Raw genomic sequence first — 226,149 nt, forward strand, 5'->3', positions numbered from 1 at the left:
ATTAATCAGTAGCGTGGAAAACCGCGCAGCGTTTTCCACAGGCATGCGAACAGGCCGAAGGGCAAGAACCCTCGACCCAAGCAAGCTACATAGAGAAGGAAAAACCCGAGAAAGCCCGACCAGAAAAATCGCGCCCAAACGAAAAAGCGGCCACTAGGGCCGCTTCTCGATGGTTACTGGCGTTCAGGACCAGACAACCTTTGAATGGCGCAGCGGACGGGACTCGAACCCGCGACCCCCGGCGTGACAGGCCGGTATTCTAACCGACTGAACTACCGCTGCGCATTACCTCGAGTGGTGGGTGATGACGGGATCGAACCGCCGACCCTCTGCTTGTAAGGCAGATGCTCTCCCAGCTGAGCTAATCACCCGTTTGCTCTCGAAGTGGGGCGCATTCTACGGAGGGGTTTACGACCTGGCAACCCCTTTTTCAAAAAAATTTTCCCAGCACTTCCAAAGGCTTAGCGCTGCCCTTGCGCGCACCTAAGAAAGCGCGCATTCCCGACGACCATCGCGATCCGGGGTTGGCCTCCGGGGCGGGCGACGCGGATAATGCGCGCTTCGTTTTTGGGAGTGACACCATGTGGTTCCGTAATCTGCTCGTCTACCGTCTCACCCAGGAAGTCGCCTTCGAGACCGAAGCCCTCGAAGCCGCCCTCGCCGCCAAGCCGGCTCGTCCCTGCGCCAGCCAGGAATTGTCCACCTATGGATTCGTCGCCCCCTTCGGCAAGGGTCCGGACCTGCCGTTGGTGCACGAAAGCCAGGGCTTCTTCCTGATCGCCGCGCGCAAGGAAGAACGCATCCTGCCCAGCAGCGTGGTCAAGGAAGCCGTGCAGGAAAAGGTCGACGAGATCGAAAACCAGCAGATGCGCAAGGTCTACAAGAAGGAGAAGGAGCAGATCAAGGACGAGATCGTCCAGGCCTTCCTGCCGCGCGCCTTCATCCGGCGCCAGACCACCTATGCCGCCATCGATCCCAAGCAGGGCTGGATCCTGGTCGACGCCTCCAGCGCCAAGCGCGCCGAGGACCTGCTCTCCACCCTGCGCGATGCCCTGGGCTCGCTGCCGGTCCGCCCGCTGGGCGTCAAGCAGGCCCCCATGGCCACCTTCACCGACTGGGTCAAGGCCGGTGACGCCACCCATGGCCTCTACATCCTCGACGAGTGCGAACTGCGCGATGCCGGCGAAGACGGCGGCGTGGTGCGCTGCAAGGGTCAGGACCTGACCAGCGAAGAGATCCAGAATCACCTGGGCGCCGGCAAGCTGGTCACCAAGCTGGCCCTGGCCTGGCAGGACAAGCTGGCCCTGCTGCTGGACGACAAGGTCACCATCAAGCGCCTGAAGTTCGAGGACCTCCTGCAGGACCAGGCCGAACAGGACGGCGGCGAAGACGCCCTCGGCCAGCAGGACGCCAGCTTCGTGCTGATGATGATGACCCTGGCTGAATTCCTGCCACAGCTGATCGAAGCCCTGGGTGGTGAAGAATTGCCCCAGGGGCTCTAAGCTCACCTCAAGGCCGGCGCAGACCGGCCTTTTTTCTGCCTATTGAAAAAGGAGTTTGCCATGCGTGCCCTGGCCGCCTTCAGCCGCTTCGTCGGCAATACCTTCGCCTTCTGGGTGCTGCTCGCCGCCCTGCTGGCGTTCTTCGCCCCCGCAGTATTCAACCCGCTAAGCGTGGCCATCGTGCCGCTGCTGGGGGTGATCATGTTCGGCATGGGCCTGACGCTCAAGGTTGAGGATTTCGCCGCCGTCGGCCGTCACCCCTGGCGGGTGCTGCTGGGCGTGGTAGCCCACTTCGTCATCATGCCGGGCGTGGCCTGGGCGCTCTGTCAGCTGTTCCACCTGCCGCCGGAGATCGCCGTCGGCGTCATCCTGGTCGGCTGCTGCCCCAGCGGCACGGCGTCCAATGTCATGACCTGGCTGGCCAAGGGCGACCTGGCGCTGTCGGTGGCCATCGCCGCGGTGACCACCCTGCTCGCGCCCCTGCTGACCCCGGCGCTGATCTGGCTGCTGGCCTCCACCTGGCTGCCGATCTCCTTTGGCGGGCTGTTCTGGTCGATCCTGCAGGTGGTGCTGCTGCCCATCGCCCTGGGTCTAGTCGCCCAGCGTCTGCTCGGCCAGCGCGTCGGCGCCCTGGTCGAGGTGCTGCCGCTGGCCTCGGTGGTGAGCATCGTGGTGATCGTTGCCGCGGTGGTGGCCGCCAGCCAGGCGCGCATCGCGGAATCCGGGCTGCTGATCATGGCGGTGGTGATCCTGCACAACGGCTTCGGCTTCCTGCTCGGCTATCTCACCGGCAAGTTCTGCAAGTTGCCAGTGGCCCAGCGCAAATCCCTGGCATTGGAAGTCGGCATGCAGAATTCCGGGCTCGGCGCCGCCCTGGCCACGGCGCATTTCTCGCCGCTGGCCGCGGTCCCCAGCGCCCTGTTCAGCGTCTGGCACAACATCTCCGGGGCGCTACTGGCCACCCTCTTCCGCCGCTTCAAGGACGACGACGCGCGTCCCTGAAGTCTCGTGCCACACCTGCCGGAGCAGCGCCTGGCAGGTGTCCTCGGTGAAGGGCTGCGGCCGGGCGATGCCGTAGCCCTGGGCATAGTCGACCCCCAGGGCAGTCAGCGCCGCCACCACCGCCGGGTTCTCGGCGAACTCGGCGATGGTCTTCTTGCCGGTGAGATGGCCCAGCTGATTGATCGCCTCGACCATGGCGCTGTCCACGGCGTCCTCCAAGAGGTGACGGACAAAGCTGCCGTCGATCTTCAGGTAGTCCACCGGCAGGTGCTTGAGGTAGGTGAAGGACGACATCCCGGCGCCGAAGTCGTCCAGCGAGAATCTCACCCCCAGGCCGCGCAACTCGTCCATAAACAACCGCGCCGCATCCAGATTGGCCACCGCGCTGGTCTCGGTGATCTCGAAGCAGATGCGCGCCGGCGCGATCTGCCAGCGCTGCAGCTGCTGCCTGACGAAATCGGCCAGACCCGCCTCGCCCAGCGAGTGCCCGGACAGGTTGATGGCCAGGGTGTCGAGCAACCCGTCGGGCAGCTCGGCGAAGCGCGCCAGGGCCGCGGCGATCACCCAGCGATCCAGGTCCGGCATCAGGCCATAGCGCTCCGCGGCCGGGATGAAGGCGCCCGGCGCGATCAGCCGCTCGCCCTCTTCCAGTCGCATCAGCACCTCCACGTGGCGATCCGCGACGGTCTCCTGGCCCAGCCCCAGGATCGGCTGGACATATAGCCGAAACCTGTCCTCGGCCAGCGCCCGGTGCAGGCGCTGCACCCAGGCCATCTCGCCATGGCGCTGATCCAGCTCCACATCGCCCGGGGCAAAGACCTGGATGCGATTGCGCCCCTTGTCCTTGGCCGCATAGCAGGCCAGATCGGCCAGGCGCAGCGCCTCCTCGGGCGCCAGGGCCTGACCTCCCAGATGCACCACACCGATGCTCAGACCGACGCGAAAGCCCTGTCCGGCCGCTTCGAATTGCAGGCTACCCACGCAGCAGCGCAGGCGCTCGGCGACCGCCTCGACCTGCGCGGGCGTACGATTTTCCAGCAGCACGCCGAATTCGTCGCCGCCCAGCCGTGCCAGGCAATCCTCTTCGCCCAGTTGCTGAGCGAGCAATTCGCACAGCTGGCGCAGCAGGCGATCGCCATGGAAATGCCCGGAGGTGTCGTTGACAATCTTGAACTGATCCAGATCGATGAACAGCAGCGAGGCGCAGGCCAGGTCCTCGCGGGCCAGCAGGCGCTCCAGCCGGGTCTCGAATTCGCGGCGATTGAGCAGCCCGGTCAGGGCATCGTGACTGGCCTGCCAGGCCAGATCATGCAGAAAGGCGCGTTCGCGGGTCTGGTCGTGCATCACCAGCACCACCCCGGTGCCGGACTCGCCCCGCGGCAGGGGGGTCACCGTCAGGGCCACCGGCACCCGAGCGCCGTCGATGCGCACCAGCTGATGCGCCAGAGGCTCATTGCCCGCCAGCCAGTCCTGGCTGCGCAGGCGTTCGGCCAGCGGCTGGGTCGACGCCGGCTGGTCCTCGGTCTGGATGTCGAACAGGTGGGTGACGGGCGTACCCGCCGCCAGCCCCGGCCACGCCAGCAGGCGCTCCGCGGCCGGGTTGTGATAGAGCAGCCGACCCTGGGCATTCAGCGCCAGCACGGCATCGCCCAGGGACGCCAGGATGACCTGGATATGTTCCTTTTCGGCCTGCAGCGCCTGCTCGGAGCGCCAGCGCTGCTGCACCAGGCTGTGCATGCGCCAGATGGCCAGGAGCACCAGCAAGGCGCCGACCAGGACGTTGGCGATGAACAGGGCCGCCACCAGCTGCCGCGACGCCACCCCCAGGCGCTCCGAGAAGGCCACCGTTTCCGGCATCATCCGGTCGTGCAGGTCCAGCAGCTGGCGTTTCAGCGGAATCAGCGCCGGTCCCGGTCCCCGCAGCTTGATCAACTCGAAGCCGGTGCGCGCCAGGGCCTGGAATTCGTCCATGTAGGGATCGGTGATCTGCCAACGGGCGATCACCCCTTCGAAGGGTTCCACATGGCGAGCCATCTGGAAGAGCGCGATGAGGCCATCGATGTCGTCCGGGCTGTTGCCGGCTAGGCGCAGCAGCCGCGCCGCTTCGGCCCGGTCGCCGCCGCTATCGAGTTCCTGCCGCGCCGCCCGGTCGAGGTCGTTGACGCTGATGGACGCGAGGTAAGCGTGATAGAACTCGGGCCGCCCTTCGTCCAGGTAGGCGCCGAGCGCCAGCATGGCGTTGCCAAGGCTCTTGCTCCACAGGCTTTCCGCGGACACATAGGCGCGCACCGTCGACAGCAGTTGCAGGCTGACGATGGCGACCAGCGCCTGGCAGGACAGGATGATGACGAAGGGCCAGACGACCCGCAGCGTGCGCAGCGCAGAGGAAGGCGACAGTGAAGACATACAGCGATCCGCAAAAGGAGACGGGCGAATTCTTGCCATTGAGCAGGCATGTCGGCCGTTTTGCGGAAAACTGTTGGCCCGGGAAGACAGCTACGCTGGACTACCGGCGCCAGATAAGCGACGCAGAGGGGGTGCCGCCCTACCGCTGCCAGCGGCTGCCGACGAACGGTAGTCGAGGAGCCACCGCTAGTTGAAGGACGCCTCCAGGCGCGCCTTGACCTCGGGCCATTCGCGATCGGTGATGCTGTACATCACGGTGTCGTCCAGACGTCCGTCGGCCAGGCGCCGATGATGGCGCAGCAGGCCTTCGCGGACCGCCCCCAGCTTCTCGATGGCGGCCTGGGACCGGAGATTGGTCGCGGCGGTCTTGAGCTGCACCCGCACCAGCTGCCAGTGCTCGAAGGCATGGCGCAGCATCAGGTACTTGATGTTGCCGTTGAGTCCGCTGCCATGCTGTTCGCTGTCGAGCCAGGTCCAGCCGATCTCGGCGGCGGGCAGCGCCGGCAGGAAGTCGGCGAAACGGGTGGTGCCCACCAGCCGGTCGGCGATGCGCACGGCAAAGGGCAAGGCGCGTCCTTCGCGCTGCTCGGCCAGGGCCTGGCGATACCAGTCCGGACGCAGGGGCCCGCTCAGGTAGTGCAGCGCTTCGCGATTGCGCTCGGCCAGGCTGACCAGCTCCAGCACGTCGCCTTCCGCCAGGGGGTCCAGGCGCAGCGCACCACGTTGCAGGGAAATGGGCTGCGCTTGGAACATGACGGTCTCTCGCTCTTGAATCAGCCCGCCAACCTAACAGGGCCGGCCGCCCGGCTCAACCCACTGGCATCCCCCAACGCACCAGAACTGACGTCTGGCACCCCAAGGTGCGACACTTTGTCCGGGCGCGATGGGCGCCTGGAATGTCTGGAGTCGCCATGTCCCTGCCTAGCGGACTGATCATCACCGTTACCCTCGGCTATCTGGCCCTGCTCTTCGCCATCGCCTTCTACGGCGATCGCCGGCCCCCGCTCAGGCCGCGCCTGCGGGCCTGGGTCTACAGCCTGTCGCTGGCCGTCTACTGCACCAGCTGGACCTTCTTCGGCGCGGTCGGCCAGGCCGCCGACCAGCTCTGGTCCTTCCTGCCCATCTACCTGGGGCCCATCCTCTTCCTGCTGCTGGCGCCGCAACTGGTGAAGAAGATGGTGCTGATCAGCAAGAAGGAAAACATCACCTCCATCGCCGACTTCATCGCCTCCCGCTATGGCAAGTCGCAGACGCTGGCCATCGTCGTCGCGCTGATCTGCCTGGTCGGCGTCCTGCCCTACCTGGCGCTGCAGCTCAAGGGCATCGTCATCGGCGTCAACCTGCTGACCGGCATCAATGCCGAGTCCCTGAGCACCCGCGCCCAGGACACCGCGCTGTTCGTCTCCCTGGTGCTGGCGGTCTTCGCCATCCTGTTCGGCACCCGCAACCTGGACGTCACCGAGCACCACCGCGGCATGATGCTGGCGATCGCCTTCGAATCCCTGGTCAAGCTCGCCGCCTTCATCGCCGTCGGCCTCTGGGTCACCTATGGCCTGCACGACGGCTTCACCGATCTGCTCACCCGCTCGCAGCAGGCGCCGCAACTGCAGGAATATTGGCGCGAAACCCTGGACTGGCCGGGGCTGCTGATCCAGACCGGCGTAGCCTTCATCGCCGTGATGTGCCTGCCGCGCCAGTTCCACGTCACCGTGGTGGAAAACACCGACACCCGGGACGTCAACCTGGCGCGCTGGGTGTTTCCGCTCTATCTGGCGCTGGCCGCGCTGTTCGTCATCCCCATCGCCCTGGCCGGCCAGTTGCACCTACCCGGCGGTGTGCTGCCCGACTCCTTCGTCATCAGCCTGCCGCTGGCCCAGGAGCGTCCCTGGCTGGCCCTGCTGGCCTTTCTGGGCGGCGCCTCGGCGGCCACCGGCATGGTGATCGTCGCCTGCGTCGCCCTCTCCACCATGATCTCCAACGACATCGTCCTGCCCTGGCTGCTCAAGCGCCGCGGTCAGGTCGAGAGTCCCCATGCGGTGTTCAGCCACTGGATGCTCACGGTGCGCCGCGCCAGCATCGTGGTCATCCTGGTCCTGGCCTATTGCAGCTATCGCCTGCTGGGCTCCAATGCCAGCCTGGCCACCATCGGCCAGATCGCCTTCGCCGCCATCGCCCAGCTCGGACCGGCCATGGTCGGGGCGCTGTTCTGGAAGGCCGCCAATCGCCGCGGCGTCTTTGCCGGTCTCACCGCCGGAGCCCTGCTCTGGGGCTATCTGATGGTGCTGCCGGTGGTGGCCACCAGTCTGCAATGGTCGCTGGAAGCCTTTCCCGGCCTCGCCTGGTTCGAGCAGCCCGCGGGGGAGCGGACGCTGCAACCGACCACCGTCGGCGCCCTGGTCTCCCTGGCCGGCAACTTCCTGCTGTTCGCCCTGGTGTCGCTGCTCTCGCGCACCCGGGTCTCGGAATACTGGCAGGCCGGGCGTTTCATCGCCCAGTACGCCCTGCCCCGACCGCGCAATCGCGCCCTGCTGGCGGTCAAGCTGGAGGACCTGCGGCTGCTGGCCGCCCGGTTCGTCGGCGACGAGCGCGCCCGCCTGAGCTTCAGCCGCTTCGCCGAGCAGAGCGGCCTGACCTATCACCCCGGGATGAACGCCAACAGCGAATGGATCGCCCAGACCGAGCGGCTGCTGGCCGGGGTGATCGGTGCCTCTTCCGCCCGCGCGGTGGTCAAGGCCGCCATCGAAGGCCGCGACATGCAGGTCGACGACGTGGTGCGCATCGCGGACGAAGCCTCGGAGGTGCTGGAATTCAACCGGGCGCTCTTGCAGGGCGCCATCGAGAACATCTCCCAGGGCCTCAGCGTGGTCGACCAGTCGCTGCGCCTGGTGGCCTGGAATCAGCGCTACCTGGAGCTGTTCGACTATCCCGACGGCATGATCCAGGTCGGTCGCCCCATCGCCGAGATCATCCGCTACAACGCCCTGCGCGGCCTCTGTGGCCCGGGCGATCCCGACGAGCACGTGGCGCGCCGGGTGGAGCGGATGCGCCAGGGCATTCCCCACACCTCGGAGCGGACCTTTCCCAATGGCCGGGTGATCGAGCTGATCGGCAGCCCCATGCCCGGCCGCGGCTTCGTGATGAGCTTTACCGACATCACCGCCTTCCGCGAGGCCGAACGCGCCCTGCGCGAAGCCAACGAGGGCCTGGAGCAGCGTGTCGAGGAACGCACCCGCGAACTGTCCCAGCTCAACCAGGCCCTGGAGGAAGCCAAGGCTCACGCCGAAGCGGCCAACCAGTCCAAGAGTCGTTTTCTCACCGCGGTCAGCCATGACCTGATGCAACCTCTGAGCGCCGCGCGGCTGTTCACCGCCGCCCTCGCCCACCAGGACGGCCTGGCCCAGGAAGCCCAGGAGCTGGTGCGCAACATGGACAGCGCTCTCAGATCCAGCGAAGACCTGATCGCCGATCTGCTGGATATCTCGCGGCTGGAGAACGGGCGCATCCTGGCGGCGCCGGCGCCCTTCTCCCTGGCCACCCTGTTCGAAGCCCTGGGCGTCGAATTCAAGGCCCTGGCGCAGAACCAGGGCACCAGCCTGCGCATCCGCAGCAGCCGCCTGGTGGTCAACAGCGACAGCAAGCTGCTGCGCCGGGTGCTGCAGAATTTCCTCACCAACGCCCTGAGATACGCCCACGGCCGGGTATTGCTCGGCGTGCGCCGTCAGGGCCAGCACGTGAGCCTGGAAGTCTGGGACAGCGGCCCAGGCATTCCGGCGGACAAGCTCGAGCTGATCTTCGAGGAATTCAAGCGGCTGGACAGCCACCAGACCCGCGCGGAAAAGGGCCTTGGGCTGGGCCTGGCGATCGCCGACCGTCTCTGCCGGGTGCTCGGCCATGAACTCTCGGTACGCTCCTGGCCGGGTCATGGCAGCGTCTTCAGCGTCAAGGTGCCCCTGGCCCCCGCCCTGGCCATCCAGGCCGCAGCCGCCAGCGAGGCGGCCCAGCCCCTGGCCGGCGATCCGGTGCTGTGCATCGACAACGAAGATAGCATCCTGCTCGGCCTGCGCAGCCTGCTGGGCCGCTGGGGCTGCCAGGTCTGGACCGCACGCAGCCGCGAGGAGTGCGCGGCCCTGCTCGCCCAGGGCGTGGTGCCGCGGCTGCTCATCGTCGACTACCACCTGAGCGATGCCGACACCGGCCCGGATGTCGCCGAATGGATTCGCCAGACCCTGGGCCAGGACATCCCCGGCATCGTCATCAGTGCCGATGGCCGCCCGGAATGCCTGGACAAGGTGCGCCAGGCGCGCCTGGACTTCCTGCCTAAGCCGGTGAAGCCGGCTTCACTGCGCGCCCTGCTGAGCCGTCAACTGGCCTTGTCCGGTTGAGCGAAACCGAGGCGGCTGAGCACGCTGCCGACCGGTCTTTCGTTCAGCGTCGATTGAGGTTGCCGAGGCCCAGCGAGACGGAACAATCCACAGCTTCTGTTGATAACTTTGTTGAAAACATGGTGGAAAAGAACCCGGAGCCTTGCTCTGCGGGCCCCTCAAACAAGTTGATCATTTTTTAATCACTTTAATAAGTTCAACATAATCAACAACTTAATTTAAAAGCAGGATTTCCGGCAGACAAAACTCCGGGCGAAAGAGGGCTTGACAAGCGCTAGCACAACTTGTGCACAACTCCGGATGAAAATGACCAACGGAGACCTGTCAGCCGTCGCACAATTGTCAAGTATTCGTGAAACAAATTTTTGCGCCATCTTGCCGAGGGCGGTAGCTGGAGGCAGCCCGCAGGCTAGAGCCGACAGCCAGGACAGAGGGCAGGCTAAAGGCTAGCCTTGTCCTCTGCCGGTCATCGGGTAGACTGCCTGCTTTTGCTCAGGGCTGTCGTGGCGACGCCCACCCTGTCAATCAGGCATGGACGCGCCAGCCCTTCTGGAATCAGCTCAGTCACATGAACGTCTTCATCGCCGGTCAACACGGCCAACTCTCTCAGGCGCTGCAAAAACTGCTGGCCACCAAGGCCCAGGTAACCGTCATCGGCCGGGCCCAGGTGGATTTCACCCAGCTGGACGCGCTCCATGACCGCGTCCTGGCCGCAAAGCCCGATGTCATCATCAATGCCGCCGCCTATACCGCCGTGGACGCCGCGGAGAGCGACGCCGAGACCGCGACCCTGATCAACGAGCGGGTGCCCCAGGTCTTCGCCCGGGCGGCGCAGCAGCTGGGCATCCCCATGGTCCACTACTCCACCGACTACGTCTTCGATGGCACCAGGGAAGGCCGTTACCGGGAAGAGGATCCGACCTGTCCGCTCAATGTCTATGGCCGGACCAAACTGGCTGGCGAGAACGCCGTGCGCGAACACGCCGAACGCCACCTGATCCTGCGCACCAGCTGGGTCTATTCCTGGCAGGGCAACAACTTCCTGCGCACCATGGTGCGGCTGCTCAGCGAGCGCGACGAACTGAACATCGTCGATGACCAGATCGGTGCGCCCACCTGGACCCGGACCATCGCCGACGCCACCGAGCGCCTGCTGGCCCACAGCAACCAGGACGATGGCCTCTGGGGCACCTATCACCTGACGGCCAACGGCACCACCTCCTGGTACGGCTTCGCCGAGCAGATCGCCCAGCGCCTGCGCGAGACCGGTCAGCTGAAGGCTCGTCTCAATCCGATCCCCAGCAGTTCCTACCCCACCCCGGCGCATCGCCCCATCAATTCGCGGCTGTCCACCGAAAAGCTGGCAGCGGTGCTGGGGCAGCCGCTACCCCACTGGCAAGCGGCTTTCGCCCAGTGCTGGAGCGAGCGCGAACTTCAGGTGAGCGGCTGAAACGGGCCGTCGGTCATACTTCTGGGATTTCCTCCAGAACTACCCCTGCCCCTGGAAGTCAATGGCACTGACCCCGCTCACGCCAGTCAGGTACGTCATGGACAACCCTTTCCAACTCATCGCCGCGGCTTTCGAGCAAGACTTTCGGGTCAATTTCCGCATCGAACGCCTCGACGGCAGCGTCAGCCTGACGCTGTCCGACGATAGCGGCGTCAAGGTCAAGCGGTTGATCAGCAAGCAGCAATTGCATGACCACACCCGCCTCGCGCGCCTGATCGACAGCATCCGGCTGGGTATCGCCATCGACGAGGGCCATGGCGTCACGGCCCTGCTGGCCGGTGGCACTGGCGGTGCGCCCCGTCTGACCGTCGCGAACTGAGCAGGGATCCGCGCTATGCATACCATGGAAGGCTCCACCCCTCGTCTCTTGCAGGCGGCGAACGCCGCTCCGCTGCTCGACAGTCTGGAAACGGCGGCGCCCGAGCGGCAGCCGGCGCCCACCTCGCTGTATCAGCTGACCTGCGCCCGTCTCGACGAACAGCTGGCACCGCTCAAGGTCTGGCCGACCCTGCCGGATCGTACCGGACGGTTTTCCTTTACCCTGCTGGACAGGTGCGGACGCATCCTCTATCGCTCGCCGACCTTGCGCCAGGCGCTGTATCGGGAAGAAGAGCTGCTCAATGGTGTGATCGCCAATGCGCGGCTGGCTGCCGTGCAGGCCGGACAGGGCTTTCCGTCCTGGGGATTGGTGGACGTCGCCTGCCCCATGTACCAGCTGCCTGCGACTCAACTTCCCTGCGCGGGATGCCGTCTGCTGAAGTGCAAGAGCTGACGAAGGCGTTGCGGGATTAACGCTAACTACTTGATTGCCATCTTTTAATCTTCAACGTCCGAGACCAACGAATGCCGAGGGCATCCGTACTGCAAGTCTCGCGCTGAAGCTTTGAAGCCGTGGTGTTACTCGGAATATCTCAGCATGTTGGCGCCCGTGGCCCGCAGCACCGCCATGGATTGCGGCGCCAGCGCACCGGCCCGCAGCGACACGTCCTTGCGAACCTCGTCGATCACCGTTTTCAACAGCTGGCTCTCGCCCAGTTGCCGGGCGCTGACCACCCGGTTCACTCGCGCATCGTCACACTGCTGATCCTGCACCGTCAGCACAATACTGCCGTCAGGGCGAGGCGCCGTAACCGAGCATTTATAAGTACTGAAAGCGGCAGTCAGTCTATCTATGGCGTTTTCCATTCTTCCCCCTCTTATTTGTCTAGAAGTGCATGGACGATCAAATACGACGCAACTGACAGTGATAGAAACAGCAAAGTTCTTGCGTCTTACTTGAATAAGACGAGCAATGGCGCTAGCGCCTGATTTTGTGAGCCAGCTCTTCTAATCCGTATTAGGTACGGAACTTTTGGCGAGGCTGAATCGAAAAGGTATGACCATTCGTCCGCCTTGGGCTGCGTTTCGGGTGCCATGCCTGGCCACCTTATAGAGGCGCCTGGCTCGTGCCGGGATGGCTCTGGCCGGTGGAACCTTTGCTCCAGGCGCTCACTCGAAAGGGCTGAAACGGATACCCATCGCCTACCAGGAGCGCGCCATGACCGACAAAACCCCTCCCGTGATCAAAGACGAGCTTGCCGCTGACATCGATGAGCAGGCACACAAGCAGAACGCTGACCGGGTCCGTCGTCATCTGGGCGAGGCCGAGCAGGCACTGACCGACGAATTTCACACCCTGCTGGCAGACGCCGAGCAGCTGCTCAAGCACACCGCGAGCATGGCCGGTGAGCAGGCGGACGAGCTGCGCGCCAAGTTGAGTTCCAGCCTCGAACGCTCCCGCGACGTCCTCAAGACCAAGCAGGACGATCTCTATCGCCAGGGCGTCGCGGCCAAGGAGACCACCGAGGAGTACGTGGTCGACAATCCCTTCAAGGCCCTGGGCATCGCTGCCGGCGTCGGCTTTCTGATCGGTCTGCTGGCCTCGCGCCGCTAAACCTGGGGGACTGCCATGGACACCTCCTCTCCTCCACGGGAGCTGCCTGACGAGGCGCCCAAGCCATCGGTCAAGCGTCTCGCCGGCGCGGTGGTAGGGCTACTGCAGAGCCATCTGGAACTGCTGGGCATCGAGGTTCAGGAAGAGAAGGTCCGGACCTTCCAGCTGTTCCTCTTTACCGGCCTGAGCCTGATCTTCGGCTTGCTGGTGCTGGTCGGAGTCTCGGCGGCGGTCATCATCGCCTTCTGGGATACCTATCGCATGGCCGCGACTCTGGGCCTGTGCGCCTTCTATGCCGTGGCGCTGGCGATCTGCATCCTGCGGGCCCTGAGCCTGGTCAAGGGCGCCGCGCCCTTCCATGCCACCCTGGAAGAACTCAACCGCAACCGGGAGCGCCTACTGCCATGAACCAGCCGCTTACCTCTGCCACCAGCCAGGCCAAGCGCAAGGAACTGGTCCGGCTGCGCATGGAAATGTATCGCCAGCAGCTGATCTACAACGCCCAGCCCCTGCACAACCCCATCAGCCTCATCGGCGATCTGGTGCGGCCGAATCGGGACAAGGTCGCCAGCTCGGCGAAGAAGCCGCTGATGCTCGGCGCCACGGTATTCCTGTCGTTGTTCGGCAAACGCCTGGGCGCGGTGGGCCGTCTGGCCCGCATCGGTCTGGCCCTCTACCCGATCGTCAACCGATTGCAGGCTCACCATCGTGAACAACGGCAGGCGGAACATCCGCTGCCACCGCCGCGCTAGGTAGAGAATGGCTCCCTCGGGAGCCATTCTGTCATCTGGCACCCTTATCGCATGGTCAAGCCGAACGCTACTCAAAAGATAAGGATGCCCTGTGTTTTTCGGCCACCCCACCGCCTTCTTCCAACCCTTCATCGACACCGCGACCGGGCGCATCGCCGGCGTCGAAGCCCTGGGGCGCCTGCGCCAGGATGACGGCAGCCACACCTCCGTCGGCCCCCTGTTCGCCGATCCCGGCACCCCAACCCTGGACCTGCTCCACCTCGACCGCACGCTGCGGGACGATGCGCTGCGGCGCTTCGCCAGCGCACCGGATGACTGGTTTCTCAGCCTCAATCTCTCGCCGCGCTGGATCAGCCAGCTGGAAAGGGGCGCCGAATTGCCCAGCCTGGCGCAGCTGGAACGCTCCGGCATCGCCCCGAGCCGAATCGTCTACGAGATCACCGAGGCCGCTGGCGATCTGCCCAGCCTGACCCAGGCCGTCGCCCGCTATCGCGAACTCGGCATCCGCATCGCCATCGACGATTTCGGTTCCGGCTATTCGCAACTGGATCGGGTGCTGGATCTGCAGCCGGACATCCTCAAGCTGGACATGCGCCTGTTCCAGGCCGCGGCCCGGGGTGGCACCCGTGCCGATGCGGTCAAGGCCCTGGCGCAGATGGCCGAGAAGACCGGGTGCTGGCTGATCGCCGAGGGCGTGGAGACCGAGACCGAACTCGACTTCGCCCTGGAGTGCGGTGCGCGCTATGTGCAGGGCTTCCTCTTCGCTCAGGCCACCGCCGAGCTGGGCGCCAGCGACAGCCATCAGCAGCGCTTCGCCGCCCTGCGCAGCCGCTTCGTCGATGGCAAGCTGGCCCAGCAGACCCGGCTGCTGGAGCTGCGCCAGCAACTGGCCGACTTCGTCACCCAGCTCAGGCCCTGGGCGGAACACGGCGGCCCCCTGAGCGCCCTGCCCGATCCCCAGGCGTTTCCCGGGCTGCTGCGCATCTACCAGTGCGACCGCACCGGCACCCAGATCACCCCCAACCTGGAATGGAACGGCATGTTCTGGCGCGAGAATCGCCGCTACCTCAACCACAACTGGTCCTGGCGACCCTACTTCTATGCCCTGCTGGCCGAAGGCTGGAACGAGCGGCGCCTGGCGCTTTCGACGGTCTATCGCGATGCCACCACCAACCAGTACTGCCTGACCGCCAGCCAATTCCTGGAGAGCGGTCAGCGCCTGCTGCTGATCGACCTGGACGCCAGCCAATTGCCGGGCTTTGCCAACTGAGCGGTGATGATCGTATGTTGCCGAGGTCAGAACGCAGAAGCGCCGAACGGCTACCGCCGGCGCTCCCCTTATCGGTGATAGCTCGAGGACGGCCTTGGACTGGCAGACACTTCTTATCCGCGAACGGCTGGGCAAACCCCTGCACAGCCCGGATGAACTGGGGCGCAGCCCCTTTCACAAGGACCACGATCGCATCATCTTCTCCGGCGCCTTCCGCCGGCTGGGGCGCAAGACCCAGGTGCACCCCGTCACCAGCAACGACCACATCCACACCCGCCTGACCCACAGCCTGGAGGTCAGCTGCGTCGGTCGCTCCCTGGGCATGCGCGTGGGCGAGAGTCTGAGGGGCGCCCTGCCCGAGTGGTGCGATCCGAGCGATCTCGGCATGGTGGTGCAATCCGCCTGCCTGGCCCACGACATCGGCAATCCACCGTTCGGCCACTCCGGCGAAGACGCCATCCGCTACTGGTTCACCCAGGCCGCCGCCCGCGGCTGGCTGGACGACATGAGCGAGGCGGAGCGCCAGGACTTCCTGCATTTCGAAGGCAATGCCCAGGGCTTCCGGGTGCTGACCCAGCTCGAGTACCACCAGTTCGATGGCGGCACCCGCCTGACCTACGCCACCCTCGGCACCTATCTCAAGTATCCCTGGACCTCGCGCTATGCCGCGGCGCCCGGCTACAAGAAGCACAAGTTCGGCTGCTACCAGAGCGAGCTGCCGCTGCTAGAACAGATCGCCGAGAAACTCGAGCTGCCGCTGCTGGGCCCGGAGCGCTGGGCCCGGCATCCGCTGGTCTACCTCATGGAAGCCGCCGACGACATCTGCTACGGCCTGATCGATCTGGAAGACGGCCTGGAGATGGAGTTGCTGGACTATGCCGAGGTCGAGGCCCTGCTGCTGGGCCTGGTCGGCGACGACCTGCCGGAAACCTATCGCCAGCTCGGCCCCAAGGATTCGCGGCGGCGCAAGCTGGCCATCCTGCGCGGCAAGGCCATCGAGCACCTGACCAACGCCACCGCCCGCGCCTTCGTCGACCAGCAGGACGCCCTGCTCGCCGGCACCCTGGGCGATGACCTGGTCGAGCACATGGCCGGTCCGGCCAAGCTCTGCGTGCAGCGCGCCAAGGCCCTGGCCCGGGAAAAGATCTTCCACGACAAGCGCAAGACCCTGCACGAGATCGGCGCCTACACCACCCTGGAAATCCTGCTCAATGCCTTTTGCGGCGCCGCCCTGGAACAGCACCGCGGACGCGAGCCTTCGTTCAAGAGCCGCCGCATCCTCGACCTGCTGGGCAACAGCGCGCCCGATCCGTCCTGGACGCTGCACCAGGCCTTCATGCGGGTGATCGATTTCATCGCCGGCATGACCGACAGCTACGCCACCGCCATGGCGGCCGAGATGACCGGGCGTTCGAACCCGGTCTAAGGAGCGCCACGATGGCCACCGCACCCCGCACGCGCAAGGGCCCAGGCAGTCGCTGGCTGGCCGCCCAGGGCTGGAAGGCCTTTCCCTTTCAGCGCGAGGTGGCCAAGGCCATCGCCGCAGGCGAATCCGGCCTGCTGCACGCCACCACGGGTTCGGGCAAGACCTACGCCGTCTGGCTGGCCGCCCTGGATGCCTTCGTCGCCCCCAAGCCGATCACCGCCAAGGGCCTGCCCAGCAAGCGCAAGCAGGCACCACCGCCGCTCACCGTGCTCTGGCTGACGCCCATGCGCGCTCTGGCGGCGGACACCCTGCGCGCCCTGGAGCGCCCGGTACTCGACGAAGAACTGGAGTGGACCCTGGGCCTGCGCACCGGCGACACCGGCAGCAGCGAGCGTGCGCGACAGAATCGGCGCCTGCCGACGGCGCTGGTCACCACCCCCGAAAGCCTGTCGCTGCTGCTGTCCCGCGAAGACGCACAGGAGGCCCTGGGCCAGGTTCGGCTGGTGGTCATCGATGAGTGGCACGAATTGCTGGGCAACAAGCGTGGCACCCAGACGCAACTGGCCCTGGCCCGCCTGCGCCGCTGGAATTCCGGATTGCAGACCTGGGGCCTGTCGGCCACCCTCGGCAACCAGGCCCATGCGCTGGATGTGCTGCTGGCCGGCGCCCCGGGCCATCTCGTCCAGGGGCGCCAGGACAAGCGCCTGCAGGTGGATACGCTGCTGCCCGAAGGCGGCGTCGAGCGCTTCGCCTGGGCCGGGCACCTGGGCATGCGCCTGCTGCAGCAGGTGATCCGCGAACTGGAGGATAGCCCCACCACCCTGGTCTTCACCAACACCCGCGCCCAGACCGAACTCTGGTACCAGGCCCTGCTGCAGGCGCGCCCGGACTGGGCCGGCCTGATCGCCCTGCATCACGGCTCCATCGAGAAACAGGCCCGTGAGTGGGTGGAAGGCGGTCTCAAGAATGGTCAGCTCAAGGCGGTGATCTGCACCTCCAGCCTCGACCTCGGGGTGGACTTCCTGCCGGTGGAGCGGGTGCTGCAGATCGGCTCGCCCAAGAGCATCGCCCGCCTGCTGCAGCGCGCCGGCCGCAGCGGCCATGCCCCGGGCCGTGCCTCGCGTGCCACCCTGGTACCCACCTACAGCCTCGACCTACTGGATGCGGCGGCCACCCGCCGCGCCATCACCGCGGGCGAGATCGAAGCGCGCACCGCCCCGGTCAAGCCCCTGGATGTCCTGGTGCAGCACCTGGTGACCGTTGCCCTGGGCGGCGGCTTCGAGCCGGATGACCTGCTGCCGGAGATCCGCAGCGCCTGGGCCTATCGCGACCTCAGCGAGGGCGAGTGGATCTGGGCCCTGGCCTTCGTGCGCAACGGCGGCGCCTCGCTGTCGGCCTACCCGGACTATCGCCGCGCCGAGCCCGACGCCGAGGGCATCTGGCGCGTCCCCGACAAGCAGTTGGCCAAGCGGCATCGACTGGGCATCGGCACCATCGTCAGCGAGACCAGCCTCAATGTGCAGTTCTGGTCCAAGGGCGGCGGTGGCAATCGGCTGGGCAACATCGAAGAAGGCTTCATCGCCCGCCTGCGGCCCGGCGATCACTTTCTCTTCGCCGGGCGCACCCTGGAGCTGGTGCGGGTGGAAAACATGACGGTGTACGTGCGCCGCGCCACGGGGCGCAAGGCCGCCATACCGCGCTGGAGCGGCAGTCGCATGCCGCTTTCGGACACCCTGGCCAAGCACGTCCTGGCGCTGCTGGAAGATGCCGAGGCGCAGCGCTACGAAAGCCCGGAGATGCGCCTGCTGCAACCGCTGCTGGACGTGCAGCGCCAGTGGTCGGCGCTACCGAGCGCCCACTACCTGCTCGCCGAGACGCTGGAATCCCGGGAAGGCTCGCACCTGTTCCTCTACCCCTTCGCCGGCCGTCACGCCCATCTGGGGCTGGCCAGCCTGCTGGCCTGGCGGCTGGCGCAGCGGCGGCCCTGCACCTTTTCCATCGCCGTCAACGACTACGGCCTGGAGCTGGTCTCGCCGGTCAGCCTGGACTGGCAGGCGCTGCTCGATGCCAGTCTCTTCACCACCGACAACCTGGTCAGCGACACCCTGGCCAGCCTCAATGCCGCCGAACTCGCCCAGCGCCGCTTTCGCGAGATCGCGCGCATCTCCGGGCTGATCTTTTCCGGCTATCCGGGGGCGCACAAGAGCAATCGCCAGCTGCAGGCCAGCAGCAGCCTCTTCTACCAGGTGTTTCGCCAATACGATCCGGACAACCTGCTGCTCGGCCAGGCCCAGACCGAGGTCCTGCGTCAGGAGCTCGATGCCGATCGCCTGCAGCAGACGCTGATCCGCACCGGCGCCCTGCCGCTGCGCCTAGTGGTGCTGGACCATCCCTCACCCTTCGCCCTGCCGCTCATGGTCGAGCGGTTGCGCGAGAGTCTGAGTTCGGAAAAGCTGGCCGACCGCATCACCCGCCTGGTCGGCGATCTGGAGCGCGAAGCCGGGCCGGACGAGCGGGCGCGCGCCTTCGACCCCGAGTCCCTGGTGCAGCCCAGCCACGACAGCGATCTGACACCCCGCCGCGGCGCTAGCCCGCGGCGTCCTCGCGTACAGAAATCCGGTCGTCCTCGATAACGATCCGCCCCTGGCGATAGAGATGGCCGATGGCCTTCTTGAAGTTGCCCTTGCTGACGCCAAACAGCTGATGGATCAGCGCCGGCGGACTGCTGTCGCTGAGCTCCAGGACCCCACCGCGTGCCTTGGCCAGGCCGATGATCTGCTCGGCGAGATCGCTTCCGGCGGCAGCTCCCTGAGGCTGCAGGGTCAGGCTGATCTTGCCGTCCGCCCGCACCTCGCGAATGAAGCCCCGCTCCCGCTGCCCCAGGCGCAGTGGCTTGAAGGCCTCGTTGCGATGCACCAGGCCCCAGTGCTTGTTGTCGACGATCACCTTGTAGCCCAGGTCGGTCCGCTCGACCACCAGCAGGGGTACCGGCTGACCCACCTTGTAGCGTGGCGGTTCACGATCCAGGTAGCGATCCAGGCGCGCGGTGGCAACGATCCGCCGGGTCCGGGCATCCAGGTGCACATGCACCACGCAATAATCGCCCACCTGCAGCGGACGCTTCTCCTCCGAATGCGGCAGCAGCAGGTCCTTGGGCAGGCCCCAGTCAAGGAAGATCCCCACCCGGCCGACCTCCACCACGCGCAGACTGGCGAAGCCGCCGACCTGCACCTTCGGCTTTTCGGTGGTGGCGATCAGGCGGTCTTCGCTGTCCAGGTAGAGGAAGACGTTGAGCCAGTCGCCCTCGGCGCAGGGTTCGTCGCGAGGCGCATAGCGGCGCGGCAGCAGCACCTCGCCGTCATTGCCGGCATCCAGGAACAGACCGATGGGGGTGTTGCGCAAAATCTGCAAGCTGTTGAAGCGACCCAGCAAGGCCATGAGTGGAGACTCCTGTAGAAAGCGGTGCATTTTACCGCGATCAGCAGAGTCACCGCTTGGTCGCGACCCTTCGTCGCTGAACGGTCGCGAGGCGTGGCTGGCAGCCGGGTGGGTACGAATCTCGACCCGATCGGCCTTGCCCCCACCGCTCGGCACGCTGCCGTGCGGGAGACCTGACCAGGCTGTTTGAGGAGGAACGCCTCACGGCAGGTGGAGGCGGCGGGCGTCTTGAAGGCGATGCCTGGAGATCGCTTTGGCTCGCCTCTGGCAAGCGTCCGACTCAGGCGGTAAGGCAGTCGTCTGCGAGGGGAATCTCGATGAACAGACCCACGGTGTCAGCCTCGACCCGCATGGCGGCCACCACCGCATTCAGCAAGAACGGATTGGTCGCCTGTTCGTTGGTCACGATACGCTGGGTCAGCTTGATCGACTGGTGGGCGTGGTAGACGGCTACGAGTATTTCATTGAGGTTCAGGCGACGGAGCTCGACCCGGTATCCGGCGAGTCCGTGGCCCAAGGCGCGTCCTGCGCTTTCAAGCCCATTTTTCACGGTAAGTCCTTGGACCGTTGCGGTCCGGGGTAATGATTCGAACAAGATAATAGCACCAGGCCATTATCCTTATTGCGCAGGCCATCACCGTTTCGATACCACTGGCCGAAGAGACTGAACGCGCCCATGAACGTGCGCCTGCCGGGTGCTGCCCAGCGCTTCGCGCGGCGCCCCTTTCGTGCCCGGGAAACGATTCAGCACGGTGCCTTTGCCACGATCGACCGGTCCCGGTGCCAGAGCGCGCCACGCCTCTCCCCTTCAACCGCCGTTCGCCCGCTTCAGCCCGCACTTCGACCATGGTCGGTAAAGTCAACATCGAGCTGCTCAAAGGTCTTGTTTTGCGCAAGCCAGTCTGAGACCATCCTTCGCTGTCAGGTGAGGCTGTCTCCACGGAGCGGCTGACCTGTCGAGAACCTGGAGTACATCAGGGCCAGCTTTCGCGGCATGGGTTTCTCCTCGTTTCAAAACTGTCGTCCTTCGCGGACAACAACGTCATCTTATTCAAGGAGAAATCCATGTCTACTCGCCAAACTGGCACCGTCAAGTGGTTCAACGACGAGAAAGGCTTCGGCTTCATCACCCCCCAGAGCGGCCCGGACGTGTTCGTTCACTACCGTTCCATTCAGGGCAACGGCTTCAAGAGCCTGCAAGAAGGCCAGGCTGTTTCCTTCCTGGTCGTGCAAGGCCAGAAAGGCCTGCAGGCCGATGAGGTGCAGGTGATCTAATCACCCGCCTTCTCGAAAAAGCCCAACCCCCGGTTGGGCTTTTTTTTGCGCGGACGTTGGCCCCGCCAGCCTCTGCTATCGCCACTTAGGGATGAGGTGCGTCTCGTGAAAACCTTCGCTGCCCTGCTCTGCCTGCTCCTGCTCGCCGGTTGCGCCGCCTTTCCCGGCGATGAACTCTCTTCCCAGCCGTTCCGCGCGCCCCTGAGCGAGCAACCGCAGCGGCCCAAGGTGCTGGTGGAATTCAACTTCTATCGCGGCACTGTCGAGGACGCCAAGGACGCGACGTCGATCGCCGTCGCCCGCGAAGGCCTGAAGCCCCGGCTGCGCGAGGTCCTGGAACGCTCCAATCTGTTCGACCGCATCACCCTGGTGCCGGAGCCCGGCAGGCCCGACGACGCCCTGCTGCGCCTCAAGCTCTACAACAGCACCTCCTACGCCGCCGCCATCGCCAGTGGCTTGATCACCGGCGCCACCTTCTTTCTCGTCCCGGGTACCGCCAAGGACGACTATGTGCTGACCGCCGAATGGATCGCACCGGGTAGCGCTCCGTCCACCCGGGTGCGCAATGCCAGTTCGGTACGCACCTGGATGGGGGTCTGGTTCCTGCCCCTGGCCGCCAGCCATCAGGCCGGGACCGCCATCGAGGAAACCTTCGCCCGCCAGGTCAACGACGCCCTGCGCCAGCTGCAGAGCGCCGGCGCCTTCGCCGACCGCTCCTCGCCCCAGGGGAACGGCGAAACGCCTGCACCGGTCACACCTTGACCGGCAATCACGTAGACGAGGATCCCATGGCCGAAGAAAAGCGCAAAGCCGACGAACGCGAACTGCCCAAGGACGAAAAGCCCCTGCGCACCGAACACGCCAAGACCGACGACGGGCGCAATCCCCCTTCGCCCAACAGTCCGGACCGCACCAAGGACGCCACGGGCTACAACTGATCCCGACCTTTCCGGAAACGACCGCCACGGCGGTCGTTTCTTTATCTGCGCCCTGCCCCGCGGGGTTGGCTCGCCCCTCCCTCCTTACTGCATAATGCCCACACTCCGACGTCTATCGGCCCCTTTTCTCTTCAACTAGGCCGGTACCCTGCCAAGGTGTGTGTCCCGATGCGAAAGACCTTCCGATCTCTGGGCCTGCTGCTGAGCTGCTGCGCCCTGGGCTTTTCCCTGCCCGTCAGTGCCGATACCTCCTACCTGCCGCCGCGAATCGAAAAGGCGATGCAGACCAACAAGATTCCCGGCAGCGACCTGTCGCTGGTGATGCTGCCCCTTGATGGCCCGGGCGAGAACGACTACTACAACGCCGACGTCTCGGTGAATCCGGCGTCGACCATGAAGCTGATCACCACCTTTGCCGCCCTGGAACTGCTGGGTCCCACCTACCAGTGGAAGACCGAGTTCTATACCGACGGCACCCTCAAGGACGGCATCCTCAACGGCAACCTCTATCTCAAGGGCGGTGGCGATCCCAAGCTGAACATGGAGCGGCTGTGGCTGCTCATGCGTGACCTGCGCGCCAACGGCGTCCTGGAAGTCACCGGTGACCTGGTGCTGGATCGCGGTCGTTTCGTGAAGCCCAATCTGCCGGCCTTCAACGACGACGGCGAAGACGAGAACAAGACCTTCCTGGTCGGTCCGGATTCGCTGCTGGTCAATCTCAAGTCGGTGCGCATGGTGGTGCGCTCGGCCGATGGCCGGGTCAGCGTCTCCATGGATCCGCCGCTGACCAACGTCAACATCGACAACCAGATGCGCGCGACCGGCAAGAGCGGTTGCCCGGCCTGGCCGGAGGTGCGCTTCAATCCGGTGCCCCAGGCCGATGGCAGTACCAGCCTGGTGGTCAGTGGCCAGTTGCCGGACGGCTGCAACGCCCAGAGCTATCTGTCGCTGCTCGACCACCCGGCCTATACCGCCGGCGCGGTGCGGGCCATCTGGCAGGAACTGGGCGGCAGCATCAAGGGCCGTACCCGCGAGGGCAGCGTGCCGCGCAATGCCGAGGTGCTGGCGCGGGCCTTCTCGCCCGATGTGGTCGAGATCATTCGCGACATCAACAAGTACAGCAACAACACCATGGCCCAGCAGCTGTTTCTCTCCATCGGGGCGCAATTCCGCACCTCGGCGGATGCGGACGACAGCAAGGCGGCGCTGCGGGTCATCCGCTCGTGGCTGGCGCGCAAGGGCATCAATGCCAGTCACCTGATCATGGAGAACGGCTCGGGGCTGTCGCGCACCGAACGGGTCAGTGCCCGGGAGATGGCCGAGATCCTGCGCGCCGCCTGGCAGAGTCCCTACGGCCCGGAGTTCATCTCTTCGCTGCCGTTGGCGGGCATGGACGGCACCCTGCGCAAGCGCATGAAGAATTCGCCGCTCACCGGTCAGGCGCATATGAAGACCGGCACCCTGAACAACGTACGGGCCCTGGCGGGCTTCGTCCGGGATGCCAATGCGCGCAACTGGGTGGTGGTCGCCATCCTCAACAGCAGCCGCCCCTGGGGCGCTTCGTCGATCCTCGACGAGGTGGTGCTGGACCTCTATCTGCGCAGCCGCCAGGAAGGCGCGGTCGCCAACTGACGCGCAAAACAAAACCGGCGTCTGCTCACGCAGACGCCGGTTTTGTTTACAGCACTCGGCAAGGCAGGCCGGAAAGCCGACGTTACCGCGCTGCACCGCATTGGGCAAGAACTTTGTCCAACGCACCTTTGTGGGGCATTTTCAGGCGACCGTCAGGGCCTAGATCATGCCCAGCAGCAGCAGTACCAGCAGGACGACCAGAATGGCGCCCACGATGCCGGACGGGCCATAGCCCCAGCTGCGCGAATGCGGAAACACCGGAAGTCCGCCGATGAGCAGGACCAGCAGCACCAGAACCAGGATGGTCGAGAGAGTCATCTGCCATTCTCCATGAAGGCCAAGGGTCGACCGCCGCCGTAACAGGATGATACGAAGCGACGGGCTTATTCCATGGACCTGCGCCAGCGACGGAAAATCCCGACGTCATCAGCTAACCCTGCCCGCCCTCGCCGCCTCCCAGGTGACAGCGCACAAAAAAGCCCGGATCAGGGATCCGGGCTTGGCCTTGTCGCAGCTGGCTGTCAGTGGGCCACAGCGCCACTGGCACCCAGGCCGGTCTGGGATCTCACGAACTGCGGATAGAAGCGTGCTCGCTCCTCTTCGGCAGCCGCCGACTTGTCGGTGATGGAGAAGAACCAGATGCCGATGAAGGCCACGGCGATGGAGAACAGCGCCGGGTATTCATAGGGGTAGATCGGCTTGGCATGACCGAGGATGGTCACCCAGATGGTCGGGCCGAGCACCATCAGGGCCACCGCGGTGATCAGGCCGAGCCAGCCACCGATCATGGCGCCCCGGGTGGTCAGACGCTTCCAGTACATCGAGAGCAGCAGGATAGGGAAGTTGCAGCTGGCCGCGATGGAGAAGGCCAGGCCCACCATGAAGGCGATGTTCTGCTTCTCGAAGAGGATGCCCAAGGCGATGGCGACCACGCCCAGCGCCACGGTGGTCATCTTGGAAACGCGGATTTCGTCCTTCTCGTTGGCTTTGCCCTTCTTGATCACGCTGGCGTAGAGGTCGTGGGAGACCGCCGAGGCACCGGCCAGGGTCAGACCGGCGACCACCGCCAGGATGGTGGCGAAGGCCACCGCCGAGATGAAGCCGAGGAAGATGCTGCCGCCCACGGCGTTGGCCAGGTGCACCGCCGCCATGTTGTTGCCGCCCAGCAGGGCGCCGGCGGCGTCCTTGAAGGCCGGATTGGTGCTGACCAGCAGGATGGCGCCAAAGCCGATGATGAAGGTCAGGATGTAGAAGTAGCCGATGAAGCCGGTGGCGTAGAACACGCTCTTGCGCGCTTCCTTGGCGTCACTGACGGTGAAGAAGCGCATCAGGATGTGCGGCAGGCCGGCGGTGCCGAACATCAGCGCCAGACCCAGGGAGAAGGCCGAGATCGGATCCTTCACCAAGCCACCGGGGCTCATGATGGCTTCACCCTTGGGATGCACGGCGATGGCTTCGGCGAACAGGCGGTTGAAGTCGAAGCCGACGTGCTTCATCACCATGAAGGCCATGAAGCTGGCACCGGACAGCAGCAGCACCGCCTTGATGATCTGTACCCAGGTGGTGGCCAGCATGCCGCCGAAGAGGACATAGAGCACCATGAGGATACCCACCAGCACCACGGCCAGGGTGTAATCCAGGCCGAACAGCAGCTGGATCAGCTTGCCGGCACCGACCATCTGGGCGATCAGATAGAGGGCGACCACCACCAGCGAACCGCAGGCGGACAGGGTCCGGATGTCCTTCTGCTTGAGGCGGTAGGAGGCCACGTCGGCGAAGGTGTACTTGCCAAGGTTGCGCAGGCGCTCGGCGATCAGGAACAGGATGATCGGCCAGCCCACCAGGAAGCCGATGGAGTAGATCAGGCCGTCGTAGCCCGAGGTGAACACCAGGGCGGAAATCCCCAGGAAGGAAGCGGCCGACATGTAGTCGCCGGCGATGGCCAGGCCGTTCTGGAACCCGGTGATGCGGCCACCGGCGGCGTAGTAGTCGGCGGCGGAGCGGTTACGCTTGGAAGCCCAGTAGGTGATGCCCAGGGTGGCGCCGACGAAGGCGACGAACATCAGGATGGCGGAGATGTTCAGCGGCTGGCGCTGGACCGCGCCGCTGATGGCATCGGCCGCCCACAGCGAAGGCGAGAGTGCCAGTAGCCCGGCCGCGAGGGAAAGACGTCTCATGGCTGCACCTCCCGGAGAATTTCCGCGTTGAGCCGATCGAACTCGCCATTGGCCCGGCGCACATAGATGCCGGTCAGGATGAAGGCCGAAAGGATCAGACCGACGCCCAGGGGGATGCCCCAGGTCATGGCGGTTTCCGCATGGATACGGGTCGCGAGAACCTTGGGGGCGAAGGCGATCAGGAGGATGAAGGCGGAATAGAGTCCGAGCATGATGGCGGAAAGCGTCCAGGCGAAGCGCCCGCGCTTGGTCACCAGTTCTTGGAAACGCGGACTGGCTTCAATCCGCCGGTAGGTGCTGTCATTCATTATTGTTGTTCCTTACAGCATGACGGGAGCGTCGAGCTCTACTCGAGGCCCGCCCGGTAAGGCTTCCAGACGACTTTAGTCGTACCCCTCCAGACCTCAGTAATCCCAGAGCCGACGCCAGCCCTGCAGCGGGTGGTGACCCTCGCCATCGAGCACCGAAACGCTTGCCGTCATCCCCGCGCTGAGGTGGATATCCGCGGGGACGTCCAGCAGTTCGATGCGTACCGGGATGCGCTGCGCCAGGCGCACCCAGTTGAACGTCGGCTCGACGTTGGCCAGCAGCTGGGTATCGCTGGCCGCGTTGCGATCGGTGATGCCGCTGCTGATGCTCGCCACCCGCCCCTGCAGGGGCGCCGCCTGGTTCATCAGGCGCACCCGTACCGCATCGCCGGGGTGGATGTGGGGAATCTTGGTCTCTTCGAAATAGGCCATGACGTAGAAGGAGCGGGTATCCACCAGGGCCATCACCGCCTGGCCAGTCTGCACATAGTTGCCCTCGGCGAATCTGAGGTTGGTGATCCGCCCTTCCCGCGGCGCCAGCACCCGGCTGCGATCCAGGTTGATCTGGGCCAGGTTCACATCGCTCAGGGCTTCCTGGTACTGGCTGCGGGCGACCGCCACGTTGACCTGGGCGGTCTCGCGATCCTCGGCGCTGATGGCGCTGGTGCCCAGCCGTTGGCGCCGGGCGGCCTCGCTCTCACGCAGGCGCAGCTGCTGCTGGCGCGTCTCGGCCACCGCCTTGGCATGGGCGAGGTTGGCCTGGTAGCGCTGCTGATCGATCTGCAGGAGCAGATCGCCGGGCTTCACCAGCTGGTTGTCCACCACCGCCAGGCGCGTCACCCAGCCCGATACGTCGGGCGCGACCACCACCACATCGGCGCGCACCCGCGCATCGCGCGTCCAGGGCGTATAGAGATAGAAGTGCCACAGCCAGGTGCCGGCCAGGATGGCGAGTAGTACCACGATCAGGGTTATCGCCACACGCAGGGTCTTGTGCATCGCCTTGTCGATCCTCTTGTTATGGGGCTCAGGTGGCCAGCACGGCCACGAGGCCGGCCAGCCACAGCACGAACAGCGCGCAACCGAACAGGGCGCTGTGCCAGAGATGGCGGCCCAGGCCACTGCGCTGCAGCAGCCACAGCGACAGCGCCGTCAGCAGCAGCGCCAGGACGCCATAGACGAACAGCGGCCCCAGGTAGACCCCGCCGATAGCCCATTCATGCAGATTCATCCGCGCCCTCCTCGGCTACCGCCTCTAGACAACAGCTGCGCCAGGTCTGCTGGAGCTGGCCGATGGCGCCGCGCGCCAATCGATGCGGCTCATCGTCCGGCGCCTGGTGCAGCGCCTGCCGCAGACGCTCTGCCGCCGCGTCCAGCGCGCCCGGCCGCAGGTTACCGAAGCCCACCTCCAGCTGGTCGGCGAAGCGGCCGAGAAAGGCGTCCCGCGCCCGGGCCACCTCGCCCTGGGCACCTGCCAGGCAGGCGCGCAGATGCAGCAGCTCGTTACCCAGGTCCAGCGCCAGCAGCCCCTGCTCCCAGCGCCCCCGCTCGCTGGCCGACAGCTGCTCGATATGTCGCGCCAGCAGCAGCAGGCGATCCGCCATGCGCCCGCCGAACCAGGTCTCGGCATTGGCCAGGGGGACCGTGGTCAGGCGCTGCAAGTCGTAGGTGGTGGCCTCGAGGATCCGGCGGCTGGTGCGCCGTGGCGTACGCAGGCTGATCAGCCGGAACATCAGCACGGCCGAACCGACGCCGATCAATAGACTCTGCAACTGGTTGAGCAAGGCGCCCATCTCCACCTGGCCGTGGTTGCTAGGCGAGACCAGCACCAGCAAATGGATGGCGAAGGCCGTCGCCGTCCCCACCACGCCCGGCGGTCCGGCCATTCCCAGGGCGGCAAAGAACAGCGGCACCCCCAGCACCAGGCACAGCAGCGGATAGCCGCTGATCTGCGGCAGCAGCACCTGGCTGACGAGAATCGCGACCGGCGCGGCATAGAGGATGCCCCGCAGGAAGCCGAGGCCGATGGTGGCGGCGTTGTCGCGATTGGCGAACAGGCTGCAGATGACCCCGGCCATGAGCATGGCACCCGGCGCCGAGGGCCAGGCGCTGGCCAGCCAGAAGACGCCGACGACCAGCAGCGCACAGGCGCTGCGCAGGCCGTAGAGCAGCGCCGTCTGCACATCGCGATGACGCGCCAGTGCCGAGGGCGCCACGGCGCTGAGCTGGGCCGTGTGGACGCTGTCCAGGGCGCGACCGGCCAGCAGGATCTTGTCCAGCAGGATGGCGAAACGGGCCAGCAGGTAGCGCTGATCGTTGTCCAGCTCCGGGGCGGTGCCCGCAGCCTCTCTCAGACGCTGCAGGAGGGCCTCCAGGGCAGGCGCCTGGGGGTCGGCCAGGGTCGTGAGCAGTTCGTCGCGCCAGGGCTGCAGAGCGGCCCTTCTCGGCTCGTCCAGGCCACGCCACTGGCGCATGGCACCACGGGCGGTGCGCAGCAGGCTGAGCAGATCCCGCGAGAGCAGGCGCAATGCCCTGGCGCGTTGCCGGCCGCGCTGGCCTTCGAACCAGGCGTGGTCGCGCTGGGCATCCACCGCCACCACCTGGCCAAGCATGGCCAGCAGACCCTGGGTGGCATCCTGGGCCTCGGCCAGCTCCGCCCGCGCCGCAGCCACGCCCTGCTCCCAGGTGCGCCGCGCCTGGGCGGCCAGGTTCTGCTCCACGCGCTGCGGCCAGAACAGCGCGCTGACCGCCGAGGCCACGACGATACCCAGGCAGATCTCGGTGCAGCGGGCCACCGCCTGGTCGAACACGGTCAGCGGATGGGCAATGGCGGGCAGGCCGATGATGGCGACGGTATAGCCGGCCAGCACGAAGCCATAGGCGACATGGTTGCGCAGCAGGGTCGAGGCTGCCGTGCAGAGGGCCATCCAGCCGGCCAGGGCCAGGAGGAACAGCCAGGGCGTCTGGGCGAAGAAGCCCATCAGCACCACCGCCATGCAGGTGCCGGCAATGGTGCCGAGCAGGCGGAACAGGCCCTTGGCCAGCACCATGCCGGACAGCGGCTGGGAGACGATCATCACCGTCATGCAGGCCCAGACCGGTTGTTCGAGGCTGAAACGAAAGGCCAGCCAGAGCGCCAGTCCGGCGGCGAACAGGGTCTTACCGGCAAAGAGGAGTGCCGCAGGCGTGGGTGCGAGAAAGACCGTCCAGGGTAGGCGCACGTCGGCTCTTGGTGTGCAGGGGGTCCAGCATAGGCCGCGTGGCCCAGGCGAAGTTCCAGGCGGTCGCCCAGACGAAAAAAAGGCGACCCGGGGTCGCCTGAAGTGCCTTGCGTGCTCGAGCGACGACGCTCCGTCGTCACCACTCCCCAGAGACTAGACGAGTTGCGGCCGGCGTTCTTGATCGAGATCAAGTTCGGCTGGATTGTGCCCGGCCATGCCGAGCAGGCGGTCGATCAGGGCGCAATCGGATTCGCGCCGCACCTCGGCGAACAGGGCCGCGGCCTCGGGATAGCTGCGGGTCAGCATGCCCAGCCACTGCTTGAGGCGACCGGGGGCGTAGCGCGGCGCCAGCTTGCGTTGCGCCATGACCCAGAAGCGTTGCACCCGCGGCAGGATCTCGGCCCAGCTCTGCGGCGCGGTCTCCTCTCCGCGCACCGCCGCGGCGATCTGCAGCGCCAGGTCCGGTCGCGAGACCAGGCCGCGCCCCAGCATCACCGAGGCCTGGCCGCTGACGCTGCGGCAACGCCAGTAGTCGTCCAGGGTCCAGATCTCGCCGTTGGCCAGTACCGGCACGGATACCCGGTCGGCCACCCGCGCCACCCATTCCCAGTGCGCTGGCGGCTTGTAGCCCTCGACCTTGGTCCGCGCATGGACCACCAGTTGCGCCGCGCCACCCTCGGCCAGGGCCTCGGCGCAGGCCAGGGCGGCGTTCGGACTGTCGTAGCCCAGGCGCATCTTGGCGGTGACCGGAATGTGCGCCGGCACGGCCTGGCGCACGCTCTCGACGATCCGGTTGAGCAGCTCCGGCTCCTTGAGCAGCACCGCCCCGCCGCGGGACTTGTTGACGGTCTTGGCCGGGCAGCCGAAGTTGAGATCGATCACCGGGGCGCCCAGGGTGCAGGCGAAGGCCGCGTTGTCGGCCAGGCAGGCCGGATCCGAACCCAGCAGCTGCACCCGCATGGGGGTGCCCGATGGCGTGCGCGCGCCCTGCTCCAGCTCAGGCGCCAGCTTGGCGAAGGCCGCCGCCGGCAGCAGGCGATCGCAGACACGGATGAATTCGCTCACGCACCAGTCGAGTCCACCGACCTCGGTCAGCAATTCCCGCAGGATGTCGTCGACGAGGCCCTCCATGGGCGCCAGGGCGATCTCCATGCTCAGACGTCCTCGCCAGGAAGTGCCTGGCCATAACCGGCCAGGAATTCGGGTGGCATGCGCCTGGGCTTGCCGGAAGACAGCTCGATGCAGACGAAGGTCGTCCGGGCGCGCAGCAGGGTCACGCCATCGGCGGGACGCTGCAGCTGGAATTGCCGGGTCATGCGCAGACGACGATCCCAGTCGACCAGCCAGGTACCGAGCACCAGCTCATCGTCCTGGTAACCACTGCTGAGATAGTCGATCTCGTGGCGCACCACGGCCATGGCGCGGTCCAGCCGCTGGAAGGTGGCGAGGTCCAGGCCCAGGGCCGCCGAATGCTGCCAGGCGCACTGTTCGAGCCAGCTGACGTACACGGCGTTGTTGGCATGGCCCAGGCCGTCGATGTGCTCGGCACCGATGCGCAGCGGCAGGAGGTGGGGAGTCGGTCTGTCCCACTGCATGAAGAGACCCTCTCGCGGGCAAGGTCGAAAGACGCACGGCCTGACCGGACGGAATCCTGGCCAGGCCAACGGTCGCGGATACTGGCACGAATCCGCAGACAATAAAAAAGGGCCTGCATCGCTGCAGGCCCTTCTTCATGTTTGGCGCACTCGGGAGGATTCGAACCTCCGACCGCTCGGTTCGTAGCCGAGTACTCTATCCAGCTGAGCTACGAGTGCGTTTCGGTGCGTTTAGCCAGAACACCGCTGGTACTGCTGAAGCCAGAGGCTTCGTCGATTTGGCGCACTCGGGAGGATTCGAACCTCCGACCGCTCGGTTCGTAGCCGAGTACTCTATCCAGCTGAGCTACGAGTGCGTTGAAGCTGCGTATTCTAGCTTCCGTTTCTGACGTGTCAAGCAAATTTGCTTGTTTATCAGGTACTTACCAATCGGTCAGTACAGCGGAGCCAGTTTGAAGCAAATGGCGGTGAGGGAGGGATTCGAACCCTCGACACCCTTTTGAGGTGTACTCCCTTAGCAGGGGAGCGCCTTCGGCCACTCGGCCACCTCACCGCAACGGGGCGAAACTATATCGAAGGTTTGCCCGTTTGCAAAGAGAAAAATTCAAAAAAAATCAGTGGTTTGGTTCTTGGTCCTTTTCCTTCTGGATGCGCTGGTAGATTTCCTCGCGATGAACCGCGACTTCCTTGGGCGCATTGACGCCGATGCGGACCTGGTTGCCCTTGACTCCCAGTACCGTCACGGTGACTTCATCACCCACCATCAGGGTCTCACCAACCCGACGAGTCAAAATAAGCATTCCATTCTCCTTAAGCTTTAACTCAGTCTGCACGTATGAACCGAAACGATCCCTGAATGGACCCTCTAGTCGCTATTGACCTCTGTCCATGCAAGTAAAGTTCCGCAGAACCCGCGTCGGATGAGGTCCCTGTGGCAGGAACCTCATCTGGCGGGTCACTCGGCGCCGCGTGCGGGGGCGTCGAGTTCGAAGGCGGTGTGCAGGGCGCGGACGGCGAGTTCGAGGTATTTCTCCTCGATGACCACCGACACCTTGATTTCGGAAGTGGAGATCATCTGGATGTTGATGCTCTCCTTGGCCAGGGCTTCGAACATCTGGCTGGCCACGCCGGCATGGGATCTCATGCCGACGCCGACGATGGAGACCTTGGCGATCTTGGTGTCGCCGACGGACTCCCGAGCGCCGATCTCGACGCCGGTGCGCTTGAGGATCTCCAGGGCGCTCTGGTAGTCGTTGCGGTGCACGGTGAAGGTGAAGTCGGTGGTGTTATCGTGCGCGACGTTCTGCACGATCATGTCGACTTCGATGTTGGCCGCGCTGATCGGGCCGAGGATCTTGAAGGCCACGCCGGGGGTATCCGGCACACCGCGAATGGTCAGCTTGGCTTCGTCACGGTTGAAGGCGATGCCGGAGATGATCGGCTGTTCCATGGATTCCTCTTCATCAAGGGTAATGAGGGTGCCCGGACCCTCCTGAAAGCTGTGCAGCACGCGCAGCGGCACGTTGTACTTGCCGGCGAACTCCACCGAACGGATCTGCAGCACCTTGGAGCCGAGGCTGGCCATTTCCAGCATTTCCTCGAAGGTGATCTTGTCCAGGCGCTGGGCCTGGGGCACCACGCGCGGATCGGTGGTGTAGACGCCGTCGACGTCGGTATAGATCTGGCACTCGTCGGCCTTCAGCGCGGCCGCCAGGGCCACGCCGGTGGTGTCGGAGCCACCACGGCCCAGGGTGGTGATGTTGCCCTGCTCGTCAACGCCCTGGAAGCCGGCCACGACCACCACCTTGCCGGCCTTGAGCTCGGCACGGATGCGGGCGTCGTCGATCTGCTGGATGCGCGCCTTGGTGTGGGCGCTGTCGGTGAGGATGCGCACCTGGTTGCCGGTATAGGACACCGCCTGGACGCCACACTTGAGCAGCGCCATGGCCAGCAGGCCGATGGTGACCTGCTCGCCGGTGGAGACCATGACATCCAGCTCGCGCGGATCGGGTTGCTCCATGATCTGCTTGGCGAGGCCGATCAGGCGATTGGTCTCGCCACTCATGGCCGATACCACCACCACGATCTGGTCGCCCGCCTCATGGAAGCGTTTCACCTTCTCGGCGACCTGCTCGATACGCTCCACCGTACCCACCGAGGTACCGCCGAATTTCTGTACGATCAATGCCATTGCTTGCTGCCCGTCCGCAGAAAAATCTGATTCAAGTTGTTGAGGGAGGAAGCGGGCCGCCCTCCCCGGCGACCCGCAGCGCTCTTAGAGGCTTTCCTCGGCGTACTGCGCGGCGCAGGCCAGGGCCGCCTCGAGCTGGCTGGCATCGGTGCCGCCGCCCTGGGCCATGTCCGGACGACCGCCGCCCTTGCCACCGACCACGGCCGCGGCGCGCTTCATCAGCTCGCCGGCCTTGAGCCTGGCGGTCAGGTCGGCGGTGACGCCGGCCACCAGCACCACCTTGCCGTCGGCTTCGCCACCGAGCAGGATCATGCCGCTGCCGAGCTTGTTCTTGAGCTGGTCGACCAGCGCCAGCAATGCCTTGCCGTCGAGGCCATCGAGGCGCGCGGTGAGCACCTTGGCGCCCTTGACGTCCTGCGCCTGGTCCACCAGGTCACCGGCCGAGGCACTGGCGGCCTTGGCCTTGAGCTGCTCGATTTCCTTTTCCAGCTGGCGATTGCGCTCGACGAGCGCGGCCAGCTTGTCCAGCACGTTGTCGCGACTGCCCTTGAGCAGGCTGGCGGCTTCGCGCAGCTGCTCTTCGGCGCTGTTGAGGTAGGCCAGGGCCGCGGTGCCGGTGATGGCTTCCACACGGCGCACGCCGGAGGCCACGCCGCCTTCGCTGACCAGCTTGAGCAGGCCGATGTCGCCGGTCTGGGCGACGTGGGTGCCGCCGCACAGCTCGACGGAGAATTCACCGCCCATGCCGACCACGCGCACCACGTCACCGTACTTCTCGCCGAACAGCGCCATGGCGCCGCGGGCCTTGGCCTCGTCGATGGCCATGACCTCGGTGGTCACCGCGCTGTTCTTGCGGATCTCTTCGTTGACGATGGTCTCGATGCGCTTGAGCTCCTCGGGCTTGATGGCCTCGAAGTGGCTGAAGTCGAATCTCAGGCGCTGGTCGTTGACCAGGGAGCCCTTCTGGTGGACATGGTCGCCCAGCACCTGGCGCAGGGCGGCGTGCAGCAAATGGGTACCGGAGTGGTTCAGGGCGATGCCCTGGCGGCGCCCGGCATCAACCTGGGCCATCAGCGCGGTGCCGACGTTGAGGCTGCCCTTGGTCACCACGCCATGGTGCAGGAAGGCCCCCTGGGTCTTGGTGGTGTCGCGCACGGCGAAGCCAACGCCGGCGCTTTCCAGGGTACCGGTGTCGCCGACCTGGCCACCGGATTCACCATAGAACGGCGTCTGGTCGAGGATGACCACGCCCTCCTCGCCTTCGGCGAGGCTGTCCACCGGCTGGCCGGCGCGGTACAGGGCGACGATGGTGCCCGAGGCGCTGGTGGTGTCGTAGCCGAGGAAGCGGGTCTCGCCCTCGACCTTGACCAGGCTGTTGTAGTCCACGCCGAAGGCGCTGGCGGAGCGGGCGCGCTCGCGCTGGGCCTCCATCTCGCGCTCGAAACCAGCCTCGTCGAGGTTGAGGTTGCGCTCGCGGGCGATGTCGTTGGTCAGGTCGACCGGGAAGCCGTAGGTGTCATAGAGCTTGAACACCACGTCACCGGGAATGGTGTCGCCCTGCAGCTGCGCCAGATCCTGTTCGAGGATCTTCAGGCCCTGCTCCAGGGTCTTGGCGAACTGCTCTTCCTCGGTGCGCAGCACGCGCTCGATGTGCGCCTGCTGCTGGACCAGCTCGGGATAGGCCTGGCCCATCTCGGCCACCAGGGCGGCGACGATCTTGTGGAAGAAGGTGCCCTTGGCGCCCAGCTTGTTGCCGTGGCGGCAGGCGCGACGAATGATGCGACGCAGCACGTAGCCACGGCCTTCGTTGGACGGCAGCACGCCATCGGCGATCAGGAAGCTGCAGGAACGGATGTGGTCGGCCACCACCTTGAGCGAGGGGGCGTCGTCGTTGGCGCAACCGATGGCCTCGGCCGAGGCCGCCAGCAGCTGCTGGAACAGATCGATCTCGTAGTTCGAGTGCACGTGCTGCAGCACGGCGCTCACCCGCTCCAGGCCCATGCCGGTGTCGACGCTGGGCGCCGGCAGCGGATGCAGGACGCCATCGGCGGTGCGGTTGAACTGCATGAAGACGTTGTTCCAGATCTCGATGTAGCGATCGCCGTCTTCTTCCGGCGAACCGGGCGGGCCGCCCCAGATCTCGGGACCGTGGTCGAAGAAGATCTCGGTGCAGGGACCGCAGGGACCGGTATCACCCATGGTCCAGAAGTTGTCCGAGGCATAGGGCGCGCCCTTGTTGTCGCCGATGCGCACCATCTGCGCCTCGGGCACCCCGACTTCCTTGGTCCAGATGTCGTAGGCCTCGTCATCGGTGGCATAGACGGTGACCCAGAGCTTTTCCCGGGGCAGACCCAGCCACTGCGGCGAAGTCAGGAACTCCCAGGCGAAGGTGATGGCGTCGCGCTTGAAGTAGTCGCCGAAGCTGAAGTTGCCCAGCATCTCGAAGAAGGTGTGGTGACGCGCCGTGTAGCCGACGTTCTCCAGGTCGTTGTGCTTGCCGCCCGCGCGCACGCACTTCTGGCTGGTGGCGGCGCGGGTGTAGCTGCGCTTTTCCATGCCGAGGAAGCAGTCCTTGAACTGGTTCATCCCGGCGTTGGTGAACAGCAGGGTCGGATCGTTCGCGGGGATCAGCGAACTGGAGGCGACCCGGGTGTGCCCCTTCTCTTCGAAGAAGCGGAGGAAGGCTTCACGGATTTCGGCGCTTTTCATATTCATTCCAGACAATGGGCTTTTCGACGCGCGTGACGGGCATCCGACTGGATCGCAGACGAGACGAACGGAGCGGGCGCCGCAGACGCGGCACGTGCGGAAAACGGACACGCATGTCTGGGAGTATATCGACGCCTGCGCCCCGGTGTCGCCCCGGTTGCGCAGGAAAAACGTCGTCGGAAGACTTAGCGGCGGCGGTAGGTGGCGAAAGCGGCGATGACCGCCTCGATATCGGCGGCGCTGACGTCCAGATGGGTGACCAGTCGCAGGCGCGGCGCAGGACTGATGCGGATGCCGCGTTCGGCCAGGAAGGCCGGCAGGGCGGGCGCCCCGTCGCCCAGGGCGAGGTAGACCATGTTGGTCTGCACCGGCTCCACCTGATAGCCGAGTTCGGCCAGGGCGGTGCCGAGCTGCGCCGCGTGGGCATGGTCCTCGGCCAGGCGCTCGACCTGGTGGTCGAGGGCATGCAGACCGGCCGCTGCCAGCATGCCGGCCTGGCGCATGCCGCCGCCGACCACCTTGCGCCAGCGGCGCGCCTTGGCGATCAGGGCGGCATCGCCGCAGAGCACCGACCCCACCGGCGCGCCGAGGCCCTTGGACAGGCAGACCGATACCGAATCGAAATGCTGGCTGATCTCGCGCGCCGGTACCCCGAGCTTGACCGCGGCGTTGTACAGCCGCGCGCCGTCCAGATGCAGGGCCAGGCCGTGCTCCCGGGTGAAGGCGCGTGCCGCGGCCAGATAGGTCAGCGGCAGCACCTTGCCGTGCATGGTGTTTTCCAGGGCCAGCAGCCGGGTGCGAGCGAAGTGGAAGTCATCGGCCTTGATGTAGCTGCGCACCAGATCGAGGTCGAGGCTGCCATCGGCGGCCATCTCTATGGGTTGCGGCTGGATGGAGCCCAGCACCGCGGCGCCGCCCCCTTCGTACTTGTAGGTGTGGGCCTGCTGGCCGACCAGGTATTCGTCGCCCCGCTCGCAGTGCGCCAGCAGTCCGAGCAGATTGCTCATGGTGCCGCTGGGCACGAAGAGTCCGGCTTCCAGGCCCAGATCGCCCGCCAGACGCTGTTCCAGGCGGGTGACGGTGGGGTCTTCGCCATAGACGTCATCGCCCAGCTCGGCGGCCAGCATGGCCTGACGCATGGCCGAGGTGGGCTGGGTGACGGTATCGCTGCGCAGATCGATCATGAGGTCGCTCCTTAAGCCGGGACCACGATGAGTCCGGCCCGCAGGCCGACGGCGACCTTGGGATTGGGAAAGATGATGCGCGCCTCGGCTTCGTCGACGATCCAGCGCTCGCTGCCGTCTTCGGCCAGCAGCGAACCCTGGCGCAGCGGCGAGAAGTTGGCCACGTCGTCGGCCAGGTGCAACTGGAAGCGCGGACTGGATTTGTACACCTGGCGCGCCACGCGGAATCTCAGCAAAGAGGAATCCGGCGGCGGCAGCTCGGCTTCGCGGCCTTCGATCAGCGCCTCGAGCAGCAGCCGCAGGCGACTCAGGTCGAGTTCGCTGTTCTCGCCAAAGGGCCGCGCCTGGCCCAGCTCCAGGGTCAGGGCTTCGGCCTGGCACTCGGCATAGGTATAGGCGCTGAAGGTGATGCCCGGCTTGTCGTAGAGCAGCACGGCTTCGATACCGGCGGCTTCGAGACGCTGCAACTCGGCTTCCGAATGCTCGCGCCCGGCGCTCCAGGGATAGAGGGCGAAACGCGGCAGCGCCGAGGCCCGCAGCGCGGTGTGCAGGTCATAGTGCAGGCGCGCTCGATCCGGCTTGCTGAAGAATTGCGCGGACAGGCGTTCCAGGTCGTTGGCGCGTTGCGCCTCGGAGCCTTCGGCCTGGGCATGGCGGCCGTTGAACAGGCGATTCAGGTCCTGCTCGACATAGCGGGTGCCGCGGCGCATGGCGTCGGGATTGCCGAACATGAACAACAGGCGGCAGGCGGGACGCAGGGCACCGCTGGCGATGCCGCCGAGCAACTCGTCGAGCAGCTCCATGGGCGCCGTCTCGTTGCCATGGATGCCCGCCGAGAGCAGCAGGTCCATGCGGTTGTCGCGCGCCACCGGCGGGGTGACTTCCAGCACGCCTTCGGTCAGCCAGTGGAGACGGGTGCCGTCGGCAGTCAGTTGAATCTTCTCGGTCGGCTCGCGGCCGGCCAGGGTCAGGTCCAGCAGGCGGCCAAGCGCCAACCGATAACGTTCAGATGCAGCCATGCTCTACTCCGCTGAGCGACGTGTCGAGGCTAGATACTCAATGATCGTGGCCGCAACCGCAATCGGCGTCATGCACATGATTCTCATCGCCGTCGTCGGCGAAGGTCTCCAGGGCGATGGACAGGCCCAGGGCATTGAGGGCCTGGGGGCGCAGCACCAGGACCGGGGTCTGCTCTTCGTCATCCTGGGAGTCGGCGAAGATATTGAGGCCACCGGCGCCATCGGCTTCCAGCCAGAGGTCGCGACCGGCCAGGCGGATGGCCAGGCGCTGGACCTGCAGCGTCTGCTGCTCGTCGGCGGTGGGTTCGAGGATGAGATCGAGACGGTTGCTCATGGGGGCTCCGGACGTCAGGGCAATTGAAAGGGATAGACCGAGCCGAGGCCCAGCAACTGGGTAAGCTCGTCGAGGGCGGTGCGGACCTCGCCCAGCAACTGGGGATCGGCGAGGTCAGTCGGTGCCAGGCGGTCGCGGTAGTGCCGATCCACCCAGTCGAGCAACTGGGCATGCAGCGCCGGGGTGAAGCGCACCCCCGGATTCACCGCGGCCAGCTCCTCAGGGGCGAGCGCCACCCGCAGGCGCAGGCAGGCGGGGCCGCCGCCGTTCTGCATGCTCTGCTTGAGATCGAAGACCTTGACCTCGCCCAGCGGGCCCGCGCCGCTGACCTGGGCCTGCAGATAGTCCCAGACCGCCGGATTCTGCCGGCACTCGTCGGGCACCACCAGCAGCGCGCCCTGCCCCGGCCGATCCAGCAGCTGGCTGTTGAACAGATAGGAGCGCACGGCGTCGCCGACACTGATCTCGCTGCGACGCACGCAGAGGCGCTGCAACGTGGCGCCGCGTCGGGCGAGCTTGGTTTGCAATTCGTCCAGCACCCGGTCGCTGTCGAGGAAGGCATCTTCATGGTGGAACAGCACCTGGGCGTTGCCCACCGAGATGACGTCGTTGTGGAAGACGCCCTGGTCCACCACCGCCGGATTCTGCTGGGCGAAGACCACGCCCTCCTCGCTCAGGCCATGCAGCCGGGCGATGGCCTGGGAGGCTTCCAGGGTCTGGCGCGCCGGATAGCGATGGGGCTCGGGATAGCGCGGATCGAAGGCGCTGCGGCCGAAGACGAAGAATTCCACGCCCGGAGCGCCATGGTCGCGACTGAAGCGGGTGTGGTTGGCCGCGCCCTCGTCGCCGAACTGGGCCACCGAGGGCAGCGGCGCATGGTGCTGGAAATGCGCGGAATCGCGAAACATCGCCTGGAGGATGCGCGCCGTGGTGCTGGGTTCGAGGCTACGGTGGAACTTGCAGGCCAGGTTGGCTGGGGTGAAATGCACCCGGCCGTCGCGGGTGTCGGCGCTGGGGCTGACGGTGGCGGCGTTGGCCGTCCACATGGCCGAGGCGGAACTGGCCGACAGGAGCAGCGGCAAGGCTTCGCGTGCGGCGCTTTCCAGCACCTGGGCATCGCTGCCAGCGAATCCCAGGCGCCGCAGCGAGGCGATGTCGGGTCTTTCATGGGGGGCCAGCACGCCCTGCTCGAAGCCCAGTTCCATCAGCGCCTGCATCTTGGCCAGGCCCTGGCGCGCGGCCTCGCGCGGATTCGAGCACTGCTGCTTGCTGGCCTGGGAGGCCACGTTGCCATAGGACAGGCCGGCATAGTTGTGGGTCGGACCGACCAGGCCGTCGAAATTGACCTCTCGAGCAGCAGGGGCGAGTTGACTCATAGCGGTAATCCTGGAGGCAATTGGCTAGGCAGGGTCAGGGCGTCGCTTTCCAGCGAGGCGACCGGGAAGGCGCAGTAGTCCGCGGCGTAGTAGGCGCTGGGGCGGTGATTGCCCGAGGCACCGACGCCGCCGAAGGGCGCCGCGCTGGCCGCCCCGGTCAGGGGCCGATTCCAGTTGACGATGCCGGCGCGCACGCCCTGCCAGAAGCGTTCGTAGAGGGCCGGGTCGTCGGCCAGCAGCCCGGCCGCCAGCCCGAAGCGAGTGGCGTTGGCAAGGGCCAGGGCCTGGTCGAAGTCCGCATAGCGCTGGACCTGCAACAACGGCCCGAAGACCTCTTCGTCGGGCAGGTCGGCGATGTCCGACACCTCGATGATCCCCGGCGTGAGCAGCGCCCGCCGGGCGTCCGGCTGGCGCAGCTCCAACAGTGCCCGCCCCCCCTGCGCCAGACGCTGGGCCTGGGTCCGCAGCAGGGCCTGGGCAGTGGCGAGGGAGATGACGGTGCCCATGAAGGGCGGCGGATCGGCGTCGAAGCGACCGATGCCGAGACCGGCGCTGACGGCCACCAGGCGCGCCAGCAGGGCATCGCCCCAGGCACCCTGGGGCACGAGCAGGCGGCGGGCGCAGGTGCAGCGCTGCCCCGCGGAGAGAAAGGCCGACTGGACGATGGTCACCACGGCGGCGTCCAGATCGGCCACCGGCGCCACCACCAGCGGATTGTTGCCGCCCATCTCCAGGGCCAACAGTCGCTGCGGACGCTCCGCATTGAGCCGATGCAGCGCCGCTCCGGTGGCGCTGGAGCCGGTGAAGAGGATGCCGTCCAGGCCCGGATGCGCGGCCAGGGCCTCACCGGTGGTCCGACCGCCCTGCACCAGATTGAGTACCCCGGCCGGCAGTCCGGCGGCGATCCAGCACTCCAGGGTCAGAGCGGCAAAACGCGGCGTCAGCTCGCTGGGCTTGAACACCACCGTGTTGCCGGCCAGTAGCGCAGGCACGATATGGCCGTTGGGCAAATGGCCGGGAAAGTTGTAGGGACCGAAGACCGCCAGGACACCATGCGGCCGATGACGGGTGACGCTACGGGCATCCGCCACGCTGGCCGAGCGCTCGCCACTACGGGCCGCCTCGGCCTGGGCGGAGATGGCCACCTTGGCGATCATGCTGCCGAGTTCGGTATCGGCTTCCCACAGCGGCTTGCCGGTTTCCTCGGCGAGGGCCCGGGTCAGCGCGGAGCGGCGTTGCTGCAGCGCCTGGGCGAAGGCCTGCAGGGTCTCCAGGCGCGCGGCCTGGCCGCGCCTTTCCCAGGCGGGAAAGGCCTGGCGCGCTGCGGCGATCGCCTGGTCGACGTCCGCTGCATCCGCGGCGGCGCCCTGCCAGAGCTCGGCGCCGTCGTAGGGATCGAGCGAACTGAACACCTCGCCCCTGCCGGGGCGCCACTGTCCCGCTATGTACAGGCTATCCATCGGGTCTCCTCAGGGCATCAGGCGCACGGCGCGCACCTGGGCGCCGGCCATCAACCGCAATTCGCGGGCGGTGGCCAGATCGACCACCAGGGTGCCCGAAGCCAGGCGCGCGCGGGCGCTGGTGATGCGGCAGTCCTGGCACTTGCGGTTGTGGATCAGATAGACCTCGGCGTCATCGCCAGGGGTGCCTACTGCCAGTACCAGGCGCTGGCTGTCGCGGATCGCGCGCACCTTGGCGGTCTCGGCTTCCAGGGTCGGACCGGCATCGAAGATGTCGACGTAGCCCTGGTAGTTGAAGCCCTCGGCCTCCAGCAGGCGGCGGGCGGCCTCGGTATCGGGGTGTACCTTGCCGATCACCTGGCGCGCTTCCGCTGACAGGAAGCAGGTATAGAGCGGGAAGCGCGGCATCAGCTCGGCGATGAAGCCGCGATTGCCGATGCCGGTGAGATAATCCGCCTGGGAGAATTCCATCTTGAAGAAGTGGCGGCCCAGGCCCTCCCAGAACGGCGACTGCCCTTGGTCGTCGGACATGCCGCGCAACTCGGCGATGATGCGTTCGGCGAACAGCTCGCGGAATTCGGCGATGAACAGGAAGCGCGACTTGGACAGCAGGCGCCCGGCCGCGCCGCCGCGGCGATCCGCGCGCAGGAACAGCGAGCAGAGCTCGGAGCTGCCGGTCATGTCGTTGGCCAGGAACAGCGTGGGGATCTGCCGGTGGATGTCCAGTTCGCGCGAGGCGCTCACCGTCAGCCCGACCCGGTAGTTGTACCAGGGCTCGCGCAGACCCAGGGCGGCGGCGATCCCGGCGATGCCGATGACCTCGCCGTCTTCTTCCAGGGCGAAGAGATAGTCCGCATCGGCGGATTCGGCCTGGCGCAGAAAGCTGCGCTCGGCATTTTCCACCCGCTGCGCCAGGCGTTCTTCGCTGGCCGGCAGGGTGGTGAGACCGGCGCCGGCCGCCTGCGCCAGTTGCAGCAGCGCGGGCACATCGGCACGGGTGACGGGACGGACGATCATCGGACCTCCAAAGACGCTAGGGTCGGCTACAGCGCTACCAGACGAACCCGGTCGCCTTCGGCGATCTCCAGGGTGGCGATCTGCTCGGGGGAAAGGACGACGGGATCGCCAGGCGCCCAGCGCAGCGGCGTGGCCAGTGCCCGGAAGTTTTCCAGGCCGTCGTTGGCGATCAGGAACCAGGGCGCCTCCTCGCCGGCCGGGGCCCCTTCGCTCACCGGCGCCAGGCGGCTCTCGGCGATGGAGCGGATGGCCGTGGTGCGGGCGTGCAGGGTCGGACCGCCATCGAAGATGTCGATGTAGTTGTCGGTCTCGAAGCCCTCGCGGCTGAGGATGTCGAAGGTGATCTGGGCGCGGGGATGCACCTGACCCATGGCCTCCTGGGCGCTGTCGGGCAGCAGGGGTACATAGAGCGGATAGGTGGGCATCAGTTCGGCGAGAAAGGTGCGGCTCTTCTGCCCGGACAGGCGCTCGGCGGCGGCGTAGTCCATATCGAAGAAGTTGCGCCCTACCCCGTTCCAGAACGGCGATTCGCCGTCATCGTCCGCCAGCCCGACGATTTCCACCACCACCGTTTCGGCGAAGCGCGCCGGGTGGGCGGCCATGAACAGCAGGCGGGCACGGGAGTTGAGTTCAGCGTGAGGGGTGTCGAGCAGCGGGCGCTGGACATAGAAGCTGCTGAGCACGCTGTTGCCGGTCAGGTCGTGACAGAGCGACAGCACATGCACCTTGTTGTGGATCTTCAGCTCGCGCGAGGCGTGGATGAAGGTCTCGTTGCGAAAGCTGTAGAAGGGCTCGGAGAAACCGGCCGAGGCGACGATGGCCGAACAGCCCAGCAGCTCGCCGCTGGTGGTGTCTTCGAGCACGAAGAAATAGCTCTCCTCGCCATGAAAGCCCACCTCGGCCGCCAGCGACGACTCCGAGGTGCGGATCTTGTCGCGCAACCGCTCGGGGTTGTCGGGCAGCGAGGTGACGCCAACCGGGCTATCCGCGGCGAGCCGCTGGACCAGGGGCAGATCCGCCGCGCGCGCAGGGCGCATTACCAGCATGAGAACTCCTTGTGTACGGATCCATCCCTGGATGCCAGCGGTACGCGTCCCGCGTCCGGAGATTAGCCTTGGGTGAGACGCGCCAGGGCGCGATCCAGGCGGGCCAGGCCTTCGTCGATATCGGTCTCGGAGATGATCAGGCTCGGCGCCATGCGCAGCACGTCGGGACCGGCCTGCAGGATCATCAGACCCTCTTCGTTGGCGGCGGTGACGATGTCCTTGGCGCGCCCCTTCCAGCTGTCGTTGAGCACGGCGCCGATCAGCAGGCCCAGCCCGCGGATCTGCTGGAACAGGCCATAGCGGGCATTGAGCTGCTCCAGACCGGCGACGAAGCGCTGATGACGGGCAGCGACACCGGCCAGGGTTTCCGGGGTGGCGACGATGTCCAGCAGCGCGGCGCCCACGGCGCAGCCCAGCGGGTTGCCGCCATAGGTGCTGCCGTGCACGCCGGCGCTGAAGTGCTGGGCGACCTTCTCGGTGGTCAGCATGGCCGCCAGCGGAAAGCCGCCGCCGATGCTCTTGGCGGTGGTGAGGATGTCCGGTACCACGCCATAGTGCTGGTAGGCGTAGAGATGACCGCTGCGACCGACCCCGCTCTGCACCTCGTCGAAGATCAGCAGGGCGCCATGGGCGTCGCACAGGCGACGCGCGCCCTCCAGGTAGGCCTGGTCGGCCGGCAGCACGCCGCCCTCGCCCTGGATGGGTTCGAGGATGACCGCGCAGGTCTTGTCCGAGACCACGGCTTCGAGAGCGGCCAGGTCGTTGTAGGGCACGTGGCGGATGCCTTCGATCTTGGGACCGAAGCCATCGGAATACTTGGGCTGACCGCCGACGCTGACCGTGAACAGGGTCCGGCCGTGGAAGCTGTTGGTGGCGGCGACGATCTCGTAACGGCTGCCGCCGCTGACGTCATGGCCATAGCGACGGGCCAGCTTGCAGGCCGCCTCGTTGGCTTCGGCGCCGGAGTTGGCGAAGAACACCCGGTCGGCGAAGGTGTGGTCCACCAGCTTGCGCGCCAGGCGCAGGGCAGGCTCATTGGTGTAGATGTTGGAGACGTGCCAGAGCTTGCCGGCCTGATCGGTCAGGGCGTTGATCAGCGCGGGATGGCCATGGCCCAGGGCGCTGACGGCGATACCGCCGGCAAAATCGACGTATTCGCGATCGGCCTGGTCCCAGACGCGGGAGCCCTCTCCTCGCACCGGAATGAACGCGGCGGGGGCGTAGGTCGGGACCATCACCTCATCGAAGGCGGCGCGTTGCACGTTGGGTTGAGAAGCGGACATCGGGGTTCTCCTGCCGATCACGGCGGTGACTGAGGGGGATTGTAGGACGGCCTCCAGGCGCGGCATTGCGCCCAGGCGACAACTATTTACGGGCGAAAACGCAAACGGGCATCCGATTCGCAGTCTAGCGATTCGGACGCCCGTTCTGGAAGGGCATGGACGTACCTTCGGGTACGTCCGGCAGATCAGTTGGGCGCGACGCGGCTGGTGCCGTTGACGGTCAGGATGCGCACCCGCTCGCCCACGCGGAAGATCTCGCCCTTGTTGACCGCCTGCACATAGGCGCGGGAGCCGCCGTCGTCTTCCTTCACGGTGATCTCGACCCCGTTGGCCTTGGTGAAGCCTTCTTCGGTGGCGGCACCCAGCAGGCCACCGGCCACTGCACCGATGATGGCGGTGACGAAGCTGCCACGACCGCCGCCGATGGCGCTGCCGCCAATGCCACCGACCACGGCACCGGCCCCGGCGCCCACCGGCGACTTGGTGCCCTCGATGGTGACCGGGCGCAGGGCGGTGATGGTACCGGTACGGACCGTCTGCACCTGCCGCGCCTCATCGCGCGAATAGACGTCGCCGGACTGATCGGAGGCGCAGCCGGCCAGCAGGGCGACGGCGGTCAGGGAGGCGGCGAGCTGAAGGACTCTGTTCATGGGGCAACTCCAAGGGCAGTTGAAAGACACTGGCCGTACCGGGCAGCGGTACTGGCGCAGATCGCTATTATCCTTGACCCAGGGCGTCCGGGGAGGTTTCCGGCGACTGTAACGCCGGTACCTTGCGAACGCCTTAAGGTGCCAGGCGCTGGCGCTGCCACTCGCCTTCCACGCGCCGGTAGTCCAGCCGGTCATGGAGGCGGCTGGAGCGGCCCTGCCAGAATTCGATGCGTTGGGGCATCAGACGATAACCACCCCAGAACGGCGGGCGGCTCGGCTCACCGTCGGCGAAGCGCTGCTGCACGGCGGCCAGGCGCTGCTCCAGCTCGTGACGATCGGCGATGACCTGGCTTTGCGGCGAGGCCCAGGCACCCAGGCGACTGCCCAGCGGGCGGACCCGGTAGTAGGCGTCGGATTCCTCGGTAGAGACCTGCTCCACCAACCCCTCGATACGCACCTGGCGCTCCAGCGCCGGCCAGAAGAAGGTCATGGCCGCACGGGGTTGCCTGGCCAGCTGCTGGCCCTTGGCGCTGTCGTAGTTGGTGTAGAAGACGAAGCCCTGGGCATCGACGCCCTTGAGCAGCAGCACGCGGCAATGCGGCTGACCCTCGTCATCGACGGTGGCCAGCCAGCAGGCGTTGGCTTCGACGGGAGGCTGCTCGGTGCGCACCGCCTCTTCGAACCACTGCCCGAACAGGGCATAGGGATCCGCGGGTGCCTGGGCTTCGGTCAGGCCGTCGCGGGTGTAGTCGCGACGCATATCGGCGAGGGACGGTGACATGGAGGTCTCCTGCTAGGTCGTTGTCGACCTAGCTTAACCAAGTCCCGCCCCGCTCGCCTGCTTCAGGACAAGCTTTGCGGCTAGCGCGCGGCCAGGGATTGCAGGCTGGCCAGCACGGTGGCGCGCGGCTGGATCAGCACCTCGACGCGGCGGTTGGCGGCGCGGCCGGCGGCGGTGGTGTTGTCGGCACGCGGATGGGCGGCCGCCAGACCCCGCACGATCAGGCGATTGCCGCTGTAGCCACTGAGACGGAAGATCGCCGCCACGGCCTGGGCGCGCTGCAGGCTGATCTTGTCGTTGAGCGCGGCGGCACCGGTGCTGTCGCTGAAGCCGAGCACGATCACGGCGCTGTCTTCATCCACGCTCACCGACTTGGCCGAACGCGACAGCGGGCCGAGCATCACCGGCAGCAGCATCTCGGCGCGATCCGGGTTGAAGGAGCCGTCCACCGGGGTCACCAGCACCAGGGCATCGTCGCGACGCTCGACCTTGACGTTGCTGCCGGCCACGGCGACGCGCAGCTTCTGCTCGTGCTCGTCCAGCCAGGCCTTGCTGACCTTGACCGGTACCGGCTTGAGGACTTCCGCCTTGGCGACGGGCTTCACGTCTTCGCTGCCGAAGGGCCACCACCAGTGACTGCCCTTCTCGCCGGCCGCAGCGGCCTGCTCCGGCTTGGCCGCCGGCGCCTTCGCCGCGACCTTGGTTTCAGCCTTGGGCTCGGCGGCCTTGGCCACCGGCTTGACCGGCTCGGCCGCCTTGTCGCTGCCGCCGAACGGCCACCACCAGTGGCTGCCACTGGTGGCGGTGCTGGCCTGGGCATTGCCCGGCTTGGCGGGGGCGGCGGCCTGGTCGCCATTTCCCTGGAAGGAGCTGCAGGCGGATACGCCCATGCAGAGAATGAGGGTGGTGGATTTGATCAGCTTCATGCAAAGTTTCCCATCGGCGAGCCGGAGGACAGAGTGAATCAATGCCCCGGCCAGAGCCGGCGGCACGAGTGAACTTAAAGTAGTTTCGAGATTGTGGCCGCAAACCTACGCCGGGCAAAGCGGTGGAGTCACGAAATTTGCGTATCCGCCGACCAGTGGCGTGTCTTGAGCCACGCCTCGACCAGATCCATACAGGTCAGGCGACAATCGAGATCCGTGGGCGCAAGGTCGCCCGACCAGCAGGAGGCTTGGGCATGGAAGACTTCATCGATGTCGCGACCCTGAAGGAACTGGCCGCCACCGCTGCAGCCATCACCCAGGCCTGCCATTGCCAGCAGCGGGATCTGTCGGGATGGACAGCCTGGCCAGTGGGCTATCGGGAAGCGGATTTCGCCCGAATCGGCACCCTGGCGCGCCATGCGCCCGAGGAGTCGACCCTTGAGGAGTATCACCCTGCTGGCACTCACTACTGGGCGAGCGCCGCCCCGATCGCGCCGCGCTTCTATCCCTGCAACCAGAGCACACTGTGGCGGTGCCTGGGCTGCCAGCGGCTCTACCTGCGACATAACGATGACGGTGCTTACCACGTAGCACCGCGAATCCGGCTGCCGCAGCCGACGCTGATCGTCGATGCCGCCCACGCCGGCGACGGGCGCGACAGCACGGCGATCTGACTACGCCAGTGCCAGCCGGCCTCTGCGCTGAAGCTGCTGCCAGCGGCCTGGCACGACGCTCGTACCGAACTGGTGGTCGCCTCGCCCGTCGCCTGGAGCGACGCCTTCACCCTCTCGGGCGCTCTAGCATGCACCCCCTGGAATTCCTTCGCGTTAGCTGAGGCGCAAACCGGGAATTAAGCCCACAATAGGCACCGCGTATCCCGCGTGCGGGTGTGCGCCCATCAACGGTAGAAAACCTGGTCCCAGCAATACGATGGCTACTACAACTCGAACGGGCGTCGCCTGGTTTGTCGACGGCGCCTACGCCCTGAGCGCCTGGAATGGTTCGGTATATGGCGCCAAATTCGACTATCTCAAACTGCGGCTTTTCATCGAGCAGGATGCGGGCGAACCCATAGGCGACGCCTACTACTTCAACTGCGACAGCGATCCGCCCACCGTCGCCCAGACCAACTTCAACAAGTTTCTCAGCTCGGCCCCACCCAAGGGCGCCGGTCTAAGGGTCAAGCTCTACTGGCTGCAGAGCAAGGCTCACGAGTGGCCTGCCTCCGTGGGTGGCGGGCCGATACTGCACCCGGCGACCGGCGAGCAGTACACCACCAAGAGCCAGAAGGGCGTCGATGTCGGCCTGGCCTTCAACCTGATGCGCTCCCATGCCAAGCGCGGCTGGAAGAAGCTGTACCTGGTCGCGGGTGATGGCGATTTCCACGAGGTGGTGCAGTACCTGGTGGAAAACGAAGGGGTCGAAGTCACGGTGATCGGCGCGCACTTCTCTATCAGCGGCGAGATCGCGCCCTATGTCCGGGTGATCGAATTCAAGGACATCGAGGCGGCCATCGCCCGCTAGCCGCCCGTCGCGAGGCCCTTACAGGCACTCCCCCACCGCGCGCGCCAGGGCCTGGGCGCGCGGATCCATCAGCACATAGGGGCCGAGGGTGTTGGTGACGAAGCCAAAGGCCACCTCGCGCTCCGGATCGGCGAAGCCGGTCGAACCGCCCGCCCCCGGATGGCCAAAGGCCTGGGGGCCTAAGCCGTAGGTGGCATTGGCCTGGTCGGGCTGGTCGAGCATGAAGCCAAGGCCGAAGCGGGTCGGCGTGAGTAGGGTGCGGTCCTCGCCCTGGCTGTGCTCGACCAGAGCCTCGCTAAGCGTCTCCCATTCCAGCAGATCGCCGGCCAGCAGACCGGCATAGAAGCCCGCCAGGCTACGCGCATGGCCATGGCCGTTGGCGGCCGGCTGCTGGAAGCGGCGCCACTCCGCCTTGTTGGTGCTGGTGAGCACCCCGGACGGATTGCCAAAGGCCAGGGTCGGCAGCGCCGCCGGATCGCTCATGGTCGTCTTGAGCAGGAGCTGCGCCGCGGCGTCGCCCAGCACGCCTTTTCCACGCACGATATGGGCGACGCGTTCGTCTTCGCTGGCCGGCAGGCCGATATGGAAATCCAGGTCCAGGCGCCCGGCGGTACGGCCGACGATGGCCTCGCCCGGGCTACGGCCATCAGCGCGCCGGATCAGCTCGCCGAGCAGCCAGCCAAAGGTGATGGGCGCATAGCCATGGGCGGTGCCAGGCGTCCACCAGGGAGCCTCGGCGGCGACCGCGGCGGTCATGGTGTCCCAGTCGTACAGGGCATCCCCCGCCAGGCGTTCGCGCAAGGCGGAAACGCCGGATCTGTGGCTGAGCAACTGCCGCAGGGTGATGTCGGCCTTGCCGGCGGCGGCGAACTCCGGCCAGCGTTCGGCGACCGGGGCATCGAGGGCCAGCTTGCCCTCCTCCACCAGTTGCAGCGCCGCCACCGTGGTGAAGGCCTTGGTGCAGGAGAACAGATTGAGCAGGGTATCGGTGTGCCAGGGCGTCTGACCGTCCTTGTCGGCCATGCCGCCCCAGAGATCCAGCACCGTTTCACCGCCGACCTGGACGCACAGCGCCGCGCCGCGGGTCTGACCGGCTGCGAGCAATTCGGCGAAGGCTTCGCGGACGGATTCGAATCTCAGGTCATGGTAGCCGTGGACGGTCATGGGGGCTCCTGGGGGTATTAGGTGTTTACCGATAGCGCTGACAGGGAGTTTGGATAGGATCGCGGCCATGGGCCGCTCCTACGGTTAGGGTTACCTGTAGGAGCGGCCGCACCGGCGGACCGCCATGGCCACGAATTACTGGATCTCCCGCCGGAACGGCGGCAGCGCATTGAGGATGGCCTTGCCGTAGCGCTGGGTCACCAGGCGGCGATCCAACAGCGAGATGGTGCCGCTGTCCTGCTCGGTGCGCAGCAGCCGGCCGCAGGCCTGGATCAGTCGCAGCGAGGCGTCGGGCACGGCGATCTCCATGAAGGGATTGCCACCGCGCGCCTCGATCCACTCGGCGAGGGCGGCTTCCACCGGATCGTCGGGCACGGCGAAGGGAATCTTGGCGATGACCACGTGCTCGCAATAGGCGCCGGGCAGGTCGACCCCCTCGGCAAAGCTGGCCAGGCCGAACAGTACGCTGGCCTCGCCGTCGTCGACGCGCTTCCTGTGCTTGTTCAGGGTCTCCTGCTTGGACAGGTTGCCCTGGATCAGCACCCGCTTGCGCCAGTCGCGCTCCAGGCCATCGAAGACGTCCTGCATCTGCCGCCGCGAAGAAAACAGCACCAGGGCGCCACGCGCGCCGTCGAGCATGGCCGGCAATTCGCGAACGATGGCCGCGGTGTGCTCGGCGGCGTTGCGCGGATCGGCCTTGAGATCCGGCACCCGCAGCACCCCGGCCTCGGCATGGCGGAACGGACTGGGCACCACCGCGGTGGCTGCCGAGCGCGGCAGTCCGGATCTCATGCGAAAGCGGTCGAAGGTGCCCAGGGCGGTCAGGGTCGCCGAGGTCACCAGGGCGCCATAGGCGACGTTCCACAGGTGGCGGCGCAGCATCTCCGCGGCGAGGATGGGGCTGGCGTTGACCTCGATGTCGTACAGCGAACCCGTTTCGGCGAGGGTCATCCAGCGCGCCATGGGCGGGCTGTCTTCCGGATCCTCGCAGGTAAAGGCCGTCCACAGTTCCCAGTTGCCCTGGGAACGCGCCAGCAGACTGCCGAACAGCGGATACCACTCCTCGGCCTGGTAGCTGGCCAGGCCGATGCTGGATTCGCCGTCCATGGCCTGCTTGAGCATCTCGGTCAGGCGGGTGAAGAGGTCGGTGAGCTTGGCGAAGCCTTTCTTGAGCTCGATACCCATTTCCCGCAGGTCTTCGGGGATCACCCCGCCGACGAATCTGTGCCGCGGCCGCTCGCGGCCTTCCATGTCCTCACCCGCGCGGAAATCCGCCAGCGCCTCGCAGGCGGTGAACATGAATTGCTGCTGGGTGCGGATCTCCCGCGCCAGTTCCGGCACCTGCTCCACCAGCCGGCCGAGATCGCCCGGCAGAGGGTGCTGGGCAAGAAGCTTGGTGAGGTTCTTGGCGATCTGCTCCAGCCACTCGGCGGTGGATCTCAGCCGGGTGAAATGGGCGAAGTGGCCGATGGCCTTGTCCGGCAGGTGGTGGCCTTCGTCGAACACATAGAGGGTGTCGCGGGGATCGGGCAGGATGGCGCCGCCGCCCAGGGCCAGGTCGGCCAGCACCAGGTCATGGTTGGTGACGATGACATCGACCTTGGTCATGCCTTCGCGGGCCCGGTAGAAGGCGCACTGCTGGAAATTCGGGCAATGGCGATTGGTGCACTGGCTGTGGTCGGTGGTGATGCGCGACCACTGGACGTCCTCGATGGCTTCCGGCCAGCTGTCGCGATCGCCGTCCCAGCGATTGCCGGCCAGGCGCTCGATCATCTTGCCGAACAGTTCGTTGGACGCCTCGTCCACATCGATCTTGAAGCCATCCTCGGCGAACAGCTGGGCCGTGGCGTTCTGCGCCTGGCCCTCCTGAAGCAGCATGTCCAGCTTGGACAGGCACAGATAGCGCCCCCGCCCCTTGGCCAAGGCAAAGCTAAAGGACAGGCCGCTGTTGCGCAGGATGTCCGGCAGATCCTTGTGCACGATCTGCTCCTGCAGCGCCACCGTCGCCGTGGCGATCACCAGGCGCTTGCCGGCCGCCTTGGCCGCGGGAATGGCCGCCAGGGCATAGGCCACGGTCTTGCCGGTCCCGGTGCCCGCCTCCACCGCCACCACGGCGGGCTCGCCTTCGCGATGCCCCTCCTCGTCCTGGGCGATGGCACCCAGGCCCTTGGCGGTCTCCGCGATCATCAGCCGCTGGCCATAGCGTGGCTTGAGCGACTTGGCTTCGAGGAAACGCGTATAGGCGCCCTGGATCTGGGTCTTGAGTTCGGTGCTGAGCATGCCTGGTTCCGGGCGATGGCGAAGCAGCGCCACGTCCGGCGGACGAGCGCTGTATGCATCTACAGTAATGGATCTTGGGCGCTATGATAACGCGCCTGTCGTCAGGATGCGCCCGACGTTGAGGCCGCAGGCCGCTCAGGCCACCGGCAGCTGCGGCGGCAGCCGATGAAAGGCGCCAAAGATCAGCAGGCTCAGGCGGTCGAGCCAGGGATGGCGACGCAGGCGCAGGGCACGACGACTGGCGAAGACTTCACCCAGGTGCAGGAGCAGCAGGGCCAGGGCTACCAGGCCGAGCAATTGGGGGAAAGGACGAGCGAGAGGCAGAGCGATGGCGGCGGCTGCGGCGAGCCAGAACAGCAGGAGAAGAACTTTGCCGGTAAGGGACAGGGTTTTCATGGATTCCAGCAGGAGGACGAGATGGATCGGACCATAACGCCTGGAGCCGGAAAAAGTAAAGGCGGCGGACCGGGGTCCGCCGCCGATGCATCACTCGCGGTCGATCTGGATTTCGACGCGGCGGTTGGTGGCGCGGCCTTCAGCGGTCTCGTTGGTGGCGATCGGCTGACGCTCGCCCATGCCTTTCACGGAGACGATGCTGGCTGCCGGCACACCGGCCTGGATCAGGTAGTTGCTGACCGACTTGGCGCGACGCTCGGACAGACGCTGGTTGTAGGCGTCGGTACCCTTGCTGTCGGTGTGGCCGGTGATCGAAAGACGGGTGCTGGCGGCTTCGCCACGCAGACGACCGGCGATACCGTCCAGCTGAGCCCGGTCTTGAGCATCAATGGCAGCGGAGTCGAAGGCGAAGTGCAGATCACGGGCGGTGATCACTTCCTGCTTCGGCAGCGGAGCCGGTGCGGGAGCCGGTGCGGGCGCCGGAGCCGGGGCCGGAGCGGGCTCCATGCGGGCGACCTGTTCGTTGCCCTTGCCATGCACCCAGCAATAGGCGCCGGCGGTGGTACCTATGCCCAGGGCCGCCATGCCGGCGACGTTACCGCTCTGGGTAGCGCCGGCCGCACCGCCGACCAGCGCGCCGACCGCAGCGCAGACCGGCCAATCGGATTTCTGTACGCCGCCCGCACAACCAGCCAGCACGGTGCTTGCCAGGATGAGGGGTAAAGCTGTCCTTGCGATGCTCTTGCTCATGAAGGGGTCTCCTATAGACCAGGTACCGCGAGTTGTGCTCGTCTTTCGTTTTATGGCGCTGTCAGACTAATGGTGGCGTACACATCTTGACAACGCTGGTTGTTTAGTCAATCGCGATTTGATTAGGGTTCCCTTAATGGCAAACATATTCTCGTCCCGTACCCCGCAACAGGCTCTGGCAAGCCTGCTCGAGCATCATCAGCCCAGGCGCCTGCTCTGTGTGGCGCGCGAACCGCTGCCGGCGCTCGCGGCCTATGCCGAGGCCCATCCGAACTGCCAGCTGGTGCAAGCGACGGTGCCTCTGGATGATCCCAGCCTACTAGCCGAACGCTACGATCTGGTGATCGTCGCCGACTGCCTGGAACATCTGCCGCTGCGCCAGGGGCGCGAGTTGCTCGGCGGCTTGCGCAATTTCAACACCTCGCGCCTGGCGGTGCTGGTGGACCTGGCCGCCAGCGAATGGCAGCTGACGGATTTCTACGCCCTGGCCCTGCAGGCCAGCGAGCGCTTCGCCCGCGATGGCCAGGTGGTCACCCTGTTCAGCTATGATCTGCACGACTACAAACAGGTCCCGGACTGGCTCAATGCCAAGTTCTGGGCCAACCCGCAGAATTTCGGCAAGTACTGGTGGTGAGATGCAACCCATGGCCCCCTGCCCCTGTGGCTCGGAACGTCCGCTCGGCGACTGTTGCAGCGTCTTTCATGCCGGCACGCCGGCGCCCGATGCCGAACGCCTGATGCGCTCGCGCTACAGCGCCTATGTGCTGGGCTTGATCGACTATCTGGTGGCCACCACGGTGCCTGCGCAGCAGGGGCAGCTGGACAGGGAAGCCCTGACGGCCTGGGGTCTGGGCAGTCGCTGGCAGGGGTTGCAGGTGCTGGAGCATCGCCCCGAGCCGGGCGATCCTGACCATGCGCGGGTCAGCTTCGTGGCGCGCTGGGAGGACGGCCGCGGCGCCCATCGCCATGAAGAGCGCTCGGGCTTCGTCCAGCGCGAGGGGCGCTGGTACTTTCTCGATCCGACCGTACGCCCGCTGCCGGGTCGCAACGACGCCTGCCTGTGCGGCAGCGGCGCCAAGTTCAAGAAGTGCTGCGCCGGCTTCCTGTAACGCCGGCCGTGCTCACTCCCTGACCAGCGTCAGGTGATCGGTATCCGGGACCGCCACGGGTAGCGGCTCGGAGGCCGGGCCCAGGTCGCTGCCCACCGGCGCCAGACTCAGGTGCGACAGATCGACCCGCGGCGGCGCCACCGGTGCGGCCTCGTCCTGGAGATCGGCGCCCACCGGTGCCAGGCCGAAATCCGGTGCCTGGACGTCGACGAAGGCCGCCATCACGGCATCGCGCGGCGCGACCGACAGGGATCCGCGCTCCGCGGACGGTGGCGAGGCGGTCGCCGTGGTGGTCGGGGTAGGTTCCCGCGGCTCGACGGGTGCGGCAGCCGGCTCGACCGTCTTGGCCATGGGCGCCACCTCGACCCGCGCCCCGGCCTGGGCCAGGGTGGCGCGATAGCGCTCGGCGGTGGCGGCGTCGAGGCGATTCTTGATGATCATGCGGCGACCGGAAAAGAGCACGGCGATGCGCTGTTCATCCGCCTGAAACAGACGCATCAGATTCTGTCGGGTCTGCTGCGCATCGGCGCCAGCGACCAGCTCGCCCTGGAAGGCGATTTCATAGAGCACGGCGGACATGACGACCTCCTCGGTCACGGCAAGAGCTGCAGGATGCAACGTCACGCCGGAGGGGTCCAGTCCGCATGGTCGCCTGGCCCAGGCGTTTTTTTGTTAGCCTGTGCCGAAGCGGCCCCGACTTGTGCAGCAATCGGTGCTTGTTAAACTGCGCAGAAAACGGGAGTGCCGCATGCTTCGCCAGGCCTTGTTCATCACCCTGCTCGGCGTTTTGCTGAGCAGCCTTGGCGGTTGTACCTACATCGGGCGCAACTATGAGGAGCCCCAGGTCGAACTGACCGGCGTGGAGCTGATCCGCGCCCGGCTGTGGAGCCAGGACTTCGTGCTGCACTTCCGCGTCCAGAATCCCAACGACAGTGCCCTGCCCGTGCGCAGCCTGGCCTATACCGTCTACCTGAACGATCTGCTGCTGTCCCAGGGGACCGCCAACCTGCATTCGTCGGTGCCGGCCAATGGTCAGCGCAGCTTCTCGGTGCCGGTGCAGACCAATCTGTGGCGCTACGTGAAGGACGTCGGTCGCATGCTGGAAGACCCCAATCAGCCGATCAACTATCGGCTGCGCGGTCGGGTGAAGACCGGCTGGCTGTTCGGGCGCAGCGTCCATTTTTCTCGCCAGGGGCAGTTCGTGCCTGGCGCCTACATCCCGGAGTTATGAGATGAACCAACACGTCCACGGTCCCGATTGCAATCACGACCATGACCACGATCACGGCCATGCCCACCATGTGCACGGCCCGCACTGCAACCATGGCCCGGCCCAGGAGCCGGTGCGCAATCCGCTGAAGGAAGTGGGTCGCAACGATCCCTGCCCGTGCGGCAGCGAGAAGAAATTCAAGAAGTGCCACGGCGCCTGATCGCGCTTTGAGCGACGGGTGAGGCCCTGCCCTCACCCGCTCCGCGACCCTGGCGCGTTACCAGGGCTGTCCGCCGCGCTGCGACTCCAGCCGCCGGATGAATTCCTCCAGCACCAGGGCGTAGAGATCGTCCTTGAGCACCAGGTCCTCCACCCCGCAATCGATGTTGGGGTTGTCGTTGACCTCGATCACCGCCAGCTTGTCGCCCGCCTGCTTCAGATCCACGCCATAGAGACCATCGCCGATCAGGTTGGCGGTGCGTACCGCCAGCTCGACCACCGCATGGGGCGCGTCCTGCACCGCCAGGGTGCGGAAATCGCCACTGACCTCGGTGGCGCTGGCGCTGTGGTCATAGATCTGCCAGTGCCCCTTGGACATGAAGTACTGGCAGGCAAAGATCGGCTCCTGGTTGAGCACGCCGATGCGCCAGTCGTATTCCGTATAGAAGAATTCCTGGGCCAGCAGCAGTACCGAACGCTCGAACAACTCGGCGCTGGCCTTGCGCAGCTGCGCGGCGTCCTCGACCTTGATGACGCCACGGGAAAAGGAGCCATCGGGAATCTTCAGCACCAGCGGAAAGCCCAGGCGTTCGCCGAGGCCTTCGAGTTGGCCGGGATTGTCCTTGTAGAGGATCTCGGTCGCCGGCATGTCCAGCTTGTGGGCGCGCAGCAGGTCGGCGAGATAGACCTTGTTGGTGCATCTCAGGATGGAGCGCGGGTCGTCCATCACCACTAGCCCCTCGCTTTCGGCCTTCTTGGCGAAGCGATAGGTGTGGTGGTCGATGGCGGTGGTCTCGCGGATGAACAGGGCATCGAATTCGCCCAGCCGCGCGTAATCCTTCTTTTCGATCAGCTCCACGTCCAGCCCCAGGTGCTTGCCGACGCGCACAAAGTTCTTCAGTGCCTTGGCATCGGAGGGCGGAAAGGCTTCCTTGGGGTCGTGCAGGATGGCCAGGTCGAAGCGGTACTTCTCGCGGCGTCCCGGCTTGAGCCAGACGCGGCGACTGAAGCCGTCGAGGGCGTTGGCGAAGAGGTCTTCCTGCTGCTCGTGCAGCTTGTGGATGCTGCCCAGCTTGAGGCCGCCGATGTGCCAGCCGGCGCGGTCGCGGCGGAATTCCACCAGCAGCAGCGGACAGGGAAAGGCTTCGAACACCTGACGCGCCAGGTCCTGCAGGGGCGCGATGTCGGTGTTGCCGAAGTAGAGCGTGAGGGTGAAGCCATCGGCGCTGCCATAGGGATGGCCGGCCAGCGCCTTGGTCAGCAGCTTGTCCAGGTCCTCCAGGGCCAGGCCGTAGAGCGACTTGCGCGCCAGTTCGCTGATGGTGCGCACTGAGGGGATGACCTTGTGCCCACGGGCTTCGGCGAGCAGCGAGCAGTAGTAGCCGTGGCCGAGGTACTTCTGACTACGGCACAGGTTGATCACCTGCACGCGCTTGCCATTGTCCTGTTCGTTGGATTGCTCCAGGTATTCCTGGGCGGTGATGACGTCTTCGCTGGGATAGTAGGACGACCAGTCTTCCTTGCGTTCCACGACGATATACAGCTTGCTCACTGGACCTCCTGGTTGCGGGGCGTGGTCCCGGCGGAAACCCGGATGCCGCCGGACCACTCCAACTGTTGTAACGCGGGTGCTATTAACCGTTGCTTAACCATGCCAGGCTGCCCGCTCTGCTCCAGGAGAATCCTTCGCGATGAGTTTCATGCTCAGGCCCGCCGGGCTGGACGATCTGGCGGCGCTGGTCGATCTGGAAGCCCGCTGCTTCAGCTATGACCGCCTTTCCCGGCGCAATTTCCACTACATGCTCACCCGTGCGAACGCGGTCCTGATCCTGGCGGAAAATGACCGCCAGGTGGCCGGCTACGCCCTGGTGCTGTTCCACCAGAACACCTCGCTGGCGCGGCTCTATTCCATCGCCGTCGATCCCGAGGCCCGCGGCCATCGCCTGGGCCAGCGCCTGCTGGAGGCTGCCGAAGCCGAGGCGGTGGAGCGCGATTGCGCCTACCTGCGCCTGGAGGTCCGGCCGGACAACGCCGCCGCCATCGCCCTTTACGAGCGCAACGGCTATCTGCCCTTCGCCACGGTGGAGGACTACTATGAAGACCATAGCCAGGCGCTGCGCTTCGAGAAGCGCATCCGCCAGCCGCGCGAAGGCCAGGCCCGCCCGGTGCCCTTCTATCGCCAGACCACCGATTTCACCTGCGGTCCGGCCAGCCTGCTGATGGCCATGGGCGCCCTGCAGCCCGGTCGTCCGCTGGAACGGCGCGAGGAACTGCGGCTGTGGCGCGAGGCCACCACCATCTACATGACCGCGGGCCATGGCGGCTGCGGCCCCCACGGCCTGGCCCTGGCCGCGCTGCGCAGGGGCTTCAAGGTCACGTTGCAGGTCAATACCCGGGGGCCCCTGTTTCTCGACGGCGTACGCAGCGAGGAAAAGAAGGAGGTGATGCGTCTGGTGCACGAGGACTTCAGCGCCGAGGTCAAGCAATCGCCCATCGAGCGCCTCTACCGGACGCGCCTGGACATTGCCCACTGGGTCAACCAGGGCGCCTTTCCGCTGGTGCTGATCAGCTCCTTCCGCCTGACCAAGGCCAAGGGGCCGCACTGGGTGCTGGTCACCGACTGCGACGAGGACTTCGTCTACCTGCACGATCCCGATGTCGATCACAGCCAGCATCGCCGCGAACTGGATTGCCAGCACATCCCCGTGTCCCACGCCGAGTTCGACAAGATGAGTCGCTTCGGCCGCGGCAAGCTGCGCGCGGCAGTGATCCTGCGCACCGGCTGAACCCGGGGTTGTACTGGGCGTCGAACAGGGCCAGGATCAAGGCCAACAAGAACGACGGGGCGGTCCATGAGTCAGTCCTTGCGCAAGCGCAATCCCTCCTACGAATTGATGGAGGACCTGAGCGGTCACTCGGTGATCTACCGGGAGCATGGTTTTCCCTGCCCGCTGGTGCGCTGGCATTTCCACAAGGAATACGAGCTGCACCTGATCGTGGCCAGTTCGGGGACCGCCTTCATCGGCGACTACATCGGCAACTTCTATCCGGGCAGCCTGTTCCTTACCGGGCCGCACCTGCCGCACAACTGGATCAGCCGCGTCGCCGAGGGCGAGGTGGTGGCCAAGCGCGACATGCTGGTCAACTTCACCAACGAGACGGTGGACAACGCCACCGCGGTGTTTCCCGAACTCAGCGGCCTGGCGCCGCTGCTGGAACGCGCCCGCTACGGCATCGAATTCCAGGATCCGCAGCTGATCGCTCGCGCCGAGGCCTTGCTGCAACAGATCTCCGAGAGCGGCGGCGCCACCCGTCTCGGTCATTTCCTGGTACTGATGGAGGCACTGGCCACCTCGGAGCGCTACCAGCTGCTGTCCGGCAGCGTCGAGCCGGCCACGGCCAGCGAACAGGCGGTGGATCGCACCAACCGGGCGCTGAATTTCATCTTCGATCACTACCAGCGTGACTTCACCCAGGAGGAAGTGGCCGAACACCTGGGCATGACGCCCACCTATTTCTCGCGCTTCTTCCGCCAGGCCACCGGTCGCACCTTCGTCGAATTCGTCAACAGCCTGCGCATCAGCAAGGCCTGCGAGATGCTCTCCCACAGCAGCATGCCGGTCACCGACATCTGCTTCGAGGCCGGCTTCAACAACATCTCCAACTTCAATCGACGCTTCCACCAACTCAAGGGCATGACCCCACGTCAGTACCGCACCCTGACGGTACAGCGGCTGACCGAGCAGAACGCCTGAACGGCCTGTCGCGTCTCGGTCCTGCGGCGTCGAGCGGGTCTGTGATCAGCAGCCGCCCTTGAGCCCTGCTGTCGTGTGAATGCGAGACAGGGTTTATCGCCAGCTTGCGAGCCATTGAACAGACCGGACGCAAAGTTCGGTTATGATCGAACTACCAACCCTTGCCGACTGAGGCCAGTGCCACCATGACCGAATCCTATACCCCCCCACGCGTCTGGACCCCCACCACCTCCGGCGGCAACTTCGCCAGCATCAACCGCCCCATCGCCGGCCCGACCCACGACAAGGAACTGCCGGTCGGCGAGCATCCCTTCCAGCTGTATTCCCTGGGCACGCCCAACGGCATGAAGGTGACCATCCTGCTGGAGGAATTGCTGGCGGCTGGTCATGCCGACGCCGAATACGACGCCTGGCTGATCCGCATCAGCGAGGGCGACCAATTCTCCAGCGGCTTCGTTGAGATCAATCCGAATTCCAAGATTCCGGCCCTGGTGGATCGCCGCGGCGCCGAGCCGCTGCGCGTCTTCGAGTCCGGTGCCATCCTGCTCTATCTCGCCGACAGCTTTGGCGCCTTCATCCCGAAGGATCACGCCGGTCGCACCGAAACCCTGAACTGGCTGTTCTGGCAGATGGGCTCGGCGCCCTTCCTGGGCGGCGGCTTCGGCCATTTCTACGCCTATGCGCCGGAAAAGCTCGAATACCCCATCAACCGCTACGCCATGGAAGCCAAGCGCCAACTCGATGTGCTCGATCGCCTGCTGGCCGAGCGCACCTATGTGGCCGGCGAGGAGTACGGCATCGCCGACATCGCCATCTGGAGCTGGTACGGCAATCTGGTACTGGGCCAGCTGTACAACGCCGCGGAATTCCTCTCGGTACAGGACTACAGCCACGTGCAGCGCTGGGCCCAGGCCATCGCCGCCCGGCCGGCGGTGCAGCGCGGTCGGCGGGTCAATCGCACCTGGGGTGAGCCGGGTGAGCAACTGGCGGAGCGGCATTCGGCCAGCGATTTCACCTGATTCGGCAGAGCGGACGGCGGCGGCATGTCTCCGCCGCCGCTAGCGACTCCAGTCCGCGGTCGCGGAGCCGAGTCGTGTCGCGGGGCGTTGCCACTGCAACTCGACCTCGCCGATCCTCAGCGGCGCCCGCAAGCGCAGCGCCGGCCCCCAGGCGGTCGGCTCTTGCGTCTCGCTATAGTCGCCCTCCTCCGGCCCTCCATACGCCGGACCACCACTCGCGCCCGGTCGCTCACTCAGTAGCACAGCGGTACGGGCAAGGGACAGTCGCGCCGTCATAGCTCGCCGCTCCCGCTGACGCAGCGCCAGCCCGCGAAGGGCGGCGGCCGCCATGAGGTAGCCGGTAGCGTGGTCGAGCGCCTGCACCGGCAAGGGCACCGGCTGCTCACCGCCCTGCCAGTCGCGCCCGGCCGCGGCGATACCGCAGGACATCTGCACCAGGCTGTCGTAGCCCCGACGGAGCGCCCAGGGACCGCTCCAGCCATAGGCGCAGAGCGAAATATCGATCAGCCCGGAATTCAGCGCGCGACGTGCAGCGACGCCGTAGCCCAGTCGCTCCAGCGCATCGGCGCGATAGCCGTGGACCAGGATGTCTGCCGAGGTCAGCAGCGCCTCGAATCGCTGGCGATCGGCGGGGCGCCTGAGGTCCAGTCGCGCGCAGCGCTTGCCCAGGGTCACCTCGGGTGCCTGGGCCGGTTCGTCCCAGTCGGGCGGATCGATCCGCAGCACCTCGGCGCCCAGCCCGGCCAGCAGGCGGGTGGCGATCGGCCCGGCGAGGATGCGGGTCAGGTCGAGGACGCGGATGCCCTGCAACGGACGCTGTGGATCGGGCCGCCAATTGCTGGCGATATCCGCGACTGTCCATTCCTGAGCGATCAGCGGTTCGGCGCCAACGGCCTGCCCCTGGGGATGCGCCTGCCACTCCGCCTGGGTGCGCAGCTTCGCCGCGCAGCCGCCCGCCGCGACGATGGCCGTCTCCAGGTCTTCGCCCGACCCGCCCGCCATGGCCTGCGCCACGGCGTCATGGCTATTGCCACAGCCCAGCACGGCCAGGGCGCGCTCCCGATGATGGGGCGCATTGGCGTGCAACCGTAGCCAGCCGTCGCGGGTACGGTAGTCGCCGGTGATCGCATCCCAGACGGCGGGCAATTCCCAGCCCAGGGGACGCAGGGATGTCTTGAACCAGGCCGCGGCCAGGTGCCGGTCCACCTGCACCGGCAATCCGGGTGCCCCTTCGGCCAGCAGGTCGCCGGCGGCCAGGCCGGCGACCCCGATCGCCGCCGTGGCGAGGTCGCTGACCGGAAAGCAGGAGGCCAGGCTGTCGTTGCCCCGGACCTGCAGGTTTGCCGCCTGGGCGGCAGACAGATCCAGGGCGGTGACGAGTTCGCCGAGCAGGGATTGAAAGACGGCAGGCGTACGGGACGGGTGGGTCAAGGCAAGGTCCTCCGCGGCAGCAGGCAGTGCTCTCACAGTAGCCCTACTTGCACGAGCAGGACACCGGCGTTCGTCCGTCTACCGTCCAGCCCGACACGGGGACAAATCGCCCTCTGCCTGGGTCTCCCCTTCATCAGCCCACCCACGCTATCGGGAACCCCCCATGACCGAACGACAGCTCCTCATCGCCGGCGCCAGCGGCATCATCGGCCAGGCCGTGCTGGAAGCCTTTGCCAAGGCCGGCTGGTCCATCACCACCGTCGGCCGCTCGCGACAGGCACCCAGTCGCTTTCCGCACCTGACCGCCGACCTGCTGGACCCGGCCAGCCTGGCCGCGGCCAAGGCCGATCTCGCCGGTGTGACCCATCTCTTCTACAGCGCCCTCAAGCCCAACCCTGACCCGGGCGTCGAGGCGGACGAAAACGCCGCCATGCTGGAGAACCTGGTCGCCGCAGTGCGTAGCGCTGGCGCGCCTCTGGCCCGCATCACCTTCGTCCAGGGCGGCAAGATCTACGGCGCCCACCTGGGGGTGTACAAGACCCCAGCCCGCGAGGATGACAGCCGCCACTTCCCGCCCAACCTCTATTTCCGTCATGAAGACTTCGTGCGCAGCCTGGAGGCCGACGGCATCCGGTGGACCGCCCTGCGCCCCGACATCGTTATCGGCCACTCGCTGGGCTCGGCCATGAACCTCGGCAACCTGATCGGTCTCTATGGCGCGCTGTGCAAGGCGACCGGTACCGCCATGCAATTCCCCGGAACCGAGCAGGCCTATCGCGGCGCCTTGGTCAACGTCACCGCCGCGCCGCTGCTGGGCGAAGCCGCGGTCTGGGCCGCCGAAGAGGAGCGCGATGGCGCCTTCAACCTCACCAACGGCGATATCTTTCGCTGGAGTCACGTCTGGCCGCAGCTGGCCGACTGGTTCGGGCTGGACGTCGGCGAGCCGCAACCCATCTCCCTGGCCCAGCGCCTGACCGCGCTGAAGCCGGTCTGGCAGGCGCTGGCGCAAGGGGAAGGACTGGCCGAGGCCGATCCCGAGCGGATCGCGCCCGGGGCCTTCGGCGACTTCATCTTCCATGTCGAGAAGGACGCCATCTTCGATGTGACCAAGGCGCGGCAGGCCGGCTTCGGGCAGATGGTCCTGAGATCGGACGAAGTCCTGCTCGCGCACCTGGAGGACATGCGTCGGCGGCGACTGATTCCCTGAGGCATCCCGCTTCGTCCCGGGTGCGGGAAAACGCCCGGGACGACGTGCGGTCTCAACCCCAACGTCTCGCCATCGGAGTTCTACCTTGTACGCCGACACCCTCACCTGGGGCCATGGCCCCCGCACCTTCGAAGTCTTTCTCGAGCCCACCTGCCCCTTTTCGGTCAAGGCCTTTAACAAGCTCGACGACCTGCTGGCCCAGGCCGGTCCGGATCGCATCACCCTGAAGATCCGCCTGCAATCCCAGCCCTGGCACCTGTTCTCCGGTGTGGTGGTGCGCTGCGTGCTGGCCGCCGCCACCCTCGATGGCGGCAAGGAGAGCGCCAAGGCGGTGCTGGCAGCAGTCGCTGCCCATCGCGAGGAATTCGAGTTCAAGGATCACGCCACCGGACCCAATCGCGACGCCACGCCCAACGACATCATTGCGCGCCTGGAAGGCTACAGCGGCCTGGCCCTGGCCGATGCCTTCGCCAATCCGGACCTGCAGCACGCCATCAAGTGGCACTGCAAGTACGCCCGGCAGAACGGCATCCACGTCTCGCCGACCTTCATGATCGATGGCCTGGTGCAGCCCGACATCAGCAGCGGGGATTCGGTCGCGGACTGGCTCGCGCGGCTGGAGTGAGCGCCGGGGCTCAGGATCGCGAGGAGGCATAGTCCGGTCCCTCGCGCTATGCTCGGCGGCTTCCCCTCGACCCGAGAAAGCCTCGTCATGGCCTGCCCTGCTGGAGCTCCATCCTGGAAGCCCTGAGCGTCTACCTGGGCCTGGCCGCCCTCGCCTTTGGCGGGGCCACCCTGTTGCCCCTGCAATCGGAAGCGGCCCTCGCCGGGCTGCTGCTCACCGAGCGCTATGCCACGCCCCTCCTGCTGCTGGCCGCGACGCTGGGCAATGTCGCCGGCTCGACACTGAACTGGTGGCTGGGCACCCATCTCGAACGCTTTCGCCAACGCCGCTGGTTTCCGCTGTCGCCGGAGCGCCTGGCGCGCATCCAGGCGGCCTACCAGCGTTGGGGCTGGTGGTCGCTGCTGCTCAGTTGGACCCCTGTGATCGGCGATCCCCTGACCCTGGTGGCCGGGGTGATGCGCGAACCCCTGTGGCGCTTTCTAGTGGTGGTGAGCCTGGCCAAGGCCACGCGCTACGTCGTGGTCTGGGGTCTTACCCTGGGCTGGCAGTGATCGAGCCCAGCAGGCAAAGGTCCGGCGGTCCCTGCCATCCAGACCTCTCGATGCGCTACCGAAACATCGAGCGCGCACTCAACCGGCCTGACGGGTCCGCTGGCCCAGCCAGCCCGCCTCGACGGCGGCCAGGTCGGCGCGTGGGATGAGTTGCGCAGGAATGCAGCTGCAGCGCGACAGATTGAAGACCTGGCGGCCCGCGGCGGTCATGACGTCCTGCATGACCTTGAGCCCCGGCAGGATACGGTTGTGCAGATGCTCGTCCAGACCACAGGGCGATCTCGCGTCCGCGCCGCCTTCGTAGAAGCGTGGGGCCCGGGCATTGAGGTCGACACCGGCCAGATAGATCCTGGTAAAGCCCAGGTGATAGGCCAGTTGCAGGGCGATGAAGGCAACGGTCCGGACATCGAAGATGCCGTAGTCCATGTCCCGGCTGAAGCCGATGTCGCGCGCTCGGCGACTGAGCAGGGTGAGCGTGCGTTCGGCCTGGTCGCGCTCCAGCCCGAGGTAGTGTTCCAGCCGGGTACTGGGCGCTCGTTTCAAAGCGTGAGCCTTGGCCTGCCGGCTTTCCGCCAGGCTTTCGATCGCCGTCGGCCACAATGCCAGCCGCTGCGCCTGCTCGAGCCCGCATTCATAGAGCTCAGGTTGCTGCTCGGCAAAGCTCAGGTCGCTGCAGACGTAAAAGAGCGGACGGATGCCGCTCCCGCTCAGCTTGGCGATGGCACCGTTCATGGTGATGATCGGCACGTCCTGCCAGGCGTCCAGGTTGAGTTCGGCAGCCGAAGGTCCGGAGGCCAGCAGGAGCACCGGACCCCGGTGACTGTTGCGCAGGGGCGCGAAGTCCTGGCTCACAGCAGCGAGCCACCTGGACGCGCGGCATTGAGGACTTTGGACAGGCGGTTTGAAAGCTGCTCGATTGGCATGCCATCAGCTCCCTATCGGCAATGACGAAGGTTATTAGTCATACATATTCGACGGCGCCGATAAAAAAGTAACCGGGCACCCTCATGAATGACGCTACCAACGCTACGTTTTGCCGCTTAGGACTCACTTAAGGTGCCTGTACCAAATGTGGTGCCCATAGCAATTAGATGACTTGTTTGTGAGCCAGTAGGAGCCAAGGCGGCCCAGGGCCTGGAACGATCCGAAGATCCGCCCTGCCCCCACCGGCATCGCGGACTACCTATTGCCCCTTAGCGGAGATGCCGCTCCTATGCTCAGGAATACCGCGCGGAGAGGCGCCATTCGCGCAGGGCCTCGACCGCTCGCGAATGGCCCTCACCAAGCATGGCAGGGTCACAGGGCTGGAATTTGCCGCCAACCGCACTGTGCCTGCACGAGCGCGGTGGACAGGCGCGAGGACTGACGCCTCGCCGGCGAACTAGGAACCGCGGTAGGTGCTGAAGCCATAGGGGCTGAGCAACAGCGGGATATGGTAGTGCTGCTCCGGCTGGGTGACGTCGAACACCACCGGGATCTCGGGGAAGAAGGCGCTGCGGCCCTGCTGGCGATAATAGTCGCCGGTCTTGAAGACCACGCGGTATTCCCCCTTCTCGAAGGTCTTTTCCTTGGGAAACAGCGCCGGCACCCGGCCCTGCTCGTTGGTGACCTCTTCCGCCAGCGGCTGCCAGCCCTGCCCCACCTGACGTTCCAGGGTCACATGTACGCCGGCCGATGGCTTGCCGTCTTCCAGGTTGAGCACATGGACACTCAGGGGATTGGGTGCGGCGACCGCGAAGCCGGACAGGGCCAGGCCAGACAACAGCACGAACGTCTTCATGAAAATCTCCTTCAAGGATGGGAGGTGAGGTTGAGGTGTTCAGCGGCCGCCAGCGCACAGCGCTCATCCGCCCCGCCACCGCCGGCACCGGCGATGCCCAGGGCGCCGACCAGCTGGTCGCCTTCGTAGAGGGGGATGCCACCGCCCAGCAGCAGCAATTCGGGCAGGGTGACGAGATTGGCCGCATCCGGGTTCTGCCGAGCGCGCTCGGCCAGCGCCTGCGACGGGGTGCGGGTGGACAGGGCGGTAAAGGCCTTGCGCCGCGCCGCCTCGGCGTTGTGCGGTCCGATGCGGGTATCGCGTTGCAGGAGGATCAGTTGACCGCTGCGGTCGAGCACCGCCAGCGCGGCGCTGCAGGGCGCGGCCTGCGCCAGACGCTGCGCGGCAGCAAGGTCGAGATCGGGGTGCTGCGGCAGCGCCGCCTGCGCCTGACCGAGCAAGGCAGCGCCCAGCAGCGTGACGGTTAGGGAAGAAAGAAAGCGCGACATGATTCGAGGTCCGGGAAATGACCTCGCCAAATTATCCTGATCGTTCGGTCAGGAACGGGTACTGCGGGATGACAATTTTGTCAGAAGGATCAGCGGGATAGCTGGCCGGATTCGACAGGCATCACTCTTTACCCATGGCTTGAACATTCGTCCCTTCAGACACGTGAAGGCGCCGCGCCGCCGTTACGTTTATCCGTCTATATTGCCGAGCAACCCGATTCGACCGTTGCCTCGCAAATGGCCTATTGCTTTCCGAAAACGCACCCGCTCATCGAACGCGCAAAATCGTCAGACCACTATTGATCGATTAGATCAAAACATGCTTTATTGTGATCAGAACAATCACAAGGTAGGCATGACCATGAAATTCCGCGGCATCGTTCCCGCCCTCGTTACCCCTTTTGACGCCCAGCAACGTGTCGATGAAAACGCTTTGCACGGTTTGATCGAAAACCTGATCGGCGCTGGCGTCCATGGCCTGTTCGTACTGGGCACCAATGGCGAATTCTTCGCGCTCTCCGAAGCCGAGAAGCTGCGTATCGCCGAGCTTACCGTAGACGCCGCGGATGGCCGGGTCCCGGTCGTGGCCGGTACCGGTGCCTTCGCCACGCATGAAGTGATTGAACTGAACAAAAAGATGGCGGATCGCGGTGTTGATGCCCTGTCGGTGATCACGCCCTACTTCAATGCCGTCAGCCAGAAAGAGCTGATCACGCATTACGAAGCCATTGGCGACGCCTCCCCGCTGCCGCTCATGCTCTACAACATTCCGGCCAAGACCGGCATGTCGATCGGCATCGGCGCTGTCGCCACTCTGAGCCAGCACCCGCAGATCAAGGGCATCAAGGACAGCGCCGGCAACTTCGACGCCCTGGTGCAGATGATGAAGTACCGCAGCGACGACTTCGCCGTCTTCGCCGGTACCGACTCCCTCATCTACTGGAACCTGCTGGCCGGCGGCGATGGCGCCGTGGCCGCCACCGCCAATGCCGTGCCCCAGGTGGTCATGACCATCTGGAACGCCTTCCAGGCCGACGACCACGCCACCGCCCGCGCCGCCCAGGAAAAGCTGCGGCCGCTGCGCGATGCCTTCGCCCTGGGCACCATGCCGTCGGTGCTTAAAAAGGCCGCCGACCTGCTCAACGTCCCGGTCGGTCCCTGCCGCGCCCCGGTGGCAGCGCTGGACGAAGCCACCGTACACAAGCTCGAAGGCCTGCTGGCCATCTACCGCGACTGATCCGGAGCGCCCATGTCCCTCTATCATTTCCAGACCGTCAAACACCTGGTTCACGGCGCTGGCGCCCTGGATCAGCTCGGCGACAAGCTCGCCCTCCTCGACGTCCCGCTGCGCCGCGTAGTGCTGGTCACCCAGAACGCCATGCACGGCCTGGGCGTGACCGAGCGCGTCAAGGCGCAACTAGCCGCCCGCGACATCGAGGTGGCCGTGATCGACAACGTCGAGATCGAGCCCACCCTGGAGAACATCGAGCAGGTCTTTCGCGAGCAGGTCGCGCCGCGCCAACCCGACGCCCTGCTCGCCATCGGCGGCGGCTCGGTGCTGGACGCCGCCAAGTTGTTTGCGGTCATGCTCACCAACGAGCAGTCGCTCAGATCCATGCTGGGTATCGACCAGGTGGCCCGCGCCGGGCTGCCCACCGTGCTGGTGCCGACCACTGCCGGCACCGGCTCGGAAGTGACCCCCAATGCCATCGTCACCCTGCCCGACGAAGAGCTGAAGGTGGGCGTGGTCAGCCGCCACCTGCTGCCCGCCCTGGTCCTGCTCGATCCGCTGCTGACCCTGAGCCTGCCTAAGGCCATCACCGCGGCTACCGGGATGGACGCCTTCACCCATTCCCTGGAGTCCTTCATCTCCAACAAGGCCAACCCGGTCAGCGATACCTTCGCCTTGGAGTCCATGCGCCTGATCGCCGGCAGCATCGTCGAGGCCTATCAGCAGCCGGATTCGGTACCGGCCCGCAGCGATATGCTGCTCGGCTCCACCTATGGCGGCGTGGCCCTGACCGCCGCCGGCACGGCCGCCGTGCATGCCCTGGCCTATCCCCTGGGCGGCAAGTTCCATGTCACCCACGGCGTGGCCAACGCCATGCTGCTGCCCCATGTCATGGCCTTCAACCTGGACAGTTGCGCGCCACGCCTGAAGCGCGCCGCCCTGGTCTGCGGCCTGGCCCGCGAGGAGGACAGCGACGAAGCCGCCGCGCACAAACTGATCGAGCAGATCGCCGCCTGGACCGCCACCCTGGAGATTCCGCAGGACCTGGCCGCCTTTGGTGTCCGCGAGGAACACCTGCCAGAGATGGCCGTGGCGGCATCCAAGGTCACCCGGCTAATGGTCAACAATCCCAAGCCGCTGAGCCTGGACGACATCCAGGCGCTGTACCGGCGCCTGCTGCCATGACCCGCCTGCTGATCCTGGCCGACGATCTCAGCGGCGCCGCCGACTGCGCTCTGGGCTTCGCCAAGGCCCAGGCGACCCGGGTGCTGCTCGACGCCGAGGCCCTGGATGCCCAGGCGCCGGTGACGGCACTGGATCTGGACAGCCGTCGACTGGATGCGCGTGCGGCGGCCGCGCGCCATGCCGCACTGCTCGGGCACCCGGCGTTGGCGGGCGCCGCGCTCTACAAGAAGATCGACTCCACCCTGCGTGGCAATGTCGCCGCCGAGGTAGCGGCCCTTACCCCGCGTGGCCTGGCCCTGGTCGCGCCCGCCTACCCGGCACTGGGCCGCACGACCCAGGGTGGCCTCCAGTACCTGGACGGCGTACCGGTCGACCAGACCGATGTCTGGCGCAACGAGGGCCTGACCGGTAGCGCCGACCTGGTCGCTCAACTGACCGATCACGGCATCAGCTGTGCGCGGCTCGATATCGCCACCCTGCGTCAGCCGGTGGCCCTGGCCGCCGCCCTGCGCCGCGCGCTGGACAGTGGTCTGCCCGCGCTGGTCTGCGACGCCGAGCGTCAAACGGACCTCGAGGCGCTGGGCCGGGCTTCCGCGCCCCTGGCGCAGCAACTGTTCTGGGTCGGTTCGGCAGGTCTCGCCGAAGCGCTGCCCGCTGCCCTGGGCCTGACCGGCCATACCGCACTCCGCCCTCCAAGCGACGGCCCGATCCTTACGGTGGTGGGCAGCATGTCCCGGCACTCCCAGGCCCAGGCCGAACGTCTGGTGGCGGGAAGCGGCCAACACTGGCAGCGGCTGGCCCCTGCCTGGCTGCTGGAGCCGCAGCGCGCCGCCGAGCGTACCGCGCTGGCCACGGCCCTCGCTCGGCAACTCGCCCGCGGCGAAGACGTCCTGGTGAGTCTTGACCAGCAGGCCCGAGACCCGCGCCAGGCCGTGGCCCTGAGCCAGGCCCTGGCCGAACTGCTGCAGCCCGCCCTGCAGGAGTCCGCCGCCCTCATGGCCACCGGCGGCGAAACCGCTCGCGCCCTGCTCGCCCAGGCCGGCATCACCGCGCTGGACCTGCACGGCGCCCTCGCGCCGGGCGTGGCCCTGGCCAGTACCTGCTGGCATGGTCGCGCCCTGCGGGTCGTGACCAAGGCCGGCGGCTTCGGCCAACCCGACACCCTCCTCGACGCCTGGCGCCACCTGCGCGCCAGCCTACCCGCACAGGCCGCCCCGGCCTCCCTGCAGAAGGAAGCCCACCATGTCTGAACGTCCCGTCATCGGCATCACCATGGGTGACGCCACCGGCGTCGGTCCCGAGATCATCATGAAGTCCCTGGCCCACGCCTCGGTCTACGACAGCTGCCGCCCGCTGGTCATCGGCGACGCCGGTCGCCTGGAGGATGCCAATCGCATCGTCGGCGGTCGCCTGCAGATCAACGCCATCGAGCGGCCCGATCAGGCACGCTTCCAACCCGGCGTGGTGGATTGCATCGACCTCGGGCTGATTCCCGCCGACCTGCCCTACGGCAAGCTGTCCGCGCTGGCCGGCGACGCCGCCTATCGCTACATCGAACGCACCGTGCAGCTCACCTCTGCAGGCGAACTCGACGCCATCTGCACCGCCCCGCTGAACAAGGAAGCCCTGCACGCGGGCGGCCATATCTTCCCGGGCCACACCGAGCTGCTGGCGCACCTCACCGGCACCGAGGAGGTGTCGATGATGCTGATGACGCCGATCCTCAAGGTCATCCACGTCACCACCCATATCGGCATCATCGATGCCATCGCGCGCATCGAGCCGGGCCTGGTCAAGCGCACCATCGAACGCGCCCACGCCACCCTGCAGCGGGCCGGCATCCAGGATCCGCTGATCGCCGTCTGCGGCATCAACCCGCATGCCGGCGAGAACGGCCTGTTCGGCTACGGCGAGGAAGAAACCAAGATCCAGCCGGCCATCGACGAGCTGCACGCCCGTGGCTGGCGCGTGGAAGGCCCGTTGCCTGCGGACACACTTTTCTTCCGCGCCGGGCGCGGCGATTTCGACTGCGTGGTGGCCATGTATCACGACCAGGGCCACGGCCCGGTCAAGGTCATGGGCCTGGAAGCGGGCGTCAATGTCACCGTCGGCCTGCCGGTGATCCGCACCTCTGTGGACCACGGCACCGCCTTCGACATCGCCGGCAAGGGCATCGCTGACGAGCGCAGCCTCATCGAGGCGCTGCGCCAGGCCACCGAACTTGCCAGCCGGCATCGCGCCAGCCAGGCCGCCTGAGGAGGCTGACCATGAAAGTCGTCTGCACCTCGCCGTCCTTCGCCAAGTACTCCCGGGAACCGCTCGAGCTGCTGGCCCGCCACGGCATTGACCTGGTGACCCTGCCCGCCGACATCGATGCCGAGGGTTTCATCGCCGCGGCCGCCGACTGCCAGGCGGCCATCACCGCCTTCAACGTCTTCGACGCCGCCACCTTCGCGGCCCTGCCGCAGCTGCGCCTGGTGTGCAAGCACGGCGTCGGGGTCGACAACATCGACCTGGACGCGGCTCGCGCCCATGGCGTGACCGTCTGCAACGTGCCCAACTCCAACCGCCACGCGGTGGCCGACTACACCTTCGCCCTGCTGCTGGCCTCGGCCCGCCAGGTGGCCCGCGCCGACCGCGAAACCCGCGCCGGCGACTGGCCACGGCTGTTTGGCGCCGACGTCCATGGCAAGACCCTGGGCATCGTCGGCCTGGGCAGCATCGGCAAGGAAGTCGCGCGGCGCGCCAGTGGCTTCGCCATGCGCGTCATCGCCCATGACCCCTATCCCGATCAGGCCTTCGCCGACCGCGAACGCATCGAATTTCGCGCCCTCGACGAACTGCTCGCCGAAGCCGATTTCGTCACCCTGCACATCGGCCTGTCCGACGCCACGCGCCACCTGCTGGATGTACGGCGACTGGGCCTGATGAAGCCGGGTGCCCACCTGATCAACGCCGCCCGCGGCGGCATCGTCGATGAAGAGGCGCTCTACCAGGCGCTGCACAGCGGCCACCTGGGCGGTGCGGCCCTGGATGTGTTCGAGGACGAGCCGGCCTACCAGCACCCGCTGTACGGGCTACCCACCGTGGTGGTGTCGCCGCATATCGCCGGCTACACCCCCGGCGCACTGGACATCCTCAGCCTCACCTGCGCCCGCAACGTGGTCGCCGCCCTCACCGGCACCGGCCCCCTGGAGTCCGTCGTCGTCGCCCCCTGACCCCCTACCCCTTTCGGAACCTGATCATGGATAACAACAACAAGGCCACCAGGATTCGCTGGATCATCGCCGGACTGATGTGGACGGCGATCGCCATCAACTACATCGACCGGGTGGTGCTGTCCGCCGCCGCGCCCTTCATCAGCAAGGAATTCGCCCTCAATGCGACCGAGATGGGGCTGATCATGTCGGCCTTCTTCTGGTCGTACGCCCTGCTGCAGTTGCCCGCAGGCTGGCTGGCCGACCGCTTCGGCCAGAAGGCCACCCTGGGCGGCGCCGTGCTCTGGTGGTCGCTGGCCACCGCCCTGACCGGCCTCGCCACGGGCTTCAAGTCGCTGTTCGCCTTGCGCATCGGCCTGGGCATCGGCGAGGCGGCGGCCTATCCGAGCAACGCCGGCATCACCTCGCGCTGGTTTCCCGACAAGGAACGCGCCACCGTCTCGGGCATCTTCGACAGCGGTTCCAAGTTCGGCGGCGCGGTGGCCATGCCGCTGATCGTTGGCCTGATCGCGCTGTTCGGCTGGAAGCTGACCTTCGTCATCAGCGGCGCCCTCGGCATCCTCTGGGCCCTGGCCTGGTTCGCCTTCTACCGCAACGACCCGGAAGACCATCCGCGCATCAACCAGGCCGAGCTGCGCTACATCCGCGAAGGCCAGCGACGCCGCGAAGGCAATGGCGAGAAGCCGGCCATGCGCTGGTACGAGCTGCTGCGCTACCGCAACGTCTGGGCCATGTGCCTGGGCTTCTTCTTCATCAACTACAACTCCTACTTCTTCATCACCTGGCTGCCTACCTACCTGGTCAAGGAAAAGGGCATGGACCTCATCTCCATGGGCTTCATGGCGGCGCTACCGCTGCTGATCGCCATGGTGGTGGAAGTCTTCGCCGGCTGGCTATCGGATCGCATCTATCGCAGTGGCCGCTATTCGCTGACCACCATCCGCAAGACCTTCCTGATCGTCGGCCTGCTGATGGCCTCCTGCATCGGCCTGGCCGCCTTCGCCGAATCGGCCTGGATCGCCATCGTGCTGCTGTGCATCGCCAAGTCCGGCACCACCGTGGCCGCCACCCAGGTCTGGGCCATGCCCGGGGATATCGCCCCGCGCGGCATGACCTCGATGCTGGCCGGCCTGCAGAACTCGGTGTCCAACATGGGCGGCGTGGTCGGCCCCATCGTCACCGGCTTCATCGTCGCCACCACCGGCTCCTTCAACATCGCCCTGCTGTTCTCGGCCGGGCTGATCGTGGCGGCCATCCTCAACTACCTGTTCCTGCTCGGCCGGGTGGAACCCATCGTCACCGAGGATGACCCGGAAGCGGACCTGCTGGGCGCCGGCCAACCCAGCCACTGATGTTCCTCGCCCAGGGCGTCGGCGGCCTGCCGGCGCCCTGTGAAAAAGCTCGTACAACAACAACACGGAGCGATTTCCATGCAGACGTTCGACGTGCAAAGCACCGCCATCATCATCGGGATGGTGGTGGTCTACATCCTCTTCACCACCTGGCTCAGCATCCGCCTGCGCAGTCGTACCAGCGGCGAATTCATGGTGGCCGCGCGCAGCATGCCGGCCTTCGTGGTGGGCATCCTGATGATGTCGGAATTCATCGGCGCCAAGTCCACTGTGGGCACCGCCCAGGCCGCCTTCGAGAGTGGTTTCGCCGCCTCCTGGTCGGTGATCGCCGCGGCCATCGGCTTTCCGCTGTTCGGCCTGCTGATGGCGCGAAAGCTCTATGCCTCCGGCGAATTCACCATCTCCGGTTTCATCGCGCAGAAGTACGGCCTGTCCACCAAGCTGATGGTGTCGATCATCATGATCTACGCCCTCCTGCTGGTGAACGTGGGCAACTACGTCAGCGGCGCCGCGGCCATCGCCACGGTACTCAAGATCAACCTGCCCACCGCCGCCTTCATCACGGCCATTGTCAGTACCCTGTACTACGTCTTCGGCGGGCTGAAGAGCGTGGCCTACGTCAGCATCCTGCACACCTCGGTCAAGTACGTGGGCGTGCTGATCGTCCTGGGCGTGGCCCTGCACATGACCGGCGGCTTCACCCCGGTCATGCAGAACATGCCGGAGCACTACTTCACCTGGGACGGCACCATCGGCGGCAGCAAGATCGTCGCCTGGATCATCGGTACCGTCGGAGCGATCTTCTCCACCCAGTTCATCATCCAGGCGATTTCCTCGACCAAGGATGCCCGCGCCGCACAACGCTCCACCTTCCATGCCTCGCTGCTGTGCATCCCCATCTCCCTGGCGCTGGGCTTCATCGGGGTCGCGTCCAAGTACCTGCATCCGGAGATGAGCAGCCTCTACGCCCTGCCGGTCTTCCTGCAGTCGATGCACCCGGTACTGGCCGGCGTGGTGACCATTTCCCTGGTCGCCTCCATCTTCGTCAGCGTCAGCACCGTGGCCCTGGCCATCGCCTCGCTGGTGGTCCGGGACTTCTATGTGCCGCTGCGCAAGCCGACGCCCGAGCGTGAATTCAAGGCCACCCGGGTGATCTCCCTTATCATCGGCTTCGTGCCGCTGTTCTTCGTGTTTTTCGTGCCCGAGATCCTCAACCTGTCGTTCTTTACCCGGGCGCTGCGCCTGTCCATCGCGGTGATCGCCATGATCGCGATCTACCTGCCGCTGTTCGCCACCAACCGCGGTGCGACCCTGGGCCTGCTGGCCTCGACCACCACCACCAGCGTCTGGTATCTGCTGGGCAATCCCTATGGCATCGACAACATGTACGTTGCCCTGGCGACGCCTGCCATCGTCGTGGTCATCGAACGTCTCTTTCCCCAGCCCGCCGCCAAAGCCGCCCCTGCCGAGGTCCCCCATGTCCATCACTGAAATCGCCATCGCCGGCCGTCAGGACAGCTTCCTGCCGACGCCCTATCCGCAGAACCACGCCGCCAACCTGCTGGCTCAGCCTGACGGCGCCCTGCTGTGCACCTGGTTCGCCGGCACCCAGGAAGGCAAGGCCGACATCTCGGTGCTGCTCAGCCGCCGCGATCCGAAGACCGGTATCTGGAGCGAGCCCGTGCAACTGTCGGACGACCCCACTCGCTCCGAGCAGAACCCCATCCTGTTCCAGGCGCCGAATGGCCCGTTGTGGCTGCTGTGGACGGCTCAGGTGGCCGGCAACCAGGACACCGCCATCGTTCGTCGTCGCCTATCCACCGATGGCGGCCACAGCTGGGGCGCCATCGAGACCCTGATCGACACCCCCGGAACCTTCGTTCGCCAACCGCCGGTGGTGCTGGTCAACGGCGACTGGCTGCTGCCGATCTTCCACTGCATCGCCCGCCCTGGCGAAAAGTGGGTAGGCAGCCATGACACCAGCGCCGTGTTGATTTCCAGCGACCAGGGACGCAGCTGGACCGAGCATGCCGTGCCCGAGAGCACCGGTTACGTACACATGAATATCCAGCCGCTGGGAGATGGCACCTTGCTGGCGCTGTTCCGCAGTCGCTGGGCGGACTTCATCCACGCCAGCCGCTCCCAGGACGGCGGTCGCAGCTGGAGCGTCCCCACCCCGACGGCCCTGCCCAACAACAACTCGTCCATCCAGTTCGTTCGTCTCACCAGCGGCGAATTGGTCGTGGCCTACAACCCCACCAGCGCCGCCGACTACAGCGAACGCCGCGCCTCGCTCTATGACGAGATCGACGACGGCGACAGTCGGGTCGATCCGGTGGCGAAGGACGGCGAGCGCGCCGCTGTCTGGGGCGTTCCGCGCGGCCCGATGAGTCTGGCCGTGTCCACGGACGAGGGTCAGAGCTGGCGGCGCCTGGATATCGAGGCTGGCGATGGCTATTGCCTGACCAACAACTCCACCGAAAAGCTCAATCGCGAGTATTCCTATCCCAGCCTGGTGCAGGCAGCCGACGGGGATGTGCACCTGGCCTTCACCTACTTCCGCCAGCGCATCAAGCACGTTTGCCTGCCCCTGGCCGCGCTGCGTTAGAGGAGACAGCGATGATGACTCAGCCTCATGCCCTGGTGACCGGCGTCAGCTCTGGCATCGGCGCGGCGATCACCCAGCGGCTGCTCGCCGAAGGCTGGCAGGTGACCGGCCTCAGCCGGCGCCCGCCGGAACAGCCCCATCCGGCGCTGACCTGGATCGGCGTCGACCTGGCCGATGACCAGGCACTGGATGCCGTGCTGGCTGATATTGGCCCGCTGGACGCCATCGTCCATGCGGCGGGCTTTATGCGTACAGCACCGCTGGGCGCCCTGGATCCAGCCGATGGCGCCGCCATGTGGCACCTGCACGTCGCCGTGGCCAGCCGGCTGGTGGACCGCCTGATCGAGCGCCTCGCCGCAGGCGGTCGTATCGTGCTGATCGGCAGCCGCACTATGCAAGGCGTAGCTGGACGCAGCCAGTACGCCGCCACCAAGGCGGCCCTGGTGGGTCTGGTGCGCTCCTGGGCGCTGGAGTTGGCCTCGCGTGGCATCACCGTGAACCTGGTAGCGCCCGGGGCGACCGAGACGCCCATGTTGCGCGACCCGGGTCGCGTAGGCACGCCGCCGCGGCTGCCCCCACTGGGCCGCTACGTGCAGCCTGAAGAGGTCGCGGGCCTGACCGCCTTCCTGCTCGGTCCGGATGCCAGCGCCCTCACCGGCCAGACGCTGACGGTCTGCGGTGGCGCGTCGCTGTGATGTGGGGGAAGCGTGACTGCGCTAGAGTAGCGCGGTCTCTCCCGATGGATTCCCCATGAAGGTCGCCAAACGTCGCCAGGCCATCCTCGAACTGGTTCTGGCCGGTCACACCAACGTCGAAACCCTCTGCCGGCATCTGGGAGTGTCGGAAGCCACGGTCCGCCGCGACCTGACCGCCCTCGCGGAAGAAGGCCAGATCCTGCGGACCTATGGCGGCGCGACTCACATCGGCACTCGTGAGCCTGAACCGTCCCTGGAGCAACGCAGCAACCAGTCCGGTCCGGAAAAGGCCCTGCTTGCCCGCGCCGCCCTCGCCCATATCAACGACCACGACACCCTGGTGCTGGACGGCGGCACCACCACCGCCGCCCTGGCCAAGCTGCTCAACGAAAGACGTGGTCTGCACGTCATCACCAACAACCTGCTGGCGGTGCCGCTGCTGCGCGATTTACCTGAAGGCCATGTGACGTTGCTCGGTGGCGACCTGCGCCCCGGCAGCATGTCCACTTTCGGCCCGGCGGCCTTCACCATGCTGGAGCGGCTGTCGGCCGACAAGGTCTTTCTCAGCGCCGATGGCGTGGTAGCCGGCCGTGGCCTTTGCGAGGCCAGTACCGAGCAGGCGTACCTTAAGGAGCTGATGATCCAGCAGGCCGCCGAGGTCTTCGTGCTTGCCGACTCGACCAAGCTGGGTCGTGATCGCCAGCAACACTGGACGCCGCTGAAGACGGACTGGACGCTGATCACCGATGCCACGGCGACCGAGGTCCTGACCCCGTTTAGGCAGCAGGGCCTGGTTCGCGTCGAAGTGGTGTCCTGAGCGCTAACGCGCTATCTACGCTGGGCCTTGGCGACAGGATCAGTCGTTGAACGCGGTAGGCGGCTGCGATCCACACGCCAGTTTCAGACCAGGCGTGCTCTGGGTGCCACCCCTAAACCGCGTCTCCGGCGCCTGACGCCAAACGCCAAACGCCAAATGCTGGCCAGCGCTTGGGCTAAGTACATAGGGGCCACCTGCAGCCGATACGGCATTGGTTCGGTATGTGGCCACCGGCGAAGCAGATGTACTCACACGCCTTCGCCGGCTTGGCTGGGTACCTGCCCTGCACAGCGAAAAGCGCGTTACTTACCCTTGCTCAGCTTCGAAACTAAGTGCGGGCGGGCGACTACGAAAACCTCCCGTCAGCCAAGCCAGATAGAGTCCACCGAGCAGCAGCCAGCTGCAGCCAAGCATGATCGCCAAGCGGTCAAGACTGATCATCAGCCAGAGCGTCGCCAACATACCGATGAGTGGACACAGTAGGTAGAGCACCAGTTGTAGGGGGCCACGCTTCTGCGGCTGGCGTGCGAAGTGAACGATCACCGAGAGGTTCACCAGGCTGAACGCTAGAAAGGCGCCGAAGTTGATGAATGAGGTCGAGGTGGTGACATCAAGCCTCAGGGCCAGCAGCGCCACTACCGCGCAGACCAGGATAGCGCCTACCGGCGTACCGAAGCGCGGGCTCAGGGTGCCCAGTAGCGCCCGGGGCAGCACGCCATCGCGGCCCATGGCGAACATCAGTCGCGAGGCGCTGGCCTGCGCCGACAAGCCCGAGGTGAACTGGCCCACGATCAACCCGATCAGGAAGACCGACACAAACAGGTCACCCCCGATATTGCGCGCGATCTCGTAAGCGGCCGCATCGCTGCTTTCAAATAGGGTGGACGGATGGGCCAGCTGAACGAAATAGGCCGTGACCACGAAAATCAGTCCACCGATCAGGGTGATCAGCAGGATCGCCCGAGGAATGGTGCGCTGGGGGTCGCGGGTTTCCTCGGTCAGGGTGCTGACCGCATCAAAGCCCAGGAAGGAGTAACAGGCTACCGCCGCGCCGGCCATCACCAGGGACAGGTTCACGCCCTCGCCCAAGAACGGTTGCAACGACAACAGCGGCTTGCTGGCGTCGCCCAGCACGTAATGCACGCACAGCGCCACGAAAGCCAGCAGTACCAAAAACTGCACCAACATCAGTACGCTGTTGATGCTCTTGGCCAGGTGCAGGCCAAAGATGTTGATCACGCTGGTGACCAGGATGAACGTCAGCACCCAAACTGCCTGGGGTAGCTGCGGGAACGCCGAATGAAGGTAAGCCGCGCCAATCAGCCAGATCGCCATCGGCAGGAAGAGGTAGTCGAGCAACACCGCCCAGCCGGCGATGAACCCGAGGTGATCGCTGATGCTGTGGCGCACATAGCTATAAGCCGATCCGGCTACCGGAAACAGCTTGGCCATGCGCGCATAGCTCAGCGCGGTGAAGCACATCGCCACCGCAGCGGCCAGGTAAGCCGCTGATACGGCACCGTGGGTAATCTCGGCAAGGATGCCGAACGTGCCGAGTACGATGATCGGCGTCATGTAGGCGATGCCGAACAGCACCACCGCTCCCAGAGAGAGGGATCGTTGCAGACGAGCCATTACTGGTTACTCCCACTTTATAAGTTTTTATGGCAGGACCGAGGTCGGCAAAAGTGCGCGGCAAGGCCGCAACGGGCGCGTCTATGGCGCCCTTCAGAAGGAAAATGTCAGGGGATCAGTAGCTCACGCACGCCATTGGCATGGTCGATACGCGTACCTGGCAGCGTCATGCGGCGCTCTTCCAGGTAGCGATAGTCACGGCGGGCTTCGGCCAAGCGATGAAAGTCCAGGGAGATGGACTGCGCGCAGGGCTCTCGACCGGCTTCCAGCAGCAGGCTGCCGTTGGGGTCGACCACTGCACTGCCACCGGCGAATACCAGACCGTCATCGCCTGCGCCGACCCGGTTGGTCATGACCGCATAGGCCTGGTTTTCCATCGCCCGCGCCATAATCGCGGTTCGGTGCGTCGGCCCGTAGGGGTCCATGTTGCCGTTGGTGACGATCAGCAGCTCTGCGCCAAGCTCACCCAGGGCCCGTGCGCTCTCAGGGAATTCGATGTCGAAGCACACCAGCAAGCCGACCCGTACGCCGTCCAGCAGCGCCGTGGCGTAGCGATCGCCCGGCGCGAACACGCCGCGATCCGACGCCCACAGGTGCGTCTTGCGGTAGGTCAGCACAATGTCCTGCCCGTCCATCAACACAGTGGTGTTATAGAACGTGCCACCGTCGTCTTCTGCAAAACCGATGGCAACAGCCAGCCCACGCGCAGCCGCTGCCTTGCCGATGGCGGTCAGGCTCGGGCCATCCAAAGGCTCAGCCAGGGCCGCAACGTTTTCTGGCGTCGGAAAGCCCGTCAGGTAGGTCTCCGGGAACACCAGCAGGCGAGTGCCCGCCCTGCACGCCGCGATAGCCTGCAGGGCCTGGGCGAGATTATGGGCCGTATTACCATCACGACCGGTGAGCTGAGCGAGTTCAACTTGCATGACGGGGCTCCGTTCCTAGTGTTGCATCACGTGGGGGGCAAACACAGAATGCGAACGCCCCTCCGTCCGAAGTCGAGTATGGAGGCGGAGCCACACAGGCGGAATTACGCACGCGGGGTAACCCCATAGGGGTAGACAGATGACCATGACCTTGCACGACATCGCCTTCCATCAGACCGTGGCCGAACTCATCGAAGCGCTCGAACGCCCGCATTTTTGGCGTGCTATGACCCGCGCGCTGGAGCAGTACGTACATCACGACAGCTGGGTGGCCCTGATCTTTAGCGAGGGACGCCCGCAGGTGTTGGCTGAAAGTCCCGGCGACGACGGTGCACCGGACCGGCTCTTTCAGGACTACCTGCACGGCCTGTACCTGCTCGACCCCTTCTACATCGCCAGTCGCGAGAGCCAGCGGGAAGGTCTCGTGCGCTTGAGCGAAATCGCGCCTGACTGTTTCGAGCAAACGGACTACTACCAGCGCTACTTCAGCCTCAACGTGGTCGCTGACGAGGTGCAGTTCAATGTCGCCCTCCCCGGTGCTAGAACGCTGTGTCTGTCATTGGGTTCACGGCAACGCTTCCAACCTGACCAGATAGCCCTGCTCTCCCTGGTAGCGCCCTGGGTTACGGCACTGGTGCGCCAGCGCCTGCGCTACGAGCCGGAGCCCAGCGAGCCGACCGCCGCCCCGCCTTGGCAGGAGCGCCTTGAACGGATGGCACGCCAGGTGGAAACGGCACTGACCGGTCGCGAGCTGGAAGTGGCGCGCCTGGTCCTCAGCGGGTACTCCAGCAAAGAGGTGGCGCGCAAATTAACCATTTCGGCTGAGACCGTGAAGGTGCACCGCAAGCACGTCTACAGCAAGCTGGGTATCAAATCCCAGTCGGAGCTGTTCGCGGTGTTCCTGCAAGCTCAGCGCGGATGACGCCACAGATTTGTACCGCGGAGTGCAATGAAGAAAGCAACCTGGGTCAGCATGCTCATGAGGGACCCCCTGTATGCGTGATGGGTTGATCAACCGGCGGTGACAGTAATGCCGCCATCGGCCATGACCATCGAGTCGACCATGAAGCTTGCGCGGTCCGAGGTGAGCAAGGCGACAATCTCGGCAGTTTCCTCCGGCTTCGCAACACGGCCACTGGGCGCGGCGTCGCCGTGCTGGGCAAGACAACCCGGGCCGTCGCCGACCACGTCATTAAGGATGTTGGTGACGACGTCGCCGACTCCGACCGCGTTGACGCAGATGCCGTGCGCGATGGCTTCGAGCGCGAGCGTGCCGGTCAGTTGGGCTAGTACGCCCCTTAGGCGCCGAGGGTGGGAAACGCACAGCCGGACGCGTATGAGGCCATGGTGACGATAGCTCCGGATTCGTTGGGCATCATTGTCTTGACGGCCTCGCGGCACCAGCATCGGTTAAGAGCGGTCGTAGCGAGAAGCGCTGGGAAGACGATTAGGTTTGCGCAGGTTGACACCGACCCGGAGTCGTTCGGTCGGGACCTAAGTCAGCCACAGCCGCCAGGACCTACGTTCCTTGACCGACGACCGTGTCTGAGGGCCGGCGGATGTGGAAACGCGGCGCGAGTAGGTGGCGCGCCGCGCATGCTCACCGTGGGCCGGGCGCTGCCGGCCATCGTAAGAGGTGGCATAGCCCCGCGTGTTTTTCCACCAATCAACGAGATGAGTACTGTATGTCCAATAGACAGGAGCCGCCATTAGGGCTATCTGCGGGCGATTTCGATGAAGACCCTAGAGATCCGCGGCTCGAGCTGTCGCCTGCTGATATCGCGGCCGAAGTGGAGCAAATTGCTCGGTACCAGGCTGAGCTGACACTGGAGAAGACTCTGCTGGAGATCGACAAGCTCAACATCGAACTCACAGAGCTACGCGTCGACTCATTTCGAAAATGGGCCACGCTTGCAGCAGTAATCACCGGTATTATGATCACGCTTATATCGGCCTTGAATAAGGCCCCGGAGGCGCCGCCCTCCAAAGGAGTAGCGCATGAACGCACAAGCCATAAATGAGTCGAGACGCCGTAGGGTCGAAGCCACACGCGCTGAGGTTGACGCGGTCCTTGAGAAGTCTGCCAGGTACCGTAAGCGTCAGGCCAATCCTCTGTGGATCGCGGTGCCCGTACTCAGCGGCGCGGCCTTTACTGCTGGCGTAGCCTATCTCGCCCACCTGCTCGTGTAACTCTGTCGCCGGTGAAGGAGCCCTCTCGCGAGGGCTTTTTTGTGCCCGCTACTCCTTCAGCGCACAGACGCCAGGTCCCGTGGAGGAGCCCGCACTGCTCCTTCCCAGGCATCTGCCTGAGAGCCTAAAGGTCCGGGAATCAAGCACCCTAGTCGCTCGCTCAACCGCGTCCCAGTCGCTGAATCAGACTTTCAAGCAACTCCATGACCAGCTGGCGATCCTCGGCGTTGAGGGTAGCCAGACGTGTTTCGAGATGTCGGGCCTGATCCTGAGGCCGAGCACTTGCCTCGGTCAGCAGGTCCGCTGCTTCACAGCCGAATACCTCCGCCAGGGACAATAAGCGCTCGATGTTAGGCATGACCAGACCGCGCTCAATGCGCGATACCGCCTCGTTGCCTATCCCCAATCGTTCGGCGATCTGCTCTTGGGTGAACCCGCAGCGAATGCGCTGCCGAGCAATGGCTCGCCCCACCAGACCTGCCAATGCCGCCGTATCGTACTCAGCCATGACGCCCTCCCTTCAACCTCAATGGTCGAGCGACACCCTGTTGACATGAAGGGCATTAAAGGTTGAATATCAACTCTATAGGTTGTCTTGCTAAAGCTCGCCTAGCTGCTCATGGGCTGCTAGTGAGAGGGCAGGAATCCTCCTGGTCAACAGAGATATGACTGGCCCGGCACCTTGGGCAATAGCACTTTTAAGGCTGCTGCGAAGGCTGGAATACCTTCAAGCCATCGAGTGAAGGCTGAAGTGCTGAGCGACCTGCCCGGACAGGATCGATTAATCGACCCCCAGACGGACGTTAGGAAATAAAGGTATACGCATCATGAAGCACACAAAGAACACCCGTATCTATTCGCTCCCTCAGAAAGGTATCGACGCCAGCCACTTCGCAAGCGACCTGCCGGACCTTTCAGATGACATCGAGCTGCGCTTTTCCGTACTGAAGGACCTACTTGATCAGCTTGACGCGTGCACCCTGGAAACAGATTCGCTTCGCGCCACGATTATCAAGATGACCGCGCAAGATCTGTTGGATGAGATGGTCATCATCCATCGCCGGAGCAAAAGCATTACGAACGCCTCAGCACTGGGCCTATGAGCAGTCCAGGCCCGCAGAGTGGCTCGATAAATCTTAATCAACCGCGGCTAGCTTTCTTCGCCGCGCTGCTCGGACCGCGCTTTGATGTCGTCTATCACGCGCGACACCCTGACAGGCATGTTGAGCATCTTGCGAAGCGTCGCAATATGGTTTTCAGCAACCTCGGGCGTTGAGCGCTTTGCGGGGGCTACTCGATGTGCCGGGCGTGGACGATGGTCCATGCCGGGGACTCTGTTCGCCACGGTCTGCACTGCCGGCCTATCCCGCAGTGCATAGGGCCGGAAACCTCCCGACTGCACGCGTCTGATCAAGCCAAAGGTATAGGCCACCACGTTGCGCACACCGCCGCTACGGTGTCTGGCCTCAAGCTCTGCCAACACCTGCTGACGCTGCTCCAGGGACAACTCATCAAGTGACGTCAGCAGCTCCTGCAACTGCTCCTCATCAATTTCCGCGAGACAGGATGGAAGCGGAGCGCTGACCTTCGGGTTTTCCAGCTCTGAAGGATACGTACGTACTTTATACGTCTTACTACTGTACGTACTGTATTGGCCAATTGGTTCGTCGTGGACTTTGTTGGTCTGTGGCAGACCGGTTTGGCCTAAGCCGGACTCCACAGGTACCGCCCCGGAGATAGAGCTCCCAAACTCGCTTGGGATAGAAGCTCGATTAGGCACTGCCTCTTCACTGCGCTCACCCTGCGTGAACGCCTGACTTAGATGCTGCGCGATCCGCTGGATCGGATGCCCAGTCTCGTGCAGGCACGCTTGTAATAGACGGGCAAGCGTCTGGTCGGCAGTGCATGCCTGCTCAAACGCTAAGGCACGCTCATGCACCCTGTAGCGCTCGCTCATCACCTTGCCTGTCATGGGGTCACGCTGCACACCGACCAGCGTGATCCATCCCGTCAGGCGCAGCACTTTCAGAACACGGCGCGCCGTCTCATAGCCAGCCCGTTGCCCTAATGGCGTGGTGGTGAGATAGCGTCGAAGCTGGCTCAGACTCGTAAGCGAACTGACCCCATCCGGGCTGCTCAGCATGCGCAAGACCTGCCAGCCGTTGCGCTCCAGCGGGGTCAGTCGCGGATCTACCAGCAGTGCGATTGGCGTCGTGAACCAGTCATTCGATGCGTAGCGCTCGTGTGCGGAATAGCTTGCCATTTCCTCTCCCCGACCAAGGCCTTTCGGCTGCCAGGTGAGTCTCTTCGGCACCAACTGGTCTGTCCCGGATAAATCCGATTTGGCCCGTTACCGTATTTCTGTTGCATACCAAATGGTCTGCTGTAGACCAACATAGATGAGTCAGAGGTGGGAGAGCCCCCTAGCTTCACGGCGGAGAAAGTCTAGGACTGTCTGGCAAGGCAGGGATGGGAACCCGTCTGGATGGCCTGACCACCAAACGGTCTTCACCCTGCTGCATGTCGCTCGTAATTAACGAGCCGCGATCATTGCTGGGTAGAGCCAGGGACGCTTGTGACCGGTTGCGGTCACGATTTGAGCGAGGTAGATTTGGCTGGTCATGGTCAATCCCATGACTAGGTGTAGCAACCTAAAGCGTTCGAGGCGCGGTAGCGCCATAGTCAGGGAGTCGTACGTGCGCGTATTGGCTTCATGATTCTATGGCGGGCCGTGTAGGGCAGGCTTTTGCCTGGCCGGTTCCCTCGGACGCCGGTTTGCTACCCCTGCACGGTCCGCCTCCCTTACCGTGTAGCAACGGCGGGTGGCGGCTCCTTAATCGTCTGAGGAGCAGTTAAAATGCCTGTATCTCCTTTTAAGCCCGAGCTCCGCCTCGGCGCTATCGGCTCGCCATATACCTCTACAACGGAGGTGTGCCATGGCTAAGAAGAAGCCCTCTGTCGTCCCCTTCCCCAGCAAGCCAATCGCGCTTAACCAAATGGATCTTTCCACTCGGTCTATCGAAGCCGATGCGGATCTTCGTGCCTCAATGCTAGGTGATCTATTGGCTCAGCTGGCAGAGCGAGGTTCCGGTCATCCTGAAGAGCTGCGGCTAAAGGTTGCCTGTGATATCGCTCAGGAGTTGCTGGACGAGATGGTCACGCTCTACCGTCGGGCGCTATCTAGCTCTCGCCGCGGAAACACTCAAACAACAATCGTCTAGAAGCGGCAGTGGCTGGGACGGTCAGGACCGTCCTAGCCCTCAAAGGCGTCGCGTTTCCATCTGTAAGACGTCCAAGCCTAGTAGCCTGTTTCAAGAACCTCCACAGGTTTGTGGACACGCGGCCTATGCCTCTAGCACTACGCGGAACGGCAAACGCAAGCGCTAATACGGGGATTGCAGATCTAAACCACGCCCAGTAATAAACGCCACAAAACTGCTACGTGACGCGTACAGCTGGATGTACGAAGCAAAGCGTGCCGGTAAATTAATAATCTTTTCGGCCATATCGATTAGATCGACTGCTTTCGCACGGCGAGTTATCGATCTACCCCGCAAAAAGATGTTGGTGCGTTAACCTCAAGCTTGTGCTCACTCAGCGCTTTAGCTGCGATCGATTTTTAAGGATCGGTGCGGAAGCGAGAAATAATTGCTGCTAGCTCATGCTTTCGGAAAGGTTTGGTAAGCCGTCGGATGTCAGGGGCAAGTCCTTCATGGTCCGCATAGCCGGAGATCAGGAGAATGCTAATCTCCGGCCGCGACAGGCGGACCAGCTTAGCTAAATCGGTCCCGCTGATACCAGGCATAAGATGATCCGTGACAAGTAGACCGAACTGTTGCCCGGCATCCAACAACTTCAAAGCTTCATCTCCTGAGGCGGCTTCGATCACGCGATAGCCTAGGTCGGTTAGCATGTCAGAAGTGCTAGTGCGCACAAGTTCTTCATCGTCGACGAGCAGCACCGTCATGGGTGTCACTTGTAGCTCTTTGGCTTCGGTACAAAAAAAGTTCGATGCACGAAGTACTGCCGTACTGCGCGGCAGCCAAAGCTCTACGTTCGTTCCGACCCCCGGTGTACTTTGAATCATAAGGACGCCGTTCAATTGGGATGCGAGTCCATGTGCCATTGAGAGCCCAAGGCCAGTCCCCTTGCCGATGCCTTTTGTTGAAAAGAACGGCTCCACCGCGCGCGCCACCGTGGCTGCGTCCATCCCGATGCCGGTGTCTGCGACTGACAAACACAAATAGTTGCCCGATGGAAGTTCCGAATGGTGAATGCCGTGGACCGACTCCTCTCTTGCCGAAATCCGTATTGTGCCACCGTCGGGCATCGCATCATGTGCATTCACGCAAAGGTTCAGGAGTGCCATTTCGAGCTGGTTCGGATCCGCCGTCGCTGTAGGGAGATTTATCGGGGCATCGACGACAATCCTGATTTGCGGCCCAATCGTGCTAGCGACAAGATCGCTCATATCGTTCACTAGCTTCGCTACGTCGACTGGAACCAATTGGAGGGGCTGGCGACGAGCGAACGCTAGCAGTCGTTGCACGACTGTTTTCGCACGGTCGGCCGACTGTATGGCACCGGCGATCAGCCGCTGCTCTCGATCACCACCCACGCCTTTCCGCTGAAGCAGATCAAGCGTGGCGACAATAGGGGTAAGCAGGTTGTTAAAGTCGTGAGCCACACCCCCAGTAAGCTGGCCCATAGCCTCCATCTTTTGACTCTGGCGCAGCGCCGCTTGGACTTCTTCCCGCTCAGCGATGGCCTGTGCTATTCGCCCTTCGAGCGTGGCATTGAGCTTGCGTAGCTCTTCCTCTGCAATCTTGCGCGCCGTGATTTCAACCACGGTGCCAGTGACACGGACGCATTGGCCGGCCGTATTGAATACACCTCGCCCCCTGGCCGCCAGCCATCGAACAATGCCGTCCTCCTTGCCAATGGTGCGATAGTCGACGTCGTAGAGTGCGCGGTGTTCAGAATCAATAGCCGCCGCAAAAGCTGCGATTGTTGCTTCTCGATCCTCGGGATGCAAACCATCATAGAAATCTTGTATGGTGACGGGCACGTCAGCCGAAATGCCGAAAAACGCTTTGGTCCGTGGCGGCCAGATCAGAGCGTCCTGAGCAATATCGACGTCCCAAAAACCAATATCGGCGTTATCAACGGCAAGGCGCAGGCGCTCCTCGCTATCGCGCAGGCGCATCTCTACGCTCACTCGCTCGATATGTGTCCAGCAGCGGTCGACCACGTCTTTGAGTAAAGAGATTTCGGACGGAGACCAGTCCCGGGGTTGACTCTGGTGAACGGCCATCATTGCCGTCAGCCGGCCATCCTTCACAAGCGGACAGCAAATGATCGCTTCGACGCCGATCGTTCTAAAGGTTTCAAGGCCATCGTCGCCCCTGAGCTCTGCACCGACATCACGTATGATTAACGTGCGACCAGCGCGCATGTCAGATGCAGTTCGTGAGCCAAAATGATCAAGACTATATATACCGCCTGAACTCTGGACGTTGGGCACATGGTAGTCACCACGAATCCAGAACCGATCTTGATCAATATCTACGTCTGCATAGGCGCATCGGGATACGTTGAGCTGTTGTCCGAGCAGTTCGGTGGCTACACGCATTGCGTCTTCGGCGTGGCGGACATTGAATAGTCTGCCGTCGAGCTTATTAAAAAAGTGGAGGCGCGCCGTACTCTCCTCTAGTGCAGTGGCTGCTTGATGCTCAGCCGTACGGTCACAAAAGATCTTAACGAAACCACCGTGATCTAAAGCGAGAGGCATCATCAGCCCCGAACCCCAGAAGCGCGTACCATTCTCGCGAATGTGCCAGCGCTCATTGGCGGCTCTTCCTTGATCGCGGGCGAGCTCAAGTTCGCAATGGAACACACGAGCGGTTCGATCTACGTCTGTATAAAAGAAATCACCGTCACGGCCCACCACGTCTTCAGCACGATAGCCAATTACACTCTGCGCACCGGTGTTCCAGCTGGTTATCTTTCCCTGGGCATCGAAGGTAATGATCGCAAAATCCTCTGCCCCCTCGACAATCTGACGGTAGCGAGCCTCGCTTATCCGAATCGTGGCCTCTGTCCATGCACGCTGCACAATGAGCCCAACTGTCTGGACCACGAAGTCTACGATCTCGATGTCCACCAGAGCTGGAATATGCCGCTCACGGTGGTACATCACGAAAGCACCGATCACCGTACCTTGTGCTGATCGGATAGAGGTTGACCAACAGGCATATAAACCATGAGCGAAGGTCGGCTCCTGGATTTCGCTCCAAAGTGCGTCAGCTACTACGTCGGGTACGAAGCCTTGCTCATCCCGTGCTGGTTTAGCGTTGCCAGAGCCTCTGTTCGAAACAATGGTGATGCCTTCGACAGCGTCAGTATATTCCCGTGGCAGGCTCGGGCCCGCGCAATATTGCAGATGATCTCCCGCTTCGTTAAGCAGCAGAATACTGCCTAGAAAGCCTGACGGTGATAACGCCTCCACTTCTAGGATGATTGCATCCAGCGCGACCTTGAGGGGAGTTACGCCAACAGCGAATTCCAAGATACGGTTTTGAGCAGCACCACGCTCGGCAGCAAAGTTGCGGGCTTGAGCAAGGCGCACATTCTCAATGGCGATCGTCGCCAGATGCGCCAAGCTCTCGAGCCGTTTGATCGTATCTGAATCGTGAGTGCGGACCTCTGACCAGTAAGCTCCGAGCGCGGCGACCACCTCGGGTCTACCGATGGGCGCCATGACAAGGCTACGGACAAACGTCGGCGTGTAGGCCTCTTGAGGGATGCGCGAATCGCGCCGGACATCGCTGATCGCGACGGTCTCACCGCAACGCATCACCCAACCCGAAATGCACTGGTCAGCAGGGAAGGTCTGGCCTTGCCAGAGTGGCGAGACACCATCTTCTGCTACATAAGAACAGAACCCCTCATGTCCAATGACAACCGCGATGCCCTCCGCACCGACCGTGGCACGCGCAGTATCTCGGAGTACGGCGACGATCTCGTCCAATGATCGGGCTCGGACCAGCCGCTCGCTGGCGTCTAGTATTAGGGAGAAGCGCACATCGTCACCGCGCGGGTCTACCGAAGCAGTACGCAAATCAATCTCCTAACGAAGGACGGCCCATCCGTTTTCAATGTTGGCTGAGATAGATGTGGCTAGACGAACATCGTATAGGGCTGCTACCCGATCCCATAGTCCAATCTCAATTTATTAACATGTGAGCTCAGTGCATCCATGTTACCCGCCGACATCTACCTTTCTAGGTGATCAAAGCCGGGGGTATGGGCACAGCAAAACCCGTTGTTCATAGTGCTCACCAGAGCGCCGTCCTTGAGCTAGACATGCGGGTTAGACACAGCGAGCAAGTTGGCCAAGCCTGTCAACGATCACTGGATTACTGAGCAATAGCGATAGCGAAACGAGCGACGCTCTGTTGGAAGCCGCTAGTCTCGCCTGAACATCGGACGAACATTGCCAGTAGCCGAGCAGACCCACATGGCTGAGCAGACGGACGAGAAGCATCTGGAGCTGCTGCGCGACGACGTGGAAGCACCTAGTCGAGCTGGCTCTGCTTGCCGTCGAGCAGGCGGCCTCTATGGACCCGCTTGGTGATAAGCAGGACAGATTCGGGCAGCAGTCTCAGTTTCGCTCGACGGTGCTGATGTACTGCCGCAATCTCGTTGATCTACTGACAGAAAACTCGATCAGGTTCACCGGTGCCTGGGGCAAGCGCAACGCGCCAACCACGTCTTGGCGGCGGAGCGCTGTCAGCTGTGCTTTGGTGGCGAGCGCTGCCCTCGGTTGCTAGGACGCGCTCCGAAGCGGTAAATTTGCATCGTCGTGGTCAATCCCGCGACCGGGTGTGACAACCCGATTCGTTCGAGGCGCGGTAGCGCTGTAGCTAGACCACATCTGTGGTTTTCTATGGCGGGCCGTGTGGGGCAGGCTTTTGCCTGGCCGGTTCCCTCGGACGCCGGTTTGTCACCCCCGCACGGTCCGCCTCCCATCACCGAGTGACAACGGCGGGTGGCGGCTCCTTAATCGTCTGAGGAGCAGTTAAAATGCCTGTATCTCCTTTTAAGCCCGAGCTCCGCCTCGGCTGTACCGACTCGCCATATACCTCCGAAGTGGAGGTGCGCCATGGCTAAGAAGAAGCCCTCTGTCCTCCCCTTCCCCAGCAGGCCTATTGCGCTTGACCAAGTCGATCTTTCCACTCGGTCTATCGAAGCCGATGCGGATCTTCGTGCGTCAATGCTAGGTGACCTGCTCGTTCAGCTGGCAGAGCGCAACTCCGGTCATTCTGACGAACTACGGCTAAAGGTTGCCTGCAACATTGCTCAGGAGTTGCTGGACGAGATGGTCACGCTCTATCGCCGGGCAATCTCTAGTTCCCGGTGCGCCAACGCTCAAGCGACTACCGTCGATTAGAAGCGGTGGCTGGGATGGTCTAGCAACCATTCCAGCCTTTTGAGGCTCCGCTTTTTTCGCTACAAACACCTTACATCGAGCTTCTGTCTCAACAGTCTCCGTAGATCTGCAGTTAAGCCAGCTCGACCTCGAAGACAGTGCTCTACTGGCGTTTTTTGATATAGGCGCAGCGTCTCAGCTGCAGGGAGCTGATGCGGCCGCCCTTACTCCGCCGCCGCTACGATGGCAATCTCGACCAGCAATTCGGGTGCGGCCAATTTGGACTCGACGGTGGCCCGCGCGGGTGCCTGCCCTTCCGGGGCCCAGGCGTCCCACACCTCGTTCATGCCGGCGAAGTTGGCCTGGATGTCCGACAGCCACACCTGGGCGCTGAGGATGCGCGTCTTGTCCAGGCCGACCTTGGCCAGGTAGTCGTCGATCTTCTGCAGGACCTGCGCCGTCTGCCCCTTGATGTCCTGGGTGCGATCATTGGCCGTCTGGCCGCCGACGAAGGTGATGCCGCCCTTGTACTGGACGACCCGGCTCATGCGCTGGTTGGTTTCGATACGGGTAATGGGTTGCATATAGGCTCCTTTACTGGCCTGGGGGTTGAGGAATCTCTGTGGAAGCGATCGATGGCAAAGGCCGCAAGATCGATGGATGAAGACTCGCCCAGCACCAGCTGCGCGACCCGCTGGCCGGTGCCAAGGCTCATCTGGAAACCGCTGCCGCAGTAACCGAACGAGTAGGTCAGGCCACTGGCGCGACTGCTGCTTGAGATGACGGGTAGATCGTCTTCGGTGAAGGCTTCAATACCGGACCAGGCGCGGTTGATGCCGAGGTGCCTGAGGTGCGGAAAGAGATCCGTCACGGTCTGGGCACTGGTCACCAGACGAGCGATATCGACTTCGCCATGGCGGGCCTCGAAGTCCAGGGCACCGATCAACTTGCCGCCAATGACCACTGTGCCGTTGTCGAACTGCTTGAAGGACAGGGCGCGACCGGTGGCGCCGAGCACCTGCCTGCAGAAGGGCGCCACTCGATGGGTCACCATCAGCATCAGGCCTTGCGGATAAGTGGGTACCGGCTCGCCCACCTCGGCAGCCAGGCGACCCGCCCAGGCACCTGCTGTCACCACCAGATGGTCCGCCTCGAACTTTCCCTTGCGCGTTTCGACCTGCCAGCGCGTGCCGCGCTGGGTGACGGACAGCGCAGGCGTCTGCTCATGCAGCACCACACCCAAGCGCTCCGCCGCCTGCCGAACCGCCGTCACCACACGGTAAGGCGTCGCGTAGCCATCGTCCGCCACCCAGATGCCCCCCACCACATGGGGCGCCACCGTCGGTAGGAGCTCGAAGACCTCCTCCCGATCGATGAGCACCTCATGGGTGAAACCGTGCGCCTGGAGGTGGGCGACTCGGTCCCGGCATTCCTGCAGCTCTGCGTCGGTTTCGGCCAGCTTGAGCTGGCCGCTGGCGACGAAACTCGCGTCCGTCCCCAGCAGCGCCGGCAGGTTGTGCCAGAGTTCTCGGGACGCCAACGCCAGGGGAATTTCCGCGAGATGCCGGCCGAGCGTTCGCACCCCGCCGGCGTTCACACCAGAGGCATGCCGTCCGGCGTAATCGGCTTCGAGCACGATTACCCGCACGCCGCGCTGCGCGAGATGCCACGCCGTGCTCAAGCCATGCAGACCGGCGCCGATGACGATCACGTCCGCCGTCCTGTCAGCCACTGGCGAGCTCTCCCAGGGTAATGGGCTTGATCGGTGGCCGAATGCGGTAGTAGCCCACCTCGTCGGGCGTGAGTCCGCGGGACTTGGCGATGATCTCGGTAACGGTCAATCCGCACATGCGGCCTTGGCAGGGACCCATGCCGCAGCGACCGAAGGATTTCGCCTGATTGGGTCCGCTGCAGCCGAGCTCGACGAAGCGGCGGACATCGCCTGCCGTCACTTCTTCGCAGCGGCAGATGGTGACGTCGTCCCGGGCGGGAATCCGGTTCTCCTCGCGCGGGCGATACAGGGCATCGAGGAAGGGGCGGATACGCAGGTTGCGCTCCAGCTCGGCGCGCAAAGGCGCAGCCTGGGCATCGCGCTGGGCCGGGGTGAGCTGGCCGAGGGTACGCGCCAGCCCGAGCGCGGAGAGTTGCCCTTGCAACGCGGCCGCCTGGGCACCGCCAATCCCTGCGCCATCACCCGCCACCGAGATGAAGGGCACATCGAGCGCGCCCCATCGATCGGTTTCCGGTACGAAGCACAGTTGCGCATCATCCCAGCGATGCTGAGCCCTGAGCGCCTGGGTGAACTGGATGTTCGGCACCACGCCCTGATGCAGCAGCACGGTGCTGGCCGACACCCGTTGTGCCTTCCCGTCGACGACGAAGCTGAGCGCCTGCGCCTGCCCTTCCCCTTCGACCTGGAGTTGCTCGGCACCAGTGTAGTGCGGGACCTCTCCTTTGCGCAGGGCGCGCAGGAGTGAGACACCCTTGCGCAGATAGGGCCAGGCCCGCAGCGCCCCCAGCAGGTGTACACGGGCGCGCCAGTAGTCCTCACGGCGACTGGTGTCCACCAGGGCCGCGATGGGGATGCCCGCCCGCAGGTATTGCCAGCCGAGCAGGTAGAGCAGCGGTCCGCACCCGGCCAGCACCACCGGTCCCTGCGGACCGATGCCGGCGGTCTTGAGCAGGATCTGCGCGGCCCCGGCGGTCATCACCCCAGGCAAGGTCCAGCCGGGAATGGGAAAGGGTCGCTCCATCGCACCGGTCGCCAGCAGCACGGCCCTGGCGGCGAAGGAGCGTACCTGTCCGTTCTTGAGATAGTGCACCTGACGCTCGCGGGTGATCTGCCAGACGGAGGCACCCGTCTCATGGCGCACGGTCGTGCTCTTCACCGCATTCGCCAAGTGGGCGCCGGCGGCGTAATCCGGCCCGAGCAGCGTGCGACGCGCGGGTGAGGCGCTGTTGATACCGCGATATATCTGCCCGCCCACCGCCGACTGCTCGTCCAGCAGCACGACGGAGAGTCCCAGGTCTGCCAGGGTGCGGGCCCCGGCCATGCCGGCCGGGCCCGCGCCGATGACGACGACGTCCACAGGTTCGAGATTCATGGCTGCACCTCCATCACCACGGGTTCGGCAGCGGTGAAGGGCAGCTCCCGGGCGCCCTGCTGCGAACGGATACGCATGCCGTCGGCCGCCTCGATCAGGCAGCTCTGGCGACTCGGCACCCCATCGATCTCAACCAGGCATTCGAAGCACACGCCCATCATGCAATAGGGTGCACGGGCTTCACCGCCCACCGGCGAGGTGCGGAACTGCCGTACGCCGGCCAGCAGCAAGGCGGCGGCAACCGTGAGACCGCTCGGTACCTGGAAGGCCTGGTCATCGAAGGTCAGGGTGATGAGGCGGCCGCCTTCGGCATCGATGCGGCGAAACAAGGAATCAGTGGGCATGGGAAAACACCTCCCCCGTAAGAAAACGTTCGCCAGCGAACACCGCCAGCTCTTCCGGCTGAACACCGCCGCGGACCCAGGGCGCGATCCGGGTCGCGTGCGCCGCGGCCAGGGTCACGCCGCTGTGGCAAGTGACGACGAAGGCACCGGGATGCGAAGCGGACTCCTGATAGATCGGATAGCCGTCCGGGCTCATGACGCGCAAGGCGCCCCAGGCGCGCACCAGGCGTACATCAGCCAGCAGCGGAAAGGTGTTGACGCCGCGCTGGGCGATCCGGGCGAGCACGTCGGTAGTGGTCAGGTCGTTGAAGCCGACCTCCTCCATGGAATCGCCGAGCTGCACGCTGCCCTCGTCGGTCTGGCGCACATTGATCGTCGGGTAGTCGAGGAAGGGGCGAACCCGCTCACTGACCAATACCTGCCCCCGATTCGGCGCGACCGGCGCATGCAGCCCGACCTGCTCCCCCAGCGCTCGATTGCCCAGGCCTGCCGCCAGCACCAGGCGCGGCGCGGTGAAGCGCTGCCCCGGCGTGACCACGGCGAATTCGCCCGGCGCGGAATCGATCCGCTCGACCGACATCCGCCCCAGTATCGTCGCCCCGTGGTGCCGCGCCCCGGCGTGCAGAGCGCGCAGCAGCTTGAGCGGATTCACGTGGCCATCCATGGGCGTGTAGCTCGCCCCGACGACCTTCGGACCAATGCCGGGCAGGCGTGCCCGCAGATCCGCCCGATCCAGCATTTCGAAGGGGTAATCACCCAGACCCGCCTGCATACCTGCCAGGCGCACCTGCCGCTCCGCCAGCTCCTGATCGGAAAAGCACATGTGAAAGCCGCCGGGCTGCCTCAGTCGAACATCGACGTCCGTCTCCGCCAGCAGGCCCTCGGCCAGCCCGGCCCAGGCCAGCGCGGAGGACCGCGTCCAGCGCGAATATTCCAGGCGGTCGAAGCCCTTGCCCTGCACCCAGACCAGGCCGAAGTTGCCCCGCGAGGCGCGGAAGGCGTCATCGCCCTGGTCGAGCACCAGCGTCTTGGTACCGGCCTTTGCCAGGCCATAGGCGACCGCCATGCCGACCAATCCACCGCCAACCACGATGACCTCTGCCGAGGTGGGTATGTTGCTGTCGTTCATTGCTTCTCTCCGATCAGCACGCGATCCAGGCCAACGAGCCGATCCAGCAGCAGCATCACCGCCAGGGTCCCCAGGATCAGCACCGTAGAGGCCGCCGTGATCAGGGGATCGATGGTCTGGGCGATCTGGTTGTACATGGCGACCGGCAGGGTCGTGGTGCCTGGCGTGGCGACGAAGACCGTCATGGTCAGTTCGTCGAAACTCTGGATGAAGGCGAGCAGCCAGCCACCCACCACGCCGGTGCGGATCCGCGGCAGGATCACCCGCCAGAAGGTCTGCAGCCGATTGGCGCCCAGGGACAGCGCCGCGTGCTCCGCATCGCGCTCGAGGCCGATGGTGGACGCCAGGGTCAGCCGCAAGGCATAGGGCAGCACGACGATGACGTGGGTGATGCTCAGGGCCCACAGCGAGCCGCCCACCTGGGCGAGGGAAAAGAAGCGCAGGAAGGCGATCCCCAGCACCACCGAGGGAATCATCAGCGGCGACATCAGGAAGCCCGTGATCGCCCCGCGGCCGGGAAAGTCGTAGCGACTGATGGCCAGCGCCGCGGGGACCGCCAGCAACGTGGCGACCGTCGCCGACACCAGGCCCAGCTTGAGCGACAGCCAGAAGGCATCGACCATTTCCTGATTGGCCCACAGTGCCTGGAACCAGCGCAGCGACAGGCCACCAGAGGGCAGCGAGATGAAGCCTTCGCCGGTAAAGGACACCGCCATCACCACCACCAGCGGCGCGACGATGAAGGCGATGAAGAGCGTATGAAAGGCAAGGGAGAAGAAACCGTTCCGGTACATGGCGATCACTCGAAGACGTGTTTGAAACGGCGCTCGGCCAGCCGGCTGCAGCCCACCACGATCACCAGGTTGGCGATCAGCAGCAGCACCGCGATGGCGGCGCCCAGCGGCCAGTTCAGCGAACCGAGGAATTCGTCGTAGGCGGCCGTGGCGACCACCTTGAGGCGACGGCCGCCGATGATCGCGGGAGTGGCGAAGGCCGAGGCCGCCAGGGCGAAGACGATGATCGAGCCCGAGAGGATTCCCGGCACGATCTGCGGCAGCACCACCCGCCTGAACGTCGTCATCCGCGAAGCGCCCAGCGACAAGCCGGCCTGCTCCACCTGCAGATCGAGCTTTTGCAGGCTGGCCCAGACGGCGATCACCATGAAGGGCACCAGCACATGCGTCAGCGCCAGCACCACGCCGAACTGGGTAAACATCATGCGGATCGGAAAATCGATGATGCCCAGCGCCTGCAGCGCCTGGTTGATCAGCCCGTTGTTGCCCAGCAGGATGGCCCACCCCAGGGTGCGCACCACCACCGAGATGAGCAGCGGGCCGAGTACCACCAGCAGGAACAGCGCCCGCCAAGGTGCCCGCATGCGGGCGATGATGAGCGTCTCCGGCACGCCGATCAGGACCGAACAGATGGTCACCGCGAGCGCCATTCCTCCGGTACGCAGAAAGATCTCGTGGAAATAGTCGTCTCCAAATACCTCTAGGTAGTTGGCGAGCGAGTACACGGGAATGACGCCCTTGGTGTCGCTGAACAGGTTCAACGACAGCATGGCCGTGAGCACCAGCGGCGCCGCCAGCAAGGTCAGGAACACGAGAAGCGCAGGACCGGTCAGCAGCCAGGGCGCGCTGCCGACGCGCTCGGCATCATAGGTGGCCATGGGACACCTCCCGGCCGAGCAGGCGCAGGTCATCGTCCAGCCAGGTCAAGCCCACCTCCTCTCCTTCCAGCGGCGGCGGCGCGCCGAGGTTCGGTTGCGTCAGGTTGACCGGCCCCAGGGGGCTCTCGACACCGATCAGCCAGAGGTTGCCGAGGAACATCCGCATGCGCACCGTGCCGCGCAAGCGCGCTTCGGCAGGATCGGCCAGGCGAATCTTTTCCGGACGCAGGTAGACGTTGACGTCGCCGTCGAACTGATGCCCCTCATGAGGGATATGCAGCATCAGACCGTCGACCTTGACCTCGTAGCAGCGCGGCTTGCGGGTCTGGACGGCACCGGGGAAGGCATTGGTCTTGCCCAGGAAGCTCGAGGCGAAGGGCGACTGGGGCCGCTCGTAGGTCTCGAACGGCGAACCGATCTGCACGATGCGCCCACCGTGCATCACCGCGATGCGGTCGCTCATGGTCATAGCTTCAACCTGATCATGAGTGACCAGGATGGTGGTGATACCCAGATCGCGCTGGATGGCGCGCAACTCGATGTGCATGTCTTCGCGCAACTTGGCGTCGAGGTTCGACATCGGCTCGTCCAGCAGCAACAGGTCCGGGCGGATCGCCAGTGCCCGGGCGATGGCCACCCGCTGACGCTGCCCGCCCGACAGGGCCTTGGGATAACGCTCGCCCAGGCCCTGCAGCCGCACCATGTCGAGTGCCGATTTCACCCGCTCTGCCCTATCGCCACGCGCCACGCCGCGCATCTCCAGGCCGAAGCTGACGTTCTCGGCCACGGTCATGTGGGGGAACAGCGCATAGCTCTGGAACACCATCCCCAGCCCGCGCTTCTCCGGCCGGACATGGGTGATGTCTCGCCCGTCCAGCACGATGCGCCCGGCGGTGGGCTGTACGAAGCCGGCAACGCTCTGCAGGGTCGTGGTCTTGCCGCACCCCGAAGGGCCGAGCAGGGAGAGAAATTCGCCTTTCTCCACTGCCAGGTCGAGCCCGGCGATGGCGGTGAAGTCACCATAGGTTTTGACGAGGCCGTCGAGGATCAGGAAAGCCATGGGCATGCCTCCGGCGATCACGAGGGCGTGATCACTGTTCGTCCAAGGGAGGTGGGAGCGACCGGTTCCTAGGGAAAAACCAGCCACTCGATCATTGAGCGAGTCGGAACCGGACGATGGTGAAATGGATTCAGGGCTTGGCGCTGTGGCGGGTAGATAAGTAGCCCGAAGGCGCCCTCCTCTCCAGCCGCAATCCCGGTGTCATTTCATCGCCGTCTGGCCTGTACGCCCTCTATCGCTCGATGGTCCTGTTCCAGCGCGTCGTCCACTCGGAACGCTTCTGGTTGATGGTGTCCCAATCGACCTTGAGCAGGCTGTCGACCTTTTCCTGTCCGTAAGGCATACGGGCAGCCAGTTCTGGCGGCAGCTCCACGGTGCGATTCACCGGCGCAAAGCCGTTACTTTCGGACTGGATCTTCTGGATTTCCGGCGACAGCACGTACTGAATGAATTGCTGGGAGAGCTCGGACTGCGCGTTGGGTGTGACGGAACAGGCGGCGACCTGGAGGGCTACGGCGCCCTCCTTCGGATAGATGAACTTGAGTGGAAAGCCGGTGTTCTGCAACGCCACCGCCCGGCCACTGCCGTACACCGCCATGACCACGTCACCGTTCTGCATCATCCCGTCCATCTCGCCCGGTGCACTGACCCAGGCCAGTACATTGGGCGCAATCTTTTTCTCGAACACCGCGAAGCCCGGATCGATGTCTTTTTCGCCGCCGCCATTGAGCCGCGCCATCTCGATCAGCGAATGCAGTCCGTAGGTATTGGTGATCGGCGGCATGCCCAGCAGTTGCCGATATTTCGGATCTTCAAGATCGGTCCAGGACGTCGGCGCCGCCCAACCGCGCTTCTTGAAGGCTTCTTCGTTGTAGCCGATCCCCGTGGCAACCATACCCACTGCCGTGGCCTCGGGACTCAGACGCGCCAGGGGATACAGGTCCTGGTAGACAGCCGCATCCGTGAGCTTTTCGCAGAACCCCAGCTGAAGTGCCTGGTACATGGGGCCGTCGTCCATCATGGCGACATTGATCTGCTGCCGCCCCTTCTGTGCCTGCAGCTTGGCCAGCGTCTCAGTCGAGTTGCCCGATACATACACAACCTTGACCCCATGCGCTTTCTCGAAGGCGGGAATGACGCGGGTCTTGTACATCTGCTCGGTGGAGCCGCCGACCCCCGCGACGTACAGCGTCACTTCAGCGTGAGCGGGAAGCGTCATGCCAGCGGTCGCTGCGGCCAACAACAGCGCGGACAGACCCTGACGCCAGGATATGGATGAGGTACGGACGAAATACGGACTGGTCACGGGCAATGCTCCCTTTTTTGCGTTGCGGCAGATCGAGAACGTCGTGAGGACACGACCGGAAGATCCAGGCATCCGCCTCCGAGGACATCGCGGTAACCGCCATCGGAAACGCTTTCTTTTTATGGGGCCATTTGGCTTGTGACCGAGTATTGTCAGCCTAAACCCATAGGGTCAAATACGAAGGTACGGGTTAAGTATTCATATTTGATATGGAGAGCTCTGTTGAATCTCAGGCAGATCGAAGCCTTCCGCAGCGTGATGCGTCTAGGCTCCATGACCGCGGCCGCCGAAGCCCTGCATACCTCGCAGCCCAACGTCAGCAGACTGATCGCCCAGCTGGAGCTGAGCACCGGACTCAAACTGTTCGAGCGCGCGGGCGTACGGCTGATACCCACGAAGGAAGGCAGCGCCTTCTTCCAGGAAGTGGAACGGGCATATGTAGGGCTCGATAGCCTACGTCAGTCAGCCAAGAACATCCGTAACCTCGGTACCGGCCGCCTGCGTATCGCCGCGGTACCCTCTACCGGACTCACGCTCATTCCCCACGTCATCAAGGACTTCGTCGCGACCCGTCCCGAGCTGACCGTCTCCCTGCACATGAACGCCTCGCCCACCGTGGTGCAGTGGGTGCAGTCTCAATTCTGCGATCTGGGCGTAGTGGTCCAGCCCAGCGACGCCGGTCCTCTGGAAACGCTGCTCATCACCAGGCTCCGCGCCGTCTGCGTCCTACCGCCAGGCCATCGCCTAGCGTCACGAGAGGTTATCAGGGCGCAGGATCTCCACGGCGAGAACTTCGTCTCCCTCTGCCATGGCGACGGCACCCGCGAGCAGATGGACAGAGTCTTCGAGCAGGCCGGCGTCGAGCGCAAACTCGCCGTGGAAGGCCAATACAGCTCGATCACCTGCGAGATGGTCGCCGCCGGCATGGGCGCCGCGCTCATGAGCCCGAACGTTGCCCAGGATTTTCTGCACAAGGGCATCACTATCCACCGATTCGAGCCTGAGCTGTTGTTTCCGGTTTATGTTGTTGTGCCAGCAGGATCTAGCCAGACGCCGTTGGCGACGGACTTTATTCAGGCGCTACGGAAGCATTATGCACGGCACTTTCTGCAGTGAGAGCTGATTGCCATGGCCCTCTTTCCGCTTGAGGGTTGCTATAACGAAATTTATATCGGTTTTCCGAAAGGAAGCAGGACGCGACAGGCCACTCATTCGGCTAACTCTCTGCGAAGAACCTGTTGCACCCTCGGACGCCACGTTCAGACCAGGGGAATCACAGCCTCTATTACCCTAGCGCCGAATCCAGATAGCGGGGTTCTCAACAGCCAACGGCAACGGTCTAACTTGCGTAGCAAAGACGCTCCAGACGATGTCCGGCGTCTCCTGAACAGGCACTGGTCATCGGAACGATTGTCATAACCTCTGCACACACAAGAGGAGAACTCATAGCTATCAACGCGGAACTCAAAGCTGAAATCTTGCGCCGCCTTATGAGGCCCTGCCCGCCGGCCAAAAATATTCGGGTATTCGCCCGGTCAACGTGCGTGTTCAGTGTGCAGTGTTGATCTGCCTGAGCACACTTTGCCGCATCGGTGAGCTACTCAAATCTGAATGGCGGCATGTGGATCTGGACAAAGGCACCTGGTTCATCCCAGCCGAAGCGACCAAGGGCCATAAGGGTAAGCGCCAGGACCACCACGTCTTTCTGTCAGCCTTTGCTCTTGAGCAGTTCAAACGACTGCACACAGAAACAAGCGACACGCCGTTCTGCTTCCCCAGTAAGAATGGCAAAAATCACGTTGACACCAAGACAGTCAGCAAGCTCGTCGGAGACCGACAGTGTCGCTTCAAAAACCGCAGCAAGCCCTTAGCGGGCCGCCATCATGACGACTCACTGGTGCTGAGTAAGGGCACCAAGGGCGAGTGGACTCCGCATGACCTGCGCCGTACGGGCGCAACCATGATGCAGGAGCTGGGAGTCACCCTAGAGATCATTGATCGCTATCAAAACCATCTCTTAGGTGGTTCCAAGGTACGTAGACACTACCTGCACCACGACTATGCGAAAGAGAAAACCGAAGCTTGGAGACTCCTCGGCGAACGCATTGGAGCCATCATGGCCAATCGAGCGCACCACACCTTAGTGGAGACGGATACTTGACCACCACCCCAACTGTATTTAGACAAGTCCCCTCAACCACGGCTCACCCATATGGTGTTTCTACTTTGATTGCCGCAGGTTCCGCTAGGGCAGCAGCCCTCAGCTTGATCGGAAGGTTGCAGGAATACTTCATTATTTGGGGAAACAGATTTTCTTCAGGTGCATCTCTCGACTTCCAGCGACTCAGAAAGTCTCGGTGCCCAAAAAACACTAAATGCAGTCGAGCTCGGGAGCAAGCAACGTTGAGTCGCTTGCGATCAAGCAGGAAATTGAGGCTGCCCTCAGTGCGAACGGTTGAATAACAAACAATATCGGCCTCGCTTCCCTGAAACGCATCGACCGTATCGACCGCAACCTCTAAGGTCCCCAGACGCCCTTCGCTCCATCCCATTGCACGCAGGCGCTCGCGGATGCGCTCCTTCTGCCCGCCATATGGGGTAATAACAGCCACTGTATGCTTTGCCTGTGTTGAATCGGCAAGCTCGCCCAAAAATCTGACGATCTCCTTTACTTCCTGAGAGTTCTCCTTGCTTTTCGAGCGGCGTGATTGTTGCTGCCGTCCGTTGACGTCCACCCAGTAGATACTTTTCTCTAGCACATATCGTTTTTCGAATGTTTGATGATCGCGGCCATTGTGCAGAACTCGCTCGTCATGACGGGTGTAGAAAAGCTCGGCGACTAGGTCACCAATCGCCGGCGCCATGCGGTATTGCAGGTTAAGTGTTTCGCGGCACTCTGCCGGCAAGCGCTCAAACATGACCTCGAAGAAGCTGGTATCTAGGAAGCTCTCTCGCAAAAAACCGAGCTCCTGAGCAGCATCATCCTCTCGCAATAGCGGCGCGATACTGGGAGGTAGCTGGTAATGGTCACCCACTAAGATCACTTTGCGTGAACGCAGGATGGGAATCAGGATTTCAGGCACCGTTGCCCGCCCAGCTTCGTCGATGATCGCAAGATCGAACTGCAGCTGATCAACCCCCCCTTTGTTGGTAGCCAGGCCCACACAGGTAGCCCCCACAAGATTCCGATCAGCGAGCAAAGTAATGAAAAACTCATCGTTGGCCGTACGAGCTTGCGCAGCCTGCCTAACCATGCAAAGCCACTTATGGCATAGCGTAGCCTGCTCACGAGGGAGGCTAACTGCGCCATCTACAGCTCTTTTCTCAAGCTCAGCCAGATAGTCAGTGTATTGGCTATCAAAGCCCAAAGGCTTGATCGCAGTGCTCATCTTTTCCGGGTTGCCAATACGAATCGTACGAATAGGCTGCTCCAAGGCATCCGCATGCTGATCCAAAAACTTACCCAACGCGTTATCCACTGCAGAATTCTGCTGCGATACCACTAGGATCCGAATCGAGGGATTGCGGTGAAACAGCTGGTAGAGCATCTCGACAATCGCCGTGGTCTTACCTGCTCCCGGTGGCCCTTGGATCAGAGCGATATTGCGCTCCTTCAGCGCCAATTCGACCACACGCTTTTGACTCTCATCGAGGCTTCCCATCCACTCAATGGGCGCATCAAGCTGCTGCTGTTGGGGCAGGTAATGCTCAGGTGCCAGTAGGATGTTTTTTAGAGCTGGGTTGACCAGCTGATCATTGAAGAAATCATCTAGCGCTTGCCCCTGACGCTTGAGTGCCGCATTGGGAATCGTGATGACCAGCCGCAGCATTGGTGCTGTCTCTTGAGGCAGCAAGAAACTTCCTTCGATGCTGATGCAGTCCTTCGTACGCGTATAGACAGGTCGGCTTTTCCGCTCATTGCGCAAAGCTGGAATGAACTCACCACGCTCAGCGTCCCATTGATGCAGGCGCACACAGTGATCCGGGTTAAGCGTAGTGCTCTCGGAAAGAACTTCACGGAGCTGCTCAGACACTTGCTCGAAGGATTCACGCGCCTCCATCGGCATCCTGTCTCGCATTAGACGCAGAACGCCCTCCTCGCGCTCAGCAATAGCCAGCGGATAGTCCAGCGTGAAGACCTCCTCGCATCTGCGCTGGTAAGCAATGACCTGTTCCCAACGCTGATAGAAGCGGCTTTGAGCCAGACGCGCGGGAGAGTCCTGCATGTCCAGCGCTGACTGAGCACAGAATCGCAAGAACTCCTCGACCCCAGAGACCCAACCCACTGAAGCCTGCCGAGCCAGTTGCTGGCCGATAAGCGTAAAGCGAAAAGGCGTATCAATCCCCAGCTGCGGCAGGCCACACTGCACTACCTGCTGCACCTCTAACGCTGGGTTATCACGGCCCGGAATACACTCAACCCGCACCGAGGCTTTAGCCAGGGAAATAACGCCTGTGGCAGCGGCATAGCCCAGCAAAGTCCAGGGTTCCTCGGCTTCAAAAAAGCGCTGGTCAGTAACATCATTGAGGTACTGCTCATCAACCTCGACATACAGCTGCTGGTATGACTGCACGCTTCGAGCTTGATAATTGAACTCGCTGACCTCAATGCCGGTGCGTGGCTGCGTAAATGGGTTGTGGCTCAGGCATAAATCGTAATGGGTCGGATATACCTGAACCTTCTGCCCGGAGAGCAAGCGTACTGCCGGATGCAGGCATTGGTTGACGGGAAGCACGGCACGAATCATGCCGCCAAAAAGGCTTCCAATGATGACCTGCTTTACCTTGTGGTCGACCACAAACTGGACAGGATTGCCTGGGATGATGTGGTGATAGTACAGAGCGCCTCGAGCCACACAGCCGTAGAAATGCCCAGCCATATATTTGTGTGCCGACTTGATCAGCACGGGGATCTCATCGTTGTACTCCAGCGCTAGGGCTTTCTGAGCAAAATCGTCCTTCTTGCCAAAGGAGATTTGATGGCCAAAGCGCGGCAAGGGCATCTCAATCTCGCTCATGGCTACCAACACTAGCTTGCCCGGGTATAGCCACTCTAACGGCAACAACGGCTCGACCGGATCAAGTGCCAATAATTGCGCGAACTGCCCCTGGCGCAGCAGGCTTTGGATCTGCTCTTCAGCAAACAGTAAGTACCGCTGATACTCCTGTATGCGCACCTTGGCATCTTCGAGCCGTGCATACTCACGGCGCAAAGCAGATTTTCGATAAGGACTGGACGTCTTGTCGGCCACCTCCGCGTTGATCATCTGTTCGAGCTTTTTCAGCTCAGCCGAAATCCCTGCGACCTCCTCACGGTACTCACGAATCAGCCGAAGTAGTCCCTCGGCATATTCATCAGCAGTCTCTCGCTCAATTTTGGCTTGCTTGCTGGCTTGCGCTGCCGTTGCCATCCCGGCGCGCTTGCGGATTTTCTCAGCTCTTTCGCGCTCTCGCTCCTGCTTCTCACGCTCCTCCTCAGTCATGCTGTTGAAAAGCCAGCCGATCGTTTTAGCCGCCAACAGAACTACAAGGCCAGCAGCAATGACGTAACCCTTGCTCATACTTATTCCTGAGAGCCGTACAGCAAAATAGCCGCTTCCTCAGCTGTGATCTGCTGTGCCTCTAACTGCTTAAGGATGCGGTTCTCCCGATCAGCGTCTGTTTGCAACTTCGTCATGGCTTGCTCATGCTGCCGCTGACTGCCTTTATCTGCATTGTCCAACTCGACAAGACATGCCTCATGAGCTCTTTTATTTTGGTCATCGACCAGATGTGCCTTGGCCAGTTCCTGCTCGCCCAAGTGAATAGCACGCTGCCCATCGATCACAGCACGCTTGGTTATCTCCGTCTCTTTCTTGTATCCCAGGTATGCCTTTAGACCCTCAACCGAGCTTCCTGCCAGCTGCAGAGCCTGGTTGACGCTGACCCCATCGCTTTTGTTTTTGCCAGTATCTTTCTTAGGTGCCGTCTTCTTGGATGTCGTTTTGGTGGGCGCCTTCATTGCGTCTCTCCTGTGGGGGTAAGCAGCAGCGCCAGGGTGGCATCGACACAGCTGTCGAGGCAGACCTGCAGCCCAATCAGCTCCCGAAAACTCCCTTGTACCAAGCGCTGTTGCTGCAACAAATAGTGGATAGTTTTCAGAGAGCTAAGCTGCTGACCAGCTTTGGCTCTCGTCAACCGCACAGCTCTCCCTTGCTCCTTGAACAATTGATCGATCTTGGCCCGACGCCCGCTACGCTCGCGGCGCAGCGCATCCAGCTGTATTCGGCCGATTTTCAGCTCGTGCTCCAAACTTTTTTCCAATTGCTTGTTAAGCGCTTGCAGCTGCGCCGTCACTTCCTGGGCTGCGCAGTAATTTAGGTAGCTAGTGCCCGCCTCCATTACCGCAATGGCTGCATCGACCCAAACCGCTGTCGGATTGAGCTTTGCTACCCCCCCAACACCTCGGGTCAGCAGAACACCGCCATACTGTCGAGCCTGAGGATCCCGCAGCATCTGCTCACCCAAGCTGGCAAACAGGTCAATAGTCTTCACTCACCACCTCGTATCAGGTGAATACCTTCGAGCCTCATCCGACGCTGAATGCAGCCCCAATCAAAACCTAAGTTTTGCCAACGCTCATCAATGCGGTGTTCACGATTAAAGGCAGACATAGCATCGTCACTGATGCTCATAACATCCTCAAACAAGAGTTCGATAACCTTTTCTCGTATATCAGGATGCAGAGACGGCCATACCCAAGCAGCCCCCTGGGTTGGCTCCGGGACAAAGGTATCGCCCTCCTCGTCATGGCTTGTGAAAGTGGCAAACCGGCAGTGATCTGCCGGGAGAACCTGGGATAGGTGCTCAGGAGCGCCCCGCGGCAAGCTGTAGTAAGTCGACAGACATAGAACTGGGCTGGCTAATCGAAACTCGCAACCTGACCCGGTCAACAAGTCTTCCTCGGTCAAATTAACAGCAACAGCTTGAGGCATTTTATCAACCACACGTAAGCTCAGCTCCCACTCCTGGCTGGGGAAACCCGCCTCATAAAAACAGTCATTAAAGCTCTCAAAAGCAAGCGCCAGATACTGATCGGGATGGCGCCAGATTCGATTTTTTTGCCTCTCACAGTCCTCACTCCAATTGGAGCTAGGCCAGCGCCGTAGCTGACCATCGCGCTGCCAAGGGCGAATGACAAATTCGGTTTCTTCACTGATTTCAACCGGCTCTAGAGCTGCAGTGCCGCAAAAATTATGCTTCTTGTATTGGCCATCCAGCCATAGAACGCGCACCTGGCCATGCAGCGAATTCATACATTTAACGAGATGCTTAGCGCGAACAGTCAGCCTGCACTGATCATCTATCAGACCTAGCCCATGTAACCTCTGGAGAATCGGCTGCAGCTGCTGGCCATTTAATCCTGTGATCTCAGCAGCCCACTCAACACCCTGTTCAGGCATCAAGGTCAGCGCATCCATCAGCAAATGCGAAAAACCTCCTAGCTGCTCAAGCAGACGGTGCTTGAGCGTGAGCTCATAGCAACGCACAGGGACATGCACCTGCAGACTATCTTGTGTCAGACAGGAGAAGCGGCTGTAAATCGTCAAAAATCACACCTGCTACTTAGCAAACTTACAATGGCGCAATGACACCATGCTTGTCTAACGTCATGCAACTGAGGCGTTGGCCGGTCGTTATCCCTTAGCGCCGATGTGTCGGCTGCAGACCAGTAACCCTGCCTCTGCCTATTTTCTTTTTTGCTCTGCCCGGTTACCAGGATCTAGAGCCTTCACTAGCTGGCATGCTCGATTTTAACGAACGTCGCACTGAACTCCTTACACTGACGGTGTTGCTGCAACCGGTTCGAAAAGCTAAACGCGTCGTTCAATTCGAAGCGCTGGAAGATGTCCAAACCACGCCCAAGAATAATTTTCCAGCCAGTGTCAGTAGTGATGTCACGATCATGCTTCGTCCCTGTCCTGTCATACGCCCAGCTGAACTGAATACCTACCCCAGCGCAGGCATCGGTAATTTTCTGCAGGCTTTCAGTCTGGCGATCACCGTTTAACTCATCCTCCACGGTAACGACATGAACAGCCACTTCCTCACCGGAAGCCAACTGTTTGCTGATTGTTTCCATCAACTCCATGAGGTTGCGCAGTTGATGGAACATTCGCAGGTACGGATCGATAACGATGATCCGCTTAGCCCCTTTCAGATAGGGCCCAAACAGCCTATCGAAGGTGACCCCGCGCTGGTTCTCCTGAATAACCAGGTGCTGAGGTTTCAGCTCTGGCTCTTTGCTCACCGAGCCAGCAGGCTGTTGAATGGGCTGAGGACTGGCCGCATCGCTAACCGGCTCGCGAGGAGCGACATTAGCCGTCTCGAACAGATCCAGCTCCGACACTTCACTCGCCACTCGCCGGTGGTACTGGTTCGGATACTCCCCTTCCTCCAGGGTGCTGACCAATTTCTCGACGCCATCTTTTCCTTGATAGGCAAAACGAACAGTAGGGTAGGTGGTATCGATGCGCAGCAGCTGGTCTTTGACCCGCTTACGCCCTTCGATGGCACAGCGCAGCACATCTTCGACCTCTGACTCAGTCGCCTCACCATGAGGGAAGAGGATCTTCATCAGTCCGGAGAAAGTCTTGTTGATACCGTCACGATCACGAGTGGAGATTTCATCCGACAACGTGAACAGACCTTTGTAGCGATCCGAGAAGTCATGGCTGCGCAGTGAACGGAGGATCTCAGCCAGGTAATCGACGACGAAACCATAGCCGCTGGAGAACATCTCCCCACGGATCACGTCTACCTCCCAGCCCGGAATGTAGCTGTGCAGGCGATCGAGGAAGGCCGAGTCGTGAAATTTCTCCGGCAACGGATCAAACAGGTCACTGTGCTTGAGCATGTATGGCACAGTGTGGTCGGTGTTGCCCACGAAAACCATGCTGGCCTCGGCCCCAAGGGTTTCTACACCCCGCGAGAACGACTTGTTGGCCATGTAGTTCTTCATGATGTCGACCAGCGCCTTGTCCACCCGCTTCTGCTTGCCGGCGAACTCGTCGAAGGCCACCACGTCCCAGTAGCCAACCAAGCCGAGCTTGCCCGTACCGTTGTGGACGAACAGTTTGGGCACCGTCACCTCACCGCCGGAAATTAGTATGCCGTGGGGCGAAAACTCGGAGTAGACGTGCGACTTGCCAGTGCCTTTCGGCCCTAGCTCGATTAGGTTGTAGTTCCGTTCGCAGAAAGGAATCAGACGGATCAGCTGCAAGAGCTTGTTGCGCTTACCGAACATCTGCGGATTGAAGCCGATGCTCTGGATAAGCAGATCAATCCACTCGTCCGTAGTGAACTGCTTGCGAGACTCCAAATAGCCGTCGAAATCAAAACGAGAGATCTGGATAGGCTTGAGCGAGGCCAGCACCCAAGGAGAGGCGGACTTGTCCTCGGTGTAGTCATACTCCAGATCAGCGATGCACCAAACGCCCCCGACCAACAGCTTCTGATGTGCCTTCACTGTGCTGGAGTCGATCAGCACCTTCTTTATCCCGAGGTTGGCGAATTCAGCCTCGTACACATCGTCCTTGTCGTTGAGAGAAACACTTATACGGTCAATGACCTTGTGGCGCCCCTTCTCCTTAATCGTCGACCGCACTAGTCCCGCTTCGTTGCGATGCACATAGTGCTTGCGCAGGATTTCTTTAACCGTCTCGATGCCGGTTTGAATCGTCGACTCATCATTCGTTGCGCAGTACTGGCCCAGCAGGTACTCCAGCACGTAGGACGGCACGATGGCGTTGCCCTTAACAGCTTTGACCAGATCCTTGCGAACGACTAAGCCCGCGAAATGCTGGTTGATCTTGTCATCGAGCTGACTCATGAGGGCTCCCGCTTAAAAATCGAATTCACTGGTGAACGAACGACGAATCGTATACCGAGTGGCCTTGTACTGGGTGAAATGCGAGGTGCCTTCAACCTGCTCTTCGAGTCGTAGCTCAACTTGCTGGTTGTTTGCTTCATCGGCTTTCCGGCTCAGGATGAAGCGCACCGACAGCTCGCGCTCGCGCGGGTTATCGGACGCGAAATCGAACGTCAGCTCATGCGAGTCGGAGATCAACTCACCGTCCAAGGTGTACAGCCCTGCACGCAACCGGCGAGCCTGTTTCTTCTCGGTGACCGCCTCGGACTGATACAGCACAACAGCCAATTGGCCAGTCGTGATGCTCCTGCCGCCGCCACCGATGAACTCGACGTCGACACTGCCCACATCGCTTTGGCGCTTTTTGTTGATACGCACAACCGGGATCACCACTTCTTGCAACGTGGCTCCGCCATGTACGAACCGGCTGCCTGAGCCTTTGAGACGCAAGCGGTTGATCGACTTAGGGATCTGTACATCCAGCGATCCTTCAAGTCCCAGCTGTTCAAGGGTGAATGTCCGGAAACCTGCTTGACTACGCAGACCGCGCCCCAGGACGAAACGCCGGTCGCGATAGAGCACGTCATCACCTTCCGGTACGTTGCTGAGAAAATCGCTCTCCTCCAGCGGTCGGTGCTGGTAGATGAAGCCATGATCTGCAGTGACCAGCAGGTTGCTGGCATTGGCGTTGGTTAGCTTCTTCACCAGGCGGACAAGCTCGGACAATGTCTCTTCTGCCGCAGCAAATACCCGCTCCTCGGTATCTCGCGTATCGCCAGTCTTATCGATCAAGTTGTGGTAAACGTAAACCACATCGTGATCCCGCAGCAGCGCCCGCGAATCCGCCTGGTTCATAGCCAGCAGGTCCTTAGCCAAAACAACAGCAGAACTCGGCACCGCAGCAGCAAGGATCTTGCCGCGATTAGTCGAGCCCTGAGCGCTCTGACCATCCACTATCGCATCGCCGCTGTCGTTTTCAGCCAGCTGCAGTGCCTGGTTAGGTAGCAGTGCGGCCATACCCAGCTGCGTGTAGCTCGGCAACATGGAAAGCGCCGGCTCCAGCTCGGCCTCAAAGCGGTCTTCACGGCGAATCAGGCTCTGCAGCTCTTCACCTACCTCATAACGGAAGGCATCCGAGATCAGCACGCAGACCTTAGTCTTGCGCTCCAGGAAGGGCTTTACACAGCGGCTGAAGAAATTCCGCTGCAGCATGATCGGAGCAGCCGTCCAGCTCGGAGCAGAGTCTATAAACTGCTGCCAACGATCATTGAGACGAGCCAGATAGTTGTTGGTGTACTGGTTTTCGATCTGAGCGCTGAGCTCCTCCAGCAAGGAGGCCTGGCCAGACTTGCGCGCGTGATGGACGAATTTGCGATACAGCTGATCTAGCCGATACCAGCTCTTCGCGTACTTCTCCACACCATCGGCCAAGGAGGCCATTTCCAGCTTGGCTGCATCCAACGTCTGCAAGAACTGCGCAGCATGATCCAGCGCCAGATAGACATCCTCGAAATGGCTGAACCAATGGCTCTGGCGTCGCTGACGAACAGACTGCTCAACATCGGCAGCAGTCGCCGTCCGGACTACCGTCGCGCGAACCAGCTCACTAAGGATCTTGCGGTCGATCAGCTCAAAGTAATCAAGATCCAGGAGGGCTCGATAATCGAGCTTATGCAGCTTGTCACCAATCTGTAGCACCTCTGCACACTGCGCAGAGAGCAGCTCGAAGCTGCTCTCATGCGAACGGCTGTCCTTCCAGCGCCGGAGAAAGACTAAGGACTCCGCGGACAAACGTGCCTTGTACTCAGGATCTGTGCCCATCATGAAGCATGCCTTGAAAAGCTCGATCACAAAGTCGTGCAGTCCAGGCTGCTGCGACACATAACCGTAGGCGCGCTTCATCTGCTCCCAGAGGAAGCCATCCAGACCACTTGTTTCAATGAGCTTGATGCGGGTGACTTCAGCATTGGCGAGCTCAGCCAGCAGCTCTTCAAGGATTACATCCAATCGTGGCTCAGAGCCTGTACACACCGCGAGCATTTTGAAACGCAGCATGCTGTGCGAGTCGCCCTGCTGCAGCAGTTTACGCAACTGCTCGCGCCGCTTGGCCGCAGCGAAGAATGCTGCATGCTCCTCAAGAACCGGATAGCAGTCTGGCCCTAACTCCAGCTCGGCCAGCCAAAGGGCAAGCTGATCCGTACGGAAGGTGTTGCCGCTGGCCAGCTGCACATCAAGTAACCAGTTATCCAGATAGGCCGGCTCGGCACCTTCCCGATATAGCAGAAACTTCTGCTCGGGGTGCTCGCGCAGGATGCGGTACTTAACGCCGAACTCGTTGTTGGCCAGCTCGATTTTCTCGACACCCGGCAGCTCTAGCGATTCGAAATCTGCACGGAACTCCAGACGGTTGTCGTACCAGAAGACAATGCGCTGTTTCTCAAACAGGTTTGTCAGAGCCTGGGTAATCTTCGAGTTGCTCATGCCACAGCCTCGGTTTCTTCCTCTTCATCCAATATCTCTTCCGATGCCGGCTGTGGTCCACTGACCACCACATTGCTACGCAGGCGCTCTAGAAGGGCTTCACGCCGTGCATTGCAGAACGCCTGGAAGTCCTCAAACTGAAGGCTGTCATTCTCGTCTAGCAGCAAATCGGCTCGTTTGATGCCGCACCCTTTTTCGGCCAGCCACTCGATCAGCGGCATATCCTTTTTCGAGCGGTTCTGCGAGGCATTCAGCAGGTGCAGGTTGGCAATCGAGTTCCAATTGAGTGGGCTCTGGTAGAACGCCATCAACTCAGAGTCATTTTTGAGGAAGCCTTGCTTGGAGAGCTCTGTCTTAGTGAAGGCGATTTGCGGATGCAAGTGATCAATGTCCAACTGCAGGTTTTCGTTGATTTCGGGGAACAACAAACTCAAGACCGAACGACACCGCGGGTCCCCATACTGGATATCGAGCAACCCTCTGAGGTACGCCTCGTCAAAGCGCAGATCCTTGTTGGTTGCAGTGAAGGCTTCAATGATCTCGTCCAGAGGGAATACCTTCTTGCTGATGTGCTTGTTAAGCAGCCGCTGCATTCTCGTCAGCACACCGTCAGCTTGACCGCCAAACACCCCCCGCAGCAACACCATGTGCAACCAGCGAGACAGCGATAGGCGCTCATCGCGCAAAAGGTTGATGTTGTTGATACTCAGATAAAGCGGCTTGTCTTGGAAGAACTGCCTGTACAGGTAAAAAGCCAAGGGGATGACGGCATTCTTGGCTCTCAGCGAATGGTCATTTAGCCCGAAAAGACGTAACAGCTTGAAGGTTGCAACAATACAGGATCGGATCTGCGGCCATTGCGTCTGGATGACACTGACCTGATCAGCATCGAAGTTCTTGACCTTAAACCGCACATCGGCACCGATAAGCATCAAGCAAGTCTTGAGAACCCAGTCTCGACCAATCGAAAACTGCATCTCTGAACTCTGCCTTACCTCGGCGATTAGCTCATCAATATCCTTACGCGCATCACCCTGCCAGTTGGCAATGGCGATGGACATTAGCAGGTCGGAGAACGCCAACGGCGTACCGCCGCTGTTGGTACGAATGAACACGTCAAGGACATGATCGATATCCTGACTTTCCTCGTTGTAGTAGTGGATGACCTCCTCTCTCCGAACGAGGTGGTACAGACGATTCAACGTCTTGAGTGCAAACCTGTTGCTGGCCAGCCCCTGCTCCGTCAAATAGGGCAACACAACCTCCATCAGGATCTCATCATCAGAGCGAACATCTGGCAGCTCCAAGACCTTGCCCACCTCGAACCAAAACGAGGCGCTGTCGCTCTTATACGCTGGTACCTGCTTCTCGGTCAGGAACCGGAAGTCGTACTGAGCCATCGACTCGTTGTCATCTCCTTCAACGCCCTTGCTCAGATTGAGATAAAGCCGGCGCGGTGGGAGGACCTGATCGTTGCGCGCGTTTGGCCACCAGACCCTAGGTTGCTTGTAGGCATAGGTTCCTTTTAGGCCGATGTAGATTGAGGTCAGGCGCTGCTGCCCATCTATAACCGCCTTGAAGTCTTTGAAGTCCCCCTGGGTCGGGACATAGTCGTTAGACTCCTTGAAGCGCTGGCAGTAGTCAGTCAGAAAGCTGTAAAAGCGGTATTTATTCTTGATCTCGGGGCTCGTCACATCCCACATCATGAATGTGTTGATGGGGTACTCACGCATCAGTGAGTCAAAGAGCGTACAAATCTGCTGCGTCGACCAGACAAAATTGCGCTGGATTGCAGGCAACAAAAACGTCCGGTCATCAATGTTGCGTATAGCCTGGCGAATCGTGATCGCCTTTTCGAAGCTACCTGGCATAGATCAGTCTTCTTTGGCTTCCAATCCCGGAATCTTCTTCAGAGCAGTCCCTAGCTTGAGGTAGTTGACCTTAACACCATCGTCCAGATCCAACTCGACCTGCTCTGTCGCCAGCGGATAAAGCGTATCGCGCTCGTAATCATCCAGCTCAATAAGCTGTTTTTTGATGGCATCGGCTTCCTTGCTGGCCTTGGTCTTTTCGCTTTGGCTAGAAGAGGGGTTGATAGCTACCTGCTGCAGATAATCCAGACGCGAAGCGAGCTTCTTGCGGAAATCGCGCAGGTAGCCAAGTACTACGCTAACGGTGTCCGCACGGTAACGATGCAGATAAACCAGCGCGCTAAAGGTGCCTTTCGGACTGCTGAACAGCCAATAGATTGGACGCTTCTTGTAGCGTTTCACATGGTCGGTATAGAACTCGCCCATGAAGTAGTCGCGTAGGCTGTAGTTGCGCTTGCCCTTTACGTTGAGCGCTTGCTCGATAAAGGCCAGGTTGTCCTCGTAATGCGCATCGCCAAAGGCCACGCGCAGGAACTGACGGAAACGCAGAGTGATGTCGTCCGGGAACCAGTCGCCGTCGAGCAGCGGGATCACGTTATCGTCATCGGCTGGGAAGCTGGGCTGTGGCACCTGGCGAAGATAGTCCGCCAGCGTCTCGCCCTGGTTAGCCAGGATCAGCCCCGGCTTGTCGAGGCTGTAGCGGCCGAACATGCATCCCACGGCGTAGGACACCAGCTCACGCATGGTGTCGGCCAAAAGTACGGCTTCCAGCTCTTCTTCACTCTTGTCGCCACCGTAGCGGTAGTGAGGGTTGCGGGTGAGCGTGATTTCGTTCAGCGGCACCTCGGGCGTCAGCTCACCCTGCAGGCCATAGGCGTCGATGAAAATACGGTTGTTTTCTTCTTCCAGGCGCTTCAGTTCGAGCGTCATCTCGCGCCAGTGGCCGCGGAGCTTCTTATAGCTTGCGTTGAGAGTTGGCTGGCGGTTTTCGGGGTGCAACAGCTTAAAGCCAGTGAAGTTCCAAGAGGTTTCGAAGGAGTCCCAGTCATTTTTAGAGTTCCTAACCAACTCCTCAACTAATCCGGTAACTTGCGCTTCAATATTTTCTTCATGAATAATAGGAATTTTGCACAAATGCTCTGCTTCAAAGTTTAGTGTTGGAGAAAGGGCTCCGAGCACATACCTTACAAAAACCGTATTTAGCAAGCCATTGAAGTATAGGTTTGCTTTGTTCGAATCAAAAAACACTGCCGAACCTGCAACATCAAAAATAAAACCTTGAGGAAAGTAACGAACCGCGAATGTTCCGCTCGAGATTTTTGACCAGCTCACGCAGGGCTTGAAATAACAGTCTTGATTTTTTAGGCGCCCTCCGGGACTGGTTTTATTGAGCTCCTCATGAAACTCCTTAATCTCCCTCCCGTCATCTGCATAGTTAATTACAAAATCCTGGTTTCCATACCACCTACGGAAATCACCACCCTTGTTATATGGGAACCACTTCTTTCTACTGTCAGAAGCCGATTGCAAAGAGCCCGCTTCCGTACAAAAATCAGCTTTGGAGATTTCGTGCCAAAGTCGCAGAAATCTTCCATTATTTGATGTGGTTGCTCCTTGCTTTGGCTTGGAAATATCCTCAAGCTTCCTGCTGTTAGAGAAATGCTCAAGCACCGAGTTAGTTACCCAATAAGCAATTGGTCCGCTGGGAATTTTCTTAAAGTCCACCGCCGAAGCTCGGAAAAAAAACTTTTCCATGCCCAGATCTCGGCTGCTGTTCTGGTTCTCACTCATTCTTTATCTCCCGCCGGCAATACCTTGCGGCCAAAATCAATTTCAAATCCATCCGGCACCGGTTTGAACGGTTTGGCCGGAGAGCGATAGCTGCTTTGGAAATGGCGCAGTACCTGCACGTCAATCTCGCCAATCACGCAATAGTCGGTCACACCGCCCTTAACTCGAAGCACATCACGTTCCCAACTGTCTTTTGCTGGTGCGCGGATGCGGCTATCTCCGTATTGGCGGTCATTGCACTGAATGATGTAGGCGTGCATATCAAGCGCGGCGGACTCCACCAGGGCATTGAAGGTTTCGGTATCCTGATTCCACTCAGGTACGAACAACGCGTCCACCTTGCCGCGCAGGACAGCGCGGTAACTGATGTTGGTCAACTCGCTGCAGATCAGCAGAGCAAAACGCAAATCACCGTGCTGCAGAATGGGCGGTATTTTCCAAGCCTTGTCGGGTTTCAACTCCAGCCCAGCCAGACGCTGCAACTCCAGCTCCTCATGCAGGGCTGGGCGCTGCTTGTCCTGCCGATAGATCATCAACGAAGGGAAGCCCAGGCCATCGTGCGACAGCGCAGCCCAAACCTGGTTGCGCACGCGCCCTTTACTGACGTGCAGGTATTCAATGCCAGTGATCAACGAAATGCCGCGCCCTTGAAGCTTTCGGGCGATACGGATGAACCAGTGCGCGGGCAAGGCCAGCTCGGGCAGAACCAAATAACGGCTTTCCCTTGGCTGAGCAATTACACCATCCAGCAAGCGACACAAGCGCGCGTAACGCTCAGCATCAGGATCAGGCATGCGCATGACCGAAGCCGTCCAGCTCACCATCTGCGTTTTCCAACTGGAGACGGCGATGGCGTACTTGCTCTGCGGCTGGCCATCCGGGATCTGTAGCACACCGTGCTTATCGAAAGCGGGCGCGGCATGACCAAGCTCGAAGCCGCGTACAGCGAGGACGACAGCTTGCATGGCCCCGTGCGCCGCAGCATCGTAGGCCGCCTTGTTCAGGATAAACAGCTCCGGCAAGTTGTAAGGCCGGGTGGCAAACAGCAGTCCATGCGGCAAACCTTTGAAGCGGATCCACTTGGCAAGCACTTGGCTGCCTTCCAGCACAGCGCCTGGGAGCAAATCGGTCGCATGGGTGCAGGATGCTGCGGCCTTCTTCGCAGGGATACCACGCTGGGCCACCATTTCCTTGGGCAGACCGAGGAAGCGGAAAGGCATATGCGCCAGATCGAATGAGAACAGCCGTGCTTGCTGGGTTTGGAAGCCCTTGATGGGGAAAAAATACCAATTCAGGAAGGCGTCGATATTCGCTGGTACATAGCCCTCCATGTGCGCCAGCCAGGCCGCCTTACCGTCTTTCGATAGCCGGGGCGGAAAGGCTGCGCTGATGCTCTCGCGTACCGTGGTGAAGAGTTGCTTTTGCCAGCGATCGAGCATTTCGCTGTGGCTTGGTTTGTCTTCTGCGGGGCACGCCTTAATGCTGAGCTCGCAACCTTGTGACACTTGCGTACACAGTTGCTCCAGCCCACGCAAAATCTGGCGCAAGGCTGCAAAGTCTTCGCATGCCGTAGCCAGGCGAATAACCCGTGGTAGGTAGACCGACAGATCAAAAAACTGCGGCAGCACCAGCACATGCTGAACAAAGGCGCGGAAGAAGGCCTGGCGGTGTTCGCGCCAAGCGTCTGGCTGCAGGTCACGTTCGTAGGCTTCAAAGTCGCGCAGCTTGATGGCAAAGCCAGCGCGGCGCATGGTCAGGGCATCCGCCTTGCGCAAGTTGTCGGCGGCCTCACCGTCGCTTTGCGTGGCAGCCAAAAGATCGGTGCCCACATGGCTGGCAGCGCGCGGCAAACGAGGCATAGCGCGCCATTCGCTAGCCCGCTCGTGAATCTGGTGAGCAATGGCATCCACCAGGGTTTTTCCCGGCTCACCTGCCAACATGAACACCTTGTTCTTGGCGTTAGCAAAGCGGATCTGGCTGTCGCTCAAATAGACGGGCTGAAAACCGATCTGCTTGTACTCCTCGCCTGGCACCCACGCCAGCATGCCGCTGGAGCGGGCGAACAACCACTCCCACAGCTCAGCCGTGGAGCGGAAGCTGGCACCGTTCTCCATGACCAGGAGGATGTCATCTACATAACGGCCGTAGTACAGCGGCGCAATCTGCTGCTCGACGACGCGGTCCAGCTCAATCAGCGCAATGTTCGCCACAACGGCTGAAGCTGGCAGACCTACGGGCAGGCCCTTCTTCAACGGCGTGGCAGCTGCCCAAGCTTGCAGCGCCTGAATAAATAGGCGGTGCAGCTTAGACTGCGCGGGAGACAACTCCAGCCCTAACACATCCGTAACGAAGGCTGGATTGAGCATGAAGCCAGGATTCAGCTCGTGATAGAAAGAGCTGACATCCGCCGTGAGCGCCACGATCTTCGTGTCTGCGTCCAACGCAGTACGCATGGCCTCGATACCCTGGTCACGCCAGTCGCGGAAAGGCTTCAGGTACGGTTGAAAAGAGCCCAGCGAGAGCGCATTGATGCCTTTCCCATCTTGCGTGCGACGCAATCGGTTGCCATAGGCACAGTCGGTCAACTGGGCATCGAACAGATGGCCAACCTCCAGCATCCAGAGGGTGGACAGCACATGAAAGTCCAGGCTGCACTGGGCCATCACTCGAAATTCAGCTTTGGGCTTTTGGGGATGTTCACCTTCAGCCAGAAGGCCACAGGCGTGAGCCCACTCCTCGGCCGGAGATGAAAAGATCAAGCCATTGCCATTCTGCTTGCGATACTCATCCCAGCAAGACATGTCCACCGACTTGGTGGCCAGAGTCCAGCCGCCGATAAACTCGGGTTGCGTGACCCAGGACTCATCATCGCTAAGCAGCTTAGCGAGCAAAGCAGTCAGGTTGGCATGGAGTGCGTCCTCGTAGTCCGCAATCGCATCCAACGATGCATGAGACGAGTAGTACAGGTCCACCTTGGCTTTGCGATAGGCCAAGCCGAGATCTTGGAGAGTGGTCACTGAAGAGCCCCCTCCGGAACAAGACGAGCTACGGGTGCCTCACGACGCAATGGCCACTCAGGAAAATGCTGATTCCATGAGTCAACCGAGAGCACCACACAGTCTGCAATGTGCTTGCGTTTCCAGGCCTCGAAGGATTCCTCCCGGATATCTGCCAGCAGACGGTCCTTAAAACCGAACATCAGCGCCTTCTGGCGATCTGGGTCAAATGCATCTAGGCCGAGCAACACCACGTACTTGAACGGCTTATTGTCTCGCTCCATCAAGTGAAGGTAGAGGTAGGAGTCACGCGCTTTGGGTGTTAGCTCCTGTGTCAGGACTGAATTGTCAGCCAAGCGTTTGAGGTATGCATTTCGTTCCCTGTCCTGGCTTCGTGAGTGCGATGGGTCTTTAATCTCGACCAGCAGGATGTCCTGATCGCGCTCGATCACCAGATCGACGAACTTCATTCGTACGGGCAGCTTTACTCCTTGCTTGTCCAGTTCGCTCCAGCCCACTCCATCGGGAAAGTTGAACAGCAGCTCAGCGGTTTCTTCAGCACGATATGCCGGCATCAATCGTCCCCCAATGCGCGCTTGACGTCTTCGTCGTAGAGCTCAGCGAAGGTGTTGCTGATAGCACTACGACCGACAATGCTGTAGTCCGCCTGGCTTTCCCGCTGAATGTCGTCACTGCCAGCTTCGCGATACAGGCGATGGAAGACCACGTGATCCCCCTTGCCCCTATCCATCAGCAGGTCAAACCACTTCAGCAGTACATAGTCGTGCGTGGCGAGAATGACTTGCTGGCCGTTGCGGGCCAGCTCCAGCAGCGCCAGCACCAGATCCTTCATCAGCTTGGGGTTGAGATTGGATTCGGGCTCGTCCCACAGCAGTGGACCGGAGGCGCCGGGGCTGAGGCTGCCGTTGCTGAGCAGACGCTGCAGCACGCCGATCTTGCGAAAACCTTCTGCCGTCATGCCGCTGGACAGGCGCTGTTTGTTGCCGGGCACGAACTTCCACTCGCTGCTGTCCTGGTACATCTGCGCGTGCTGGGCCTTGCTGCGCGTGGCGGCGTCCTTCTCCTCATAACGGCCCGGCTCGAAAACGAAACGGCCGTTCTCCAGTAGGTATTGACCACCGATCAGGTTGGCCAGGCGGGGCACGATGCTGGCGAACTTCGGATCTAGCTGAACCTTGGCGTTCAGATCGTTGGCGCCCTCCCTCACCAACTGGCGGGCGAGGTCCAGGTAGCCGTCGTCGAAGATGCGCTCGATGGTGGGCAGATCGGGCTGCTCGGCCGTCAGGCCACGCACCAGCGACAACACCTCCTTGGTCGGAATGAAGATGGCAGGTGCTGGCGCAATACCGCTGCTGGCAGTGACCTTGGTTGCGGAGTCGTTACCATAGAACTTGGCGGTGATCGCTTGCCCTGATGCGAAGGTGCTCCTGAGTACAGACTTCCCTCGGGCGCCAACACGGCGCAGCTCACCCACCTGCCCGCTGAGTGGGTGGTAGAGTCTGCACAGCTTGCGGGCCAGCAGCTCACCGGCCTGCTCTCCTTGGGCTTCCGGCCCGCTCAGCGCCAGCACAGCCTTGAGCAACTGGGTTTTTCCGGTACCGTTCTCACCAATGACGATGTTGATGCCAGGCGAGAAGTCGATCGCCAGATCGGTGAAGGCAGTGAAGTTCTTGAGCTGCAGGTTGGTAATCATGCAGCCCCCTGCCTCTGTGCCGCCTTGAGATTTCGCTCATTTCGCGGTGGAAATTCAATCGGCTTATTGTCTTCCCCAATGTCCTCATATTCGACATAGCAGTAGCCCCCCCGAGTTTCGGGGGATCCCCCCTTCTTCAGGACAGTGGCAGACGTACCAAATGCGATGCCCATCACCATGTTCGCCATGTGTACCATGCATTCGATGGATGTCTCGCTCAGAATGCGCTCGCGAAGCGCCTCGTAAGACGACAAGAACATCCAGCTTTGCATGGTGACCATAGCGCTATAGCCGAATTTCGGAGTTAGATCGAAGCCCCGCTCAATGAACATCGCAAATAGGTCGGATTTGCTGCTGGGGAAATTATCTTTAGCCCAAGTGCTCAAGCGAGGATTCATGCCCTTACCGCCCATGTAAGGTGGGTTGGCCACGACCACTGCGTAGCACGGGCTCAACGCGTCAGCCATGCGCAGAACAGTCAGAACTTTCTTGTGCGTCTCGGCCAGGAACAGGTTGCTGCTCATGTCCTTACTTTCCAGCGTGGCCATCACATCGGTCACGTTGGCAACTTTCGGCACGATCAGCGAGCCGAAGTTGTCGACTTCGCTGAATTGCTGCAGCGTTTCGCGAAGGCCGTAGGTGAACAAGTCACGGCCGACAAAGCCCATGTACTCGTCCAGTTCTTCACTGCTGAAGATCACTTTCTCCAGCACGGTGATGTTCGGCTCGACGCCTTTATTGAAGAAGCGCCGCTGGCGAGCTCGGGCTTTCATGGTGAGCGCAAAGGCAGCCAGTTCTCCTGCACGCTCGTCCAGCTCGATGCCGAAAAGGTTGTGGGTGAGGATCTTTTCCGGGATCTCAGCCGGGTCATAGCCCTCCTCTTCGTACATCGCATACAACAGGTCGAAGGCGTAGGTGAGCATGTGACCGGAGCCGCACGCCGGATCGCAGACTTTTATGTCCTCTGGGCCGGCGATCTTTAGGAAATCAGTCTCTGGCCTCTCTGGCGGGATGTAGTACTCCATTTGCTCTGCCAGTCGTGAGTTGGGACGGTTGAGCAGCCAGAGTCGGCCCAGCGAGTTGTCCACCAGATAGCGCACAATCCAGTGCGGGGTGAACAGCTGAGTAGCCGCAGGGATGTTCTCTGGAGTGATCTTCTGATTCTTCTTCAACCCCTCGAACACCGCGTCCTTCTTCTCGGAGATGTAGAACTGGTACAGCCAGCCGATCACCTCGACATCCTCGCAAGCGTCGGGCGTCATGGCCTCGCGCGTGTAAGCAAGGATGGAATTACCCGAAAGCAAATCGTCGGGCATCAGCAGCTCGGTATAGTCATCAATGCGCTCGAACAGGAAGGGCATCGACTGGTGCCAAGCGTTGCACGCAGCAACTACCAACAGGCGGTAGGCTTCGCCTTGCGAGTCGTTGCTTGGTGCGCGGCCCGCTAGCAGATCCAGGATCTTCTGACGAATCTGACTCGGCACCATATCCTCGTCAATATGCCCCATCTTGGCTTCAGCAAGGATCTCAGGTTGAAACTGCCACTCAGCTGGAGACACCACACCAATGCGGGTGTAGCGGTTTACGTCCATGAAGCGCAGGGCACAGAAGCGGTTAAACCAGGTGTAGGCAACACGCTCTTCCACATGCTCGCGACCGGAGTTGCTGATCAGCTTTTCCAACTCAGCCACTACCTGGGCTCGCTCGCGGCGTGCAGCACTTTGCGGTGCCAGTACCACGTCCAACTTGCCACTCACCTGATCGAGCAAGATGCGACGCGCGAATTGGGCAAATTTCTTGAGTTTGCTGGTATCCATCTATCCCCCACTCAGCCATTCAACCGAACGGCCCTAGACTTGGCCTCGCACCTGACGGGCCAGTTGTATTTATTCCGTGTCAGATCTGCACTCGGTTGCCGGCCTGGATTTCCTTCAGCCATGCTTCACGTTGCTTATGCAGGTATTCGTCAAGCTCAGCTTCACTGGTCAACCAGGGCTTTGGGTAGCCAACTTTGATGTGACGGGACTGCACAATTCGCGGCTCCGCCACTTTCAGCATCGGCTGTTCAGGCATATCCGCACCAAGCGTTTCAGAGTTCTCGGGCTGCGGATGTTGCGAGGGGTGCTCAGCAGGAGCCGGTTTTGGACGCGCAAACTGATCCAGCTTGAGCAACAACTGAGGGTATTGTTCGTCCTCGAATCGATTACGCTGGTCACGAATAACAGCAATGAGCTTCTGCCCTTTCAGCTGCTGCTTAGCCTGCGCAAAGGGGGCTGAGAGCTGCTGTTTCTGCGCCGCGTCGAGAGCCCCGTAACCCTCAGCGCCCTGCAGGCGCTGCTCCAGATCGTCGAGCAACTGCTCACTGGCTTTTTGCTCGCTGGCTAGCTGGTTGGCAATGGCAAGCTGAAGCGCATCCAACTGCTGCCGAGCTTGTTGAAGACGATTACCTTGCCAAGGCTTTGCATCCGCGAGCACGGCTCGAATGGCGTCAACTTCCGCCGAGCCGACATACGCAAAATTCTCTTGCTGCTCTTGCACCAGCAGACGAGCCTGATCGTAGATCTCTTTCTGCGGGCTTTTCATAAAGCGCTGCACAGGGTCGATGACCTGCTCTTTCGCCTCTAGCAGCGCATCTTCTGCGCGGGAAAGATCCGTCAGGAACCAAGCTGGATTCTTGGCAGCTATTTCCTTGAGAGTCGCCAGCACACCGTCCAATGCACTGAGGAAGGGATACTGCACCTTCTGACCGTGCAACTCAGCCAGATCGATCTCCAACTCCTTGATAGCGTCTATGGTTTCACGCGCCAGAGCGCGGGCTTCATTGCTGCTGGCCGGCTGGTCAAAGAAGTCCGCGAAGAAATCCTTCAGCGCACGTACCTGGGAAGCACTGAACTCGATCTGCGGCTCCAGCACTAGGGTGGCGTGGGCGTTGGTATTGCGCAGACTGCGCTCCAGTAGATCCCCTTCCAGGGGATTGCTGTCCTGACGCACCTCTACCTTGCCTCGCGCGCAAAGCAGGGCGAGGTTGCAGAGAATTGCGGCGTAGTACCAGCCGTAGCTCTTGCGTTCGAAGCGTTCGAGCAAGCTTTTGACCGTTGTGCGAACACCACTGCGAGCATTGGTCTGGACAAAAGCCAATAGCTCCTGCTCAGGCTCACTCAGGCTGGTAGCATCATTGCCAAGCAGTCCGTCCTGCCCCTGGCGTAAGTACTTGCCAATATCAGCCTCGCTGAACGGCACATCCCGCAGCATGCGCAGGTTCGGATAGGTGGTTTCGATGAGCTGGTAGAAACCTTTCAGAATTCGTGTCTGACCATCAGTACTGGGGGCTTCGATATCGGCAGCATTGATGATCAGCTGGGCACCTGCCAACAGGTGCTTGGCACGCTCCTGGATATCCGCAAGTCGCTCGGTATTCTGGAAACTCTTGGAGTCGAGGATTCGCTTCACCGCCTCCTGTTGAGTGCTGCTGTTTTGACGAATGTACGTCTCAGTGCGCTTGTACATAGTCAGGTCTTGCATGAAACGCGCATCGGCAGGTAGCACGACACGCAGCTCATCACGCCCCATGCTTTGCATTCGCTGCACAGTGAGATTGTCGAAGTTGTCGCTGAGCGGTGTTACGACGTGGACGGCGAGCTCATGCTCCCGGCTGAGCACCCGATCATCCATCTTACGGGTATAGGAGTAGTCCTGGCCGTTCTCGTAGCGGATCTTGCGCTGCTTGATTGCCCCATCAAACAGCAAAACCTCCAGCTCCTTGAGGATGTCCGCAGACTCCACCTCGGTGTTTTTGATCTCCTCCTCGATGTCCTTCTCTTCGTCAGTGAGGTACTCGTAGAGATCGCCATTGCGCTGGATGTAGGTCTGCTGCTCAAGCAGGTTGAGTGCAGCCTCCAGCTTCTTGCGCTGGGCGGGCACGTCCTCGCCGAAACGCTCCAGCATCAACACACTGAGGTTGCGCAGGGTGGCCTTGAACTCCTTGACGTACTTGACCAGAAACAGAGCCTTCAGGACGCGAACGGCGTACTCATCGCCCAGGTGATGCTCGGCAGTGTTGATCGCGCTCTGGATCGCGCTTTTTAACGCGCCACGAATGCCTTCAAACATTCGGTCAAAGGTGGCCAGCTGCCCAACCGGCTCATTATCAATGGCGATGGCCACCTCGCGGAAGACACCGAGCATGGAGCGCTCACCCACCGAGTTGGCCTTACCTTCAAAGCCGTTGTGCAAAGAAATGCCGCGGATGGCCGACTGGAACAGCGGGAACTGATACGGCACAAACGGATAGCAGTACGTGAAATGCTCTAGATCTCGGAAGTTCTGGTAATGCTGGCCGCCATCGGCGAACTCGAACAGGGTCTTGAAGTTGTTGAACTGCTGGTCGTAAACAGTTTTCAGCAGATCTGCACCGCTATCGTTCTTGGTCAGCAGACGCTTCTGGATCACCTCAGCCACGTCAGCGCTGGTGAGCTTGAGGCGGTTAGCAAAGCGAGCCTGGATCTTGGTGAAGTCGTTACTCTGCTGCTTGCTCATGTCACCGAGCACGGAGTTCATATCCTCCTGGGCGGTGACGATGATCCAAGCCCTCCCCTGGCACTTAGTCGCCAGACTTTCGGCGACAGTCTGCAGATTGGTCATCAGCTTGGTGTTTTCGGCGATGTATTGGCCTACCTCATCGACGAAGAAATTCAAGCGAAAATTGGCCGGCTGCTTGTCTAGCCAGGCTTTGACCTGATTACCGAAGTCCTCGATGGAGACGCTGTACTGGGTGCGGTACTTGTCGAGGATTCCCTTGGCCAGAGTCGGATCTTCACCGGTGATCTGCGCATAGGCCTTGGCAATGTTGCCGGACTCCAGCAGGGCCTGCTCGCGACCACGCTCCCAGGGCTTTTTGGCGATGATCTGATAGGCGTGTTTAAAGGCGTCGAACTGCTCACGACTGTCGAGATCACGTTCGAACTGGGCAATGTAGCCCTGCTTGCCGAAGTAGCCGCACATCTCGTTGAAGACCTTGACGAAGACCGACAGCAAGGCATCGATCTGCGTCTTGCTGATGATGTCGGCCTTCTGGTCGATGTTGAACAGGATGCTCTTCGAGGGGATGGCGACAGCCTGCTTGAGCTTGCTGCGCAGCAGTGCATCGTCCTTGTGGATCTTGGGCAGGAAGATATCCAGAGCAGAGGAGCCATCGACGCGGCGGTTTTCCAACAGAAGCGCTAGCATCTTCAGCAAGTGGGATTTACCCGACCCGAAGAAGCCAGACACCCACACTCCATTGGCGCCGTGATAGTTGGTGTAAGCATCAAGGAAGTGCTCCAGGCGCTTGGCGACCTCGTCAGTCAGCACATATTCGCTCAGCTCGTTGTACAGGCTGGCTTCATCATCAGCCTTGATCACCCCTTCGATAGGACGGCTGACAGGGTTCAGGAAAATGCCGTTGAGTTCCATCTACTGCTTCCTCAGGCCTGAGTCTCAAAAATGTTGAATGCACGGTAGTACTTGTCGTCATGCAGCAAGCCAAACAGCTCCAGAGAAGCCCCCTGCTCCAGCGAGTACCGGTACTCGCCAGGGAAGAACATAACCGTAGGCTTGAACTTGGAAGTGCTTTGCAGGTTGTTCAGCACATTGTGTGAACGGATGTAGGGAAACACCTCACCGATGCCGGAGAGGAATAAAACGTCGTACTCAGCAGCCGCTAGTCGCTCACCGATAGCGGGGATGAGATACTCCTCGATGCCCAAGACGTTCTGCAGAGTCTCCAACAGCTGCTCTTTCTCTACCTCAGGCTCAATGGCGAGTAGGTCATCCCAGAGGCAGCCCTGCTCACTACTGCCCTCTCGGGCCTTGAGCAGCTCAATGGACAAGTCATACAGGTTAATTTCCAGAACCTGGATGCCTGTTCCCTGAAGACAGGGAATGCTCATGTTCGCCAGCCGCGTTACCAGCTGCCGGCGTACACGCTCCATCTCCACCGCTTCAGCAGCCTTGAACTCGCAGATGTAAAAGGGCAGATCGTTGTTCAATCCCCTCATTTGAAGGAAACGCTGACCACTGATTACGCCTAGCAAATGATCGAAGCGAACGGCCATTGGCTGCTCGCTGGTTCTCCGGTTCATTGAAGCCAACGCGTAATCTCCTGATAAGTTACGGGGTAGATAAGCAACTCTTCCTTACCCCTTTTGGCCAACAGCTGGGCCAACGCCGGCGACAATAGGGTCGGCTGAATTTGTAGCGAATCACCAATCAGATCCGCCTCTCGCATCATTCGAAATAGATTTTGTTTGAGCTTTTTTTGCGTCGACTCAGCGATCTGATCTAGCTCAACGTGCCACAGAGCTTTCCTGCTCCAGAATGCGTCGAAGTCGATCGGGGATAGGACGCGCCGCCTCATCAGTAGATGCTCACGAAGCACCTCCATCGCGAACTCGCGGATAAAGGTGTAGCGCCGGGAACAGGCAGCCCAGAGAAGGTATCCCTGATCTTTCCTGCCCCCCTCAACCAGAGCCTCAAGCTCACCTACATCCAGGTGCTCCAATCGGGCGACAATCTCTTTACTAATACGCGTGGCAGCTGCTGCAGTGCGTACCTGCAGCAGGTTCATCTCACGAACCTGATCACGAGCCTCTTGCCAGTCACGCTTCATGAGGAAAAGCTCAGCCACAGGCGGTGACTCCTGAATGAAGAGCCCACCTGTGGTGAATGACAAGCGGTAGGGATCAGCCACGCGCCGACTCCGAGGCGACATCATCACTGGCACCGCCAGCTTTAACCCACGCGTCGACCTCAGCCTTCTGGAACTTCCAGAGCCGTCCCACCTTGTGCGCGGGCATGTGCCGCTTTGCGATCCATGCATAGACAGTGTCCTTACTCACGCCCAAGTGCTCGCCGATTTCTTCTACGCTCAACCACCGATCGGTCATTTCCAGATCCATTTCGAATTGGATCTGCAGATATTAGCCGATTGAGTGGGATTAAGACGGATCTACCTGGCAGTGAAAGCCAAAATTGATTGGGTTGCTTAGTGTTAGCTGCACGCATCCCGGGCAGCGCCGCCAGACAGAACCTGGTATTGACTAGCTGTGTAAACCCAGTACGTTGTTCAGTGGCAATGGAGCTGGACGGATGGGCGGTTTGTAGTTGAGGCTGGAATGCGGTCTGTGCCAATTGTAGTGATGCAGCCACGCGGGTAAGTGCCGGGCTCGCTGCTCGGAGCTGTCGTAGCTGCGAGCATTGGCCCACTCACGCAGGCTCGTCTGGATGAAGCGCTCGGCCTTGCCGTTTGTACGCGGCGTATAGGGTTTGGTACGGATGTGCTCCAGCCCGAGCCGAGCACACCAGCGCCGAAACGAATGAGAGCGGTAGCAGGCACCCTTGTCTGCCATGACTCGCTCAAAGCGGATACCCAGGCCGCGATAGTAACGCACCGTCTGCAACAAGGCTCGACAGGCGCTACTGCCGCGCTCGTCCGGGTGCAGGCTGGTGAAGGCCAGCCGGGACACATCATCAATGGCCACAAGTATGAACTCCCAGCCGGCGCCATCGCAGCCCTGCTAACGATGCCCCGTCACGCGGGGGCCTGGCCTCCAGAATCGGCCAAGCTTTTTGATATCCAGGTGTAGCAGGTCGCCGGCCTTGGGATATTCGTAGCGCACCACCACCGGGGCTGGCTCCAGCTCGGCCAAACGATGAAAGCCTGCCTGTTTGAGACGACGCGCAACGGTACTAACGGCCACACCGAGTACTTGGGCGATCTGTCGATAGGTATGTCGAGATCGGCGTAGCTGGATCAAGTGTGCGATCAGGTCGCTCGAGGTCTCATGCGGGCAGGAATGTGGACGTGATGAACGATCCATCAAACCGGACTCGCCTTCCTCACGAAAGCGCTTGAGCCACTTGTAGGCCGTACGGACACTGACTCCCGCCGTTTGTGCTGCATCTTCAGTGCGTAGCCCAGTGAGCATGCGTTATACAAGAAGGGCTCGACCTCGAGGGGTAAGACGGGCATGTTTATGCAGGTTCATCCGGGGCTCCTGGAAGGCTGTGTTGGTCGCGCTTCCAGAATTCCGGGAACGCCCCCGGATGAACAACCTACTGAGAGATCACAACTAGCGGTCTGCACTCCTGCCGCAGCGGGAGACAGGCGAAGATAATAAAAATGAGGAATATCTGTACCGAGCCAAAACCGGCACATCGGTTAACCCAGGCTTCGGATTGGGCTTGCGCCGCCTAGTGATGATCAGCAATACAACTCGCTACCGACTTGAGACCAATTATCAAGCTGAAGAGCGAAATTAGGCACCCAGCTTAAGCTGATCTCAATTGGCAACCAGAACCGCCACTTTCGAATTAGCAACTAAAAACGGCAGGCATAAAAAAATCCAAACACCCGGAAGTGTTTGGATTTTTTTGGTTTTTGGTCGGGACGGAGTGATTCGAACACTCGACCCCTTGCACCCCATGCAAGTGCGCTACCAGGCTGCGCTACGCCCCGACTGTGTTCCTCTAGGGAACGGCGTGCATCTTACTGCAACGCTTTGATTAGTGGAAGCTTTTTTTCACTTCTTCAGTACGACGAGGACTTCTTCGAGTTCGCTGATCATCTGGCGGATGAGCTGGTGGTACTGCGAACCCTCATCGCGGGTCTCGTCGCCCTGGGTGAGGCGCTGGCGTGCCCCGCCGATGGTGAAGCCTTCGTTGTACAGCAGCGAGCGGATCTGGCGGATCATCAGCACGTCGTGGCGCTGGTAGTAGCGCCGGTTACCGCGGCGCTTCACCGGGTTCAGCTGGGGAAATTCCTGCTCCCAGTAGCGCAGCACGTGCGGTTTGACCAGGCAAAGGTCGCTCACCTCACCGATGGTGAAGTAGCGTTTGCCCGGTATGACCGGCAGCTCGTCGTTATGACTTGGTTCCAGCATAGGCCTCGACCCTGGCTTTCAGTTTCTGCCCGGGGCGGAAGGTCACCACACGGCGCGCCGTGATGGGTATCTCCTCCCCTGTCTTGGGATTGCGTCCGGGGCGCTGGCGCTTGTCGCGCAGGTCGAAGTTGCCGAAACCGGACAACTTGACCTGCTCGTTGCTTTCGAGCGCATGACGAATTTCTTCGAAGAACAGTTCGACCAATTCCTTGGCTTCACGTTTGTTCAGACCGAGCTCTTCAAACAGACGTTCGGCCATCTCAGCTTTCGTCAGGGCCCCCATGCGCTATTTCCTTAAGGTGGCGTTGAACCTTCTTTCCAGAGAAACGAGGATTTTCTGCGTCGTTTCGTTGACTTCTTCATCGGTTAATGTGCGCGATGGATGTTGCAAGGTCAAGCCGATGGCGACGCTTTTTCTATGTGGATCAATGCCTTTGCCTTGGTAGACGTCGAACAGACGCAGCTCCTTGAGGCCTTCTCCGGCGTTTTCGCGGATGTCGGCCAGGAGGTCGCCTGCGGCTACGGTTTCGTCCACCACCAGCGCCAGGTCACGCCGCACTTCCGGGAAGCGCGACAGCTCGCCAAAGCGCGGCAGACTGCCGGTGGTCAGGGCATCGAGCGCCAACTCGAAGAGGAACACCGGACGATCCACGTCCAGTTCGCGCGCCACTTCCGGATGCAGGGCGCCCAGGTAGCCGACTGGCTGCCCTGCCCTTTCGATCAGCGCGGTCTGCCCCGGGTGCAAGGCCGGATGCTCGCCTGCGACGAAGCGGAAGTCAGAACCCGCACCCGACTGGGCCAGCAGCGCCTCGACATCGGCCTTGACGTCGAAGAAGTCCACCGCCTCACGACCGGACGACCAGCTCTCCGGCAGACGCGAACCGCACACAGCACCAGCCAGTACGTTTTCCTGTACCAGGCCTTCCAGCTGACCGACGAATCTCAGCCCCGACTCGAACAGCCGGACGCGGTCCTGCTGACGGTTGAGGTTGTATTGCACGGCCTTGACCAGACCGGGCCACAGCGACGAGCGCATGGCGGCCATGTCGGTGGAGATGGGATTGGCCAGCATCACCGGCTGCGCCTCAGGGGCGAACAGACGGAAGGTCTTTTCGTCGATGAAGCTGTAGGTGATGGCTTCCTGGTAACCACGGGCCACCAGCAGGCGACGCAGCTGGCTCAGCTCGCCCTTGCTCTCGGGTAGGGGCTGCGGGGCCAGGCGCGCCTGGGGGAAGCGGATCGGCAGCTGGTTGTAGCCATAGAGGCGCGCCAGCTCTTCGATCAGATCCACTTCGATGCTGATGTCGAAACGGTGGCTGGGCACGCCCACCTGCCAGCGACCGGCTTCCAGGCGCGCCACGGCCAGACCCAGGCCGCTGAGCAGCCGCTCGACCTGGGCATCGTCCAGGGTCAGACCCAGGACGCGCTCGATGCGCTCCGCGCGCAGCAGAATCGGCTCGACCTGCGGCAGGTGCTCGGCACTCACCGCCTCGATCACCGGACCCGGCTCACCGCCGACGATGTCCAGCAGCAGGCGGGTCGCGCGCTCCATGGCCTTGCGCGCCAGCTCGAAGTCCACGCCCCGCTCGAAGCGGTGGGATGAATCGGTGTGCAGGCCGTAGGAACGGGCCTTGCCGGCCACGGCGATGGTGTCGAAGAAGGCGCTTTCCAGGAACAGGTCACGGGTACCGGCAGCAACGCCGCTGTGCTCGCCACCCATGACGCCGGCGATGGCCAGGGCACGTTCGTGGTCGGCGATCACCAGGGTGTCGTTGCGCAGTTCGATGTCCTGGCCATCCAGCAGCACCAGGCGTTCGCCGGCATCGGCCAGGCGCACGCGGATGCCGCCCTTGATCTGGTCCAGATCGAAGGCATGCATGGGCTGACCCAGTTCGAGCATCACGTAGTTGGTGACGTCGACGGCGGCGTCGATGCTGCGCACGCCACTGCGGCGCAGACGCTCGACCATCCAGTCCGGGGTCGGGCGGGACAGGTCGACGTTCTTCACTACGCGACCCAGGTAGCGCGGGCAGGCCTGGGGAGCCAGCACCTCGACCGGACGGGTTTCCTGGTGCGTAGCCGCTACGGCCTCGACCTGCAGCGGCTCGACCGCGGCGTTGTACAGGGCACCCACTTCCCGCGCCAGACCGGCGATGGATAGACAGTCGCCGCGGTTCGGGGTCAGGTCGACGTCGATGATGGCGTCGTCCAGCTGCAGGTAGCTGCGGATGCTCTCGCCCACCGGCGCGCCGGCCGGCAGCTCCAGCAGGCCGCTGTTGTCGTCGCTGATCTGCAGTTCGCTGGCCGAGCAGAGCATGCCGTGGGATTCCACGCCGCGCAGCTTGGCCTTCTTGATGGTGAAGTCGCCGGGCAGCGTGGCGCCGACGGTGGCGAAAGGCACCTTAAGGCCCGCGCGCACATTGGGCGCGCCGCAGACCACCTGGAAGGATTCCTGGCCGTTGCTGACCTGGCAGACATTGAGCTTGTCGGCATCGGGATGACGCTCGACGGAAACCACTTCGCCGACGATGACGCCCTGGAAGCTACCGGCCGCCGCTTCGACGCCGTCCACTTCCAGGCCGGCCATGGACAGCCGGGCAACCAGATCCTCGTGCGTAGCCGCAGGGTTCACCCAGCTACGCAGCCATTGTTCACTGAATTTCATAGGACTCCCGTCTGGCAGCTAGCGGAATTGCGCCAGGAAGCGCAGATCGTTGTCGAAGAAGAGGCGCAGGTCGTTGACCCCGTAGCGCAGCATGGCCAGGCGCTCGGCGCCCATGCCAAAGGCGAAGCCCTGGTACTTCTCCGGATCGATGCCGGCCATGCGCAGGACGTTGGGGTGGACCATGCCGCAGCCCAGCACCTCGAGCCAGCGCGAGGCCGGTTCGCCATCGCGACTCGGGCGGCGAATATCCACCTCGGCCGACGGCTCGGTGAAGGGGAAGTAGGAGGGACGGAAGCGGACTTCCAGCTCTTCCTCGAAGAATTCGCGCAGGAAGGTCACCAGGGTGCTCTTGAGATCGGCGAAGCTGACTTCCTCGTCGATCACCAGGCCTTCGACCTGATGGAACATCGGCGAGTGGGTCTGATCGCTGTCGCAGCGATAGACACGACCCGGGCAGATGATGCGGATCGGCGGCTGCTGGCTCTCCATGGTACGGATCTGCACCGGCGAAGTGTGGGTGCGCAGCAGCATGTTCGCATTGAAGTAGAAGGTGTCGTGCATCGCCCGCGCCGGGTGGTGGCCGGGGATGTTGAGCGCTTCGAAGTTATGGTAGTCGTCTTCGATCTCGGGACCGGTGGCGACGCCATAGCCGATGTTGGCGAACAGACGCTCGATACGCTCCAGGGTGCGGGTGACCGGGTGCAGGCCACCGGAGGCCTGACCTCGCCCGGGCAGGGTCACGTCGATGCGTTCTGCGGCGAGGCGAGCGGCCAATGCGGCCTGCTCCAGCGTCGCCTTGCGGCTGTTGATTGCGTCCTGGACACGTTCCTTGGCGGCGTTGATCAGCGCGCCAGCCTGGGGACGCTCCTCAGCGGTGAGGTGGCCCAGGGTCTTCATGATCTGGGTCAGCTCACCCTTCTTGCCCAGGTAATTGACCCGGAGCTGTTCCAGGGCATTGGTGTCTTCGGTGTGCCGCACGGCCTCCAGGGCTTGGGAGACCAGCGCATCCAGGTTTTCCATCTAGGGACTCCAGATACAAAATAGGGGAAGAGCTATGAGGCTCTTCCCCTATTGATAACGTTGCTTCGCGCCAGAGGCGCGAGATTGCCGGGGGGCTTAAGCCAGCGAAGCTTTAGCTTTCTCGACAATCGCAGCAAACGCCGCTTTTTCGTTCACGGCCAGATCGGCCAGTACCTTGCGGTCGATCTCGATGGCCGCTTTCTTCAAGCCGGCGATCAGACGGCTGTAGGACAGACCGTTGATACGAGCACCAGCGTTGATACGAGCGATCCACAGAGCGCGGAACTGACGCTTCTTCTGACGGCGGTCACGGTAGGCGTATTGGCCTGCCTTGATTACCGCTTGCTTAGCGACGCGGAAGACGCGCGAACGGGCACCGTAGTAGCCTTTGGCGAGCTTCAGGATTTTCTTGTGACGGCGACGAGCGATGACGCCACGCTTAACACGAGCCATGAGTAACTTCCTCTAGATTCTTGACCAGGATTAACGAAGGCGCAGCATGCGCTCGACCTTTTGGACGTCGGATGCATGCATCAGCGACGTACCGCGCAGCTGACGCTTACGCTTGGTGGTCATCTTGGTCAGAATGTGGCTCTTGAAAGCGTGCTTGTGCTTGATGCCACCAGCAGTTTTCACGAAGCGCTTTGCAGCGCCGCTTTTGGTTTTCATCTTTGGCATGTTCGGATACTCCGCATTGAGTGATTACGCATAACAGCAAGGCCTGCCAGTGCCCTGGTAGTTACTTTTTCTTCTTGGGGGCGATGACCATGATGAGTTGGCGTCCTTCCATCTTAGGATGCTGCTCAACGGCGCCATGTTCGGCGAGGTCAGCTTCGACCCGCTTCAACAGCTCCATGCCCAGCTCCTGGTGGGCCATCTCCCGACCACGGAATCTCAACGAGACCTTGGCCTTGTCCCCCTCGGTTAGGAAACGTACCAGGTTGCGTAGTTTTACCTGGTAATCCCCTTCTTCCGTCCCTGGACGAAACTTGATTTCTTTGACCTGAGCCTGCTTCTGGTTCTTCTTCGCCGCCGCGACTTGCTTCTTCTTCTCGAAGACGTGCTTGCCGTAGTCCATGATCCGGCAGACCGGGGGTACGGCGTCGGCGGTGATTTCCACCAGATCCAGCTTGGCGTCTTCAGCAGCCTGCAGGGCCTCCTGGATGGAGACGATGCCTACTTGCTGACCATCGGCGCCAATAAGGCGAACTTCCCGGGCGGTGATATTTTCGTTGATCGGTGCCCGGGGGGCGGCTCGCTTGTCTTGTCTCATGTCACGCTGCTTGATAGTGATTACTCCGAATCTTGCCGGCCACGCCGGGAAACCGCTTGCGTGAGCAGCTCGCGGAAACGCTCGACGGGCATGGAGCCCAGGTCTACGCCTTCACGGGTACGCACGGCAACGGATCGTGTCTCAACCTCCCGGTCTCCAATAACCAGGAGATAGGGAACCTTGAGCAAAGTATGCTCGCGGATTTTAAAGCCGATCTTCTCGTTTCTCAAGTCGGCTTTGGCCCGGAAGCCCTCAGCGTTCAATTCACCGACGACCTGCTGGGCAAAATCGGCCTGCTTGTCGGTGATATTGAGCACCACCGCCTGGGTCGGGGCGAGCCAGGCCGGGAACAGACCGGCATAGTGCTCGATGAGCATGCCGATGAAGCGCTCGAAGGACCCGAGGATGGCGCGGTGCAGCATTACCGGACGCTGACGGCTGTTGTCCTCGGAGATGTAGCTGGCGTCGAGGCGCTCCGGCAGGTTCGGATCGTACTGCAGGGTACCGCACTGCCAGTTACGACCCAGGCAGTCCTTGAGGGTGAACTCGATCTTCGGCCCGTAGAAGGCGCCCTCGCCCGGCTGGTACTCCCACTCCAGGCCCGAGGCATCCAGCGCATCCGCCAGAGCCTTCTCGGCGCGATCCCACAGCTCTTCGGAGCCGACACGCTTGGCCGGGCGCGTGGAGAGCTTCATGATCACGTCGGTGAAACCGAAGTCGGCATAGACCTGCAAGGTCAGCTTGATGAAATCGGCCGCTTCCTTCTCAACCTGTTCTTCGGTGCAGAAGATGTGGGCATCGTCCTGGGTGAAGCCACGCACGCGCATGATGCCGTGCAGGGCGCCGGACGGCTCGTTACGGTGGCAGGCACCGAATTCGGCCAGGCGCAGCGGCAGGTCGCGGTAGGACTTCAGACCCTGGTTGAACACCTGCACGTGGCAGGGGCAGTTCATGGGCTTGACCGCGAAGTCGCGGTTTTCCGAGGCCGTGGTGAACATGTTCTCGGCGTAGTTGGACCAGTGACCCGAGCGCTCCCAGAGGATGCGATCGACCACCTGGGGCGTCTTGATCTCCTGGTAGCCGTGCTCGCGCTGGACCTTGCGCATGTACTGCTCGAGTACCTGGTAGACGGTCCAGCCGTTGGCGTGCCAGAACACCATGCCGGGCGCTTCTTCCTGCAGGTGGAAGAGATCCAGCTGCTTGCCGATGCGGCGGTGGTCGCGCTTCTCGGCTTCCTCGATGCGCTGGATGTAGGCCGCCAGCTGCTTCTTGTCCGCCCAGGCGGTGCCATAGATGCGCTGCAGCTGTTCGTTCTTGGCGTCGCCACGCCAGTAGGCGCCGGACAGCTTGGTCAGCTTGAACGCCTTGAGGAAGCGGGTGTTGGGCACGTGCGGGCCCCGGCACATGTCGACGTACTCCTCGTGGTAGTACAGGCCCATGGCCTGCTCCTCGGGCATGTCGTCGATCAGGCGCAGCTTGTACTCCTCACCCCGGGCCTTGAACACCTCGATGACTTCGGCGCGCGGCGTCATCTTCTTGATAACGTCGTAGTCCTTATCGATCAGCTCGCGCATACGCGTCTCGATGGCCGAGAGGTCATCCAGGGTAAAGGGACGCTCGAAGGAGATGTCGTAGTAGAAGCCTTCGTCGATCACCGGGCCAATGACCATCTTGGCGGTCGGGAACAGCTGCTTGACCGCATGACCCACCAGGTGGGCGCAGGAGTGGCGGATGATCTCCAGGCCGTCCTCGTCCTTGGCGGTGATGATCTGCAGGTTGGCATCCTGCTCGATGAGATCGCTGGCATCGCGCAGCTGGCCATCGACGCGACCGGCGATGGTGGCCTTGGCGAGACCGGCACCAATGGACTGGGCGACTTCGGCTACGGTGACGGGCTTGTCGAATGGACGTTGGCTACCGTCGGGGAGAGTAATGACAGGCATGGCGCCTCCTCAACTCAGTGGTGACCCATACCAAGGGCCACATGGTGGGATTGGCCAGTAAGCAGCCGCACCGCTGGAAATCCCGCCGCACAGTGGCAGGGCCGCAAGGCATTCCGGGCGACGCGAAAGGATCACTGGAAAGTTTGGGACGGAAATCCTTTCAGAAACTGAGACCTGGCGCAACCTCGCGAGGAACAGTCGCCAGCTCAACGGGCCGCGTCGGGGTACTTCTTGAGGAACTGCTTCTGCATTTCCTGGCAGTTCTCCATGAGTGCCTGGCGATCGGCCGGCGAGGTTTCCGGGGCATTGGCCCGCGCCAGGCACTGGTCGATGGTCTGCTGCTCGTTAGCCCGGTTGGCCGGTGTCGCATTATGGCGATAGACATAGATGATGGAGCCGAAGACCACGACCGCGAACAGGATCGATAGCAGGATCAATCCCAGGCAGCCGCCCTTGCCGATCTGCCGCCCTTCACCACCCTGCGTCATCACTCTCTCCTCGCGGTAACGGGCCCTGCTCGCGCCTTGGCCAAGCAACGAAGCCCCAAAAAAATCGTCTGCCAGTCTACGTGAAAACCCCGGGCATCACGACCGAGGCACGCGGTCACACCCGCCCGAGCAATCGGCAGAACCTTTATTCGCACTTCCGGAAAGTTCTAACGCGCAAACCAGACTCACGCCCGCCCTGATCAATTCCGCCCTTCAATCAAGGCGCGGAAAGATCACGCGTAGTTAGCTGTGCCAACTTGTTAAGCGGCTATTCAAGAAAAGCCCCGCACCTATTAATCCAGTGTTAAGCGATACGGCGGAGTATCGATTCCAGGCACTACAGAACCTGGTTCTGGTACCTGAGCGATAGCCTTACTTCAATTGCATATCCGCTGGAGGCAGCAAATGAACGTCAAGAATAAACTGGCAAAGAGCATGCTGGTCGTCGCCATCGTAGCCGCCTGCTCGTCTGCGGCCATCGCCGCGAACCAAGCCCCCTCGGCAAACGAACTGGGCAGCTTCCAGGCCCTGTCCACCCAGGGGCAACGGGCCTTTACCGACATCTCCGCCGCACGCCTGGAACTCTTCCAGGGGCAAACGAAGCAGGCGGTTTCCCATGTCAAGGACGCCCAGCAGGCACTCAAACTTGCGCAATCGGACAATACCGCGCTGAAAAAAGCCGCGAGCGAATTGCAGGTCAAGGATAATCAGGGCAAGGCCGATACCAGCACTACCGTAACGTCCTGGCTACCCATCTGGGGCGATACCGTAGTACAGGACAGTTACATGGCCAGCCCACAGAAAGTTAAGGCCGTGGCCGATGCCAATAACAAACTCAAGCATGGCGACGCCAAGGGTGCTGCAGAAACCTTGCGCCTGGCGGACGTTGATATCGACACGGCCATCGCCCTGGCACCGCTCAAGCAGACCATGACGGACGTCGACCAGGCGGCCAAGCAATTGGCCAGCGACAAGTTCTATGAGGCCAACCTGACGCTCAAGCAGGTTCAGGATGGCGTGCGCTACGCCTCGACGGCCCTGGACTTCACGGCGAACAAGCATGGGCTGCAGCCGGCAGGCTCCTTCACCGAGACCGTTACCCCGAGCAGCTGATGGCTTGGCAGGGGCAACAGGGCGATCGCAGGGTCGCCCTGTTAAACGACCCGACACCTAGCAAGTCCGCCTCGACCCCAGCGTGCGGAGCAGCCAGACACGAAAGGGGCGATCTCTCGGATCGCCCCTTTTCCATTACCCGCCACCGAGGCGGATATTGTTACCAGGTCCAACTGACCCAAACCCTACCCCTCCCGCACGAGCCTCGGCGAGACCTGTCCACAGCCGCTGACGCATGAACTTCAAGGTGCCGGACATAGACTGGCGCTGCAGGAGAGGCCGTCGGCGTGCGACTGCACCTGAGCCTGTCGCCATGCTGAGACTCCGCCCGCCCACGGATTCGCACAGGCTTCCACCCCCTCCCCGCAGGCAGAGCTACCCGGTCCTGCCGAGATACCTCGATGCCAGCCAGTCTCTAACCCACCCGGATCAGGCACGGCCTTCGCGCGCCGCAGATACAGCCGTGATATGCACGATTGTGCGTATTCTTGCTTAATCATGCATGATCAGCTAACACTGGTATGAGGTGTGATCACCCCTACTGTCACTTTTTTCCGGAGCCTCTCCAATGCAACACGTGGAACTCGCCGCACAACAGCCTTCGGGAGCGATCGAGCAATGGGCGACCCGCGCTGGCTTCCTCATTGCGGGTTCTGCCATGGCCGCCTGGGCACCCCTAGTGCCCGTCGCCAAGGCGAGGATCGGCGCCGATGATTCGACGCTTGGCCTTCTCCTACTTTGCCTGGGCCTGGGATCCATTGTCGCGATGCCCATCGTCGGCATCCTCGCCAGCCGCTTCGGGTGCCGCGCGGTGATCGCGACCAGCTCGGTAGCACTCGCCCTGGTGCTGCCGCTGCTTGCCGTCGCCGATTCGATCTTCGGCATGGCCATCGCCCTGGCCCTGTTCGGGGCAAGCGTTGGCGCGCTGGATGTCGCGATCAACATTCAGGCCGTGATCGTCGAGAAGGACAGTGGTCGCAACATGATGTCCGGCTTCCACGGCCTGTTCAGTGTCGGCGGGATCGTCGGCGCCGGTGGCATGAGCGTTCTGCTGGGGGCTGGAATCCAACCGCTGGTGGCGACCCTGGTGTTCAGCGCGCTGCTGATCGTGCTACTCGCGGTCTCGATCAAGGGTCTGCTGCCCTACGGCAATCATGACGCCGGACATACCCCGTTGTTCACACTGCCGCGCGGGATCGTCGCCTTCATCGGCTTGCTCTGTTTTCTGATCTTTCTCGGCGAAGGCGCGATCCTGGACTGGAGCGCCCTGTTTTTGATCGATGCGCATGGCGTCGACCCGGCGCAGGCCGGCTTCGGTTACACGGTATTTGCCTTGGCGATGACCATTGGCCGCCTGACCGGCGACTGGATCGTGAAGACGCTGGGCGGCCTGAAAGTGGTCGTAGGCGGCGGTCTGCTCGCCGCGGCAGGCTTCCTGATGGCGGTCCTGGCACCCACCCAGCCCTTTGCCTTCGCAGGCTTTCTGCTGGTTGGCCTCGGGGCTTCCAACATCGTCCCCGTGCTCTTCAGTGCCGCCGGACGGCAGACCCGGATGCCTGCAAGCCACGCCATTGCAGCGATCACCACCATCGGGTATGCCGGCATTCTCATCGGTCCGGCCGCGATCGGCTTCGTCGCGCAGCACTGGAGCCTGAGTGCAGCGCTGCTGCTGGTGGGTGGCGGAATGGCGTTCGTTGCGCTCACCTGGCCGATGACCGCCCGACAGCGAGACGCCTAGCGCCTCGCCTTCGCCGAGGCAAAGGCCAGGGCCGAGCAGTATGTCGGCGGGACCCATCTGAAGCCCTCACCGCTGCCACCCCCCAATAAAACCCCAAACGAAAAAAGGCGACCCTTTCGGATCGCCTTTTTTCTTACCCGCCAGCAGTGCGGGTTTTGTTTGGTAGGCACGATTGGATTCGAACCAACGACCCCCACCATGTCAAGGTGGTGCTCTAACCAACTGAGCTACGTGCCTGCTGTGGGTGCGCATTCTACAGCGCGGGACTTTAGCGTCAAGCCCTTTTTTCAGCTAAACGCCTGAAAACGTGAAATTTTTTTGAAGGCTAGGAAACCCGCCGGGCTGGACGCCGCGGATAGAGCAGGATTGAAAGCCAGAGCGCGAGGGTTTCCACCGTTATCGCCAGGGCCAAGCCCAGCCCTATCCCCCAGCCGATGGCTTCGGGGGTAAGCACTACCTGATAGCGATACTGCTGCAGGGTCTCGTCGCGCAGTTCGCTGTTGGGCCGTACCAGGATGTGCCAGGCCCGCTGGTACCAGGGACCCTGCAACGCCTGCCACTCTTCGTTGAACAGCGCATTACGGCGCAGCAGTACGCCGAGGCTGTCGGCGTCGCTGCGAAAGACCGGATCCTCGCTGGCCCGGTAATGCGCCAGCAAGCCGTCGAGATTGCCTTCGAAGTACTGCTGCGCGGTCCGCCTGAAACCGCTCAGGGCCTGATCGGATTCGAGGCGATGGGCATCCACGCGCTGCTCGTAGTCGAGCATGAAGCCGGGGATCTGCACCCCTACCAGCAAGGCCAGGGTGAACAACAGCAGACGAATATAACTGCGCAGCATCGTGAAGTGGCTTCCTGTCTAGACGCGGCCCTGGGAGACGATCTCGCCGTCCCACCAGAGATGCCATTCCCCGGGCTGATGCAGGGTCCAGACCTCGTCGGAGGTCAGCGGCTCGGTGGCGATGATGGTGACGACGTCGTTGGGCGTGGTCTCGGCCTTGAAGTCGATGTGGACTTCCGCATCGCGCAACTGGGCCGGACCGAAGGGGGCGCGGCGGGTGATATGGGCCAGCTTGTTGGTGCAGAAGCTGAACAGCCAGTCGCCGTCGCTGAGCAGGCAGTTGAAGACGCCCTTCTTGCGAAAGCCGTCGCAGGCATTCACCAGCTGCGGCAACAGCATCTCCACCGGGACGGGTTCGGGAAAGCGCTCGCGGACCTGGTCCAGCAGGCTGCAAAAGGCCGTCTCGCTGTCGGTATCGCCCACCGGCCGGTAGAAACGCGGCTCGGGATGGAAATCCTGCAGTTGGCCGTTATGGGCAAAGCTCCAATAGCGCCCGCCCAGTTCCCGCACGAAGGGGTGGGTATTGGCCAGATTGACCGACCCGACGTTGGCGTGGCGGATATGGCCGATCACCGTATGGCTCTTGATCGGGTAACCCTGGACCAGCTTGGCCACCTCGGAATCGGCGCCTGGCAGGGCATCCTTGAACAGGTGCAGGCCCCGGCCCTCGTAGAAGGCCACGCCCCAACCGTCCCGATGCGGACCGGTACGACCGCCCCGCTGCATGAGGCCCTGGAGACTAAAGACCAGATCCGTGGGCACGTTGGCACTCATGCCCAGCAATTCGCACATGTCCGTCCCTCCGGGGTGGCTGCCTGGTTCAACGGCGGCTGCAGCCGCTGCCCTTCGCAATCATGCTGAAGGGGTCACGTCCTGGGCGCAAGCCTGGATTACAGACGGGGTTCGACGCGCTCGCCGCGACCCCGGGGTTCGCGGCGTTCGACCGGGGCTGCCGGGGTCCTTGGGGCCACCGGCGATTCCGGTTGCGGATCATCCGTCGGCCCTTCGGCGACGACCGGCGCGGGACGCGGATGGGAGCGGCGGTACAGCCAGCGACAGAGGACGAAGATCAGGTAGAGCACCACGCCGATGGTGCCGGCCGCCGCCAGGTTGGCCACCGCCGACCAGGCACTGTTACCCACCTTGAACACCAGGTCCAGCACCGTCACGGCGATGGCCGGGGCATAGAGGCCATGCTCGGCATCCACCAGGGCCGGCGTCACCAGCAGCACGGCCACCACCAGCCGGATGGGTTCGCGCAGCCAGCGCCAGAGCCAGCCGGTGGCCTTGAAAGACACCACCAACAGCAGCAGCGCGGCGATGGCGTAGACGGCCCAGGCGATCAGGTACTCTTGCTCGGTCATTGCGATCCATGGCGATAGCGGAAAGGAGAAGCCTATGATAGCGGTTTTGCCCCGCCCGCGTGTCTTTGCGCGGCGCCCAAGGAGCCCGCATGACCCAAGCCCCCATTGCCCGCCGCGCCCCTGGCGACGATCCCTACGTCTGGCTGGAAAACCGTGACGCCCCCGAGGTGCTGGCGCACCTGGAGGCCGAGAACGCCTACCTGGAAGCCCAACTGGCCCCCGAGGCCGCCCTGCGCGAGCAGCTGTTCGAGGAGATCCGCGCGCGCATTCGCGAGACGGACCTGTCCCTGCCCGTTCCCCGCGGCGACTATCTCTACTATCAGCGCACCCAGGCCGGTGACGAATACGGCCGCAACTATCGCTGCCGCCGCCCGTCCAACGGCGATCTGACGCCCGATCCGGCGACCGAAGAGCTGCTGTTCGACGGCAACGCCATCGCCGACGGCGGCTTTCTCTCCATCGGTCGCTTCACCATCAGCCCGGACCAGACCCGCCTTGCCTACAGCCTCGATCAGGTGGGCGATGAAACCTACCGGCTCTATGTAAAGGAGCTGGCCACCGGCCTGGTAACCGAACTGCCCTTCGAGGAATGCGACGGCAGCCTGACCTGGGCCAACGACAGCCGCACCCTGTTCTTTGGCGAGCGCGACGAATCCCATCGTCCGCACAAGCTCTATCGCTATCACCTGGGCGATGCCGAGCCGCAACTGGTTTTTCACGAGACCGATGGGCGCTTCTTTCTCGGCTGCTATCGTTCGAGCTCAGAGCGCAAGCTGCTGTTGCTGTCCCACAGCAAGACCACCAGCGAAGCCTGGGTGCTGGACGCGGACCGGCCGGACGAGGCCTTCGTCTGCCTGGCGCCACGCGAGGAAGGTCACGAGTACTTTCCCGATCATGGCGTCGATGGCTGGTACATCCGCAGCAACCAGGACGGCATCAACTTCGCCCTCTACCAGGCCGCCGAGAGCAGTCCCACCCGCGCGCACTGGCAACTGCTGGTGCCCCACGACCCCGAGGTGATGCTGGAGGATGCCAGCCTTGGCGCCCACGCCCTGGTGCTCAGCCTGCGTACCGCCGGACTGCCGATTCTGGAGGTCCGCCCCTATGGCCAGGCACCCTATCGCGTCGACCTGCCGGACGAGGTCTACAGCCTGGATGCCATGGACGTGCTGGAATTCGCCAGTCCGGTCATGCGCCTGCGCTACGAGGCGCTCAATCGCCCCGCCGAGATCCGCGAACTGGAGCTGGCCAGCGGCACCCAGCGGGTGCTCAAGCAGGTCCCGGTGGAAGGCCCGTTCGACGCCGACGCCTACGAGAGCCGCCGCCTGTGGGCCACCGCCGCCGATGGCACCCACATCCCCATCAGCCTGGTCGGTCGTCGCGACCTGCCGCAGAGCGCGCCGCTGTACCTCTATGGTTACGGCGCCTATGGCCACAGCCTCGATCCCTGGTTCTCCCACGCCCGCCTGAGCCTGCTGGATCGCGGCGTGCGCTTCGCCATCGCCCATGTCCGCGGCGGCGGCGAACTGGGTGAAGCCTGGTATCGCAGCGGCAAGCTGGAACACAAGCAGAACACCTTCGACGACTTCATCGCCTGCACCGAGCATCTCTTGGAACAGGGCCTGACGACGCCGCAACAGGTGGTCATCAGCGGCGGCAGCGCCGGGGGTCTGCTGATCGGCGCGGTCGTCAACCAGCGGCCCGAGCTCTATGCCGCCGCCATCGCCGAGGTTCCTTTCGTCGATGTGCTCAACACCATGCTCAAGCCGGATCTGCCGCTGACCGTGACCGAGTACGACGAATGGGGCGATCCGAACGAGCCTGAGGTGCGCGCGCGCATCGCCGGCTACGCGCCCTATGAAAACGTGAAGGCCCAGGCCTATCCGGCCATCCTCGCGGTGGCGGGCTATCACGACACTCGGGTGCAGTACTGGGAAGCCGCCAAGTGGGTGGCGCGGTTGCGCGAGCGGCGGACCGATCAGGCGCCCCTGCTCCTGCTCAAGACCGAATTCGGCGCCGGCCACGGCGGCATGAGCGGGCGTTATCAGGCCTTGCGCGACGTGGCCCTGGAATACGCCTTCGTCTTCCGGGTACTGGGCCTGACCGGCTAGGGAACGGCGGGGGCTCTGGGCAGGTCTTTTCCACAGCTAAAGGAGAATCTGCCATGCACCTAGATGCCCCCACTCCCCCTCTCGCTCCCCCGCCTCGCGACGCCGCTGCCATCAAGGGCGTCGAACGCCTGGCCTCCGTGGCTGGCGGTGGTCTGCTGATCAGCCGCGGCTTGGCGCGAGGCGGTCTGCTCGGCCTGCTGACCGGCGCCACCGGTGCCTGGCTGCTGAAACGTGGCCTGCGTGGTCACTGCTCGATCAAGCGCACCCTGACCAAGGTGCGTTTCGAGCGCGACGTCCGTCGCTCGCTGGCCTGGCATTCGGCGGCCTCCCAGACCCGCCGGGTCGTCATCGCCCGCCCCCGCGATGAGCTCTATCGCTTCTGGCGCGACTTCTCCAACCTGCCGATCTTCATGCGCCATATCGAACGCGTGGACGTGCTCAACGACCGCTATTCCCACTGGGTGGTCAAGGCGCCCATGGGGCGTTTCGAATGGGACGCCGAAGTCACCGACGACATCCCCGGCCAGTTGATCGGCTGGCGCTCGTGCGGGTACGCCGGCCTGAACAACCTGGGCTGGGTCAGCTTCGCCGACGTGCCCGGCGGCACCGAGGTGACGGCGGTCATGGCCTATGAGCCGCCGGCCGGTCGCCTCGGCCATCTGTTCGCCCGACTGCTGCGCCGCGACCCTGGCACCCGCATCGCCCAGGACCTGGCCGAGCTGAAGGTGCTGCTGGAGCGCGCCCATGCGGTCGGCGATCGCTATGGCGCCGTCGAGCGCACCTCGCACATGGAGTCGCCGCTGGGCTGACCTCCGGCTGTGCCGCGGCGTCTCCCTCGGGGACGCCGCCACCCTCCTTCCTGGCCATTGATTCCATCCTGGCTTATCTCCCAACGACCCCAAATCCCGCTTTGCGACACTTCGGTGACAACCGGCGTGCCGCCGCTTGCGACGCCTGGAAGGCCGATGTTAGCTTTCGAACAACGGAGCGATTAATGACAGCTCGATAACATCGCAGGCCAGCCGGTTTGACCAAGCCACTCTTCTTCCAAGCCCTCGAAGGCGCCTTCGCCGACCTCACCCCCACCGGCAAACGCGTCGCCGGCTATCTGTTGGCCAATCCGGAGAAGTTGCCCTTCGAGACCGCCGACAGCATCGCCCAGCGCACCAACACCACCGGCATCTCCGTGGGTCGGCTGCTGCGCTCGCTGGGCTATCGCAACCTCGACGAGGTCAAGCAGAGCCTGAGAGACGAAGGCCTGGAAGCCTGGCGCATCACCGACCGCTTCAGTGCCTTTCGCCAGCAGAGCGGACGCAGCGATGCGCTGGACCGCTCCCTGGCCGCCGAGCTCGCCGCCATCGAGGACGTCTACCAGCTGGCCCGCGGCCCGGTATTCGAACAGGTGGTCCGGCAGCTGACCGGCGCGGACGCGGTGTTCATCGCCGGTATCCAGACCACCCGCGGGGTGCTCGGCAGTTTTCACAGCCTGCTTGAATACATCCGGCCCAAGGCCTTCTACGTCGATGGCCTGTCGGGCACCTACGCCGACATCTTCAACAGTGGCTTCGCCCAGCCCTACCTGGTGGTAGCCGACTTTCGCGCCTATTCGAGTGTTGCTCGCAAGCTGTGCGAAGCCGCACGCGATGCCAGGCTGCCCATGGCGCTGATCACCGACTACCACTGTCCCTGGGCGCGGGACTATCCCGCCGACCTGCTGCAGCTGCGCCCGGAGGTCGACCAGTTCTGGGAGTCACCAGCGCCTCTCGCCTGCCTGCTCAACCTGCTGGTGTCAGCTGTGGCGGATCGCTCCGGCGATGCCCTGGAACAACGGGTGGCCAGCAACCGCGCCCTGCAGCAGCGCTTCGGGCAATTCGAATGAGCCCCGACACCCCTCTTTATTCCAAGGAAGCTCCCCGTACCGTGAACCATCCAGAACTCGTCGAGATCGACGCCCACCGCTACGGCGTGGACATCCACCTGGTCTATGCGACCGCCGACAACCTGGCCGGCAAGGTGCTCTACCAGGACGCCCACTGCCTGCTGCACCGGGATGCCGCCGCCCGCCTGCACCGCGCCAGCGCGCTGGCGCAACAGGCCGGTCTGCGCCTGCAGGTACTGGATGCCTACCGCCCGCCCTATGCCCAGCAACTGCTGTGGCGGGTGCTGCCCGACGCCCAGTACGTGAGCGATCCGGCGCAGGGTTCGCACCACAGCCGCGGCGTGGCCGTGGACGTGACCCTGCTCGACGAGGCCGGCGAGCCGCTGGACATGGGGACCGGCTTCGACGACATGCGTGAGCTGTCGCACCTGTTCAATCCGGCGCTGCCCGCCGCGGCCCAGCGCAACCGCCTGCTGCTGCTCGGCATCATGCAGAGCGCCGGCTTCACCTTCATCCCCAGCGAGTGGTGGCACTTCGAATTGCCCGATGCCCGGCGCTATGCGCTGATCGACTATCACCATCTCAGCCCGGAGGAGCTCGCCGCCCTGCTGAACTGATCCTGCCGGTGACCGGGTCATTCGAATCCGGCGCCGCGAGCCCTTCGCTCGACCACCTTGCCCACTGCCGAAACAACCATAAACCCAAACAATCCGAGGTACCGGCATGTTCTCGTCTTCGCGCACCTGCGTTTCATCGGCGTCCCGCGTGCTCGCCCTGGTTTCCCTGCTGGGCCTCGGCGCCTGGCAACCGGCCAGTGCCGCCACCGCGACCGACACCCTGGTCATCGGCAAGCCTGCGGATCTGCAGACCGTCGACCCGGGTGTGACCTTCGACAACAACGACTGGACCGTGACCTACCCGGCCTACCAGCGCCTGATGCGCTACAAGGTGGAAGACGGCAAGGGCAGCACCAACGTCGAGGGCGACCTGGCCAGCGGCTGGACCGTCTCCCCCGACAACCTGGTGTGGACCTTTACCCTCAAGCCCGGCAACAAATTCGACGATGGCAGCGAGGTCACCGCCGAGGCGGTCAAGTTCTCGGTCGAGCGCCTGATGAAGCTCAAGCAGGGCCCGTCCAGCATCTTCCCGGCGGACATGACGGTGACCGTGGTGGATCCGCAGACGATCAGATTCACCCTGCAGAAGCCCTTCGCGCCCTTCCTCTTCGCCCTGGCCCACGACGGCGCCAGCGTGATCAACCCCAAGGTGGCCAGCACCCACGGCAAGGACGTGGACGCCTGGCTGGCCGGCCATACCGCCGGCTCCGGCGCCTATCGCCTAGCCGCCTGGCAGAAGGGCCAGTCGCTGACCCTGGAGCCCAACCCGCATTACGCCGGCAAGGCACCCACGCTCAAGCAGGTGGTGATCCGCATCATCGCCGAGCCTTCGGTACGCCGCCTGCAACTGGAACAGGGCGATCTGGACATCATCGAGGACCTGCCCGAAGACCAGGTCAAGGCCCTGGCGCAAAAGTCCGGTTTCGTCACCACCGCCTACCCCTCGCTGCGGGTGACCTACCTCTACCTCAACAACAGGCGCGCGCCCATGAACGATGTGAATGCGCGCAAGGCGGTGGTCGATTCCCTCGACTACCAGGGCATCGTCGAAGGCATCGCCATGGGCAAGGCCAAGCTCATGAACGGCCCGATCCCGGACGGCATGTGGGGGCATGACCCGAGCCTGCCAATGCCCAAGCAGGACCTGGAAGCCGCCCAGGCCGCCCTGGGCAAGGCACCCAAGGTGCGGGAGCTGCAATTCCTCTACTCGGACAAGGACCCGGCCTGGGAGCCAATCGGCCTGACCCTGCAGGCCGGCCTGAGCACCCTCGGCGTCAACCTGAAGATGGAGAAGCTGGCCAACGCCACCTTCCGCGAACGCCTGGGCAAGGGCGATTTCGACGTCGCCATCGGCAACTGGAGTCCGGACTTCGCCGATCCCTACATGTTCATGAACTTCTGGTTCGACAGCACCAATGCGGGACTGGCGGGCAACCGCGCCTTCTACAGCAATCCCAAGGTGGACCAGCTGCTGCGCGACGCCGCCAGCGTCAGCGACGTGGTCCAGCGCAAGGCGCTGTACCAGGAGGCCCAGAAGATCGTGGTGGGCGACGCCGCCTACGCCTACCTCTACCAGAAGGCCTACACGGTGCCGATGCGCGCCGCGGTCAAGGGGTACGTGTTCAACCCCATGCTCGAGCAGGTCTTCGATTTCGCTGCGATGTCCAAGTAAGGGCGGCGGGTGCCGGCGCGCGCCGGCACCCGCCTCGCGAGGTATGCCATGACCTTCTTCCATCTGCTGCGCAAGCAGCTGACCGATATCCTCATTGTGGTGATCGGGGTATCCCTGATCACCTTCGTCATCTCCCACCTGATCCCGGGCGATCCGGCGCGACTGATCGCCGGCGAGCGTGCCAGTGACGCAATCGTCGCCGGTATCCGTCAGCAGCTGGGCCTGGACCTGCCGCTCTACCAGCAATACTTCCGCTACATGGGAGACCTGCTGCAGGGCGATCTGGGCCAGTCGATCCGCACCCATCGCCCGGTGCTGGAAGACCTGCAGCTGTTCTTTCCGGCCACCCTGGAGCTGGCCCTGGCGGCGCTGCTGCTGTCGATCCTGATCGGCGTTCCGCTGGGCGTACTCTCGGCGGTCTACAACAACCGCTGGATCGATCACATCAGCCGTACCCTGGCGGTGGCCGGCATCTCCACCCCGGCCTTCTGGCTGGGCCTGGGGCTGATCGTGCTGTTCTACGGCCACCTCGGCTGGCTGCCCGGCGGCGGACGCCTGGACCAGGGGCTGACGCCACCGCCCACGGTCACCGGCTTCTATCTGATCGACACCCTGCTGGCGGGCGATCTCACCGGCTTCGTCAGCGCGGCCAGGCACCTGCTGCTGCCGGCGGTGACCCTGGCCTTCGTCAACCTGGGCGTCATCACCCGACAGATCCGCGGCACCATGCTCGAACAGCTGGGCGAGGACTATATCCGCACCGCCCGCGCCTATGGCCTGTCGCAGACCACCGTGGTGCTGCGCCACGCGCTGCCCAATGCGCTGATTCCCTCCATCACGGTGATCGGCCTGGCCCTGGGCGACCTGCTCTATGGCGCGGTGCTCACCGAGACCGTATTCGCCTGGCCGGGCATGGGTGCCTACGTGGTCAAGTCGATCCAGGCGCTGGATTTCCCGGCGGTCATGGGCTTCGCCATCGTAGTGTCCTTCATCTACGTCCTGCTCAACCGCTTCATCGACCTGCTCTACCGGCTGGTCGATCCCCGCATCGGCAAGGTGAACTAGCATGACGACCCTGACCGCCTCGCGCCCCGGCTGGCGCGAGCAGACCGCCTGGCTGGCCTGGCGCATCCGCCGCAATCCGCTGATGCTCACGGGGCTGGTGATCACCCTGCTGGTGCTACTGTGCATGGTCGCCGCGCCCTGGCTCGCGCCCTATCAGCCCAACGCCCTGAAACTCACCGCCCGCCTGCAGGCACCCAGCGCCCTGCACTGGTTCGGCACCGACGAGGTGGGTCGCGACCTGCTCAGCCGGGTGATCTACGGCAGCCGCCAGTCGGTGGGCGTCGGCCTGTTCGTGGCCTTTGCCGCCTGCGCCATCGGCGGGCTGCTCGGCTGCCTGTCGGGCATCGTCGGCGGCGCCTTCGACCGCCTGATGATGCGCCTGATGGACATCATCCTCTCGGTGCCTTCGCTGGTGCTGATCATGGCCCTGGCCGCAGCCCTCGGGCCGAGCCTGTTCAACGCCATGCTGGCCATCACCCTGGTGCGCATCCCCTTCTATGTGCGCCTGGCGCGCGGCCAGACCCTGAGCATCCGCCAGCTGGCCTATGTCCAGGCCGCACGCACCTTCGGCGCCGGCAAGTGGCACCTGGTGCACTGGCACGTGGCGCGCAACGCCTTGCCGCCGCTGCTGGTGCAATTCAGCCTGGATATCGGCAACGCCATCCTCATGGCCTCGGCGCTGGGCTTCATCGGGCTGGGTGCCCAGCCGCCCACCGCGGAATGGGGCGTGATGGTCGCCAGCGGCCGCAATTTCATCCTCGACCAGTGGTGGTACTCGACCTTCCCGGGCCTGGCGATCCTGGTTACCGCCATCGGTTTCAACCTGCTGGGCGATGGCATCCGCGATCTGCTCGATCCTCGCCAAAAGGGCAAATGACATGGGCCAGCCCGTTCTGCACATCGACCAGTTGAATCTGGAATTTCCCGGCTTTCGCAGCAGCGCCAAGGCGCTCAACGGCGTCAGCCTGAACGTGGCCCCCGGCGAGATCGTCGGCGTGGTGGGCGAGTCCGGCTCGGGCAAGTCGGTCACCGCCATGCTCACCCTCGGCCTGTTGCCCCCCGGCAGCTACCGGGTCACCGGCGGCAGCGTCAACCTGGTGGGTCACGACATGCTCGCCTTGAGCGAGCGCCAGCTGATGGAAGTGCGCGGCCGCGAGGCGGCGATGATCTTCCAGGAGCCGATGACCGCGCTCAATCCGACACGGCGCATCGGTCGCCAGCTGCTGGACGTGATCCGCCGCCATACCGCGCTGGATGCCGCCCAGGCCCGCGCCAGGGCGATCGAGTTGCTCAAGGACATGCACATCGCCGATCCCGAGCAGATCCTCGAACGCTATCCCTTCGAACTGTCCGGCGGCATGCGCCAGCGCATCATGATCGCCCTGGCCTTCTCCTGCGATCCGCAGCTGCTGATCGCCGATGAGCCGACCACTGCGCTGGACGTCACGGTGCAGCGCCAGGTGCTGCTCCTGCTGCGCGAGAAGGCGCGGGCGCGGGGCACCGCCATCCTGCTGATCACCCATGACATGGCGCTGGTCTCGCAATTCTGCGACCGCGTCTATGTGATGTACGCCGGCGGCATCGTCGAACAGGGAGCCACCGCGGCGGTCATGCAGGCCCCCCGGCATCCCTATACCCAAGGCCTACTGGCCTGCCTGCCGGAAAAGGCGGTGCCGGGCAGCGATCTGGCCAGCATCCCCGGACAGGTGCCCAACCTGGCCCAGCTGCCTGGTGGCTGCAGCTTCAAGGAGCGTTGCAGCCGGCGCCATGAGCGCTGCGAGACACGCCCCGCGCTGCTGCCGACGGACACCCCCGATCACCTGAGCGCCTGCTGGCTGCAGGCGGAGGACGCCCCGGCATGAACACCCTTTCTCCGCCCGCCGTACCCTTGCTGGAGCTCAAGGGCATCGAGGTTCGCTATCCGGTGGGCCGCGACTGGCTCGGGCGCACCAAGGGCCAGGCCCATGCCCTCAACGGCATCGACCTGCGGCTCTTTCCCGGCGAAACGCTGGGCGTGCTCGGTGAATCCGGCTGCGGCAAGAGCACCCTGGCCCAGGTCCTGATGGGGCTGGTGGCGCCGGTGAGCGGCACCCTCGCCGGCGCCGCCCGTGGCGAACGCAACATCCAGATCGTCTTCCAGGACCCGCAGTCCTCGCTGGACCCGCGCCTGCCAGTGTGGAAGCTGATCACCGAACCGCTGGTGGTGCGGGGTCGCAGCTCCTCTGCCGAATTGCGCGCCCTGGCCGAGCGCCTGGCGCTGCAGGTCGGTATCCGTCCCGAATACCTGGATCGCTACCCGCATCAGTTCTCCGGCGGTCAGCGCCAGCGCATCGCCATCGCCCGGGCGCTGTCGTCGGATCCGGACATCATCATCCTCGACGAACCCACCTCGGCGCTGGATATCTCGGTGCAGGCACAAATCCTCAACCTGCTGGCCCAGCTGCAGCGCGAGCGCGGCCTGACCTTCGTGCTGATCTCCCACAACGTCTCGGTGGTGCGCCACCTGGCCGACCGGGTAGCGGTGATGTACCTGGGGCAGATCGTCGAACTGGGGGCGGCGGCTGAGGTGCTGGAACACCCGAGTCATCCCTATACCCGGCTCTTGCTGGAGGCGGTGCCGCGCCTGGATCAGCCGCTCACCGGCGATGCCGCCGCGCAGCGTACCGAGTTGCCGGGCAACCGGGTGCTGCCGAGCGGCTGCTTCTTTCGGGATCGCTGTCCCCAGGCGGGTACCGGTTGCGAGCACCCTCAGGCGCTGTTGCCAGGCAGATTGGCGGAGGTCCGCTGCCATCGGGTGGCGGGTCTTACGACGCCGCTACGGAACAGCCCCGCAGTGGTCTGAGGCCGGGATCAGCCCGCACGAAAGATCAGATAGTCTTCCCAGTCGTCTTCGGCGACCTGGGTCTCGCTGAGCATGCGGCCGGACTGGGAGATGCCGGCCTTGTGCACCGCCTCGGGGTCGTCGCAGATCAGCGGGTGCCATTCCGGCAGGTCCTTGCCTTCGGCCACCAGGCGATAGCCACAGGTGGGCGGCAGCCAGGCGAACTGGTCGGCCTGGGCTGGGGTGAGCTGGATGCAGTCGGGGACGAAGCGGGTGCGCTCGGCGTAGCGGCTGCACTGGCAGGTCTTGAGATCCAGCAGCTTGCAGGCGATGCGCGTGTAATAGACGGCGCCGTCGTCCTCGTCTTCGAGTTTCTGCAGGCAGCACAGGCCACAGCCGTCGCACAGCGACTCCCACTCCTGGGCATCGAGCTGGTCGAGGGTCTTGCGCTTCCAGAACGGCTGGGTGATGGCGGCCATGGCGGGGATCGTGGCAAAGAGAGGGGGCGCGCAGTCTAGTGCCGCACGCCGCGAGCGCCAAGCACCGTTCGCGCCCTTGTCGACTCCGCCCGGCCGGATTACCGTGCCAGATTCCCTTTCCTCCGTGGTGAAGCCATGACCAGCACCAGCCGTACTCCGCAATACCCCGTCGACGCGCAATTCGTGCAGCGCTGGTCGCCGCGCGCCTTCGAACCGGTCGCCATCGAGGAAGAGACGCTGCTCGGCTTCATCGAGGCCGCACGCTGGGCGCCCTCGGCCTTCAATGCCCAGCCCTGGCGCTTTCTCTATGCACGGCGCGGCGATGCCCACTGGGAGCTGTTCCTGAGTCTGCTGGCCGAATTCAATCGTGGCTGGGCGCAACACGCTTCGGCCCTGGTGATCATCCTGTCGAAGACCACCCTGCTGCGCGCCAGCAGCGGTGAGGAGGTCCCCTTCCCCAGCCACAGTTTCGATGCAGGTGCGGCCTGGGCCTACCTCGCGCTGCAGGCGACCAATGCCGGCTGGCACGCCCACGGCATGGCCGGGATCGACCGCGAAGGCATCCAGCGCGAACTCAAGGTGCCGGCGGCGTTCAAGGTCGAGCTGGCGGTGGCCATTGGCAAGCTGGGCGACAAGGCCAGCCTGCCGGAGTCCCTGCAGGGGCGCGAGCTGCCCAGCCCACGCCTGACCGTCGAGGAGCTGGCGGTGGCCGGCCCCTATACCTTCGGCTGAGCGGCGAGCTCGACGGCGCCGCGCAGGGGCTGCCCCTGTTGCAGGCGCTGGAGATTGTCGAGGAACAACCGGACGGCCGCCGCCGGTGGCGTGGGTCCGGCGACATGGGCGGTGAGGTGCAGATTGGGCGTCTGCCAGAAGGGATGCTCGATCGGCAGCGGCTCCTGACGGAACACGTCCAGTACCGCCCCGGCCAGGTGGCCGCTTTCCAGTGCGGCGATCAGATCGGTGTCCACCACGCTGGTGCCGCGTCCGGCATTGATGAACAAGACGCCGGCAGGCACGGCGGCGAAGAAGGCCGCGTCGTAGAGATCGCGGGTGCTGGCGCTGTCCGGCAGCAGATTGACAACGAAGTCCGCCTCCCGCGCCGCCTGGTGCAGCTCTGAGAGCGGCACCACCCGGTCAAAGCCAGGCAAGGTTCGCGCACTGCGGGCGACGCCGGTGAGGCTCATGCCGAACGGCGCGAACAGGCGGGCGATGTCCTGGCCTATGTCCCCTGTCCCGACCAGCAACAGGCGCCGCCCGGCGAGGGTGCCTGGCGCCCGGGTATCCCAACGCCCTTCCCGCTGACTGAGCTGACGCGCCGCCACCTGGCGCTCATGCTGCAGCAGATAGGTCAGGACGTATTCGCCGATGCTCTGGCCGAACAGACCCACCGCCCGACTGAAGCGATAGTCGCATGGCAGCTCCGCGGCCAGCAGCGGCGCATAGCCGGCCCAGGTGGATTGCAGCCAGAGCGGCTTTACGCCCTGGCGCAGCAGGGCCGCAGCGCGATCGGGTTGGCCGAGCCAGTAGCACGGTTGCTGCGCCAGACGCACGGCCGCAGCCGGGTCCGCCGGCACCTGCAGGTCCAGCTCCGGCGCCAGCTGGCGCCAGGCATCGACATAGCCGGCCGGCGCGTCTTCCAGCAGCAGGACGGCGGTCATAGCGGATCGTTGAGACGCAGCAGTTCTTCGGGCAGGTGCTCGATATAGTCGTCGCGCTCCAGCTCCGGCGGCGGCATCTGCAGGTGGTAGCCCTGCTTGGCGATGTTCTCGAGGACCTTGGCGACGTCTTCTCGCGCCAGCTTGCGCTCGGGGGTCAGCACGAATTCGAAGGCCAGAGCCGGAGGGCCGAAGGCCGTGAGCAGGCCCTCGGGGACAGGTGTCAGGCCCTTGAGCTTGTCGACGTAGAGGTACATTTCCGGCTTGCGCGGGCTTCGGTAGATGGAGCACAGCAATTTCATGGGGTGTCTTCCAGGGGCGCTGGCGGGGTGCGCTGCGCCTGCAGGTGATCGAGAAGGGCCTGGCCGAAGCGCTCGCGACGCCAGCCCCGCAGGTTGTCGGGCAACTGATAGTCGCCATCGGGCCAGCCGGTGCGCAGCAGGGCTTCGAGCACCTTCTTGCGCAGCATCAGTTCCGGCGCCATGCCCAGTGCCTCGGCGTCCCGTTCGCCGATGGCGCGCAAGGCCTTGAGCAGGGGCGACGCCTCATGGGGCAAGGGCTCGGACTGCAGCGCCGGCCATTGCTCTGCCGGGGTGGCCGCGCCTTCGGCGATCAGCGCCAGCAGGGTATCGCCATCCTGGCGCACGGTGCGCGGGTGCATGTCGTCGATGCGCGCCAGGGCCTGCTTGTCGGTGGGCTGGAAACGCGCCAGCGGCCACAGCGAGCGTTCACGCAGGACATGGTTGCGCGGCTGGTCGCGCTCGCGGGCCTGGACCTCGCGCCAGTGGCAGAGCACCCGCAGCACCGCCAGTTGCTGACGCGACAGGCGCCAGGCCAGCTTGACATCGCGATAGGCTTCCCAGGGATCGCTGACGCGGCGCAGATTGGCCACCAGCTCGGCGCCATCCTCCAGCAACCAGGCCCGCCGCTGGTCATCCAGCCGCGCATCGAGATAGAGGTAGACGTCGACCAGATAGGTCACGTCGGCCGCCGCATAACGCTCCTGCAGGGGCGTCAGGGGGCGTTGCAGCCAGTCGGAGCGGGTCTCGTCCTTCGGTATGTCGATCTTGAGCACTTCGGCGACCAGCCGCGAATACCCCATGGAATGCGCCAGGCCCAGATAGGCCGCCGCCAGTTGGGTGTCGTACAGCGGTTGGGGCAGGCTGCCGGTCAGGCGCAGCAACACTTCCAGGTCTTCGCTGCAGGCGTGCAGCACCTTGACCACGGCCGGGTCTTCCAGCAGCGCGGCGAAGGGTGTCCAGTCGCCGATGCACAGGGGATCGACCAGGTAGGCCTGTTCGCCGTCGCCGATCTGGATCAGGCCGGCCTTGGGATAGAAGGTGTCGACCCGCATGAATTCGGTGTCGAGGGCGATGAAGGGCAAGGTCTGGCAGCGCGCGCAGAGGGCGGCCAGCGCCGCGTCGTCGCGGATCCAGTGAGGGGCAGAAGTCAAGGGCGCACTCCGAACAGATGAGCCGACAGTATAAGCCACCCTGGCACGATCTTCGGTGCCGCTCGACCCGCCTTTCCGGTACCGGAACGCATGGCATTCAGCGCCTTTCCAGGCGGGTTCGTCGGATGAACGCCGGCTGACCGCCCCGAACCAAACGTGACCGAATAGTTTTTTTTGTATTCGCAAGCAGGGCCTGCTAAAAGCTGAGTGTGCGCAGGTACTCACTCGGACTTGGGAATCCGCGGAGGTAAGCGCTTCTCGCCTTTCAATGGAGCTGCAAGAGCATGAAAACAATAAAACTGACCCTACTTGCATTGGCCGTTTCGAGCGCTTCCGGCTATGCCCTGGCGAACGGTCTGGCTATCAACGAACAAAGTGTCAGCGGGATGGGTACTTCCTTCGCCGGACGCTCTTCCTCCGCGCAGGACGCCTCCACCATCTATGGCAACCCGGCCGGCATGTCGCGCCTGGGTCGCGAGGTGTCCCTGGGCGGTGCCTACATCCATGCCAAGATCGACATCAAGGATGCCAGCGGCCGCTATGCCAACGGCCAGGCCGTTCAGGGCAGCAACGACGGCGACATGGTGCCCAACTCGGTGGTGCCCTTCGGCTACTTCGTGACCCCGGTGGATGACCGCCTGCACTTCGGCCTGGGTGTGTATGTCCCCTATGCGCTGATCAGCAACTACGAGCACGCCTTCCAGGGTCGCTACCAGGGTCAGGCGAGCAAGGTGGAAGTCATCACCATCCAGCCCACCGTCAGCTACAAGATCACCGACAAGGTCTCCATCGGCTTCGGTCCGACCATCAACCGCATCGAAGGCAAGCTCAACAGCAACGTCAACTTCGGCAGCACCCAGGATGGCCAGGTCAAGATCGACGGCGACGACACCGCCTACGGCTTCAACGTCGGCCTGCTCGCGGACCTGACCGATGACCTGACCTTCGGCCTGACCTACCACTCCAAGGTCACCTACAAGCTCAAGGGCAACACCGAGGTCACCGGCGCCAACAGCCAGGCCAGCCCGATCACCAACGCCCTGGTCAGCCGACTCAACGGCAAGTATGACGCCAGCCTCAACATCACCCTGCCGGAAAGCAGCGACGCCTCCTTCACCTACCGACTGAACAACGACTGGACGATGTACGCCGGTGCCACCTGGACCCGCTGGAGTCGCCTCAAGTCGATCGACGTGGAGAACGAGGGCACCCCCACCCTGCCGGTGCTGGGTTCGCCCCTGGCGACCGTGACGGAAGAGCTCAACTGGAAGGACACCTGGTCCTACGCCGTTGGCGCGGCCTATCAGCTGAATCCCCAGTGGGTGCTGCGCGCGGGCATGGCCATCGACCCCTCGCCGGCCGACAACGGCAACCGCAACGTGCGCATCCCGGTGGGCGATCGCAAGACCTTCTCGGTGGGCGCCGGCTGGTCGCCGACCAAGGACATGACCATCGACGTCGCCTATGCCTACCTCTGGGAAGACGACGTGTCGATCAATCGCCCCGCCACCTCCACCAAGGCCGGCTACAGCGCCAAGTACGACAACAGCGCCCACGGTCTGGGTGCCCAGCTGACCTATCGCTTCTAAGCATCAGGGTCCGCTACCGAAGCCGCCGCCAGGCGGCTTCGTGCTTTTCAGGCTATCGATCGAGCTACGGCTACCTGCAGCGACGGCTGAAACTGGTATCAGGCTAAGCCCTGAGCGCCCAGAGGCCCTGTTCCTGCTCGGCGTACCAGCGCTGGAAGTCGTCCAGCGACAGGGCACCGGCCACCAGTTGGCCCTGGATCTGGTCGCAGCCCAGATCGGTGAGCACCTCCAGGGCCTGGCGGGTTTCCACGCCTTCGGCCACCACCCGCAACCCGCGCAACTGGCCCAGCTGGACCAGCAGCCTGATCACCTCCTGATCCCCGGGCAGCTGGCAGTGCTCGATGAACTGGCGGTCGATCTTCAGCTCGTCGATGGGAAAGCTGCTCAGGCAGGCCAGCGAGGAGTGCCCGGCGCCGAAGTCGTCCAGCGACAATTCGAAACCCATGGCCTTGAGCTGGCGCAGGCAGTCGAGCACCTGCACCGGATTGCTCATGGCGCGGGATTCGGTGATTTCCAGGCAGAAGCCGGCGGCCATGGCGCCGGTCTCGTCCAGCAGCCGGCCGATGCGGGCGATGAAGGCCGGGTGCTCCAGGTCCAGCAGCGACAGATTGACGTTGAGCTTGAGGGCGCCCAGCTGCCGCTCCCGTTGCAGGCGCATGCAGCGCTCCAGCACCCAGAGGGTGATGTCGCAGATCTTGCGACTCTGTTCGGCGATGCCGACGAAGGCGTCCGGCTTGAGCAGGCCCAGTTCCGGATGCTGCCAGCGGATCAGCACCTCGGCGCCCTCGACGCGGCCGTCGGGCAGCGCGATCTTGGGTTGCAGATAGAGCCGCAGCTGATCGTGGTCCACGGCCAGGTCCAGGGCGTCGAGCATGGCGATGCCGAGCTGCCGCTGACGTTCCTGGTCCGGGTCATGGAAGGCGAAGGGCAGCTGACGCCGGCGCGCGTCCTGCAGCGCGGTCTCGGCGTTGGCCAGCAGGGCTTCGGCGCTGCCGCCATGCTCAGGGTAGCAGGCGATGCCAAAGGTGATGCGCAGGGACACCCGCTGGTTGCCGCTGACGAAGGGCTTCTCCACCAGGTTGCGCAGCGACAGCAGCGCCGCCTCCGCCGAGGCGTCGTCGAACCAGGGCAGCAAGAGGACGAAGGTGTCGGCGCCGATCCGCGCCACGCCATTCTCTTCCGGCGCCGCGACCCTCAACCGGCGGGCCAGGTGGCGCAGGATCTTGTCGCCGCCTTCCTGGCCGAGCAATTCGTTGATGTTGCGGAAGTTGGCCACGTCCAGCAGCAGCACGGCGAAGCGTCCGGCTGCGGCGCGCTCGATGCGCTGGCGGATTTCCAGCACCAGCCGCACCTGATTGGGCAGGCGGGTGAGCATGTCGCGAAAGGCCAGCTGGCTGATGCGCCGCTCGCGCGCGGCCAAGGCGGCGCCCATCTGGTTCATGGCGCGGCCCAGCCGGCCGACCGGATCGCGACCTTCCTTGAGCCCCAGTTGATAGTCACCGTCGGCGATACGTTCGGTGGCCTGCCCGAGACGGGCCAGATAGCGATTGAGCGCGCCAGCCAGAATTCGGCTGACCAGGGCGCCCATCGCGAAGATGATCGCCCCTATGAGCAGCGAATCCAGCAGAGCCGACTGCTCCGCCGCTGCTATTCCTTCCATGAACATGTCCGCCCCTATGACGACTGCTTGCCCGTCCTGTCCTGGAATGGCCAGGAACAGGGAACGGAAACTGCCAAAGTTATCCTGATACTCCGCGAAACGCGGTTGATGATCGGCAAACACCGCACCGAGTTCCGGGGGGGCCTGATCGTAGAGCTGGCGATAGTCGCCGAAGTAGCCGACGCGGATTTCCTCCTCGTTGGCCGAATCCATGATGAAGCGAAAGTCTGACCCTTCCTTGACGAAGGCATAGAGCGAGGCCAGTCCGGCCTTGCGGGCATAGCGATCCAGGGTGATCAGGGTTCGCTGGTAGCGCTCCGGGTCCGCCTTGGCCGGGTCCTGCAACTGGGCGAGATAGTCTTCGCCGAGGATCTCCGGCAGCGCCAGGGCCGCGCTCATCAGGCGATAGTCGATGCTCTGGCTGCTGGCGTCGCGCGCCTGGCGATAGCTGTGCAGGGTGAACAGCAGGGTACCCAGGGCGTCCACCAGGATGAACGCCAGAAAGAACTTGGCGAACAGGCTGCGAGGCTTGAGGCGGAGCCGCGACGCGGGGGCGACTTCCCGGGGCGAGGCGGCGCTGTGAGGCGCATCGGTCATTGGGGCTCCTTGTCCAGCTGACGACGACTCCCTCTGGATCCGCACGTGCCGAGGTGGCTTCGCTGGGCGCGCAACCAGGCGCCTTATTAACCCGTTAACCCGGGTCGTTCAAGGACGGAGATCGCAAAATCCCGGGTATCTCACGCTTGGGCCGATTTTTCAGCCCAGCGTTAGGGCCAGCGCGACCAGCACCCCGGCTTCGACGATCTCCAGCAGGGCGCCCGCGGTATCGCCCGTGGTACCGCCAAGCCGCTGGCGCAGGGCGCGACGCACCAGCAGCGCGATCCCGGCGGTCACCAGCAGCGCGGTCAGGCCCTGGGGTAGCAGGACCATGCCCAGAGCCCCCAGCAACAGCACCCGGACCAGGACCTTCCGCGGCAGGTGACGACTGAGCAGCTCGCCCAGACCGCCAGGGCGCACATAGGCGGTGGTCAGCAACAGCCAGGGCAATGCCAGGCGACCGGCCAGTGGCGCCAGCCACAGCGCGGCTGGCGCGTGGGGCAGAAGCACCACCAGGGCGCTCCACTTGAGCAGCAGGGTCAGCAGCAGCGCCAGCACGCCCATGGGGCCGCAGGCCGGATCCTTCATGATGGCCAGGGTCCGCTCGCGGTCACCGTAGCCGCCGATCCAGGCATCCGCCGTGTCGGCCAGGCCGTCCAGATGCAGGCCGCCGGTGAGGATCACCCAGCCGGCCAGCACCAGGGCCGCCTGCAGCAAGACACCGCCCGACGCCCCCAGCCAGGCGATCAGACTGAGCAGCGCCCCCAGCAGCAGGCCGACCGCCGGATACCAGAGCACCGAGCGGCCGACGGCCGCAGCGGGCGGCATGCCGGGCAGGCGCACCGGCAGACGGGTCAGAAACTGCACGGCGATCAGCAGCGGCAGCGGCATCAGCCCTCCTCCAGCGTCAGCGGCCGCAGGGTCGCGTAGGGCGCCTCGACCTGCAGCAGGTCCTTGGGTGGCAGCCCCCGCTGGCGGGCCAGCAGCAGGCGGATGACGCCGCCGTGGGTGACGATCAGACTGCGCCGGCCCTGCAGCCGTGGCCGCCAGCGGGCCACCGCGCCCAGGACCCGCGTGGCGAAGGCCGCCACGGGTTCGCCCCCGGGCGGGGTGTAGGCATAGGGATCGGCCCAGAAGCGGCCCAGGGCCTCTGCCTGGTCCTGCATGAGTTCGGCGGCGGTACGGCCTTCCCAGGCGCCGAAATCCAGTTCGCGCAGATCGGCTTCCACCGCCAGCTCGGCGCCCTGCTCCGCCGCCAGCCACTCGGCGAAGCGCGCGCAACGCTGCTGCGGCGACGTCAGGATCAGCTCGAAAGGCGGCTGCGGGGCGACGGCGGCGCGCAACTGCGCCCAGCCGTGTTCCGCCAGCGGCGGATCGAGGCGTCCGCGAAAGCCTTCGGGGCCTTCGGTGACGCCATGGCGCAGCAGCCAGCAGTCAGTCATGGGCGCGACTGGAGACGCTGGCTTCGGCGAAGGTCGCCATCTCGCTGTGCAGGCGGCAGGACAGCTGCAGCAGCGGCACGGCCAGGGCCGCGCCGCTGCCTTCGCCCAGGCGCAGGCCGAGATCCAGCAGGGGTTCGCCGCCCAGCGCCAGCAGCACCGCGGCGTGGCCGGGCTCGGCGCCACAGTGGGCGAACAGCAGCCAGTCGCGGGTATCGGGTTGCAGGTGCTGGGCGCAGAGGGCTGCCACCGAGCAGATGAAGCCGTCGACCAGGGTCGGCAGGCCCTGCTGGGCGCAGGCCATATAGGCACCGGTCAGGGCGGCCAGCTCGAAGCCGCCCAGGCGGCGCAGCAGTTCGTAGGGATCCTCCAGGGCGTCGCCATGGCGCAACAGGGCGCGCTGGATGACCGCCACCTTGCGCGCCACGCCATCGGCGTCCAGCCCGGTCCCGGGGCCGGCCAGGGCCAGCGGCGAGGTATCCAGCAGCACGCTGGCAATGGCGCTGGCGGCGGTGGTGTTGCCGATGCCCATCTCGCCACCGATGAACAGGTCGGCGCCGCCGGCACAGGCGCGCAGGACGGCGTCGCGACCGGCCAGCAGCGCCGCCTGGCACTGGTCATGGGTCATGGCCGGGGTCAGGGTGAAGTTGGCGGTACCGCGCCCCAGGGGCAGGTCGATGACGCCGGGCAGGGCTTCCAGGGGCGTGACGGTGCCCAGGTTGATGACTTCCAGAGCAGCATCCAGTTGCCGGGCGAGCACGCTGATGGCTGCCCCGCCGCAGACGAAGTTGCGCACCATCTCGGCGGTCACCGACTGCGGATAGGCCGAGACGCCCTCTTCCACCACCCCGTGATCACCGGCGAAGACCGCGATGGCGGTGCGCTGCAGCAGCGGCCGCGGCGTGCCCTGCAGGGCCGCCAACTGGATGGCCAGCACTTCCAGATCACCGAGCGAACCGCTCGGCTTGGTCAATACCGTCTGCCGCTGGCGTGCGGCTTCGGCCGCAGCGGTATCGGGTTGGCGGCAGGGTCCTTGCCACCAGGGCATGCTCATAGCGGGGTTCCTTTGAGGGTCAGGGGGAGACCGGCGACGGTCAGCACCACGCGCTCGCAGCGCGCGGCCAAGGCCTGGTGCAATTCGCCAGCGGCATCGACATAACGGCGGGTCAGCTCGCCCAGCGGGACGACGCCCAGGCCGGTCTCGTTGCTGACGAAGATGAAGTGACCGGGCAACTGCGGCACGAGCTCGAGCAGCTCCGCGCAGGCACGATCGAGGCGCTGGGGATCGTCGAGCAGGAGCAGATTGGTCAGCCAGAGGGTCAGGCAGTCCACCAGCAGGCAGCGCTCCGGCGCCGCCAGGGCCGCCAGGCGTTCGGCCAGCGCCAGGGGTTCTTCCACCAGCGCCCAGTGCGCCGGCCGGCGGGCGGCATGGCGCTCGATGCGCCGCGCCAGCTCGGCATCGCTGCCACCGGCAGTGGCGATATAGGTGACGGCAAGGCCGGACTCGGCGGCCAGGCGCTCGGCCAGGGCGCTCTTGCCGGAGCGCGCGCCACCGAGGATGAATTCACGCATCTAGAGCTCGCAGAGGGCGCGCAGGCGCCCGGTGTCCAGGTGGTGTTCGACCAGATCGGCCAGGCGCTCCAGATCCCGTTCGCGCAGGGCGTGGTAGTCCAGCTGCCGCGGCTCGGCCAGGCCGGCCCAGCGCAGCAAGGCGACGCTGGCGGCTGGCGACTCGAACAGGCCGTGCAGGTAGGTGCCCAGCACCTGGCCGTCGTCGCTGAGGCTGCCGTCGACGCGGCCATCGGCGAAGCGCAGTACCGGGCGCTCCAGGGCCGGGCCCTGGCTGACGCCGGCATGGATCTCGTAGCCGGCCACCTCGGCATTGCCGTCGTTCAGCCAGCCCTGCACGTTGCGCAGCTGCTTTTCCGCCGCCAGTTCGGTGGTCATGGCCAACAGGTTCAGACCGGCGCTGTCACCCGGCGCGCCTTCCAGCCCGAGGGGATCGGCGATCCGCTCGCCAAGCATTTGGAAGCCGCCGCAGATGCCCAGCACCCGTCCCCCGTATCTCAGGTGACGGGCGATGGCCGTATCCCAGCCCTGGGCGCGCAGGAAGGCCAGGTCGCCGCGCACGCTCTTGGAGCCGCCGAGGATGATCAGGTCGGCGGCGGGCAATTCCTCGCCCTGGCGGACAAACAGCAATTCCACCTGGGGATGCAGGCGCAGGGGATCGAAATCGGTGTGGTTGCTCAGCCGCGGCATCACCGGCACCGCCACCCGCAGGCGCGGTCCCTGCTTGGCGACCTGGCCGGTGGCCAGGCGATCCTCGGCTTCCAGGTGCAGGTCGTGCAGATAGGGCAGCACGCCGAGCACCGGCTTGCCGGTACGGGCTTCGAGCCAGTCCAGCCCGGGTTGCAGCAGGGCCAGGTCGCCACGGAAGCGGTTGATGATGAAGCCGGCGACGCGCGCCTGTTCGCTGGGTTCGAGCAGGTCCAGGGTGCCGACCAGATGGGCGAAGACGCCGCCGCGGTCGATGTCCGCCACCAGCAGCACCGGGCAGTCCACCGCCTCGGCGAAGCCCATGTTGGCGATGTCGCCCTGGCGCAGGTTGATCTCGGCCGGCGAACCGGCGCCTTCCACCAGCACCACCTGATAGCGCTCGGCCAATCGCGCATGGGAGGCCAGCACCGCTTCCCGCGCCACCGGTTTGTAGGCGTGATAGGCCTTGGCATCCATGCTGGTGACGGCGCGACCATGGATGATCACCTGGGCGCCGACATCGGTATTGGGCTTGAGCAGCACGGGATTCATGTCGGTATGGGGCGCCAGGCCACAGGCCTGGGCCTGAACCGCCTGGGCGCGGCCGATCTCGCCGCCATCGGCGGTCACGGCGCTGTTGAGCGCCATGTTCTGCGGCTTGAAGGGCACCACGGCCACGCCCTGGCGATAGAGCCAGCGGCACAGGGCGGCCACCAGGGTGCTCTTGCCGGCGTCGGAGGTGGTGCCCTGCACCATCAGCGTACTCATAGGGGACTCCGGTAGCTGGCGAGGCCCTGGTCCAGGCGCTGCCAGCCGGCCTCGTCGCCGGGCAGACCGAATCTCAGAGCGCCAAGCGCGGGAAACAGACGGGTCAGGATGGCCTGGCGGGCCAGGTGTTCGTGCAGATCCGCGACATCCGGGCGCTGCAGCAATTGAAACAGGGCGCAACCACCTATGGGCATAAGATCATGGCGGGCGAGCATGGCGGCCAGACGTTCGCCGGCCTCGAGCAGCGCCTCGCGCTGACGCTGCTGGCCCGACTGATCGGCCAGCAGTTGCCGGGCGAGATAACGACTGGGGCCGTTCACCGTCCAGGGCCCCAACTGCTCGTCCAACTGCGCCAGCAGGCTCGGCGCCGCCAGCACGAAGCCCAGCCGCATCCCGGCCAGTCCGAAGAACTTGCCAAAGGAGCGCAGCACGATCAGGCCGGGCAGATCGCTGAAGGGTGCAAGGCTTGCCCCCGGGGTGGGATCCATGAAGGCCTCGTCCACCACCAGCCAGCCACCCCGGCGTTCGAGCCGGGCGTGCCAGTCCAGCAGCCGGGCGGGCGACAGGCGCTCGCCGGTGGGGTTGTTGGGATTGACCACCACCACCACGTCCAGCTGGTCGAGATGAGTCGCGATGCCTGTCTCGTCCCACTCCAGCACCTCGTGCCCGGCGCGACGCCAGGCCAGGGCATGCTCGGCATAACAGGGCGCCAGCACCGCGACCCGCGCGGCTGGACGCAGGGTCGGCAGCGCCTGGATGGCGGCCTGGGAGCCGGCCAACGGCAGTGCCGCGCTGGCCCGGTAGCAGGCGCAGGCGGCTTCCACCAGGCCGTCGTCGGGCTCGGGCAGCCGTGCCCAGGCGCTGGCGGGAATCTCCGGCAGCGGCCAGGGCCAGGGGGCCAGGCCGGTGGATAGGTCCAGCCAGTCGCCCAGGGGAATGTCGTAGGTGCGCGCCGCGCGCCTCAGGCGACCGCCGTGCTCAAGCAAGCAGCAGTCCTCCCAGGGCGATGAGTGCGGTCCACAACCAGGCGCCACGGCGGACCAATTTCAGGGCGCGGGTGATGGCCAGGAAGGTCGGCGCCGGGCCACGGCCCAGCACCGGGCGCTCGTGCCACTCGCCGTGGTAGCGGGCCGGACCGCCCAGGCTCACGCCCAGGGCACCGGCACCGGCCGCCATCACTGGGCCGGCGTTGGGGCTTTCCCACAGCGGCGCCTGGGTCCGCCAGCTTTCGATGGCGCTCCAGAAACGGCCGAGGCCGGCATAGGTCAGGGCCACCAGGCGCGCGGGGATATAGTTGAGGACATCGTCCAGGCGCGCCGCGGCCCAGCCGAAACGCTCCAGGCGCGGCGTGCGATAGCCCCACATGGCGTCCAGGGTATTGGCCAGGCGATAGAGCACCACGCCGGGTGCGCCGAGCAGGGCGAACCAGAACAGCGCGGCGAAGACCGCATCGCTGCCGTTCTCCAGCACCGATTCGGTGGCGGCGCGGGCCACGGCGGTCTCGTCCAGCTCGCTGGTTTCGCGACTGACCAGATAGCCGACCCGACGCCGCGCCTCGGGCAGGTTGTTGCGTTGCAGAGCGCGCGCCACCGGCTCGGCGTGCTCGCCCAGGCTGCGCAGTCCCACGGCCAGATACAGCGCCAGGGGCTGGATGATCCAGGCCAGCCAGCCGATCTGGCAGAGCAAGGCGGTGAGCAGCACCCAAGGCAACACGGCCAGGCTCCAGGCCATCACGCCATGGCTGCGCCAGCCGCGCCCGCCGGGATTGAAGCGGGCCTCCAGGCTATCGGCCAGGCGCCCGAACAGGACCAGGGGATGGGCGCGGCGGGGTTCGCCGAGCAGCAGGTCGAGCAGCATGCCGCCGACGACCGCGAAGGCCAGCATCATGGCTTCTGGCCCCAGCGGTTCTCGAAGACCAATTCCTCCAGCGGCCGCCCCTGGCGCCAGCCCTCCTCTTCCAGCATGGGCCGCGGGTAGAAGGCTTCCACCGGCCCCAGGCAGAGGATGGCCGCCGGCTGGGCGCCTTCCGGCATCTCCAGCAGGCTGCGCACGGCTTCCGGTTCGAACAGCGACACCCAGCCCATGCCCAGGCCTTCGCAGCGGGCGGCCAGCCAGAGATTCTGGATGGCGCAGGACAGCGAGGCCAGGTCCATCTCCGGCAGGGTACGGCGGCCGAAGACGTGGGCTTCGCGGCCGTCCATGAGCGCCGCCACCAGCACCTCGGCGCAGTCGAGGATGCCCTGCACCTTGAGCTTCATGAAGTCGTCGCTGCGCTCGCCAAGGGCCTCGGCGGTGGCGCAGCGCTCTTCTTCCACCAGTTCGTGCAGCCGCTGGCGCAGGGCTGGATCGCTGATGCGCAGGAAGCGCCAGGGCTGCATCAGTCCGACGCTGGGCGCCTGGTGCGCAGCGCCCAGCAGACGGGCCAGTTGTTCGGGAGGCACCTCGCCACCGCAGAAATGGCGCATGTCGCGGCGCTCGGCGATGGCTCGGTAGACGGCGGCTTGGTCGGCGGGGGTATAGGGGGTCGTGGTCACGGCTTGAGCATCGCGGCGGCCGCGGCGGGTGCCGACGGCATGTAGAAGTGAATATAGCTGGCGGTGAGGCGACCGTCTCGGTAGACCGCCTCGGCCACCGCCTTGCCGTTGGGGCACAGCCCGCGCGCCCAGGGCGTCTCGGGTGACTCCAGGGCGGAGTGGTGATAGGTATGGCCGCGCAGGGTGCCCTGCGCGAAGTCCACCGACTGCAGGGCCAGGGCCGTGAGTCGCGCCTGCATCCGCGCGCTGCCCGGCAGCAGTCCGAGCAGGCTGGCGGATTCGCCGGCCTTGTCGGTCAGTTCGTCGAGCAGATAGAGCATGCCGCCGCACTCGGCGAGGATCGGCTTGCCCGCTGCGTGGTGGGCGCGGATGGCCGCGCGCATGCCCAGGTTGTTGGACAGCGTCTGCAGGTGCAGCTCGGGATAGCCGCCCGGCAGATAAAGGCTGTCCACCGCCGGCAGCGTCGTGTCGGCCAGCACGGAAAAGAACTGCAGCTCGGCGCCCAGGGCGCGCAAGAGATCCAGGTTGGCCTGGTAGATGAAGGCTAGCGCCGCATCCCGGGCCACACCGATCCGCACTCCGGCTAGCAGTGGCTCGACCGCGGTCGGCTCCGGCGCGGCGAAGGCCACGGGCGGCGGCAATTCGATGTCGGAACTGGCGCCCAGGGCATCGGCCGCCATGTCCAGACGGCGATCCAGGTCGGTGACCTCGTCGGCCTGGATCAGCCCCAGGTGACGACTCGGCAATTCGATGCCGGCATCGCGCGGCAGACTGCCAAAGAAGGTCATGCCCGCCGGCAGGCTGCCGCGGATCAGCTGGGTCTGCCGCGGACTGCCGCTGCGGTTGGCCAGCACCCCGGCGAAGGGCAGGCTCGGCCGGTAATGGGCGAGGCCATAGGCCAGGGCGCCAAAGGTCTGCGCCAGTCCGGCGGCGTCGATCACGCCCAGCACCGGTACGCCAAAGCGCTCGGCCAGGTCGGCGGCCGAGGGCTGGCCGTCGAATAGCCCCATGACGCCTTCGATGAGGATGAGATCCGCCTCCCCCGCCGCTTCCCACAGCAGGCGCCGGCTCTCGGCCTCGCCGATCATCCACAGATCGAGCTGATAGACCGGCGCGCCGCTGGCGCGGGCCAGGATCATCGGATCGAGAAAGTCCGGGCCGCACTTGAACACCCGTACCCGCCGCCCCTGTCGGGCATGCAACCGGGCCAGGGCGGCGGTGACGCTGGTCTTGCCCTGACCCGAGGCCGGGGCGGCGATCAGCAGCGCCGGGCAATGCCGCGTCTCGCCTACCATTCGATGCCCTGCTGGGCGCGGACGCCGGCCTGGAAGGCGTGCTTGACCAGACTCATGTCGGTCACGGTGTCGGCGGCCTCGACCAGCGCCTGTGGCGCACCGCGGCCGGTCACCACCACGTGCTGATGGGCCGGACGCCCGGCCAGGTCGGCCAGCACCTGGTCGACCTCCAGATAGCCATGCTTGAAGGCGATGTTGAGTTCGTCCAGCAGCACCAGGCCGATGGCCGGATCGCGCAGGAGCTCCACCGCCACCGCCCAGGCCGCGGCCGCCGACTGCAGGTCGCGGGCCCGGTCCTGGGTGTCCCAGGTGAAGCCCTCGCCCATGACGTGGTAGCGCACCTCGTCCGGAAAGCGCTTGAAGAAGAGTTGCTCGCCGGTGTCGCGGCGGCCCTTGATGAACTGCACCACCCCCACCTTCATGCCGTGGCCGAGGGCGCGCGCCGCCATGCCGAAGGCGGAGCTGCTCTTGCCCTTGCCGATGCCGGTATGCACCAGCAGCAGGCCGCGTTCGTCCTGGGCTTCGGCGATGCGGGCGTCGATCACCGCCTTCTTGCGCACCATGCGCGCGCGGTGGCGCTCGTCGCGCTCGGGGCTGGTCGAATCGGGGGTGTCGGTCATGGATGGTTCTCCGGGTGCGGGCGCGGCGGAGAAACGGGCAGAGACGCCGCCCGCGCAAGGCAGGTGGCGACGCCGCGCGACGCCCTCCGCATCGCCGAGATGAACGCAAGCGTGGCCGGTCTCCGGGCTGGTGAGCCGATGCCCTGAGGGCATCCGCTGCGCCCCTTCCCGGCCAGGGCCAGTGGGCATCGCGCAGCTACTGCTCAACTACCGTTGCGGGGGCAGCGCCGGCTCGACCGGCTTCCCTGTTTCACCCCGCTCCAGGCGGGGCACCACGTGCAAGGGCGCAGGGTACGGACTAGCCGGGAGAGCGTCAATCGATGGCGCCGCCCGAACTCGGCGTCGCGCGGACGGGTCCACCCTAGACACCCACCGCCAGGAGCTACCGGATGAACGATGCCACCCTCGCCGCCTGCATCAAGGCCTGCCTCGATTGCGCCGCCGCCTGCGAAACCTGCGCCAGCGCCTGCCTGGGCGAAGCCAATCTGGACATGATGCGTGACTGCGTCCGTCTGGATCGCGATTGCGCCGACGCCTGCCGCCTGGCCGCCACCTTCATGCAGCGCGGCAGCGACCGCATCGCCGAAGCCTGCGCCCTGTGCCTGGCCACCTGCCGCGCCTGCGCCGCCGAATGCGGCAAGCACAAGGCCGAACACTGCCAGGCCTGCGCCCGGGCCTGCGCAGCCTGCGCCGACGCCTGCGCGGCCATGGCCGCCTGAGGCGGCTGCCGATAACCGCATCCGCTGAGCGCCGGCTGCCGTGCTGCGCGCTCTGGTCGCAGCCGAATCCCGCACAGGAAGCCGCCGCTCGGGCGTTCGGCATTGGCATTACCCGGCGACGCCAGGGATAATGCCCGCCCTTTCATCGATATCCAGGCCTTCGCCATGACCGATACCAACCAAGATCCCCGTTTGAGCCGCATGAAGCGTCGCCTGCGCAAGAAGCAGTACCTGGGCGAATTCCAGGAACTGGCCTTTGAAATCAAGGTGAGCTTCAAGAACGAACTCAGCGAAGACGATCTGGACACCTTCCTGGGCGACTTCATCGACTACGTCGAAGAGCGCAAGCTGGACTACATCGGCGGCTTCGACAACGCCTGGGTCGAAGGCACCATCATGGCCAACAAGCGCTACACCTCGCCCACCGCGGAAGACCGTACCGCGCTGCTGGACTGGCTCAAGGCCCGCGCCGAAGTCGGCGAAGCCAACGCCTCCGATCTGCATGACGCCTGGCACCACGACGGCGAAGTCTAACTAGCCTTCGCCGGATAGCTTGGCGTCCGTTGCGGTCGTAAAGGGGAATCCGTTGGAAACCAGGTCCTCATGACGACCCTCCTGCAAATCTCCGATACCCACTTCGGCACCGAGCAACCCGCCGTGGTCGCGGCCCTGGAAGCCCATGTCCGCGAACACGGCGCCGATGTCCTCATCCTTTCCGGGGACATCACCCAGCGTGCCCGCCGCGAGCAATTCGCCGCCGCCAAGACCTTCGTCGAACGCCTGGAAAGCTACGGCATTCCCCGCACCCTGGTGATCCCGGGCAATCACGACCTGCCGCTGTACAATGTATTCGCTCGTTTCCTGACGCCCTATGGCAACTATCGCCGCCATTTCGGCCAGGACCTTGAGCCCAGTTTCGAGAACGACGAGCTCCTGCTGGTCGGACTCAACACCACCGCCCCGCAACGCCACAAGGATGGCGCGGTGAGCACCGTGCAGATCGAGCGCGTCGCCGAACGCCTGCGCCGCGCAGGCCCGGGCAAGTTGCGCATCGTCATCGCCCACCAGCCCTTCGGCGCCCTCGAACTCAGCGACCTGAGCAATCTGCAGCACAATGCCGATCACGCCCTGGCCACCTGGGCCGATGCCGGCCTGGATCTGGTGATGGGCGGCCATATCCACCTGCCCTATGTGCTGCCGCTGAGTCGCCAGTACCCCACCCTCCCCCGCGAGGTCTGGATCGTGCAGGCCGGCACCGCCCTCTCGTCGCGCGTGCGCGGCACCTCGCCCAACTCCTTCAATCGCCTGCTGGTCGGCGAAGGAACGGAGAAGACCGTGGACGTGGAGCGCTGGGACTTCCAGGGCGATCGTTTCGTCGTCGGCGAGCGTCACGCACTGCGCTGGCAGGCTGCGCAGGACGCCCTCGCGGAAGGCTGAGGCGTCCGACCGGGACGCCTATGCGCGCTCGCGCGCACTTCCAGCAATGGAAATTGATTCAAGCTGTTGAAACGGCTGGCAGGCCACGGGCGCCGCGTAGTCTTAGGACTTTCGGCAAGAGTGGCCTCCCATGGAATCCCTGACGCAATCGCTGCTTGGCTTTATCGAAACCCACCAGGCCTGGGCACCGCTGCTCGTCGGCCTACTCGCCTTTGGCGAGTCCCTGGTGCTGCTGGGCGTCTTCATTCCGGCCACGGCGCTGCTGCTGGTGGTCGGCGGCCTGGCCGGCTCCGGGGTGCTCTCGCCGGTGCCGCTGGTGCTGGCCGCCATCGTCGGCGCCATCCTCGGCGACATCTGCTCCTATATCATCGGCCGCTGGCTCGGTCCCAGCATCGTCCACCGCCCGCCCTTTCGCCGCTATCGCAAGCAGGTGGCCCGGACCCGGCTGTTCTTCCGCCGCTATGGCTTCTTCGCGGTCTTCGGCGGGCGCTTCCTGACCATGATCCGCAACACCGTGCCCCTGGTGGCCGGGATGATGGCGATGAACCAGCTGCGCTTCCAGTCGGCCAACGTGCTCTCGGCCATCGTCTGGGCGCCACTGATGATGGGCCCGGGTTATCTGGCGGCCAAGGGCGCCAACCACTTCAGCTTCGCCGGCAACGAGTCGCTGTGGATCGGCGCGGCGGTGGTCGCCGTGCTGGGCGCCGGCGCCGCGCTGTTCTTCAAGCAGCGGCTGAAACGCGCCTAGCGGCGGGCGGCCAGCGCCTCGCGCAGACGCTGGCGATTCAGCGGTACCTCGCGCAGGCGCAGACCGGTCGCCGCCGCCACGGCATTGGCGATGGCCGCTGGGATGGCGGCGGTGGTGGCCTCCCCGGCCCCCACCGCCGGCTCTTCCGGCCGATCGATCAGCTCCAGTTCCAGCTCGGGCAATTCGTTGAAGGTCAGCGGCGGATAGGCGCCCCACTCCAGACTGGTTACCCCCTGCTGATCGAAGCGCACCGCCTGCTTGAGGGTCCGGGCGATGCCCTGTACCACGCAGCCTTCCAGCTGGTTGCGCAGGCCATCCGGATTGACGATCAGCCCGCAGTCATGGGCCACCACCACCCGGGTGACGCGGATCCCCGCCGCCTCGCTCACCGCCACCTCGACCACCGCGGCCACATAGGCGTTCTCATTTTCATAGCGCAGGAAGGCCAGGCCCTGACCTTTCGCCAGGGCGCCGTCCCAGGTCTTTTCCTGCCGGGCCGACGGTCGCCAACCGGCCTTGGCCGTGGCGGCCTGCAGCACCGCCCGGGCGCGGGGGTCCTGCAGATAGCGCAGGCGGAATTCCTGCGGATCAACCCCGGCCGCCAGGGCCAGCTCGTCCATGAAGGATTCGTTGGCGAAGGTATTGCCGACCGCCCCCAGGGCGCGCAGGGCAGAGGGTCGCAGCGGCGAATCCCCGGCTTCCAGCCAGTGGGTCGCCACCTGGACATTGAGCAGGTCGTAGTCCAGCGGCGCATTGCGATTGCCACCGCCCCGCCCACCCTTGAGCGGCAGGTTGTAGGCCAGTTGTCCGGCGAGCAGCGCCGCCTTGCCGATCTGGCCGTTGGGGCGGGTCAGGTGGGTGGGCGTCCAGTTGGCGAAGCGCCAGGCCAGCAGATCGCCGGCCGCGCTCAGGCCGCCGGCCAGGCGCATCAGCATGGCCGGTCCCTTGGGATTCCAGCCGTGTTCGTCGGCGCGACTCCATTGCACCCGGACCGGACGGCCGCACAGCTTGGAGAGCAGCGCCGCATCGGCCGCCGCGTCATCGGCGCCGTTATGGCCATAGCAACCCGACGCCTGCTGGTAGATGACATGGATGCTGTCTTCCGGCAGCGCCAGCAGATCCGCCAGCGCCGCCCGGAGCTGATAGACGCCCTGGGTACCGCTCCAGACGGTGGCGCCGTCGGCACGCACCTCTGCCACCGCGCAGGACGGACCGATGGAGTCGTGATTCTGATAGGGCCAGCGATACTCGGCGTCCAGCCGCTGGGCGGCGTTGGCCAACTCCCCCGCGACATCGCCGGCCTCCTGCTGGAGGTCGGCCGGTCCGGCCTTGGCTTCCAGCCGGGCATAGAGTTCGCCTGGCAGGGGCAGGTCCGGCACCAGGCTCCAGTCCACCCGCAGCGCCGCCGCGCCCTGGCGCGCCAGCCAGGCCTGCTCGGCCACCACCGCGACGAAGGCGCCCTCGTACACCAGCTGAGCACCGGCCGGCAGCGCGCTGGCATCGATACCACGCACGCTCACCCCCGCCAACCGCGCCGAACCGATGCAGGGCGGCCGCACCACGCAACCGTGCAGCATGCCGGGCAGGCGCAGGTCGTGGACGTAAGCGAAGCTGCCGAACAGCTTGGCCGGGATGTCTTCCCGCGGCACCGAGGTCCCGACCAGGCGATAGTCCTTGACGGCGCGGGTACGCACCGCCTGGTTGACCAGCCGCCCCAGCGGCCGTCCGCCGACCAGCTCGCCATAGCTGACGAAACGCCCGGTGGGATCGCCACGATAGACCACCCGGCCATCCACCGTGTCCACCACCGCCAGATCCAGCCCCAGGCGCCGCGATCCTTCCAGAAACAGGAATTGCCGCGCGCTGGCGGCGGCCTTGCGCAATTGGGCGCCGCCCACCTGCAGGCTCTTGCTGCCGGCGGTGATGCCCTGGTCGGGCGTCAGCCGGGTATCGCCCTGGATCAATCGGGTGGCGGCAAAGGCCACGCAGAGCTCCTCGGCCACGATCTGCCGCAGCGCCGTGCTGACCCCGGTACCCAGTTCCACCTTGCCGCTGTAGACAATGACCTGGCCCTGGGCATCCACCGCCAGCCAGGCGTCCAGTTGCCGTTGATCGAGGGTCTTGGCCAGACTCGCAGTGTCAGCAGGTGCGGGCAATACCTGGGCGGCGACCGGTCGCTGCAGGCTGAAGCCCAGCAGCAGCACCGCGCTGCCGCCGAGAAAGGTGCGGCGGGACAGCGTCATGCCGGGGCCTGCCCGTCGCGCAAGAGCACCGCCGCCCGCTTGACCGCGCGCAGGATGCGATAGTGGGTCCCGCAGCCACAGAAATTGGCCGCCAGCGCCTGGCGGATCTGCGCATCGCTGGGATCGGGCACCCGGGCGAGCAGCGCCTGGGCGGTCATCACCATGCCAGGGATGCAATAGCCGCACTGCGCCGCCTGCTCTTCGATGAAGGCCCGTTGCAGCGCATGCGGCGCCGCTGGCGTGCCCAGGCCTTCCAGGGTCAGCAGCTCGCGACCGGCAAAGGACGCCGCCGGCAGCAGACAGGCACGCACCGGCTTGCCATCCGCCAGCACCGTACAGGCACCACATTCGCCCAGGCCGCAGCCGAATTTCGGCCCCTTGAGGCCCAGCTCGTCGCGCAGGGCGTCCAGCAGAGGCATGCGTGGATCGACGTCGAGCTGTCGCGACTCGCCATTGACCTTGAGTTCGAGGACCGCCACCGCTAGTGCTCCCGTTCGCGCGCCGCCGCCACGTCCTCGGGACGAATATGAGCGGCGTGACCACCAAAGCGGCGGCCGATGTAGGTGGCCAGATCGGCCAGTTGCTGATCACTGAGCAACTCCCGATAGGCTGGCATGAAGGCGTGCTCGGTGCGTCCCTGGCGGTCGAGCCCGTCGAGCAGCACGCGCACCAGGTTGGTCCCTGCCGGATCGCGCACCGCCGAATAGTTGCTGAAGGAGCGCGGATAGGGACCGGCCGGCCCCTGGTCGTCCGGCGCATGACAGCTGGCGCAGGCGGATTGCAGCAAGGCCGCACTTTCCGCCTCGGCGGCAGTGAGCGGCCCGGTTTCACCGGGTGGCTGCACCTCGGCACGCGCCGGAACCGCTCCGGGCTGCGCTGGTAGGGTCCGCAGATAGGCGATCAGGGCACCGAGATCCGCATCGTTCAGATGGCGGGTACCGCCGCTCACCACCTCGGCCATGGGGCCCGCCGCCACAGCCTCGCCGCGCTGATGGCCTTCGCGCAGATAGCTGGCGAGCTTGGCATCGCTCCAGCCGCCGAGGCCGCGCGGGTCCGCGGTGAGATTCCAGGCGGTCCAACCCTGCTGGGTCGCCCCGGCATAGGCCCGGCCGCTGTCGAGACCCTGGCTCCAGGTCCGCGGCGTGTGGCATTCCTGGCAATGCCCCACCGCCTCGGCCAGGTAGGCGCCCCGCGCCACCTGCGCATCGGCAGTAACCGGTAACGGACCCGGCGTGAAGTTGAGCCATTTCCAACCGCGGATCAGCGCGCGCTGATCGAAGGGAAAGCGCAGGCCGTTGGCGGGCGGCGCATAGGGCACCGGTCGCTGGATCTGCAGATAGGCGAAGATCGCGGCGATGTCCTCGTCGCTCAGGCGGGTAAAGGCCGTATAGGGAAAGGCCGGATAGAGCTGCTCACCATCGCGCCCCAGCCCGTCGTGCAAGGCGCGGCGAAACTCGTCCGCCGTCCAGTCGCCCAGGCCGTGCTCGCGATCCGGCGTGATATTGCTTGAGTAAAGACGGCCAAAAGGCGTATCGAAGGCGACACCACCGGCGAAGGGTGCACCGTCGGGACGGGTATGACAGCCCTGGCAGTTGCCCAGCCGGGTCAGGTATTCGCCCCGCGCCAGGGTCGCCTCGTCGGCGCGTACCGGCGCGGCCTTGGACAGGAGCAGCATCCCCGCCAACAGGGGCAGGGCCAGGGATCTCATCAGCTCTCCTCTTGAGGTCGAACCGGACGGGCGGATTCCGCCGTGGCGTTGCCGTCATCCTAATCGCAGCGGCAAGCGCCCGTGGCGTTCGCCCCTGGAGGTGAGATGCAGGCGACAGTTTCGACCCGCACGTCAACGGCGGCCTTTACATTCCCGCTCCACTCCGGCTGCGCCCTGGCGCGAGCTACTGAGTCGCCAATAACCACCAGTTTTGATTACCCGTACTCAGGACAGGAAGGAAGACTTTCCAAGTATAAGCACTAAAGGGGTGGTATTACTCAACGCTTGGGCACGAAGCCATCGGGCTTGGCCGCCAGCCAGTCGACGAACTGGCGAATGCGCGCATCGCTGAGCAGCAACTCGCGGCTGTTGTATTCCAGCGCCAGGGTCTTTTCGTCGAAGGTCTGGTGGATATGGTTGTGGCAGGGTCGGCAGACCCAGAGGGTGGCGGTGATCCGGCTGACGCGGTCGAACCTCTTGCGCACGTAGGCCTTGTCGTGCAGCGAGCGAGGGATCAGGTGATGGCGGGTGAGCGGCGCCGCCCTACCACACAGCTCGCAACGAGCCGGCTGGGGCGGCAGACGTATCGCCTGGGGCATGATGGGCTCCGCACGGGCTGGATGCCTATTCGAGCGGCCCGGGCGGAACGGGGTTCAATAGCCGCCGGCGAGACTCGGCGTGACCAGCACGCGCTTGGCCTGCAGATAGCTGTTCTGCCAATAGGGCTTGGCCAGGCTGTCCAGGCGCACCGTCCCACCAGTGCGCGGCGCATGGACGAAGCGCCCTTCCCCGACGTAGATGCCGGCATGGCTGACCTGACGGCCACCGGCGGTGGCGAAGAAGATCAGATCACCGGGCTGCAGGGCATTGCGCGCCACATTGGGCGAGCCAAGGGTGATCATCTCGCGGGTCGAACGCGGCAGGGTCACCCCGGCCGCATCGCGATAGACGTAGCCGATCAGGCCGCTGCAATCGAAGCCACCCGCCGGGGTATTGCCGCCGTAGCGATAGGGAGTGCCGACCAGGCCAATTGCCCGAAAGAGCACATCGTTGGCGGCCTGGGCCTGGCTTTCCAGCAGGGGGCGGGAGACGACCGGGGCGACCGGTGCGGGTGCCTGGGGCGGCCTGCCGGCACAGGCGGCCAGCAGCACGAAGGCGCAATACAATCCGAGGCGAGCCGCATGCGGCATTGGAGACATCCTTAGTTATCCATCGATCACCGTCGGCCTGCCACGCAGCCTCGACGGGTCCTCGAAGCGCACCGGCGGAGATCGCGGCGATACGCCTCAGCGCAATACGCGCTTGCCTTCCAGGAAACTCACCTTCCAGTACTGGTCGTCCAGGCTGTCCACCCGCACCCCGCCGCTGCGGCGACTGGAGGAATGGATGAACTTGCCCTCGCCCATGTAGATACCGGTGTGACTGACCCGGCCACGGCCGTTGCTATTGAACAGCAACAGATCGCCAGGTTCCAGATCGTTCTTGCTGACTACCGGTACTTCGAGATCGATGATCTCGCGGGTGGAGCGCGGCAGGGTCATGCCGGCCCGCTCGCGAAAGACGTAATTGACGAAACCGCTGCAATCGAAGCCGGCCAGGGTGCTGCCGCCGCGGCGATAGGGCGTGCCCACCAGCTGGGTGGCACGATTGAGGATCTGGTCCGCCAGATTCGGCAGCGCCTGACGCGGACCGACCTCGCGATCCCAATCCAGTTGATGCGGCGACTGGGTATGGGGGAAGACCGGACGTTGCTGAGCGCTCTCGGTCTCCACCGCGGCGGAACCGTTGCCAGCACCACCCAGACCATGCAGCGAGGCGGTCTGGAAGGTCCGGGAGGTAGAGGACTGATCAGGGGCAACGGCGATGTCAGGACTTTGCGGCGCACTCGCACAGGCGGCGAGCAGACAGACAAAAGACAGGGGCACGAGGGGTGCGAAGCGTTTCCTTGGCATGGGCACGACCGTGTCGTTTTCTCAAAGTTTCGACACCTTGCCGACCTGGATCACAGATGGCAAGTTTTTTTAGCCTTCGATGTGACTCAAAAGCCGAGGAAGGACGTCTACGGCCCTTTTTTTGATCTGAACGGTCGCCAAGCCGCTCAGCGACGAGCGGTCCGGATTGATTTCGATGAGGTCACCACCCTGCGTCAGGGTCTGGTCAATCGGCGCCTGGATATAGCCGAAGGCGGCCGTGGTGCCGACGGCGATCACCAGGTCGAAGCCCTCCTCCATCGCCTCCTGCAGACGTTGCAGCTCAGTGGCCGGCAGGGCTTCCTCGAACAGCACCACCGGTGGCCGCAGGATGCCGCCGCATGCGGGACAGCGCGGCGGCAGCGGACCGGCCAGGCGATCTTGCGCATCCGCGACCGTCTGCGCGCAACTCATGCAGGCGAGCGGCTCCAGTTGTCCATGGATCTCGATCAGCCGCTCTGGCGGAAAGCCTGCCTGCCGATGAAAGCCGTCGATGTTCTGCGTCAGCACCCAGCTGCCGGGGTGACTGACACCGAAGTCGGTGATCGCCTGGTGCGCCGCATTGGGCCTGGCCGCAGCGCAGGCCCGGCCGAGTTGCGCCAGGTAGCGCCAGCAGAGCTCCGGACGCTGCCGGAGCATGCTGCCCGAGAGCGCCGCCTCGATGGGGATGCCCTCTTCGGTGAGGCCGTTGTACAGCCCGCCCAGGCCGCGATAGGTCGGCAGTCCCGAATCGGCGGACAGCCCCGCCCCGGTGATGAACAGCACCCGACCGGCCCGCTGCAGCAGGCCTTGGGCACGCACCAGGGCGTCGGTCAATGATTCACCGTCAGGGCCAGCATCACCGACAGCTGGCAGAGCGGGCGGCCGCTCTGTTCCTGCCAGAGGTTGAAGGCCTCCTGCATCTTCTGCCGATCGCGCTTGGCGGTGGGCGCCTTGTCGAGGATGTTCTGCGCCTTGAGTGCCGTCACCACGTCGTCAGTCGCCAGAAAGGTGTCCTTGCCAGCCATGCGCAGGAAGCGCTGCGCTGACAGGCCACCCAGCTGATTGCCACGCTTGGTCAGCAGCTCCCAGAGGCCAACGATGTCCTGCGTCGGCCATTCGGCCAGCAACTGGCCGAAGCTGCCGTGACTGCGCTGGAAGTCCAGCACCATCTGGGCGTTGATCGGCACGCTGCGCAACTTGCCCAGGTGGCGGATCAGACGGGCGTCCTGCATCAGCCGCTCCAGACGCTCGCCGCCCATGAGCACCACCTTCTCCGGATCGAAGCCGAAGAAGACCTCCTCGAAGGCCGGCCACTTGGCGTCCACCAGGCTGTGCTTGAGTCCGGCGCGAAAGATGCGCCGGGTCAGCAGCGACAGATAGCGGTCATCGCCCACGGACGCCAGGGTGGCAGCGTCGACCGGTTGCGGCAGCCGTGCCTCCAGGGCCGCTCGTGAGCCGCAGCGATTGAGAGCGTATTCGAGCAGCCAGGCATAGTCCCGCATCAGAGATTCATCACCTGGACGAAGCGCGGCGTGGCGCTGTCATCGATCCTGAGACTGGCGAAGTCGAACAGCTCGCGATCGGCCAGTTGCGAGGGCACCACGTTCTGCAGGGCGCGGAACATGATCTCGGTACGCCCCGGCGTCTTGCGCTCCCACTCCAGCAGCATCTCCTTGACCACCTTGCGCTGCAGGTTCTCCTGGGAGCCGCAGAGGTTGCAGGGAATGATGGGAAATTCGCGCAGGACGGCGTAGGCCTCGATGTCCTTCTCGTTGCAATAGGCCAGCGGACGGATCACCACGTTGCGCCCGTCGTCGGCGCGCAGCTTGGGTGGCATGGCCTTGAGCGTGCCGCCATGGAACAAATTGAGGAAGAAGGTTTCTACCATGTCGTCGCGATGATGGCCGAGCGCCATCTTCGTCGCGCCGATCTCGTCGGCGAAGGTATAGAGGATGCCCCGCCGCAGGCGCGAGCACAGCGAACAGGTGGTCTTGCCCTCGGGAATCTTTTCCTTCACCACGGAATAGGTATCACGTTCCAGAATGTGGTACTCGACCCCCAGTTCCTTCAGGTACTGAGGTAAAACGTGTTCAGGAAAGCCCGGCTGCTTCTGGTCGAGGTTGACCGCCACGATCTCGAAGCGAATCGGTGCGACCTTCTGCAAATAGAGCAGCATGTCGAGCAGGGTGTAGCTGTCCTTGCCACCGGACAGGCAGACCATGACCTTGTCGCCGTCCTCGATCATGTTGTAGTCGGCGATGGCTTCGCCGGTAAGACGGCGCAGGCGTTTCTGCAGCTTGTTCTGGTTGACCGAAAGGGTGCCCATGGATGAATCCGCGAAAGGAAAAAACGAAAGGCCGGCATTTTACGCGCAAAGCGTCCGCCGCCCTACCCCGAACGTCAGTCCATGGCGACCGGCAGCCATGAGCGAAGCCCAGGCGCTCATGACGGCGCTCCACCAGGAACTGCTCAAGGCCCAGTCCAGCCTGTCGGAGTACGAGTTGCTGCAGGCCTTGCGCCGGGCGGGATCACCGCTGATCCCGCCGCGCCCGGTGACCGACAACTACGAACTCTTCCGCCTGCACTTCCGCGTCTTCAACGCCCTCTATCGACTGCGCGATCAACTCCGCGCCGAGCAGCGCGCCGAACTGGTCATCAGCGCTCTGCGCATCGAATTGCGCCCCTATCTGCGCGCCCGTGCCGGGCTGGTGGTGGCCGATCCGCTACGCGCCTACTACCTCGATGTCACCCAGCTGGAGACCACCACCCCGGAAGACGTGGCCAACCTGCTCAATCACTTCTGGGCCCTGGTCAACGGTGAGTCCGAACTGCTGGAGGCCTTGCGCCTGCTGGGACTCGATCGCTCGGCGGACTATGGCCAGATCCGCCGCCGCTATCGCCAGCTCGCCAGCCGTCATCACCCCGATCACGGTGGCAGCACCGGCCGACTGCAGGCCATCAATGCCGCCATGGATACGCTGAGGCGGCACTACGGCCACCAGCCGACCGCGGACGCTAGGGCGCAGGCACAGGCTTCGGCATAATCACCCGCCTCGCCAGAGGTTGCCCATGCCTGAACAACTCACAGCCCGGGTCGAAGACTGCTATCGGCAGGCCGAGGCCTTCTTCAAACGCCGCTTCCCTCGCCCCGAGGTCAGCCTGGCCCTGCGTGGCCAGCGCGCCGGCGTCGCCCATCTCACCGAGAATCGGCTGAGATTCAACCGGCAGCTCTATCAGGAAAATCGCGCCCACTTCCTCGAGCAGACCGTCGCCCACGAGGTGGCGCATCTGGTGGCGCATCAGCTGTTCGGTGGCGGCATCCGCCCGCATGGCGAGGAGTGGCAGCTGATCATGCGCGGGGTCTATGGCCTGCCGCCGGATCGCTGCCATACCTACGAATTGCCGCAACGGGCGCGCACCCTGTACCTGTATCGCTGCAACTGCCCCGACGGCCGCTTCGAATTCACCGCCCAGCGTCACGCGCTGGTGCGCAAGGGACGGCGCTATCTGTGCCGGCGCTGCCGCGGTCCGCTGGACTTCACCCAGGAAGTCATCCGCGGCTGATCCTGCCGGCCCCAATCCGGGTTCCGGCAGGCAGGCCGCGAAAGCCTTCAGCCCTGGGCGAAGACTTCGTCGAACAGGTTGTGCATCGCCAGGAAGGCGCGCTTGGCCACCACCGGGTGGTACTGCTGCTTGCCCGGATTGTTGGCTTCGGGATCGGTGAAGGAATGCACCGCGCCACCATAGCTCAGCAGTTGCCAGTCCACCTGGGCGGCATCCATCTCCTGGCGGAAACCAGTGAGTTGCTCGTCCGGCACCAGCGGATCGGAGGCGCCGTGCAGCACCAGCACCGGGCCGGTGATCCGGGCGGCATCGGCCGGGTTGGGCGTATCCAGATTGGCGTGGAAGGTCACCACGGCGCTCAGCGCCGCGCCGTCACGCGCCAGTTCAAGCGCCGCGCAGCCACCAAAGCAGAAGCCGATGGCGGCGATCTGATGGACATCCACCGCCGCCGTCTCGGCCTGGGCGACCAGGGCCGCATAGGCCGCCTGCATGCGCTGGCGCAGCAGCGCGCGATCGCCGCGGATCGGCGTCATGGCCGCCAGGGCTTCGTCGGCGTTTTGCGGACGCACGTTGCGACCATAGAAATCCACCACCAGGTAGGCCAGGCCGTCGGCCTCGGCCAGGCCCTTGGCCTGCTCGACGGCGCCATGGGACACCCCCATCCAGTTGGGCGCCAGGAGCACGCCCGGGCGGGTGGGATTGCCGCTGGTGGCATACACCAGCTGGCTCTCGAACGGCTGGCCATCGATTTCGTAGGCGACGGGTTTTACAGTGACTTCGACCATGGGGTCCTCCAGAAGGTGGATAGAAAGAAGCCCGCCGAGGCGGGCTTCTTCGTTGTTAAGCGGACAATTCCACCAGCAGTTTGTTTAACCGGCGGACATAGGCGGCGGGATCCTTGAGGCTGTCGCCCGCGGCCAGCGCTGCCTGATCGAACAGGATGTGCGACAGGTCGGCGAAGCGGTCCTCGTCGGGCTCGCCATCGAGTTTCTCGATCAGCGGGTGCTGCGGATTGATCTCGAAGATCGGTTTGGAATCCGGGGCCTTCTGGCCGCTGGCTTCCAGGATCCGGCGCATCTGCAAGCCGAGGTCCTGCTCGCCGATGGCCAGGATCGCCGGCGAATCGGTCAGACGATGGGAGACGCGGACTTCGCTTACCTGGGCCTCCAGGGCCTGCTTGAGGCGCTCGACCAGGCCTTCCTTGGTCTTGGCGACCTCTTCCTGGGCCTGCTTGTCTTCTTCGCTGTCCAGCTTGCCGAGATCCAGATCGCCACGGGCGACGTCGACGAAATGCTTGCCGTCGAATTCGGTGAGATAGCTCATCAGCCACTCGTCGATGCGATCGGTCAGCAGTAGCACCTCGACACCCTTCTTGCGGAAGACTTCCAAGTGCGGGCTGTTCTTGATCTGCGCGTGGCTCTCGCCGGTCAGGTAGTAGATCTTGTCCTGACCTTCCTTCATCCGGCCGATGTAGTCGGCCAGGGACACGTTCTGGGCATCGTCGCCGTTGTGGGTCGAGGCGAAGCGCAGCAGGCCGGCGATCTTCTCGCGGTTGGCGAAGTCTTCCGCCGGACCCTCTTTGAGCACCTGGCCGAAGTGGCCCCAGAACGACTGGTACTTCTCCGGCTCGCTCTTGGCCAGCTTCTCCAGCATGTCCAGCACGCGCTTGGTCAGCGCCGACTTCATGGAGTCGATCACCGGATCCTTCTGTAGGATCTCGCGGGAGACGTTGAGCGACAGGTCGTTGGAATCCACCACACCCTTGATGAATCTTAGGTACAGCGGCAGGAACTGGTCGGCCTGGTCCATGATGAAGACGCGCTGCACATAGAGCTTGAGGCCCTTGGGCGCTTCGCGCTGGTACAGATCGAAGGGTGCGCGGGCCGGCACGTACAGCAGCGAGGTGTATTCGAGCTTGCCCTCGACCTTGTTGTGGCTCCAGGTCAGGGGATTCTCGAAATCATGGCCGACGTGCTTGTAGAACTCCTGGTAGTCCTCATCCTTGAGTTCGGTACGCGGACGGGTCCAGAGCGCGCTGGCGCGGTTGACGGTTTCCCACTCGGCTGCGGCCGGCTGCTCGTCCTCGCCACCCTGCTGCTCCTTGGGCAGCTCGATGGGCAGGCCGATGTGGTCGGAATACTTCTTGACCACGTTGCGCAGGCGCCAGCCATCGGCGAATTCGATTTCCTCGGGCTTGAGGTGCAGCACGATACGGGTACCGCGCTCGGGCTTGTCGATGGTCGCGACCTCGAACTCCCCTTCCCCCTTGGACGACCAGTGCACGCCCTCGGCGGCCGGCTGGCCGGCGCGACGGGTGTAGACATCCACCTGGTCGGCGACGATGAAGGCCGAATAGAAGCCCACGCCGAATTGACCGATGAGGTTGGAATCCTTCTTCTGGTCACCGCTGAGATTCTTCAGGAAATCAGCGGTGCCGGACTTGGCGATGGTGCCGAGGTGAGCGATCACCTCTTCGCGGCTCATGCCGATGCCGTTGTCTTCGAGGGTGACCGTGCCGGCCTCCTTGTCGAAGCTCAGGCGAATCTTCAGCGTATCCCCGCCTTCGAGCAGTTCGGGCTTGGACAGGGCCTCGAATCTGAGCTTGTCGGCCGCGTCGGAGGCGTTGGAAATCAATTCGCGCAGGAAGATTTCCTTGTTGGAATACAGCGAGTGAATCATCAGGTGAAGCAGCTGCTTCACTTCGGTCTGGAAGCCTAGGGTTTCCTTTTGAGTCTCCACACTCATGCTACGAACTCCGCTATCGATAGGTACGCACCAGATGCCTGGCGATGTCGCGGAGATGGGGGCGCGCGGTGACATTTCAACCTTGGCGCGCTCGGTTCGCGATGCAGGTAGGAATTTGCGCGATGCTGGAGCTAGACGCGGAACTTAACTTTTAACGGTGCGCTCGAACGGCTGTCGTGTAGTTCATAAGGAGAAAACACATGAAAAAGCCCTTCGCCATCGCCCTGCTCTTCACTGCCGCCTTCGGCCTCGCCGCCTGTGACAAGCCTTCCGAAAACAAGGCTCAGGATGCTGCCAAGACCGAACAGAAAGCCCAGGAAAACCTGAACAAAGCCGCTGAGCAGAGCAACAAGGCTGCCGAGCAGCGCAACGAAGCTGCCAACGAAGCTGCCAAGGAGCAATCCAAAGGCGAAGCCACCTCGGTGAGCCCGGCTACCGGGACTACCAACGGCACCGCGCCGGCTACCCAGCCCAAGCCGTAAGCCGATCGGATATGAAAAAAGCCCGCTGCTGCGGGCTTTTTTGTGGGCGACCGATTCAGGAGCGCGAAGGATCCGGCTCGGCTTCACTCTCGGGCGCGCGCCCGCCACGTCTCAGACTTTCCAGGACAAGGGCGGCAAGACCCACCACCACGGCCGGCAACAGCCAGCCCAGGCCCGAGTCGGCCAGCGGCAGCCACTGCACGGCACCACTCAGATAGGGCACCGTCAGGTGCGCGGCCTGCAGGCCATCGAGGATACCGAAGGCCAGGGCCACCAGCAGCACCGGGCCGAGGATGCGCCCGGGCGCCGCCCAGCGGGCAGTAAAGAAGCTCAGCACCACCAGGGCGATGCAGGGCGGATAGATGGCGGTGAGGATCGGCACCGAGATCTGGATCAGCTGCGTCAGCCCCAGGTTGGATACCAGCAGCGAGAAGGCCGCCAGCAGGACCACCAGACTGCGATAGCTGAACGGCAGGAATTCGCTGAAGAACTCCGCGCAGGCGCAGGTAAGGCCCACCGCCGTGACCAGACAGGCTAGGGTGATCAGCACCGCCAGGAAGTCGCTGCCGACGCTGCCGAAGGTATGCTGCACATAGGCATGCAGCACCTCGGCGCCATTGCTGGCATGGGGCACCAGCACCCCGCTGCCGGCGCCGAGCTGGAACAGACTCAGGTAGACCAGCACCAGCCCGACGCCGGCGATCAGACCGGCGATGATGGTGTAGCGCGTCAGCAGCTGCGGCGCGGTCACGCCCCGGGCACGAATGGCGTTGACGATGACGATGCCGAACACCAGGGCGCCCAGGGTATCCATGGTCAGGTAGCCGTTGACGAAGCCCTGGGACAGCGCCCGCGAGGCGTAGTCCGGCGCCGCCGTGACAGGTCCGCCCGCCGGCCAGAACAGCGCCGCACCGCCCAGTACCGCCAGCGCCAGGATCTTCAGCGGACCGAGAAAGCGCCCCACGGTGTCCAGCAGGCGTCCCGGATAGAGCGAGACCACCAGCACCACCAGGAAGTAGGCCAGGCTGTAGAGGAACAGCGGGATCGGACCATTGCCCAGCAGCGGCGCAACGCCGACCTCGAAGGACACCGTGGCGGTGCGCGGCGTGGCGAACAGCGGACCCACCGACAGGTAGCAGACGATGGCCAGGGTGCGGGCGGCGGTCTGGCCGAGCGGCTTGCTCAGGGCGTCCATGCCACCACCCACTCGCGCCAGGGCGATCAGCGTCAGCACCGGCAGGCCGACCGCGGTCAGCAGAAAGCCCAGGGCGGCGCTCCAGACGTGCTCGCCCGCCTGCAGACCGACGATCGGGGGAAAGATGATGTTGCCCGCGCCGACGAACAACGCGAACGTCATGAATCCAAGGGCCAGGACATCCCGGCTTTGCAAAGCTTTCATGGAAGGCAGTACCAGCAATGAGGAAAACGAGGCAGCCCGCCCTCATGGGAGCAGGTCTTGGTGGGGCCACGGTGTGGCCGTTGGAGCGGAAGGTTGCCATCCTAACGAATTACCGGCGAAAAGGCAGCCGGCAGCTGATGAGGCGTCATGGCAGCGCCCATGAAAAAGGCCGCCCGAAGGCGGCCTTTTCTGCAGTCGGTCAGGCTCAGGCCTTCTTGACTTCCCAACCGGTCAGCTCGGCCAGGGCCTTGCCGATGTCGGCCAGGGAACGCACGGTCTTCACACCGGCGTCCTGCAGGGCGGCGAACTTCTCGTCCGCAGTGCCCTTGCCGCCGGAGATGATGGCGCCGGCGTGGCCCATGCGCTTGCCGGGCGGTGCGGTGACACCGGCGATGTAGGACACCACCGGCTTGGTCACGTTGGCCTTGATGAAGGCCGCGGCCTCTTCTTCAGCGCTACCGCCGATCTCGCCGATCATCACGATGGCTTCGGTCTGCGGATCTTCCTGGAACAGCTTCAGGATATCGATGAAGTTCGAGCCCGGGATGGGGTCGCCGCCGATGCCCACGCAGGTGGACTGGCCGAAGCCGGCGTCGGTGGTCTGCTTCACGGCTTCATAGGTCAGGGTGCCGGAACGCGACACGATACCGACCTTGCCCGGCAGGTGGATGTGACCGGGCATGATGCCGATCTTGCACTCGCCGGGGGTGATGACGCCGGGGCAGTTCGGGCCGATCAGGCGTACGCCCAGCTCGTCGCACTTCACCTTGGCATCCAGCATGTCGAGGGTGGGGATACCCTCGGTGATGCAGACGATCAGCTTGATGCCGCCGAAGGCCGCTTCCAGGATGGAGTCCTTGCAGAAGGGAGCCGGAACGTAGATCACCGAAGCATCGGCGCCGGTGGCTTCCACGGCTTCCTTGACGGTGTTGAACACCGGCAGGCCGAGGTGGGTGGAGCCGCCCTTGCCGGGGGTCACGCCGCCGACCATCTGGGTGCCGTAGGCGATGGCCTGTTCGGAGTGGAAGGTACCCTGGCTACCGGTGAAGCCCTGGCAGATGACCTTGGTGTCTTTGTTGATCAGGACGCTCATTACTTACCCTCCGCGGCCTTGACGACCTGCTGGGCAGCGTCGGTCAGGCTGGTTGCCGCGATGATGTTCAGGCCGCTTTCGGCCAGGACCTTGGCACCGAGTTCGGCGTTGTTGCCTTCCAGGCGAACCACGACCGGCACCTTCACGCCGACTTCCTTCACGGCACCGATGATGCCTTCGGCGATCATGTCGCAGCGCACGATGCCGCCGAAGATGTTCACCAGAACGGCCTTCACGTTGCTGTCGGACAGGATGATCTTGAACGCTTCGGTCACGCGCTCTTTGGTCGCGCCGCCGCCAACGTCCAGGAAGTTGGCCGGCTTGCCGCCGTGCAGGTTGACGATGTCCATGGTACCCATGGCCAGACCGGCACCGTTGACCATGCAGCCGATGCTGCCTTCCAGGGCCACGTAGTTCAGTTCCCACTTCTGCGCATGGGCTTCACGGGCGTCGTCCTGCGACGGGTCGTGGAAGGCGCGCAGCTTGGGCTGACGGTAGATGGCGTTGCTGTCGATGTTGATCTTGGCATCCAGGCAGTGCAGGTTGCCGTCCTTCTTGATCACCAGCGGGTTCACTTCCAGCAGGGCCAGGTCGTAGTCCTGGAACAGCTTGGCCAGACCGACGAAGATCTGGGTGAACTGCTTGATCTGGTCACCTTTCAGGCCCAGCTGGAAGGCCAGGTCGCGACCCTGGTAGGGCTGAGCGCCCACCAGCGGATCGATGGTGGCCTTGAGAATCTTTTCCGGAGTGTCGTGAGCGACCTTCTCGATGTCCACGCCACCTTCGGTGGACGCCATGAACACGATGCGGCGGCTGGAACGATCGACCACGGCGCCCAGATAGAGCTCCTTGTCGATGTCGGTGCAGGATTCGACCAGGATCTTGCTGACCGGCTGACCGTTGGCGTCGGTCTGGTAGGTCACCAGACGCTGGCCCAGCCACTTGGCGGCGAATTCCTTGGCTTCTTCCTTGCTCTTGACCAGCTTCACGCCACCGGCCTTGCCACGGCCACCGGCATGTACCTGGGCCTTGACGACCCACTCGTCGCCGCCGATACGGCCGCAAGCCTCGTAGGCCTCCTGGGGGGTGTCGACAGCGTAGCCTTTGGAAACGGGCAGGCCGTATTCAGCGAACAGCTGCTTACCCTGATACTCGTGGAGATTCATGCTTGTCTACCGTCTTCGTTGGGTATTGCGCATTAGACGCTGTGCGTTATCCGTGCCGTCCTCCGGACGGTCGCGGGCACCGCGCCACCTGTGACCCCTGCCCTCGCAAGGGTCCGAGGCGCCTTCCTGCGGTGGAGCCCTCAGGGCCCCACGGCGGTCGGCGACCCCGTGGTTCCGTAAATCTCTTACCGCTTCTTGCGATTCACTGCGTGGATCGCATGACCGTTCACCGCCAGGGCCGCTTCGTGCAGCGCCTCGGACAGCGTCGGGTGCGAGAACACCATCATGCCCAGGTCTTCGGCGCTGGTGCCGAATTCCATGGCGATGGCGCCTTGCTGCACCAGCTCCGCCGCGCTCGGGCCGACCACATGGACGCCCAGGACGCGATCGGTCTTGGCATCGGCCACGACCTTGACGAAGCCGGCGGTGTCGTTGGCCGCCAGGGCACGACCGCTGACCGCGAAGGGGAAGGTGCCGACGTTGACTTCGACGCCTTCGGCCTTCAGGGCCTGCTCGGTCTTGCCGACCCACGCGATTTCCGGGTGGGTGTAGATCACCGAGGGGACCAGATCGTAGTTCATCTGGGCCTTGTGACCGGCGATGCGCTCGGCGACCATCACGCCCTCTTCCGAGGCCTTGTGGGCCAGCATCAGACCGCGAACGCAGTCACCGATGGCGAACACGCCCGGCACGCTGGTGGCGCAATGGTCGTCGACGTAGATGTAGCCACGCTCGTCGCTTTCCACGCCGCTGTCGGAGGCCAGCAGGTCGGTGGTGACCGGACGACGGCCCACGGCGACGATCAGACGATCGAAGGTGATCTGCTTTTCTTCACCGGCTTCGGTGTAGTGCACGGTGACTTCTTCGCCGTTGACCTGGGAACCGGTCACGCGCGCACCCATGCGGATGTTCAGACCCTGCTTGGAGAGGATCTTGTAGGCTTCCTTGGACACCTGCTCATCGGCGGCGACCAGGAACTTGTCCAGGGCTTCCAGCACGGTGACTTCGGCGCCCAGGCGGGCCCAGACCGAACCCAGCTCCAGACCAATGACGCCGGCACCGATCACGCCCAGACGCTTGGGCACGCTCTGGAATTCCAGGGCGCCGGTGGAATCGACGATGACCTTCTGGTCCACCGGAGCCGGCGGGATGTCGATGGGACGCGAGCCGGACGCCAGGATGACGTTCTCGGCCTCGACCACCTGGACGTTGCCGTCCAGACCGGTGACTTCGACCTTCTTGCCGGACAGCAGCTTGCCGTTGCCTTCCAGCAGGGTCACGCCGTTCGCCTTGAACAGGGTGGCCACGCCGCCGGTGAGGTTCTTCACGATCTGGTCCTTGCGGCCGATCATGGTGGGCACGTCGATGGTGACGTTCGGCGCGTCGATGCCGTGGACCTTAAAGCCCTCGTGGGCCTCATGGTACTTGTAGGAGCTGTCCAGCAGCGCCTTGGAGGGAATGCAACCCACGTTCAGGCAGGTGCCGCCCAGGGCGACCTTGCCTTCCTTGCCCTTGTAGCGCTCGACACAGGCCGTCTTCAGACCGAGCTGCGCGGCGCGGATGGCGGCCACGTAGCCACCAGGGCCGGCGCCGATCACCACTACGTCGAATTTGTCGCTCATACACTAATCCCCTTGGAGCAGCTTCAGGCAGGAAAACTTGAAGCGGTGCGCGGCCCCTGCCCCGCACCGCGAGAGCCGGATCAGATGTCCAGCAGCAGACGAGCCGGGTCTTCCAGCAGGTCCTTCATGGTGACCAGGAAGGTCACGGCTTCCTTGCCATCGATCAGGCGATGGTCGTAGGACAGCGCAAGATACATCATCGGCAGGATCACTACCTGGCCGTTCACCGCCATGGGGCGTTCCTGGATCTTGTGCATGCCCAGGATCGCGGTCTGCGGCGGGTTGACGATGGGGGTGGACAGCAGCGAACCGAAGACACCACCGTTGGAGATGGTGAAGGTGCCGCCCTGCATGTCTTCCATGGTCAGCTTGCCGGCCTTGGCCTTCTTGCCGAAGTCGGCGATGGTGCCTTCCACTTCCGCCAGGCTCATGAACTCGGCGTTGCGCAGCACCGGAACCACCAGGCCACGGTCGCTGGATACGGCCACGCCGATGTCCTGATAACCGTGGTAGACGATGTCGTTGCCGTCGATGGAGGCGTTGACACCCGGCTGACGCTTGAGCGCCTCGGTGGCGGCCTTGACGAAGAAGGACATGAAGCCCAGGCGCACGCCGTTGTGCTTCTTCTCGAACATGTCCTTGTACTTGGAGCGCAGGTCCATGATCGGCTTCATGTTGACCTCGTTGAAGGTCGTCAGCATGGCCATGCTGGACTGGGCTTCGACCAGGCGCTCGGCGACCTTGGCCCGCAGGCGGGTCATGGGCACACGCTTCTCGGTGCGGTCGCCAGCGGCGGTCACCACCGGAGCGGCAGCGGCAGCGGGCTTGGCAGCCGGAGCGGCGGCGCCGGACTTCTTGGCCTCGACGGCAGCGACGGCGTCTTCCTTGGTGATGCGACCGCCCTTGCCGGTGCCGACCAGGGTAGCCGGGTCGATCCCGTTCTCTTCGGCGATCTTGCGCGCGGCGGGGGCCAGGATCGGATCCTCTTCACCACCGGCAGCCGGGGCGGCGGCCGGAGCGCTGGCAGCGGCCGGCTGGGCAGCCGGAGCAGCGGCGGCAGCGGCGCCCTCTTCCACGCGAGCGATGACTTCTTCGCTCAGCACGGTATCGCCTTCGTTCTTTAGGATTTCGGCCAGCACGCCATCGGCAGGTGCCACGACTTCCAGCACGACCTTGTCGGTCTCGATGTCGACCAGCAGTTCGTCACGCTTGACCGCTTCGCCGGGCTTCTTGTGCCAGGTGGCGACGGTGCCGTCAGCGACCGATTCCGGGAAGGTAGGGGCTTTGATCTCGATAGCCATTCTATGAATTTCCTTAGTGATCTCTAGTAGTCGCGTGGCGAATCAAACGGAGAAAGCATCTTGCAGCAGTTTTTCCTGCTGCTCGGCGTGCATGGAGGCATAGCCGCAGGCCGGCGCGGCGGACGCATCGCGACCGGCGTATTCCAGACCCAGGCCCTGCTTGTAACCGGACACGGCGCGGCGCATGTGATGCTGGCTGCAGTACCAGGCGCCCTGGTTCATCGGCTCTTCCTGGCACCAGACCACGCGCTCCAGGTTCGGATAGCCGGCCAGTACCTCGGCCAGGTCGTCCTCCGGGAACGGATAGAGCTGCTCCAGACGCACGATGGCGATGTCCTGGCGATTCTCGCTGCGGCGCTTTTCCAGCAGGTCGTAGTAGACCTTGCCGCTACACAGCACCAGGCGCTTCACCTGCTGGGCATCGAGCTGATCCAGTTCGTTGATCACGGTCTGGAAGGAGCCATGGGCCAGGTCTTCCAGAGTCGAAATGGCCAGCTTGTGGCGCAGCAGCGACTTGGGCGTGAGCACCACCAGCGGCTTGCGCAGCGGGCGGATCACCTGGCGACGCAGCAGGTGGTAGATCTGTGCCGGCGTGGTGGGGACGCAGACCTGGATGTTCTGCTCGGCGCACAGCTGCAGGTAACGCTCCAGACGGGCCGAGGAGTGCTCCGGACCCTGGCCTTCGTAGCCATGGGGCAGCAGCATGGTCAGGCCGCAGAGACGACCCCACTTGATCTCACCGCTGGTGATGAACTGGTCGATGACGACCTGGGCACCGTTGGCGAAGTCACCGAACTGGGCTTCCCAGACCACCAGCGCATTGGGCGTGGTGGTGGCATAGCCGTATTCGAAGCCCAGTACCGCTTCCTCGGAAAGGAAGGAATCGTAGATCTCGAACGACGGCTGATCCTCGGCCAGGTGCTGCAGGGGCACGTAGGGAACGGCGTCCTTCTGGTTGTGCAGCACCGCGTGACGGTGCGAGAAGGTGCCACGACCGACGTCCTGACCGGTGATGCGGATCGGATGGCCTTCGTGCAGCAGGGTGGCGTAGGCCATGGTCTCGGCGAAGCCCCAGTTCAGCGGCAGGCCGCCGGCGGTCATCTTCTGCCGATCCTCGAGGATCTTGCCAACCTGACGCTGGACCACGACCCCTTCCGGAATCTGCAGCAGCTTGTTGGCCAGGTCCTGCAAGGTCTTGAGATCGAAGCCGGTGTCGTGACGCGCGGTCCAGGCATGGCCCAGGTAGGGCTTCCAGTCGACGAACAGGTCGCGATTGGGTTCCTTGACCAGGCTGGCCACCACGTGGCGACCCTCGTCGAGGGCGCCGCGATAGGCTTCGAACTGCGCCTGGACCTGCTCGGCGGTAACGACGCCGGCCTGGGTCAGGGCATCCGCATAGAGATCGCGGGTGGTGCGCTGCTTGGCGATCTGCTGGTACATCAGCGGCTGGGTGCCACTCGGCTCGTCGGCCTCGTTGTGGCCGCGACGGCGGTAGCAGACCAGGTCGATGACGATGTCACGCTTGAACTGCATGCGGTAGTCGACCGCCAGCTGGGTGACGAACAGCACCGCCTCGGGATCGTCGCCGTTCACGTGGAAGATCGGCGCCTGGATCATCTTGGCGACGTCGGTGGCGTACTCGGTGGAACGCGCATCTTCCTGGCGGTTGGTGGTGAAGCCCACCTGGTTGTTGATGACGATGTGCAAGGTACCGCCGGTCTTGTAGGCCCGGGTCTGCGACATCTGGAAGGTTTCCATGACCACGCCCTGGCCGGCGAAGGCGGCGTCGCCGTGGATGGCCACGGGTACGACCTTGTCGCCGGTGCGATCGCCGCGGCGATCCTGGCGGGCACGCACCGAACCTTCCACCACCGGAGAGACGATCTCCAGGTGCGAGGGGTTGAACGCCAGCGCCAGGTGGACTTCGCCGCCCTGGGTCATGACGTTGGAGGAAAAGCCCTGGTGGTACTTGACGTCACCGGAGCCCAGCTCGACGAGCTTCTTGCCTTCGAACTCGTCGAACAGATCGCGCGGGTTCTTGCCCAGGGTGTTGACCAGCACGTTCAGGCGGCCACGGTGGGCCATGCCGATCACCAGCTCCTTGACGCCATAGGAACCGGAACGCTGGATGATCTCGTCGATCAGCGGAATCAGGCTCTCGCCCCCTTCCAGACCAAAACGCTTGGTGCCCGGGTACTTGGTGCCCAGGTACTTTTCCAGGCCCTCGGCGGCGGTCAGGCGCTCCAGCAGATGGGTGCGAACTTCCGGCGAATATTGCGGGCGGCCACGGACGCTTTCCAGGCGCTGCAGGAACCAGCGGCGCTCCTCGGAATCGACGATGTGCATGAACTCCGCACCAACCGTGCGGCAATATGTCTCTTGCAGCGCATCCCTGATTTCGCGGAGAGTTGCCTCCTCTTTGCCGATGAACAATTCACCGGTACGGAAGGTGGTATCCAGATCGGCGTCGGTCAACCCATAGTGGTTGAGCAGCAGATCGGCAGGCGGCTGACGCTTCCACAGACCCAGGGGGTCGAGCTGGGCAGCCTGATGGCCCTGCAGACGGAACGCCTGGATCAGACGCAGGACTTCAACCTGCTTCTTCTCGTGTTCGGAACTGACGGTACCGGCCGAGACCGGTTGAGCTCGCCGCTGGTTCTTGCCCAACAGCACGAAATGGTCGCGGATCGCGGAATGCGCGACGTCCGGCGAATTGCCAGTGACCGCAGGCAGTTTCTGGAAGTAGGTGCGCCACTCTTCCGGCACAGCGTTGGCATCGTGCAGAAACAGCTCATAGAGCTCTTCCACATAGGCAGCATTACTGCCGGACAGGTGAGCGCTGTCCCACAGTTGCTGCATCTGACTTTCGTGCATCTAGTTCACCCCTTCGGCAGAGATAGCATCAGCCGATGACCCGTCTCGACGCGAGACCTGGCCTCACTACGGCTGCGCCAATGCCCGGATCGTGTTCCGGGTATCCCTGAATGGACATTGGTTGAATCAAGCTATCAAGGTCGCTAACGAACCCGCCCGGCACAACAGGCCGGGCGGGACGTGGATCAGGTACCGCTCTGCAGCAGCATCGCCCGCACATGGCCGATGGCCTTGGTCGGGTTCAGCCCCTTGGGACAGACCGCCACGCAGTTCATGATCGACCGGCAGCGGAACACGCTGAAAGGATCGTCCATGGCGGCGAGGCGCTCCTGGGTCTTGGTGTCACGGCTGTCGGCCAGGAAGCGATAGGCCTGCAGCAGCGCAGCGGGGCCGAGGAACTTGTCGGGGTTCCACCAGAAGGACGGGCAGGACGTCGAGCAGCAGGCGCAGAGGATGCACTCGTACAGACCGTCGATCTTCTCGCGGTCTTCCGGGCTCTGCAGGCGCTCGATGGCCGGGGCCGGGGTCTCGTTCTGCAGGAACGGCTTCACCTTCTCGTACTGCTTGTAGAAGATGCTCATGTCGACGACCAGGTCACGGATGACCGGCAGGCCGGGCAGCGGACGCACGACCAGCTTGTCGTTCTTGACCACGGCCGACAGCGGCGTGATGCACGCCAGGCCGTTCTTGCCGTTGATGTTCATGCCGTCGGAACCGCACACGCCTTCGCGGCAGGAACGACGGTAGGAGAAGCCTTCATCCTGCTCTTTGATCAGAGCCAGGACGTCCAGCACCATGAGGTCCTTCCCACCGGTATCGACCTGGAACTCCTGCATGGACGGCAGGCCGTCCTGATCCGGGTTGTAACGATAAACGCTGACTTTCAACATGGTGGTCACCTTTAGTAAGTCCGAACCTTGGGTTCGAACATCGGTACGGTCTTGGGCGCGAAGTTGACTCCACGCTTACTGACCCGCTTTTCACCGGGGAAATAGAGGGTGTGGCACAGCCAGTTCTCGTCGTCACGCTCTTCGAAGTCTTCACGGGCGTGAGCACCACGAGACTCCTTGCGGTTTTCGGCGGCGATGGCGGTCGCTTCGGCCACTTCCAGCAGGTTCTGCAACTCGAGCGCTTCGATACGGGCGGTGTTGAAGCCCTGGCTCTTGTCGTTGATCTTGACCTTGGCGATGCGCTCGCGCAGGTCGGCGAGCTCGGCGATGCCCTTCTGCATGTACTCGCCGGTGCGGAACACCCCGAAGTAGTTCTGCATGCAGGTCTGCAGTTGCTTGCGCAGGCTGGCGACGTCGTCACCGGTAGTGCGCTCGTTGACGCCGGACAGGCGCTGCAGCGAGGCTTCCAGGTCGCTTTCCGAAGCACCGCGGTGCTCGATGCCTTCCTTGAGCGCCTTCTCCAGGTGCAGACCGGCTGCACGACCGAAGACCACTAGGTCCAGCAGCGAGTTGCCACCCAGACGGTTGGCACCGTGCACGGACACGCAGGCCACTTCGCCCACGGCGAACAGGCCTTCGATGATCTTGTCGTTGCCGTTGGCGTCCTGAGTAATGGCCTGGCCATGAATGTTGGTGGCGATGCCGCCCATCATATAGTGGCAGGTGGGGATCACGGGCACCGGTGCGACGACCGGATCGACGTGGGCGAAGGTCTTGGACAGTTCGCAGATGCCGGGCAGACGGCTGTGCAGCACGTCTTCACCCAGGTGGTCCAGCTTCAGCAGCACGTGGTCGCCGTCCGGACCGCAACCGTTGCCGGCCAGCACTTCCTTGACCATGGAACGGGCGACCACGTCGCGGCCGGCCAGGTCCTTGGCGTTGGGCGCATAGCGCTCCATGAAGCGTTCGCCGTGCTTGTTGATCAGGTAGCCACCCTCACCGCGGCAACCCTCGGTGACCAGTACCCCGGCGCCGGCGATGCCGGTTGGGTGGAACTGCCACATCTCGATGTCCTGCACCGGCACGCCGGCGCGCAGCGCCATGCCGACACCGTCACCGGTATTGATCAGGGCGTTGGTGGTAGAGGCATAGATACGACCTGCACCGCCGGTGGCCAGCACGGTGGCCTTGGACTTGACGTAGACGGTCTCGCCGGTCTCGATGCAGATGGCGATGACGCCTACCACGACGCCGTCCTGGTTCTTCACCAGATCCACGGCGTACCACTCGTTGAGGAATACCGTGTTGTTCTTCAGGTTGCCCTGATAGAGGGTGTGCAGCAGGGCGTGACCGGTACGGTCGGCCGCGGCGCAGGTACGCGCGGCCTGGCCGCCCTTGCCATAGTCCTTGGACTGACCGCCGAAGGGACGCTGATAGATGCGGCCCTGCTCGGTGCGGGAGAACGGCAGACCCATGTGCTCGAGTTCGAAGACCGCTTCCGGGCCTACGGAGCACATGTATTCGATGGCGTCCTGGTCACCGATGTAGTCCGACCCCTTGACGGTGTCGTACATGTGCCAGCGCCAGTCGTCGTTCGGGTCGGCCGAGGCGATGGCGCAGGTGATGCCGCCCTGGGCGGACACGGTGTGGGAACGGGTCGGGAAGACCTTGGTGATCACCGCGGTCTTGTGACCGGACTGGGCCAGTTGCAGCGCAGCGCGCATACCGGCGCCGCCGCCACCTACGATGATGGCATCAAACGAAATATGACGAATTGTGGACATAGATCAAACACCCCAGAAGATCTGCACGCCCCAGACGAAGAACGCGAACATCGCGAACCCGCATACCGCCTGGAAGAGGAAACGCACGGCGGTAGCACCCTTGCCGATCGCCATGGTGGTCAGGTAGTCGGTGGAGATGGTCCACATACCAACCCAGGCATGAACGCAGATGGACACCAGCGCCAGCAGGCTGAAGATGCGCATCAGGGTGTGGGAGAACAGGCCGTGCCATTGCTCGAAGGTGAGCCCTGGGTGAAGGATCAGGTAGCCGATGATAAAGAGGAAGTAGACCGCGAGGACGACTGCCGAAACCCGTTGAGCCATCCAGTCATAGAGACCGGAACGCGAAAGATTGGTGACGTTGGTTACCATACCCAAACCCCTGCCAGAATGATCAGAACTGCGGAAATGACCAGCACGAGCTGCGCACCCAGCTTGCCGCCCTGCAGGGTTTCGCCGGCGCCACCATCCATGATCAGGTGCCGAATGCCGGCGACCAGGTGGTAGAGCAATGCAGACAGCAGACCCCAGATCACGAGCTTGACCAGCGGATAGGCCAGAAAAGCTTTCACTTGGCCGAAGCCTTCCGGGCTACCCAGCGACAGGTGCAGGCCATAGAGCATGACTGCGATGCCGAGGAACAGGATGACGCCGGAGATACGGTGAAGAATCGAGGTATAAGCTGTGATAGGTAGTTTGATGGTCCTGAGATCTAGGTTTACAGGTCGTTTGCTATTCACGGCTTCTTTCACACTGAGGGCCCAATTGCGGTCGGGCTAGTTATAGGAGATTCCACATCTGCTACACGCTTCCTGTCGGAGGCGTCTCGACCGCTCGGCATCAGCTCGCCGACCCGGTACGGTCGGGCGAGAATTATAGACAGTTAGCCTACTCATGACAAACGCGGATGCCCGATTCCGACGTCGCCAGCTGATATTCAGAAGCCTGCGTGTTAATGTCTTTTCGCCGCACAATCCGCCCAGAAAGAGCCTTTAGGGTGATATTTTCGTAAATTGACTTTCAAATTTATCCCTCTATAGTGGGCGAGGCCCTGAGTGGAGGGTTTATTGATGATTTCAAAGCAAAATAAGGAGGCCTAATGGCTGACAAGAAAGCGCAGTTGATCATCTCGGGAGCGGATCCGGTTGACCTGCCCGTTATGTCCGGCACCCTTGGCCCGGACGTGATCGATGTTCGCAACCTCACCTCCACTGGTGTGTTCACCTTCGACCCGGGCTTCATGTCCACCGCCTCGTGCGAGTCCAAGATCACCTATATCGATGGTGACAAGGGCATCCTGCTGCACCGCGGCTACCCGATCGAGCAATTGGCGGAGAAATCCGACTACCTCGAGACCTGTTACCTGCTGCTCAAGGGTGAATTGCCGAACGCGCAAGAGAAGGCGCAGTTCGTGGACACCATCAAGAACCACACCATGGTTCACGAGCAATTGAAGAACTTCTTCAACGGCTTCCGTCGCGATGCGCACCCCATGGCCATCATGTGCGGCGTAGTCGGCGCCCTGTCGGCCTTCTACCACGACTCCCTGGACATCACCGATCCGCAGCACCGCGAGATTTCGGCGATGCGCCTGATCGCCAAGATGCCGACCCTGGCAGCCATGGTGCACAAGTACTCCATGGGTCAGCCGATGATGTATCCCCGCAATAACCTGGGATACTCGGAAAACTTCCTGCACATGATGTTCAACACCCCGTGCGAGGAGAAACCCATCAGCCCGGTGCTGGCCCGCGCCATGGATCGCATCTTCATCCTGCATGCCGACCATGAGCAGAACGCCTCCACCTCCACCGTCCGCCTTGCCGGCTCTTCCGGTGCCAACCCCTTCGCCTGTATCGCCGCCGGCATCGCCGCCCTCTGGGGTCCGGCGCACGGGGGTGCCAACGAAGCCGTACTGAAGATGCTGGACGAGATCGGCGATGTCGCGAACATCGACAAGTTCGTGGCCAAGGCCAAGGACAAGAACGATCCGTTCAAGCTGATGGGCTTCGGCCATCGCGTCTACAAGAACTTCGATCCGCGCGCCACGGTGATGAAGCAGACCTGCGACGAAGTCCTGGCCGAGCTGGGCATCAACGATCCGCAACTGGAACTGGCCATGCGCCTGGAAGAACTGGCCCGCAAGGACCCCTACTTCGTCGAGCGCAACCTCTATCCGAACGTGGACTTCTATTCCGGCATCATCCTCAAGGCGATCGGCATTCCGACCAGCATGTTCACCGTGATCTTCGCCATGGCGCGGACCGTCGGCTGGATCTCGCACTGGCAGGAAATGCTGTCCGGTCCCTACAAGATCGGCCGGCCGCGTCAGCTGTACACCGGCGTCGCCCAGCGCGACATCCCGGACGATCGCGGCTGATCGATCCGTCAGGAAGAACCCCGCCTCGGCGGGGTTTTTTGTGTCCGCAGAACCTGAACCAGGGCCGGACACAAGAAACACCAGGCATGAAAAAGCCCGCACTAGGCGGGCTTTTTTGGAGTCTGGATCAGGCGGATTACTTGGCCTGAGCTTCGACTTCGGCTTCTACGCGACGGTTGACGGCGCGACCGGCTTCGGTGGCGTTGTCAGCAACCGGGCGGGATTCACCGTAACCAACAGCGTTCACGCGGCTGCCCTGCACGCCGTACTGGTTGACCAGGACGTTACGCACGGCATTGGCACGACGCTCGGACAGCTTCTGGTTGTAGGCGTCGGTGCCGACGGAGTCGGTGTGGCCTTCAACGGTGGTCGAGGTCTGCGGGTACTGCTGCATGAAGTCAGCCAGGTTCTTGATGTCGGCGTAGCTGTTGGGCTTGACCACGGCCTTGTCGAAATCGAACTTCACGTCCAGCTCGACGCGAACGGTTTCGGCGGCAGCCGGGCAGCCGGTAGCGTCAACGGTGACGTTAGCCGGGGTGTTCGGGCACTTGTCGACGTTGTCGCAAACGCCGTCGTTGTCGGAATCGGTGCAGACGTCAGCAACGGGGGCCGGAGCCGGAGCCGGAGCGACTTCTTTCTTGGTGGAACCACCGAAGTTCAGACCAACACCTACAGCAGCGCTCCACTCGGTGTCGCCGTAGTCGATGTTGTAGTTGGCTTGTACGCCGGTACGGGCATACAGGTTCTCGGTGAAGTAGTACTTCAGGCCGGCACCCAGGTTGGCGTAGGTGGAGTGATCACGACCACCTTCGTTGATGTCGCGGTTGCTGATGGACTGGTGAGCGAAGCCACCGGATACGTACGGACGCAGGCCGACGCCGGGCTGACCGAAGTGGTAGTAGGCGTCCAGAGCAGCCAGGCTGCCCTTGATGTTCTTGTGGCCCAGGTCGTGGTCGCCACGGGCGTTGTGGTACTCGCCGTAGGACAACGCCAGCTCAACGTCGTCGGTCAGGAAGTAGCCAACGGAACCGCCGTACAGGTCAGCGTTGGTCATGTTGCGCTGGCTGTCGGTGAACAGACGGCTGCCGAACAGCTCGGTCTCGACGGCGCCTTGACCTTGTGCCAGGGCGCTCAGCGAGGCGCTTGCCAGCAGGGAGCCGATCACGACGCCCAAGGTGCTCTTCAGTTTCATCCTTTGTATCCCCATTTTAGTGGTACTAATTCCGGCAATCTCCGGAGGCTTCGACAACAAGTTTTCGTGAAGTTCAAAAACTTACGGCTGACACATCCGGTCAGCCCTCAACTTCAGCTGCGAACTTGTCACGCAGTTTGTCGAGTGCCCGCTTGTACCGCATCTTGGTGGCGCTGAGGCCCATGTGCATGATGTCGGCGATCTCCTGGAACTCCAGCTCTGCGACGAAGCGCAGCACCAGGATCTCCCGATCGACCTGACCCACATGGACCAGCCAGCGATCCATCCCTCCCTTTTCTTCCAGCTTCGGCGCCCTTTCCTCGGAGGCTTCCTCCATCGGATCCAGACTTAATGCCTCCACCAGCCGCCGCTTGCGGCGTTCCTTGCGGTACTGAGTGATGCACTCGTTGTAGGTGATGCTGTACAGCCAGGTCTTGAATTTCGATTTCCCCTCGAAATTCTTCAAACCGTAAAGCACCTTCAGCATGATCTCCTGGCAGACATCGTCTGCGTCCCGGTCGTTCCCCAGGTAGCGGGCACAGACGTTGAACAGGGTGCGCTGGTAACGGCGCATCAGTTCTTCGTAGGCTCGCGTCACGTGGAAGAGTTCACCATGCGCGCGCTGGACCAGCTCTTCGTCACTGAGCGTGGTCGGGTCGTAGGCATGAGGGGCGGGCTTGTTCAAGACGGAGTTGGCTACCAAAAAGTGGCGGGCATGATAGCCATCTCCGCGTCGCCTGTCAGCGGCTGCGCACCTGGGCCTCCAGCAATAGACGGTTCGGAACCGAAACGATATCGCCCTCTTCGGTCATGATGAGAGTCTTGGCGGTGCCGATCTCCTCGATCTCGCCTTCGACGTCCGCCAGGGTCACCCACTGGCCGACTTCATAGAGTTCGCGCACATAGATGCCGGCCAGGATCTGCGACACCAGCCCACGGCTGCCGAGCCCCAGGGCCAGGGCCGCCGCCAGGGCGAAGGCGGTGAGCACGATCGCGATGACCAGGTTCAGCAGTTCGGTCTTGATCTCCAGCTGACCGACCGCGACCGAGATCGAAATGATGATGACCAGTCCCTGGGCCAGGCGCCCCAGGCCGGCCGCGTAATCCAGGCCGACGCCTTCGGCGGCGCCATGCACCAGACCGCTGACCAGTTGCGCCAGCAGCACGCCAACGATGAGCACCAGGGCGGCGCCAAAGATCTTGGGCACATAGAGCGCCATGACGTCCAGGGTCGAGGACACGCGCTGCAGACCCAGGGACTCGGCGGCCGAGACCAGGAACACCAGCAGGACGAACCAGTAGACGATCCGGCCGATCAGGGTGGTGACCGGCATGCGGATGCCGATCTTGGCCAGTTGCTTGGTCACCCCGGCTCCGGCGAGGACGCGATCCAGGCCGAGCTTGGCGAGTACCTTCGACAGCACGGTGTCGAGAATCTTGGCGACGGCGAAGCCGGCGAGGATCACCACAAGGGCGCCGAAGACGTTGGGAATGAAGCCGGCCACCTTGCTCCACAGGGTGGTCATGGCGGACAGCAGACTCTGGGTCCAGATATCGAATTCCATCTACTTCAGGATCTCCGGGAGAGATTCGCGACGCGCGGTACGGCGCGTGCGCGGCTTCAGGTGAGGGGCACCGTTGCCCAGTGCCAGCAGCAGCGCCGAGGCCCAGTGCCGCCCGATCAGATCGAACAGTGCACCTGCGCCAACCTGACGGTTGGCGGTCTTGAGCACGCGATGCAAGCGGGCCTGGTCGTCGCCCTCCTCGTCCTGAGCATTGGCCGGGGTATTGAGGAGCGCCTTGAGGGACGCTTCGAAGGGATCGTGCATAAGCACCTCGCTGGTCGTTTCCTCTTGACGCAGCGAGGTGGGGACGGGTCACAGCCAGCGCAGTCGACGGAACAGCCAGACCTGGAAGACCGCCACCGCGCCGATCACCAGGCAGGCGGCCACGAAGCCGAAGGCGGATGACGAACCCGGCATGCCGCCCATGTTCATCCCGAGCAGACCGGTGATGAAGCTGATGGGCAGGAAGAAGCCGGTGATGATGGCCAACAGATAGAGGGTGCGATTGGTCTTGTCGGTGGTCGCCCGCTGCTCGGCGTCCTGCAGCAGCGCGACCCGCTCGCGCATCACCTCGAGTTCTTCCAGGTTGCGCACCAGGCTGTTGTGCAATTCGCTCCAGTAGCCCTGGCTGGCCGCCTCGACGAACCAGGCGGGCTTGCCGCGGGCGAGATCGCCATAGATGTCACGCTGCGGAGCCAGGTACCGGCGCAGCCCGGTCGCGCGGCGCCGGAGGGTCAGCACCTGGGCGTGATCGGGCAGGCCGCCCTCGTCCTGGTCGACCTGTTCCTCGAGGCCGTCGAGCTGATCGGAGAGACCACGTACCAGGTCGTCGACCCGACTGGTCATGTAGCTGGCGAGGTAGAGCACCAGGTCTTCGGCACTCTGGGCACCGATGCCCGCCTCCAGGTCTTCCTGGACCTCGGCAGCGGCCTTCATGGGTCGCATGCGCAGGGAGATCACCCGGCGTTTGTCGACGAAGACCCGCAGCGACACCATGTCCTCGGGCACGGCGCCGGGATTCAGATTCACCCCGCGCAGGAACAGCAGCAGGCTGTCGTCGGGCTGATTGACCAGGCGCGGGCGGGTCGCCTCTTCCAGCAGCAGGTCACAGGCGAATTCGCTCAGGCCGCTGGATTGGCGGAGCCAGGCCTGAGCTTCGGGGACGCTACGGTCCCAGTGCAGCCAGAGCACCTCGCTCGGGCTCGGCTCCACCTCCGCCAGCTCGCGACGACTCAGGCGTCGTCCGCCACCGCGACCATCGAGGAGATAGCCATAGATGAGGCCTTGTTCCACATCGCTGTCGTACTGCTGCATCTGGGGTCTCTTGCAGGGATCGCGACCACGGTGGCCAGGCGATCCGGCGAAGGTGGCCCGAGACAGGGCGCAGGCGCTACCTTCGTGGGGAATGAGAGGGATTAATCCTGGAAAGGATCACCCCGCCGCTGGCCGGCGGGGCGATCCCTGGCCTCAGGCGTTGCCTTCGGCCAGGAAGAACCAGGTGTCGAGCACGGAGTCGGGGTTGAGCGAGACGCTCTCGATGCCCTGTTCCATCAGCCACTTGGCCAGATCCGGATGATCCGAAGGACCCTGGCCGCAGATGCCGATGTACTTGCCGGCCCGGTTGCAGGCGGCGATGGCATTGGCAAGCAGCTTCTTGACCGCCGGATTACGCTCGTCGAACAGGTGGGCGATGATGCCGGAGTCGCGATCCAGGCCCAGGGTGAGCTGGGTCAGGTCGTTGGAGCCGATGGAGAAGCCGTCGAAGTGCTCGAGGAATTCGTCCGCCAGCAGGGCGTTGGAGGGCAGTTCGCACATCATGATCACGCGCAGGTCGTTCTCGCCGCGCTTGAGACCGTTCTCGCCAAGCAGCTCGACCACCCGCGCCGCCTCGTCCAGGGTGCGCACGAAGGGCACCATGAGCTCGACGTTGGTCAGGCCCATCTCCTCGCGCACCTTTTTCATGGCGCGGCATTCCAGCTCGAAGCAGTCGCGGAAGTTCTCGCTGATGTAGCGGGAAGCGCCGCGGAAGCCCAGCATGGGGTTCTCTTCCTCGGGTTCGTAGAGCTTGCCGCCGATGAGGTTGGCGTATTCGTTGGACTTGAAGTCCGACAGGCGCACGATGACCTTTTTCGGCCAGAAGGCGGCGGCCAGGGTGGAGACCCCCTCCACCAGCTTCTCGACATAGAAGCCGACCGGATCCGAGTAGCCGGCGATGCGCTTGTCGACGCTCTCCTTAACCTCGAAGGGCAGGCTGTCGTAGTTGAGCAGCGCCTTGGGGTGCACGCCGATCATGCGGTTGATGATGAATTCCAGGCGCGCCAGACCCACGCCGGCGTTGGGCAGCTGGGCGAAGTCGAAGGCACGATCGGGGTTGCCGACGTTCATCATGATCTTGAACGGCAGCTCGGGCATGGCATCCACCGAGCTCTGGCGGATGTCGAAGTCCAGCTCGCCTTCGTAGATCAGGCCGGTGTCGCCCTCGGCGCAGGAGACGGTGACGGTCTGGCCATCCTTGAGCAGGCTGGTGGCGTTGCCGCAGCCGACCACCGCCGGAATGCCCAGCTCGCGGGCGATGATGGCGGCGTGGCAGGTACGACCGCCGCGGTTGGTGACGATGGCGCTGGCGCGCTTCATCACCGGCTCCCAGTCGGGATCGGTCATGTCGGAGACCAGGACGTCACCGGGCTGGACGCGATCCATCTCGCTGACGTCGCGGATGATCTTGACCTTGCCGGCGCCGATGCGCTGGCCGATGGCGCGGCCTTCCACCAGCACCTGGCCCTTGTCCTTGAGCAGGTAGCGCTCCATGACGGTGGCGCTGGCGCGGCTCTTCACGGTCTCGGGACGGGCCTGGACGATGTAGAGCTTGCCGTCGTCACCGTCCTTGGCCCACTCGATGTCCATCGGGCGACCATAGTGGCGCTCGATGATCAGCGCCTGCTTGGCCAGTTCGGTGACCTCGGCGTCGGTGATGGAGAAACGCGCGCGATCCGCCGGCTCGACATCGACGGTGCGCACGGAGCGACCGGCCTTGGCTTCTTCGCCATAGACCATCTTGATGGCCTTGCTGCCCAGATTGCGCCTGAGGATGGCCGGGCGACCGGCTTCCAGGGTGGGCTTGTGAACATAGAATTCGTCCGGGTTGACCGCGCCCTGCACCACGGTCTCGCCGAGACCGTAGGCGGCGGTGACGAAGACCGCGTCGCGGAAGCCGGATTCGGTGTCCAGGGTAAAGAGCACGCCGGCGGCGCCGGTCTCGGAACGCACCATGCGCTGCACGCCGGCGGACAGGGCGACCAGCTTGTGATCGAAGCCCTGGTGGACGCGGTAGGCGATGGCGCGGTCATTGAAGAGGGAGGCGAAGACTTCCTTGGCAGCGCGAATGACGTTGTCGACGCCGCGGATGTTGAGGAAGGTTTCCTGCTGGCCGGCAAAGGAGGCATCCGGCAGGTCTTCGGCGGTCGCCGAGGAGCGCACGGCCACGGCGAGATTGGGGTTGCCCGCCGAGATCTCGGCGAAGGCCCGGCGGATCTCGGCGTCCAGGCGCTCGGGGAAAGGCGCGTCCATGACCCACTGGCGGATCTGGGCGCCGGTCTTGGCCAGGGCGACGACGTCGTCGACATCCAGCGCGTCGAGGGCCGCGTGAATGCGATCGTTCAGGCCGCTCTGCTCGAGGAAGTCGCGATAGGCCTGGGCCGTGGTGGCGAACCCGCCGGGTACGGAGACGCCCGCGCCGGCCAGGTTGGCGATCATCTCGCCGAGGGATGCGTTCTTGCCGCCCACGCGCTCGACGTCGTGCACGCCAAGCTGTTCCAGTGAAATTACATACTCGTCCAAGGTCTTCTCTCCATCTTGTGTCTTTGTGGGAAAGCAGTACGCCTCGGCGCTCGCCCCATGGACAGTGGACGGCGGTGGGTTACAGTGCAGCGATCCCTGCCCCGTACGCCACCAGGACGTCCCTCCATGCAACGAACCGCCTTTTTCATTTCCGACGGTACCGGCATCACGGCCGAAACCCTCGGTCAGAGCCTCCTGGCCCAGTTCGGGGACATCACCTTCAGAAAGGTCACCCGCCCCTACGTGGATACGCTGGACAAGGCCAGGGCGATGGTACAGCAGATCAATGCCGCCGCCGTCCAGGACGGTGCGCGACCCATCATCTTCGATACCATCGTCAACCGTGACATCCGGGCCATTCTGGACCAGTCGAACGGGTTCATGATCGACATCTTCTCCACGTTTTTATCCCCGCTCGAAAGGGAACTTTCCGCCGAATCTTCGTATTCGGTAGGGAAGTCACATTCGATCATGCACAATAGTCACTACATGGAGCGGATCGAGGCCGTCAATTTCGCACTCGAAAACGACGACGGCGCCCGCACGACCCACTATGCGCAGGCCGATCTGATCCTGGTCGGGGTCTCGCGCTGCGGCAAGACGCCGACCTGCCTCTATATGGCGCTGCAATACGGCATCCGCGCGGCGAACTATCCGCTGACCGAAGAGGACATGGAGCGCCTGCAGCTGCCCGCCTCGCTGAAGACCTACAAGGACAAACTGTTCGGCCTGACCATCGATGCCGAGCGGCTGGCGGCGATCCGTCACGAGCGTCGGCCCAACAGTCGCTATGCGAGCTTCGCCCAGTGCGAATTCGAACTGCGCGAGGTGGAGAGTCTGTTCCGTCGCGAGAACATCTCCTTCATCAACACCACGCATTTTTCCGTGGAGGAAATCTCGGCGAAGATTCTGGTGGAGAAAGGCGTGGAAAGACGGTTTAAATAGTCGACCACCCCTCCTCTTCGGCGCCCGTGCGGCGCACCAGGCGACCGCCATGAACCTCGTCGATGCCCTGCTGTTCTTTCCGGTCGCCCTGCTCATCGCCCTGACCCCCGGCCCCAACAACTTCTGCTCGCTCGGCAACGGCATCCGCCATGGCGCGGTGACGGCGGGACTGGCGGCCCTGGGGCGCGACGTGGCCTTCGTGATCTTCCTGGTGATTTCGGCGGTGGGCCTGGGCGCCATGCTGCTGGCTTCGGAGACGGCCTTCACCATCATCAAGTGGATCGGCGCGCTCTACCTGCTCTACCTGGGCGTGAAGAGCTGGCGCAGCCGGGCCTTCGACGGCCTGGACCTGGCCGAGAGCGGCGCGGCGCAACCGCGGGCGCTGCACCGGCTGATGCTGCAGGAATTCCTCATCGGCATCAGCAATCCCAAGGCGATCCTGCTGTTCGCCGCGGTCTTTCCGCAGTTCATCGATCCCACTCAGCCGACGACCCAACAATTCGTCTACCTGGGCGGCACCCATCTGTTCGCGGAGCTGGTCGCGGCCGTGATCTATGGCCTATTCGGCCGCCAGATCCGCCGCTTCATCCGCGGACCCCGTGGGGTGCGCCGCCTCAATCAGGCCACCGGGGCCTTCTTTGCCGGCGCAGGCGGTCTGTTGCTGACCGCCCACCGCTGATTCAGGACGACACCAGACCGGACTGGGCGGCGCCCAGCTTGGCCAGGGCCGCTTCGATCGCCGCCCAGGGCTGTTCCCTGGGCGCTAGCGACGTGTCCATCCCGGCCTGGTGTGCGGTTCGCACCAGGGTGTTGAATTCGGCCGTCAGTGCCGCGGCCTGGGCCGTGTCGACAGCTCCGGAAAAGGCCGCGGGCGACAGCCAGAGGCGTTCCTGCAGGCGCTCGCCGACCTGACGGGCGAATTGCAGCCGCCGCTGCTGACCGATCGGCCCGGCTTTGGTGTCTTCCACCAGACCCAGCGACAGCGTCTTGTAGGCCGGCAGCCGATCGAGCAGCCCCTGCTGGGCCTGGACCGACCGCGGCCAGTCGACATGCAGCCCCTCTACCGGCAGACCGGCAGCCAGCCCCAGGTTGTCGAGCAACTCGCCCTGACGCACACCCAGCAGCTTCTTCAGCGGTTCGCGTTGCAGCAGGTTGTAGGCCCTCTCGAAGGCGGTGCGCCAGGCCAGCGGCAGTTCCAGCGTCAGCAAAGGCTCATCGAGCTGGACCCATTCCACGCCCTGGGCGGCCAACCGCGCGAATATCTCGCCATAGACCGGTAGCAGCGCTTCCAGCAATTCGAGGCGGTCGAAGGCCGGATCGAGCGAGCGACCGAGCCATAGATAGCTCAGGGGTCCGAGGATCACCGGCTTGGCCACCAGACCGAGCGCCTGGGCCTCGGCGACCTCGTCGAACAACTGCTCCCAGCCGATGGCAAAGGACTGGTCCGAGGTGAATACCGGGACCTGACAGGGACCGGCGAATAGATGATCGTCTGCCGCCTCAGTGCGAGCGGCGGCGCCGACCAGATACGAATGCGCCAGAACCCGATCGCCCCAGCCGAAGTCGCCTACCGCGAGCCACTCACAACCCGCGGCCTGCTGGGCGCGCCAAGCCTGCTGACGCTGCTGGCGCCCCTGGGCGATCAGGGCGGTCCGGTCGCAATCGTCGAGAGACGCCAGCGTCGCCAGGGACGCGTCACCCTGTTGCGCGCGCCGCGCGGAACCCTGGGAATGAATCTTGACCATTGCACACCTCCACCTGACAGGATGGAGATTGTCGTCGCGCATGAACCATGAAACAAACTCAGGTTTCTTGTGATGAACTCAAGTTTCTCTCATACACCGCGATCAGGGTTTGAAGCGCGCCATGCTGTAGGCGTTGACGAACACCCCATCGCGCAGGGCATAGCGACGCAGCAGCCCTTCCTCTTCGAAACCCAGCTTGCGATAGAGCGCCATGGCTGGCTCGTTGTCGCTGAAGACGGTCAACTCGACCCGATGCAGATTCATCCAGTTGTCGGCGAGGTCGAGCAGGGCCGTCAGCAGCTGGGTGCCTATGCCCTGCCCCTGGAAATCCCGGGCCACGCCCATGCCAAGGGCGCCACAGTGCTGGCGGCGAATGCGTTGCTGCTGTTCGAGACTGGCGCTGCCCACCACCCGCCCCTGCTGCAGGGCGACCAGTCCTATCCGCCCTTCGCGTTCGCCGCTCAGACGCTGCCGCCATTGTTCGGCGCTCTGATAGGGTAGCTGCAGCACCTGCCGCGCCACGGCCGGATCGCCATAGAGGGCAGCGAGGCCCTCGGCATGGCGGTCGGCATAGCGTTCCAGGTGGACGGTGGAACTGGACATGGGCGGCACTCCTTGGCGGAAGTCCGCAGCTTCGCCCAGGTCCGGGGGTCCGGACAAGGGCGAAGCGCAGGCGTCACGCGCCGGTCACAGCGTCCACTTCAGGCTGAGCATGACATTGCGGGGATCGCCGTAGGTGCCACTCCCGGTACCTGTCGGGATGCCCTGCCAGTATTTCTCATCGAAGATGTTGTTGAAGTTGACCCGGCCATCCCAATGCTCGTTGAAGCGGTAGCCGGCCATCAGCCCCACCAGGGCATAGCTATCCTGCTTGGCTTCGCCGGTACCGACGCGCTGGAAGGTCTCGCTTTGGGCCTGCAGATCGCCACCGATACGCCAGTTGCTCAGGCTACCCGTGAGTTGATAACTGGTGGCGGCCTTGAACAGGTGCTTGGGCTGCTCGGGCGCGAAGCGGCGATCCTCGTAGGTGACATCCTTGGTGTATTGGCTAAGCACCAGGGTATAGGCCGCAGACGCCTGCCAGTTTGGCGTCAGTTGGCCGGAGATTTCCGCGTCGATACCGCGACTGCGGACCTCGCCCGCCGCGCTGTAGCAGCTCTGGGCGGGATAGCCAGGGCAGAAGGTGGCCTGGTTGGCTGGCAGGTAGGCACGATTCTCCTGAATGGTGTCGAACAGCGCCACGGACGCGTTAAGCGCGCCATCGAAATAGGCGCCCTTGAGACCGATCTCGTAGCTTTTGCCAGTCATGGGCTCCAGGACCGAACCTCCGGAGTTCTGCTCGCTTTGCGGCTTGAAGATCTCGGTATAGCTGGCATAGACCGAATAGGTGTCGTTCAGGTCGTAGATGATGCCGGCATAGGGCGTGACTTCGCGGGTGGCCTTGTAGTCGTTGTCGCTGTAAAGGTTGTCGAAGTCATACCAGCTGACTCGTCCCCCGACGATGACGTGCAGCGGATCTATGGGGTTGAAGCGCGCCGCCGCGTAGATCGCCTCTTCGGTCGTGGTGTTCTTGCTGGCATAGGGCGTCAGCGTGTCCTTGGCCGGTTTGGGGATGCTGCTGGGACGGAAGTTGTAGATGTCCACCGGAGTGGCACCGGAATAGCCGCCACGCTGATAGAACTTATCCTGCCGCCGACTGATCCCGGCCATCAGTTCGTGCTCGCGACCCATCAACTGGAAGGGACCACTGACCGAGGCATCGATGTTGAGCTGATCGGAATCGGTGCGATAGGCGCCGGAAGCGGTACCAAAGTCACTGACCGAACTGTAGCTGAAGTCCGCGGCCGTCGACGTCAGGTAGTTGGAGTAGGTATCGGAATTGGCCCAGACCTGCTGCGCCGCCAGCTTGGCCTTCCAGCCGTTGTCGAAGGTGTGGGTGATGTCGGAGAACAGGGTGTAGTTGTCCTGATCCCAGTAGGCCCAGTCGCCGCTCAGGAAGGTGGAACGCGACAGGTGCAGGTTTTCGCCGTTGGGACCGCTGGGCAGGCTGCCCCAATCGGAGGTCTTGTCTTCACGCTGCTTGGACGCGCCGATGGTCCAGGTGGTGGCGTCGCTGAGATCCGCTTCGAGGACGCCATAGAAGGTCTGGCGCTTGCGCTCGCGCACGTCCTGGAAGCTGTTGCCGTCTTCGTAGGCGGCCACGGCGCGACCGCGCAGGGTGCCGGCTTCGTTGAGCTTGTTGGAGGCGTCGACCTCGGTACGGTAGCGGTCCCAGCTGCCGGCGCTGGTGGTGACGCTGACCTGAGGGAAGGCGGTCGGGCGCTTGCGAACCAGATTGAGGGTGGCCGAAGGATCGCCGGCGCCGGTCATCAGGCCGGTGGCGCCACGCACCACTTCCACCCGGTCGTAGATGGACAGGTCGGCCGAGGACAGACTGTCGAGGGTGAAGGTCCCGGCCGTGGTGGGTAGGCCGTCGTACATGACGTTGTCGATGCGGAAGCCGCGGGAGAGGAATTCCTGACGATCACCCCCGAATTTGCGTAGCGTCACGCCCGGGGCGTAGCGGACCACATCGTTGAGATCTGTCATGCCCTGGTCTTCCATGCGCTGCCGGGTGATGACGCTCACCGACTGGGGCGTTTCGCGGATGGACAGCGGCAAGCCGGTGGAGGTGCTCATGGCGCCGGTGGTGTAGGAGCGGGTCCCTTCGGTGGTCGTCCGGCCCGTCAGGGAGCCATCGTCCGCGCTGATGGTGGTGGCATCCAGGGCCACGCTGCCGGCCGCCGCCTGGGTAGCCACCGGGGCAACGGTCGCGACCGAGCCGCTGACCGAGGCCGCCAGGCCGCTGCCCGCCAGCAGACGTTGCAGGGCGACATCCGGCTCCATCCGCCCCGCCAGTGCCGGCGCCCGCTTGCCCACCAGGGCGGCGGGATCGTAGTTCACCTGCAGGCCGCTGGCGCGCGCGAAGCTCTGCAAGGCATCGGCCAGCGGCTGCGCCGGTTGCGACAGCGCCACGGGAGCGGCCTGGGCGAGGGTCGCCACGCCCAGGGAAACGGAAAGCGCGATGAGGCGAAGGGAGAAGAGCTGCATGTCGTTGGTCGTCCTCTAGGGAAACACCGACCCGTCCGTACCCCACGTAAGGACTCGCTGGAGATTTTCCAGGGACCGGTATCCGATGCCGTCTTGCGCGGCGGAACGCAGGCTATGCAACCTGGATGCATCTGTAAATGCAAATTAATATCATAAGCGACCGCAAGTCGATGACTGTACTGCCCGAAGCTGTCAAGGACGGGGATTTCCAGACATCAGCCTTCCATCGCTCTGATTCGGCAATTTTCGAGGGAATGTTTCAAGAAATGAGCGGCTGCCCTCCCCGCCTTGTGCAGCGGTAGGCAAACCAGCCGGATGACGAGCTGGATGCCGGCGAGAGGGAGAAGGCACCAGGAATCGAGGAGCGAGGCGGCAGGAAGGGGGACGGATTCAAACCAGACGCCGGGTCCCTCCCACCCCTTCATCGTGAAAGCGCTGGGCGATGGCGCAGATCTGCGGTTCGATGGCCAGGAAGGCATCGAGCACCAGGGGATCGAAGGTGCTGCCGCGCATCTCGCGCATCATCTGCAGCGAGTCTTCGTGGCTGAACGGCTCCTTGTAGCAGCGCCGGCTGATCAGGGCGTCGTAGATATCGGCCACCGCCATGATCCGCCCCGCCAGCGGGATATCGGTACCGGACAGTCCGTTGGGATAGCCGCTGCCATCCCACTTCTCGTGGTGGGTGCTGGCGATCTCGGCGGCCAGGGCGAGGAAGTTGTCATCCTCCAGGTGGCTGGCGGTGCTGAGGATGATCTGCCGACCGAATTCGGCATGCCGCTGCATCACCTGCATCTCCTCCGGCGTCAGCCGCCCGGGCTTGAGCAGGATGGCATCCGGCACCCCGACCTTGCCGATGTCGTGCAGGGGCGCGGACAGGAACAGCAGCTTGATGTAGTCCGGCGTGAGCAATTCCGGCGCCTGGCCGGCACGGCGCAGCTCCTCGGCGATGGCGCGAACATAGTGCTGGGTGCGCTTGATATGGGCGCCGGTCTCGGGATCCCGGGTTTCGGCCACCGCCGCCATGGACTCGATGGTGACCTGGCGCGAGCGTTCCAGTTGCCGGCGCCAGCGCTCTTCGTGCTGGCGCGCCAGCACGATCCGCGTGACCAGCGCCAGGGCCGTGAGCAGCCCTACCAGCACCAGGGGTGCGGCCAGCGGCAGGAAGATGTCATGGCGAACGAACAGCCAGGCGCCCAGCAGCTGCGGCAGGACGATCGACGCCGCCGCCAGGAGGACGAAGCGCCGCTGGCTGCGGTTGAAGAAGAAGCCGGCTGACAGCAGCAGGCCGCCCAGCAGGCACAACGCCATTTGCAGCACACCGGAGAATTGCGGGACCCGTACCAGGGCATCGTCCAGCAGGTCCTGGGTCAGGGCCGCCTGCAGCCTGACGCCGGAAAAGGTCTGTCCCAGCGCCGTGGCGTGCAGGTCGTTGAAGCCTGCGGCCGAGACGCCGACGAAGACCACCTTGCCCTTGAGCGTGGCCGGTGCCACCGCGCCGCTGAGCACCGCCAGGGCCGAGACCTCCGGATAGTGTTCGGCGGCGCTGTGCAGCCGCAGCAGCGCCTGGCCTTCGCGATCAAGCGGCAGGCGGTGCTCGCCAAGCCGCAGTATCGGACCCGCCAGGCTGGTCTCCACCACGCCCTCGTTCAGCCCCAGGGCGCGCAGGGTGGCGGCCAGTGCCAGACTCGGATGGATGATGCCCTGATAGCTGAGCAGCAGCGGCACGCGCCGCAGGATGCCGTCGCTGTCGCGCTGGCTGTTGATGAAGCCGCTGAAGCGCGTCTGGCTGGCGATGGGGGCCACACTGTCCAGCGCGCCGCTGGCCTTGGGCAGCCTGAGGGCGTCAAGGGCGCCGCTGAAGCCCACCCCTGGCCGCAGCGCGGCAGCGACGGGTTGCTGCAGATCGAGGAAAAAGAAATGGGCGCCGACGGCGCCCGTCTGCCCCATGACGTAACCGAGATAGCCGTCGTTGTCCTGCAACTCCGGCGGCACACCGGAAAAGCTCAGGTGCATGCCGAAGTCGTCCTGGAAACTCCGTTGCAGGGCCTTGAGCGAGGTACGGTCCGGCTCACTGAACAGGACGTCCACGGCGATCGCCGCCGGCTCGGCCTCGGCGATCCGGGAAAGCAGCTGGGCAACCCGATAGCGCGGCCAGGGCCACTGCCCCAGCGCCGCCAGGCTGGCCTCGTCGATGCTGACCACCTGGACGTCGCGGGCGTCCTCGTTGCTGGCCGCCAGCCGGCTGAGCTGGTCGTAGGCCAGGCGATCGAGGTACTGCAGTGGCGTCCATTGCAACAGCGCGGCGAGGCCGAAGGCCAGCGACAGGCCAAGGCTGACCAGGAACATCCAGGGCGCGCGCCGGCGCAGCAGGGTCGCAACGGAGTTCATGCCCGCGACCCTAGAGAATCAGGACTTCGACACGCCGATTGCGCGGCTCGGATTTACCGGGACGGGTCGGTACCAGGGGCACGGTATCGCCGAAGAATTCGATGTTGATGCGCAACTTGGGATCGAGTCGCTGCAGCAGACCAGCCACCTTGCGGGCACGCTGCCCCGAGAGGTCGAGGTTGTAGGAAGGCGCACCCGAGCCGTCCGCATGGCCGAATACCGAAATCTCGGTGGGGATGCGCTGCCGTGCCGTTTCTAGCACCTCGGGCAGCAGCGCCTTGGACTGCGGCGTGAGCTCCATGCTGTCGGAGAGGAAATTGAGGATGAAGGTCTTGGGCGGCGACGGCTGCGCCGCCAGCACCTGTCGATGCTGCTGCTCGAAGAGGGGTTGGGCCACCGCCTGGGCCGCGGTCGGTGCCTGCCCCGGGCCGGCCACCGTGACCTCGGCGAACCCCTGGTCGATGGCCTGGCGGCCCGCCGGGCTGGTCACCGAGACGGCGCCGACATGCCCATCGGCGTCGGGCATCAGGATCACCCGCGTCTGCGGTGGTGGAGGGCTGGCACAGCCGCCCAGCAGCAGCGTGGACAGCAGCACGCTCAGCAGCAGACGACCAGGGGACGCGACAGCGATCAGGGCAGTCATTGGGCCTGGACCAGGAAGCGGGTGCCGCGCACGCCTATGGTGGCGGTCGGCGTCTCGATCTTGACCGTGTCGGGTGCGACCTTGCCGATCTTGCCGGACGAATAGATGGCGGAGCCCTTGGTCAGGTACAGCGAGAAACCGTATCGACTGCTCTTGGGTTCGAAGAGATAGTCACGCAATTGCACGTCAGCGCCGTTGCCCAGGGTGAGCAGGGTACCGTCGAGAAAGACGATGGCCGCGGTGGCGTCCGGGCCGGCCTGCAGGCGATCGGCCACCTGCAGGGTGGTACCGGCCTGGGCGTCCAGGCTGGCGGTCTGGCGCAGCACCTTGACGCTGCCCGAGACGCTCTTGATCAGGGCCACGTGCTCCTCTTCCGCGGCCGTGACCTGCGGAGATCCCAGCAGCTGCAGCCCGAGCAGCGCCAATGCGAACAGTGTTGTCTTCATGCTTTCCTGGTCCCTGGATGGAAAGGCGTGGCCGTCGCTGGGGCGACGGATTGCCGGCAGGACCTCGGATGGCATCTTGAAGGGGCCTGCTGCGCAGCGGTCAGGGCTCCAGACTCGTGAACCCAATCACCTTCTACCAGATAAACAAGCCAAGCGGCACGCAAAGTAGTACGAATGGCACCTGGCCACTACCCATGCCATCACGACCCGGCGAGACGAACGGCACGGGCAGTGGTCTAGTGAGCATCTTTCCCAGGTAACCTTTTCATGCAGATCATTCTGGTGCGTCACGGCAAACCCGACCTTTCCAGCAAGGCTCGCTGCACCCCGCGGGAGATGAAGGACTGGGTCGCGCGCTACCAGAAAGCTCCGGTGCCCGCAGGCCTGGAGCCCGCGGAGACGCGGCGACTGGCCCAGGAAGCGGGCTATGTGGTGAGCAGCCCCCTGGGCCGCTGCGTGCGCTCGCTCGAGTACCTGCTGGGACGCTCCGGCAGCCCGGTCGATGACCGCTATGCCGAAGCCCATCTGCCCTATCTGGAACTGGATGCGCCGCGGCTGCCGGTCAAGGCCTGGCGCCTGTTGTTCAGATCCGCCTGGTTCCTGGGTTTCGCCGCCCACACCGAATCCATCGGCAGCTCCTCGGTGCGTGCCGGCCAGGCGGCCGATCGCCTCATCGAACTGGCCGAACGCCATGGTTCGGTGCTGCTGCTGGGGCACGGCATCATGAACGTGCTGATCGCCTGGCAGTTGCGCAAGCGTGGCTGGCGCGGGCCGCTGCATCTGCTGCTCAAGGACTACTGGAAGCCGAGTATCTATCGCAAGGAAAGGCGCTGAGTTCGATCAACGGCTCGCCTTGGCGCGGGCCTCTTCCAGCTCACGGCGGGCCTCGGCCAGCTTTCTGCTCCGCACCCGGATCTTATCGGCGTCGCCCTTGGCCTGGGCGTCGCGCAGATCCCGTTCGCGTTCGGCCACCTCGCGACTGCGGGCCTGGATGACCTCCAGCCGCTGCTGACGCAGGCCGGCATCGGTGCAGTGCGCCTGCACCGCGTCGAATGCTCGCCGCAATCCCGCCAGCCGTCCGGCATCGCCTTGCGCCTGAGCCTGGGCGATCTGCCGTTCCAGCGTCAGGCGTTTCGCCGCGCAACCCCCGTCGGCTGCAACTGCCACGCCGGGCAGCAGCAGGCTAGCCGCCACCAGCACTGCCTTGGCTCGGTTTGTCATAGGTCTTCCTCCGGGTGTTGAAATCCGCGAGCGCCTGACTCTTCCCGTTCAACCGTCCAGCGACGGTCCGACCAGGGCGGCGAGCTGGTCGTAGACCCCGGGCGCCGCCACCAGCAGCGGATTGCCATTGACCAGGCCGTCGTTGCGCAGGAAGGCGTTGTGACGACCGCCCGCCTCCCGGATCAGGACCAGGCCCGCCAGGCAGTCCCAGCCATGGATCAGGGTCTCGTAGTAGCCGATCAGCCGGCCGGCGGCGACGTAGGCGGTCATCAGCGCGCCCGAGCCATTGCGGAAAAATTGCCCGCCTTCGGCCAGCAGGCCGGTCACGAACGGCAGAAAGTGTTCCTTGCCGCGTCTGTGGGTGGTGCCCAGTCCGGTCAGGCCCTGGCGGATCTCGGTGGCCGCATGGACGCGCAGCGGCTGGTCGTTGACGAAGGCGCCGTGCCCGCGCAGGCCATGGAAGAGTTCGTCGTGATTCGGATCCATGATGGCGCCGAGCAAGGGCTCGCCCTCGTGCATCAGGCCGATGGACACGCACCAGTTGTGCAGGCCATTGAGAAAGGGCGCGGTGCCGTCGATGGGATCTATGACCCAGAGGTAGGGCGCGGAGAGGTCGGTGGCACCGCCCTCCTCGCCCAGCAGGCCATCTTCCGGAAAGCGTTCGCTCAGGCGTTGGCGGATGAGGTCCTCCAGCGTCTTGTCGGCGATGCTCACCACGTCCTGCAGGTCGCTGCCCTTGTGGTCCACCTGCAGCGCCGCGCGCCGACGATAGAAGTCGAGGCCGAGCTGCGCCGCCTCCCGGGCGATGTCCTGGACAGCGCGGTAGCGTTCAGCGATGGCGGGGGCGATGGCGGTCATGGACACTCCTGGAACGGGGAAAAGGCGCCAGGGTGCCAGTTCCGCCTGCGGAAAAGAATAGTCGCGCGCCTGGCGCATACCAGGGTTGCGGCGGACAGCTGTCAGGCTGCGGGCGCACCCTGGCCACTTTTTGCCGATGTCGGCAAAGGTCCGACTAGAGGCCCCTGGTAATGGCCGTGTCATCTGGGGAGCGCAGGCTGTCGGGTATTGGCAGTCAGGACGGCGAAATGCAGCGGCGGACCGCACCAAATCCGCGCGCGACCGTCAGAACTAGTGAGAGCTCGTTGTACCGGGAGGACGCCATGACCGCACAAACTTCGCTATTCCACGGCAATGGTCAGCTGCAGCAGTTGCGGCGACTGATTCCCAGACAGCATTTCGAATGTCTGGAACGCCACCTCGAGTTGCTGTCACGCGAATTTCCGCTGTTCGATCATCCGCCGTTGAGCATCGACTGCGCCGTCGCCGAAACCCTGGAAAACCTCGGAATCCGCGCCTTCCAGTGGCAGGGCAGTTGCAACCTGCCGCAGCGAATGGCCCTGGGCAGTGCGCTGATGGGCGAGGGATTCATGGCCCAGTCCAGCACCCCCGAATACACCCTCTATCTTAATGCACGGGGTGAAAAGGTGCTGTTGCGGCAAGAGCCCGCCGCCGGCCAGACCCTGGTCAGCCTGGTGTCGGATTGCCCGCCGCTGTTCGCCTATCTGGCGGCCAAGCACCGCGACGCGGTACCCGTCGCCTAAGTGACGCGCCATCGCCTTGTCAGTCGTGTGATCCGCTCGAAAACAGAATGACGAACAGGATCACAACTGCGCTTTAATGTCGGACTAACCGGGAACCAATTAGGCAGTGGAATGGTAAATTCGCGCTTCGGATCTACCAGGAGACCCAAGGAATGGGAATTCGTATTCTGGCCAGTGTCGTCGTGACCTTTGCCGCCCTCAATGGCGAAGCAGCCTCCCTCCCCGCGATACCCCCGCTCAAGCTGGCGGACCTCACCCTTCAGGTCCCCCTCTTGAGTACCGATGCCATCCCTACCAAAGTTGACGCCCAGCTGCGTGACAGTCGGCAGCCAGTCAATAGCGCCCGCTGGCTGAACGACCATCAGACCTTTGCTCAAGAGCAACGCTGGGTATTCTAGTCCGTTGGATTGATGTCGACGGATGGCTTCCCTTTCTTATGCTTTTTGATACCGCGCGGGGAATGAATCGCGTTTTTGCAGGTCCGTCTGGTTCTACGGGCAGCTCAACTCCTCTGCCCTTTCAACCTGCACGCGGAGCCGTCATGAAACGCCTGTCCTTTCTCCTGTTCGCCGCCCTATCGGCCTGCAGCTCGGCTCCCACCCCGCCCCCGGCCGATCCGTCGCAATTCGGCGGCCGTACCCAGGAACAGCTCCGGCAGAGTTTCGGCGCACCCCAGCGGGTCGCGCAGCTCGATCGCCTGATGGTCTACGAATACCGCAACCTGCGCGCGCCGGGCAGCGCGACGCCGGTCTATTCCTTTCTCATCGAAAACGAGCGGGTGATCGAATCCACCCCCGGAACCTTGCAGCTTTATCGCGAAGACGGTATCACCAAGGTCAAGGCGGAAAGCCTCTAGGCAGAGCCGCTGGCCATGGCGGCGGTCCCGCGCAGCCCTGCAGGGATGTGCAAAAAAATACCGATTTTGGTGTCTTCCAGCATTTGTTTCCCGGGCGGCAACGGGCTGTAATCGGTCCGTGGCTTCCGCTGCAAAGGCCGTCACAGCCGGCCGCGTGGTGGGTTACAACAACAAGAAAAGCGTCTGCTGCAGTTGCACAGGACGCGGAGTGCAAGATGAAAACAACACCAAAAGCGCTTTTATTGTCCGCTGTTACCCTCTCTGCAGGCCTGACCTTCTCGCTGGCCCTCCAGGCCGCCGAAACGGTCACCATCGCCACCGTCAACAACAGCGACATGATCCGCATGCAGCGGCTGTCCAAAACCTTCGAAGACCAGCATCCCGACATCAAGCTCAACTGGGTGGTGCTCGAAGAAAACGTGCTGCGTCAGCGGCTGACGACCGACATCGCCACCCAGGGTGGCCAGTTCGACGTCCTCACCATCGGCATGTACGAGACCGGCCTCTGGGGCGCCCAGAACTGGCTGGAGCCCATGAAGGACCTGCCCGCCAACTACGACCTGGACGACCTCTTCCCGTCGGTTCGCGAAGGCCTGTCGGTCAAGGGCACCCTCTATGCGCTGCCCTTCTATGCCGAAAGCTCCATCACCTACTACCGCAAGGATCTGTTCCAGCAGGCCGGCCTGACCATGCCCGCCCAGCCCACCTGGACCCAGATCGCCGAATTCGCCGGCAAGCTGCACCAGCCGGACAAGGACCAGTACGGTCTGTGCCTGAGAGGCAAGGCCGGCTGGGGCGAGAACATGGCCCTGGTCACCACCATGGCCAACGCCTTCGGCGCGCGCTGGTTCGACGAGAAGTGGCAACCGGAATTCACCGGTCCGGAATGGACCGCGGCGGCCAACTACTACGTCACCAACATGAAGAAGTACGGCCCGCCCGGCGCCTCCAGCAACGGCTTCAACGAAAACCTGGCGCTGTTCAACAGCGGCAAGTGCGCCATCTGGGTCGATGCCAGCGTCGCCGGCTCCTTCACCATGGACAAGAGCCAGAGCAAGGTCGCCGACAGCGTCGGCTTCGCCGGCTCGCCGCGCGAGGTCACCGACAAGGGCTCGTCCTGGCTGTATGCCTGGTCGCTGGGTATCCCCACCTCCTCCAAGCACAAGGACGCCGCCAAGACCTTCGTGACCTGGGCCACCTCCAAGGACTACGCCAAGCTGGTCGCGGACACCGACGGTATCGCCAACGTGCCGCCGGGCACCCGCAAGTCCACCTACAGCCAGGCCTACATGGACGCGGCGCCCTTCGCCAAGGTCTCGCTGGACATGCTGCAGCACGCCGACCCGGCCCATCCCTCGGCCAAGCCGGTGCCCTACGTGGGTATCCAGTACGTGACCATTCCCGAGTTCCAGGCCATCGGCACCTCGGTGGGCAAGCTGTTCGCCGCGGCCCTCACCGGGCAGATGTCGGTCGAGCAGGCCCTGCAGGCGGCGCAGCAGTCCACCGCCCGGGAAATGAAGCGCGCCGGCTATCCCAAGTAGCGCTGGAGCCCGGGGTCCGCACCACGCGGCCCCCGGCCTAGCGGCTTTCCCTGCCTGATCCGTCGCTGGCGTCGCGAGACGCCAGTGCCTCGTCACGGCCCACTGCCTTGCGGAGCATCGCCATGCAGACCTCCACCCTCAAGACGCCCGTCGTCGAATCCCCTGCCGCTCCCGCCCGTCGTCAACGCCGTCGAGCCGGTCCCGGCTGGTTCCTGATCAGTCCTTCGGTGGCCCTGCTGCTGGTGTGGATGCTGGTGCCCCTGGGCATGACCATCTGGTTCTCGCTGATCCGCTACAACCTGCTCTACCCCGGCGAGCACGCCTTCGTCGGCCTGGAAAACTTCGAATACTTCGTCACCGATGCCGGCTTCTGGCCCGGCATGACCAACACCCTGCTGCTGGTGGGCAGCGTGCTGCTGATCAGCGTGGTCTTCGGCGTGCTTATCTCGGCGCTGCTGGAGGCCAGCGAATTCTTCGGTCGCGGCATCGTCCGCGTCCTGCTGATCTCGCCCTTCTTCATCATGCCCACGGTCAGCGCCCTGATCTGGAAGAACCTGATCTTCCATCCGGTCTCCGGCATCCTCGCCGCGATCTGGAAACTGTTCGGCGCCACCCCGGTGGACTGGCTGGCCACCCACCCGCTGCTATCGATCATCCTGATCGTGTCCTGGCAGTGGCTGCCCTTCGCCATCCTCATCCTGATGACCGCCATGCAGTCGCTGGATCAGGAGCAGAAGGAAGCGGCCCGCCTGGACGGCGCCGGTCCGGTCGCCATCTTCTGGCACCTGACCCTGCCGCACCTGGCACGGCCCATCGCCGTGGTGGTGATGATCGAGACGATCTTCCTGCTGTCGGTGTTCGCCGAGATCTACACCACCACCAGTGGCGGTCCGGGCTTCGCCTCCACCAACCTCGCCTACCTGATCTACAACCAGGCCCTGCTGCAGTTCGACGTCGGCCTGGCCTCCGCCGGCGGCCTGATCGCCGTGCTCATCGCCAACATCGCCGCCATCATCCTGGTGCGGATGCTTGGCAAGAACCTGACCCAACAGTGAGGACCCTGACATGCTGACGCTCAAGCAATCCCGGCGCCTGCAGAGCCTGCTGCTGGGCCTGCTCGCCTGGCTGGTGGCCCTGGTGCTGTTCTTCCCGATCTTCTGGATGGTGCTGACCAGCTTCAAGACCGAGATCGACGCCTTCGCCACGCCGCCGCAATTCTTCTTCATGCCCACGCTGGAGAACTACCTGACCATCCAGGCGCGCAGCGACTACTTCCACTTCGCGCTGAATTCGGTGGTGATCTCCTTTGGCGCCACCCTGCTCAGTCTGTTGCTGGCGCTGCCGGCGGCCTACTCGATGGCCTTCCACGAGACCCGCAACACCCAGCGTCTGCTGCTGTGGATGCTGTCCACCAAGATGCTGCCGGCGGTCGGGGTGCTGGTGCCCATCTACCTGCTGGCCAAGCAGTTCGAACTGCTCGACAGCCGACTGCTGCTGATCGCCGTCTACACCCTGATCAACCTGCCGATCGTGGTCTGGATGGTCTACACCTACTTCAAGGACATCCCCAAGGACATCCTCGAGGCGGCGCGCCTGGATGGCGCCACCACCTACCAGGAAATCGTCCGGGTGCTCTTGCCGATCAGCAAGGGCGGCATCGCCTCGACCATGCTGCTGTCGCTGATCCTCTGCTGGAACGAGGCCTTCTGGTCGCTGAACCTGACCTCGTCCAACGCCGCCCCGCTGACCGCGCTGATCGCCTCCTACTCCAGTCCCCAGGGACTGTTCTGGGCCAAGCTGTCGGCCGTCTCGACGCTGGCCTGCGCACCCATCCTGATCTTTGGCTGGATCAGCCAGAAACAACTCGTCCGCGGCCTGTCGTTCGGCGCGGTGAAATAAGAACAAGAGGACTCCTGTCATGGCCAATCTGAAAATCCGCAGCCTGCGCAAGGGCTTCGACTCGCTGGAAATCATCAAGGGCGTCGACCTCGACATCAACGACCGCGAATTCGTGGTCTTCGTCGGCCCGTCCGGGTGCGGCAAATCCACCCTGCTACGGCTCATCGCCGGCCTGGAAGAGGTCACCAGCGGCACCCTGGAACTGGACGGTCGCGACATCACCGAGGTGTCGCCGGCCAAGCGCGACCTGGCCATGGTGTTCCAGACCTATGCCCTCTATCCGCACATGAGCGTGCGCAAGAATCTCTCCTTCGCCCTGGACCTGGCCAAGATCGACAAGCAGGAAGTGGAGCGCAAGGTCACCGATGCCGCCCGCATCCTCGAGCTGACGCCGCTGCTGGAGCGCAAGCCGCGCCAGCTCTCCGGTGGTCAGCGCCAGCGGGTGGCCATCGGCCGCGCCATCGTCCGCCAGCCGAAGATCTTCCTGTTCGACGAACCCCTGTCCAACCTGGACGCCGCCCTGCGCGTGCAGATGCGCCTGGAACTGGCGCGCCTGCACCAGGAGTTGCAGGCCACCATGATCTACGTGACCCACGACCAAGTGGAAGCCATGACCCTGGCGACCAAGGTGGTGGTGCTCAATGGCGGTCGCGTCGAGCAGGTCGGCTCGCCCCTGGAGCTCTATCACCATCCGGCCAACCTCTTCGTCGCCGGCTTCCTGGGTACGCCGAAGATGGCCTTCCTCAAGGGCAAGGTGGCGGCCACCGACGCCCAGGGCGTCGAGGTGGAGCTGGCGGCCGGTCCGCGCCTGCACCTGCCGCGCCGCGGCGACGACCTGGCGGTCGGCAGCCCGGTGACCCTGGGCATTCGTCCGGAACACCTGCGCCTGGCCGCCGACGGCCAGTTGCCGGTGATCAGCGATGTGGCCGAGCGCCTGGGCAGTGACACCTATTGCCACATGGTCACCGAGGCCGAGGAGCCGCTGACCGTGCGCGTGCCGGGTGATTGTGCCGTTGCCTACGGCGAACGCCAGCGCCTGGCCCTGGACGTCGACTTCTGCCACCTGTTCGACGAGCAGGGCCGCGCCGTGGCGCCGCTGCTGCGCAAAGCCGCCTGACCCTCCCCCTTCCAGCCCCGGCGCCCTGCGCGCGCCCGGGGCACCGCCTTGCAGGATCGCCATCGTGAAACTCAATCGCCAGCACCTCGAACAACTACCCGACTACATCGCCAAGCCCGGCTACGCCGCCTGCCAGCTGCGCCAGGGCATCGTCCACATCGGCGTCGGCGGCTTCCACCGCGCGCACCAGGCCATCTACACCGAGGCCCTGCTGAACCAGGGGCGCGACCTGGACTGGAGCATCTGCGGCGTCGGCCTGCGCGCCGAAGACCGCGCCATGCGTGATGCCCTGGCCGGCCAGGACTATCTCTATACCCAGGTGGTGCTGGCCGACGAGCCGGACACCGAGGTGCGCGTCGTCGGCGCCATCAGCGGCATGCTGCTGGCCGAGGACGGCACCCAGACGCTGATCGACAAGCTGGCCCATCCCAGCACCCGCATCGTCTCCCTCACCATCACCGAGGGCGGCTACTGCATGGACGACAGCACCGGCGAATTCAACTTCAAGCTGCCGCTGATCCAGCACGACCTGCAGCATCCGGGCGATCCGCGCAGCGTCTTCGGCTTCCTGCTAGCGGCCCTGGCCAAGCGCCGCGCCGAGGGCACCGGGCCCTTCACCGTGATGTCCTGCGACAACCTCCCGCACAACGGGCAGGTCACCCGCAAGGCCCTGCTGGCCTACGCCGCCCTGGTGGACGAAGAGCTGCACGGCTGGATCGCCGAGCACGTCAGCTTTCCCAACGCCATGGTCGATCGCATCACCCCCATGACCAGCACCGCCCATCGCGAGGCGCTGCTGGCCGAACACGGCGTCGAGGACGCCTGGCCGGTGGTCTGCGAGCCCTTCCTGCAGTGGGTGCTGGAAGACAAGTTCGTCGCCGGCCGTCCGGCCTGGGAAGACGTCGGCGTCCAGTTCACCGATGACGTCACCCCCTACGAGGAAATGAAGATCAAGCTGCTCAACGGCAGCCACCTGGCGCTGACCTACCTGGGCTTCCTCAAGGGCTACCGCTTCGTCCACGAGACCATGGCCGACCCGCTGTTCGTGCGCTACATCCGCACCTACATGGACAAGGACGTGACGCCGCAGCTGGCCCCGGTGCCCGGCATCGATCTCGACCAGTACAAGGACACCCTGATCGAGCGCTTCTCCAATCGCGCCATCGCCGACCAGCTGGAGCGGGTCTGCTCGGACGGTTCGTCGAAGTTTCCCAAATTCACCGTGCCGACCATCAACCGGCTGATCGAGGACGGCAAGGACCTGGATCGCGCCGCCCTGGTGGTGGCCGCCTGGGCGGTCTATCTGCGGGGCGTGGACGAGATCGGGGCGACCTATCGCATTCCCGATCCGCGCGCCAACTACTGCGAAGAGCTGGTGCAGGATCAGAAGAATCTCACCGAGCGCCTGCTGGGCGCCGAGGAAATCTTCGGTAAGCACATCCCGAAATCCGCGGCCTTCGTTGCCGCCTTCGAGCGGCAGCTGTACAACTTGCGTACCCATGGGGTCAGCGCCACCTTGCAGACCCTGCTCGGCGACTAGCCTTGGCAAAAAGCTGCCTGGGCAGCGTCGATGATCAATACGAGCCCAAACAACAACAAGGAGCGGCCAAGCATGAAGTTTCTCGGGATAGACTGCGGCACCCAGGGCACCAAGGCGGTGATCCTGGATGTCGAGCGCGGGGTGGTACTGGGTGAAGGCAGTGCGCCTCACCCCCTGACCGAGGGCGCCAATGGCCGCCGCGAGCAGAATCCGGCAGACTGGATCCGGGCCCTGGTGGCGGCCACCCGCGCCGCCCTGGCGCAGGCCGGCAGCGATGGCCAGGACATCCTCGGCGTCGGCGTCTCCGGCCAGCAACATGGTCTGGTATTGCTCGACGACAGCGGCAAGGTCCTGCGGCCGGCCAAGCTCTGGTGCGACACCGAATCCACCCCGGAAAACCAGCGCCTGCTGGAACACCTGGGTGGCGTGGAAGGCTCCATCGAGCGCCTGGGCCTGGCCATCGCGCCGGGCTACACCGTCTCCAAGCTGCTCTGGACCAAGGAACAGCACCCGGAGGTGTTCGACCAGATCGCCCAGGTGCTGCTGCCCCACGATTACCTGAACTTCTGGCTGACCGGACGCGCCGTGGCCGAATACGGCGACGCCTCGGGCACCGGCTATTTCAATGTGCGGACGCGCCAGTACGATCTGGAGTTGCTGCGCCACATCGACCCCAGTGGGCGCCTGGAGCGCGCCCTGCCGGTGCTGATCGAAGCCGACCAGCCGGTCGGACGGCTGCGGCCGGAGGTCGCCAGCCAACTGGGCATCAATCCCCAGGCGCTGGTCTCCAGCGGCGGCGGCGACAACATGATGGGCGCCCTGGGCACCGGCAACAGCCGCGCCGGCCAGATCACCCTGAGCCTGGGCACCTCGGGCACCCTCTATGGGTATTCCGACGAACCTCGCATCAGCGACCATCCCGCCGTGGCGGGCTTCTGCTCGTCCAACGGCGGCTGGCTGCCGCTGATCTGTACCATGAACCTGACCAATGCCAGCGGCCAGATCCGCGAGTTGCTCGGCCTGGACCTGGCGGAATTCACCCGTCTGGTGGCGGAGTCGCCCATCGGCGCGGAAGGGGTACTGATGCTGCCCTTCCTCAATGGCGAACGGGTACCGGCGCTGCCGACCGCCACCGCCAGCCTGCATGGCCTTACCGCCACCAACCTGACCCGCGCCAATCTGTGCCGGGCGGTGGTCGAGGGGGTGAGCTTCGCCCTGAGATATGGCTTCGATCTGCTGCGCGACCTGGGCATGCCCGGCGACACCCTCAGACTCATCGGCGGCGGCGCCAGGAGCCCGGTGTGGCGGCAGCTGATCGCCGATCTGATGAACACCCCGGTGGTCTGCCCGGTGCACGGCGAAGCCGCGGCCCTGGGGGGCGCCTTGCAGGCCGCCTGGTGCTGGAGTCGCGAGCAGGGCCGCCCGGAGTCGCTCGACAGCCTCACCGAGCGCTGCGTGCACCTGGACCCGGCCAGCCGCGCCGAACCGGACCCGGCGCGGGTCGCCGAGTACGAGGCGGCCTACCAGCGCTATCGGCAGCAACTGCGCGAGAGCTACGGGATCGCCTAGCGGATAGAGGGGGTGGAAAACGCCAGGCGGTTTTCCAACCTGCTGAAATTTGGCAACCAACCCGTCGTAGGGTGGACGCCGGCGCAGCCTTGTCCACCACTAGCCTGATGGCGCGTGGAAAACGCTACGCGGCTTTCCACCCTACCCGATAGGCAGGCGCTCAGCCCTTGCCGATAGGCACGAAGGGCGCGTCCAGCAAGCGGGCGAGGTCCGCCGGTGCCAGGGCGACTTCCAGCCCCCGGCGCCCGGCACTGACATGGATGCTCGGCAACGCCGCCGCGGAGTCGTCGATGAAGGTGCGCAGCCGCTTCTTCTGCCCCAGGGGGCTGATGCCGCCCACCAGGTAGCCGGTGCTGCGCTGGGCCTGGTCGGGTTTGGCCATCTCCAGTTTCTTCACCCCGGCCGCCTGGGCCAGGGCCTTGAGATCCAGGGTGCCGGCGACGGGCACGATGGCCACCAGCAATTCCTGTTTCTCGCTTGCCGCCAGCAGGGTCTTGAACACCGTCTCCGCTGCCAGACCGAGTTTCTCGGCGGCTTCCAGGCCGTAGGAGGCGGCCTTGGGGTCATGGTGGTAGCTCAGCACCTCGTGGGGCACCTGGCTCTTCTTGAGCAGTTCTATCGCCGGGGTCATGCCAGCACTCCTTGGGGATCGGCCACCTCCGCCCGCCCGCGGCCCTGCGCCTTGGCGCGGTAGAGAGCGAAGTCGGCCGCCTGCAACCAGTGGGCGACGTCATCGTAGGCGCGGTCGAAGCCAGCGATGCCGCAGCTCAGGCCGACGCGCACGTTCTGACGGTCGCCGGGGCCGCCTGCCTGCATTTCATGCAGACGCTCCTGCAGCCGCCGGATCAGATCCAGGGCCCGCTCGGGCGAGGTGTCGGGCAAGAGGATACCGAATTCGTCACCGCCAAAACGACCGGCGAGATCGCTGGTGCGGATGGTGCGCGCCAGCAGACCGGAAAACTGGCGCAGCATCTCGTCGCCGGCCTGATGCCCGAAGCGGTCGTTGATGAGCTTGAAGTTGTCCAGGTCGATCATCACCAGGCTGGCCGCGGCGCCGCTGCGT

Annotated in this window: 208 protein-coding genes, 7 tRNA genes, 3 pseudogenes and 1 riboswitch (1 of these 219 only partly in view); of the genes and pseudogenes, 78 read left to right on the plus strand and 140 right to left on the minus strand. The window is 64.0% G+C overall.

Annotated elements, in window-relative coordinates; translation table 11 throughout:
- Nucleotides 1–205 precede the first annotated feature (205 nt).
- Together POR01S_RS10360 and POR01S_RS10365 are read right to left on the minus strand one after the other, a co-directional pair.
- Nucleotides 206–282: transfer RNA gene (locus tag POR01S_RS10360), tRNA-Asp, on the minus strand.
- Nucleotides 283–295: 13 nt separating this feature from the next.
- Nucleotides 296–371, minus strand: a tRNA-Val gene (locus POR01S_RS10365).
- A gap of 210 nt (nucleotides 372–581) precedes the next feature.
- Here POR01S_RS10365 and rdgC point away from each other — a divergent pair.
- Together rdgC and POR01S_RS10375 are read left to right on the plus strand one after the other, a co-directional pair.
- On the plus strand, nucleotides 582–1,502 hold the full coding sequence (gene rdgC, locus POR01S_RS10370; RefSeq protein WP_007159072.1) for a recombination-associated protein RdgC: 921 nt from the start codon (nucleotides 582–584) through the stop codon (nucleotides 1,500–1,502).
- A 60-nt stretch (nucleotides 1,503–1,562) separates the two neighbouring features.
- A complete protein-coding gene (locus POR01S_RS10375; protein ID WP_042135663.1) occupies nucleotides 1,563–2,504 on the plus strand; it encodes a bile acid:sodium symporter family protein in 942 nt (313 codons plus the stop codon).
- On the opposite strand, the gene POR01S_RS10380 is transcribed toward POR01S_RS10375, so the two are convergent.
- Nucleotides 2,454–4,910 (minus strand): putative bifunctional diguanylate cyclase/phosphodiesterase, encoded by a 2,457-nt coding sequence (locus POR01S_RS10380; RefSeq protein ID WP_042135669.1) that lies wholly within the window; start codon nucleotides 4,908–4,910, stop codon nucleotides 2,454–2,456. The two genes, POR01S_RS10375 and POR01S_RS10380, sit on opposite strands and share 51 nt — an antisense overlap.
- 186 nt (nucleotides 4,911–5,096) lie before the next feature.
- Nucleotides 5,097–5,663: a GNAT family N-acetyltransferase gene (locus POR01S_RS10385; protein ID WP_027596845.1), complete on the minus strand. Its 567-nt coding sequence runs from the start codon at nucleotides 5,661–5,663 to the stop codon at nucleotides 5,097–5,099.
- Between the two features lie 158 nt (nucleotides 5,664–5,821).
- Here POR01S_RS10385 and POR01S_RS10390 point away from each other — a divergent pair, with 158 nt between their 5' ends.
- The 4 genes from POR01S_RS10390 to POR01S_RS10405 all read left to right on the plus strand — a co-directional run bounded on the left by POR01S_RS10390 (nucleotide 5,822) and on the right by POR01S_RS10405 (nucleotide 11,574).
- Nucleotides 5,822–9,292: a hybrid sensor histidine kinase/response regulator gene (locus POR01S_RS10390; protein ID WP_027596846.1), complete on the plus strand. Its 3,471-nt coding sequence runs from the start codon at nucleotides 5,822–5,824 to the stop codon at nucleotides 9,290–9,292.
- A gap of 568 nt (nucleotides 9,293–9,860) precedes the next feature.
- The gene (gene rfbD, locus POR01S_RS10395; RefSeq protein WP_042135671.1) at nucleotides 9,861–10,742 is read left to right on the plus strand and encodes a dTDP-4-dehydrorhamnose reductase; all 882 of its coding nucleotides are present in this window, start codon (nucleotides 9,861–9,863) and stop codon (nucleotides 10,740–10,742) included.
- 97 nt (nucleotides 10,743–10,839) lie between these two features.
- The gene (locus POR01S_RS10400; RefSeq protein WP_007159078.1) at nucleotides 10,840–11,121 is read left to right on the plus strand and encodes a DUF3509 domain-containing protein; all 282 of its coding nucleotides are present in this window, start codon (nucleotides 10,840–10,842) and stop codon (nucleotides 11,119–11,121) included.
- 15 nt (nucleotides 11,122–11,136) lie between these two features.
- Complete coding sequence (locus POR01S_RS10405) at nucleotides 11,137–11,574, plus strand: hypothetical protein (protein WP_042135673.1); 438 nt, start codon at nucleotides 11,137–11,139, stop codon at nucleotides 11,572–11,574.
- A 125-nt stretch (nucleotides 11,575–11,699) separates the two neighbouring features.
- Here POR01S_RS10405 and POR01S_RS10410 read toward each other — a convergent pair whose 3' ends face one another.
- The gene (locus POR01S_RS10410) at nucleotides 11,700–11,987 is read right to left on the minus strand and encodes a DUF3509 domain-containing protein (protein WP_007159080.1); all 288 of its coding nucleotides are present in this window, start codon (nucleotides 11,985–11,987) and stop codon (nucleotides 11,700–11,702) included.
- A gap of 352 nt (nucleotides 11,988–12,339) precedes the next feature.
- On the opposite strand from POR01S_RS10410, the gene POR01S_RS10415 reads away from it, so the two are divergent.
- From POR01S_RS10415 to POR01S_RS10440, 6 genes are all read left to right on the plus strand, one after another.
- On the plus strand, nucleotides 12,340–12,735 hold the full coding sequence (locus POR01S_RS10415; protein WP_037007227.1) for an ElaB/YgaM/YqjD family protein: 396 nt from the start codon (nucleotides 12,340–12,342) through the stop codon (nucleotides 12,733–12,735).
- Between the two features lie 15 nt (nucleotides 12,736–12,750).
- The gene (locus POR01S_RS10420) at nucleotides 12,751–13,143 is read left to right on the plus strand and encodes a phage holin family protein (protein WP_037007225.1); all 393 of its coding nucleotides are present in this window, start codon (nucleotides 12,751–12,753) and stop codon (nucleotides 13,141–13,143) included.
- Nucleotides 13,140–13,487, plus strand: coding sequence for a hypothetical protein (locus POR01S_RS10425; protein WP_027596850.1), 348 nt, complete (start codon nucleotides 13,140–13,142; stop codon nucleotides 13,485–13,487). The genes POR01S_RS10420 and POR01S_RS10425 overlap by 4 nt, the downstream gene beginning before the upstream one ends.
- Nucleotides 13,488–13,578: 91 nt before the next feature.
- Nucleotides 13,579–14,757: an EAL domain-containing protein gene (locus POR01S_RS10430; RefSeq protein ID WP_042135674.1), complete on the plus strand. Its 1,179-nt coding sequence runs from the start codon at nucleotides 13,579–13,581 to the stop codon at nucleotides 14,755–14,757.
- Between the two features lie 94 nt (nucleotides 14,758–14,851).
- Nucleotides 14,852–16,183 (plus strand): deoxyguanosinetriphosphate triphosphohydrolase, encoded by a 1,332-nt coding sequence (locus tag POR01S_RS10435; protein WP_042135676.1) that lies wholly within the window; start codon nucleotides 14,852–14,854, stop codon nucleotides 16,181–16,183.
- A gap of 11 nt (nucleotides 16,184–16,194) precedes the next feature.
- A complete protein-coding gene (locus POR01S_RS10440; RefSeq protein ID WP_042135678.1) occupies nucleotides 16,195–18,816 on the plus strand; it encodes a ligase-associated DNA damage response DEXH box helicase in 2,622 nt (873 codons plus the stop codon).
- On the opposite strand, the gene POR01S_RS10445 is transcribed toward POR01S_RS10440, so the two are convergent.
- Nucleotides 18,770–19,621: a CvfB family protein gene (locus POR01S_RS10445; protein ID WP_042135680.1), complete on the minus strand. Its 852-nt coding sequence runs from the start codon at nucleotides 19,619–19,621 to the stop codon at nucleotides 18,770–18,772. The genes POR01S_RS10440 and POR01S_RS10445 overlap by 47 nt on opposite strands.
- Nucleotides 19,622–19,901: 280 nt before the next feature.
- Complete coding sequence (locus POR01S_RS10450) at nucleotides 19,902–20,171, minus strand: hypothetical protein (RefSeq protein ID WP_231500969.1); 270 nt, start codon at nucleotides 20,169–20,171, stop codon at nucleotides 19,902–19,904.
- Nucleotides 20,172–20,686: 515 nt separating this feature from the next.
- On the opposite strand from POR01S_RS10450, the gene POR01S_RS10455 reads away from it, so the two are divergent.
- The 4 genes from POR01S_RS10455 (at nucleotide 20,687) to dacB (ending at nucleotide 23,466) form a co-directional block, all read left to right on the plus strand.
- Entirely contained in the window at nucleotides 20,687–20,896 is a 210-nt protein-coding gene (locus tag POR01S_RS10455) for a cold-shock protein (RefSeq protein ID WP_007159089.1), read from the plus strand.
- Between the two features lie 105 nt (nucleotides 20,897–21,001).
- Nucleotides 21,002–21,658, plus strand: coding sequence for a hypothetical protein (locus tag POR01S_RS10460; RefSeq protein ID WP_042135682.1), 657 nt, complete (start codon nucleotides 21,002–21,004; stop codon nucleotides 21,656–21,658).
- Between the two features lie 26 nt (nucleotides 21,659–21,684).
- A complete protein-coding gene (locus POR01S_RS23825; RefSeq protein ID WP_007159091.1) occupies nucleotides 21,685–21,834 on the plus strand; it encodes a hypothetical protein in 150 nt (49 codons plus the stop codon).
- 168 nt (nucleotides 21,835–22,002) lie between these two features.
- Entirely contained in the window at nucleotides 22,003–23,466 is a 1,464-nt protein-coding gene (dacB, locus tag POR01S_RS10465) for a D-alanyl-D-alanine carboxypeptidase/D-alanyl-D-alanine endopeptidase (RefSeq protein WP_042135684.1), read from the plus strand.
- Nucleotides 23,467–23,625: 159 nt separating this feature from the next.
- Here dacB and POR01S_RS23410 read toward each other — a convergent pair whose 3' ends face one another.
- The 25 genes from POR01S_RS23410 to POR01S_RS10590 all read right to left on the minus strand — a co-directional run bounded on the left by POR01S_RS23410 (nucleotide 23,626) and on the right by POR01S_RS10590 (nucleotide 46,743).
- On the minus strand, nucleotides 23,626–23,784 hold the full coding sequence (locus tag POR01S_RS23410; RefSeq protein ID WP_007159093.1) for a DUF3309 family protein: 159 nt from the start codon (nucleotides 23,782–23,784) through the stop codon (nucleotides 23,626–23,628).
- 203 nt (nucleotides 23,785–23,987) lie between these two features.
- Nucleotides 23,988–25,643, minus strand: coding sequence for a cation acetate symporter (locus POR01S_RS10475; protein ID WP_037007224.1), 1,656 nt, complete (start codon nucleotides 25,641–25,643; stop codon nucleotides 23,988–23,990).
- Nucleotides 25,640–25,951, minus strand: a complete 312-nt coding sequence (locus POR01S_RS10480) for a DUF485 domain-containing protein (protein WP_007159095.1) — start codon at nucleotides 25,949–25,951, stop codon at nucleotides 25,640–25,642. Before POR01S_RS10480 ends, POR01S_RS10475 begins: the two co-directional genes overlap by 4 nt.
- A 96-nt stretch (nucleotides 25,952–26,047) precedes the next feature.
- Nucleotides 26,048–26,950 carry an efflux RND transporter periplasmic adaptor subunit gene (locus POR01S_RS10485; RefSeq protein WP_027596856.1) on the minus strand — a complete coding sequence of 301 codons (903 nt, stop codon included), beginning with the start codon at nucleotides 26,948–26,950 and terminating at the stop codon, nucleotides 26,048–26,050.
- Between the two features lie 28 nt (nucleotides 26,951–26,978).
- On the minus strand, nucleotides 26,979–27,182 hold the full coding sequence (locus POR01S_RS10490; protein ID WP_042135685.1) for a DUF1656 domain-containing protein: 204 nt from the start codon (nucleotides 27,180–27,182) through the stop codon (nucleotides 26,979–26,981).
- Nucleotides 27,169–29,172 carry an FUSC family protein gene (locus POR01S_RS10495; RefSeq protein ID WP_042135687.1) on the minus strand — a complete coding sequence of 668 codons (2,004 nt, stop codon included), beginning with the start codon at nucleotides 29,170–29,172 and terminating at the stop codon, nucleotides 27,169–27,171. Before POR01S_RS10495 ends, POR01S_RS10490 begins: the two co-directional genes overlap by 14 nt.
- A 153-nt stretch (nucleotides 29,173–29,325) precedes the next feature.
- On the minus strand, nucleotides 29,326–30,324 hold the full coding sequence (locus tag POR01S_RS10500) for a tRNA dihydrouridine synthase (RefSeq protein ID WP_042135689.1): 999 nt from the start codon (nucleotides 30,322–30,324) through the stop codon (nucleotides 29,326–29,328).
- Nucleotides 30,325–30,326: 2 nt separating this feature from the next.
- Nucleotides 30,327–30,767 (minus strand): acyl-CoA thioesterase, encoded by a 441-nt coding sequence (locus tag POR01S_RS10505; RefSeq protein ID WP_007159100.1) that lies wholly within the window; start codon nucleotides 30,765–30,767, stop codon nucleotides 30,327–30,329.
- A 142-nt stretch (nucleotides 30,768–30,909) separates the two neighbouring features.
- Nucleotides 30,910–30,986: transfer RNA gene (locus POR01S_RS10510), tRNA-Arg, on the minus strand.
- A 60-nt stretch (nucleotides 30,987–31,046) separates the two neighbouring features.
- Nucleotides 31,047–31,123 (minus strand) — tRNA-Arg (locus POR01S_RS10515).
- A gap of 106 nt (nucleotides 31,124–31,229) precedes the next feature.
- Nucleotides 31,230–31,320: transfer RNA gene (locus POR01S_RS10520), tRNA-Ser, on the minus strand.
- Between the two features lie 61 nt (nucleotides 31,321–31,381).
- The gene (gene csrA, locus POR01S_RS10525; RefSeq protein ID WP_007159101.1) at nucleotides 31,382–31,567 is read right to left on the minus strand and encodes a carbon storage regulator CsrA; all 186 of its coding nucleotides are present in this window, start codon (nucleotides 31,565–31,567) and stop codon (nucleotides 31,382–31,384) included.
- Nucleotides 31,568–31,722: 155 nt separating this feature from the next.
- Entirely contained in the window at nucleotides 31,723–32,958 is a 1,236-nt protein-coding gene (locus tag POR01S_RS10530; RefSeq protein ID WP_042135691.1) for an aspartate kinase, read from the minus strand.
- An 84-nt stretch (nucleotides 32,959–33,042) separates the two neighbouring features.
- Nucleotides 33,043–35,667, minus strand: a complete 2,625-nt coding sequence (alaS, locus tag POR01S_RS10535; RefSeq protein ID WP_027596861.1) for an alanine--tRNA ligase — start codon at nucleotides 35,665–35,667, stop codon at nucleotides 33,043–33,045.
- 185 nt (nucleotides 35,668–35,852) lie between these two features.
- Complete coding sequence (gene ltaE / locus POR01S_RS10540; RefSeq protein WP_042135694.1) at nucleotides 35,853–36,851, minus strand: low-specificity L-threonine aldolase; 999 nt, start codon at nucleotides 36,849–36,851, stop codon at nucleotides 35,853–35,855.
- A gap of 11 nt (nucleotides 36,852–36,862) precedes the next feature.
- Nucleotides 36,863–37,870, minus strand: a complete 1,008-nt coding sequence (gene astE / locus POR01S_RS10545; RefSeq protein WP_042135695.1) for a succinylglutamate desuccinylase — start codon at nucleotides 37,868–37,870, stop codon at nucleotides 36,863–36,865.
- Nucleotides 37,871–37,907: 37 nt separating this feature from the next.
- A complete protein-coding gene (locus tag POR01S_RS10550) occupies nucleotides 37,908–38,204 on the minus strand; it encodes a hypothetical protein (RefSeq protein WP_007159106.1) in 297 nt (98 codons plus the stop codon).
- Between the two features lie 14 nt (nucleotides 38,205–38,218).
- Nucleotides 38,219–39,580 (minus strand): N-succinylarginine dihydrolase, encoded by a 1,362-nt coding sequence (astB, locus tag POR01S_RS10555; RefSeq protein WP_042135697.1) that lies wholly within the window; start codon nucleotides 39,578–39,580, stop codon nucleotides 38,219–38,221.
- Nucleotides 39,577–41,040 carry a succinylglutamate-semialdehyde dehydrogenase gene (astD, locus tag POR01S_RS10560; RefSeq protein WP_042135699.1) on the minus strand — a complete coding sequence of 488 codons (1,464 nt, stop codon included), beginning with the start codon at nucleotides 41,038–41,040 and terminating at the stop codon, nucleotides 39,577–39,579. The genes astB and astD overlap by 4 nt, the downstream gene beginning before the upstream one ends.
- Before the next feature lie 9 nt (nucleotides 41,041–41,049).
- A complete protein-coding gene (gene astA, locus POR01S_RS10565) occupies nucleotides 41,050–42,057 on the minus strand; it encodes an arginine N-succinyltransferase (protein ID WP_027602736.1) in 1,008 nt (335 codons plus the stop codon).
- A 26-nt stretch (nucleotides 42,058–42,083) separates the two neighbouring features.
- On the minus strand, nucleotides 42,084–43,103 hold the full coding sequence (aruF, locus tag POR01S_RS10570; RefSeq protein ID WP_027602735.1) for an arginine/ornithine succinyltransferase subunit alpha: 1,020 nt from the start codon (nucleotides 43,101–43,103) through the stop codon (nucleotides 42,084–42,086).
- 62 nt (nucleotides 43,104–43,165) lie between these two features.
- Entirely contained in the window at nucleotides 43,166–44,386 is a 1,221-nt protein-coding gene (locus tag POR01S_RS10575) for an aspartate aminotransferase family protein (RefSeq protein WP_042135701.1), read from the minus strand.
- 185 nt (nucleotides 44,387–44,571) lie between these two features.
- Complete coding sequence (locus tag POR01S_RS10580) at nucleotides 44,572–45,036, minus strand: outer membrane lipoprotein (RefSeq protein ID WP_007159112.1); 465 nt, start codon at nucleotides 45,034–45,036, stop codon at nucleotides 44,572–44,574.
- A gap of 133 nt (nucleotides 45,037–45,169) precedes the next feature.
- On the minus strand, nucleotides 45,170–45,817 hold the full coding sequence (pdxH, locus tag POR01S_RS10585; protein ID WP_042135703.1) for a pyridoxamine 5'-phosphate oxidase: 648 nt from the start codon (nucleotides 45,815–45,817) through the stop codon (nucleotides 45,170–45,172).
- A gap of 80 nt (nucleotides 45,818–45,897) precedes the next feature.
- Entirely contained in the window at nucleotides 45,898–46,743 is an 846-nt protein-coding gene (locus POR01S_RS10590) for an OmpA family protein (RefSeq protein ID WP_042135705.1), read from the minus strand.
- Between the two features lie 254 nt (nucleotides 46,744–46,997).
- On the opposite strand from POR01S_RS10590, the gene POR01S_RS10595 reads away from it, so the two are divergent.
- Together POR01S_RS10595 and POR01S_RS10600 are read left to right on the plus strand one after the other, a co-directional pair.
- Complete coding sequence (locus POR01S_RS10595; protein ID WP_042135707.1) at nucleotides 46,998–47,417, plus strand: hypothetical protein; 420 nt, start codon at nucleotides 46,998–47,000, stop codon at nucleotides 47,415–47,417.
- A gap of 256 nt (nucleotides 47,418–47,673) precedes the next feature.
- Complete coding sequence (locus tag POR01S_RS10600; RefSeq protein ID WP_042135709.1) at nucleotides 47,674–48,267, plus strand: NYN domain-containing protein; 594 nt, start codon at nucleotides 47,674–47,676, stop codon at nucleotides 48,265–48,267.
- Nucleotides 48,268–48,285: 18 nt separating this feature from the next.
- Here the strand turns inward: POR01S_RS10600 and POR01S_RS10605 are convergent, their stop codons facing one another.
- From POR01S_RS10605 to POR01S_RS10620, 4 genes are all read right to left on the minus strand, one after another.
- Nucleotides 48,286–49,431: an EstA family serine hydrolase gene (locus tag POR01S_RS10605; protein WP_042135711.1), complete on the minus strand. Its 1,146-nt coding sequence runs from the start codon at nucleotides 49,429–49,431 to the stop codon at nucleotides 48,286–48,288.
- Between the two features lie 135 nt (nucleotides 49,432–49,566).
- The gene (dinG, locus tag POR01S_RS10610) at nucleotides 49,567–51,711 is read right to left on the minus strand and encodes an ATP-dependent DNA helicase DinG (RefSeq protein ID WP_027602729.1); all 2,145 of its coding nucleotides are present in this window, start codon (nucleotides 51,709–51,711) and stop codon (nucleotides 49,567–49,569) included.
- Between the two features lie 135 nt (nucleotides 51,712–51,846).
- Nucleotides 51,847–52,107: a DUF1145 domain-containing protein gene (locus POR01S_RS10615; protein WP_042135713.1), complete on the minus strand. Its 261-nt coding sequence runs from the start codon at nucleotides 52,105–52,107 to the stop codon at nucleotides 51,847–51,849.
- Nucleotides 52,108–52,197: 90 nt separating this feature from the next.
- A complete protein-coding gene (locus tag POR01S_RS10620; protein ID WP_007159120.1) occupies nucleotides 52,198–52,857 on the minus strand; it encodes a PA1041 family peptidoglycan-binding anchor lipoprotein in 660 nt (219 codons plus the stop codon).
- A gap of 136 nt (nucleotides 52,858–52,993) precedes the next feature.
- Between POR01S_RS10620 and POR01S_RS10625 the strand changes: the two genes are divergently transcribed.
- On the plus strand, nucleotides 52,994–53,491 hold the full coding sequence (locus POR01S_RS10625) for a DUF6231 family protein (RefSeq protein ID WP_042135715.1): 498 nt from the start codon (nucleotides 52,994–52,996) through the stop codon (nucleotides 53,489–53,491).
- A 10-nt stretch (nucleotides 53,492–53,501) separates the two neighbouring features.
- The gene (locus POR01S_RS10630) at nucleotides 53,502–53,966 is read left to right on the plus strand and encodes a YchJ family protein (RefSeq protein ID WP_255211824.1); all 465 of its coding nucleotides are present in this window, start codon (nucleotides 53,502–53,504) and stop codon (nucleotides 53,964–53,966) included.
- A 12-nt stretch (nucleotides 53,967–53,978) separates the two neighbouring features.
- On the opposite strand, the gene POR01S_RS10635 is transcribed toward POR01S_RS10630, so the two are convergent.
- Nucleotides 53,979–54,545 carry a hypothetical protein gene (locus POR01S_RS10635; RefSeq protein WP_042135718.1) on the minus strand — a complete coding sequence of 189 codons (567 nt, stop codon included), beginning with the start codon at nucleotides 54,543–54,545 and terminating at the stop codon, nucleotides 53,979–53,981.
- Nucleotides 54,546–54,714: 169 nt separating this feature from the next.
- Between POR01S_RS10635 and POR01S_RS10640 the strand changes: the two genes are divergently transcribed.
- Both POR01S_RS10640 and POR01S_RS10645 read left to right on the plus strand, forming a co-directional pair.
- Entirely contained in the window at nucleotides 54,715–55,197 is a 483-nt protein-coding gene (locus POR01S_RS10640; protein ID WP_027596881.1) for an LEA/WHy family protein, read from the plus strand.
- A gap of 1 nt (nucleotide 55,198) precedes the next feature.
- On the plus strand, nucleotides 55,199–55,396 hold the full coding sequence (locus tag POR01S_RS10645; RefSeq protein WP_007159125.1) for an SEC-C metal-binding domain-containing protein: 198 nt from the start codon (nucleotides 55,199–55,201) through the stop codon (nucleotides 55,394–55,396).
- Between the two features lie 57 nt (nucleotides 55,397–55,453).
- On the opposite strand, the gene POR01S_RS10650 is transcribed toward POR01S_RS10645, so the two are convergent.
- Nucleotides 55,454–56,947, minus strand: a complete 1,494-nt coding sequence (locus POR01S_RS10650; protein WP_027596882.1) for a RimK family ATP-grasp domain-containing protein — start codon at nucleotides 56,945–56,947, stop codon at nucleotides 55,454–55,456.
- A 139-nt stretch (nucleotides 56,948–57,086) separates the two neighbouring features.
- Between POR01S_RS10650 and POR01S_RS10655 the strand changes: the two genes are divergently transcribed.
- The 3 genes from POR01S_RS10655 (at nucleotide 57,087) to yghU (ending at nucleotide 60,169) form a co-directional block, all read left to right on the plus strand.
- The gene (locus tag POR01S_RS10655; RefSeq protein WP_042135720.1) at nucleotides 57,087–58,181 is read left to right on the plus strand and encodes a GNAT family N-acetyltransferase/peptidase C39 family protein; all 1,095 of its coding nucleotides are present in this window, start codon (nucleotides 57,087–57,089) and stop codon (nucleotides 58,179–58,181) included.
- A 66-nt stretch (nucleotides 58,182–58,247) separates the two neighbouring features.
- Entirely contained in the window at nucleotides 58,248–59,150 is a 903-nt protein-coding gene (locus tag POR01S_RS10660) for an AraC family transcriptional regulator (protein WP_027596884.1), read from the plus strand.
- Between the two features lie 185 nt (nucleotides 59,151–59,335).
- Nucleotides 59,336–60,169, plus strand: coding sequence for a glutathione-dependent disulfide-bond oxidoreductase (yghU, locus tag POR01S_RS10665; RefSeq protein ID WP_042135722.1), 834 nt, complete (start codon nucleotides 59,336–59,338; stop codon nucleotides 60,167–60,169).
- 39 nt (nucleotides 60,170–60,208) lie between these two features.
- Here yghU and POR01S_RS10670 read toward each other — a convergent pair whose 3' ends face one another.
- On the minus strand, nucleotides 60,209–61,600 hold the full coding sequence (locus tag POR01S_RS10670) for a CoA transferase (RefSeq protein ID WP_042135724.1): 1,392 nt from the start codon (nucleotides 61,598–61,600) through the stop codon (nucleotides 60,209–60,211).
- A gap of 163 nt (nucleotides 61,601–61,763) precedes the next feature.
- Between POR01S_RS10670 and POR01S_RS10675 the strand changes: the two genes are divergently transcribed.
- The 3 genes from POR01S_RS10675 to POR01S_RS10685 all read left to right on the plus strand — a co-directional run bounded on the left by POR01S_RS10675 (nucleotide 61,764) and on the right by POR01S_RS10685 (nucleotide 63,983).
- Nucleotides 61,764–62,807 carry an SDR family oxidoreductase gene (locus tag POR01S_RS10675; RefSeq protein ID WP_042135726.1) on the plus strand — a complete coding sequence of 348 codons (1,044 nt, stop codon included), beginning with the start codon at nucleotides 61,764–61,766 and terminating at the stop codon, nucleotides 62,805–62,807.
- An 85-nt stretch (nucleotides 62,808–62,892) separates the two neighbouring features.
- Nucleotides 62,893–63,432, plus strand: a complete 540-nt coding sequence (locus tag POR01S_RS10680) for a DsbA family protein (RefSeq protein WP_042135727.1) — start codon at nucleotides 62,893–62,895, stop codon at nucleotides 63,430–63,432.
- Nucleotides 63,433–63,545: 113 nt separating this feature from the next.
- The gene (locus tag POR01S_RS10685; RefSeq protein WP_042135730.1) at nucleotides 63,546–63,983 is read left to right on the plus strand and encodes a YqaA family protein; all 438 of its coding nucleotides are present in this window, start codon (nucleotides 63,546–63,548) and stop codon (nucleotides 63,981–63,983) included.
- Nucleotides 63,984–64,061: 78 nt separating this feature from the next.
- On the opposite strand, the gene POR01S_RS10690 is transcribed toward POR01S_RS10685, so the two are convergent.
- From POR01S_RS10690 to POR01S_RS10700, 3 genes are all read right to left on the minus strand, one after another.
- A complete protein-coding gene (locus POR01S_RS10690) occupies nucleotides 64,062–64,835 on the minus strand; it encodes a WaaZ-like lipopolysaccharide core biosynthesis protein (protein WP_042135732.1) in 774 nt (257 codons plus the stop codon).
- A 529-nt stretch (nucleotides 64,836–65,364) separates the two neighbouring features.
- The gene (uraH, locus tag POR01S_RS10695) at nucleotides 65,365–65,763 is read right to left on the minus strand and encodes a hydroxyisourate hydrolase (RefSeq protein ID WP_027602718.1); all 399 of its coding nucleotides are present in this window, start codon (nucleotides 65,761–65,763) and stop codon (nucleotides 65,365–65,367) included.
- Nucleotides 65,764–65,774: 11 nt separating this feature from the next.
- Complete coding sequence (locus POR01S_RS10700; protein WP_042135734.1) at nucleotides 65,775–66,251, minus strand: GlcG/HbpS family heme-binding protein; 477 nt, start codon at nucleotides 66,249–66,251, stop codon at nucleotides 65,775–65,777.
- Between the two features lie 361 nt (nucleotides 66,252–66,612).
- On the opposite strand from POR01S_RS10700, the gene dapA reads away from it, so the two are divergent.
- From dapA to POR01S_RS10750, 10 genes are all read left to right on the plus strand, one after another.
- A complete protein-coding gene (gene dapA / locus POR01S_RS10705) occupies nucleotides 66,613–67,488 on the plus strand; it encodes a 4-hydroxy-tetrahydrodipicolinate synthase (RefSeq protein ID WP_081875208.1) in 876 nt (291 codons plus the stop codon).
- Between the two features lie 12 nt (nucleotides 67,489–67,500).
- Nucleotides 67,501–68,667 carry an iron-containing alcohol dehydrogenase gene (locus tag POR01S_RS10710; protein ID WP_042135738.1) on the plus strand — a complete coding sequence of 389 codons (1,167 nt, stop codon included), beginning with the start codon at nucleotides 67,501–67,503 and terminating at the stop codon, nucleotides 68,665–68,667.
- On the plus strand, nucleotides 68,664–69,917 hold the full coding sequence (locus POR01S_RS10715) for a four-carbon acid sugar kinase family protein (RefSeq protein WP_042135740.1): 1,254 nt from the start codon (nucleotides 68,664–68,666) through the stop codon (nucleotides 69,915–69,917). Before POR01S_RS10710 ends, POR01S_RS10715 begins: the two co-directional genes overlap by 4 nt.
- The gene (gene pdxA, locus POR01S_RS10720; RefSeq protein ID WP_042135742.1) at nucleotides 69,910–70,923 is read left to right on the plus strand and encodes a 4-hydroxythreonine-4-phosphate dehydrogenase PdxA; all 1,014 of its coding nucleotides are present in this window, start codon (nucleotides 69,910–69,912) and stop codon (nucleotides 70,921–70,923) included. Before POR01S_RS10715 ends, pdxA begins: the two co-directional genes overlap by 8 nt.
- 11 nt (nucleotides 70,924–70,934) lie before the next feature.
- Nucleotides 70,935–71,885, plus strand: coding sequence for a phosphoglycerate dehydrogenase (locus POR01S_RS10725; protein WP_042135744.1), 951 nt, complete (start codon nucleotides 70,935–70,937; stop codon nucleotides 71,883–71,885).
- Nucleotides 71,886–71,911: 26 nt separating this feature from the next.
- Nucleotides 71,912–73,237, plus strand: a complete 1,326-nt coding sequence (locus POR01S_RS10730; RefSeq protein ID WP_042135746.1) for an MFS transporter — start codon at nucleotides 71,912–71,914, stop codon at nucleotides 73,235–73,237.
- A gap of 78 nt (nucleotides 73,238–73,315) precedes the next feature.
- On the plus strand, nucleotides 73,316–74,728 hold the full coding sequence (locus tag POR01S_RS10735; RefSeq protein WP_042135748.1) for a sodium:solute symporter family protein: 1,413 nt from the start codon (nucleotides 73,316–73,318) through the stop codon (nucleotides 74,726–74,728).
- Nucleotides 74,715–75,845 (plus strand): sialidase family protein, encoded by a 1,131-nt coding sequence (locus POR01S_RS10740; protein ID WP_042135750.1) that lies wholly within the window; start codon nucleotides 74,715–74,717, stop codon nucleotides 75,843–75,845. Before POR01S_RS10735 ends, POR01S_RS10740 begins: the two co-directional genes overlap by 14 nt.
- A gap of 11 nt (nucleotides 75,846–75,856) precedes the next feature.
- Complete coding sequence (locus tag POR01S_RS10745; RefSeq protein WP_255211825.1) at nucleotides 75,857–76,540, plus strand: SDR family NAD(P)-dependent oxidoreductase; 684 nt, start codon at nucleotides 75,857–75,859, stop codon at nucleotides 76,538–76,540.
- Nucleotides 76,541–76,595: 55 nt separating this feature from the next.
- Entirely contained in the window at nucleotides 76,596–77,357 is a 762-nt protein-coding gene (locus tag POR01S_RS10750; protein WP_042135751.1) for a DeoR/GlpR family DNA-binding transcription regulator, read from the plus strand.
- Nucleotides 77,358–77,663: 306 nt separating this feature from the next.
- Here POR01S_RS10750 and POR01S_RS10755 read toward each other — a convergent pair whose 3' ends face one another.
- Together POR01S_RS10755 and POR01S_RS10760 are read right to left on the minus strand one after the other, a co-directional pair.
- Entirely contained in the window at nucleotides 77,664–78,992 is a 1,329-nt protein-coding gene (locus tag POR01S_RS10755; RefSeq protein WP_042135753.1) for an APC family permease, read from the minus strand.
- A gap of 107 nt (nucleotides 78,993–79,099) precedes the next feature.
- Nucleotides 79,100–79,915 carry a carbon-nitrogen hydrolase family protein gene (locus tag POR01S_RS10760; RefSeq protein WP_042135754.1) on the minus strand — a complete coding sequence of 272 codons (816 nt, stop codon included), beginning with the start codon at nucleotides 79,913–79,915 and terminating at the stop codon, nucleotides 79,100–79,102.
- 139 nt (nucleotides 79,916–80,054) lie between these two features.
- Between POR01S_RS10760 and POR01S_RS10765 the strand changes: the two genes are divergently transcribed.
- The gene (locus POR01S_RS10765; RefSeq protein ID WP_042135756.1) at nucleotides 80,055–80,837 is read left to right on the plus strand and encodes a helix-turn-helix transcriptional regulator; all 783 of its coding nucleotides are present in this window, start codon (nucleotides 80,055–80,057) and stop codon (nucleotides 80,835–80,837) included.
- Nucleotides 80,838–80,926: 89 nt separating this feature from the next.
- Here the strand turns inward: POR01S_RS10765 and POR01S_RS10770 are convergent.
- A pseudogene (locus POR01S_RS10770) lies at nucleotides 80,927–81,315 on the minus strand (SDR family oxidoreductase); the annotation flags it as partial.
- A gap of 285 nt (nucleotides 81,316–81,600) precedes the next feature.
- Between POR01S_RS10770 and POR01S_RS23675 the strand changes: the two are divergent.
- Complete coding sequence (locus tag POR01S_RS23675; protein ID WP_156045015.1) at nucleotides 81,601–81,936, plus strand: hypothetical protein; 336 nt, start codon at nucleotides 81,601–81,603, stop codon at nucleotides 81,934–81,936.
- 329 nt (nucleotides 81,937–82,265) lie between these two features.
- Here POR01S_RS23675 and POR01S_RS10780 read toward each other — a convergent pair whose 3' ends face one another.
- Entirely contained in the window at nucleotides 82,266–82,613 is a 348-nt protein-coding gene (locus POR01S_RS10780) for a helix-turn-helix domain-containing protein (protein ID WP_042135760.1), read from the minus strand.
- Nucleotides 82,614–82,932: 319 nt separating this feature from the next.
- On the opposite strand from POR01S_RS10780, the gene POR01S_RS10785 reads away from it, so the two are divergent.
- Nucleotides 82,933–83,208, plus strand: a complete 276-nt coding sequence (locus tag POR01S_RS10785; RefSeq protein ID WP_042135762.1) for a hypothetical protein — start codon at nucleotides 82,933–82,935, stop codon at nucleotides 83,206–83,208.
- Between the two features lie 47 nt (nucleotides 83,209–83,255).
- Here the strand turns inward: POR01S_RS10785 and POR01S_RS10790 are convergent, their stop codons facing one another.
- Nucleotides 83,256–84,368 (minus strand): STY4528 family pathogenicity island replication protein, encoded by a 1,113-nt coding sequence (locus POR01S_RS10790; protein ID WP_042135764.1) that lies wholly within the window; start codon nucleotides 84,366–84,368, stop codon nucleotides 83,256–83,258.
- A gap of 673 nt (nucleotides 84,369–85,041) precedes the next feature.
- On the opposite strand from POR01S_RS10790, the gene POR01S_RS10795 reads away from it, so the two are divergent.
- Complete coding sequence (locus tag POR01S_RS10795; RefSeq protein WP_042135766.1) at nucleotides 85,042–85,326, plus strand: hypothetical protein; 285 nt, start codon at nucleotides 85,042–85,044, stop codon at nucleotides 85,324–85,326.
- 398 nt (nucleotides 85,327–85,724) lie between these two features.
- Here the strand turns inward: POR01S_RS10795 and POR01S_RS23885 are convergent, their stop codons facing one another.
- Nucleotides 85,725–89,225 carry a GAF domain-containing protein gene (locus POR01S_RS23885; protein ID WP_156045016.1) on the minus strand — a complete coding sequence of 1,167 codons (3,501 nt, stop codon included), beginning with the start codon at nucleotides 89,223–89,225 and terminating at the stop codon, nucleotides 85,725–85,727.
- Nucleotides 89,226–90,269: 1,044 nt separating this feature from the next.
- On the opposite strand from POR01S_RS23885, the gene POR01S_RS10810 reads away from it, so the two are divergent.
- Nucleotides 90,270–90,557 (plus strand): hypothetical protein, encoded by a 288-nt coding sequence (locus POR01S_RS10810; protein WP_042135770.1) that lies wholly within the window; start codon nucleotides 90,270–90,272, stop codon nucleotides 90,555–90,557.
- 203 nt (nucleotides 90,558–90,760) lie between these two features.
- Here the strand turns inward: POR01S_RS10810 and POR01S_RS10815 are convergent, their stop codons facing one another.
- From POR01S_RS10815 to POR01S_RS10855, 9 genes are all read right to left on the minus strand, one after another.
- Nucleotides 90,761–91,120 carry a RidA family protein gene (locus tag POR01S_RS10815; RefSeq protein WP_042135772.1) on the minus strand — a complete coding sequence of 120 codons (360 nt, stop codon included), beginning with the start codon at nucleotides 91,118–91,120 and terminating at the stop codon, nucleotides 90,761–90,763.
- On the minus strand, nucleotides 91,081–92,247 hold the full coding sequence (locus tag POR01S_RS10820) for an NAD(P)/FAD-dependent oxidoreductase (RefSeq protein ID WP_255211826.1): 1,167 nt from the start codon (nucleotides 92,245–92,247) through the stop codon (nucleotides 91,081–91,083). Before POR01S_RS10820 ends, POR01S_RS10815 begins: the two co-directional genes overlap by 40 nt.
- 13 nt (nucleotides 92,248–92,260) lie before the next feature.
- Entirely contained in the window at nucleotides 92,261–93,640 is a 1,380-nt protein-coding gene (locus POR01S_RS10825) for an FAD/NAD(P)-dependent oxidoreductase (RefSeq protein WP_042135776.1), read from the minus strand.
- Nucleotides 93,637–93,984, minus strand: a complete 348-nt coding sequence (locus tag POR01S_RS10830) for a (2Fe-2S)-binding protein (RefSeq protein WP_042135778.1) — start codon at nucleotides 93,982–93,984, stop codon at nucleotides 93,637–93,639. The genes POR01S_RS10825 and POR01S_RS10830 overlap by 4 nt, the downstream gene beginning before the upstream one ends.
- The gene (locus tag POR01S_RS10835; protein WP_042135780.1) at nucleotides 93,974–95,113 is read right to left on the minus strand and encodes an NAD(P)/FAD-dependent oxidoreductase; all 1,140 of its coding nucleotides are present in this window, start codon (nucleotides 95,111–95,113) and stop codon (nucleotides 93,974–93,976) included. The genes POR01S_RS10830 and POR01S_RS10835 overlap by 11 nt, the downstream gene beginning before the upstream one ends.
- Complete coding sequence (locus tag POR01S_RS10840; RefSeq protein WP_042135782.1) at nucleotides 95,110–95,907, minus strand: ABC transporter permease; 798 nt, start codon at nucleotides 95,905–95,907, stop codon at nucleotides 95,110–95,112. The genes POR01S_RS10835 and POR01S_RS10840 overlap by 4 nt, the downstream gene beginning before the upstream one ends.
- 5 nt (nucleotides 95,908–95,912) lie before the next feature.
- A complete protein-coding gene (locus POR01S_RS10845; protein ID WP_042135784.1) occupies nucleotides 95,913–96,785 on the minus strand; it encodes an ABC transporter permease in 873 nt (290 codons plus the stop codon).
- Nucleotides 96,772–97,845 (minus strand): ABC transporter ATP-binding protein, encoded by a 1,074-nt coding sequence (locus tag POR01S_RS10850; RefSeq protein WP_042135786.1) that lies wholly within the window; start codon nucleotides 97,843–97,845, stop codon nucleotides 96,772–96,774. The genes POR01S_RS10845 and POR01S_RS10850 overlap by 14 nt, the downstream gene beginning before the upstream one ends.
- 232 nt (nucleotides 97,846–98,077) lie before the next feature.
- Nucleotides 98,078–99,223 carry an ABC transporter substrate-binding protein gene (locus tag POR01S_RS10855; protein ID WP_081875202.1) on the minus strand — a complete coding sequence of 382 codons (1,146 nt, stop codon included), beginning with the start codon at nucleotides 99,221–99,223 and terminating at the stop codon, nucleotides 98,078–98,080.
- Between the two features lie 150 nt (nucleotides 99,224–99,373).
- Between POR01S_RS10855 and POR01S_RS10860 the strand changes: the two genes are divergently transcribed.
- Together POR01S_RS10860 and POR01S_RS10865 are read left to right on the plus strand one after the other, a co-directional pair.
- Nucleotides 99,374–100,267 carry a LysR substrate-binding domain-containing protein gene (locus POR01S_RS10860; protein ID WP_042135787.1) on the plus strand — a complete coding sequence of 298 codons (894 nt, stop codon included), beginning with the start codon at nucleotides 99,374–99,376 and terminating at the stop codon, nucleotides 100,265–100,267.
- 373 nt (nucleotides 100,268–100,640) lie between these two features.
- Nucleotides 100,641–101,312: pseudogene (locus POR01S_RS10865) on the plus strand (site-specific integrase); the annotation flags it as partial.
- A 43-nt stretch (nucleotides 101,313–101,355) separates the two neighbouring features.
- Here POR01S_RS10865 and POR01S_RS23110 read toward each other — a convergent pair.
- From POR01S_RS23110 to POR01S_RS10990, 27 genes and pseudogenes are all read right to left on the minus strand, one after another.
- The gene (locus POR01S_RS23110) at nucleotides 101,356–104,712 is read right to left on the minus strand and encodes a DEAD/DEAH box helicase (RefSeq protein ID WP_052382651.1); all 3,357 of its coding nucleotides are present in this window, start codon (nucleotides 104,710–104,712) and stop codon (nucleotides 101,356–101,358) included.
- Nucleotides 104,713–104,714: 2 nt separating this feature from the next.
- Nucleotides 104,715–105,152, minus strand: a complete 438-nt coding sequence (locus POR01S_RS10875) for a hypothetical protein (protein WP_042135789.1) — start codon at nucleotides 105,150–105,152, stop codon at nucleotides 104,715–104,717.
- Entirely contained in the window at nucleotides 105,149–105,685 is a 537-nt protein-coding gene (locus POR01S_RS10880) for a hypothetical protein (protein ID WP_042135791.1), read from the minus strand. Before POR01S_RS10880 ends, POR01S_RS10875 begins: the two co-directional genes overlap by 4 nt.
- Nucleotides 105,682–106,740 (minus strand): hypothetical protein, encoded by a 1,059-nt coding sequence (locus POR01S_RS23685; protein WP_156045017.1) that lies wholly within the window; start codon nucleotides 106,738–106,740, stop codon nucleotides 105,682–105,684. Before POR01S_RS23685 ends, POR01S_RS10880 begins: the two co-directional genes overlap by 4 nt.
- A 185-nt stretch (nucleotides 106,741–106,925) precedes the next feature.
- A complete protein-coding gene (gene brxL, locus POR01S_RS10885) occupies nucleotides 106,926–109,022 on the minus strand; it encodes a BREX system Lon protease-like protein BrxL (protein ID WP_042135792.1) in 2,097 nt (698 codons plus the stop codon).
- A 12-nt stretch (nucleotides 109,023–109,034) separates the two neighbouring features.
- Nucleotides 109,035–111,542: a BREX-1 system phosphatase PglZ type A gene (gene pglZ, locus POR01S_RS10890; protein WP_042135794.1), complete on the minus strand. Its 2,508-nt coding sequence runs from the start codon at nucleotides 111,540–111,542 to the stop codon at nucleotides 109,035–109,037.
- Nucleotides 111,539–113,413 (minus strand): DUF262 domain-containing protein, encoded by a 1,875-nt coding sequence (locus POR01S_RS10895; protein WP_042135796.1) that lies wholly within the window; start codon nucleotides 113,411–113,413, stop codon nucleotides 111,539–111,541. Before POR01S_RS10895 ends, pglZ begins: the two co-directional genes overlap by 4 nt.
- 3 nt (nucleotides 113,414–113,416) lie before the next feature.
- Nucleotides 113,417–115,204, minus strand: a complete 1,788-nt coding sequence (pglX, locus tag POR01S_RS23690; RefSeq protein WP_156045018.1) for a BREX-1 system adenine-specific DNA-methyltransferase PglX — start codon at nucleotides 115,202–115,204, stop codon at nucleotides 113,417–113,419.
- Nucleotides 115,201–118,221, minus strand: coding sequence for a reverse transcriptase domain-containing protein (locus POR01S_RS10905; RefSeq protein WP_042135800.1), 3,021 nt, complete (start codon nucleotides 118,219–118,221; stop codon nucleotides 115,201–115,203). The genes pglX (POR01S_RS23690) and POR01S_RS10905 overlap by 4 nt, the downstream gene beginning before the upstream one ends.
- Nucleotides 118,218–118,775 (minus strand): hypothetical protein, encoded by a 558-nt coding sequence (locus POR01S_RS10910; RefSeq protein ID WP_042135802.1) that lies wholly within the window; start codon nucleotides 118,773–118,775, stop codon nucleotides 118,218–118,220. Before POR01S_RS10910 ends, POR01S_RS10905 begins: the two co-directional genes overlap by 4 nt.
- A complete protein-coding gene (locus POR01S_RS10915; protein ID WP_042135804.1) occupies nucleotides 118,775–119,914 on the minus strand; it encodes an AAA family ATPase in 1,140 nt (379 codons plus the stop codon). Before POR01S_RS10915 ends, POR01S_RS10910 begins: the two co-directional genes overlap by 1 nt.
- The gene (pglX, locus tag POR01S_RS10920; RefSeq protein WP_042135806.1) at nucleotides 119,911–121,731 is read right to left on the minus strand and encodes a BREX-1 system adenine-specific DNA-methyltransferase PglX; all 1,821 of its coding nucleotides are present in this window, start codon (nucleotides 121,729–121,731) and stop codon (nucleotides 119,911–119,913) included. Before pglX (POR01S_RS10920) ends, POR01S_RS10915 begins: the two co-directional genes overlap by 4 nt.
- Nucleotides 121,732–121,810: 79 nt before the next feature.
- A complete protein-coding gene (brxC, locus tag POR01S_RS10925; protein WP_042135808.1) occupies nucleotides 121,811–125,365 on the minus strand; it encodes a BREX system P-loop protein BrxC in 3,555 nt (1,184 codons plus the stop codon).
- Nucleotides 125,366–125,376: 11 nt separating this feature from the next.
- The gene (locus tag POR01S_RS10930; protein ID WP_217996697.1) at nucleotides 125,377–126,006 is read right to left on the minus strand and encodes a DUF1788 domain-containing protein; all 630 of its coding nucleotides are present in this window, start codon (nucleotides 126,004–126,006) and stop codon (nucleotides 125,377–125,379) included.
- 23 nt (nucleotides 126,007–126,029) lie between these two features.
- Nucleotides 126,030–126,641, minus strand: a complete 612-nt coding sequence (locus POR01S_RS10935) for a DUF1819 family protein (RefSeq protein ID WP_052382652.1) — start codon at nucleotides 126,639–126,641, stop codon at nucleotides 126,030–126,032.
- Nucleotides 126,634–126,849: a methylation-associated defense system helix-turn-helix domain-containing protein MAD1 gene (mads1, locus tag POR01S_RS10940; RefSeq protein WP_369472254.1), complete on the minus strand. Its 216-nt coding sequence runs from the start codon at nucleotides 126,847–126,849 to the stop codon at nucleotides 126,634–126,636. Before mads1 ends, POR01S_RS10935 begins: the two co-directional genes overlap by 8 nt.
- A 141-nt stretch (nucleotides 126,850–126,990) precedes the next feature.
- Nucleotides 126,991–127,878 (minus strand): annotated as a pseudogene (locus POR01S_RS23420) (IS481 family transposase).
- 453 nt (nucleotides 127,879–128,331) lie between these two features.
- A tRNA-Pro gene (locus POR01S_RS10945) sits at nucleotides 128,332–128,408 on the minus strand.
- 64 nt (nucleotides 128,409–128,472) lie between these two features.
- Nucleotides 128,473–128,832: a MerR family transcriptional regulator gene (locus POR01S_RS10950; RefSeq protein WP_007159195.1), complete on the minus strand. Its 360-nt coding sequence runs from the start codon at nucleotides 128,830–128,832 to the stop codon at nucleotides 128,473–128,475.
- On the minus strand, nucleotides 128,813–129,115 hold the full coding sequence (ihfA, locus tag POR01S_RS10955; RefSeq protein ID WP_007159196.1) for an integration host factor subunit alpha: 303 nt from the start codon (nucleotides 129,113–129,115) through the stop codon (nucleotides 128,813–128,815). Before ihfA ends, POR01S_RS10950 begins: the two co-directional genes overlap by 20 nt.
- Before the next feature lie 3 nt (nucleotides 129,116–129,118).
- A complete protein-coding gene (gene pheT, locus POR01S_RS10960; protein ID WP_042135814.1) occupies nucleotides 129,119–131,497 on the minus strand; it encodes a phenylalanine--tRNA ligase subunit beta in 2,379 nt (792 codons plus the stop codon).
- 18 nt (nucleotides 131,498–131,515) lie between these two features.
- Nucleotides 131,516–132,517 carry a phenylalanine--tRNA ligase subunit alpha gene (gene pheS / locus POR01S_RS10965; protein WP_017638834.1) on the minus strand — a complete coding sequence of 334 codons (1,002 nt, stop codon included), beginning with the start codon at nucleotides 132,515–132,517 and terminating at the stop codon, nucleotides 131,516–131,518.
- 96 nt (nucleotides 132,518–132,613) lie between these two features.
- On the minus strand, nucleotides 132,614–132,970 hold the full coding sequence (gene rplT, locus POR01S_RS10970; RefSeq protein WP_007159199.1) for a 50S ribosomal protein L20: 357 nt from the start codon (nucleotides 132,968–132,970) through the stop codon (nucleotides 132,614–132,616).
- Nucleotides 132,971–133,000: 30 nt separating this feature from the next.
- Nucleotides 133,001–133,195 (minus strand): 50S ribosomal protein L35, encoded by a 195-nt coding sequence (gene rpmI, locus POR01S_RS10975; RefSeq protein ID WP_007159200.1) that lies wholly within the window; start codon nucleotides 133,193–133,195, stop codon nucleotides 133,001–133,003.
- A 61-nt stretch (nucleotides 133,196–133,256) separates the two neighbouring features.
- Nucleotides 133,257–133,790, minus strand: a complete 534-nt coding sequence (infC, locus tag POR01S_RS10980) for a translation initiation factor IF-3 (protein WP_007159201.1) — start codon at nucleotides 133,788–133,790, stop codon at nucleotides 133,257–133,259.
- A 20-nt stretch (nucleotides 133,791–133,810) separates the two neighbouring features.
- Nucleotides 133,811–135,733 carry a threonine--tRNA ligase gene (thrS, locus tag POR01S_RS10985; protein WP_042135817.1) on the minus strand — a complete coding sequence of 641 codons (1,923 nt, stop codon included), beginning with the start codon at nucleotides 135,731–135,733 and terminating at the stop codon, nucleotides 133,811–133,813.
- A 206-nt stretch (nucleotides 135,734–135,939) separates the two neighbouring features.
- Complete coding sequence (locus POR01S_RS10990; RefSeq protein ID WP_042135819.1) at nucleotides 135,940–136,221, minus strand: hypothetical protein; 282 nt, start codon at nucleotides 136,219–136,221, stop codon at nucleotides 135,940–135,942.
- 405 nt (nucleotides 136,222–136,626) lie between these two features.
- Between POR01S_RS10990 and POR01S_RS10995 the strand changes: the two genes are divergently transcribed.
- Both POR01S_RS10995 and POR01S_RS11000 read left to right on the plus strand, forming a co-directional pair.
- The gene (locus tag POR01S_RS10995; RefSeq protein ID WP_042135821.1) at nucleotides 136,627–137,334 is read left to right on the plus strand and encodes a YfdX family protein; all 708 of its coding nucleotides are present in this window, start codon (nucleotides 136,627–136,629) and stop codon (nucleotides 137,332–137,334) included.
- 568 nt (nucleotides 137,335–137,902) lie between these two features.
- On the plus strand, nucleotides 137,903–139,072 hold the full coding sequence (locus POR01S_RS11000) for an MFS transporter (RefSeq protein ID WP_042135823.1): 1,170 nt from the start codon (nucleotides 137,903–137,905) through the stop codon (nucleotides 139,070–139,072).
- A gap of 160 nt (nucleotides 139,073–139,232) precedes the next feature.
- Here POR01S_RS11000 and POR01S_RS11005 read toward each other — a convergent pair.
- From POR01S_RS11005 to POR01S_RS11020, 4 genes are all read right to left on the minus strand, one after another.
- Nucleotides 139,233–139,309, minus strand: a tRNA-Val gene (locus POR01S_RS11005).
- 88 nt (nucleotides 139,310–139,397) lie between these two features.
- Nucleotides 139,398–139,910 carry a DUF2937 family protein gene (locus tag POR01S_RS11010; protein ID WP_027596904.1) on the minus strand — a complete coding sequence of 171 codons (513 nt, stop codon included), beginning with the start codon at nucleotides 139,908–139,910 and terminating at the stop codon, nucleotides 139,398–139,400.
- Nucleotides 139,911–139,928: 18 nt separating this feature from the next.
- Nucleotides 139,929–140,702 carry a class II glutamine amidotransferase gene (locus POR01S_RS11015; RefSeq protein ID WP_042135826.1) on the minus strand — a complete coding sequence of 258 codons (774 nt, stop codon included), beginning with the start codon at nucleotides 140,700–140,702 and terminating at the stop codon, nucleotides 139,929–139,931.
- 98 nt (nucleotides 140,703–140,800) lie between these two features.
- Nucleotides 140,801–141,274, minus strand: coding sequence for a hypothetical protein (locus POR01S_RS11020; protein WP_042135828.1), 474 nt, complete (start codon nucleotides 141,272–141,274; stop codon nucleotides 140,801–140,803).
- Nucleotides 141,275–141,363: 89 nt separating this feature from the next.
- Here POR01S_RS11020 and POR01S_RS11025 point away from each other — a divergent pair, with 89 nt between their 5' ends.
- The 9 genes from POR01S_RS11025 to POR01S_RS11065 all read left to right on the plus strand — a co-directional run bounded on the left by POR01S_RS11025 (nucleotide 141,364) and on the right by POR01S_RS11065 (nucleotide 151,460).
- The gene (locus POR01S_RS11025) at nucleotides 141,364–143,385 is read left to right on the plus strand and encodes a S9 family peptidase (RefSeq protein ID WP_042135830.1); all 2,022 of its coding nucleotides are present in this window, start codon (nucleotides 141,364–141,366) and stop codon (nucleotides 143,383–143,385) included.
- Between the two features lie 53 nt (nucleotides 143,386–143,438).
- Complete coding sequence (locus POR01S_RS11030; RefSeq protein WP_042135831.1) at nucleotides 143,439–144,194, plus strand: SRPBCC family protein; 756 nt, start codon at nucleotides 143,439–143,441, stop codon at nucleotides 144,192–144,194.
- Between the two features lie 218 nt (nucleotides 144,195–144,412).
- Nucleotides 144,413–145,264, plus strand: coding sequence for a MurR/RpiR family transcriptional regulator (locus POR01S_RS11035; RefSeq protein ID WP_042135834.1), 852 nt, complete (start codon nucleotides 144,413–144,415; stop codon nucleotides 145,262–145,264).
- Between the two features lie 41 nt (nucleotides 145,265–145,305).
- Nucleotides 145,306–145,881, plus strand: coding sequence for a D-alanyl-D-alanine dipeptidase (ddpX, locus tag POR01S_RS11040; RefSeq protein ID WP_042135836.1), 576 nt, complete (start codon nucleotides 145,306–145,308; stop codon nucleotides 145,879–145,881).
- Between the two features lie 106 nt (nucleotides 145,882–145,987).
- Nucleotides 145,988–147,553, plus strand: a complete 1,566-nt coding sequence (locus tag POR01S_RS11045) for an ABC transporter substrate-binding protein (protein ID WP_042135838.1) — start codon at nucleotides 145,988–145,990, stop codon at nucleotides 147,551–147,553.
- A gap of 48 nt (nucleotides 147,554–147,601) precedes the next feature.
- Nucleotides 147,602–148,618 carry an ABC transporter permease gene (locus POR01S_RS11050; protein WP_042135840.1) on the plus strand — a complete coding sequence of 339 codons (1,017 nt, stop codon included), beginning with the start codon at nucleotides 147,602–147,604 and terminating at the stop codon, nucleotides 148,616–148,618.
- Nucleotide 148,619: 1 nt separating this feature from the next.
- Complete coding sequence (ddpC, locus tag POR01S_RS11055; RefSeq protein WP_042135842.1) at nucleotides 148,620–149,495, plus strand: D,D-dipeptide ABC transporter permease; 876 nt, start codon at nucleotides 148,620–148,622, stop codon at nucleotides 149,493–149,495.
- A 1-nt stretch (nucleotide 149,496) separates the two neighbouring features.
- On the plus strand, nucleotides 149,497–150,480 hold the full coding sequence (locus POR01S_RS11060) for an ABC transporter ATP-binding protein (RefSeq protein WP_042135844.1): 984 nt from the start codon (nucleotides 149,497–149,499) through the stop codon (nucleotides 150,478–150,480).
- Nucleotides 150,477–151,460 (plus strand): oligopeptide/dipeptide ABC transporter ATP-binding protein, encoded by a 984-nt coding sequence (locus tag POR01S_RS11065; RefSeq protein ID WP_042135846.1) that lies wholly within the window; start codon nucleotides 150,477–150,479, stop codon nucleotides 151,458–151,460. Before POR01S_RS11060 ends, POR01S_RS11065 begins: the two co-directional genes overlap by 4 nt.
- Nucleotides 151,461–151,468: 8 nt before the next feature.
- Here POR01S_RS11065 and POR01S_RS11070 read toward each other — a convergent pair whose 3' ends face one another.
- Nucleotides 151,469–151,918 (minus strand): YcgN family cysteine cluster protein, encoded by a 450-nt coding sequence (locus POR01S_RS11070; protein WP_007159211.1) that lies wholly within the window; start codon nucleotides 151,916–151,918, stop codon nucleotides 151,469–151,471.
- A 135-nt stretch (nucleotides 151,919–152,053) separates the two neighbouring features.
- On the opposite strand from POR01S_RS11070, the gene POR01S_RS11075 reads away from it, so the two are divergent.
- Entirely contained in the window at nucleotides 152,054–152,650 is a 597-nt protein-coding gene (locus POR01S_RS11075) for a nitroreductase family protein (RefSeq protein ID WP_027596916.1), read from the plus strand.
- On the opposite strand, the gene POR01S_RS11080 is transcribed toward POR01S_RS11075, so the two are convergent.
- The 3 genes from POR01S_RS11080 to rnd are packed head-to-tail and all read right to left on the minus strand — an operon-like array spanning nucleotide 152,635 to nucleotide 155,026.
- Entirely contained in the window at nucleotides 152,635–153,576 is a 942-nt protein-coding gene (locus POR01S_RS11080; RefSeq protein WP_042135849.1) for a D-2-hydroxyacid dehydrogenase, read from the minus strand. The two genes, POR01S_RS11075 and POR01S_RS11080, sit on opposite strands and share 16 nt — an antisense overlap.
- Complete coding sequence (locus tag POR01S_RS11085) at nucleotides 153,573–153,875, minus strand: YcgL domain-containing protein (protein ID WP_027596918.1); 303 nt, start codon at nucleotides 153,873–153,875, stop codon at nucleotides 153,573–153,575. Before POR01S_RS11085 ends, POR01S_RS11080 begins: the two co-directional genes overlap by 4 nt.
- The gene (gene rnd / locus POR01S_RS11090; RefSeq protein WP_027596919.1) at nucleotides 153,872–155,026 is read right to left on the minus strand and encodes a ribonuclease D; all 1,155 of its coding nucleotides are present in this window, start codon (nucleotides 155,024–155,026) and stop codon (nucleotides 153,872–153,874) included. The genes POR01S_RS11085 and rnd overlap by 4 nt, the downstream gene beginning before the upstream one ends.
- A gap of 284 nt (nucleotides 155,027–155,310) precedes the next feature.
- Between rnd and POR01S_RS11095 the strand changes: the two genes are divergently transcribed.
- Nucleotides 155,311–156,615 carry an OmpP1/FadL family transporter gene (locus POR01S_RS11095; RefSeq protein WP_027602701.1) on the plus strand — a complete coding sequence of 435 codons (1,305 nt, stop codon included), beginning with the start codon at nucleotides 155,311–155,313 and terminating at the stop codon, nucleotides 156,613–156,615.
- Between the two features lie 103 nt (nucleotides 156,616–156,718).
- Here the strand turns inward: POR01S_RS11095 and POR01S_RS11100 are convergent, their stop codons facing one another.
- From POR01S_RS11100 to cobO, 11 genes are all read right to left on the minus strand, one after another.
- Nucleotides 156,719–158,872, minus strand: a complete 2,154-nt coding sequence (locus tag POR01S_RS11100) for a putative bifunctional diguanylate cyclase/phosphodiesterase (protein ID WP_042135851.1) — start codon at nucleotides 158,870–158,872, stop codon at nucleotides 156,719–156,721.
- Between the two features lie 159 nt (nucleotides 158,873–159,031).
- On the minus strand, nucleotides 159,032–159,763 hold the full coding sequence (locus tag POR01S_RS11105; protein ID WP_042135854.1) for an adenosylcobinamide-GDP ribazoletransferase: 732 nt from the start codon (nucleotides 159,761–159,763) through the stop codon (nucleotides 159,032–159,034).
- Nucleotides 159,763–160,314, minus strand: a complete 552-nt coding sequence (locus tag POR01S_RS11110) for a histidine phosphatase family protein (protein ID WP_042135855.1) — start codon at nucleotides 160,312–160,314, stop codon at nucleotides 159,763–159,765. The genes POR01S_RS11105 and POR01S_RS11110 overlap by 1 nt, the downstream gene beginning before the upstream one ends.
- Nucleotides 160,307–161,365, minus strand: coding sequence for a nicotinate-nucleotide--dimethylbenzimidazole phosphoribosyltransferase (gene cobT / locus POR01S_RS11115; protein ID WP_027596926.1), 1,059 nt, complete (start codon nucleotides 161,363–161,365; stop codon nucleotides 160,307–160,309). Before cobT ends, POR01S_RS11110 begins: the two co-directional genes overlap by 8 nt.
- Entirely contained in the window at nucleotides 161,362–161,883 is a 522-nt protein-coding gene (gene cobU / locus POR01S_RS11120; protein ID WP_042135857.1) for a bifunctional adenosylcobinamide kinase/adenosylcobinamide-phosphate guanylyltransferase, read from the minus strand. Before cobU ends, cobT begins: the two co-directional genes overlap by 4 nt.
- On the minus strand, nucleotides 161,884–163,335 hold the full coding sequence (locus POR01S_RS11125; RefSeq protein WP_042135859.1) for a cobyric acid synthase: 1,452 nt from the start codon (nucleotides 163,333–163,335) through the stop codon (nucleotides 161,884–161,886). It lies immediately after the preceding gene.
- The gene (cobD, locus tag POR01S_RS11130) at nucleotides 163,332–164,321 is read right to left on the minus strand and encodes a threonine-phosphate decarboxylase CobD (RefSeq protein WP_042135861.1); all 990 of its coding nucleotides are present in this window, start codon (nucleotides 164,319–164,321) and stop codon (nucleotides 163,332–163,334) included. Before cobD ends, POR01S_RS11125 begins: the two co-directional genes overlap by 4 nt.
- The gene (gene cbiB / locus POR01S_RS11135; RefSeq protein ID WP_042135862.1) at nucleotides 164,314–165,222 is read right to left on the minus strand and encodes an adenosylcobinamide-phosphate synthase CbiB; all 909 of its coding nucleotides are present in this window, start codon (nucleotides 165,220–165,222) and stop codon (nucleotides 164,314–164,316) included. Before cbiB ends, cobD begins: the two co-directional genes overlap by 8 nt.
- Nucleotides 165,219–165,869: a 5,6-dimethylbenzimidazole synthase gene (bluB, locus tag POR01S_RS11140; protein ID WP_027596931.1), complete on the minus strand. Its 651-nt coding sequence runs from the start codon at nucleotides 165,867–165,869 to the stop codon at nucleotides 165,219–165,221. Before bluB ends, cbiB begins: the two co-directional genes overlap by 4 nt.
- Entirely contained in the window at nucleotides 165,866–167,164 is a 1,299-nt protein-coding gene (locus POR01S_RS11145) for a cobyrinic acid a,c-diamide synthase CobB (protein WP_027602690.1), read from the minus strand. Before POR01S_RS11145 ends, bluB begins: the two co-directional genes overlap by 4 nt.
- Nucleotides 167,158–167,784 carry a cob(I)yrinic acid a,c-diamide adenosyltransferase gene (cobO, locus tag POR01S_RS11150; protein ID WP_027596933.1) on the minus strand — a complete coding sequence of 209 codons (627 nt, stop codon included), beginning with the start codon at nucleotides 167,782–167,784 and terminating at the stop codon, nucleotides 167,158–167,160. The genes POR01S_RS11145 and cobO overlap by 7 nt, the downstream gene beginning before the upstream one ends.
- Nucleotides 167,785–167,880: 96 nt before the next feature.
- Nucleotides 167,881–168,076: riboswitch (cobalamin riboswitch) on the minus strand.
- Nucleotides 168,077–168,173: 97 nt separating this feature from the next.
- Between cobO and POR01S_RS11155 the strand changes: the two genes are divergently transcribed.
- The 4 genes from POR01S_RS11155 (at nucleotide 168,174) to POR01S_RS11170 (ending at nucleotide 170,688) form a co-directional block, all read left to right on the plus strand.
- Complete coding sequence (locus POR01S_RS11155) at nucleotides 168,174–168,503, plus strand: four-helix bundle copper-binding protein (protein ID WP_027596934.1); 330 nt, start codon at nucleotides 168,174–168,176, stop codon at nucleotides 168,501–168,503.
- A gap of 165 nt (nucleotides 168,504–168,668) precedes the next feature.
- Nucleotides 168,669–169,037 carry a YggL 50S ribosome-binding family protein gene (locus POR01S_RS11160; protein WP_037007217.1) on the plus strand — a complete coding sequence of 123 codons (369 nt, stop codon included), beginning with the start codon at nucleotides 168,669–168,671 and terminating at the stop codon, nucleotides 169,035–169,037.
- 69 nt (nucleotides 169,038–169,106) lie between these two features.
- On the plus strand, nucleotides 169,107–169,940 hold the full coding sequence (locus tag POR01S_RS11165; RefSeq protein WP_042135865.1) for a metallophosphoesterase family protein: 834 nt from the start codon (nucleotides 169,107–169,109) through the stop codon (nucleotides 169,938–169,940).
- Nucleotides 169,941–170,070: 130 nt separating this feature from the next.
- A complete protein-coding gene (locus POR01S_RS11170; RefSeq protein WP_042135867.1) occupies nucleotides 170,071–170,688 on the plus strand; it encodes a DedA family protein in 618 nt (205 codons plus the stop codon).
- On the opposite strand, the gene POR01S_RS11175 is transcribed toward POR01S_RS11170, so the two are convergent.
- The 9 genes from POR01S_RS11175 to ttcA form a co-directional block, all read right to left on the minus strand.
- Nucleotides 170,685–172,931, minus strand: coding sequence for a xanthine dehydrogenase family protein molybdopterin-binding subunit (locus POR01S_RS11175; RefSeq protein ID WP_042135869.1), 2,247 nt, complete (start codon nucleotides 172,929–172,931; stop codon nucleotides 170,685–170,687). The genes POR01S_RS11170 and POR01S_RS11175 overlap by 4 nt on opposite strands.
- The gene (locus tag POR01S_RS11180) at nucleotides 172,928–173,410 is read right to left on the minus strand and encodes a (2Fe-2S)-binding protein (protein ID WP_042135871.1); all 483 of its coding nucleotides are present in this window, start codon (nucleotides 173,408–173,410) and stop codon (nucleotides 172,928–172,930) included. The genes POR01S_RS11175 and POR01S_RS11180 overlap by 4 nt, the downstream gene beginning before the upstream one ends.
- Before the next feature lie 2 nt (nucleotides 173,411–173,412).
- Nucleotides 173,413–174,639 carry a cytochrome c gene (locus POR01S_RS11185; RefSeq protein WP_052382653.1) on the minus strand — a complete coding sequence of 409 codons (1,227 nt, stop codon included), beginning with the start codon at nucleotides 174,637–174,639 and terminating at the stop codon, nucleotides 173,413–173,415.
- A 278-nt stretch (nucleotides 174,640–174,917) separates the two neighbouring features.
- A complete protein-coding gene (locus POR01S_RS11190) occupies nucleotides 174,918–175,238 on the minus strand; it encodes a hypothetical protein (RefSeq protein WP_007159236.1) in 321 nt (106 codons plus the stop codon).
- Nucleotides 175,239–175,292: 54 nt separating this feature from the next.
- A complete protein-coding gene (locus POR01S_RS11195; RefSeq protein WP_017638877.1) occupies nucleotides 175,293–175,829 on the minus strand; it encodes a C40 family peptidase in 537 nt (178 codons plus the stop codon).
- 96 nt (nucleotides 175,830–175,925) lie between these two features.
- Nucleotides 175,926–176,564, minus strand: coding sequence for a C40 family peptidase (locus POR01S_RS11200; protein WP_081875203.1), 639 nt, complete (start codon nucleotides 176,562–176,564; stop codon nucleotides 175,926–175,928).
- 96 nt (nucleotides 176,565–176,660) lie between these two features.
- Nucleotides 176,661–177,425 carry an SIR2 family NAD-dependent protein deacylase gene (locus POR01S_RS11205; protein ID WP_042135875.1) on the minus strand — a complete coding sequence of 255 codons (765 nt, stop codon included), beginning with the start codon at nucleotides 177,423–177,425 and terminating at the stop codon, nucleotides 176,661–176,663.
- Nucleotides 177,422–178,093 (minus strand): DNA-3-methyladenine glycosylase I, encoded by a 672-nt coding sequence (locus POR01S_RS11210; RefSeq protein ID WP_027596943.1) that lies wholly within the window; start codon nucleotides 178,091–178,093, stop codon nucleotides 177,422–177,424. The genes POR01S_RS11205 and POR01S_RS11210 overlap by 4 nt, the downstream gene beginning before the upstream one ends.
- Nucleotides 178,093–178,917, minus strand: a complete 825-nt coding sequence (ttcA, locus tag POR01S_RS11215) for a tRNA 2-thiocytidine(32) synthetase TtcA (RefSeq protein ID WP_027602682.1) — start codon at nucleotides 178,915–178,917, stop codon at nucleotides 178,093–178,095. The genes POR01S_RS11210 and ttcA overlap by 1 nt, the downstream gene beginning before the upstream one ends.
- A 97-nt stretch (nucleotides 178,918–179,014) precedes the next feature.
- On the opposite strand from ttcA, the gene POR01S_RS11220 reads away from it, so the two are divergent.
- Both POR01S_RS11220 and POR01S_RS11225 read left to right on the plus strand, forming a co-directional pair.
- Complete coding sequence (locus tag POR01S_RS11220; protein WP_042135877.1) at nucleotides 179,015–179,635, plus strand: DNA-J related domain-containing protein; 621 nt, start codon at nucleotides 179,015–179,017, stop codon at nucleotides 179,633–179,635.
- A gap of 19 nt (nucleotides 179,636–179,654) precedes the next feature.
- Nucleotides 179,655–180,155: a SprT family zinc-dependent metalloprotease gene (locus tag POR01S_RS11225; RefSeq protein WP_255211827.1), complete on the plus strand. Its 501-nt coding sequence runs from the start codon at nucleotides 179,655–179,657 to the stop codon at nucleotides 180,153–180,155.
- Between the two features lie 47 nt (nucleotides 180,156–180,202).
- Here the strand turns inward: POR01S_RS11225 and POR01S_RS11230 are convergent, their stop codons facing one another.
- Nucleotides 180,203–180,940: a dienelactone hydrolase family protein gene (locus POR01S_RS11230; RefSeq protein WP_027596947.1), complete on the minus strand. Its 738-nt coding sequence runs from the start codon at nucleotides 180,938–180,940 to the stop codon at nucleotides 180,203–180,205.
- A 55-nt stretch (nucleotides 180,941–180,995) separates the two neighbouring features.
- On the minus strand, nucleotides 180,996–182,900 hold the full coding sequence (gene htpG, locus POR01S_RS11235) for a molecular chaperone HtpG (RefSeq protein ID WP_027596948.1): 1,905 nt from the start codon (nucleotides 182,898–182,900) through the stop codon (nucleotides 180,996–180,998).
- A 200-nt stretch (nucleotides 182,901–183,100) separates the two neighbouring features.
- Between htpG and POR01S_RS11240 the strand changes: the two genes are divergently transcribed.
- Nucleotides 183,101–183,382, plus strand: coding sequence for a hypothetical protein (locus POR01S_RS11240; RefSeq protein WP_027596949.1), 282 nt, complete (start codon nucleotides 183,101–183,103; stop codon nucleotides 183,380–183,382).
- A gap of 55 nt (nucleotides 183,383–183,437) precedes the next feature.
- Here the strand turns inward: POR01S_RS11240 and brnQ are convergent, their stop codons facing one another.
- From brnQ to sdhC, 10 genes are all read right to left on the minus strand, one after another.
- Nucleotides 183,438–184,781, minus strand: a complete 1,344-nt coding sequence (gene brnQ, locus POR01S_RS11245; protein WP_027596950.1) for a branched-chain amino acid transport system II carrier protein — start codon at nucleotides 184,779–184,781, stop codon at nucleotides 183,438–183,440.
- Between the two features lie 205 nt (nucleotides 184,782–184,986).
- A complete protein-coding gene (sucD, locus tag POR01S_RS11250; RefSeq protein WP_027596951.1) occupies nucleotides 184,987–185,874 on the minus strand; it encodes a succinate--CoA ligase subunit alpha in 888 nt (295 codons plus the stop codon).
- Complete coding sequence (gene sucC / locus POR01S_RS11255) at nucleotides 185,874–187,040, minus strand: ADP-forming succinate--CoA ligase subunit beta (RefSeq protein WP_007159249.1); 1,167 nt, start codon at nucleotides 187,038–187,040, stop codon at nucleotides 185,874–185,876. Before sucC ends, sucD begins: the two co-directional genes overlap by 1 nt.
- A gap of 185 nt (nucleotides 187,041–187,225) precedes the next feature.
- Nucleotides 187,226–188,662 (minus strand): dihydrolipoyl dehydrogenase, encoded by a 1,437-nt coding sequence (gene lpdA, locus POR01S_RS11260; RefSeq protein ID WP_007159250.1) that lies wholly within the window; start codon nucleotides 188,660–188,662, stop codon nucleotides 187,226–187,228.
- An 80-nt stretch (nucleotides 188,663–188,742) separates the two neighbouring features.
- Entirely contained in the window at nucleotides 188,743–189,963 is a 1,221-nt protein-coding gene (gene odhB, locus POR01S_RS11265) for a 2-oxoglutarate dehydrogenase complex dihydrolipoyllysine-residue succinyltransferase (RefSeq protein ID WP_007159251.1), read from the minus strand.
- Between the two features lie 42 nt (nucleotides 189,964–190,005).
- Nucleotides 190,006–192,837 carry a 2-oxoglutarate dehydrogenase E1 component gene (locus POR01S_RS11270; RefSeq protein ID WP_027596953.1) on the minus strand — a complete coding sequence of 944 codons (2,832 nt, stop codon included), beginning with the start codon at nucleotides 192,835–192,837 and terminating at the stop codon, nucleotides 190,006–190,008.
- Between the two features lie 185 nt (nucleotides 192,838–193,022).
- On the minus strand, nucleotides 193,023–193,727 hold the full coding sequence (locus tag POR01S_RS11275; RefSeq protein ID WP_007159253.1) for a succinate dehydrogenase iron-sulfur subunit: 705 nt from the start codon (nucleotides 193,725–193,727) through the stop codon (nucleotides 193,023–193,025).
- 11 nt (nucleotides 193,728–193,738) lie between these two features.
- Nucleotides 193,739–195,511, minus strand: a complete 1,773-nt coding sequence (gene sdhA / locus POR01S_RS11280; protein ID WP_027602679.1) for a succinate dehydrogenase flavoprotein subunit — start codon at nucleotides 195,509–195,511, stop codon at nucleotides 193,739–193,741.
- Between the two features lie 3 nt (nucleotides 195,512–195,514).
- Nucleotides 195,515–195,883 carry a succinate dehydrogenase, hydrophobic membrane anchor protein gene (gene sdhD, locus POR01S_RS11285; RefSeq protein WP_027596955.1) on the minus strand — a complete coding sequence of 123 codons (369 nt, stop codon included), beginning with the start codon at nucleotides 195,881–195,883 and terminating at the stop codon, nucleotides 195,515–195,517.
- Nucleotides 195,877–196,263 carry a succinate dehydrogenase, cytochrome b556 subunit gene (gene sdhC / locus POR01S_RS11290; protein ID WP_026083585.1) on the minus strand — a complete coding sequence of 129 codons (387 nt, stop codon included), beginning with the start codon at nucleotides 196,261–196,263 and terminating at the stop codon, nucleotides 195,877–195,879. Before sdhC ends, sdhD begins: the two co-directional genes overlap by 7 nt.
- Before the next feature lie 347 nt (nucleotides 196,264–196,610).
- Between sdhC and gltA the strand changes: the two genes are divergently transcribed.
- On the plus strand, nucleotides 196,611–197,891 hold the full coding sequence (gene gltA, locus POR01S_RS11295; protein ID WP_027596956.1) for a citrate synthase: 1,281 nt from the start codon (nucleotides 196,611–196,613) through the stop codon (nucleotides 197,889–197,891).
- Between the two features lie 136 nt (nucleotides 197,892–198,027).
- On the opposite strand, the gene POR01S_RS11300 is transcribed toward gltA, so the two are convergent.
- From POR01S_RS11300 to ppsA, 6 genes are all read right to left on the minus strand, one after another.
- Nucleotides 198,028–199,083: an OmpA family protein gene (locus POR01S_RS11300; protein ID WP_007159258.1), complete on the minus strand. Its 1,056-nt coding sequence runs from the start codon at nucleotides 199,081–199,083 to the stop codon at nucleotides 198,028–198,030.
- 100 nt (nucleotides 199,084–199,183) lie between these two features.
- Nucleotides 199,184–199,768 (minus strand): RNA polymerase sigma factor SigX, encoded by a 585-nt coding sequence (gene sigX, locus POR01S_RS11305; protein ID WP_007159259.1) that lies wholly within the window; start codon nucleotides 199,766–199,768, stop codon nucleotides 199,184–199,186.
- Between the two features lie 55 nt (nucleotides 199,769–199,823).
- On the minus strand, nucleotides 199,824–200,648 hold the full coding sequence (locus POR01S_RS11310; RefSeq protein ID WP_027596957.1) for a mechanosensitive ion channel family protein: 825 nt from the start codon (nucleotides 200,646–200,648) through the stop codon (nucleotides 199,824–199,826).
- On the minus strand, nucleotides 200,649–200,912 hold the full coding sequence (locus POR01S_RS11315) for a hypothetical protein (protein WP_007159261.1): 264 nt from the start codon (nucleotides 200,910–200,912) through the stop codon (nucleotides 200,649–200,651). It lies immediately after the preceding gene.
- A gap of 48 nt (nucleotides 200,913–200,960) precedes the next feature.
- Nucleotides 200,961–201,962: a divalent cation transporter CmaX gene (cmaX, locus tag POR01S_RS11320; protein ID WP_027596958.1), complete on the minus strand. Its 1,002-nt coding sequence runs from the start codon at nucleotides 201,960–201,962 to the stop codon at nucleotides 200,961–200,963.
- A gap of 153 nt (nucleotides 201,963–202,115) precedes the next feature.
- The gene (gene ppsA / locus POR01S_RS11325; RefSeq protein WP_007159263.1) at nucleotides 202,116–204,485 is read right to left on the minus strand and encodes a phosphoenolpyruvate synthase; all 2,370 of its coding nucleotides are present in this window, start codon (nucleotides 204,483–204,485) and stop codon (nucleotides 202,116–202,118) included.
- A gap of 126 nt (nucleotides 204,486–204,611) precedes the next feature.
- Between ppsA and ppsR the strand changes: the two genes are divergently transcribed.
- Both ppsR and POR01S_RS11335 read left to right on the plus strand, forming a co-directional pair.
- Nucleotides 204,612–205,430 (plus strand): posphoenolpyruvate synthetase regulatory kinase/phosphorylase PpsR, encoded by an 819-nt coding sequence (gene ppsR, locus POR01S_RS11330; RefSeq protein ID WP_007159264.1) that lies wholly within the window; start codon nucleotides 204,612–204,614, stop codon nucleotides 205,428–205,430.
- 49 nt (nucleotides 205,431–205,479) lie between these two features.
- Nucleotides 205,480–206,109, plus strand: a complete 630-nt coding sequence (locus POR01S_RS11335; RefSeq protein ID WP_042135882.1) for a LysE family translocator — start codon at nucleotides 205,480–205,482, stop codon at nucleotides 206,107–206,109.
- 1 nt (nucleotide 206,110) lies between these two features.
- Here POR01S_RS11335 and POR01S_RS24290 read toward each other — a convergent pair whose 3' ends face one another.
- The 6 genes from POR01S_RS24290 to POR01S_RS11365 form a co-directional block, all read right to left on the minus strand.
- The gene (locus tag POR01S_RS24290) at nucleotides 206,111–207,175 is read right to left on the minus strand and encodes a 5-methyltetrahydropteroyltriglutamate--homocysteine methyltransferase (protein ID WP_052382654.1); all 1,065 of its coding nucleotides are present in this window, start codon (nucleotides 207,173–207,175) and stop codon (nucleotides 206,111–206,113) included.
- 102 nt (nucleotides 207,176–207,277) lie between these two features.
- Complete coding sequence (locus POR01S_RS11345; RefSeq protein ID WP_042135885.1) at nucleotides 207,278–207,778, minus strand: GNAT family N-acetyltransferase; 501 nt, start codon at nucleotides 207,776–207,778, stop codon at nucleotides 207,278–207,280.
- 84 nt (nucleotides 207,779–207,862) lie between these two features.
- Complete coding sequence (locus POR01S_RS11350) at nucleotides 207,863–210,265, minus strand: TonB-dependent siderophore receptor (RefSeq protein ID WP_042135887.1); 2,403 nt, start codon at nucleotides 210,263–210,265, stop codon at nucleotides 207,863–207,865.
- Nucleotides 210,266–210,655: 390 nt separating this feature from the next.
- On the minus strand, nucleotides 210,656–212,653 hold the full coding sequence (locus POR01S_RS11355) for a CHASE2 domain-containing protein (protein ID WP_052382655.1): 1,998 nt from the start codon (nucleotides 212,651–212,653) through the stop codon (nucleotides 210,656–210,658).
- 10 nt (nucleotides 212,654–212,663) lie between these two features.
- Nucleotides 212,664–213,296, minus strand: coding sequence for an OmpA family protein (locus POR01S_RS11360; protein WP_042135888.1), 633 nt, complete (start codon nucleotides 213,294–213,296; stop codon nucleotides 212,664–212,666).
- Entirely contained in the window at nucleotides 213,293–213,742 is a 450-nt protein-coding gene (locus tag POR01S_RS11365) for a FecR family protein (RefSeq protein WP_007159271.1), read from the minus strand. Before POR01S_RS11365 ends, POR01S_RS11360 begins: the two co-directional genes overlap by 4 nt.
- Before the next feature lie 267 nt (nucleotides 213,743–214,009).
- On the opposite strand from POR01S_RS11365, the gene POR01S_RS11370 reads away from it, so the two are divergent.
- A complete protein-coding gene (locus POR01S_RS11370) occupies nucleotides 214,010–214,576 on the plus strand; it encodes a histidine phosphatase family protein (protein WP_042135890.1) in 567 nt (188 codons plus the stop codon).
- 6 nt (nucleotides 214,577–214,582) lie between these two features.
- Here POR01S_RS11370 and POR01S_RS11375 read toward each other — a convergent pair whose 3' ends face one another.
- Both POR01S_RS11375 and POR01S_RS11380 read right to left on the minus strand, forming a co-directional pair.
- On the minus strand, nucleotides 214,583–214,963 hold the full coding sequence (locus tag POR01S_RS11375; protein WP_027602670.1) for a DUF1090 domain-containing protein: 381 nt from the start codon (nucleotides 214,961–214,963) through the stop codon (nucleotides 214,583–214,585).
- A 48-nt stretch (nucleotides 214,964–215,011) separates the two neighbouring features.
- Entirely contained in the window at nucleotides 215,012–215,821 is an 810-nt protein-coding gene (locus POR01S_RS11380) for an inositol monophosphatase family protein (RefSeq protein ID WP_027596967.1), read from the minus strand.
- 302 nt (nucleotides 215,822–216,123) lie between these two features.
- Between POR01S_RS11380 and POR01S_RS11385 the strand changes: the two genes are divergently transcribed.
- The 9 genes from POR01S_RS11385 to xylB all read left to right on the plus strand — a co-directional run bounded on the left by POR01S_RS11385 (nucleotide 216,124) and on the right by xylB (nucleotide 225,086).
- Nucleotides 216,124–216,564, plus strand: a complete 441-nt coding sequence (locus POR01S_RS11385) for a hypothetical protein (RefSeq protein ID WP_042135893.1) — start codon at nucleotides 216,124–216,126, stop codon at nucleotides 216,562–216,564.
- Between the two features lie 152 nt (nucleotides 216,565–216,716).
- The gene (locus tag POR01S_RS11390) at nucleotides 216,717–216,962 is read left to right on the plus strand and encodes a hypothetical protein (protein WP_027596969.1); all 246 of its coding nucleotides are present in this window, start codon (nucleotides 216,717–216,719) and stop codon (nucleotides 216,960–216,962) included.
- 143 nt (nucleotides 216,963–217,105) lie between these two features.
- Nucleotides 217,106–217,420, plus strand: coding sequence for a hypothetical protein (locus tag POR01S_RS11395; RefSeq protein ID WP_027602668.1), 315 nt, complete (start codon nucleotides 217,106–217,108; stop codon nucleotides 217,418–217,420).
- 215 nt (nucleotides 217,421–217,635) lie between these two features.
- Complete coding sequence (locus POR01S_RS11400; RefSeq protein WP_027602667.1) at nucleotides 217,636–218,961, plus strand: ABC transporter substrate-binding protein; 1,326 nt, start codon at nucleotides 217,636–217,638, stop codon at nucleotides 218,959–218,961.
- Between the two features lie 122 nt (nucleotides 218,962–219,083).
- The gene (locus tag POR01S_RS11405) at nucleotides 219,084–220,016 is read left to right on the plus strand and encodes a carbohydrate ABC transporter permease (protein ID WP_007159280.1); all 933 of its coding nucleotides are present in this window, start codon (nucleotides 219,084–219,086) and stop codon (nucleotides 220,014–220,016) included.
- A 10-nt stretch (nucleotides 220,017–220,026) separates the two neighbouring features.
- Nucleotides 220,027–220,860, plus strand: coding sequence for a carbohydrate ABC transporter permease (locus POR01S_RS11410; RefSeq protein ID WP_007159281.1), 834 nt, complete (start codon nucleotides 220,027–220,029; stop codon nucleotides 220,858–220,860).
- A 19-nt stretch (nucleotides 220,861–220,879) separates the two neighbouring features.
- A complete protein-coding gene (locus tag POR01S_RS11415; RefSeq protein WP_007159282.1) occupies nucleotides 220,880–221,977 on the plus strand; it encodes an ABC transporter ATP-binding protein in 1,098 nt (365 codons plus the stop codon).
- 64 nt (nucleotides 221,978–222,041) lie between these two features.
- Entirely contained in the window at nucleotides 222,042–223,517 is a 1,476-nt protein-coding gene (locus POR01S_RS11420; RefSeq protein ID WP_042135895.1) for a mannitol dehydrogenase family protein, read from the plus strand.
- 72 nt (nucleotides 223,518–223,589) lie between these two features.
- Nucleotides 223,590–225,086, plus strand: a complete 1,497-nt coding sequence (gene xylB, locus POR01S_RS11425; RefSeq protein WP_042135897.1) for a xylulokinase — start codon at nucleotides 223,590–223,592, stop codon at nucleotides 225,084–225,086.
- Between the two features lie 160 nt (nucleotides 225,087–225,246).
- Here xylB and ybaK read toward each other — a convergent pair whose 3' ends face one another.
- Both ybaK and POR01S_RS11435 read right to left on the minus strand, forming a co-directional pair.
- Nucleotides 225,247–225,717, minus strand: a complete 471-nt coding sequence (gene ybaK / locus POR01S_RS11430; protein WP_027596974.1) for a Cys-tRNA(Pro) deacylase — start codon at nucleotides 225,715–225,717, stop codon at nucleotides 225,247–225,249.
- On the minus strand, nucleotides 225,714–226,149 hold the 3' portion of the coding sequence (locus tag POR01S_RS11435) for a diguanylate cyclase (protein WP_042135899.1). It continues 629 nt past the right edge of the window; the window shows 436 of its 1,065 coding nt (coding positions 630–1,065); its start codon lies off the right edge, out of view; it ends in the stop codon at nucleotides 225,714–225,716. The genes ybaK and POR01S_RS11435 overlap by 4 nt, the downstream gene beginning before the upstream one ends.

Source organism: Pseudomonas oryzihabitans NBRC 102199, assembly GCF_000730625.1.
Classification (GTDB): Bacteria; Pseudomonadota; Gammaproteobacteria; order Pseudomonadales; family Pseudomonadaceae; genus Chryseomonas; species Chryseomonas oryzihabitans.

Coding starts and splice junctions, on each gene's coding strand:
- POR01S_RS11240 (WP_027596949.1), top strand. CDS start 183,101: ATGAAAAAGCCCTTCGCCATCGCCCTGCTCTTCACTGCCGCCTTCGGC.
- pglX (WP_042135806.1), bottom strand. CDS start 121,731: ATGGATACCAGCAAACTCAAGAAATTTGCCCAATTCGCGCGTCGCATC.
- ddpC (WP_042135842.1), top strand. CDS start 148,620: ATGACGACCCTGACCGCCTCGCGCCCCGGCTGGCGCGAGCAGACCGCC.
- dapA (WP_081875208.1), top strand. CDS start 66,613: ATGAAATTCCGCGGCATCGTTCCCGCCCTCGTTACCCCTTTTGACGCC.
- POR01S_RS10605 (WP_042135711.1), bottom strand. CDS start 49,431: ATGACCGTCCACGGCTACCATGACCTGAGATTCGAATCCGTCCGCGAA.
- POR01S_RS11010 (WP_027596904.1), bottom strand. CDS start 139,910: ATGCTGCGCAGTTATATTCGTCTGCTGTTGTTCACCCTGGCCTTGCTG.
- POR01S_RS10850 (WP_042135786.1), bottom strand. CDS start 97,845: ATGGCTTTCCTGATCCTCGACGGCCTCGTCAAAACCTATGGTGACTTC.
- POR01S_RS10500 (WP_042135689.1), bottom strand. CDS start 30,324: ATGGAGATCGCCCTGGCGCCCATGGAGGGCCTCGTCGACGACATCCTG.
- POR01S_RS10475 (WP_037007224.1), bottom strand. CDS start 25,643: ATGAGACGTCTTTCCCTCGCGGCCGGGCTACTGGCACTCTCGCCTTCG.
- POR01S_RS10445 (WP_042135680.1), bottom strand. CDS start 19,621: ATGGCCTTGCTGGGTCGCTTCAACAGCTTGCAGATTTTGCGCAACACC.
- POR01S_RS10825 (WP_042135776.1), bottom strand. CDS start 93,640: ATGAATCTCGAACCTGTGGACGTCGTCGTCATCGGCGCGGGCCCGGCC.
- sucD (WP_027596951.1), bottom strand. CDS start 185,874: ATGAGCGTCCTGATCAACAAAGACACCAAGGTCATCTGCCAGGGCTTC.
- pheS (WP_017638834.1), bottom strand. CDS start 132,517: ATGGAAAACCTGGATGCGCTGGTCTCCCAAGCCCTGGAGGCCGTGCGG.
- POR01S_RS23110 (WP_052382651.1), bottom strand. CDS start 104,712: ATGAGCAAGGGTTACGTCATTGCTGCTGGCCTTGTAGTTCTGTTGGCG.
- POR01S_RS10745 (WP_255211825.1), top strand. CDS start 75,857: ATGATGACTCAGCCTCATGCCCTGGTGACCGGCGTCAGCTCTGGCATC.
- POR01S_RS11400 (WP_027602667.1), top strand. CDS start 217,636: ATGAAAACAACACCAAAAGCGCTTTTATTGTCCGCTGTTACCCTCTCT.
- POR01S_RS10635 (WP_042135718.1), bottom strand. CDS start 54,545: ATGTCCGCCGTGCTCTATGAAATCGCCTTCCAGGGCGAGCTGGTCGCT.
- brnQ (WP_027596950.1), bottom strand. CDS start 184,781: ATGAAAGCTTTGCAAAGCCGGGATGTCCTGGCCCTTGGATTCATGACG.
- POR01S_RS10400 (WP_007159078.1), top strand. CDS start 10,840: ATGGACAACCCTTTCCAACTCATCGCCGCGGCTTTCGAGCAAGACTTT.
- POR01S_RS11415 (WP_007159282.1), top strand. CDS start 220,880: ATGGCCAATCTGAAAATCCGCAGCCTGCGCAAGGGCTTCGACTCGCTG.
- cobT (WP_027596926.1), bottom strand. CDS start 161,365: ATGAGCATGCCCTGGTGGCAAGGACCCTGCCGCCAACCCGATACCGCT.
- rpmI (WP_007159200.1), bottom strand. CDS start 133,195: ATGCCAAAGATGAAAACCAAAAGCGGCGCTGCAAAGCGCTTCGTGAAA.
- gltA (WP_027596956.1), top strand. CDS start 196,611: ATGGCTGACAAGAAAGCGCAGTTGATCATCTCGGGAGCGGATCCGGTT.
- POR01S_RS10390 (WP_027596846.1), top strand. CDS start 5,822: ATGTCCCTGCCTAGCGGACTGATCATCACCGTTACCCTCGGCTATCTG.
- ihfA (WP_007159196.1), bottom strand. CDS start 129,115: ATGGGGGCCCTGACGAAAGCTGAGATGGCCGAACGTCTGTTTGAAGAG.
- POR01S_RS11220 (WP_042135877.1), top strand. CDS start 179,015: ATGAGCGAAGCCCAGGCGCTCATGACGGCGCTCCACCAGGAACTGCTC.
- mads1 (WP_369472254.1), bottom strand. CDS start 126,849: ATGGATCTGGAAATGACCGATCGGTGGTTGAGCGTAGAAGAAATCGGC.
- xylB (WP_042135897.1), top strand. CDS start 223,590: ATGAAGTTTCTCGGGATAGACTGCGGCACCCAGGGCACCAAGGCGGTG.
- cobO (WP_027596933.1), bottom strand. CDS start 167,784: ATGACCGACACCCCCGATTCGACCAGCCCCGAGCGCGACGAGCGCCAC.
- POR01S_RS10575 (WP_042135701.1), bottom strand. CDS start 44,386: ATGTCCGCTTCTCAACCCAACGTGCAACGCGCCGCCTTCGATGAGGTG.
- POR01S_RS11060 (WP_042135844.1), top strand. CDS start 149,497: ATGGGCCAGCCCGTTCTGCACATCGACCAGTTGAATCTGGAATTTCCC.
- POR01S_RS10625 (WP_042135715.1), top strand. CDS start 52,994: ATGGCAAACATATTCTCGTCCCGTACCCCGCAACAGGCTCTGGCAAGC.
- POR01S_RS10640 (WP_027596881.1), top strand. CDS start 54,715: ATGCTTCGCCAGGCCTTGTTCATCACCCTGCTCGGCGTTTTGCTGAGC.
- POR01S_RS10375 (WP_042135663.1), top strand. CDS start 1,563: ATGCGTGCCCTGGCCGCCTTCAGCCGCTTCGTCGGCAATACCTTCGCC.
- POR01S_RS10655 (WP_042135720.1), top strand. CDS start 57,087: ATGAGTTTCATGCTCAGGCCCGCCGGGCTGGACGATCTGGCGGCGCTG.
- ppsR (WP_007159264.1), top strand. CDS start 204,612: ATGCAACGAACCGCCTTTTTCATTTCCGACGGTACCGGCATCACGGCC.
- thrS (WP_042135817.1), bottom strand. CDS start 135,733: ATGCCTGTCATTACTCTCCCCGACGGTAGCCAACGTCCATTCGACAAG.
- astA (WP_027602736.1), bottom strand. CDS start 42,057: ATGATCGTCCGTCCCGTCACCCGTGCCGATGTGCCCGCGCTGCTGCAA.
- POR01S_RS10740 (WP_042135750.1), top strand. CDS start 74,715: ATGTCCATCACTGAAATCGCCATCGCCGGCCGTCAGGACAGCTTCCTG.
- POR01S_RS10530 (WP_042135691.1), bottom strand. CDS start 32,958: ATGGCATTGATCGTACAGAAATTCGGCGGTACCTCGGTGGGTACGGTG.
- POR01S_RS11175 (WP_042135869.1), bottom strand. CDS start 172,931: ATGACGCTGTCCCGCCGCACCTTTCTCGGCGGCAGCGCGGTGCTGCTG.
- POR01S_RS10950 (WP_007159195.1), bottom strand. CDS start 128,832: ATGCTGGAACCAAGTCATAACGACGAGCTGCCGGTCATACCGGGCAAA.
- POR01S_RS10480 (WP_007159095.1), bottom strand. CDS start 25,951: ATGAATGACAGCACCTACCGGCGGATTGAAGCCAGTCCGCGTTTCCAA.
- POR01S_RS11335 (WP_042135882.1), top strand. CDS start 205,480: ATGAACCTCGTCGATGCCCTGCTGTTCTTTCCGGTCGCCCTGCTCATC.
- sucC (WP_007159249.1), bottom strand. CDS start 187,040: ATGAATCTCCACGAGTATCAGGGTAAGCAGCTGTTCGCTGAATACGGC.
- POR01S_RS11350 (WP_042135887.1), bottom strand. CDS start 210,265: ATGCAGCTCTTCTCCCTTCGCCTCATCGCGCTTTCCGTTTCCCTGGGC.
- POR01S_RS11105 (WP_042135854.1), bottom strand. CDS start 159,763: ATGCCGCTGCCGCTGCTGATCGCCGTGCAGTTTCTGACCCGTCTGCCG.
- POR01S_RS10425 (WP_027596850.1), top strand. CDS start 13,140: ATGAACCAGCCGCTTACCTCTGCCACCAGCCAGGCCAAGCGCAAGGAA.
- POR01S_RS10580 (WP_007159112.1), bottom strand. CDS start 45,036: ATGAACAGAGTCCTTCAGCTCGCCGCCTCCCTGACCGCCGTCGCCCTG.
- rfbD (WP_042135671.1), top strand. CDS start 9,861: ATGAACGTCTTCATCGCCGGTCAACACGGCCAACTCTCTCAGGCGCTG.
- POR01S_RS10700 (WP_042135734.1), bottom strand. CDS start 66,251: ATGTCGCGCTTTCTTTCTTCCCTAACCGTCACGCTGCTGGGCGCTGCC.
- POR01S_RS11410 (WP_007159281.1), top strand. CDS start 220,027: ATGCTGACGCTCAAGCAATCCCGGCGCCTGCAGAGCCTGCTGCTGGGC.
- pheT (WP_042135814.1), bottom strand. CDS start 131,497: ATGAAATTCAGTGAACAATGGCTGCGTAGCTGGGTGAACCCTGCGGCT.
- POR01S_RS10915 (WP_042135804.1), bottom strand. CDS start 119,914: ATGATTACCAACCTGCAGCTCAAGAACTTCACTGCCTTCACCGATCTG.
- POR01S_RS11050 (WP_042135840.1), top strand. CDS start 147,602: ATGACCTTCTTCCATCTGCTGCGCAAGCAGCTGACCGATATCCTCATT.
- POR01S_RS11315 (WP_007159261.1), bottom strand. CDS start 200,912: ATGCACGATCCCTTCGAAGCGTCCCTCAAGGCGCTCCTCAATACCCCG.
- POR01S_RS10790 (WP_042135764.1), bottom strand. CDS start 84,368: ATGGCAAGCTATTCCGCACACGAGCGCTACGCATCGAATGACTGGTTC.
- POR01S_RS10990 (WP_042135819.1), bottom strand. CDS start 136,221: ATGACGCAGGGTGGTGAAGGGCGGCAGATCGGCAAGGGCGGCTGCCTG.
- POR01S_RS11145 (WP_027602690.1), bottom strand. CDS start 167,164: ATGGTAGGCGAGACGCGGCATTGCCCGGCGCTGCTGATCGCCGCCCCG.
- POR01S_RS10675 (WP_042135726.1), top strand. CDS start 61,764: ATGACCGAACGACAGCTCCTCATCGCCGGCGCCAGCGGCATCATCGGC.
- POR01S_RS11110 (WP_042135855.1), bottom strand. CDS start 160,314: ATGACTGACTGCTGGCTGCTGCGCCATGGCGTCACCGAAGGCCCCGAA.
- POR01S_RS11000 (WP_042135823.1), top strand. CDS start 137,903: ATGCAACACGTGGAACTCGCCGCACAACAGCCTTCGGGAGCGATCGAG.
- POR01S_RS10855 (WP_081875202.1), bottom strand. CDS start 99,223: ATGCCTGGATCTTCCGGTCGTGTCCTCACGACGTTCTCGATCTGCCGC.
- POR01S_RS11390 (WP_027596969.1), top strand. CDS start 216,717: ATGGGAATTCGTATTCTGGCCAGTGTCGTCGTGACCTTTGCCGCCCTC.
- sdhA (WP_027602679.1), bottom strand. CDS start 195,511: ATGTCCACAATTCGTCATATTTCGTTTGATGCCATCATCGTAGGTGGC.
- POR01S_RS10410 (WP_007159080.1), bottom strand. CDS start 11,987: ATGGAAAACGCCATAGATAGACTGACTGCCGCTTTCAGTACTTATAAA.
- POR01S_RS10710 (WP_042135738.1), top strand. CDS start 67,501: ATGTCCCTCTATCATTTCCAGACCGTCAAACACCTGGTTCACGGCGCT.
- POR01S_RS10485 (WP_027596856.1), bottom strand. CDS start 26,950: ATGCACAAGACCCTGCGTGTGGCGATAACCCTGATCGTGGTACTACTC.
- rplT (WP_007159199.1), bottom strand. CDS start 132,970: ATGGCTCGTGTTAAGCGTGGCGTCATCGCTCGTCGCCGTCACAAGAAA.
- cobU (WP_042135857.1), bottom strand. CDS start 161,883: ATGCGTGAATTCATCCTCGGTGGCGCGCGCTCCGGCAAGAGCGCCCTG.
- POR01S_RS10455 (WP_007159089.1), top strand. CDS start 20,687: ATGTCTACTCGCCAAACTGGCACCGTCAAGTGGTTCAACGACGAGAAA.
- POR01S_RS10715 (WP_042135740.1), top strand. CDS start 68,664: ATGACCCGCCTGCTGATCCTGGCCGACGATCTCAGCGGCGCCGCCGAC.
- POR01S_RS11380 (WP_027596967.1), bottom strand. CDS start 215,821: ATGACCGCCATCGCCCCCGCCATCGCTGAACGCTACCGCGCTGTCCAG.
- POR01S_RS10895 (WP_042135796.1), bottom strand. CDS start 113,413: ATGCCAGGTAGCTTCGAAAAGGCGATCACGATTCGCCAGGCTATACGC.
- alaS (WP_027596861.1), bottom strand. CDS start 35,667: ATGAAAAGCGCCGAAATCCGTGAAGCCTTCCTCCGCTTCTTCGAAGAG.
- htpG (WP_027596948.1), bottom strand. CDS start 182,900: ATGAGTGTGGAGACTCAAAAGGAAACCCTAGGCTTCCAGACCGAAGTG.
- POR01S_RS11300 (WP_007159258.1), bottom strand. CDS start 199,083: ATGAAACTGAAGAGCACCTTGGGCGTCGTGATCGGCTCCCTGCTGGCA.
- POR01S_RS11275 (WP_007159253.1), bottom strand. CDS start 193,727: ATGTTGAAAGTCAGCGTTTATCGTTACAACCCGGATCAGGACGGCCTG.
- POR01S_RS11370 (WP_042135890.1), top strand. CDS start 214,010: ATGCAGATCATTCTGGTGCGTCACGGCAAACCCGACCTTTCCAGCAAG.
- POR01S_RS11395 (WP_027602668.1), top strand. CDS start 217,106: ATGAAACGCCTGTCCTTTCTCCTGTTCGCCGCCCTATCGGCCTGCAGC.
- POR01S_RS10660 (WP_027596884.1), top strand. CDS start 58,248: ATGAGTCAGTCCTTGCGCAAGCGCAATCCCTCCTACGAATTGATGGAG.
- POR01S_RS11365 (WP_007159271.1), bottom strand. CDS start 213,742: ATGAAGACAACACTGTTCGCATTGGCGCTGCTCGGGCTGCAGCTGCTG.
- POR01S_RS11030 (WP_042135831.1), top strand. CDS start 143,439: ATGCACCTAGATGCCCCCACTCCCCCTCTCGCTCCCCCGCCTCGCGAC.
- POR01S_RS11345 (WP_042135885.1), bottom strand. CDS start 207,778: ATGTCCAGTTCCACCGTCCACCTGGAACGCTATGCCGACCGCCATGCC.
- POR01S_RS10725 (WP_042135744.1), top strand. CDS start 70,935: ATGAAAGTCGTCTGCACCTCGCCGTCCTTCGCCAAGTACTCCCGGGAA.
- POR01S_RS11355 (WP_052382655.1), bottom strand. CDS start 212,653: ATGAACTCCGTTGCGACCCTGCTGCGCCGGCGCGCGCCCTGGATGTTC.
- POR01S_RS10835 (WP_042135780.1), bottom strand. CDS start 95,113: ATGAACGACAGCAACATACCCACCTCGGCAGAGGTCATCGTGGTTGGC.
- brxC (WP_042135808.1), bottom strand. CDS start 125,365: ATGGAACTCAACGGCATTTTCCTGAACCCTGTCAGCCGTCCTATCGAA.
- POR01S_RS10760 (WP_042135754.1), bottom strand. CDS start 79,915: ATGCAAGTTGAACTCGCTCAGCTCACCGGTCGTGATGGTAATACGGCC.
- yghU (WP_042135722.1), top strand. CDS start 59,336: ATGACCGAATCCTATACCCCCCCACGCGTCTGGACCCCCACCACCTCC.
- POR01S_RS10595 (WP_042135707.1), top strand. CDS start 46,998: ATGGAAGACTTCATCGATGTCGCGACCCTGAAGGAACTGGCCGCCACC.
- cmaX (WP_027596958.1), bottom strand. CDS start 201,962: ATGCAGCAGTACGACAGCGATGTGGAACAAGGCCTCATCTATGGCTAT.
- POR01S_RS10930 (WP_217996697.1), bottom strand. CDS start 126,006: ATGGCCGTTCGCTTCGATCATTTGCTAGGCGTAATCAGTGGTCAGCGT.
- POR01S_RS10440 (WP_042135678.1), top strand. CDS start 16,195: ATGGCCACCGCACCCCGCACGCGCAAGGGCCCAGGCAGTCGCTGGCTG.
- POR01S_RS11405 (WP_007159280.1), top strand. CDS start 219,084: ATGCAGACCTCCACCCTCAAGACGCCCGTCGTCGAATCCCCTGCCGCT.
- pglX (WP_156045018.1), bottom strand. CDS start 115,204: ATGAGTGAGAACCAGAACAGCAGCCGAGATCTGGGCATGGAAAAGTTT.
- dinG (WP_027602729.1), bottom strand. CDS start 51,711: ATGCTCAGCACCGAACTCAAGACCCAGATCCAGGGCGCCTATACGCGT.
- POR01S_RS10490 (WP_042135685.1), bottom strand. CDS start 27,182: ATGAATCTGCATGAATGGGCTATCGGCGGGGTCTACCTGGGGCCGCTG.
- POR01S_RS11155 (WP_027596934.1), top strand. CDS start 168,174: ATGAACGATGCCACCCTCGCCGCCTGCATCAAGGCCTGCCTCGATTGC.
- csrA (WP_007159101.1), bottom strand. CDS start 31,567: ATGCTTATTTTGACTCGTCGGGTTGGTGAGACCCTGATGGTGGGTGAT.
- POR01S_RS11165 (WP_042135865.1), top strand. CDS start 169,107: ATGACGACCCTCCTGCAAATCTCCGATACCCACTTCGGCACCGAGCAA.
- POR01S_RS11015 (WP_042135826.1), bottom strand. CDS start 140,702: ATGTGCGAATTGCTGGGCATGAGTGCCAACGTGCCCACGGATCTGGTC.
- POR01S_RS10910 (WP_042135802.1), bottom strand. CDS start 118,775: ATGCCGGCATATCGTGCTGAAGAAACCGCTGAGCTGCTGTTCAACTTT.
- POR01S_RS10550 (WP_007159106.1), bottom strand. CDS start 38,204: ATGAGCAACCGTCTCGATCTCATCCTCGAACCCACCGCCGACGAGCAG.
- POR01S_RS10380 (WP_042135669.1), bottom strand. CDS start 4,910: ATGTCTTCACTGTCGCCTTCCTCTGCGCTGCGCACGCTGCGGGTCGTC.
- POR01S_RS10615 (WP_042135713.1), bottom strand. CDS start 52,107: ATGAAAACCCTGTCCCTTACCGGCAAAGTTCTTCTCCTGCTGTTCTGG.
- POR01S_RS23825 (WP_007159091.1), top strand. CDS start 21,685: ATGGCCGAAGAAAAGCGCAAAGCCGACGAACGCGAACTGCCCAAGGAC.
- uraH (WP_027602718.1), bottom strand. CDS start 65,763: ATGAAGACGTTCGTGCTGTTGTCTGGCCTGGCCCTGTCCGGCTTCGCG.
- POR01S_RS10590 (WP_042135705.1), bottom strand. CDS start 46,743: ATGAAGCTGATCAAATCCACCACCCTCATTCTCTGCATGGGCGTATCC.
- POR01S_RS11080 (WP_042135849.1), bottom strand. CDS start 153,576: ATGACCGCCGTCCTGCTGCTGGAAGACGCGCCGGCCGGCTATGTCGAT.
- POR01S_RS11160 (WP_037007217.1), top strand. CDS start 168,669: ATGACCGATACCAACCAAGATCCCCGTTTGAGCCGCATGAAGCGTCGC.
- POR01S_RS10600 (WP_042135709.1), top strand. CDS start 47,674: ATGGCTACTACAACTCGAACGGGCGTCGCCTGGTTTGTCGACGGCGCC.
- POR01S_RS10645 (WP_007159125.1), top strand. CDS start 55,199: ATGAACCAACACGTCCACGGTCCCGATTGCAATCACGACCATGACCAC.
- pglZ (WP_042135794.1), bottom strand. CDS start 111,542: ATGAGCAACTCGAAGATTACCCAGGCTCTGACAAACCTGTTTGAGAAA.
- POR01S_RS11185 (WP_052382653.1), bottom strand. CDS start 174,639: ATGAGATCCCTGGCCCTGCCCCTGTTGGCGGGGATGCTGCTCCTGTCC.
- POR01S_RS23410 (WP_007159093.1), bottom strand. CDS start 23,784: ATGACTCTCTCGACCATCCTGGTTCTGGTGCTGCTGGTCCTGCTCATC.
- POR01S_RS10415 (WP_037007227.1), top strand. CDS start 12,340: ATGACCGACAAAACCCCTCCCGTGATCAAAGACGAGCTTGCCGCTGAC.
- ltaE (WP_042135694.1), bottom strand. CDS start 36,851: ATGATCGATCTGCGCAGCGATACCGTCACCCAGCCCACCTCGGCCATG.
- infC (WP_007159201.1), bottom strand. CDS start 133,790: ATGAGACAAGACAAGCGAGCCGCCCCCCGGGCACCGATCAACGAAAAT.
- brxL (WP_042135792.1), bottom strand. CDS start 109,022: ATGAGTCAGCTCGATGACAAGATCAACCAGCATTTCGCGGGCTTAGTC.
- cbiB (WP_042135862.1), bottom strand. CDS start 165,222: ATGATGCTGGCCTTCGCGGTCGTCGGCGGCATGCTGCTCGACCTGCTG.
- POR01S_RS10810 (WP_042135770.1), top strand. CDS start 90,270: ATGGCTAAGAAGAAGCCCTCTGTCCTCCCCTTCCCCAGCAGGCCTATT.
- POR01S_RS11020 (WP_042135828.1), bottom strand. CDS start 141,274: ATGACCGAGCAAGAGTACCTGATCGCCTGGGCCGTCTACGCCATCGCC.
- sdhD (WP_027596955.1), bottom strand. CDS start 195,883: ATGGTAACCAACGTCACCAATCTTTCGCGTTCCGGTCTCTATGACTGG.
- POR01S_RS10630 (WP_255211824.1), top strand. CDS start 53,502: ATGGCCCCCTGCCCCTGTGGCTCGGAACGTCCGCTCGGCGACTGTTGC.
- rdgC (WP_007159072.1), top strand. CDS start 582: ATGTGGTTCCGTAATCTGCTCGTCTACCGTCTCACCCAGGAAGTCGCC.
- POR01S_RS11065 (WP_042135846.1), top strand. CDS start 150,477: ATGAACACCCTTTCTCCGCCCGCCGTACCCTTGCTGGAGCTCAAGGGC.
- POR01S_RS11045 (WP_042135838.1), top strand. CDS start 145,988: ATGTTCTCGTCTTCGCGCACCTGCGTTTCATCGGCGTCCCGCGTGCTC.
- POR01S_RS11100 (WP_042135851.1), bottom strand. CDS start 158,872: ATGACCGATGCGCCTCACAGCGCCGCCTCGCCCCGGGAAGTCGCCCCC.
- POR01S_RS11190 (WP_007159236.1), bottom strand. CDS start 175,238: ATGCCCCAGGCGATACGTCTGCCGCCCCAGCCGGCTCGTTGCGAGCTG.
- POR01S_RS11230 (WP_027596947.1), bottom strand. CDS start 180,940: ATGGTCGAAGTCACTGTAAAACCCGTCGCCTACGAAATCGATGGCCAG.
- astD (WP_042135699.1), bottom strand. CDS start 41,040: ATGGATAGCCTGTACATAGCGGGACAGTGGCGCCCCGGCAGGGGCGAG.
- POR01S_RS10995 (WP_042135821.1), top strand. CDS start 136,627: ATGAACGTCAAGAATAAACTGGCAAAGAGCATGCTGGTCGTCGCCATC.
- POR01S_RS10815 (WP_042135772.1), bottom strand. CDS start 91,120: ATGCAACCCATTACCCGTATCGAAACCAACCAGCGCATGAGCCGGGTC.
- POR01S_RS11095 (WP_027602701.1), top strand. CDS start 155,311: ATGAAAACAATAAAACTGACCCTACTTGCATTGGCCGTTTCGAGCGCT.
- POR01S_RS24290 (WP_052382654.1), bottom strand. CDS start 207,175: ATGGTCAAGATTCATTCCCAGGGTTCCGCGCGGCGCGCGCAACAGGGT.
- POR01S_RS11310 (WP_027596957.1), bottom strand. CDS start 200,648: ATGGAATTCGATATCTGGACCCAGAGTCTGCTGTCCGCCATGACCACC.
- lpdA (WP_007159250.1), bottom strand. CDS start 188,662: ATGAGCGACAAATTCGACGTAGTGGTGATCGGCGCCGGCCCTGGTGGC.
- POR01S_RS10730 (WP_042135746.1), top strand. CDS start 71,912: ATGGATAACAACAACAAGGCCACCAGGATTCGCTGGATCATCGCCGGA.
- pdxH (WP_042135703.1), bottom strand. CDS start 45,817: ATGTCACCGTCCCTCGCCGATATGCGTCGCGACTACACCCGCGACGGC.
- POR01S_RS10830 (WP_042135778.1), bottom strand. CDS start 93,984: ATGCCCACTGATTCCTTGTTTCGCCGCATCGATGCCGAAGGCGGCCGC.
- POR01S_RS11360 (WP_042135888.1), bottom strand. CDS start 213,296: ATGACTGCCCTGATCGCTGTCGCGTCCCCTGGTCGTCTGCTGCTGAGC.
- POR01S_RS10405 (WP_042135673.1), top strand. CDS start 11,137: ATGCATACCATGGAAGGCTCCACCCCTCGTCTCTTGCAGGCGGCGAAC.
- POR01S_RS10780 (WP_042135760.1), bottom strand. CDS start 82,613: ATGGCTGAGTACGATACGGCGGCATTGGCAGGTCTGGTGGGGCGAGCC.
- POR01S_RS10875 (WP_042135789.1), bottom strand. CDS start 105,152: ATGAAGGCGCCCACCAAAACGACATCCAAGAAGACGGCACCTAAGAAA.
- POR01S_RS11085 (WP_027596918.1), bottom strand. CDS start 153,875: ATGAAATTGCTGTGCTCCATCTACCGAAGCCCGCGCAAGCCGGAAATG.
- POR01S_RS11195 (WP_017638877.1), bottom strand. CDS start 175,829: ATGCCGCATGCGGCTCGCCTCGGATTGTATTGCGCCTTCGTGCTGCTG.
- POR01S_RS11025 (WP_042135830.1), top strand. CDS start 141,364: ATGACCCAAGCCCCCATTGCCCGCCGCGCCCCTGGCGACGATCCCTAC.
- POR01S_RS10840 (WP_042135782.1), bottom strand. CDS start 95,907: ATGTACCGGAACGGTTTCTTCTCCCTTGCCTTTCATACGCTCTTCATC.
- POR01S_RS23675 (WP_156045015.1), top strand. CDS start 81,601: ATGTCCAATAGACAGGAGCCGCCATTAGGGCTATCTGCGGGCGATTTC.
- POR01S_RS11375 (WP_027602670.1), bottom strand. CDS start 214,963: ATGACAAACCGAGCCAAGGCAGTGCTGGTGGCGGCTAGCCTGCTGCTG.
- POR01S_RS11210 (WP_027596943.1), bottom strand. CDS start 178,093: ATGCGGGACTATGCCTGGCTGCTCGAATACGCTCTCAATCGCTGCGGC.
- aruF (WP_027602735.1), bottom strand. CDS start 43,103: ATGCTGGTAATGCGCCCTGCGCGCGCGGCGGATCTGCCCCTGGTCCAG.
- POR01S_RS11385 (WP_042135893.1), top strand. CDS start 216,124: ATGACCGCACAAACTTCGCTATTCCACGGCAATGGTCAGCTGCAGCAG.
- ttcA (WP_027602682.1), bottom strand. CDS start 178,917: ATGGGCACCCTTTCGGTCAACCAGAACAAGCTGCAGAAACGCCTGCGC.
- POR01S_RS11170 (WP_042135867.1), top strand. CDS start 170,071: ATGGAATCCCTGACGCAATCGCTGCTTGGCTTTATCGAAACCCACCAG.
- ybaK (WP_027596974.1), bottom strand. CDS start 225,717: ATGACCCCGGCGATAGAACTGCTCAAGAAGAGCCAGGTGCCCCACGAG.
- POR01S_RS10735 (WP_042135748.1), top strand. CDS start 73,316: ATGCAGACGTTCGACGTGCAAAGCACCGCCATCATCATCGGGATGGTG.
- astE (WP_042135695.1), bottom strand. CDS start 37,870: ATGGCTGCATCTGAACGTTATCGGTTGGCGCTTGGCCGCCTGCTGGAC.
- POR01S_RS11270 (WP_027596953.1), bottom strand. CDS start 192,837: ATGCACGAAAGTCAGATGCAGCAACTGTGGGACAGCGCTCACCTGTCC.
- astB (WP_042135697.1), bottom strand. CDS start 39,580: ATGAGTCAACTCGCCCCTGCTGCTCGAGAGGTCAATTTCGACGGCCTG.
- POR01S_RS10845 (WP_042135784.1), bottom strand. CDS start 96,785: ATGGCCACCTATGATGCCGAGCGCGTCGGCAGCGCGCCCTGGCTGCTG.
- POR01S_RS11125 (WP_042135859.1), bottom strand. CDS start 163,335: ATGAGTACGCTGATGGTGCAGGGCACCACCTCCGACGCCGGCAAGAGC.
- POR01S_RS10505 (WP_007159100.1), bottom strand. CDS start 30,767: ATGCAGTGGGACAGACCGACTCCCCACCTCCTGCCGCTGCGCATCGGT.
- POR01S_RS10620 (WP_007159120.1), bottom strand. CDS start 52,857: ATGAGCAAGAGCATCGCAAGGACAGCTTTACCCCTCATCCTGGCAAGC.
- POR01S_RS11075 (WP_027596916.1), top strand. CDS start 152,054: ATGACCAGCACCAGCCGTACTCCGCAATACCCCGTCGACGCGCAATTC.
- POR01S_RS10795 (WP_042135766.1), top strand. CDS start 85,042: ATGGCTAAGAAGAAGCCCTCTGTCGTCCCCTTCCCCAGCAAGCCAATC.
- odhB (WP_007159251.1), bottom strand. CDS start 189,963: ATGGCTATCGAGATCAAAGCCCCTACCTTCCCGGAATCGGTCGCTGAC.
- POR01S_RS10765 (WP_042135756.1), top strand. CDS start 80,055: ATGACCATGACCTTGCACGACATCGCCTTCCATCAGACCGTGGCCGAA.
- dacB (WP_042135684.1), top strand. CDS start 22,003: ATGCGAAAGACCTTCCGATCTCTGGGCCTGCTGCTGAGCTGCTGCGCC.
- POR01S_RS10385 (WP_027596845.1), bottom strand. CDS start 5,663: ATGTTCCAAGCGCAGCCCATTTCCCTGCAACGTGGTGCGCTGCGCCTG.
- POR01S_RS11070 (WP_007159211.1), bottom strand. CDS start 151,918: ATGGCCGCCATCACCCAGCCGTTCTGGAAGCGCAAGACCCTCGACCAG.
- POR01S_RS10785 (WP_042135762.1), top strand. CDS start 82,933: ATGAAGCACACAAAGAACACCCGTATCTATTCGCTCCCTCAGAAAGGT.
- POR01S_RS10755 (WP_042135753.1), bottom strand. CDS start 78,992: ATGGCTCGTCTGCAACGATCCCTCTCTCTGGGAGCGGTGGTGCTGTTC.
- pdxA (WP_042135742.1), top strand. CDS start 69,910: ATGTCTGAACGTCCCGTCATCGGCATCACCATGGGTGACGCCACCGGC.
- POR01S_RS10750 (WP_042135751.1), top strand. CDS start 76,596: ATGAAGGTCGCCAAACGTCGCCAGGCCATCCTCGAACTGGTTCTGGCC.
- POR01S_RS10420 (WP_037007225.1), top strand. CDS start 12,751: ATGGACACCTCCTCTCCTCCACGGGAGCTGCCTGACGAGGCGCCCAAG.